Here is a 230,686-nt window from a genome sequence, read left to right as displayed (position 1 = left end):
TGCTTCGCCAGTTATTGATACAGTGGGGGCGGTGTTTTGAATTGTAAAATCATTACCTTTTGACGCAAAAGGTAGTGCATACACCCCTGAAACAGCACTACTGCTAGGATATGTGAGTAAATTGCTAGTATTACCAGTCCCCCAACCAACATAAACATCGATGTCACTAGCATCGGTAATTGCGCTTGTTAATGTTATATCCGCAGTTCTATTGCCTGTTCTAGCGAATGAAGAAATGGTTTTAGCCCCTCCGTCAGCTTCAACCCTGATCCCCTCCAATGAATAGGTTTCATTCGCTAAATCTGAATCATACGTCAGTGTTAACACGTCCTTGGTTTGACTTAGTGTGATGCCTGTCAATTTAGGCGGAATGGCTCCAACAATTACCTTACCAACGGCTTGGCCTAGAAGTATATCCCCTGAATCATCTGGGTGAGTCCCGTCATCAGTGCTATATGGGTACATGAAAACGCCTTGGGCGTTAGAATCGCTATCCAAATATTCAAGTTGCTTTTCACGTATTGCCTGCGCGGTTGCATCGGACCCGGAGCTTGTATTTCTACCCAAAATCCCTATAACTACGGGTAGTTCGCTTCCATCAGGTGCGGTCACTAATGCACGAACGCGAGCGACTACAGCCGTTAGGTTTGCAAGGTAAGTGTCTGGATTAGATGCAACTACCGCATCAGTTTGGCCTTGTGCAAAGGCAAATGCTGTTGCTTTACCGTGGGGTGCTAATAATTCAATAGCGTCAGTTGTAGATTTTGATAATGCACTGTCAGGGTTAAACCAGTAATTAGAACCGTCCCCCCTGTCAATTGCACATTCTTCGGTCATACAAGTGCCACCAATAGCGGTGTTACTTATTACAACGCTACCACCCGAATCAGCAACAATAATTTTACCTAACTCAGCTTGACCGCGCCCACCTGTAGAGATATGCACACCACCCGAAGTGGTGTATTTATATACTCCAGCGGGTGATAGTGACGGATCATCAGTATTTAAATGATGAAATAAAGACTGCCCGCCCATGATTACAAAGTCTGACGCAAGCCATGATTTAGACTGTTCAGCAATAACACTATTGTTATTACCAAATCGAACTCGAATACCGTAACGCGTGTTCGCGGTGGGTACAGTGAATGTAAGTATTGATGATTCATTACTTGGCGAAGAATCAAACGTTGCAAATTGGGTTACAATATTGCCGGTTTCAAAATTAAATAAGGCGTATTCAAGCGACGTTGGCGTTCCCGTATACGAAACACTAAAACTGACCGTAGCGAAACCATTTTCAGGCACGAAAGGTGCGTTTGCTATACCAACATTTTCAATCGATATAGTCCCAATTACTGGCGTTTCGCTAGGGCCGCTAAATGTATTTGTTGCGCTAAATTCTTTCCAGCCCACAAACTACTCCTCGACTGTCGCTTGGTTAGCATTCGCGCCTAGCAAGTTGACAGGGTCTGCGAAATTCCAGTTAACCACCGTCCCATTAGGAAAATCAGCTTTATTCAGCACGGCTTCGGCTACACCATTTGTATAACTTAACGTTTGGTGTGCGGTCTTTGTTTCGTCACTAACTTTAATGATGTAAGTTCTAAAGCTACCACTGGCAGGCAATCCGTTTTCCGTATCAATTTTAAGTTTTGCCACGGTCGGCGCTGCAGCACCATCATATTCAAAAACCATGCTGCTAACGTGGTAATCAGTATCAGTTAGCCTTAATCTGGCTTCGCCACTTGCGGCAAAATCAGTGTTGGATAGAACCTCAAAAACTTTGGTTGTATCAATGTAAAACTCCATGTCTGTACCATTGAAAACAGCCCTCATATTAAAAGAGGACGTATCAGAGGCGATTGAATGTACTTCCTGTCTGACCACTGCACCTGTGCCGTTAAGAGTCCTAACAAGTCTTACATCATTAGAGTTAGGTCTATATATAAAAGCGAAGTTATTATCGTCATCTTGATAGCGCAAAAATATAGTTATAAAAGACGATACAACCGCTGTTTTTGCTTTGGCTGTAATTTCAATATCGTTGGTTGTTTCATCTGAAAATACAGCAATGTTGTTACCTGCTTCGACGCCTATCAGACCATTACCGTTATAATCAAAACCTCCCTCTATCACATCAAATTGAGTAGGTAGTGCTGAGCCTTGGGCCTGCGCTAAATCTAAAGTTACTGTAGCCACAATTATTCCTCTCTTACCGCTTAACTTTGTTTAACAACGTCAGAAAACCGCTTTGTTTTTTGCGTTGGTGTGTGCGGTCTTTGAATCCGAAGTAGTCACCTATTTTGTGCAGTGCGCGGTGTATGTTTTTAAAGTGTTGCTTGCGTTTGGCCGCATCGATGTAAAGCAATTTAACGGTGCCTTGGCCTATGGCCGCCGCTTCGATTAGGCATACGCCTATTTCTTCATTTGTTTCCATTTCAAATATGCGCAATGGCAATGATTGAATTTCAGACTCGATGTAAAAGCCGTGTTCTGGAAAGTCGAAGCGCTGCAAGTTGTCGGTTACTAATTCTTTTTTCTCAGTCATTACATGGCTGCCAGTAGTAGTTGTTGTTGCAAGTCTTCAGCATCGTTTATTTGCTCTGTTTTTATCGTTACGTTGCCCATGCTGACGCCGTTGTTGTTGGTTTCGCTGTTCATTTGCTTAATTTGGCTAAGCGCCCCGCCTTTGGGTATGTCATAGCGGTTTTGGGTAATGCTGTTCGTGGTGGTTAACTGCTCGCGCTTAGGTTCGCTGGTGTTTATTTGGCGCTGTAAGTGCAATGGCACAATATTGTTTTGCGCAGGTATGTTTTGCTGTGCTCGCAATGGGCTGCGGGCGTTGGCATTTCTATCAATATTAAGAGGCAAAACATTGTTGTAAGCGCGGTAACCACTTTGGTTTGCGGCTGTGGCCAAGGGTGCACTTGCTAATGTTTGCACCTGGTTGTTGTTGGCGCTTGGCGTTTTTGCGGGTTCACTGAAACGGGTTTCTATATCAACGCCGGGGATCAGGTTTATTTTGTCAATGAGCCAATCAATGCTACTGCCTAGCATTTCCATTGGGTTCAAGTTGCCAATAAAATCAGTAAATGCGGTTAGCTTTGCGCTTATCCATTCAATTGCCACCCCAGCGGCTTTTTTTATGTCATCCCAGTACACCACTGCTGCAACCAATGCCGCACCTAACGCGACAACACCTACTACCAACCAAGTAATTGGGTTAGCAAGTAACGCGGCGGTAAACGCCCACACGCCTGTGGTTAAACTAAGCATGATCACGCGTAAGGCAGCTAGTGCCCCGCCACTGGTCACACTTAACAAATAAAACCCTAACATGCTGGCGCGGGCGAATTTGTACGCGATTGAAACTACACCAACGACTGCGCTTAATAGCCACATGCCACCGGTTAAAACAGTATGAATAACTGCCCAGCCTACGGCCATAAATCGGTAAATACCCACGGCCACGGTTAATGCTGCAATAGTGGCAATTAACCCCACTACGGCCATGCCCACGGTGGCCACGGCACTGGTTAAATGCGGAAACATGTTGGTCCAGCGTAGTAATGTGCTGCCGCCCTCGGTCATTTTGTCGATTACGGGCTGCAGCACGGGCATTAATGCCATGCTAAAGGCGGTATGTACGCTGTTCACAATGCCGGTGAGTTGTTGCCATGAGTCTGTCATGGTTTTAGCCATTTTAATGGGTTTTTCCATCCCACTTACATCGCCTAGCGTATCAATCCCTTTCGCCAAACTGGCAGTATCGGCCACTAATAATTTCACAAGGGCCACAGCTTCATCACTGCCGAACGCTTGTTGAATAATATCTGATTTGGCAACGGTGTTTATCTCACCAAATTTGCCTTGTATTTTTTGCATGATATCGACAATGGGCAGCATGCGACCTTGGCTATTGGTAAATTTCAGCCCTAGCTTGTCTTGTGCTCGACCAATATTTTGTAAGAACGATTCGTATTTTGTGCCCGCTTCGCTGCCACTCATAGTGGCTTGTAATAGCCCTAGCACAGCCATTTGCTCATGCATGGGCACAAGTGCTGATTGCCCCGCGGCCCCTAATGATTCAAAGGCACTGCTCATTTGCGAACCCGTGGTTTTAAATATTTGTACGGCGGTGGCAGTTTGCCCGGCGAGCTGATCAACCCATTGGCTTTTGCCCATTTGAACTGCGTTTTCTTTAAATATGCCGTACATGGTGCCCATGTAATTGGTGATTGTGGCGGCGTCTGACTTGGTGCCTTTGGCTAGTATGGCGCTGTTTTTGGTGAACTTGCTTAGCTCATTGCCATTTAGGCCGCTAATACCACTTTGAATGTCGTAAGCGCTGCGGATTATTTCGCTGCTGGCAATGCCAAATTGTGCTTGGGTTTGCAAGGCCATGGCGTTGAGTTGTTTTAGTGCTTTTGGCTCTACGTCTAGGCTGGCCACTTCATTTAAGGCGCGTTGTTGATCAATAGCGGGTGCCATGGCGCGGTTTAACAGTACTACTGCACCGGCTATGCCTGCGGCACCGTAGCCTATATTGCGAAAGCCTTTTTGGGCATTGTTGGCCAGTTTGTCTATGCGGGCATCAATGGCACCAATGGGCGCGGCTGTTTTATCAGTCAGGCCGACGGTAAACATTAACTTTTCTACTTTTGCCGCAAAACTCATGCTGTGCCTACCCGTTGAATTAGGGGGTGCGTCCTGCGCCCTTAACCTTTCCGTGTTTGTTCGTTAGCCGTTGAGGGCTTTACCTATGCCGTTGGCTACGGCTATTTGCATGTTTTCCCAGTATTGGTTTTCTAAATACAGGGCCATGCCTAGGTCGTCGTCTTTGTCGCTTTGCGGTAGCCATTTGGCGCGCAGGGCAACCAATTGGCTATAACCGCATTGTTCTACTTGCTTGGCGTGCTGTTGCGCTTTTTTACAACAAACTCTGTGTCAGGTTTGTATTCGTTTGAAATGGCACCGGCTAAATCAATTTCGCTACCTGGTGTTTCTGCTATGAATTTTTTCACTAACTCTTTGCTGTCTTCATCGGTGCAGCGAGCAACAAACTGTTGGCTTGGTGCGACCTTGTCGTTCATGTTTATGTCATTTGTATAGCGGTTGAAATGCTCACGGGTGACGGTAAAGTTTGCGTCTTGGCCGTTTAGTTCAATGCTGAATTGCTGTATGTTTTTGTTCATTGTTTTCTTCCCAGTTTTGTTGTTGAAAATGTAAAAAATTACTTCATTTGCTTTTCAATTAACCTGTCGAGCTTTTTGCTTATGTCGCGCAGGTCGTACTTAATTTCTTTGCGTAGGTCTTCCACTTTCTGGCGGCTCTCACTTTGGCGAACGCTTAAATATTTAACGGTTATTTCAGTTTGGCTAATGCGTTCGTCTACACCCATGGCCCATGTGATCGCCGAAATAACAATGAGTAAGGTGGTTAGCAAGTGGCTAATGCTCACGGTTTTATCTAGATGCCAGCCGCGTTGCTCTTTGCCCCATTTTGTAGGTACTTCAGGTGTCATATGTTCCACACTTAGGCCTTACTACGTTGCTTCATAAATTCGGTTATTAGGGGCATGAGGTTTTTAATGGCGCGTTCGCCAAACATAAAGCCCAATACCAACAAGTTCACTATCCAGAATGCGGATTCTTGCTGGCTGGTTAACTCGCCCCATTTACCACTGAACCAGCACAGGTCCATGTACAGGGTTAAGTACCCCCAAATAGGGCGCTGGCAGCCACGTAAAAAAATAATGATGCTACCCAACCAACCAAAGCGTGCTAAGTCGCTGGCGGTGCCTTCAAGTTCTTTTATGCGGTCGTCAAACTGCTGGCGCTCTTCCTGTGCGGCGCTTTGTAAATCCATGGTGGCCGCGTGCACATGTTGCTTAATTGCCAATTCAATATTGGCCTTTTCAGCATCGCTAAGGCTTGGCGGGAAATACGCTTGTATTCCGTCAACAATTTTTTCACCAAACCCACCGGTTAAGAAATTAGCAATGCTGGTTAGCGTGCTCACTTGCCCTGCTCCAATTCTTGTTCGGTTAGCAAGGTGTAGGTGAATGAATTACCGTGTTTATTGGCCGCTATGCGGATCAGGTTTATCAGCATGGCGTATTCGTTTGGGTCTTGAATGACTTGGCAACCAGCGCTGAACCGGTCGACCTTTTCGGCTATGCCTTTGTCACTGGCGCGGTGGCCGTTAATACCGAAATAGCCGGTTTCTTGCACCACGTCGGTAATGTCTAATTCTTCGTTTTTGTCACCGTCACGAAACACGGTGACTTCGCCCCTTTGCACTAATGCGGGGTATTTGCCTTGGTGCATGCCTAGCTGCCACATGCCCGCGTATTGACCAGGGCACAAAATAGCAGTGCCCAATAGGTTCAACGGGTTTAGGCGGTAATACGTGCCGGGGTCGGTGGTGCAGCTGAACTGCCAAAGCTGTTCAATGCCTGCCATTTTAAACAGCACACAAAACACGTCGTTAAAAGTGTTGGCCTTGGTGTCGCGGCTGCGAACGCCGATTAAATTAAGGTTGTAATCGCCACGGCTAAACAACGTATAGCCGCGATTTGCCATTGCTTTTTTAAGTTGTTGCACCGTGATTTTCATTTAAATAATGTCCGCGATTTCTTCAACCGTGAGGTACGGCACACCGTTGATTCTGACAAACTCTTTGTCTGTTACGTCAAAACCAATTTTGTGTTTTTTCTTTTCTTTGCCGTTGGGATCAATCGCTAATAAATCACTGATTTTCAGCATACAACCGAACATTTCAACGCCCATTTCTGCGCTGTCTGTTAACGCTATGGCGTTAATGTCGAACGGCTCTAGGCCTTTCCAGCTACCTGCACTTTTGGCGGCTTCTGACAGCACGTTAAAGTTGCGGCTGTCTAGCTCTAAATCACCGGAACAGGCACAGTCACCGTCAACGTAACCATTAGGCACACCGCCTGATTTTACTGGGGTGCGCTCGTCGGTAATGGTGGCATTGAACGATTCAATGTGTACCAATAAGTCGCCAATCATTACGTCAAAATCTTTACCTGAAATATGCTTCATGGCTTACTCTCCGCTTAGGTCTAGGGCTATGTTTACGGTAATTTCTTTGGGGCAGTTAACCGGGGTTAACTTGAGCCAAATTTGTACGCGGGTGCGTGTTACCCACACAATTTGAATGGCATCGTCGCCGGGGGCTTCAATTTCACCAGGGAAATGCGTACCCGCAAATGTGGTGCTGCTGCTCATTTCACGTAGTGGGCGGCTAAAGAATGTTTTGTTATTGGCAATACTGACCGCTGAGCTATTCAACGAACGGTTACCCACACGGGCAATGGCCAGTAAGCGCACCGCACGGGCTGCTTTGTCAACCACGCGCAGGTTTTCAACCACGGTGTAATCGCCACCTGGTATGTCTAACAAGTTGCAGTCGCCCCAGTATGTGCCGGGGTAATCAACGTAATGCTGTGGCACGCTAAAGCGGTTTTGATCAAGCGCTGCTAATACTGCGTCGCCTAGCTCTACGTTGTCGCTGTCGACTGGGGTGTTACCCAACCCAATGACTGAGCCTGACGCCACGCGCATTGGCGTATCAGCAATGCTCACGCCTGCGTGTTGTAAACGCCCTGCTAGCACGCCCACGTCGTTACCGTGCAATTGCGGTACAACGGCCACACGGTGACCTGCTACGCCATCTAAAATGGCGTTTTGTGCGGTTAAGTAGTCAGACCAACTTTGTGTGCCTGCATCAATGCCGGCGGTTACGCCTAATATGAATACACGGCGGCTGTGGGTGTTTAGCAATTCAACGGCTTTGGTGTGCAATGCGTTCACCGCTGCGCTGTCGGCGGCTGGCGTTAACACTACGATTGCTTCTGGGCTGATGCCTGCGGCAATGGCAATGTCAATGCCTGCGCCATAATCAGCACCAGTAATAGGCACGCACGTTGCGCCCCATTGTTCACCGCCGTTTAAACGGGCTGCTTGAATGTTGGTTTTTAGCACTGAGTCTGCTTCGCCTAGCAGTACGTCTAAATCTGATTGCTGATCAAGTGCAATAACGGTGTCTACCCCTTCAGGGGCATTACCGATGAATAAAAAATGACGCTCAACACTTGGCAAAGAGCCTTGTACCAAATTCAGCGCGTTAACAATTACCTTGCCTTGTGCCATGTTGTATTTCCTCGTTTAATTCGCTTGTTTTGCCAACTCAGTAATAATGATATTGGCGGCTTGTTCGGTGTCTTGGTTGTTCATGCCTAACCATGGGCGCGACGTTCTTGGCACGGTCCACTGCTCTTTGGCTTGTTTCTTTAGCGAACGGTAAATGGCGCCCGCTTGGCCTACCGTTAGGTTTTGCATAACCCAACGCATGGTTGGTATGCGGCCTTTGCCACTTTTGGTGGCGCGTTTATCAATTCTAAATTCACCACTGTCGACCAGCTTTTTGGCTTGGGCGCGTGTGGCTGGCTTTTTTAAACCCGCGCTTGAAAACGCTTGCTCACCTTTTTTGGCCTTTTCTGCGTCACCGTCTTTTTTGGTGTTGAACCTGTCGCCAATACCGTGGTGGTGTGCATAGGCCACTTTGCCCGCGTTACGTAAAAAATAGAGCTTTGCTTCTTCTGTGGTCGCGGTGTGGCGCAATTTACGCCCTAAACGGCGAAACATTTTTGCGCTGCCTTTTTGGCGTGAAGCCATGGGCTTGCCGTCGATTTGTTTTTGGGTACGCCTGCGGGCGTTGTTAACCGTTCGCGCCTTTCGTGCCACCTTGCGCAATATATTTTTGCGCTTGGCAGGGCTGGCTTTTAGCAACCCGACCATGGCTTTAACACGCTGTTTGCCCGTGATATTAATTGGCATATCCACTGGGCTAGCCATGGGTTATGTCGCCGACAATTTCAAAGCTTTCAGCCACGCTGAATTCGTTGGGCACTAGGCTGTAAAATTTGGCGCCAAACTGGAATTCACCGCCGTCTTGTTCTTGCAGTTCAATGGATTCTGAAAAATCCACGGTGGCCATAATGTCGACTAGGTGATCGTCAACCGGCTCAATATCAAAACTGGCTTTGTCTAGTTCTTCTTCGGTGTCGCTTTGGTCGTTGTTGTACAACCAGCTACTAAAATGGGTTAGCACTCGGTTGGCATCACCGCCGAAACGTTCTATTTCATACACCGCTTGGTAATGTATGTAAGCGGCGATAATCGCGCCGTCTTGCACCTTTTTACCGCTTAGGGTGATTTCGCAATCTGTCACGAAACAACTTAGTTGCTCGTCGGCCACTAGGTTGCGGCTGGTAATGTAGGCGAGTAACTGTTTAAACTTTTTCATTACAGCAACACACAGGTAATGCCGGTTGACCCGGTTAATTGGCGTGCGTATTGGTCGGCTCTGCGTCTGTACCAAATTTCATTTGGCTCGGCCACGGTGCCGGTTACGTCACTGACTTTGCGTGTGGTCACGCTTATGTTCCTGCGGATCAACTCACTTTTTGCCCAGTGCATGACGGCGGCCAAATACAAGGTTTGGTATTGGTTTGGTATCGCTTGTTCGGGCACGTCGCTTAGGCTGGCGTACCCTGCCAATTCCCATTCGGCTAAGCGTTTTTTTAACCGGCCATTCATTTCAATCATGGCCAGCTCTAGGCTTTCGGTGACTGCACCTAGGCCGTATTCGTTGGCCACACGGTAGTTTTCTTGAAAGTCGCCTATGCTCACGTCGGGTAAAAACCCGTTGTTGGTTATTGTGGTGTCAGTAAAGGTTTGGTCGCGCCCGGTAAAGCTCATAGTGCCCCCGTTGGTAAACATGCGGCAGGTAGCAAACCGATGTCATATTGCGTTAAAACGCTCAGACAAGGGTTTACTACTGCGCATGCGGCTGGGAGGCATACCATTGCTATTTACTCTCAGACTCGGTTTTTGCGTTAGCACCTTTTTTGCTGCCTTTTTTAGTGCTGTTTTCGTTGCCTTTTAGGCCAGCGAGTAAGGCGGTGATATCGCTTAATAGTTTCTTAACGCCTGCGCGTTCGTTTAGCTCTAGTGCTTTGTTGCAGTAGTCAAACGCCGTTTGGTAATTTTTAGCCATGAATTCAAGCTTACCGGCGGTGGCAAATACTTTGCCTGCGGGTATGGGGTTTACGTCCCAGTGCTTGCTTAGGCCGTCGATTGCGTATTGCAAAGCGGGGGCTGGCTTTTTGGCTTTTAGCTGCTTGGCACCGTAGTCGGCTAGCGTGTCGCAAATAAAGGTTTGAATGTTTGGCGTGTTAAAACGCGCTGGCAGCTTTTGCCCTTGCTCAATGGCTAATTCAGCGTATTGGTGCGCTAACTCGAATTGCTCGGTATCAAACAGCCACACCATCACCTGGCTTAAAATGCCATTTGGGTGGTTATGCCCTTGTGCTTGGTATTGCTGCAAGTAATCCAAGTAGTTAGGAATGATATGGGCTTTATATGCCAGCTTTTCAGCAATGGTTTTAAGCCCCTTTAAGGTAACTATGTCGCCATCTAAACTGGCTTTTACAATGTCGTATTCTTTGTTTAGCTCGACATTTTCAGCACTGTTTAGGTCGTGGCTTAATGCTTTAACTTGTTTTGCCAACACACTTTTTTTGAAACGCTGCGCAGGGTTTACGCCTTTGCTTTGCTGTTCGGCTTTGGTGTAGTCAGGCGCGGTGTGCTCTACCTTTTCGCCTTTGGCGATGCGGTCTTTTATGCGTTGTTGGTTACGTTGTGCAATGTTCATAGTGATCCCAGTTGTTCACGGTGAAATGTGTTTTCTAAAAAAGCCTGAAGATCAGGCTTTTTGATGAAAGCACACTTGTGCTGTGGGTTATGGCTTAGCCTTGGTCTTCAACAAACTCGACGTTAGCGCCCTCGATGTACGCGGCTTTTTCTAGGGTTTCGACTACGTACCCTTCGTTCTGGCTGCGGTAATCGGCGTATTGGTTTTTCTTTGGCTCGTCTACGATTTGGCGACGAATGCTTGATTCTTGGTAGTACAAGCTTAAGTTGCTCATGCTGGTGACCAGTACACCGCGCGCAGGGAAATGCGGCACGGTAAAGGCGTTTAAACCACCGTAGGTGTCAATGGTTTGGGCCATTTCAATGCGCTGCTTTTCACTTGGCAATTCGCCGTGCTGTGCGTAGCGGCGGCCTTTGTCACGGGTGATTAAGTCACGGCCTACAATCGCCACTAAGTCGCCGCTGTCTGCGTGTTCTTCGGGGATCATACTTAGTGCGCCATGCACAATGCTGTTGAGGTTTTCAAAGTCACCAGATGCACCCAAAATCACTTTGCCTGCGGTGTCACCTTCTGTGAGTACTTGCGCGGCGGCTTGCTCACGTAAAATTTGCAACCAGCCTTTGTTTACATCTTGGCCCATTGGGTTAGCCGTTGGGTCAGTGGTGGCGGCCACACTGGTGCCGTGCCAGCCAATCATGGCTTTGTTGGTTGCAATGGCGCGGTTAATGTAATTGGCATAGCGGTCGGCTAAATCAGGGAACTTGGCCCACGAGTCGATCATGGAATACAGCAAGGCGGTGTCCATGTCGGTTTGGTGCAATTCATAGCCTTGTGCGTCAAGGTCTAACAAGTGACGCCCTTTACGTTCACCGGCCCCAGTTGTATTGGTGCGGGTGGTGACTAAACCACTGGCGCTGCCTAGAATTTTTTGACCTTTAATTTCTGTTACCGGCATGACGTTGATTTGCTGTAAAAACGAGCTTTGCAGCACGATTTTATCCATCAACATTTGGTGTACTTCAGGGGTGGCGCTGAATGTTTCAGCGACACTGTCTACACCGTATGTTTGTGCCATAAGGCCAAGCATGACGGCGAAATTTGCTTTTGAGCGTGCACTTAATTGGCTCATTTTACGTTCCTTTTAAATCTGTTTAGTTAGCTGTATGCGTGTTTACAGCGGCTATTAGTAAACTTTTGCTTGTTCGTCGCCCGTTGGCGTTGGCGTTTCGCTACCCGCGGGGGTGGCACTGAGTTTTTCAAGCTTGCTGCTTAGTGCAGTGACTTGGTCGCCCAATGTTTTCACAGTGTCTTGTAACTCGGTGGCTTGCTCGTTTGAAAAGACGGCTGCACCAGGTGTTTCGTCACCTGGTGCAGGGTCTTCACCATCACCACTGGGTGCCGCTGATAGTTGTTTTACTATCGCGGCGAATTTCTCATCAATACCGGCTTTAAGCCCTTGGCTGATACTGGCCGTTAGTGCTTCGATTTGTTCTTGTGTCATGTCGTCGTCCTCTTGCGGATTTGACGCCGCAGGGGCGGCGGGTTGTTTGAAACTGGCTATAAATTGGGTGAACCAACCGGGGGCGGCTTCGGGCTCTTCTTGCACCAGGCTAAAATTAAATTCTTCTGGGGTGCTGAGTAGGTGGTCTTTTTCAACGCGGTGGCTGAAATTAAGCTGCGTTGTGCCACGGCTGGCGGGTAAGTCGGTTAGGGCTAGGCCTGCTAAATATGCTTTGCCTGACGATGCGAAGTTGTTGATCACTTCCATGCTGGTAAAGACTTTTTGCCCATCGGCATTTAATGCCAACATGTGTTTGTTTGGCGCTAGCACCGCAAATAGGCACGTTTCGCCTTTGGCGTTGGTCTCGGCTTTTAACTCAAGCACGGTGCCAAAGTTGCCCGCCCAGTTGTAATGCTCGTAATTGATAACAGCGGTGTATTCTTCTGGGTCGTAGGTTTCGGCCATTTCTTGAATGGCCAATGGCGATATGTCGCGACCATCTACGGTTTTACCACTGGTGCCGATTTTGACAAAGTCGGTACGTAAGACGGTTTTACCTAGCATTACATTTTACCCTTCATTCGATTGACCCTTCATTCGTTTAACTGAAAATCACATGAGACTTTTCGCTTGTTAGGGTTGCAAAATTAGCGGGTATTTGGGTGCTTTAAAACGTCTTAACTTATTGATAATTCCTATATTTTGGTTTTAGGAATAGCGCGGATTGGTTTAGGGTAATTCTGTTTAAAGTGGTGGCTAGAATGGCGTCAAATTCATTATTAATTTGGTGTTATGGCAGGCTACAGCGACGAAATACGCGAACAGGCTAAAAAACTGTTTTTGCAACATTGGGCAATGGACGACATTAAAGACGAACTTGGTTTACCCAATGTGCGTGTGTTGTACCAATGGAAAGCCAAATACAGCTGGGATGACCTACTTGCCCATGAGTCGCCTAAAATTGCGATTGCTCGGCGTTTAACCGCGCTGGCTGATAAGCCCGTAAAAGAGGAAAAGGATTACCAAGAGCTAGACCGCTTAAGTGCCACGCTGTTACGACTTGAAAAAATTGATACTGAACGCCTACGCCGCAGCAAAATGGAAGAAGGCGCAGAGCAAAAAGATAAAAAGAAAAAAGCCAAGAAAAACGATATTTCAGGCATTACCGCCGAAGACCTAGAACTGACACGCAACGAAGTGTTTTTTGATTACCAAAAACGCTGGCATGCACATAAAGATCAACGTACCCGCTTTATCTTAAAAAGCCGTCAAATTGGCGCAACCTACTACTTTGCTTGGGAAGCCCTAGAAGACGCTATTTTAACCGGCAAAAACAAAATATTTTTGTCTGCTTCGCGCTCTCAAGTGATGGTGTTTCGAGCCTATATTTGTGCGTTTGCGCGTAAATACTTTGAGGTTGAGCTAAAAGGCAGCCCGATTATTTTAAGCAACGAGGCGCAATTACACTTTTTAAGTACTAACTCGCGCACGGCCCAGAGTTACAACGGTGATTTGTATGTTGATGAGGTGTTCTGGATGAACGACTTTAACAACATTTGGCATGTTGCTAAGGGTATGGCGAGTCATAAGCACTGGACCCGCACACTGATTAGCACGCCAAGCAGTAAAAGCCACGAGGCTTACACCATGTGGAGTGGCGACCGTTACAACCAAGGGCGCAAAGACGAAGACAAGCAAGAATTGAAGGTTAACCACGCCACGCTGTACGGGGGGCATTTAGCCAAAGACCGCATTTGGCGCGACTTTGTGACCGTTGAAGATGCCGCGAACGACGGCTGCACCCTGTTTGATATTGACGAGCTCAAAGACGAAAACACCCCTGATGAATTTGACAACTTGTACATGTGCGAGTTTGTTGACGATAGCCACAGCGTATTCAAGCTGGCCGACCTGCTTAAATGCGCCACCGATAGGCAGCACTGGAAAGACTACCGCGAACGTGCACCACGGCCATTTTTAAACCGCGCTGTGTGGTTAGGGTATGACCCTGCCCGTAGCCGTGATGACGCGACCCTTGCCATTGTGGCCCCACCTGTTTTACCTGGTGAAAAATTCAGGGTGTTAGAGCGCATTTATTTTAAAGGCAAAGACTTGCGCGAACAGGCCGTAGAAATTCAGAAAATATGCAAACGCTTTAACGTTGTGCACATTGGCATCGATGTGACCGGCATTGGTTGGGGCGTGTTTGATTTGGTGAAAGCCTTTTACCCGCGAGTGCAAGGGTTTCATTACAGCCCTGAAATTAAAACCAAGTTGGTGTTAAAAATGATGGACGTGATCGGCGAAGACCGTTTCGAATATGACGCGGGTGACAAAGACATACCACAAGCATTTTTAAGCGTTAAAAAGTTTGTAACCAGTAACGGGCAGATCAGCTATTGCGCACACCGTAATGCTGACAGTGGCCATGGCGATGTGTTTTTTGCAATATCGCACGCCATACACAAAGAGCCTATTAACCACAATCGCCGCAAAAGTAGCGTAAGCATTCAAAAGGCATCATAAATGAGCAGCAAACCCACTATTAAAATTCGCGCTGGTAGTAACTTCAGCTTTGGCGACCCTGAGCCCGTTTTAAACAACAACCTGACGGATTATTTAGGCATTTTTACCCACAATGGTGAGTACTACACACCGCCGGTGAGTTTAACGGGCTTGGTGAAGTGTTCGCGGGCGAACCCGCATCATGCCAGTGCATTGTATTTTAAGCGCAACATGGCCACTAAATGGTTTATCCCTAGCCCGTATTTAAGCCAAAAAAGCTTAAGCCGGGCAGCTTATGACTACCACTGGGCGGGGCAATGTTATTTCAGGGCTCGGTATAATACATTTGGGCAGTTTTTGTATTTCGAGCATTTACCGGCGTTATACATTCGCAAACTGGCGCCCAAAAACGGGCAGTTTAACCGCTATGGCATGTTAACCAGTGGCGGTAAGTTAATGCCGTTTTTAAATGATGAAGTGGTGCAGCTTAAAAACTATGACCCGACACAGGGCATTTATGGCACACCAGAATATTTAGCCGGTTTACAAAGCATGTTGTTAAATGAAGATGCGACCCTATTTAGACGCCGCTATTACAAGAACGGTGCGCACATGGGGTATGTATTTTTAAATACATCGGGTGAAATGTCCGAAGAAGACGAAGATTTATTGTCAAAAGAAATTGGCTCGAGCAAAGGGGTGGGTAACTTTCGCTCGATGTTTTTAAGTTTGCCAGGTGCCGATGCTGATTCAGTTAAAATTTTACCTGTGGGTGACATTTCTACCAAAGATGAATTCGAACGGGTGAAAAACATTACGCGCAATGACGTACTGGCCATGCACCGCATTAACCCGGCTTTGTCTGGGGTAATGCCAGATAACGACGCGGGCTATGGTGACATTGAAAAGATAGGGCGGGTAAATTATGAAAATGAAGTGGTGCCCATTCAGCAAGTGTTTTTGCAGCTAAACGATTATTTGCCTGCGGGAAAAATGATTGCATTTAAAGAGCCTGAAACGGCGATTGCTGCGGAATAGGCTTAGAAATGGAGCTATTTTTACTGCATAGCTATAGCTTTGGTGTCACCGGTATGTAAGTCTTTCACCCTTAATTGCGGCGCTATCAAATCGCTAGATGTATCGAAAGTCAGTTCTCCCACGCATTGGCTACTGCCTACTGACGGCGTGTCTTGAAGCTCTGCAATTTTAAACAATTCTAATGAATAGGGGTCAATTTCTAAGGATTTTTTCTCCCCTAAAAAACCGTCATGATTAAAGTACTTAAAGTCAAACGTGACGGTTTCTCCTGATTTATTCCAAATGTAAATTGCAGTTTTATAATCATCAAAAGTACTATAGAAAAAGGAATACTTGCTCTTTCGTTTATCCGCTCTTTGCTTTATCAGCCCACTGAACGATATAATTAGCCCAATAAGTGGTTCAGATATACTGCCAATGACACCCCAAAAATCACCCCAAACCACTTTACAACTGTCGATAAATATCAAACACCAATAACTCGGCCATATTGCATATAACTCGGCTATTAGCCAACAAGAAAATACTCCAATTACAATCGGAATAGCTAGTGATAGCTGTGCCAACCACGATTTTTTGACTTCACGTGGCGCCGTATTTACACCATCGTTACTAACAGTACTATTTTCTGTCATTCTATTATTTCAATCTATCCATTTTGATTTATCAAAAAACCTATTAAATAGTAATTAATCGCTACTCTGTGCAAGCACGCGTTTATTTCTGCACGCAATCGAAAGATAATTGCATAATTTTCAGGGTAACTTAAAGTCGCGCTTGTAACCATCACCAAGGTTTGTTTTTTATGCGTATCACCTGCCCCAATTGCCAAAGTAAAGCGGTTATTACTAGCCGTGATCAACAATCTATTCAAGTGTCTAATTTATATTGCAGCTGCACCAATACCAAAGAGTGTGGCCATACGTTTGTTAGCACCTTGGCTTTTAGCCACACCCTAAACCCACCTGTTAATTCAACCCGTGAATTGGCAGCCAGCTTGTTAAGAATGCTGCCCGCTAATGAAAGACAATTGCTGTTTGAGTTGGGTTAAAGCAAATTTTAAGAAACTCATTTTCTCAAGTAGCGCTCAATTTATCGGCAGAGATTAGAACGGTATGTCATCCATCTCAACCTGATATATAGTCCCGTAACTAATCTCGGCGAGTGAGTCTGTATTAATACCTTGAGATATACCAACTAAATAAGCCACAGTTCTCACAAATAAATCTCTATTTTCGACATTGGCAGTATAAAAACAAAACAAGTTGTCGTCGTTAAACATCTTTTCGCCTAAAAACTCAGGAGCTCTTATTTTCTTAACAGATTTTGATATTACGTGGGAATGCTTTAATGAGTTATTGACAGTTCGGATGTTATTCACAGATTCATACCCTTGAATTTCGGGTAAATTAATATCAAACTTTTTAAACCTTGATATTAATCCCGGCCAGTTAATGTTTTCACCTGAAACATCTTCACCGCTTAAAATCTCAATAAATTGTTTCAAAGATATTTCGACCTTTTTATGCGCATATATTATCTGCATTTCCAACAAAGCTGTAATTTCGTACTTTAACTGCCTTTCATATCCTTCTGCACCCAAAATTTCGTAATGGGCTTCAATATAATCATCCGATGTTGAAGGTGGCTCTACGTACTCTCCCCCCTTAGCGATAACTTCTCTTTCATATTGATTCTCAAGAGCTTCCATTTTTGACTTATTACTTTCTTTAGACTCTTTATTCTCAGATAAATTTTCTTTATACCCCTCAACGATTTTAGAGAATTTATATTCAAATGAAGATTCAAAAACATCCATTATTCTATTTATTTTATTTAGTTCAATACCCATGCATTGCGGAACTTTTTTGAAACTCATATTCAAACCCTAAATTATTAGAAATTGGTCTTGTAGAAAATAAAAACTGAAATAAAAAACTTAACTGTTCCATTTTAACTTCATCGTATCTAGAATTATTTCTAGCTTCCCTAAGGCCTCTAGCGCATACCCATCTATTTTTCGTCCTAAATCTACTTCGGGGTGCGTTATAAGATTTGGACTTTGCCATTGTTCAAATTTTAACCTCTTATAACTCAGATGTCCTCTAGGCATAAAAGTTCTTATTAACGGTTTACATTTTGGAATGTGTTTCTTTGAAGGGTGGCCGACGGTCTTATTCCTTAGATCTCTTAATATATTCCAGTAAGGTAATCCTTTTGTATCCAATTTCGAACCAGTGATTATATTATACAATTCACATATGGAGTCTTGTTGCACAAATAGCGCTTGCATGACACCAAAAAATTCGATGTAAGCTTGGTTTGCATTGTTATCGAAATCTTTTAATCTATGTTCATGAAGGCTCTTAAGCGTATCTTGTATTTGATACATTGTCGTATAATAACCAGAAAACTCACTTTCTCCAATATCGGTATAGAAAAAATCTTGACATTGACTTGAACCTTGAAACAGATTTCCTATTTTCTCATGAACTAAAAAGATTTTTGTAAAACTCATATTTTCCCCCTCCTATGGAGTAGAATTAAAATGTCTTGGTAGCACCTCGAAACCTATTCAGTTTCGCTCAATTTATATTCAGTGTATCGTTTACCACATTTCAATGGGAATATTGATATGTGATAAACGATAGTCTGAATTTTTATTAAGATCATTGTCTGACAAAAGTCATAATGATTATTGATACGCATAACAAGTATGCTACATCGACTCCCAATCTAAGTTGGGACTTGATTGAAAATGCGCAAGGAGAACTCTATGCTTGAGTGGTTTATAGAACAAAAAGATTGGATATTTAGTGGGATTGGAATAGTAATTATAAGCTTGTCTATTACCTTTATCAAAAAAATGAAGTTTTCATCACTAGGTAATTTTATGTCTAGAGTGTACGGGGTATTTATTAGCTTCTTTCGCTCGGATGAGGATATCACTAAAAATATCAATATTGACTTGCGGCCAAGGAATAGTCCATTTGAAATATATCTCGATGACTTACCAAAGAGTAAGTTTTGGCTCAGAGGCTTGAACTTCAACCCTTTTGAAATTTCTATTAAGCACATTACTATCGAATATAGTTACGGTGGGATGACAGCCAAGTGTAGTTCATTCTTGCATGGCTGTACTCTTCCCAAATTATCAATTAACGATGTTATCTTAGTAGATGATGGCATTAGTAGTGAACAAGCAGATTATATCGCTGGTTTTCAAGATGAATCGAGATGTACCGTTATCATAAAAGCGGTATTAAAAACCCCATCAAAAGAAATATCGTACGAAAGTAACTATTTAGAGGGAATTTCTCCAGCCCTAATAAATAAGAAACTTCGCAGCGAAAAAATGCTTACAAACTAAATCATTAAAAAGGTGATAGTGAGCTGAGCTATCGTCATGCGGCCGTTCCTATGTGCAGTTTACCGTTGATGATTTTTAGGCCTGATTCGGCGGTAAAAATCGGTTTGTTGGGGTCGAAGGGTTCTTCTTCTTCTATAAACCAATCGTCGTTCGGGTCGGTTACGTGGGTTTGGGTAAGGTGTTTCTCGCCGTTTTCGTATTCGACTATTTTTAAGGCTTTATTGGCGCTCAAACGCAGGTTAGTGCCCTTCTTAAGTCTTTGAATTTGCCCCTTGATTAATGGGGCGGGTGTTCTATTAAGTAAAAACTCGGCTAGTTCTTGGTCTTCTTCGCTTATTTCGCTTAGGTATTCTTGTGCTTGTTCAAAAACCGGTGGTTTTGGATAGGCAAACATGGGGGTAAAAGCGGGTTCTTCGGGTTTATTGGGCTGCTCTAAGGTGCTGTCGGTACAGTTATTGACAGCACTCCAAGGCTGCGCGGTTCCCGCTTCGCTAAGAGCAGAATCAAAAGACGACGCACCGCTGCGCGCTGCTTTTAAAGCGTCAAGGGCGATACGTTTAGGGCTTTCGCCTTTGCGGTGTAGGGTCCATGTTTTATCACTGGTAATAATGCTGCCGGTGATGCTTTCTACACCAATGGCTTTGTGCGGCACGGCTTCGTTGTAGCGGTTAATCACGGGCTCGTTTGGTTTTAGCAACCATACGGGGCGGTTATCGCGCTTTGTGTTGACCCCGCCCATTTCTTGTATGAATTTGTCCCACTTGCCTGTGTCTGCCCAGAAACGGCATTTTTCTATTTCGTCGTTGGCGCAGGCTTTTGCCGGGCGCGTGTGATTTAACCAGGCAATAACGTGACTGTTATAGGTGCCTGCTTTTTCTGTGTTGAGCTTTTCGCGCCATTGGCCTGTTTCTTCGCTGTTGAACTTGCGCAGTTCTCGCCAAATGCCTACTGAGGGTTGCCCAAACGGTTGAAAGGCACGAATGCCCCAGCACTTGCGCCATGCGGTAATGCGCTTGGCTGCTTCGGCGGCTGGGTTGCCGTAGTTGTCTTCGCCTATTTCTTTGCCGTCGGTTTGATAACCGTCAATATTCTTTGAAATGTATTTGGCTATGTACCCGGTGGCGCTGCCTTTTTTGGGGTCCATTTTTTCCACGGTCACGCGGTGTTTTTTGGCGCCCGCTTCGTTGCCGTCTATTTGCAAACCGTAGTGATAAAACATATCAATTATGGTGTTCTGTTGTTTGTCAGTGCAGAACAGCATGTAGTGCTGGTGCGGTGTTTCGTCTTCGTGGGGCTCAACGACTCTGAACCCGTAAGGCTTGATATTGAGTTTGTCTAGCGCTGAGCGAATAAGGGCGAACACGTTGTTTAAGTAGCGGTTGGTTTCGTCTGGGGTAACGCCGTTATATTTCGGGTTGGCGATAATCGACTTTTCACCCTTTAACTTTCGGCTACTGGTTGGGTGGCATTTACTGGGTGCGGTTAGGGTGATGAATAGCCCGACGTGATCCTGTTCTATGGCGAAGTCTTCGCAGCCGCGCATGCGGGTCATTAGTTCGTGGCGACGAATTTTAGGGTTAGAGACTGACTTTTCAATCAGGGATAAAAGCGGCACTTCTTGGTCGCTTTCTTCGTTGTAGGCAACCATATCACCTAGCACTTTTAGGCTTTCTTGTTGGCGTCTTTCAAAGTATTTGTAGGTGTCGTTGCTGACATAACACTGGGTGCCGCTGTGCACTACGCCGCAGGCTATGGCGATTTCTTCGTGCTTTTGGCGGTGTACTTTGCGTAATTTACGCAGCCACCATTTTTCACACAATAAACGGGCTAGGCCAATGTCGGCATGTTCTGTGGTGAATTTTTCGATTGATATGTCTTGGTATTTTTCGCGTATGCACATTTGGTTTGGTATGGCGCACACCACTTGATAAATACGTTTAAGCAGGTCGTTTTCTGAGAAGTGATCGCGCCCTGCTATTACCAGCCTTTGTAAGAATTGATACACCATGCGCACCATGTCGAATGCGTAGTCGCGCAATTCGTTGTCGCTGCGGTTCCAAAAGTTTTGCAGGTCATGGCTGCTGGCTTGGTGGTTGTCTGACTTGGCGGTTTTAATCGTGGTGGTGCCGTCTTCGTGGTAAACCACGCTGGGTTCGCTTTCTTCTTTGGTGCGCTTAACGGGCATCAACTCTGATTCTTGCCAGTATTCGAGCAAATCTAACAAGTAGTTTTCGTGTGCGCTTTGGGCCTTTTTATTCAGGCTTTTTAGTTCAGGGGCTATGCCGAACGTCATGTTTAAGTATTCGTCATCAACGATCATGTCGCTTGGTTTGAAAATAAGCGGGTTTTGGCACAGCACAGCCATTTTGCTTGATAAGTGGCGGTTGTATATGCCAGTTAAATAGCGGTTAGCCCGTTGGCGTTTTACGGCTTCGCCTTTTTTGCTGTTGTCGCTGCGGTACATGTCTTTGTAAACCGTGGCCACTGCATTGCCCACTGATTGCGGCAAACCGCGCAGTATTTTAGAGCGGTGATAACGGTCGCCGTCGTCGCCTAATTTCCACAGCGCTTTTTCAGCTTGGGTGGCTGATAAATCAATAGGCGCAAAATAGCGGGTGCCGTCGGCATTTGTACCAGACGTGCGAACAGGCCACTGCACCAAGTGTTGGTGCATGGCCGGTATGAACGGGTTAGGCAGCTGGCGAACGTGGTGCATTGTTAGGCGGCACTCACCGCTTTTAGTTTCATAATTAGGTCAGCAAATAGCACCGCTGATTGCTTTAAGTCTTTTGCGGCTTTACCTACGCCAAACTTGTTCATAACAGCTAGTTGAGCACGCGTAATTAGCATTAGGTTTTCTGGTTCGCAATTTAGTTTGTTGTTGTCTTTGAAGATCACAACCATGCCGTCTGGAATTTCACCGTGTACTGCACGATAGTTAACGCGCTGTTTTAAATCCCATAGGTTTGGTTCAGCTATTTTCACCTCTATGTAGCCGTCTTTATTGACTCGCTCAGAGCCCACAAATTTATGGTTTACTGGTATTGTGCCTTTTTTAAACCAACCCGCCTCGCCACCTGTGTTTAAGCCTTTCTTACCTTTATTCCACGATGTTTCACCTTGTTTAAATTGACCATTACGGCCTGATTTAATCTGGTAGCGTTTTACTGTGCTGTGAATAGTGGCTTTAGTCGCACCAAAACCCTTGAATTGTTTATTGAACTCGTCGGTTAACTCGTCGATTTTCATGCACAAATAGTTTTCAGCTAACCAAGCCAAGTGTTTTTCTGAATACTTGGGCACAGTTCTGGTGCGTTTAACGCCTGCTTTAATGCCATGATTCGTCAAACATGACTTTATTTGTGCAGGGGTTTTCGTTTTCCTAAAGGTGCGATTAAATTGCGCTGTTAACTCGTTAATCATCATCTTTGGGTAATTTTCAGTTAACCAGGCGATCATGGCTTTGTTGTATACGCGACCGGCTTTCATGATTTTTGCTCTATCAATATGCCGTCGATATGCTTTTTCGCGTTCAGGCTAAGTTCGTCATATTTCACGGCCACATCTAGCGCAAGTGCTTGAGTGGCTATGATTTGATTAGCCACTACCGCAACACTTTTGCCCCTGGCAATCTCATCCTTAAGCGCTTCACCATTTAATGATTCTTCGCCTAGGCGTTCCAATTGGGCAAATAGGTGGTTGTTTAGGTCTATTAGTTTGTTTTTCATTATCCCTGCCCCTGTTGCTTAGCCTTGCTTGCTATAGCGTTTAACGCTTCATTGGCCACGTTTTTGGCTTCGTCCAAATGAATTTCAGCTAATCTACTCACGCATATAGCCGTTGGCCCGTTGTAGCCCTCGGCTCTTTTTCTTTGGCTGAAGTAGCTAAGCACGGTGCTGGCGTCTTCATCATTTATACCTGCCGTGCAAAATGCGCTTTGGTCTTGGCCGCTTGCCATGTCGGCAGCAACCATATGACTTAAGCCATGCTTGCGGCCTTTCATCATGATCACTTTGGTGGGCACGCCTGCCATGCTTGGCCCTTGGCCGTGCTTTAAGTCGTGGCATGTGCGGTGCCAGTGCATGTGCAACATGTGAATTTTGGCGACCAAGGTTTCGCAATCTATGGCGCTTGGGTTGGTGTGCAGTAGCAATTCATTAAGCAGGTTTTCAGCACTGATGTTTTGATTAAGCAAGTGATTGACGCTTTTGGCTAGTTGAGCGTTTTCAGCTTTTAGCTGTTCTAAGGTTTGGTTATTCATGGCTACAACCCTCAGCTAGTGTGGCTTTTTCTTGTTGCGTTACGCCCGCTTCAATCCATGTGAAATTAGGGTATTCACCGTCGATGAAATACCCACCTTCGTGCGCTTGATTGTTAGGTATCGGCGGGAACACAGCCACGCATTTTGTGCAAAAAGAACGATAGCCGCCTGCGGTTAAGGGGGATATTTCATCTTGGCAACCGGGGCAATTGATGCCGAAACCTTCATTATCTAAATCTGCTTTTTTGGCAACTGGCTTTTCTGCTTGCTCAATACCGCCCACAGGGATGATTTGCGGGGTGCCGTTCTCTAGGTTGATTAACGCTTTTTGAATGAGGGCGTTTAAGTCGATAAAACCAGCATGGTCGGTAATACCGCTGCATGTGGTTAGCACTTCTTCAGCCATAATTTGGCTGTTGATAGTAGGGCGGCGTTTGTGAAACAAAATGGCTTGGTTGCATTGGTCGACAATGGCTAAATGAATTTTGCTACGTATACACATGGTGATGGTGTCCTTTTTTTGGTGTTTTTTACTGGCTGCTTTTTGGCTGATGGCTACTTGATGTATTTGTTTTGGCGTAGCCAGGTTAATGCGCTGTCTTGGGCGGCATTGCTGTAATCGGGCTCTTTGCGGATATCCGCTAAGCGGTTAAACAGTTGCTTGTTCTCGCTGTCGAGCCTGATGGATGCGTCAAGCAGGCTAACGCCATAGCTAGAATTGCAAGCTGATGCCAGCGCGTTGGCTAACACTTGTGATGAACCTGTGTGGTGGTTCTCGCTTATTTGGTTGGTGACTTGATCGATAATTTGCATGGTGTTGGCCTTACTTGGTGTTAATGATGGTGTTGGTGATTGCTGCACGTTGTTGCAGGTAGGCGTGGGCGGCGTCGCTTATGTCGGTGCCTATGGCTTTGCGGCCTAAATTGTGGGCGGCAAGTAAACCGGCACCACTGCCAAAGAATACGTCGGCTACGGTTTCGTCGATGTTGGTTGATTGCTCGATTAAGTCGGCGTAAAGCTGCATGGGCTTTTCGGTTGGGTAACCGTTGCGCACTCGCTTGTGGCGCAGTACGTCGCACATGCCTAGGTTGTTAAGCTTGCGTTTGCCTTTTTCTAAAAACATGACCCACTCGGTTTGGTTGCGGTAGTGGTAACCCATGCCCATGGCGCATTTGTCCCATGTGATGAACTTCCAGAACTTGAACCCGACTTGTTCAGCTATTGGCTTTATCAATAGGCCCGTTTCTTGGTCACACATGACGTACATGTGGCTGTTGTCGTCTAGTACGCGGTAGGCCTCTATGAAGAAGTCAAAGAATCGGTCGTTGGGAAATATGGCAAACCATGCATTTGAGCTGGCATCGCTGTTTTTTAGGCGCGTGGTAGTACCTTTGGCGCGGTGCTTTTCAAGTGATTGATACGCGGGATCCGTAACGATTAAATTAACTGATTGGTTTGGCTGCATGTGCAACCAGTCAACGGCGTCTTGTCGGTGAACGGTGATGGTGGTGCTCATTATGCTGTGCCTGTTTTTTGTTGTGGGATGCCGTCTTGGTGAAGGCCGTGCTGTTCGTTAAGTTTTTGGCGTTGTAGGTCGTAGCGCACGCGTTTTATTTCTTTTAGGCGGTCAATTTCTTGCTGTTCAACTGGGGTGGGCGGTACTAGCTGGCCTATTTCCCAGAATGCAAGTGAAAACACGCCCGCTTTTTGCATTTGCACTATCAGTTGTTCAAAGCGTTGCAGGGCGATAAACACTTGCTGGCGCTGTGCGCCTGTTAGGTCTGCTACGTCTTTGGGTAGGTCGTCACGTTTTAGGTGTGCGGCCATGTATAGGGCTTTTTTAATTTGTGGGTCTAACCCGGCGAATATCAGGTTTAGGCTTTTTTCCTTGCCGCTTTTTAACTGGTCTTGCAGGGTGTTTACCCATTCGCTTGGGCTTTTGTGCGGTGCCTTTTTGGCGGCTGCATCGCACGAGGTAAACCATGAATCAATGGCGTTTTGTGGGGTTCGAGGTGCATTGAGTGGCAATACATCCCCGACGAGCGCGGTATTGTTTTTCATCATATTGACCTTTTTGGTTAAAAAAGGCAGTGGGCGAAACCATAAAACCCACTGCCAATGCAGGACCTAATTAAGCGGTGCGCTTTTGACTCGCGAGTGCGTGTAAGTGTTGTTGGCCATAGCGTTGATGCCAGCCGTGGCACCCTAGCTTTTGCCATTCGTTTAGTTCGCTGTCCCAGAACGCGACGCGCCCCGGTGATGTGTTGTGTTTAGGCGGGAATTGGCCGGCGGCGACCATGTTTTCAATGGTGCGGGCTGACACTTTGACTTTTACTGCGGCTTCTTTGACGGTGACGTGGCGATCGGTGTCGGTGATTTCTTGGCCGCAGGCATTAAGAATAGGTTGGTGTTTGATAGGTGACATGGCGGGCGTCCTTAAGCTGATTTTATTTTGGTGGGGAATTGGCGCACTTGGCTTGCTACTTCGGCGTCAAGGTTCATTAGGCTGCTGACCATTGCCATAACGCGGCGCTGTATGGCGTTGCGTTCTTCTGGGTCGATGATGCCGTCTTTGCGGGCTTGGCGTAATTCTTCGCTGATGTTGCCGAAGTTTTCAGCCACCAATAGAATTTGGTCGGTTAACTCGTCGTCTGACACGCTGCCTTGGGGTAAATCAAACATGGCTTTGCCACGCAGTGCTGCCCATGCTTCTAACTGGCGGTCGTCGTCAAGCTCTTGTGATAGTGCAACGGCGTTTTCAAGGGTTTGGTGATTGGTTTCGCAATCTGGGTTTAGTTTGTTGCGTGCCACACCTGGTGAACAATGCATGACCTGCGCACAGATAGCGTCTTTGTATTCAAGCAGGAAGGTATAGCCCACCCCGATTGGGTCAGTACATGCAAGTTTGCTTTTCTTTAATGAGACTTTGCTTTTCATGTTAGCTAACCTTAGTTTCAGGATGGTGGTGACAAGGAGGTTGTTTTTTTGGCTCACGCTTTAGCTTTCCCTCGGTTAGTAACTCGATTTCGCACTGGCGAAGATAAGGAGGGTATTCTTTCCACTGCGATATAGTTGAGTGGTATACACCTAGCGCAGCGGCTGTAGCGTTTACACTGCCAAAATGCTTGAGAACGGCTGAAGTTTTCATTTAAAGCACCTGTTAAGACTTGGTCAATTGATTTATTTTGATCATTATAATTGATCACGTTAAATCAAATGTCAAACAGTTGACTTTAAAATATTCCTATTTTTTAAATGGATGTTATTGTTCAGTGATGAATACAGGTGATTTAGTTCGACTAGTGAGGGGGCACAACGGCCTTTCACAAACTGACTTTGCTAAGAAAATAGGTGCTTCTAGGTCATCCGTTAACCAGTGGGAAAATAATTACCACAAACCTAAGCTCGAAAATGTTTTGACCATAATTGAGCATTTCAAACCAAAACAGAGTTTATGCGACCGCTTACTGGCCAGCGTCGGCCACTTTTCAGATGACACGTTCGGTCTATTGAGCAGCAACTCTCTACTCAAAAATCAAATTGAATCTGCTTCTTCAAAATCTTCTATTGATTCTGAAAAGGTCACATCTGAAGTCGTTAATGCGCTTTTCGATATGGTGATTGCTGGTGAGATTACGTTTCGCAAGGGAGCGGATCCGAAAGTTACTGCAGAACATATATACAGAAAGTTGGTCAGCAGTGGCTCCATAGAACTCGCATCAAATGCTGTTTATCTCACCCCTGAGGAAAATGCTTCTTTAAATTTAAAACAACGCTAAAAGGGATTTTATTTATGTTTTTAATTTATGCTTTTGCCGTGATGGTATTGGCTTTTTACTTTGGCCGATTGTCTTATAAGCGCTTCAGCAATGAGAAATATGGGAGGTTTGTCAGGTTACTCGGTGGAATTGCAGTAGGCATCATCGTCTACTTGGTATTGTCACTTATAGGAATTCTTATTTTCGGTCAGTATACCCCAGATGAACCTTTAACCCCTCCAGCTCAAACAGAAATAGTTCAGAACCCCGTTGTGAATTCGCAGTCTGAAGTAAAGCCCTCAAGTAATAGTGAAAATACTCCTTGGTATACTGGCAATTTCATTGGTAATCAAAATGGCCTTACTTGGCAAAAAGCAAGCTACGCGGATAAGTTAGCGACGAGTGCCGATATCATTGCTTTCTTCTGGGACGAGGATAAATTGAGCCAGTCAGTTTTGAATCGCTTTAGTAATATGGATGAAGTAAAGCCATTAGCCATCGAATTGATGAATGAGTTAGATACGGCATTCAAGCAAGCCGATACTGAACAAGATAATATTAAATTATTTACTAACCAAAAAGTTAGCTCAACCGCAGTGATTATTCTTACTATGAAAGGTTGGATTAAGTGATGACAACCCACCCTTTAGTCTCTGTTCTATTACCATGTTGACTGATGAAACGACCAAAGATAAGAAACTGCTTTGTAAATAGCTTCAACTTAAAAAGGATTTTTGATATGCGTGCATTCGTTTTATTCACATTTTTTTCATTCCAGCTGTTTGCTGCCGATACCCCAACACCGAGCGAAGTAGACAAAGTTTTAAGCAAGGGCGTTTTTCATGTCACTAAAGTTGAAGGGTATACGATCAATAACAACCCAGCCGAGACTTTATATGTTGGTGCGGATGATGGAAAGTATTTAAGCCTTACCTATGCAAAAGAGTTTTTCACAAGCGCTGACATACATTTACTAGGTAGCCCAAAGGACCCTAATTACAATGTAGAACTTAATTGGGATGGTGACACTTACATACTCAGCTATAGACACAAAACCTACTTTGAAATGAAAGTAGATAAAGATAATAAAGCGTCTTTCAATGGAAGGTTGTTCAAAATTGGTTCTGATAGTGAGTTCGTTGTTTTCTAGTTTAACTTTATTAAGCTACGATATTGTCTCTTTCTTTTTACCAGTCAGATGTGCTTTTTAAAAGTTAAGTGCCGATTTTAAATTACCGGCTTTCACTCGGATCTACATGACGCCTGAGTGCAATATTGCAGATCTTCTGCCATTAGCTTCGTCTGAATCATAAATTCTCATTTAAACGGGTAACATATTACATGACTCGCTAAGTATTTCGCATTGAAATGACTTGTATAAAAAAACAGGCCTAATGAGATGTAGTATATTATATCTAAGCCGCCTTCAACTATATAATATTGTTTAGTCTCAGTTTTTCCAATTCGGTAACGCATTGATCTAATTATGAAAAATATTTTACATAGTATTTAATAGGAAGTAGTAATGTTGCGCTATGTGTTGGTCTCCTTTTGCCTTTTAAACTCTTCGTGTATTGAAAGCTTTGTAGTGAGGAACACTTAGTAAAATCAGAGGTAGGTACTGAGTATGACGAGTTTGAACATCAATTCGAGAAGTCACTTACGCGGCATTCTCAATAATAAGCGTTAACTTTCATGGAGAGAATCGTGTCATTCGAACCTACATCTGATAATAATTATTACATGTTGACTAAAAAACAGCACTTCCATTTAAAAGCTATTTTAAAAAGGTTTACTTCAAATAATCTATTGCAAGTCAATTTTAAAGGAGCTGAAACTAAATCATTTGGAGTAAAAGGGAAGTGTTTTCTTGGCAATAGAGCATGGTCACAAGAATGTGAAAGCTTAGTGAGCCACCCAATAGAGGAGAAATTTTTAACAGAAGTTAAACGAATTGAAAGCGGAAATAGTATTTCAGATCATGAGGCCATTTCTCATTATCATTTGTTATGGTATTTACGTTGGCAGTATTCCATAAATGAAGCAGAGGACTCACAGTTATTTAATAACGTTCCTTGTGTAACATTAGATAAAAATACTGAAGAGCTTATTGAGTCATTAGGTAAAGTTCCTGTTAGATCTGGTGGTAAAATTGCGGGAAGGTTTACCGCTACTCAAGAAATTAAAAAATTACTCACCGATAATAAGGATCTTTATTCGGGATATCAGTGGCAAGTCTTAGAGTCTAATGGGGAAAAATTCATATCGGCTGATTGCAATGGAAATTCGATGGGTATGGCAATATCCCCAAAGTATTATTTAAGGGCTGTTAAAAATATTGAAGAAGAACATCGAGTAATCAATAATGCTGAAGTTCATGAGATTAACCGTAAATCAATTGAAATTGCACAAAATTTTTATTTTGGTTGTAATGAAAGCTAATCGGATAGCTGGAGGTCACTAACCTCCAGCTCCAACCTATCCCAATGCTGGTTTCTGCTTTCGCGCCAACGATCCTAAGCCCAGTCGGGCATGAAGGTGTTGAGCTGCACAGGCACCTCACTGACCTTTAGGTTCAGGCCCTCATCATGTCCCAACCATTACGATGAGCGTTTGGCTACTATGCCCTTTGCTGACTTTTGCTTAATAACCAACAGAGTTACCCTTGTCGACGCTATCGGTTTTATCTCATTCGCTCCTTTGAGTTGATGACACTCAAAGGACGAGACACTTGTATACCAGTGTCTCACTGGTGAGTTACCGACCGCTGGTTAAGCAGATATCTGGAAGGGCGGACTCACCGAAGCTAAGAGCATGAACTTTCACTGCACTGATGCATCATTTGCGGTGACCGTTAGAACACATGGTTTCGTCACATTGTGCCAACTCAACTTTAGCCTATGCCTTATATGAAGTTCTTGTTCATCAGTTCGCAGCTTTGCGTCCGGCTTCCTCCAGACCAGACCTCGCAGTCAAGCCCTTGCCATTCGCTAATAGTTAACGTTTAATAACAACACGTTAGTTAAAAGGTGTTCCTCCTACAGGTGACTTTCATCTGGGGCGGCCTCCACTCATTAGTTAATGCCCATGCTGGGCATACACAAGAACTTCAAACGGAAAAATACAGTTGGCTGTTTTCACTCCGCTTAAGTAAGTATTATACGTAAAGGAAATTCGGTGGAATCAGTATATTTATATATCCAACAAAATCCAGATTATTTTGCTTGGATTTTTTGTGTGTTGAATGTTCTCTGGGCTGGTTATGTTTACTTCAATAAACAGAGGCACGATAAAAATCTAAAAGAGTTACAACACTCTTTGAACCTTGATCTCGAAAGAAGAAAAAAAATTTTTGAATTAAAAATTTCACATTACGAGCGTTATGTGAAAATGCTTGATGAATTTGGTAGAAAATATCAATCAGAATTGTTCAATAGAATGCAGCCAATATTTGCACGTTATATGGCTGAAATGTTGGATTGTGAGACAGAAGTAGAAAAGAGCGCAGCATTAAGTCAATTTAGCATGCAAGTTATGGAACTAATGAGTGAAAGCATGAGGGAATATGCAATTTTAAAATCAGAGTCTAAATCTCTTAAATTGACTGCTAGTGCAGCGCTGATAAAAACATTCGAAGAATTAGAAAGTTTAGTTGAACACTCTATAGAATCAGCAAAAGAATTTATAAATCAGTTTCCTGTATTAATCATGTCAAATAATCAGACTGATATGCAAACTAAGCAAGGTATTCTCAATGGCCAAGGCCAAGATATTCAGCTTAAATCAAAAGAGTTAGAACAGCAGATGCGGATAGAGTTAAACGAAATTTAAGTCTAACAAGTTGCTCAAAGGAACAAAACAGTTAGTTGCATTTTACTCGTTCCTCACTTATTTTATTGCCGCTTAGCAAGCGCGTTATATTTCTAGGGAAAATTAGTGGAGTATAATGATTTATCAATTTCAATCTTTAACTTTATAGCTATTGGATGTTCAACCATTGATGGTTCAGATCAAATTAGTTGGCAGTATTATTAGTACGCTATCAGCCGAAACATACAAGAACTTCAAATGGAAAAATGCAGTTGGCCGTTTCACTCCGTTCGCAATCTATGTCAGATCGAATGATGGCTAACTCATCCTGTTTCTCTGAGTTCGATATTTGGCTGGAAGTTGTTCAAATCTCTTTCCCACACTCGATATTCAGCGATCTTAACTCTGCTGTCTTCAATAGACCGTATAACCTTGAGTCTGGAAATTAATTTGTAGGCTTCGAAATGTTTTGCGTTGGTTACTTGTGGGTACATCAATGGCAACTCCGTTAATTGATGTAATTAAACCTTACGACTTTTTAAATCGAATACAAGCGAAATATTTACTAGAAAACAATATTTTTCAAATATCCGGTCCAAAGCTCCATTGCTTGGCGTTTTTCTGTTAGGTAGTCGTAGCGGTCATAGCTGATGGTTGCGACGTCTTTTTTGTAGTGTTGTTGCAGCATGTCGCGGTGTTCTATGTTTACGCCTGCTTTGCTCATGAGTGTTTTGCATGTGCGGCGTATATCTTGATTTATGAACCATTCAAATTCTGGGTTGTTGGCTAACCATGAGATCAGGCCGTTTCTTAGTGACCGGAGTGTGATGCTTTGTTTTGGGTTGCGGGCACTTGGGAATAGCCGCCCTTCTTGGCTTCTAAATTTCATGCAGTCGTTGAACTGCTCAATAGCAAAGTCACTTAGCGGCACTACGTGGTTCCCCCGTGGAGTGACTTTTATTCTTTCGACCGGTATTTCAAACAGGCGTTCTTTTAAATCAAATTCATGGTCGAAAGCGTGGGCTACTTCGATAATTCGTTGACCGGCCAACGCCATATTCAACCTGAAATACCGGTTAAACCTTGGGTGCATGTCTTTTGCGTGCCAAATGGTGCGCACTTCTTCAGGTGTTAAAAACCGTTTACCTGCTTTTTTTTGGTGTTTTAGGGTTATTTCGCGGGTGGGGTTTGTGGTGATATCAAACACTTTTGGTTTACCGAAACGTTCAGGGCCGTTGTCGTAATCAATGCCATATTTAAACATCATTGAAATGGCTGATTTTAGCCCTAGTGCAGCGTCTTTACTGCCGCGATTATACACTGGGTAAATGATGCTACGACACATGTCTGGGGTAAAGTCCGCTGCCGCCATGTTTAAATCAATTTGGTTTTCAAACGAGGTGGTTAGGTAGCTTGATACCGTTTCGTAACTGGCTATTTTTCTGTTTGATTTGTACCACTTCATAAAATCTAGGTACAAGGTGCCAAGCGAACCCAAATTTCGGCGGTCGACTTTGTCGGGGTGTTTGGGATCCCTTCCATGTTTTACGTAAGTAGATAATTCAGAAAAGGCAATTCTGGCATCACGCAAACTTAAGTCACCAGGGTGTGAACTGAATTTACCAAACTCGTAGCGTTTACGTTGCTTGTTTAGGTAGTACTGAATTTGAAATTTCTTGATACCGGTTGGGTAAATATTGAGTTGTAACCGGCTTTCGCCACGTTCACCGGTTGTTTCGGTAACCGTGTATTTTTTGTCTTTTGGCTTAAGTCCTTTTAGCTGTTTATCTGTAAACATGCGAGATCCTTTACTGACACTATTGACCGGTTGTAGTGTCAGTAACGGCTTCAATTAGCTATATTTAGCTATAATTCGCTATTTCACATGACCACATAACATCCGTATTTTGCAACGCTTTGCAGCGTTTTAGCGCATTCTACATTGTAACCACTCATGTTTTATACCTAAGTACCGTTATAAGAACCATAAATAATTAAAAATTAAGCAATAATACTAACATCCCGCTTTGTATATTTGCATCGGAACCTTACGTGTTTAACAAATTATTGGCTAAAAAAGCGCAGCACCTTATTGGACTCGACATCGGCACCCGCTATGTTAAGGCCGTACTGCTTGAGCAAACCAAGCAAAGCACCACTGTGCTAGCCATCGCTTGCGAGCCAATCAATGGCAATGCTTTTGCAGAAAGGGAAGTTAAAGATTACGAAGCACTAAGCCAAGCATTGAAAAAAGTAAAACTTAGCCTAAAAACGAAAGTGAAACAGGTGGTCATAGCCGTATCTGGACCAGCCGTTATTAATAAACTTGCTTACATGGACGACGATTTAACGGATGTTGAACTTGAAAGCCAAATTGAGCTAGAAGCCGACAGCTTGATCCCGTACCCTCTTGAAGAGATTTACTTAGATTTTGAAAGGCTCGCTCCCAGCGTTAATTACTCGGGAAAAGTGGAAGTGCTACTCAGCGCCGTTCATAAAGACATGCTTGATTCTCGGCTTACACTTTTAAACGAAGTGGGCTTTGAACCCAAAATTTCAGATGTTGAAGTATACGCTCTCGCCAACGCATTGATGCACTTTTCCCATCAACCATCGCCCGTCAAAACACCGCCCCCTAACGATAGCGATATCATATCTAGTGATGAGCAAAGCAAAGTAAAAAATGAAGTTCGATGCTGTATTAACATTGGAGCATCGCAAATGCAGTTTTGCGCCGTTACAGATGACAACATTCTGTACACCAAGGAGCACAACTTTGGTTTTGATGCGCTTACCCAAGACAGCTGCTCGAACTTTAATTTAACTCGGGTTGAGTACGATCAAAAGCTGGTGTCCCATTCTTTACCGGTAAATTGGCAGCAAGAATGTTACGTACTTTTCCATGCCAACTTACAGCAGCATATCACCCGGGCAATTCAAATGTATGTGAGCGCATCCCACCAGCCTTCTCCTAAGCACCTTTTCATTTGTGGGGCAATTGGCCCATTTCCCGCTTTAGCTGATGAGCTTGCCCAAGACTTAGGTATTAGTGTGAATGTTTTTAATCCCTTAGCTGATATGCAAAGCGATGAAAAGAGTGCCAAGCTTATCGCCGCTCACGGAGCTAACTTTGCCATTGCCACCGGATTGGCATTCAGGAGTTTTTCACCTTGCCACATATAAACTTGCTGCCTTGGCGCGAAGCCCAGCGTCAACAACACAAGAAAAACTACCTAACCATGTTAGTGGCTATCGGCGTGTCTATGGTGTTGTTGATGTTTGCAGTCAGTAAAACCATGGATAATCTTATTGCCACTCAAGAAAATCGGAATCAGTTTTTAACCGCAGAGCTAGTCAAAATCGACGCGCAAATTGGTGAAATTAAACGCATAAGACAAAGTAAAGACGCTATCGAGCAGCGTATGACACTTATCGAACAACTAGAAGTAAGTCGCAATGCAGCGCCTATTGTGCTCGATGAGTTGGCTCGTGTGGTGCCCCCGGGGGTATCTTTTGCGCGCTTTTCTCGCACTATCAACCGCGTAGAAATCAACGGCGTCAGTGATTCAAACAATCGTCTGGCGAATTTCATGCGTAATGTGTCTGACTCAACAGTGTTCAATGACGGTGAGTTGTCTTCCATTGTGGCTGATACCACAGCAGCTGATGCCGTAAGCGAATTTAAACTCAAGTTTAACATTAGCCCCAATATCGCCCCTGATTTTAATCAACCACAAGGGGAAGCAAAATAAATGCAATTTGATGTTAAGAAGCTCAAAGAACTCAACGAATTAGATTTTGATCAAATAGCCGCTTGGCCATTTGAGGTGAAAACCGTTGTTGCGTTATTTGTTGCTATCATTGCGTTGATCGGGGGGTACTACACCTTGGTAAAAGACAAACTTCCTCTGCTTGAAAAAGTCCAATTACAAGAGGTCGATTTAAAAGCAAGTTATCAAGGCAAATACAACATAGCAGTAAACTTACCCGCTTATCAGGAGCAGCTTAAGCGCCTTGAAAAAGACTTTTCTTCAATGCTTAAGTCATTACCCACCAGTAACGAAACGCCAGGATTACTTGACGACATCACCTTTGTGGGCACTTCTGCTGGTCTTACTTTCAAACTGCTCAATTGGCAAAAAGAAGTCCCGAAGGAGTTTTACACCGAACTGCCCATCCAGATCGAAGTGACAGGTAACTATCATGCATTTGGCAAGTTTGTTTCTGATATTGCAGCTCTTCCACGGATCGTGACCGTGCATGATTTTGAAGTGAGTCAGGAGGTATCCAATTTAAAGCTAACGTTAGCAGCCAAAACCTATCGGGCTGAATTGACTGAATCACGAGCGGATGCAAACAAATGAGAGCGTTGATAGCGATTACAATGCTCTTCATACTGGCAGCCTGTTCAGAACAAAAACAAGATTTAAACGCCTATATCGCGGATGTTAAAAGCAACACACCGGTGAATATTGAGCCCTACCCTGAATTTACCACATCACCAGCCTTTGCCTATTCGGCAAATGAAATGCGTAGTCCATTCCAGCGATTGAAAAATGTACCGCAAGCTGAAACGGCAGCAGCAACAACCAGTTGCCCTCAACCGAGTACGGCACACGTTAAACAACCCCTAGAGCACTACGGAATAGATGCTATGGCGTTTATTGGCACCATCAATAAAAACAATAAGGTCTGGGCCTTAATTCAAACCAACGAAGGCCGATTATACCGTGTGACCAAAGGTGATTATCTTGGACTTTTTTATGGCAAGGTCTCAGCAATTAAAGATGGAAAAATCACCTACACTGAAATGTTGCCTGATGGAACAGGTTGCTGGCAGCAAAAACAAGCAACCTTGTCGATGAAAGACAATGCAGGAGAGAACAATGGCTAGTCGCCACTTTTTACATTCCAAAAAATTGCTGTGCGTATTCGCCATTGCACTTTGCGCTTTATGGCATTTACCTAGTCTTGCACAATCTGATGCGGTGCTCGTTGACCCTGTTGCTGCACTTAACGAACTGACCACTAATCAGCTAAATGACATACAATTTACCCGCTCAACTGAAGGGTACGGCGTGGTGACCTTGAGCTTTAACAATCAGCGAATTGCTCCTCAATTAATCGCATCGAAGCGAAAATTGACCCTCACCCTACCTGACACAACACTAGCGCCTGATCAGTTCTTTACCTTAAATGTGGCGGAATTTTCCACACCGATTATAGAAATAGACACCCTCGCAAGAAAAGGGGCCAGCGTTTTAGAATTCAACTTACTCGAAGATGTGGTGTTCACCCACAGCAAGAATCAAAATCAATTAGTGCTGACTATTAAGCCCAAAGCAACTGAGCAACAACAAAGTGCTTCTGTGTATAACGGCGAGCCCATTTCACTGGATTTCCAAGATGTACCAGTGCGTAATGTGTTGCAAATCATCGCTCAAGTTAATGGCTTTAATCTGGTTACTACGGATACGGTACGCGGCAATGTAACCGTCAGTCTAAATGGCGTACCTTGGGATCAAGCACTCGATATGATTCTGAAAATTCGCGGCTTAGATAAGCGCTTAGAAGGCAACATACTACTTATCGCCCCATCAGAAGAGCTCGCATCCAGAGAAACCCAGCAATTGCAAAACCGCCAACAGGTAGCTCAGCTCGCTCCCCTTATTTCCGCTAATTTACAAATTAACTATGCAAAAGCCAAAGAAGTAGCCGGTATTTTAAAGAATACCGATAGCAGCATTTTAAGCCCAAGGGGCAGTGTTGCCGTTGATGAGCGTACTAACACCGTATTACTCAGAGACACGCAAACTTCTATTGATGAAGCGAGAAAGCTCATTCGCGCACTAGACATTCCCGTTAAACAAGTTTTAATCGAATCACGCATGGTTACAGTGCGCGATAACGCTGGTGAACAACTTGGCGTACGCTGGGGTTTTAGTAATAACTCTGGTGACACAGCTACATCTGGCTCTATCGAAGGCGCCGATACACTTAGCAGCGGCGTAGTGCCGTCTATTGATAATCGGCTAAATGTTAATCTTCCCGTTACCAATCCAGCGGGTAGTATTGGCATTCAAGTCGCCCGCTTAGTGGATGGCACCATATTGGATTTAGAATTATCCGCCCTTGAATCTGAAAACAAGGGTGAAGTTATTGCCAGCCCGCGTATTACGGTGGCTAATCAACGTGAAGCCTACATTGAGCAAGGGACCGAAATACCTTACGTACAATCCACGTCTAGCGGTGCTACGTCCGTCGAGTTCAAAAAAGCGGTACTGAGTTTAAAAGTCACTCCACATATCACCCCGGATCATAGAATTATTTTGGACCTTGTCGTTACCCAAGATACTCGAGGAGACACAGTCAATACCTCAACGGGTTTAGCCGTCGCGATTGATACCCAAGAAATCAGCACCCAAGTACTGGTCAATAACGGGGAAACTATCGTACTTGGGGGCATTTTTCAGCAGACGACAACTGATGATGTAAGCCAAGTTCCGCTACTTGGGGACATCCCAGTCCTTGGACATCTGTTTAAAAACACCCAAACCGTCAATGAAAAGCGTGAATTGCTGATTTTTGTCACGCCTAAAATATTGCTTGATGACCTAGCTCTAGAATGAGCTATTCTGCGAGTTACATGACTTGCAAGCCAACAAAGCCAGCGCACATGTACACGTAAAACACACTTACTAGCGATTTAAATTTCACCTAGACTTAACAAAGCTTGCAAATTTCAGGGTAAAGCTGAGATAATCCCGCCCTCGAAATTTCAACGAGGTCAGGTTAATCCATTTAAGGGTAGCCGCGATATAGATTTCTACCCCCGAAATAACAGAATTGTGAACTAAGCAAAAATGGCTGAAAAACGTAATATTTTTTTAATAGGTCCGATGGGTGCTGGTAAAAGCACGATTGGAAGACACCTCGCAGACGAACTTCATTTAGAATTTTATGATTCAGATCAAGAGATAGAAAAGCGCACTGGTGCTGATATCGCTTGGATCTTTGATTTAGAGGGTGAAGAAGGCTTTCGCGCTCGTGAAGAAACCGTCATCAATGATTTAACCGACAAACAAGGTATTGTTTTGGCAACTGGCGGTGGCTCTGTCGTCAGTAAAGCTGTGCGTAATCGCCTATCAGCGAGAGGCATTGTGGTTTACTTACAAACCACAATTGACAAGCAAGTCGCTCGTACGCAACGTGATAAACGTCGTCCATTACTGCAAAAGGACGATCCAGAAACCGTATTGCGTAGACTCGCCGAAGAACGCAACCCAATGTATGAAGATGCTGCTGATTACATTGTTGATACTGATGAGCAAAGCGCCCGCGCGGTAGCCAATCAGATCATTGAGAAAATCAATCAGTAATAGCTAGACATTACCTCCAAAGGGCTGCGCTTATGACAACATTAACAGTGAAGTTGGGTGAGCGTAGCTACCCCATTTTTATCCAGCCGAGTTTGCTCACCCAAGGCAACCAACTGGCAGATTACATCAAGACAGACAAAGCGGTATTGGTAACCAACGACCTAGTTGACCCGCTATACAGTCAAACCGTTATTGACAGCTTACCCAGTATCAAGATTGAAAAAATTGTCATTGCCGATGGTGAACAACACAAGAATCTGGCCAGCTTTGAGCATGTGATCACTCAGCTGCTTAGCATGTCTGCAGCGCGTGACACTACGCTGATCGCTCTTGGTGGCGGCGTTATTGGTGATTTAACTGGATTTGTCGCAGCAAGTTTTCAGCGTGGTATGCCCTTTATTCAAATACCTACCACCTTGTTATCACAAGTTGATTCATCGGTAGGTGGTAAAACTGCGGTTAATCATCCTTTAGGTAAAAATATGATTGGCGCATTTTATCAACCCAAAGCCGTTTTTATCGATACCAAAACCCTGCAAACCTTACCAGCAAAAGAGTTCTCTGCCGGCATGGCGGAAGTGATTAAGTACGGTATTATCTACGACAAAGCATTTTTTGCATGGCTTGAGCAAAACATTGCTCAACTTATCGCGCAAGACGTTGACGCCCTGCAATATTCCATTGCGCGCTGTTGTGAAATCAAAGCTGAAATTGTCGCTATTGATGAGCGAGAGTCAGGACTTCGCGCCTTACTCAATTTAGGTCATACTTTCGGTCACGCCATTGAAGCAGAGCAAGGTTACGGCAATTGGTTACACGGCGAAGCCGTCGCAGCAGGCATGGTACTCGCAGCGAAAGCAGGCCAAATGAAAGGCTGGATGAGCAAAGAAGAAGTGCAGCGTGTTATTGCTTTAATAGAGGCATTTTCATTACCTATCGCGCCACCAGCAAATATGGGTTATCAGACTTTCATGCAGCACATGGCACACGATAAAAAAGTGCAAGCGGGCAAACTCAACTTCATCGTACCTAAAGCAATTGGCGATGCGGTGGTTACCTCTGAGCTAGATGAAACACTGTTGCGCTCATTGTTAGATTAGCAAGGTACTAAACGAGTCTCATTTAAGCGCTCGACCGATTAAACGAATGACTTTTTAGACCCGTACCTTCGAACAAACAATTTATTGAACTAACATTTTAATAAACCATTTGAGTAAACACTTTTGCAAAGCGAATTGCACAAACGCCTTAGCCATTTAATTCAGTATTCTTCGGGGCTCATTTTTGTGAAGTCTGAGCCCGATTTTAGTGTATCTACCTGTGTTGATGCGCTACTGGCTGAACAAGATGACAGTGACGAAGTGGCTATCATTGCAGCTAAGCCAAGTATGATGCTGAATGATTTTCGCCAACAACTGACACAACAACTTTCCAGTAAATTAGCACCCAATTCTGGCAACACTCCCCTCGCCAAGATACTCACGCCTGGTATTGGCATTGGTCATGCTCAGTCGGCCCCAACACAAGGACTACTGATATGCATATCCAAAGGTGAAAACCTCTCTGCCAGTATGCTAGAAGAGTTGCAGCAGCTTGTTATAACCCTACACGCAGGCAGTGACAGGCAAGTCAATGTGCTGGTATTTGCCCAGCGCCAATGGATAAATCAAACTTACCAAGCCTTGGGCGATAAAAATAATGTCATAGTCGTGGATGCCGGTGCCAGTACCGGCGCAACGGCGGATCACGAGGCGAACATATCGAGTAGTGAATTAGAGCAGTTAATCGCGAATAAACGACAAGCGTTTGCTCAGCGCATAGAGCAGCGAAACCAAGCAAGCCCTGTAGAATCCCCTAGTATCATGCAGCGCCCGTGGTTTATTCCTGTTATTGCACTGCTCTTTGTTGCGATATTTGCCAGTATTTTGCTATCTCAGTATCCAGAGCTGTTAAGTGACGCTGATAATCAGGATGGAGATACAATATCTCCACTGAGCACAATAAAGCCTGGCGTAGAGCAAAATAAAACCGCATCAACCTCAGTAATTGAGATACCACCTCAAGACACGTCGACGGGTCAAAAAAATAAAGAATCGGACTCATCTGCCGCAAGAGAAGCACAAACAGCTCATCTGAATACTTCTGTGCAAAGCGCTGCGCCTGAAGAAAGAGCGGTCGCCAAACCTGAGGTTACGCCGAAAGTTAAAACAGACGCGCTCATATCAAACTGGCAAAGTGAAAGTAAACGTATTGATGCCAACAAGAATAAATCGACTGAAATGCCAGCAGACGATGCTAGCAGCTCACGTAAAGAGACCAAACGTGCAGCCGAGTCAGAATCAACGAATGGCATGGTACAAACTGGCACATTGCAAAAACCCTTTGCTGCGGATATTACGCCTCAAGCAGGTAGCGCTAAAGCCCAACCCCCAAGCGAATTATTAACGACAGCTGACTATGCATTTGATGAAGCCACTATATTGGCTCTGCCGAAAGACGGGTACGTGCTGCAGGTGATCGGCTTTAGCGTACACAGCGCCATTGAGACTTATTTGACCAACAATAAAATTGAACAATACGTATGGGTGTACCAAACCAAACGCTACAACAATGATTGGTATGTACTTTTGTATAATAAACATTACCCGTCTCTGGCCGCAGCATTAGTTGGTGTTTCGTCGCTGCCCAAAGGATTGCATGAGGCAACGCCATTCCCTAAAGCGTTACAAAAAGTGCATCAAGAAATTGAATCTGCCAATTAAAGCCACATGCCAATTGTTGTTTTGCCATTGGCTCGTTACAATCTCTACCTTGCATTATCTTCATCAAAATCAAGGCCTGACAAGACACATTAATGACGAATAAGAAAAACAGAGCCTTCTTGAAATGGGCAGGCGGGAAATACAGGCTAGTCGAACAGATAAACCATCACCTTCCAGAAGCAAAAAAATTAGTCGAGCCATTTGTCGGTGCAGGTTCGGTGTTTTTAAACACTGACTTTTCCAGCTACCTGTTGAGCGATATCAACCCCGACTTGATAAACCTTTACAAAATATTGCAACAACAGCCAGAACGTTACATAGAAGATGCACAAGGGCTATTCACGGCGCAAAACAACGATTCCGACGCTTACTATGCTATGCGCGCTTTGTTCAATGCCAGCGAAGATATTTACGAACGCGCGGTACTGTTTTTGTACCTGAATCGCTTTGGATACAACGGCCTGTGCCGCTATAACTTATCTGGCAAATTTAATGTCCCCTTTGGTAAGTACAAGGCGCCATACTTCCCTAAAGAGGAGCTGTATTTCTTTGCCGAAAAATCCAAGAAGGCACAGTTTGTATGCGAATCTTATGAGAAGACATTTAGCCGAGCTCGTGCAGGAAGTGTGGTTTACTGCGATCCGCCTTATGCCCCCATCAGCAAAACAGCTAACTTTGCCAGTTATGCCAAAGGTGGCTTTTCCATGGCTGAACAGAGTAATTTGGCGTTAATTTCTGCTAAAACCGCTTTTGAGCGTGATATTCCGGTGCTTATCAGTAATCACGATACTGACGATACACGTCGCCTTTACGCGCTTGCACAGCTTTCAGAGCTGCAGGTGAGTCGGTTTATTAGTCAAAAAGGAAATGGCAGAAAAAAAGTCAGTGAGTTATTGGCGTTATATATTAAGCCAACCTCACGTTAAGGCTTAGATGTTAATTTGCACAGAAGAGCTAGCAGTAGAATTGGTGTTAGCTGGGTACAACAACTGAAACGACCAGTACCAACGATATGACTAAGGCAACAACAAAAATCACCCCAACGACTACGTAAGGCACAAACGATTTTTGCTGAAAATCTCGTTCTCGGTTTGCGCTGCTTTGCACACCAAACACGCTGGCAGCAACACTTTTAAACACATCCCACAAACCGTTATTTGCATTGTCCATATTAATTACGCTCTTGGCTTTATCTCATCCGTTTCTTCAGCATAGCGCGAAAGTAGCTCAAGTAAATCAATAAAATGCATTTGATACGAAGTAGAGTTACCACTTACCCAGCTAGACCAGCTGATCACATCAGCCTGCTCCTTAGCGCATCGATTAATCGGGTGACTCATGGGGAGCCCATGATCAAATGCCACTGATTGCGGACAACTGCAGAACAATGTCTCGTTATTTATCGACGTTCTGCCAACAGCCAACATCGCTACTAAAGCGAAAGCTCCGAAGCCGATTAGTCGTTTAAAATGAGTACTCATAATCTCTCCTTGTCGAAATATTTTGTTGCATTATACATTATACTTTCGTCTCAAGATTAAAGTTCACCTCAAATGTCAGGCTATTCATCGCTAAAAAGATACAATTTTATCCAGAGTGTTCCGGTAAGTTTATAAAACTTGTAAACACAAAAAAATCCGCTGGCCATATAGCCAGCGGATTTTTTTAGATATTCTCTTCCTATTAACCAGAAGTAATTGGAAGAATCAATTCAGAAATTAAAGCTCGAAATCCATTCCGTAAGCAACGGTGAATTTAATAGAATCGTTATCAAACGGATCTTCGCCTGGCACTTCAACTTCGTCTAAATCGGTACCCGTAACGGCGAAACTGAAACCATCTTTCGCTAATGAAATCCCCCAGTCTGCATAACCATCTGGTACACCGTTGAAATCTTCTGCGAAGTCACCTTGATGGTAACCTACGTGAAATCCTAGCTCAGCGCCGTTTAGTACTGGCATGCCGTAGTCTACAGATATATATGACGCTTCAGCAAAGCCGTAATCGCGACCTTCACCTTCGTCAGCTTCTGTGTGGGCCAACAATGAAAGCGTTGCACTAAGGCCGCCATAGCCTACTGAACCATATACTTCAGCAAAATCGAATTCTGCTTCACTGTCATAATTGTAATATAGGTAACCCACATCATAAGTGATATCGCCTGACTCACCTGAGAAGCCGAAGTACATATCATGCTCATAAGAGTAGACATCATCTGCACCATAGTTGACGTTAGACACCCAAGTACCTACATAAAAACCATTTTCATTTGCGTAGTCAATACCACCTTGTACTGCAGCATCGTTGGTGGTTTGGGTCAAACCACGCCAAATGTAGTTACTTGTGACACTCGCATTAGCAGTCACTTCTGCTAAAGCGGTTTGACTAACGGCAGAACTGGCCAGAACAGCTGCGGCTAATGCGGTAAGTTTTAATACTTTCATGTGTGTATGCTCCATATGATTTTAGTTAATTCAATTTTGTTGAGATAACTTCGATTTTTCGTTAATTCTTGTTACAACTACGCAAGAGCAATGCCTAAATATTAAACACGAAAAAAATCACCCGAAAACAAACTAAGAATCTGATTTTTAAGGAAATTCAATGGAAATATAAAATTAAGGAAAAAGTGGGCATGAGATAAGACTGTGCAGGGATGCACCACATAAAAGCGAAAGCCCCTTTTTGGGGCGAAGTTGATACTTTTGTCAAAGCGTGTTTTTCGGTACAGTTACATTTTTGCGCAAATCGAGGCTTATATGCGTCCTTTCTTAATTGCTCCTTCTATTCTTTCAGCTGATTTTGCCCGCTTGGGCGCAGAAGTAGACGCTGTTTTAGCCGCGGGGGCTGATGTCATCCATTTTGACGTAATGGATAATCATTACGTACCGAACCTAACGATCGGCCCGATGATATGTAAAGCATTACGCGACTATGGTGTCACCGCCGATATTGATGTGCATTTAATGGTTGAGCCGGTAGATGAGATGATTGTCAGTTTCGCCAAAGCTGGCGCAAGCCTGATCAGCTTCCACCCCGAAGCATCAAGACACGTTGACCGCAGTATTCAACTGATAACCGATTCAGGCTGTAAGCCGGGCTTGGTATTAAATCCTGCGACGTCATTAGACTGCTTAGACTACACGCTACACAAACTGCATCACATTTTGTTGATGTCGGTAAATCCAGGGTTTGGCGGGCAAGCATTTATCCCCGAAACCCTTGATAAACTGCAAATCGTGAAGAAAATGGTGCAGGCCTGTGGCCGTGATATCCGAATAGAAATTGACGGTGGCGTAAAAGTCGATAATATTCGCGCCATCGCCGAAGCAGGTGCAGATATGTTTGTTGCGGGCTCTGCTATCTTTAATCAGCCCGATTATCGTCAAGTTATCGATGCTATGCGCGCTGAATTAGCCAACGTTCTCCAACATAATTCCCATTAGTCACTAACAGTAGAAAATATTTTATGAGCAAACCAATTGTATTAAGCGGCTGCCAGCCTTCAGGACAACTTACCCTAGGAAATTATGTTGGCGCTCTTCGTCAATGGGTTGATATGCAAGACGATAACGAATGTCTGTATATGTTAGTCGACATGCATGCTATCACAGTGCGACAAGATCCCGCTGCACTGCACAATGCCTGTCTCGATGGGCTGGCCTTGTATGTGGCTTGTGGCATCGACCCGAGCAAGAGCACCATATTCATGCAATCACATGTACCACAGCATGCGCAACTAGCTTGGATAATGAACTGCTACACCCAGATGGGTGAATTAAACCGCATGACGCAGTTTAAAGATAAATCCGCTAAGAATATTACTAACATTAATTCAGGTCTTTACACTTACCCAGCCTTAATGGCGGCGGATATCTTGCTATATCAAGCGAAACAAGTCCCAGTAGGGGAAGATCAGAAGCAGCATTTAGAACTAACCCGTGACGTTGCCACACGCTTTAACAATGCCTATGGTGATGTATTTACTATTCCTGATCCGTATATCCCTGAAGTAGGCGCGCGTATCATGAGCCTACAAGATCCGCTGAAAAAGATGTCTAAATCCGATGATAATCAAAATAACTTCGTTGGCTTATTGGAAGATCCGAAAAAGATAAGTAAAAAGATTAAACGCGCAGTCACTGACTCGGATGAGCAAGCGCGCATTTACTTTAATACCAGCGAAAAACCTGGTGTGTCGAATTTACTCAGCTTGCTATCTTGTGCAACCGGCAAACCGATTGCTGATTTAGTGCCTGAATATGAAGATAAGATGTACGGCCATTTAAAAACAGATGTAGCCGATTCCATCGTTGCCATGCTAGAGCCAATCCAAGCTAAATTTACTGAGTTACGTCAGGATCAAACCGAGCTGAACCGTATCATGGCGGCAGGCGCTGAAAAAGCGCAAGTACGAGCCCAGCAAACCATAGACAAGGTTTATGAAGCAATCGGATTCGTAGCAAGCCCACTTAAACGCTAGTAAAGGACTGATAGCAAGTTAACACTTACGCTATTAGTAACTTACTGTGTATTTCCAATCCATCAAAAAAGCAGCACAGAGCTGCTTTTTTAGTTTTAAATAACCGACGCTTAACGTACCCCAAGGTATATCAAGCATCGGTTAGCACGCCAAGCGCGCCGAACTGAGAGGTTGGGATAACAGCCCTGCACACTATCTGTCATTCAAATTTACTGGGATCCAATGAAATTCAATGAAATCCAATAAACTAACTTGAACCAAGCCAGTATGTTACAAGCCTGAACGAAAACGTAGGGCAGTTTAAGTCATATATTAGGCGAAAGAGGACATTCGTTAGTTTCAGTAAAGGGGGATTTCAATGTACTTTTGATTTTCGATAAGCACTGGGGGCGACACCCGTCCAGCTTTTGAACGCACGCGCAAAGGTTGCCGCCTCGGTAAAGCCAAGTAAGCGCCCGACTTGCGATATAGGCATATCAGGCTGGCTAAGATAATGGATCGCTTCGTCTCGTCGCACACTGTCTTTGAGTTCTTGAAAACTTGTGCCTTCTTCTAATAGCTTACGGCGTAAGGTGCGAATGGTTGTGTGCAATTGCTCAGCGATATCTGCCATGCTGATAATTGACATATCCTCAGCCGCTTCTAGATAATTTAATACTTTGCGGGTATAAACCGGAAAGTAAGACTGACGTTTAAACCAATCCAGCGGGCAGCGCTGAAGGTAATCATTCAAGCTTTGCTGACTTTGCACCACTGGCGCGCTAAGGATGTCATGCTCAAACTCAAAGTAATTACTCTCTTGCAGGTAAACCACCTCACAAGGGAACATCAAGCGATATTCTTCGTGATGTGCAGGCTTTGCATGCATAAAACCAATTTTACGCAGGGGAATGCGCTGGCCAATCAGCCAGCTCGGAAATCGATGCCACAACAATAAGAGAAAGTCGGTAAGCACATGCTCAGGGTCGAGTTCAGGTTTGTCTAAGGCGAGATAAAAACGAGCGTACTTTTCACGCTCTTCAAATTTTAGTTTAGTTGCGCCCGCGACTAAATTATAAAAACGAGTGCCCCGTCGATACACCTGCCGCAAACTTGCACTATGGCTCACTTGCTTTGCCATTAAATTGAACACCCCATGGCGAGAAGGCTGGCTACCAAAACACAAATATTCATCATCTGCACTTCGCCAAACAGATTGCATCAAACGGCTCAATTGCTCTGGGGTGATACGCACCTCATTATTGCTCAACAAGGCTTTACTCAAGCCTGACTCGGATAATAACTGCGTTTCATTCAGGCCCACATCAATGGCTCTTCTGACAATAGCTTGAGCGAAATGAACTGAAATAGAATGATGTTTGTGACGCATGAAAGTAACGGGCTCTCGATATATGGCAGGGCATTTAGATTTCAAAGTATATCGTTTCTCATACTAAGCGGATATTTATATGTTGAATAGGCTCAATTATTTCCGTTCGAGCATAAAAAAGCCCCCTAAGTTCTCTATGGGGGCTGATGAAAACACAATCAAAGAATTAAAAGCTTAAAATGCATCCTCAGGCAACGCCATGATGCTTTCGCTGCCCGCCTGAATCGATGCGAAACACGCTTGGGTGCGCACCACCATGTGCTCACAGAAGAACTGTGCAGAAATCAACTTAGCGTTTAAGAACTCGCTGTTCCCCTCGCCTGCATCTAATTTCGCTTTGGCTTGCATCGCACTTTTCGCCATTAACCAGCCGCCACACAAATAACCAAACAACATCATAAAGTTGACACTGGCGCTGCCTGGTGCATTTTTGTCTTGTGCTGCAATATCAAGCAACCACTGGCGAGCTGCTACACCGCACTCAAGCGCCGTTTTACATTGCTGAGCTGCCAATGTGAATTGGCCACCCATGGCATCAAACTGAGCTAAATCTGTGGCTATTTCATCTAAAAGCGCGCCTAAAGCCTCACCTTTATTAACCAAGGTTTTACGCCCGACTAAATCCAGTGCTTGTACGCCTGTAGTGCCTTCATAGATAGTTAAAATTCTGGCATCTCGATAGAACTGCGCTGAGCCTGTTTCTTCGATAAAGCCCATACCACCATGAATTTGCGTACCTAGGTAGGTCAATTCTTGAGACAACTCAGTACACCAGCCTTTGACTATTGGCGTAAACAACTCACTGCGAGCCCCATTGCCACGGTCAATTTCTGCTGCGGCCACCAAGCACAATGCGCGCATGGCCTCTGTAGATGACTTCATTTGCATCAACATACGACGCACATCAGGAAACTTCATAATGGTGAAGCGGCTGCCGTCTTTATTCGTGCCTTGTAAACGCTCTTTGGCGTACCCCAAAGCATGCTGATATGACGCTTCTGATATGGCTAAACCTTGTAAACCAACACCCTGACGGGCGTGATTCATCATGGTGAACATATAAGACAGACCTTTATGAGCTTCGCCCACTAAGTAGCCCTTCGCGCCACCATTGTCACCAAAGCTCATGACACACGTTGGGCTGCCATGAATACCCATTTTGTGCTCTAACGAAACACAATAAGCATCGTTGCGCTCAGCTGGGGCACCATTTTCATCCAAATTAAATTTGGGCACGATGAACAGTGAAATACCTTTTACACCGGCTGGTGCATCAGGCAGTCTTGCTAACACTAAATGCACGATATTATCGGTCATTTGATGATCGCCCCAAGTGATATAAATTTTTTGGCCGGTAATCAAGTAATGATCATCATTTGGCACCGCCTTGGTTTTCACCGCAGCCAAATCAGTACCAGCATCAGGCTCAGTAAGGTTCATGGTACCTGGCCATTCACCGCTTAACATTTTAGGCAAATAAGACTGCTGTAAATGCTCACTGCCGTGATGAGAAATCGACTCAATCGCGCCTTGGCTTAACAATGGACATAGAGCGAACGCCATATTGGACGTATGCCACACCTCATTAACAGCACTACCAAGTACATTCGGAAGGTTCTGACCGCCGAATTCCTCAGCACCGGTTAACGATGCCCAACCACCCTCCACGTATTCTTGATAGGCTTTTGCAAACCCGGCTGTTTCTTGCACACCTGGTCCGCCGTCCTTATCAATCATACTCGGATGTTGTAAATCACCGACCTTGTTCAATGGTGCTAATACGCCGCTACCTAGTTTGCCGGCTTCAGCCAATATAACGCTTGCCAACTCGCCATTGATGTCCTCTTGACCCATATCAGCGCATAGCCCATCGAAGTCAACCAGTTCATTCAGTACAAACTCAGCATCTGCTAAAGGGTGTGTGTATTCACTCATAATTTAACTCGCTTCCGTTTTTATACGTGGTTGGTTAATTCAGGAATAACATCGAACAAATCGGCTACCAAGCCATAATCTGCTACTTGGAAAATAGGCGCATCTTCATCTTTGTTGATGGCCACAATCACTTTAGAGTCTTTCATACCCGCTAAGTGCTGTATGGCACCTGAAATCCCCACAGCAATATACAAGTCAGGCGCGACCACTTTACCCGTTTGGCCAACTTGCATGTCATTCGGTACAAATCCAGCATCAACCGCAGCACGAGATGCTCCAACCGCCGCACCGAGTTTGTCGGCCAGGCTGTATAGGATCTCGAAATTGTCGCCGTTACCCATACCACGACCACCTGATACAACAATGGAGGCAGCGGTTAGCTCTGGGCGGTCAGACTTCGCTAGCTCTTCACTTACAAAGCGTGACTGACCGGAGTCACATTGCTCGCTGATAACATCAACAGTGGCAGAACCACCCTGTGCACTTACAGCGTCAAAGCCAGTGCCACGTATGGTAAGTAGCTTGATACTGTCATTTGAGGTGACCGTTGCAATAGCGTTACCTGCATAGATAGGACGCAAAAATGTCTGCGCAGAAACTACGCCTGTTACATCAGAAATCTGATTCACATCAAGCAAGGCTGCTACACGTGGCAAGTAGTTTTTACCGCTGGTAGTGGCAGGAGCAAGTACGTGGCTGTAGCCGCTAGCAAGGCTTGTTACTAATTTCGCGATATTTTCAGCCAACTGATGCTCATAGGCAGCATCATCAGCGTGAAGCACTTTACCAACACCTGAAACTGCCGTTGCTGCATCCACTACGCTTTGGCAGTTATGACCAGCAACCAGCAGTACTATGTCACCACCAATTTGCTGCGCGGCAGCTAAGGTATTTAAGGTAACAGGCTTAAGTTCTTGGTTATCATGTTCTGCAATGACCAAAGTTGTCATATTTATTTCTCCTATTACGTACTACTTAAAGTACCTTAGCTTCGTTTTTCAATTTTTCGACCAATTCAGCCACCGATTCAACCTTGATCCCAGCTTGACGCTGAGCAGGCGCGCTGACGCTTTCTAGGGTGATGTTATTTCTCACTTCAACACCTAAGTCGCTTGGGGTTTTCACCTCCAAAGGCTTACGTTTGGCTTTCATTATATTCGGCAATGAAGCGTAACGAGGTTCATTTAGACGTAAATCTGTGGTGATAATAGCAGGCATATCTAGCTCTAAAGTCTGTAAACCGCCGTCAATCTCACGTGTGACTTGAACTTTATCACCGTCAACTTTAACTTCTGAGGCGAAAGTCGCTTGTGGTTGGTCAAGTAACGCAGCTAACATTTGCCCGGTTTGATTATTATCAGAATCAATAGACTGCTTACCTAAGATCACTAGGCCCGGCTGCTCTTCATCAACCACTGCTTTTAATAATTTGGCGATGCTTAGCGCATCGGCTGATGTATCTAGTTCAATCTGAATACCGCGATCAGCGCCTAGAGCAAGGGCAGTACGAATTTGCTCTTGGCAGGCTTTGGCTCCTATCGACACCACAACGACTTCGCTGGCAACACCGACTTCTTTAAGACGAACAGCCTCTTCAACCGCAATTTCGCAAAACGGGTTCATGGCCATTTTGACGTTGGTTAAATCTACATCTGTGTTATCTGATTTAACACGCACCTTGACGTTGTAATCAATGACTCGCTTTACCGCTACTAATATTTTCATATTCGTCTCACTTTGTTTGTGACTAGTTCAAAAATGTCCGCCGAGGTAATCCCAGCACTATTTAGAATAATCTTACGTTTTCTTATGGTTCAATTTTGGTATGAACAGGCGGATTTCACAAGATCTAAAAAAGTCTAACAATTAGCATAAAGGGACAAATAAATAGACTTACTAGCTTGGTTCATCCGTTAATCCCAACTGACAATTATCATGTTATTCAATAGTTGTAGCTAATAATTTTATGCAGGTGGCACAGACGCTCGAATAACAACATTAACTTTAAAGGTCTTTAATTAAAGGGGGTAGCGTACAAAATAAACTACAGGCGCGTAGTGGGTAAGAAATGATTAAGCGCCAGCAAAACGCGATAAAATGTTTTACAATCCGCGAAATTTTAAACGTGTACCAGTCATCACAGGGCTTGCACCACATGAGCGTTGAATTCTTTTGTTGTTGATCATTGATAACTATGACTCTTTTACCCACAACCTTGCGCGGTACTTTGTTACGCTAGGACAAGACGTTAAAGTCGTGCGTAACAACGAGCTCACCTGTGAAGACATAACCGCACTAGCACCAGACTATCTCGTGTTATCACCTGGCCCTTGTACCCCAAATGAATCAGGTATCACGCTTGATGCCATCAAGCAATTTTCTGGCGTGATCCCTATGTTGGGTGTGTGCTTGGGTCATCAAGCTATCGCTCAGGTATTTGGCGCAAAAATTGTGCGCGCGAACAATATAAAGCACGGCAAAACCTCTTATATTACTCATAACGGTAGCGCCTTGTTTAACGACGTCGACACTCCATTTATTGCCACGCGTTACCACTCATTGCTTGTGGATAACGAGTCTTTACCAGAAGAGATTATAGTGACTGCATGGTGCGAGGAAACAGCGCATGAAGAAAAAGGGCTCCGCGGAAAAGAGCGGGAGGAATCTACAGGTCAGCACGAAATCATGGCTATCGAACATCGCACGCTGGCTATTTATGGTGTGCAATTTCACCCAGAGTCATTGTTAAGCACCAGTGGTTTGCAAATTTTGGCTAACTTTCTAACCGAATCCGCAGATAAACTAACTAAAGCCTAGAAAACTGGCGTAAAAGTGAGGCACAATCCACACTTAACACAATATCCATACACTTAAACTAAGGTCAGTTGAACAGTAAATGACTGCATCATCTACATCAGCCCCCATCGTTGAGACTCGTTTCAAGCAACTGTTTATCGATCTTAAAGTCGCAAAGCAGCAACGCGCCGATGAGAACGCGAAGCCCTCGTCAAAAAAGATAGTTCCTACCCGGGAATTGCTCGCGGTTGAAAAGCAGGCAAGAGAAGACAAAAAAGCCAATGAAGAAATTGCTGAGGATTATTTAGGGCGAGTATCGGCAAAATTACATAAAGATATTGAACTTCGTTTATCAGAAGCTTTAGCTGATCAAGAGACCCTTATTGCCAAAGTATTGAACATCGATGCAGTGATTCCGCAAATTTTAGACTTATTGTCCGTGAAGGCATGCACGGTGTCGCGCCTTGAAGTATTAGCCGCGCAAATACCTTGGTTGTATAAAGATTTACTCAAGATGATTAGCTCACCTAAATATCGACGTACTGATAGCAAGGGGAAAATTCTCACAGCGGACACACTTCGAGTCGCATTAAGCTTTTTCGGTCTGGAAAACTTGAAAATGATCGTGCCGCTCTTAACCTTACGCCGTTGCCTTCCGCAAATTACTGACCCCTACCCTCAGATCAAACGCAGAATTTGGGAGCAATGCATCGCTACCGCAATGTCTAGTAAGCGCCTTGCTCGTTTTCATAAAGTCAGTGAAAACCAAGCATTCACCGCAGGAATGCTACAAAGTCTAGGAACGATCGCGGTCGTTAAGCTGTATTTTCGCATTTTTGACCAAGTACAGCTTGAAGCATTAAAAGAAACACAGAACACACTTAAACACCAACGCCATGGTGCACTTACGAAAGTTGAGCCTTCTGCGGATATACTGTTATCTATGCTGGACAAATATGTCCCCCAGACCACGGCGAGCATTATGCAAGGCCTACACTTTCAGCGTTTATTTTTGCATGGTGCTTTTGAACAACTTGTCAGTACACAAAACGATGAAGAGCCGTTGCCTTTAACCACTGTGTTATTGCAAGGCAATGCGTACGCGAAGTATCGAATATTAAAGTTTCACGAATTAGTGACTATCGAAGAAGCAAAAGATTACCTACGACAATACAAGTTCCCTGTGGGCTCATTAGAGGTATTAAAAACCACTGATATGCGTTCAATTGGCTTAGAAGCGGAAGTTGCTGAATAAATCGTTGAAAAAAAGTGTAAATATTCATTCAAGCCGTTTTATCCACTCCAACAACTAACATCGCGAGCTAACTGGCGCGAAGTGAAGACACTTCTTGGTTTTTTACCTAATCCCTAGATTAAATACTTATTCACTATTCCTGCAAGTTCACTCAATCCCTTTAAAAATAAGGGTTTAGCTAGGTTGCCGATGCAGACAAGCTGTGTTTAATCTGAAATAATGGTTGTCTATTTTATGCCCTAGGCTATTAAATTTGGAGACAACCTACATGCAAGTGACCCGCGAATTATTTAACGAAGTAATGGTACCTAACTATAACCCAGCCGACATTATTCCGGTGCGCGGTTTGGGCGCGCGCGTATGGGATCAAGAAGGTAACGAATATATCGATTTCGCTGGTGGCATCGCAGTAAACGTTTTAGGCCATTGTCATCCAGAATTGGTCAACGTACTAAAAGAGCAAGGTGAAAAGCTTTGGCACTTAAGCAACGTGTTGACCAATGAGCCTGTTTTACGCCTAGCGAAAAAGCTAACTGACGCAACGTTCGCTGAAAAAGTCTATTTCGCCAATTCAGGCGCCGAAGCCAATGAAGCGGCTCTGAAACTTGCACGCCGCTTTGCGCTGGATAACTTTGGTCCTGAAAAAGACCAAATCATCTCTTTCAAACAAGGTTTTCATGGTCGTACATTCTTCACTGTGACTGTCGGCGGCCAAGCGGCTTATTCTGATGGTTTCGGGCCTAAGCCTGGTGCAATTGATCACGTTGACTATAACGATTTAAGCGCTCTTGAAGCCGTTATGTCTGAGCGCACCTGCGCCGTAATGATGGAGCCCTTACAAGGCGAAGGCGGTATCATCAGCCCAACACAGTCTTTCGTGCAAGGGGTTCGTGATTTATGTGACAAGCACAACGCACTTCTAATCTTTGATGAAGTGCAATCAGGTGTTGGTCGTACCGGCGAGCTATACGCTTACATGGGCTTAGGCGTCACGCCAGACATACTCACCTCAGCAAAAGCACTTGGCGGTGGTTTTCCGATCGGGGCCATGCTTACCACTACCGCTATTGCCGCCCATTTAAAAGTGGGTACTCACGGTAGCACGTATGGCGGGAACCCTCTTGCCTGCGCCGTAGCTGAAAAAGTACTGGATATTGTCAATACCCCTGAAGTATTAAACGGTGTGAAGCAAAAAGAACAACAGTTCCGCGAAGGCCTAAAGGCTATTAACGATAAGTATCATGTTTTCGATGAAGTGCGTGGACAAGGCCTATTGCTAGGCTGCGCTCTAAACGAGAAATACCAAGGTCGCGCACGAGACTTCCTTGTTGCCAGTGCAAAAGAGAAGCTAATGTGTTTAGTCGCCGGCGCTAACGTGGTGCGTTTCGCGCCGTCATTGATCCTGACCGATGCCGATATTCAGGAAGGTTTAGCCCGTTTCGAGCGCGCAGTTGCCGCTGTCGTAAACGCCTAAACCACCACAGAGAATGCGAACATGATCATCATTCGCCCGATACAGCACAGCGATTACGCTGTGCTACACGACATTGCTGTTGAATCAGGCATAGGCTTTACCTCTTTGCCTGTGAATGAAACTTTGTTAAAAAGCAAAATTACGGATTCTGAAGCGGCTTTTCAAGCGCACATCAGCCAGCCAGGTAATGAGAGTTACTTGTTCGTAATGGAAGACACCAGCACATCTCAGGTAGTCGGTACAAGCGGGATCTCCTCTAGTGTCGGCCTTGACGATGCGTTTTATCACTACCACCTAAGTAAAGTGGTACATGCATCCCGTGAGCTAGACATCTACAACACAGCTGAAATATTGACCCTGTGCAACGATTACACTGGTGTGTCGGAAATATGCACCTTGTTTTTACGTGAATCTGCGCGCAAAGGTAACTGCGGCCGGTTCCTGTCTAAAGTGCGCTTTTTGTTTATGATGGAACATAAAGAGCGCTTCGCCGAAACCGTTATCGCGGAAATGCGCGGGATCAGTGATGAAGATGGCAAGTCACCGTTTTGGCAGTGGTTAGAAGAACACTTTTTCTCAATGGATTTCCCTACCGCGGATTACCTTACAGGCATAGGTCAGAAACAATTTATTGCGGAATTAATGCCCAAGTATCCTATTTACGTGAGCTTGCTCAGTAAAGAAGCTCAAGCGGTTATCGGCAAAGTACATGACAAAACAAAACCCGCACTTAGGCTACTAGAAAGCGAAGGCTTTAGCTGTCGAGGTTACGTTGATATTTTTGACGCAGGCCCCACAGTAGAAGCAAACCTAACCCATATTCGTACTGCCCAGGCAAGTCGCAAAATGGCGGTTAGAATTGATGAGACAGCGACAGTAACAGAGACCGAATATTTTGTGATCAACACGAAAATCGCAGAATTTCGCGCCATTGCCACGTCTCTCAATATTGATGAAGCAAACGAGCAGGCCATAATCTCTCAGGCCGCAGCAGATCATCTTGGTATTCAAGATGGCGAGTTTATCCGCTTCGCTCCGACAACATTTAAGGTGTAATGTATGACACAACAAACCCATTTTATTGCAGGCCAATGGCATGCAGGACAAGGCCATGATATCGAATCGATCGATCCGGCTAAAAAGCGTCAAATTTGGCAGGCTAAATCGGCCTCATCAGAGCAAGTGAATCAAGCGGTTAGCAGCGCTCGAAAAGCAACCGTAACTTGGGCTGCATGCACGTTTGAACAGCGACTCGCTTATGTAAAACGGTTTGGTGAACTATTGGCTGAAAACAAAGATATGCTGGCCTTAACAATCGCCCAAGAAACTGGCAAGCCACTGTGGGAAACCGCCACGGAAGTCGGTGCCATGATGGGTAAAATTGGCATTTCAGAACGCGCCTACCAAGAACGTACTGGTCTAGTTGAAAACCCAATGCCTGTAGGTAAAGCGTTCATTCGCCACAAGCCCCACGGCGTTGTAGCTGTCTTTGGCCCTTACAACTTCCCTGGTCACTTACCCAACGGTCATATTGTGCCTGCTTTGTTAGCGGGAAACTGTATCGTATTCAAGCCTAGCGACCTAACCCCATTAGTGGCTGAAAGAACCGTTCAGTTATGGGAAAAAGCAGGTTTACCTAAAGGCGTGCTTAACTTAGTGCAGGGTGAAGTAGAAACAGGTAAAGCCCTTGCGGCGCACCCTGACCTTGACGGCCTATTTTTCACCGGCAGCTCTCGTACTGGTAAAATATTGCATGAGCAATACGCTGGTCATCCTGGCAAAATTTTAGCGTTAGAAATGGGCGGTAATAACCCCCTAATCGTCAAAGACATAAGCGATATTGACGCCACCGTGCACGACATTATTCAGTCTGCGTTTGTCACCTCTGGGCAACGCTGCACCTGTGCTCGTAAACTGTTTTTAGAAAACAATACTCAAGGTGACGCCATTCTTGCTCGCCTAATCGAGGTGACTAAAAACATCAAAGTCGGTGATTACGACGCTGACGAACAACCTTTTATGGGCGCAATGATTTCTAAAAATGCCGCCCACGCTATGGTGATGGCGCAACAACAGTTACTTGATTTAGGCGCAACCTCGCTGGTAGAACTGACTCATCTAGATCCTGAATCTGGCTTTGTAAGCCCAGGTATTATTGACGTGACGGCTATGGTTGAACAGATGCCTGATGACGAACACTTTGGCCCGTTGTTAAAAGTGGTTCGCTTCGATGATTTTGACCGAGCCATTTCACTGGGTAACAATACCAAGTTTGGCTTATCTGCTGGTTTGTTGTCTGACAGCGAAGATTTGTATCAGCACTTCTACCAACGTATTCGCGCGGGTATCGTCAATTGGAACCGTCCTATTACTGGTGCTAGCGGTGCAGCACCATTTGGCGGAGTCGGTGAAAGTGGTAACCATAGAGCCAGCGCCTATTACGCCGCTGACTACTGTGCATACCCTGTTGCATCTGTTGAATTAGAAAAAGTCACCCTACCCGGTAACCTAAATCCTGGTCTGAACTTCTAGTCAAGCAACACTACATTTGACAATGCTGCGGGATGATTTCCCCACATAATGATTTTATTAAGCCTGCTATGCAGGCTTTTTTGTATCTCTTGAATACAAATTTTGGATTTAGGGGATGACAGAACACGGATTAGACCTTAAAATCCATTAATAATATAATAGTACTAATTAACCAAATATTAACATGGTGTGTCTAAATGTCTAAATTCGATCCTGTAGATCACTCTCATCGCCGTCGTAATCCATTGACCAATGACTGGGTACTTGTGTCCCCTCATCGGGCTAAACGCCCCTGGCAAGGTCAAGTGGAAAAACCGCAACAAAATGATAGCGCGGCACACGATCCCAGTTGTTATCTATGCGCCGGTAATACTCGCATCAATGGCGAAGTGAATCCTGAATATAAAGACACCTTCGTTTTCACTAATGACTTTGCGGCATTGATGAAAGACACGCCCGCGTCAGAGCAAGAAAATGACGATTTATTTACGGTAGAAGCTGCTCGCGGCACCAGTCGTGTTATTTGTTTTTCACCGGCGCACAATAAGTCGCTACCCGAACTTCCGTTACCTGCCCTTGAGAAAGTCGTACAGACGTGGCGTGACCAGGTGGCTGAGTTATCCAAGGATTACACGTGGGTTCAAGTGTTTGAAAACAAAGGCGCGGCCATGGGTTGTTCTAACCCTCATCCCCATGGTCAAGTATGGGCGAATGACTTTATACCGAATGAGGTACGTAAAGCTGATATTAACCAACGTGCCTATTTCGACAAGCACAACAGCTCGCTATTGCTCGACTATGCGCAAAAAGAATCAGCCAGTGGCGAGCGTACAGTGGTTGAAACCGATCATTGGATTGCTGTAGTACCTTATTGGGCTGCTTGGCCTTTCGAAACACTTCTAATGCCTAAATTCAGTTGTGCCCGTTTCGACGAAATGAACGACGCACAACAGGCAGACTTAGCCGTAGCCCTTAAAAAACTCACCAGCCGCTATGACAATTTATTTCAGTGCTCTTTCCCTTACTCAATGGGTTGGCACGGCGCGCCACATAACACTGATGTCACTGAGCATTGGCAGTTGCATGCACATTTTTACCCGCCGCTATTACGCTCAGCAACAGTGCGTAAGTTTATGGTGGGCTATGAAATGATGGCAGAGCCACAACGCGACCTTACCCCAGAGCAAGCGGCACAAAAGCTACAAGCCTTGAGTGATGTTCATTACAACGAATCAAACGGAGCCTAATGGGATGAAAATTATTTCTCAACAAGCCATCGACGACCTCAACGCCATATATCTTGAGGTGTTTCAAACACCGCCCACTCGTCACTTCCAAGCCCCAGGGCGTGTGAATTTGATTGGTGAACACACGGACTACAACGACGGTTTTGTATTACCTTGTGCTATCAACTACCAAACGCTAGTGGCTGTAACGCCTAGAGAAGATGACCTAGTGCGTGTTGTCGCTGCAGATTATGACAACGAACGCGATGAATTTTCACTCAGCTCTAACATAGAGCCCCACCCTACTCAGCTATGGAGCAATTACATCCGTGGCGTGATCAAACACCTGCAGATGCGCGGCTTACAATGTAAAGGGGTTGATATGGTAGTGACGGGCAATGTGCCACAAGGTGCGGGTCTTAGCTCTTCTGCGTCCCTTGAAGTGGCCATCGGTGAAACATTTCGCCAGTTATTTGATTTACCCCTGACCTCGGCTGATGTTGCCCTTAATGGTCAAGAAGCTGAAAACCAATTTGTCGGTTGTAATTGCGGCATTATGGATCAAATGGTCAGTGCATGCGGTGCCCAAAACAACGCGCTATTGCTAGATTGCCGCTCGCTGGAAACACAACTTATCTCCATGCCGAAAGAGCTTGATGTGGTTATTATCAACTCGAATGTAAAACGCGGCTTAGTTGACAGCGAATACAATACCCGCCGCGAACAGTGCGAAGAAGCCGCCAGGATTTTGGGTATCAAAGCACTTCGTGACATCAGCCTAGTGGATTTGCAAGCGCAAAAAGACAAGCTACCAGAAGTAGTATATCGCCGGGCTCACCATGTGGTATCTGACAGCGAACGTACACTACAAGCAGCAGATGCTTTGCGTGCTGGTGATGCAAAAACCTTGTCTCGTTTGATGGCTGAATCACACGCATCTATGCGTGATGATTTTGAAATCACGGTTAAGCCCATTGATTTTATCGTAGCAACTCTCGCAGAGTATCTAGGCGAACATGGTGGTGTACGTATGACCGGTGGCGGTTTCGGTGGCTGTATCGTCGCTCTTATGCCAAGAGAAATGGTCGCTGGTGCCCAGCAGTTAATTGCTGAGCGTTATGAAGTTGAAACGGGTTATAAAGAAACGTTTTACGTATGCTGCGCCAGTGACGGTGCCGGTGAAGTGCGCTTTTAACGCACTTACACTTACAACGAAAAAGGTAGCGGTTATCTTGTATCACTCACTACCTTTTTTTGTGCCTTTCGTTAATGTCTGAGCTCTGTGCCTCGGTTACCACAAAGCCAACATATATGATAAATGGATGGGCACTAAACGCGTTTCTTTTTACCCAGTATCACCAGTAACATGCCGCCTAAAATAGCAATCGATGACAACAATAAATGTGAGGTAATAGGCTCTGCGACTAACAACACTCCACCAAAAGCCGCAATAATGGGTACTGACAGCTGACACACCGCCGCCACACTACTATCTAATTTGGGCAATACTTGATACCAAATCGCATAACCAATACCTGAGGCAAGTGCTCCCGATGCCAACGCATAACTCACCCCTTCAAACGTTAAACGTGCTGTTGGCATAAAGATCGCAATTAATATCAGTCCAAATGGCAAACAGCGCATAAAGTTTGCCCCGGTAGACTCTAATGCATGGGTCGATTTCGCCCCCGCTAAGCTATACAGACCCCATGCTATACCAGCCAATGCCATGACAAGCGCCCCTACCAAGCTCGGTGACGATAACGCTGGCATAACGAAATACACAAACCCTAGCAATGAAATGACTACCCCTGCGCTGGCGATAGCATGCATGCGGTTGCCCGATAATCTGGACACAAACAACATGGTAAATTGCACCGCAGCAAATAATATCAAGGCGCCAGTCGCGGTTGGTAGCGTCACGTAAGCATAAGAAAAACCAGCAGCATAAGCGAAAAGATACCCTGCTTGTCGCCAACTACCATAGGCATTTAACGCCGTTAAGCTGCGGAAACTATTAGGTGATTTTACCAACATGATCAAGCCAAGTACCAAGGCCGCAGATGCAATGCGCAACCCTGTGAAACTCATGGGATCCATGTTTTGCTCATCTAACGCAAGTCGGCAAAACACAGAATTGGCCGCGAAGGCGATAAGCGTGATAAACGTTAAGGAAACAAGGGATAACATAGACATAAATTATAAAAGTAACCAAGTCGCTGTGCCTAAAAAGGCAAAAATTCCTACCACATCGGTAATAGTCGTTAAGATCACACTACCTGCAAGCGCAGGGTCGATATTCATTTTCTTCATCATTACCGGCAACATGGCACCCGCTAACCCCGCCGCGATCATATTCACCATCATAGCGAATGCGATGACTCCACCTAGCATCACATCTTGCTTCCATAACGCAATAACGGAAGCAATAAGCATCGCCCAAATCACGCCATTGAAAAATCCAATTGCCAGCTCTTTGCCAATCAACCAGCGGGCGTTACTGTCACTCACGTGACCCAAAGCCATGCCCCGTATCACCAAGGTTAATGTTTGGTTACCCGCTGCCCCGCCCATACTCGGCACTATGGTATTTAAAATGGCTAATACCGCCAATTGGCTTAGCGTGGCTTCAAATAAATCGCTCACTGCGGCCGCCATCAATGCCGTGACTAAATTCACACCCAACCATACAGACCGTTTCTTGGTACTTTTTATGACGGGTGCAAAGGTATCTTCTTCATCATCAAGACCTGCCATGCTCATCATGGAGTGTTCAGCGCCTTCACGAATGATGTCTACTACGTCATCTATCGTAATACGCCCCACTAGGCGGTTTTCTTTATCAATAACCGGTGCTGACAGCCAATCGTAACGCTCGAACAGGCTGGCCACCTCATTTTCGTGCATATCCACAGGCACAGCCACCGAGTCTTGGGTCATTAACTTTTCAACTTTGACCGCGGGACGTGCAGTCAGTAGTTCGGTCACTGGCACACTGCCAATAAGCTGGTCGCTGCGGTCAACCACATAGAAGGTATCAGTGCCTTTGGGGATATTTCCTTTGAGACGTAAATATCGCAAAATCACATCAACGGTGACTTCAGGGCGCAACGTGATCGTGTCGGTGTTCATAATGAAACCGGCTGTGTCTTCACCGTAGGAAAGTGCCTGTTCGGCCCGTTGTCTGTCTTGCTCATCCATGGAGCTAAGTGCATCTTGCGACACTGCTTCAGGCAGGCCAGATAGGGTTTCCACCAAATCATCTGTGTCCATCTCTTCTAGCGCATCAGCCAGAATTTCAGGCACCATTTGGCGAATAATACCGTTTCGTACGTCCTCAGAGAGATCCTCTAGTACGTCACTGTATTGATCGGGTTCGATTAACTGCCAGATTTCTGAGCGTGTGCGACTACGGCTAGACTCGAGCAGCAGCGCCACATCACAGGGTGGCATAGTGCTCAGTACTTCGCGCACTTGCACTATCATGCCATCGTTTAAGGCCTCGTTAATCTCTTCGATTTGATTGCTAAGTTTTTTTGCTTCTTGAGAATCAGGCATAAAATTATTTACCTAGAAAACGTGGGCTTAACATCTTGATTTGTGGCCTATATTCTAAAGGATGCTCGTTGTGATAGCAGTATTAAAATTGTCCTTTTTTGTGATTTAATAGCGCTTAACTCAAAACAGCGTTTTGACGCTTAATGTTGGCTTAAGCTAACGGCGTTATGCTGAGACTTTGATTATAGGGTGATGACAATGCGAATTTTACTGGTTGAAGATGATCGCTCTTTGAGCGATGCCCTAAGTCAATCTCTTCGCAGCGAAGGCTACGCTGTCAATGGTGCCTGCACAGCAGCTCAAGCGTTATCAGCGTTGGCTACAGGGGAGTTCACCATAATGATCCTAGACTTAGGCTTACCAGACATGGATGGCCTTGAAGTGCTACGCCAAGCCCATCGCAACAAACACAGCGTACCTACGCTCATTCTCACAGCCAGAGACAGCATGACAGATAAAATCACAGGCCTAGATTCTGGTGCCGATGATTACCTTGCTAAACCGTTTGATATGCAGGAGCTACTGGCACGTTTGCGAGTCATGGAACGACGATTAGGTACCGCTACAAGTTCGCTCATTAACATAGGCAATGTCGTGCTTGATTTGGCGACGCATCAAGTCACAGCAGACAACAATGAGAAAGAGCTCTCACGCCGAGAATTCATGCTACTTAAGGCTTTAATGGAAAATGCCGGACGTATTCAATCTAAGAGCCAGCTTGAAACAAAACTGTATGAGTGGGGTGATGAGCTATCGAGCAATGCAATAGAAGTTCACATACACAATTTGCGTAAAAAGCTGCCTAAGGATTTCATTAAAACCATTCGCGGCGTAGGTTACAGCGTGACAAACCGCGTGAGCGCCTAATCTTCATGCGCTCCATTCGCCGCCAACTCACGCTCTTACTCATCGCCTTATTGATATTAATTAGCTTCAGCGCCGCATTGCAAGGATATCGTTCGAGCATGCATAAATCCTCTGAGCTATTTGATGCCGAGTTAATGGCGTTAGCCAAGAGCTTTACGCGTGTATTCGCAATACAGCGCAATGAAACATTTGATGCAGGTGAGCAAATTGCCGTGCAATTGTGGCAAGAAAAGCACCTGATTAAACGGTCAACAAATACCCCACAACATAACATTGGCAGGTTTAAGTCAGGCTTTAGCGATAAGAATTTTTCAGGCAAGCGCTGGCGTGTCTATTCACACACATTCGATGATAAGCACACCTGGGTCATGGTAGCTCAGCCGTTGCAGAACCGCTTTGAACTGGCTGACAAAATGATCATTTCCGCGATGGCGCCTATTATCATGACGATCCCGTTGCTGGCGATCATTATCTATTTCGCTGTAAATAGAGGGCTTAGGCCATTGCGCAGCCTATCTGATGCTCTACAGCGCCGCTCTCCTCGAAATTTTTCACCTTTGGTTTTGCAAGAGCCAGCAATTGAATTGGTACCCATGGTCAATACACTCAATTCATTGTTAAGCCGACTGCAAGCAGCCTTTGAGCGAGAGCAGCAGTTTGCGTCTAATGCCGCTCACGAGCTGCGCACACCTTTAAGTGTGCTGAAAATTAATTTACATAATTTGCGCAAAGAAGCCACCAGCGACAGCTATGTTCAACGTATAGACAAACTCCACCAAGATACGGATCGCATGATCCATGCGATCAACCAAATACTCTTGCTAAGTCGGACCAACCCTGAGTATTTTGAAGCGAACAGTACACAGGTAGATGCTTATCACATTGCACAAAGTGTTATTTCAGAAATGTACACCAGCATTGACAACAAACATCAAACCATTGAGTTGATTGGTAGTACCCAAATTATATTAAGTAGCGAGTTTGCCCTGCTGACACTGATGCAAAATCTGATTGGTAATGCCCATAAGTATGCCCCCGTTAAAGGGGTAATTCAGGTCATCGTGCAACAAGATGAACATGATGTTCTGATACAAGTTGACGATTCCGGCAGTGGGCTTAACGATGATGAATATACAAAAGTGCTGGAGCGCTTTTATCGTTCTAGCAAACATATGACGCAAAAAGCGCCGGGTATTGGGTTAGGCTTAGCGATAGTAAAACAGATCGTTGATTTGCATCATGGCTTTGTGCATTTGCAGCGTTCAGAGTTAGGTGGCTTGTCGGTGCAAGTTCATCTGCCTAAAACGCGAAGAGAAGAGGTAAGCAGTGCAAAAGTATAGATATTGCTTAACCATCATACTGTTCGTCCATTCAGCTTTTGTTTTTGCCCTGCCTGAGATGACCATCACCATTCGGGATCATTTATTTTATCCATCCGAAGTGCTTGTCCCTTCCGGTCAAAAGGTAAAGTTAGTGTTTATTAATCACGATCCCACTCCAGAAGAAATAGACAGCTTCGAGCTGAACCGTGAAAAAGTCGTTTTTGGTAATGCCAAGGCCAATGTTTACATAGGTCCTTTAGAAGAAGGGGAATACCAATTTTTCGGGGAATTCCATCCTGCAAGCGCGGTGGGCAAGGTCATAGTGATATCGCCAGAGGCGTATGCAAATGCTCATTAATACTGTCATCCTTTTTCTACGAGATGCCTTGCCCATTTTTGTTTTATTAAGCTTGTTGCGGGTTTATGTGGGAACACCTTGGAAACAATTATCTCTCGGTTTCGCAACAGGTATTTTATTGGCTGCTGTAGTGGTGTTGAATCAACACATCATCAGTCAATGGTCTTTTGGAGCGGGCTATGAATTGCTAAAGAGTTTGACGCTTATCTGTGCCTATTTAATGTCAGCCTGGTTAATCATTAATAATCGCAACAGCGTATTTTGGCTCGCAGGTGCCGTAGTAGCGGTATTTGTTGTGCCAAGAAGTGCTGAGTTTTCTATCTATGTGGTGGGGTTTTGGCTTCAAAAAGACGCATTAGTACCTATCGTACTTGGCACAACACTAGGCCTAGGGATTTGCATCAGTGTGGCTATCTTATTAGACGTCATCTTAGGCAGTGTAAAAAGACGGTACTTAGTGCAATTCACATTTTCGTTATTTATTGCCGGACAAGTGGCCAACGTGGTGTTGCTATTACAGCAAATTGATTGGTTGACTGACCCAGGCCCACTATGGAATATGAGCGCATTTATTTCTGATGAAAGCGAATATGGGCATTTATTGAAAGTGCTAATCGGTTACGAGGCGGCACCGAGCAGCTACTACTTATCCACCTTGTGTTTTGCGTTATTGCTTCCCTTTGCGATCCGGGCGATTCGACTCACTTTTAAGCGCCATAAGGTTTCAAATTTGGAGAACCATACATGATCTCCCGTCTGTCTTTACTCATTTTCGTTGTCACTACGCTGATTTCAAGCATAGCCGCAGCTCAAGAGCGCCAATCAAACAACGTAGTAGATAAGATTTATCACCCTTATGTGCTGCCCTTAGAGCAAGAATTTGAGTGGCGAATCATGTCTCGGCAAAACGATGAGGGCAACGCGTTGGTGCAGCGTGTGTCATTCGGTCATTCGATTGACAACCGCCTTACGCTGCAAGCCTACCTTGTAGGTGATCGTGACGAAACAGACGATTTCGGATTGGTCGCATACGAATTAGAAGCCAGATGGATGCTGACCGAACAAGGTAAGTACTTCGCTGACTGGGGGGCTTTATTCGAGATAGAAAAAGCACATCAAGAAGACAGCTGGGAATTTACTACAGGTATATTGGTAGAAAAGGAGTTCGGCCGCTCAAGCGTTACCAGTAACTACCTGATGGTGTATAAGTTTGGCAATATAGTAGACAACTCGTTTCATTCAGAGTTTAGGCTGCAGTATCGCTATCGATTTATCCCTGAAATTCAGCCTGCGATTGAGTTATACACTGCCGAGGATTTTGTTGGACTTGGCCCCTCATTTATGGGGATCCATCGTTTCGAAGCGCAAAAGCAGATTAAATGGGAATTAGGTTTTATCGCAGGTTTGAATGGCGATAGCAAAGACCACACCTTGCGCGCTTCACTAGAATTTGAATTTTAGTATTTCTTATATAACCAGCAGCCTCAGACATTTTTGGGCTGCAGCCGCTTACAGATGAAACGTATGCAGCGAAGATAAAACGTACCACTGAGCTTTGCCAGCATCGACTTTCACTTCTATGTGCAAGCCGTTGTTTTCGTCATTAAAGTGCGCGTACGCGTTCGCCGCTTTTGAACAATTGCGTTGATAAGCATACGAAAATTTAACCAACTCTAATGAATGCACTAATGCCAAATAGTTTGGCATTAGCCAGCTAAATGCATCAAGTAGCCATGCATCTTGGTTAAGCTTGTTCTGCAAATCGTTTGGGTATTGCCCGTCAAGTTGACATTTATTACCCACAAACTTAAGAGTGAACTGAAGCTGATGCTCGGTATTGGTATTTGTTATAACTGACCCTTTCTTCGTTATAACTGACCCTTCATTCGTTGTCACTGGAGCGTGCGTCATTCCTGTATCTTGCAACATCTCACAGTGAGTTTCGATTCGCTCTAGTAGGCGCTCAGTCTCTTCACGCATATAGTAATCAAGACCCGTGATGGCTTGGTATCGCACGGGAACATCTGTTATGCATAATTGAGGTAGCAATTGCTGCAATATAGGAGCTGAGCCGATTTTTGGCTTAGGGGTGTGCGCAACGCGTTGTCGGCTATTTTGGGCAAGTTGTATATGGGTAGAACCTATCATAAAAAAACCTAGTGCTAGCCTAGCGGCGCAGTTAACAATGAATCAGATACCGCAACTCAGCAGAGATTATGCCAACGCTATAATTTCCTTTATATTCATACAGTTAAATTCTCATTGACGGGAAAATAGTCTCGTTTAATTGCATGTGTCATTTTTCTGACTGAGGCAGTGAGTAAGCCAAAAAGTCTGAAGGGATGAAGTAATGAAGGGATGAAGGGATGAAGGGATGAAGATGAAGATCAAGTAATGAAGGTGGGAACAATGACAAGAAGGCAATGTGTAAATCTATGAAAGTGCGACGATGCAAGGTGTGAAGATTCGAACGCGTGAACAAGTCAAACCTGAGCTGTTACACCTGAGCTGTTACACCTAAACAAAGAAAAAGCCGAACTCGTTTTCATTCAGTTCGGCTTTATACGCTTTACTAATGTAGCTTGTTTAAAATAGCTTGTTAATATAGTCCGTTAATGCAGTCCCATAAGCGCGCTAATTTACGGGCGCTCAATGACCAGTCTGAAATACACCAAATTATCTAGGTCATTATCTGCTGACCAAATCCACTTGGCACCAGCGGAGCCATTCAAGCGGCTTACTCGTGAGCGCCAAGGGTTCACCCCATACGAGCCATACGCTCTGGCATTGCCCCAACTGCTGTCATCAAAAGCCTGAGTATTCCAATCATCAAACGTTTGAGTAGAGATTTTCCAATCACTGTCACTAACAATAACCCCTTGCTCAGTCTCTATTTTGGCAATAAGCGCTGCAATGCCGTCAACATCTTGTGCTTTAACAGCCAGTACATTGCGACCAGAAACAAGTTCTACGGTATAACTTTTAGCGTACATCCAGTTGGTAGATGAGCCTAAGAACACTCCGTTAAAATAGGTATCCTCGAAATTATCGACCGAAATAGTAATCGTCGCCATTTCAGAGGTTATAGGCGCTCCAGCAATAGACAAACTCAGTTCTAGCTGAGCTTGTTCTCCGGTGGTATCAGTTACCTCAACCGTGAATACAAACTCGCCTGGCGCATCAGGTGTACCTGCTAACTCACCACTTTGCGCGTCTAGCGACAACCCGCTGGGTAAGTCCCCACTAACCACAGACCATAAGAATGATTCGCTGCCACCGCTGGCGCTTAATGTCACGGAATAGGTTTCCCCCACCTGACCTTCAACTAACGCTTGGGTGTTGATAACGACTGGCTCAGGCGCGGGTTCTTCGCTTGCCGCGATGTGATAGCGAAAGTACACAGTGTTGTCGTCATAACGCGCATCTGACCAGAGCCACTGTGCTTGGCTGCTGCTTGGCCACCACTTTACTTTTTTATACCATGGCCATACACCGTAATAGCCATAGGTACTGGCCGCTTGCCACTGACTGTCATCGAAATCAGTTTGCTGCCATCCTTCAACAAATTCGGTAGACACTTTCCAATTTTCATCGCTGTAAAATGGTTGTCCATCAAGATCTAACTGGGCTATTAATGCGGCCAAGCCATCAACGTCCATTGCTTTGACCGCTAAAACGTTATCCACCTGAGTCACATTGACGTTATATAACTTACTGGTTTTCCAATCGCTGGACCCACCTAACAACACACCATTAAAATATAGCTCTTCTGAGTTATCCACACTGATTCGAATGCTGAGCTGCTGGTCTATTTCAGGCTTTGGCATTAAGTTTTCGGCCGCCGCCCCAATAGCGATACGCCCAAACGTCAGTGAACCGGAGTCGACTGCTTTTGCTGTGTTCAATAAAGCACTTAAAATTTGCGTTTTATCTGGTGTATTTTCTAAAGAGGCCAGCGCTGCAAAGGCACCCGCGACATGGGGAGCTGCCATCGAGGTCCCTTGAGCAGAAGAATATTTGCCCCCTGGAACAGATGATTGAATACTGGTGCCTGGTGCAAGTAGAGTAAGAAAGTCAGCTTTATTGGTAAACCAAGCCATACCATCACTGTCAGTTGTGGCACCGACGCTAACAGCATTACTCACACAACCTGGCGCACTGATTTTATTGCTGTAACCGTTATTACCTGAGGCGATAACAACAGCGATCCCCGCATCATTCAACTTACTGACCGCGCTAGCATAACTGCGATTGGCTGAGTCACATGCACTTTGCGATAAATATCCACCAGCGCCAAGGCTAATGTTCACGGCAGGGATAGAATAAGTATTGCGCAGGGCGTAAACGCGCTCTAGTCCTTGAATAACGTCGGAGTCATAAGCGCCTAAACAAGGCGGGCTACCGCTACAATAATCGTTGTCTAAGATTTTCGAGAACACCTGAATAGCTATAATGTCAGCGTCTTTTGCCACCCCATGCAGGTTTTCGCTGCCGCCTGCAACAATACCAGCCACGTGAGTCCCGTGATAACAACCACTGAAATCACAAGCCTGTGCTGCGCCTTGGGCAATTTCGTCATTATTACCGCTTGGGCAAATTGAATCAGAAAAGCCCGAACTGCGATGAGTAGAAAAGCACGCTTCTGACACGACTTTAGCGCTTAAAAAAGGGTGATCAGATTCAACACCTGAATCTAGCACAGCCACCGTCTTCCCCGCTCCAGTTGCCCCTATTTCATAAGCGTTTTCAGTGCCGATTATAGCGGTGCTTTGTGCCAACGAAGGCTGACGAATTTGATCTATTTGAATACTTTTAACTTGAGATGATTTCTCTAATGCGCTCAGGGCTTTGGTATCTATGTCATACACAACCAAAGGCATGTGAGTAAAACTATGTTTGAGTACCGCCCCTGACTGACTAAGCGTCGCTTGCAAGCTCGCTTGTGCGCTGGCAATCGCTTGCAAGGCAAATTGCTCACTCGCCTGCTCTTGCGCCTCAGCGGACTTTTCTGTGGTGGACTGTTCTGTGATAGTCTGTTGTGAATCTGATTGTAGCGCCGATGCTGCGTTGTTGGTCTCTAGATTAAGTTCGACTATTACCCGAATCGTGTCCTCTTTTTGTAGCTGGGTAACAAGCAATTCATGTTGCTTAGCGTTTAGAACATTAGGCTGGGCCTCAACTTCTGTCAGCTCGATTGCCGCGCTGTTTGCAGCCAAAAAAACACACAAACAACCCACAAAGTAGCCTGTGAATCGGTCTAAAAGATCATTTTTCATGATTTCTCTCGCAAAGCAGTAAACACTTATCTTACTCTATAAGTGTTGTTAAGTTCCGGAAGTAAGGTATCGAAATTCAGGCTATCGAATACCCTCCTTTCAAAGCGGTTCGAAACATAATTTCGTATGTAACCAAGTAATACATAGTCGCTTTGAATAACAACTAGCCTTTAGTTTTAAACACAATGTTAAATTTTCATGAGCTATGTACTTTAATTCTATATAGCGAATGCAAACTTTAGGTTACGCAAGGTATGATTCTGCCACAGCAAGGCCTAAATGGATATAAAGGCTAAGCTTGGCAACCACAAACACATAAAAAATAGCCGTTGCAAACACTAGGTAGAGCTCGCAATTTACCTCGCTGTAACATTTATTCGACACACAGAGATATATCACATGCAAGATGTCACAAGCGCCACTGAGTTATTGGTGCAAAGTTCTAATACTTACTTTTTACTCATAGGCGCTATCATGGTTTTTGCCATGCACGCGGGCTTTGCTTTTTTAGAAGTGGGTACCGTACGTCATAAAAATCAGGTCAATGCATTAGTTAAGATCATCACGGATTTTGGTGTGTCTTGTGTTGCTTATTTTTTCATTGGTTATTGGGTCGCTTACGACACCACTTTTTACAGCAGCGCGAGCGAGCTAACCACCAACAACGGTTACGACCTCGTTAAGTTTTTCTTCTTGATGACGTTTGCCGCTGCCATTCCGGCCATTATTTCAGGCGGTATTGCTGAGCGTGCCAAGTTTAACCCATTCTTACTGGCATCTGCGGTCATCGTTGCCTTAGTGTATCCCTTCTTTGAAGGCATAGTGTGGAACGGCAATTACGGCGTGCAAGATTGGATAGAGCAAACAACCGGCGCCCAATTCCATGACTTTGCAGGCTCAGTGGTTGTGCATGGTATCGGCGGTTGGTTAGCCCTGGTGGCGGTATTCTTCTTAGGTTTGCGTAATGGACGTGTTAAAGACAAAAAGCTTATCGCTTTTGCCCCGTCTAACATTCCTTTTCTAGCCCTCGGAACATGGATTTTATGTATTGGTTGGTTTGGCTTTAACGTCATGTCAGCACAAACCCTTGATGGCATCAGCGGCTTAGTGGCCATGAACTCTCTTATGGCCATGGCCGGTGGTATTATTGCCGCTTGGTTATTTGGCAAAAATGATCCTGGTTTTGTTCACAATGGCCCCCTTGCTGGCCTAGTGGCTATCTGCGCGGGCTCGGATATTGTGCATCCGATTGGTGCACTGGCCATTGGTGTAGTAGCAGGATGGCTATTTGTTACCTTGTTTACCTTTATACAAAAAAGTAAGAAATTAGATGATGTGCTGGGTGTTTGGCCATTACACGGTCTGTGTGGTGCATGGGGCGGTATCGCAGCTGGGATTTTTGGCAGCGAAAGTCTAGGCGGATTAGGCGGCGTTAGTATAGCGGCTCAAGCGATGGGCACTATAGGGGGGATTCTTGTCGCCCTCATAGGCGGGGTGATTGTTTACGGCTTAATTAACGCCATCACAGGGCTGCGTTTAACAGAAGAAGAAGAGTACAACGGCGCCGATTTAACCATTCACCGTATTGGCTCAACCAACGACGACTAACTACTTTATTGAATTTAACCTACCCGCCGCTGCAATAGCGGCGGCTTATTTACCCCAGCTAATTTATAAAAATTCCGTCAAATAATGCTCTTAGCCATGAGAGAGCAGAATCCTGCTCAGTGTTTTTATGCCAGTAAAGGTGCGTGGAAATATCAGCTATGTTGACGGGCAAACTGACCAGTTGCACATCATCTTGCTTAAGATGCTCAGCAATTCTGCGCGGTACCGTCAGTAAATGATTAGAGCAGGCGACCATGCCCTTCGCAGAAAAATAGTTCTGACAGCGGATCACGACTTTGCGTGACAAGCCTTGTTGTTGAAAGAGTAAATCTTCAACTGATGCGCCACTTGAACGATTCGATACCCCTATGTGTTCGGCATTAAAGTAAGCGTCCTTGGTTAAGCGATCTCTTAAGGGATGGTCTTTACGCACTAAGACACAAAATTCATCGTCTATCAGTTTTTGGTGCAATACAGGGGACTTTATCGGCAAAGCAACGTCTAATGCTAAATCGATATGGCCAGCGCCCAGATCCCGCGTTAAGGTAATGCGATCGACCCTGACGCTAGAAAACGTCACTTTCGGTGCCAGCAAAGCGAGTCGCTCAGTCAGTGCTGGCAAGATGCTAGGCTCTAACGCGTAATGCATACCAATTCTAAAATGGTGCTCACTGGTTAACGGCTGAAACTCTCCCCAGTGCTGCATTATTTGGCGTAATCGGGTCAGGTTATCGATGATCAGCGGAGCCATTCGTTGGCAGGCTGGCGTGGGCAGCATACGATTGTTACTCCGCTGAAATAGCGGGTCTCCTAGACATTCGCGTAAACGCTTAATGGAGTGGCTCACCGCAGAGGGCGTAATGTGCAAAGCGTCTGCGGTACGGGTCATATTCTGTTCTACATACAAACTTTCAAAAACTTTTAACAAGTTCAAATCGAGTTTTTTAAGAGCGTGAATGTCAGCCATAATCGCACCAATACATAATGAATAATATTCATAGTATACCTGTACTATTTTTCATTTCATTCAATTTGAAAATACCGTTATGCTCCCTTCATACAATGTAAGCCATTAACGAACAGTAAGGATAAATCATGGATTTTGCTCATAGTGAAAAAACTCAAGATTATATTGCCCGCGTAAAAGCATTTATGGATCAACATGTTTACCCAGTAGAAGAGCAGATTTATCGTGAAACGGAAGAATTAAACCCCACAGGCGACTGGACGAAGTGGCAGATGCATCCTTTTATCGAACCACTTAAAAAGAAAGCGCAACAAGCCGGTTTGTGGAATCTTTTTTTACCAGACGATGAGTTAGGCCAAGGCCTGACTACCTTAGAATACGCACCGTTAGCTGAAGAAATGGGCCGCGTGTTATTCGCCTCTGAAATATTTAACTGTAATGCCCCTGATACCGGCAATATGGAAGTGCTTTACCATTTTGGCAACGAGCAGCAAAAAGACCAATGGCTTAAGCCATTACTGGCAGGCGAAATTCGCTCAGTGTTTGGTATGACTGAGCCAGATGTTGCTTCATCAGATGCCACGAACATGCAAGCCACAGTAGAAGTGGATGGCGATGAATTGGTACTAAACGGTAAAAAGTGGTGGTCAACAGGTTTAGGTCACCCGAATGCCAAAGTGACTATTTTTATGGCGTTATCAAACCCAGAGAATAACAAGCACAGCCAACACAGTATGGTGATTGTGCCGCTTGATACCCCAGGTATTGAAATTAAACGCATGCTCAGTGCCTATGGTGATTTTGATGCGCCTTCAGGTCACGGTGAAATGCACTTTACCAACGTACGCGTACCAAAAGAAAACTTACTGGTGGGGTTAGGTCAAGGTTTTGCAATCGCACAGGGCCGCCTAGGACCGGGCCGTATTCACCATTGTATGCGTTCCATCGGCGCGGCTGAAAAAGCGTTAGAACTTGCTATGAAACGCAGTATGAGCCGCAGTGCATTTGGTAAGCCTCTACTTAAACTTGGTGGTAACGGCGAACGTATCGCTCAAGCCCGTATCGCTATTCATCAAGCGCGCTTAATGACACTGCATGCCGCATGGAAAATCGACGAAGTCGGCGTTAAAAATGCCATGACTGAGATTTCTGCAATTAAAGTGGCTGTGCCTAAAATGTTGCAGGACGTGGTTGATATGTCAGTACAACTGCACGGCGGTGCAGGCATGAGCAGTGATTTCCCACTGGCTCGTTTTGCAGCAGGCGCCCGAGCACTGCGTTTAGCCGATGGTCCTGATGAAGTGCATATGGGCATGGTAACTCGCTTAGAACTGAAGAAATACACCTAGTATGAGCGATATAACAAGCACCAACGTCGCTAATGCCCAGCCTCAAAATGATCAAGCAGGCACAGTGCGCCAAGGCGAGGAGCTCAATCTTGAGTCCCTCTCCCCTTGGATTGCCAAGCAAATTGTAGGGCTAAATGGCGTGCCAAAGGTAACTCAGTATGCAGGTGGTGCATCGAACTGGACATACTGCTTGGCCTATAGCAATCCAGCAGGCGTGGACACAGAAGTTATCTTGCGCCGTGGCCCTGCCGGCACCAAAGCTAAAGGTGCTCACGATATGGGCCGCGAACACAAACTGCAAGCCGCCTTAAAACCGGTGTACCAATATGTGCCAGAAATGCTCGCTCACTGTGCAGATGAATCCATCATAGGAGCTGAATTTTATGTAATGGAAAAGCTTAACGGCATCATTCCGCGCAAAAATATGCCTAAAAATTTACACCTATCCGCCAGCGACACGCGAAAGTTATGCGAAAATGCCTTAGACAGCCTAATTGAATTGCATCAGGTTGATTATAAGGCGGCAGAGCTAAGCCATATTGCGAAGGGCGAAGGTTATACCCAACGCCAAATTGATGGCTGGATTGGCCGTTACCAAAAAGCGCGCACGTGGAACGTCCCTAAAGCGAACTATATCTGTGATTGGCTAAAGGCAAACATCCCTAATGACGAGCATATATGCCTGACCCATAATGACTTTCGCTTCGACAACTTAGTACTCGACGCACAAGAGCCCACACGTATTATTGGTGTACTCGATTGGGAACTCGCCACCCTGGGTGACCCTCTGATGGATTTGGGCAACAGTTTAGCCTATTGGGTACAAACAGATGATGACAAACTCGCCAAATCAACCCGCCGTCAACCTACTCACCTGCCCGGTATGTATTCTCGCCAAGAAGTCATCGAGTACTATTTAGATAAAACCGGTTTGAAGGCTGATAACTTCGCATTTTATGAGGTATACGGATTGTTTAGATTGGCCGCCATCGCCCAGCAAATTTATTATCGTTACCATCACAAACAAACCAATAATCCAGCCTTTAAAAACATATGGATTTTTGTACATTATTTGATGTGGCAATGCCGCAAAGCGATAAAGGGAAAACGTTAGATGGCCAGTATTTATTTGATCCGTCATGGGCAAGCCTCATTTGGCAAAGATGACTACGATTGTTTATCTGACGTTGGTCATCAACAAGCGACTCATTTGGGGGCGGATTTAGCCCGAAAAGGTATCTCTTTCGATAACGTCTTTCGTGGCGACATGTTGCGCCATCAACAAACGGCTGAAGCCTGTTTGCACGCCATGCACGCGCCGGCGCCAATTGTCGCGAATATGACAGTTAATTCAGACTGGAACGAATATGATCACCAAGATATCTTGGCGCAACTGGATCCAGACTTTGCTACGCCAAATGGTGTAAAGCGCTATCTGTCTCAACAGGAAAAGCCTAACCACGCATTGCAAAGCCTCGTTAATAACGCGTTTTCCAGATGGATAAGTAATGATTTTGCCGAGCAATATACTGAGTCATGGCCCGCTTATCAGAAACGTATTCAGCAAGCCTTGCAAAGTACAGTTGCACAAGCCCAAGATTCGAAACACATTGCCGTATTCAGCTCAGGCGGCCCCATTGCATTTTTAAGCCAAATGCTCCTCAAGGTGCCTGCAAATAATTTGATGGGCTTGAACTGGACATTGGTCAATGCGGGGGTCACTAAAATCATTGCCAGCAAGCATGGGCTGGTATTATCAAGTTTAAATGATCATTCCGCGTTTGAGGGCCACAACCGCCATCTCATCACGTACAAATAACGATTAATAGCGATTACTAACAATTACTAGCGATAACCAATAACAGCTAACAAAAACTAAGAAGAGATAGATTCAACATGACAAGAAAGAATATCGTTATTACCGGTGCTAGTTCTGGCCTAGGAAAAGGCATGGCCATTGAATTTGCTAAAATGGGCCGAAACTTAGGTCTGTGTGCCCGCCGCGTAGAACGTCTAGACGAACTAAAAACCGAATTACTGGCGATTAACCCTGATATCAATGTCTTCATTCGCCCTTTAGACGTGGACGATCATGCACAAGTGTTTGAAGTCATTAAAGGGTTTGCCGCAGATATGGGCTCCTTAGACAGAGTAATAGTTAACGCTGGCATGGGCAAAGGTGCCTCGGTAGGTACGGGGTATTTTCATGCCAATAAACAAACCGCGGTAACTAACTTTGTTTCCGCACTGGCACAGTGCGAAGTCAGCATGGAGATTTTCCGTGAACAAAATGCGGGTCACTTAGTTACCATTTCATCGGTCAGTGCCGTTCGCGGTGCGCGCCGAGCGATGACGGTGTACGCGGCGACTAAAGCCGCGCTTACCTCCATGACCGAAGGTATTCGCATCGATGTTATGAACACCCCCATTAAAGTCACGACAATTCACCCTGGGTTTATTCAAAGTGAGATAAACGAGAAAGTGAAAACGGTGCCGTTTATCGTCGATACTGAGACCGGCTGTAAAGCCATGGTTAAGGCCATTGAAAAAGAAGTCGATAGCAGCTTTGTGCCAACGTGGCCTTGGGCACTATTTCGCTACATTGCTCGTATTGCACCGCTCAGCGTATTGGCAAAAATGAGTTAGAACAGGTGCCACATTTAGTAAACGTTAGTTTTCGCCCGTACTATCGCTTTTTTCTACTATGCTAAAAGCGTGCTGTTGTGTAGTAATGGGGTGATACGCATGATGCCAAACACCAAAAGCCCTTGGATGTTACTCTGCCTTTTTTGGATTGGTTTCAGTCACGCTTCAGAGCAAGAAACCTTAATAGTCGGTTGCCAAGATATCGACTATTATCCACGTTATAATTTTAACTTAGCGGATGACAAAGGCTACGCATGGGCTGTTTTAGAAGCCTTCTCTAAAAGCAGCGGCCATCAATTTGAGTATCGCGCTTATCCCATTAAACGTTTGCAGCGTGAACTTGCAGATGGAAATATAGCATTCGTCTATCCTGATAACGCCGGTTGGCAATCTTTGCACCAAAAGATTGACTCTCATAAGCTATTAAGCGAGCCATTAATAGCCGCAAGCAGCGGTACTATCGTGCTAGAAAAGCGCGAGTTTAACCCAATCGAAAAATTCAGCTCACTCGCAGTCCCCCATGGGTTTACACCTGAGCACTGGCTTGAAGTCATAGCTCAAAAGCGCTTAAATTTATTAGAAGTTGATACACCAATTGCAGCACTCAATTTAGTGCTCAAAGACCGAGTAGACGGCGCGGATATCGAATATCATGTTGCCCGCTATTTACTGACCCAGTCTGGGCAACAGAACAAGGCAAAACTTGCCAAAAACTTGCCCCATGGCCCAGTAACCTTTCATTTGTCTACCATCGAGCGGCGAGACGTTATTGAGCAGTTAAATGCCTTTATTGCGTCAATCCAAGCGCTGATGACACGGCTTCGTATTGAATATCAGCTATAGGGAGCCCTGAATAACAAAGACCCAGCCATTTACGCTCAAGCGTTACCACTGACCTCTAATTCTCGTCGATGCATAAATAGCATTGATACGTAAAGTCTAATTAAAATAGCGAAATACATAAATAATGACTGAATCCTACTTAACACAATACATAGCTCCCCTTGTTTTGGCGTTTATCATGTTTGGCATGGGGCTAAGCTTAACTAGAAATGACTTTCAGCAGTTATGGCGCGCTCCGTTGCCGATAGTGGTTGGCTTGTTCGGCCAAATGATGCTGTTACCCGCACTGGCTTATGCACTGGCAATCACGTTTGATTTGGCCCCTAATTTAGCCATTGGCATTATGATCCTAGCTGCCTGTCCAGGCGGCACGAGTTCAAATATAATTAGTCAGCTGGCCAGAGCAAACCTAGCGTTGTCGGTTAGCCTGACGGCCATTAGCTCACTCATATGCGTGCTCACTACCCCGCTTATTATCCAATTCGCTGTTGTGCAATTTGGCCAGCAAGAAGAACAATCTTTCTCTCTTCTTACTACCACTCTAGGGCTAATATTGATTACCTTATTACCCGTGTTCATCGGTATTATTATTCGTCATTATTTTGCTCAAAAAGCCCTTCGTTGCGAGCCGTTCTTTCGTCACTTGGCCAGTGCCTTTTTGCTCCTCATGATTGTTGCCATTGTTATTCAAGAAAGAGATACCCTGACCTCTTCTTTCGCAGCGGTATTTTCAAGTGCACTGACCTTAAACCTGCTGGCAATCATGACGGGCATCGGTTTAGGTTTATTGTTCAAATTTACACCTAAAGATAGCATCACGCTGGGTATTGAAGTGGGCGTGCAAAATTCGGCCATGGCAATCCTTATCGCGATTACTTTTTTGCAACGAGCTGATTATGCTGTTGCCCCTGGGGTATATGGCGTGACTATGTATATCGGAGCATTTTTACTGGTTCTGTTGGCTAAGAAATACCGCTAACGGTGCGTTAGGCGCTGCGCTTATTTACGATCTGGTAGAAATTTTTCTATTCTTTTGTATTTCACTCATGCTAAATTTGTATACAAATTTATTAAAGTATACAAAATGAAAGATTTATTTCGCGATCTGAGTTTTTCCGCCATTAGCGCTGGCTTTATTGCCGTGTTAGTGGGATTTGCCAGTGCTGTGGCCATAGTGTTTCAGGCCGCCCAAGCCGCTGGCGCCTCTCACAACATGATAGTGAGTTGGGTGTGGGCGCTAGGTGTAGGTATGGGCGTTGGCTGCTTGGGGTTATCATGGTATTACCGTCGGCCGATCATAATAGTGTGGTCGACACCTGGCGCTGCATTGCTGGCGACGAGCCTTGCAGGAGTGAGTATCGAAAATGCCATTGGGATCTTTCTTTTTGTCGCGCTTTTAACCTTAGTAACGGGTATTTCAGGATGGTTCGACAATCTGACGAAACGCATTCCGATGCCGTTAGCCAGCGCTATGTTAGCGGGTATTCTATTGCAATTTGGCCTCGCCATTTTTAGCTCTTTTACTCTCGAGCCTATGCTCGTTGGCCTTATGATACTCAGTTACTTTATGGCTAAAAGAGTGGCCCCTCGTTTTAGTATTTTGCTGGTTTTAGTCACTGGCGTGTTGTATGCCCAATACGCTGATATGTTTGATATGAGTGCGATAGATGTATCCGCAGCCAGGCCTGTTTGGGTATCGCCAACATTCGATTTATCACTCTTGATCGGCGTGGGCTTGCCCTTGTTTATTGTCACTATGACCTCGCAAAATTTGCCCGGCATGGCCGTTTTAAAAGGCAGTGGCTACACCGAGCAACCAATATCCCCTATTATCACCACCAGCGGGGCGCTTAATTTAGTACTAGCCCCCTTTGGTGGTTTCAGCTTTAACCTAGCGGCAATTACCGCCGCTATTTGTACCAGTGAGGAAGCCCATGCCGATCCTGCCAAGCGCTACATTGCAGGTATATCGGCAGGGGTCTTCAATATAGTTGCAGGATTAGGTGCCACCGTGGTGGTCAGTTTATTTGCGGCATTTCCAGTTGCGCTAATATCAACCTTAGCCGGCCTTGCTTTGCTGGGTACAATAGGCGCAAGCCTCGTTAACTCAGTATACGATCCTAAGTATCGCGACGCGGCCGTATTGACCTTTTTGGTGACCGCTTCGGGCGTATCATTTTTCGATATCGCATCTGCATTTTGGGGACTAGTGGTGGGTATGCTGACATTGCTCTTTAGCGTAAAAACTAAATCTGACACACACGCTAAGCAGCAAAAATAATGAGTACTTATGCATAACGTAAAGACACAAAATCTATATCAGCAGTTGAAGCAGGATATTGTTTGCGGCAAGTTGCCTGAAAAAACCGCGCTTAAGCAGGTCAAGCTTGCTGAGCAATATGGGGTGAGTCGTATTCCCATACGTGATGCACTGCAACGCTTGAAAAATGAAGGTTGGTTAGTGGCACATGGCAAGTCCAGTGTGATGTTGCGACCGCTTAACGCCCACGACGCAGAGGATTTGTATCTAATGCGTTTGCAGCTCGAACCGATGTTATTCGCCCACGCTCTCATGAATATTAACTTCGAAACGCTGGGTAAAGCGCGGGATATATTGCAGCAACTACAAATGACCTCCCCCGACGATATATTGTTAAACGGAGAGTTAAACTGGCAGTTCCATCGCTGTTTGTATTTACCTGCTAGTCGCCCTGTGCTGTTTGATACGGTGGCACAAATGCACTTGCTATGTGCCAGATACATTGGCTTTCAAGAAACCACGCTGGATCATTTTTCCCATAGTCAACAAGAACACGAGTCGTTACTAAATGCGATTAGTGAAAAACAGTACGAAATGGCCGATACAATTCTTAAGGAGCATATTCGTAGTGCCGGTGAAAAATTAGTCCAGTACTTATCTACGAGGCCGTGACGTAATTGTTACTATTTCAATAAAATTACGGTAGATTATTAGCCTAAAAGCAGCACACGTGCATGGCAGCTTCCGGTTAATCTACGCTGTGCACTCTATATCTTCAATACTAGCCAACATACTTAGGATGAGAGTGAGCAATACATCTGCAGAATTACATGCGCTAAATAGTCAGGATGCCGCCAAGTTACTGTATAGCAATACGGGGGCGGCCTGCTCCATCACTTTTGCAGCCAGTAGCGTACTTGCATTTGGTTTTTTGGGCACAGAAGTGAGCGAAATCAAGCAAGTTTGGTGGGGATGCATGTTAGTGGTGTTAACGCTGCGCTTGATTGACGGTATTTACTGGCAACGCAAAATCAAACCACGAAATGATTTTGATGGCGAAGCAGCGCAACGGCGTTTTGGCATTGGCTGTATTGCCACCGCATTCGTATGGGCCTGCTTACCAATATTAACGTTCGATCAGGTTAATTTGCTTGAGTTTGCGACCATGATCATTGTGTTGTCTTCCATGGCGGCCGGTGGGCAATCCGTATTAGCTGCTAATGCACGTATTTCTATTTCCTATGCACTGATACTGTTAGTGCCTATTTCTATTCTTGGGGTTATCTCAGACCAAGACTATCGCGTCATTCTTGGCGCATTAGGATTAACGTTCAGCATCGGCTTAGTTTTTTCCTACACTAAAGCTGTAAAATTTACCCTTGATTCCATCAATATTAAAAATATGAATATGGCGATGAGTGAGCAACTTCGCCAAGAAAAATACCAACTGGACAAAGTGAACCGTGAGCTCAGCGAAGCCTACGATAAACTTAACGCTGTAAATAGTACCCTAGAGGAGCAAGTCAGTAAGCGCACCGAGAAAATCGCCCAGCTGTCTTATCTCGACCCACTTACGCAATTGATGAACCGCAAATCCTTTACCCAAACTTTGAGTAAATTAACCGCTAGGGCATCGCAAAGTAATAGTGAGTTGGCTTTGTTGTTTATTGACCTTGATGGGTTCAAAAAAATTAACGACACCATGGGTCACCAAATGGGTGACAGTGTATTGCAGGAAGTCACAAAACGGATAGGCGCATTTGCCGATCAAAATAAGCTCGGACGTTGGAACGGCGACGAGTTTTTAGTCGCACTACCTTATAGTGATGCGCAAACCGCACAAGCCATCGCCAGCGCGATCATTACCAGTATTTCTCAGGTGATTACGGTTAACAATAACAGCGTGCATTTAGGAGCAACTGTGGGCATTGCCATGTGCCCCGAGCACAGCACTGAGGCGGCTGAACTTATCCAATTCGCAGATTTAGTGATGTGTGAGCAAAAGGCCAGTACAAATCGCACGCCCGCATTGTTTAGCAATGAACTTCAGCAAAAAGTGCTCGACACACAGGTTATTCTAGAAGGCCTACAACAGGCCACAGAGCGACGCCAACTGTATTTGTGCTACCAACCTATCATGTCTGCAAAAGACAGCACCTTTTGTTCATTTGAAGCTCTGTTAAGGTGGGATTTTGCTGGTCGATTTATCGGGCCGGATGAATTTATCCCATTAGCTGAGAAGTCAGGATTAATTAAAGAGATCGGGGCTTGGGTACTCAACAGAGCATGCATGGATGCCAGTCAATGGCAGCATGCCCACAACGCTGCGGTATCAGTCAATGTATCGGTTATTCAACTCATGGATGACAGTTTTATCCGAGCTTTAGATAACGCACTGCGTAGTAGCGGACTCAGCCCAGAACGATTACATTTAGAGATCACAGAATCTGTATTTGTGGATAACAAAGTGAAGATAAAGCAGCAGCTTGAAGCCATTCAAAAACGCAAAGTACTGGTGTCAATTGATGATTTTGGGACCGGCTATTCTTCATTATCACAACTACAATCCTTGGCTGTGAACCAAGTGAAAATTGATAAATCATTTGTTGATAACATGGAGAACAACGGCGAAGCCATTATTCGCGCGACCTTATTTATCGCCAGTGAGCTAAACTGCAAAACAGTCGCTGAGGGTGTCGAAACACTAGAGCAGGCCAAAGCACTGAAAGCCATGGGAGTAGATTATTTACAAGGCTACTATTTTGCTAGACCTATGCCTAATGAACAGCTTATCGAATGGCAAAACCCAGTCACGGATGTAACCGTCACCGAGTAACGACAAAATAGCCTTTCAATAGCTTACTTTGATGGCGATATCCGCTAACATACCTTGAAAATAATAACGAACGCCAAATTATTTTGGTGCACTTCAGGATCCCGCTTTTCATGGCCCAGCTTTACTTTTACTACTCTGCAATGAATGCAGGGAAATCCACATCTTTATTACAATCTGCGTATAACTACAAAGAGCGAGGCATGCGCGCCGAAATATTTACTGCCGCTTTGGACGACCGCTTTGGTATTGGTAAAGTCGCATCGCGGATTGGCCTAGAAGCCAGTGCACACCTTTTCAATGGCTCCAGCAACTTACATCAGCAAATATTAGAGTTAAATAGCGATAAAAAGCTAGATTGCGTATTTATCGATGAAGCCCAATTTTTAAATAAACAACAGGTGCAACAACTCGTATCTGTGGTGGATGACTTAGACATTCCCGTTCTCGCTTATGGGCTTAGAACTGACTTTGTTGGTGAAACATTTGAAGGCAGTCGCTATTTAATGGCTTGGGCTGACAAGCTGATTGAGCTTAAAACTATTTGCCATTGCGGGCGAAAAGCGACCTTTGTAGTGCGCTTGGATGAGCATGGGAATGCGGCAAAAGAAGGTGCGCAAGTTGAAGTCGGCGGCAACGATAGATACGAGTCTATGTGTCGTAAACACTTCAAAGAGCTGGTGTGGGATCAAGCTTAGCTTTTAGTCATCAAAGTAAATTCAAGTAACAAAAAAGGCTCATATTTGAGCCTTTTTAGATTTTAGGTTTGAATCTTAGATATCGAACATAACCCTTATGGGCGCAGTGCTTTGTCACCCCGTGCCAAACCACAGATCCCGGTGCGAGATGCTTCGATGATCTCAGTGCTCTGTGCCAGTACATTGGCAAAGGCATCTAGTTTGTCGCTCGTGCCAGTGACTTGAATAGTATAGTTGTTCAAGTCCACATCGATGATTTGTGCACGGAAGATATCCACATTTCGGTTCACCTCAGAACGCACTAGCTCACTGCGCGTAGCGACTTTAATCAACATAAGCTCACGCTCAACATGGCTGCCGTTAGTCAAGTCGGTCACTTTAAGCACGTCAATCAGCTTATTAACTTGCTTAGTGATTTGCTCGATAACCTTATCGTCTGCTTGGGTGGTAATAGTCAAACGAGACAAACTTTTGTCGTCTGTCGCTGCCACACACAAAGAATCAACGTTATAGCCACGCTGGGAAAAAACACCCACGATACGGGATAAAGCACCTGGGGCGTTTTCCATTAAAACTGAAATAATACGTTTCATTATGTGCGCTCCGTTTTGCTTAATCTCATGTCGTCCATTGCGCCAAATTTAATCTGCATGGGGTATACGTGTTCGTTTTGATCGATTGCGATGTCCATAAACACCAAGCGTTCCTTCTCTGCGAAACAACGCTCCATGGCGGCATCTAAATCGTCTGGATGCTCAACACGAATACCAATGTGACCATAGGCTTCGGCAAGCTTCACGAAGTCAGGCATAGAATCCATATAAGAGCTTGAATAACGGCTCTTGTAGTTCATATCTTGCCATTGACGAACCATACCTAAGGCGCGGTTATTCAAAGAAATGATTTTAATCGGTAGCTTGTATTGCAAACACGTCGACAACTCTTGGATATTCATCTGAATACTGCCATCACCAGTGATAACCACCGATGTTGCATCAGGATGGGCCTTTTGTACGCCCATTGCAGCAGGCAAACCAAAGCCCATGGTGCCCAAACCACCAGAGTTTATCCAGCGACGAGGTTTGGCAAACGGGTAATACAGAGCTGCAAACATTTGATGCTGACCTACATCTGAACTTAAATAGGCATCACCATTTGTATGTTTATACACCGACTGAATCACTTCTTGCGGTTTAATCAGGTTATCATCTTTTTTGTAGCTCAAGCAGGTACGGCCGCGCCACTGCTCAATTTGCTCCCACCAATCAGCCAACTTAGCCTTTTGCTTAGTGGTATCTATGTCGCCCATTTGGCTTAGAAGCTGCTTTGCCACTTGGTCCACACTGCCTACAACCGGCACGTGCACAGCAACCGTTTTAGAAATAGAAGCAGGGTCGATATCTACGTGAATAATGGTTGCGTGGGGGCAGAATTTTTCAACGTTATTCGTTACGCGATCATCAAAACGCGCACCTAGTGCCAATATACAATCCGCATTGTGCATTGCTTTGTTTGACTCTAACGTGCCATGCATACCCAACATACCTAGGCTCTGCTCGTGCACGCCAGAAAATGCACCCAGCCCCATCAAAGTAGATGTAACAGGCAAGTTTAGTTTTTCTGCAATTTCAGTCACCAGCTCACTTGCTTCTGCAGCAATCGCGCCACCGCCCACATATAAAATAGGACGCTTCGCTTCAAGCAACACTTTCGATGCTTTTTTGATTTGTTTGCTGTGTCCCTTAAGTGTTGGATTATAAGAGCGCATAGTGACATCTTCAGGGAACTGATACGGATGCTCTTCAAGTACGTTAACTATGTCTTTTGGTAAATCGACCACCACAGGACCAGGACGCCCAGTGTTGGCAATATAATAAGCTTTAGCGATAGCTTCAGGAATATCAACAGCGCGCTTAACGAGGAAACTGTGTTTAACCACAGGGCGCGAACAACCGACCATATCGGTTTCTTGGAAAGCGTCTTCACCAATATGCATTGAAGGCACTTGACCAGACAAGATAACCATTGGAATTGAATCCATATAAGCAGTGGCAATACCGGTTAGGGTATTTGTGGCACCAGGACCAGACGTGACCAGCACGGTTCCTGTAATACCAGTAGAACGGGCATAACCATCAGCCATGTGCGCAGCACCTTGCTCGTGGCGAACCAAAATGTGTTCTACATCTTCTTGCGCGTACAATGCATCATATATATCTAATACGGCTCCACCGGGATACCCGAATACGTGCTTAACCCCAAGATCTTTTAGGGTTCGCACAACCATTGCGGCGCCTGACATCATTTCCATCGGCTACTCTCCTAAAAAGTTGTTAAAAAAAAGGTTTCGGCACAATATCGCTACCAAACGAACGAAAACTATACTTGAGGGAAGAGTAAGATTAAACAGGAAATGTGATAAAAGTGAGATATATATCCCAATATAGCAATATATTAGGATATATCTTTCGATTCATAAGATTACAACCACGTTAATAGGATGATATTACGAATTTACAACTAAAATAAGGTTAATCATCCAGCTCAATTTCTAAGTCACTATCTTCAGTCAAGTCATCATCATTGCTCTGAGATGACGGTCTACTACCGTAAATATTGCCAAGTTTAGGTCGATGTATACGTTTGTCATACTTAGACCATGCTTTTTCAGCAACATTACTCGGGTCTTTCTCACCTTTAGCCACAGCTAACAGTGAGTTATCTTCATCACATTCCGGTTCAATTCGGCCATCAAGTAAGGCAGCAATTAAACAACCGTATTGGCTCAGTGCTTTGCTTTCAGAAATTGAAAAGTCACCTGAACGTGAAAAACCATAAGGATAGTTTTTAGGGTCGCTAAAAACACGTTGAAACAATGATTCTCTAGAAAGTTGTGCCATGATGGCATCCCCGATTTAAATTAAATGAAAGACGTTATAATTTGGCTACTGCCAACCTGCTTTATAATTTAAATCCGAAATCTGTCAATATTTTTCACGGCATTTTATATACGATTTTTTTCCGATAAATAGTGATTTTTGCACTATCGTTTCTATGGAATTTTTATGACAGTTCGTCTGCTCATTTCAAGAGGGAAGAATTCTTAACGTTTAGGCACCCAAGCCCATATCATTTCGCATTCAACAGGCTCAATCCCTGTTGCATCTGTTACTTTGACTTGTACGTTAATTTCACCTTTCTCTCGCTCTTGTAATAGGGCGATCTGCTCATCTGTCAGAGTCGCTATCGCTTTCATGTCGCCTGTCGCACGTTTGACATAATTGAGGTTCATGCACTTAATCAGCGGTAGCTTATCGCCAGGTAAATTGATACCCACAATAAAACCAGTGGCCGACTCTGCAAGCAACGCCATGGCCGCGGCATGCACACTGCCAATGTGGTTCTGCACCTTTTTACGGTTTTTCATACGATATTCCACCTGACGCCCATTTGTAGCGACAACATCGATACTAGTGGTACCCGCCAATTTAACCTTATGGCGAAACACCTTCGTCATTAAAAAGGCACTAATAGGCGCGGGGTATTGATTAACTTTATCTACGAATTTTCTAAGGGGGTTAGAAACAGGCATGCTGTGACCTTTCATCTGGTTTGACCAGATGCCAGTGTGCCAACAAGAACGCTCAGTTACAAACAATTAATAATTGCATTCGCCAAATGAGCACTGCGTCTATGAAAGTGCTACAGCGATGAAAGTGCTACAGTGGTGAGAGTGCTGTAGCTACAAAATGCTGTGCTTTAACAGTGCCTATGAAGGTATTCTCGTGCAGTGCCATGCTAACCATCGTGATGAGAAACCTGTGTAATAACAGAACGTTGTCGTGTGAGCAGTTATTCACTCCCTAAGCGCAGCCTAGGGAGTGGTTATATGGCAGTCACGTACTCTGGGTAGTTAGCCGCAGGGGTTTTGGCGCTTTTCAAAAGCCTCGAGCTGCTCTGGTGTGGCTGGCGTCTGATATTTTGCCTTCCAGTCGGCAAATGGCATACCGTAAATTGCTTCACGTGCTTGGTCGTAGTCCATGTCAACGCCCTGCTCTTTAGCGCCCGCCATGTACCATTTAGACAGACAATTACGGCAAAAATCAGCCAGAATCATCAAATCGATGTTTTGCACGTCTTTGTTTTCATCCAAATGTTTAACAAGCTGACGAAATGCCGCCGCTTGGGCTTCAGTTTGTTGTTCTGGGGTCATGATTTTCCCTTTGTTCGTTACCTAAATTCAGACTACATTCTGGGGTCAGTTGCGGTAACTTCAATGCGCTGAGCATTTTCTTGGTGAAATTCGAGTAATGCATTTAACCCTTTTAAATTATGCAAACTTCTAAACTCGACCCAGTCGATAAGGCTAAACAAGCATATAGCGGGGTAATTCCAGTTAGCAAATTCGCCGTCCTGCACTTGGCCGTCCAATTCAGCCAACACATTGTTTACTCGCTCTTTTTGCAATTTAAAAAACAATTTATCGGTATCGGCGACCACATCTGATTGTGACAATTGAAACATTTGCACCAGACTATCGTTAACGGCGTCGATTAAGGTTAGCTGGTTTTCTTGTGGCCAGCTTAAGGCTGGAAAGCCATGGCGTTCACTCAAGTAACGAAATATCACCCGAGAGTCGTAAATAAACAGACTTTTATCGTCTTGCACGTGCTCCAGTGCGGGCACTTTCATGGCTGGGTTTTTAGTGATTAATATTTCACGGCCCGCTTTTTCGTATATCTGCATGTTGATAAACTCATGCTCTATATTGGCTAACCAAATTCGCAAGCGGCGCACATAAGGAGAAGTCGTAGAGCCATACAATTTGTACATATGCGATCCTTTAAATTACACGTAGAGGCGAAGAAAAATAATAGCGAAAGCTGTTGCATGATGCACGTTTTAGGTTGATACGTAGTGAAAAAGTTCACTGAGCCCCCAAGAGAAGACGGCGCTTTCTTGGGGGCACATTGAGGAGATGATTACTTATCTGCTAGCAATGGCGCGTCCGCCAATTGCGCCATAGTAGCGCTTTTACGCTGATCTCTGCCCGCCTTTAACGCCAACAAACTGGGGGTCAGAACCAAGGTCAGTAAAGTGGCAAATGCTAAGCCACCGGCAACCGCTGTGGCTAATTGCGACCACCACTGAGTAGACGGACCGCCAATATCGACATTGCGACCAATAAAATCAATGTTAATTTCAGCCACCATAGGCAACAGGCCGAGTATAGTCGTCACCGTTGTCATCAAGACTGGGCGCAAGCGTTGGGCGCCCGTACGTAAAATGGCATCGGTGGCGCTGTAACCTTCTTTGCGCAATATGTTATAGGTATCGATCAACACAATATTATTGTTCACCACTATGCCCGCCAGTGCGATGACACCTATGCCTGACATGACCACGCCGAATGGCTTTTGAAAAATAGCGAGGCCTAAAAAGACCCCAACAGTAGAAAACAACACTGCGCTTAAAATTAAAAAGGCCTGATAGAAGCTATTAAATTGAGTGACCAGAATAATCGCCATAACAAACAGGGCGACCAAAAACGCATTCATCAAGAAGCCTTGGGATTCGGCTTGCTCTTCATTTTGTCCTTTAACCGACAAGCTTACCCTTGGGTCTAGGTTCAGCTCAGGTAACTGCGCCTGCAGTTTAGGCAGCTCAATACTCAGCAACTCTCCTGGGGACATATTCGCTTCAACGGTAATCACTCGCTCGCTATCAACGTGACGAATTAAGTCAGTTTTGGGCTGCGCTTTGCGATCGACAAAATTGCCGATGGGCACCATACCTGTTGCGGTTTTCATGCGCAGTTCGTCAAGCTTTCCGATAAAACGCGAATCAATTGGATAGCGCACACGAATATCGAGCTCATCGTCCACATCATCAGGGCGATATTCACCAATTTTCAAACCATTGGTAACGAATTGTACTGTGCTGCCCACTAATGTGGCATCTGCACCAAAGCGCGCAGCGTCACTGCGATTCACCTTTAGTTGCCACTCAATACCAGGCTGGGATGCGGTATCACTAATAGAGGTAAATTTATCGTTTTCATCTAATGCGTGGCGCACTTTTAATGCGGCTTCGTTCAAAAGCTCAGGAAAGCGAGACGATAACTGGATCTGCAAGTCTTTACCCGATTGAGGACCGTTCTGGTCAGGGGTAATTTCAATGTCCAAACCCGGCATATCTGCTAGGCGCTCTTGGGTTTCCTTAAGAACATCGTCTGAATGAGGTCGCAAGTGCCAATCGACCAAATTCAAACGTAAATATCCAATCTGATCTTGGCCACCAGTGCGTGCATATAAGGTCTCGATGGCGTCCATATCAATGAGTTTTTCTTCCACCTCTTGCACTATGCTGTCTTTCTCGTAAATGGACATCTCACCTGAAGAGCGCACAGTTACATTAATGCCACTGCTGTCGACCTTAGGAAAGAACTCCAGCCCAAGACCCGATGAAAAATACGCGAAGAAGGACAATCCAGCCACCACGAAGGCAATCATTAGTACCTTCCACGGATTGCTTATCGCTTTTGCTAATAAACGCACATAGCGGCCGGTAAACCCCCTTAATTTGGTTAAATCGCCATTCTCTGCGAGCAACATTTGTTCTTTAGCTTGGGCTGAGATGGTTTGCGGTTTACCAAACACGGCCCCGAGCGTGGGGACGAACACCAAGGCCATAAGCAAAGAAGCGGATAGCACGGCAATCAAGGTAAACGGCAAGTACTTCATAAACTCACCCATCATGCCCGGCCAAAACATCAGCGGTGCAAAGGCGGCCAGTGTGGTTGCGGTGGATGCGATAATCGGCCAAGCCATGCGTTGTGCTGCCTTTAGATAAGCTTGCTGCTTGGTTGCTCCTTCACCCATACACCTGTCAGCATATTCGGTGACCACTATAGCGCCATCTACCAGCATACCTACCGCCATAATCAGGGAGAACAAGACCACCGTATTTAGGGTATAGCCGAACATAGCGATGATAAGAATGCCGGTGAGGAACGAACCCGGTATCGACACCCCCACTAAGATGGCGGTTCGCAAGCCTAAGATAGCCACAATCACCACGGCGACGAGAATAACGGCGCTCGACACGTTATTTTGCAGATCCCCAAGCATCATGTTTACATCAACGCTTTGATCCCCCGTGTAGCTCACATACACACTGCTAGGCCACATGGAAGTTTGTTGAGCGCCTTCTATCAGCTCTTTCACATGAGCCACGGTTTCAAGCAGGTTTTCTCCAGGTCGTTTTTTAACTTCTAAGGAAACAGAATTATCGCCATTTAGACGCGCAAAACTTGATGGGTCTTTATAAGAGCGGCGAACCTGTGCAACATCTTGAAAGGTAATAACGCGCTCACCTTGCACTTTTACAGGTTGCTCCATGACATCTTTAACGGACTCGAATACCGATGGCACTTTTACTGCAAAGCTACCCTTTCCGTTATCCATTGTACCTGCGGGAACTAAGCGATTATTGCGCGATAGCAGGTTGAGAATATCGTTTTGATCAAGCCCGTAAGATTCCATCAACAAGGGATCAACGACAATTTCAACGATGTCTTCTCGATCACCGCCAATATCCACTTCTAGTACTTCACTGAGGCTTTCTAAGCGATTTTGTAGCTCTCTGGCCACGGTGACCAAAGCACGTTCGGCCACAGGGCCAGACAACACCACAGTTATCGCCGCTTGTTGACCCGCCATCGTCACTTCATGAATGGTCGGTTCTTCTGTTTCTGAGGGCAACTTGGCGCGCGCTACGGTGACCTTGTCACGCACATCGGCTAGGGCGTCTTTTGAATCTAGGCCTGCGATAAACTCAAGGGTGATATTGGCGAAACCTTCACCTGCGGTGGCTTTCATTTCTTTGACGCCATCAATAGAGCGCAGCTCTCGCTCCATGGGCTTGACCAACATGCGCTCAGCATCTTCTGGGGATATACCGTCGTGCACAATTGATACATAAATAAACGGAATGGGAACGTCGGGATTTGCCTCTTTGGGAATGGTGGCATATGTCACTGCGCCTGCCACTATCAACAAAACAAACATCATCAATACAGTACGGCTATGGGTAAGCGCCGCGGCAATAAGATTATTCATTACTGAGCCTGCAGATCGGCGTTTGGTTGTGTGTTATTTGACGTGCCAACAGCGGCTTGCTGATGGCCCATATCGCCCTCAACATAAGTAACCTTGACTTTGTCACCGTCTCGGACAAAACCATGACCTAGGGTGATAACATCGGTGATCTCGCCCATGCCGCCTAGCCACACCCCTTGGCTATCGCTTTTAACAATATCAATGGGGATAAACTTTACATGTTCATTTACCACGGTTTTTACACCTAAATTACCCGCTTCGTCTAACGCCATTACCGAAGGGGTAATACGCACCGCCAAAGTGGGTTTCAGGGGAACAGATAACTCGGTGCTCATACCTGCTAGGTATTTAGTCTCAGGGTTATCAATGGCAACCTCGACATTGAACGTATTGGTTCCCATGTCTGACACGCTTGAAATATAACGGATAGTGCCGGTAACGGTGTCATTTGAAATCATACGGCCTGAGGCTTTCTGGCCCAACGTCAGAGCTTGCACATCACTTTCTGTGACATCTGCTGTGATAATCAGTGGGTCTAAATCCACCAGCATGGCTACTTCATCGCCATCCTTGAGTAAATCACCAAGCTCTACGTGACGTTCGTTGACTATGCCGTCAAAGGGGGCTCGCAACGTAGATTTGGATAACGCCAATTCCAGCGTACTGACCTCAGACACCGCTGTTTCCAAGTTTGCTTGCGCTTGCGCTAAGTTTACTTTGGATTGATAGCCTTTTTGGCCAAGTGACTCTGCACCTTCTAACTCGATTTTGCGTTGCGCTAACGTCGACTTTGCTGATTTAAGGCGGTTAAGCAGATCGCTGGTTTCAATATCAATTAGAGGTTCACCTTCTTTCACGCTTTGCCCTTCAGTCACATAGATTTTCACTACTAGACCATTGACTTCACTGCGCAGCGTTACCCTACGATTAGGTTCAGTGCGACCGTATAAGTTAATTTCTCGGGTGATAGGTTTGGCGTGCACTCGCTCAGCACGAACACTAACAAGTCCGGCGTCTCTGTGTTTTGCTTCTTTGCGTGCTTGGGCATTGTCGGTTTGTTCTGCGAATAACATACCGGATGCGACCCAGAGCGTAAGTAATATTAGAATAACGAGCGCTATCCAATAAGGCTGTAAACGAAGGGTGTGCATCAACTTTGACATGAAATTTCCTATAAGACGAGCGCTTGAGTTGTGTGTTTTATTAAGCTTACTGCTAAGGCGTGATTAAAGAAGCAGTTTAAATGTTACTAAGGTGTAAATTATCACCAAATAACTATTATTCGGTAACAAGTTATGTATTTTTAATGATTTTAATCACATTTATCGACCAATAACGAATTTTTCTCATCACAGGGCGAAATTATTATTTCCCACGAAATGCCATTACCCTAGCACTGATAAACAGCCTGAAAAACAGCATGATGCCAACCCTTTAGTCAGAAGCGGTGTGCCGTACTTTCAATTAGCTTTTAAAAACGGGTTGTTAGAATGGCTTTTTGTAATAAACCTGTGGTTGCGCTCTCGTTACTGCACATCAATATTTTACCCTGTAGCGAACACTTATTTATTTACATTATTCTACTATAAAGCGACGTACGACCTCTTTTATCGCTGGGTAGCGACTCTTTTCACAGATAGCGTAACCCCGCACTTGGCGTATCTTTAAACCGGTAAATAACGGCATCGTCATACCGGTTAAAAATCGGCAATAGGTATCTTCACTTAGGCGATACTCCACTTTTCCTTCTATGTGCTTTGCCAACGCCTGCATGGCTTCAGCCACGGCAAGTTCATCTATCTCAGGTACTTCACTGGTGACATGCAGGTGAGCCACTTCTCCACGACATACACTGCAATGACCGCATTTTTCTGGGGTATTGAGATCGTCAAAGTAACGTGACAAGTTATGGCTAAGGCATTTATCTAACTGAAAAAAGCGCACCAGCATCGCAATACGTTGCAACTCTTTCTGTTCTTTATCAGTAAAATAGGCGTGCAATGTTTGGGCTAATTCAGGCTGGTTTAGCTTATCTGTATCCACCTGAAACACTTCAGTGATTTGCTTAGTTTGCAATTCAATGAGTTGGTTTTGTGCTAAATACTCCAACGCAGCTACGACTCGAGCGCGCTCGGCCCCAGTTTGTTCAAATAAGCTATCAAAATTCAAACTACCCCATATCTTTTTAAAGTCGGTATTGGCGAACACACTGGTTAAAAAAGCTTGGCGGTTTTCGTCAAAGCGCGCCAGTACATCTGCTTTGTCCTGCAGAAATTTAAAACGCACGTCGGCAAAATATGCATACTGCGGGCGCACAATCCCCATCAGTTCAAGCTGCACCAGTAGGGTTTTTAATGGGAGTTGGCGAATATTACTAAGGGTAGAAAGGCCGTTTATTTGCAGCTCCCACTGGCTAGCATGGGCAAATTCAGTAGCCCCATTATTTTCGTGTTGAGTCGCGTGTTGCCCTATGGGTTTAGCAATGTGATTTTGTGTCCCTTGACGAATATCGTCCAGTAAAATTTGGATCCCCTGCAATTCAGGCGTATCGCCATAAACAAAATTTTCCACTGTGTGTAGACCATCCAAATTTCCCAGTGTAATACAGTGAGAAAGTTGGCCGTCGCGCCCTGCTCGGCCGATTTCCTGGCTGTAATTCTCAATAGACTTGGGTAAATCGTAATGCACGACAAAGCGAATATCTGACTTGTCGATCCCCATGCCAAATGCAATGGTGGCCACAACGACTTGAATACGCCCCTCCATAAAGTCTTGCTGTACCCGCTGGCGAACCTCATCACCTAACCCAGCGTGATAGGCTTTAGCGGACACCCCGTCGGCCGCTAAACGCTGCGCCACTTGTTCGGCGCTATGCTGCAAGGTGACATACACAATCCCGCAGCCTTGTTGCGCTTGGATAATCTGTATAAGTGTCTGATTTTTTTCTCGCTCAGGAGTGGCGCTAACGTGCAGGTCTAAGTTTTTGCGGTAGAAGCCGGTTTGCACTACGTGCTGCGGCTCAATGGCAAACCGTTTGGCCATGTCTAATTTGACTTTTTTGGTAGCCGTTGCTGTTAGCAGTAATACCAAAGGGATATTTAACTGGGCTCGATAATCCGGCAGTTTCAGATAATCTGGTCGAAAATTATGCCCCCACTCAGAAATGCAGTGAGCCTCATCAACAACCAGCATGGATACAGCAACACTGTCGATAAACTGACGAAAGCGCTCATTCTTAAAACGCTCAACTGAGACCATCAATATTTTTATCTCGCCGCTTCGCACGCGCTCCATAGTGCTGCGCTGCTCATCAGGACTCAAGGTTGAATCAATGCTGCCTGCCGCAATGCCCTTGGATTGTAAAAATGCTAACTGGTCTTTCATCAACGCTAATAGTGGTGATACCACTAGGGTCAAATGGGGTAGGTGCAGTGCACAAAATTGATAGCACAAAGATTTACCCGACCCTGTGGGAAAAATAGCTAGGGAAGATTGGCCGTTAAGTAGCTGACTAACAACCTGCTGCTGGCCGCCACGAAATTGATCAAAACCAAAAGTGTTAGCCAGGCTGGCATTTTGTGCCCCCTGATCATTAGCGATATCGACAGTGGTGTTTTGCATGGGGCGGTCCTTTTAGCCTTCGAGAACTTCCATGCATGGGGTAACTGATGCTCTGGCTTAGACGTTAGAAATGCGTTAGAGCGAGCTTACACCGAGAGTTGAAAAAGAAAACGAGCGACAATGTGGTAATGACAGTAGTCGCTCAGTATAGGCAAAGCTATGATAGATTTCAGCCTACATTTGCTGAAAAGCAAAGCGCTGTTGTGTTAGCCGATCCAGTCTTGAGTGTCTCCTAACGATCTTTGCTGCTGTTGCATCACGCGCGTCGCCACATCTGCGTATAAGCTGTCAACTTGCTCTGGCGACATAAAGCATTCGCTGAATCCTGGGTAGGCTGGGTCAATGTGTAAGCGAGCACTGTTTATTAAGTGTCCGATCAATGCTTTCACATTATCCGTGCCCATAGCCACGCGCATTGTTGTAAGATAAATCCCGCCTTTGTGTTGAGTATCTGTATCTAACTCAGAATGTGAGGTTAACGCTGGACACAGTATAATGGTGTTGCTTTGGCCTATGCTGACCTGATGACTAAATGCCGGTTCAAGCGCATCAAAAAAGCGCACAAACGTATCTCGGTCTATTTCAGCCCTTTGCATATCCATGGTAAATAATGGGCAAGACCAGCCATTGTGCATTTGATTTGCCCTTAGCTGACTATTAGCGTGACCTTCTATCGCGTGACAGTTAACGTTTACATCGAGGTGAGATGCCATAAAGTGACTAAACACGGATGTGTTAATCACCTTTTGTAGCATTCGCATTTCGAGGGTCTTCATGCCGGTTAACACATCAAATGCCTTCTCAGAATCAAGAAACGCGCCTTTGATATAATACACATCCCAAAACATGGTTTTAGACCAATCGTAACCGTTAACACTGTCCCCTTTGGCTTGAAACATACGATAACTTTGCCCTATTACCACACCTGCCGTTGTAGCACCGCTGCCGCAAATATCCTTGGTGTAGCTGTGCACCACATAATCTGGGCGTTCTTGCTCGTCTTCACGCTGCAGCGGTTGGTGCAATACCGGAGTTGCCAGGGTTGAATCAAGCATCACCAAATGCCCTTCGCCGTGACTGATTTTGCTGATAGCGGCAACGTCGAGCACATATCCATGGGGGTTACAGGGCGACTCAAGATACACATGCAATGATTGGTTAACTAAGCGCTGTGCATGCTTGTTTTTCACGTGAGCTAAAAACGCGGAAAATTCTGCGCTTGAGTACCCATCAAACCACTCCAACTGAATATTGAGGCGATTTTCACGAGCAAAAAAGTCATGTAATAACTGGTACACACCGCCATACACATTGCGCGACACAATCAATACATCACCATGACTCAACACGTTAGACAACAATGCATCGATCGCGGCCATCCCCGAGTTAAAATTCCACGCTAAGTAGTCTTGTGCATAGGGACCCGCTTCTAAATCAACGATGGCGTTAGCCAGGGAAATATTAGTCGGGTTTAACAAGCGTGAATAAATTTGATGAGTTGACTCCTTCCCTTGAAAGGCATCGTCTACCCATTCTGTGCAGGCATACACATAGGTGGCGGTGCGCACAACCACCGGCGTAGCTGAAAACAACGCAGTCACATTATCGAACAACGGGTAGTGGTGTTTGGATAATCCAGCACCACCTTGATTTGTCATGCTTTGATAGGTCGCTCTAAACGGGTTTTGCAAGGTATCCAGCACTTTGGCTATCTGAAATGAAAGGAATTTTTTGGCATTAAAATAAGCGACTTTGTCTTTATGCTCCAATCCTGCCAGTGTGTCGCTAGTGACCTGCCATAATTGATTAACATCGGCTTGGGCGTGATATAAATGGCTCGCCGCCTGAAATAATGCTTGGCCATAGTCAGTTCCAATATCAATACCAAAATGCGCTAACTGCTCTTGTGTTAGCTCATCTATGCTCGTGGCCTGAGTGGTATTACGTTTCGGAGAAAGAAGTTTCGCATGTTCGATACTATGGGTGCGTTGCATAACATTGCCTTAGCCAGTTTATATTTCAAAAAAAAATCATACTCCAAATTTAAGTCGAAAATAAAACGATTAAACCAAATATAATTTCAACAGGCAGGCCTAAACGGCACGAAAACGTTACTAAATTGTTAAATAAGCCATATTTCGCTCACGCTCAGTACTGAAACGATTGAAAATTAACGCACTTTTAGTGGTAAAAAACAGGAACGCCATTAGTATAGGTCTATAGCGTTACGTTGAATAAATCGCTTTGAAGGAAGTCTAGAACGCAATGAAATACCAAAAGCGCTCCTTTGAAGAGCAGATTATCATGTCAATTAGTGCCGCTGCAGCGCTGTGTATTCTCCCCTTTCTCGTTATTCGTATTATCAACCAAGATTGGTACATTGCATTATTAGATTTTATAGCTGTTGCCTCAACGACTGGACTGTTAGCTTATGTGTATTTTACTCGGCGCACACTATTTGCTAGATGGGTGTTGTCTATTATCTGCCTTGCGATCGCCTCGGGTACTATTTGGCTCAAAGGTGCGGAGCAAATTGTCTGGGTTTACCCCGCTATTATTTGCTTGTTCTTTATTCTGCCCCCCCAACTAGCAGCGGTTTTGTGTGCGGTAAACGTTGGCTTCATTGGCTATTTGTTACACGCAGATATGACCTTGCTAGACAATGTGCGCTATTACTTTTCTACCTTAGTGACCTTTTTCTTCAGCTATGCCTTTTCAGATCGTATGCGTTTTCAGCAAGCCCAATTACAGATATTGTCCTATAAGGACCCCCTTACAGGAGCAGGCAACCGTAGAGCAATGGAAGAGAAGCTAATTGACATCGTTAAAGAACAACGCCAGCAGCCCCAAAAGATTAAAGCCTGTTTGCTATTAATCGACTTAGACGAGTTTAAAAAAATAAATGATCAATTGGGCCATGCATGCGGTGATGGGGTGCTGGCACAGACATCAGCGCTGATAGAACATATGCTCACCAGCGAACAGCACTTGTACCGCTTCGGGGGCGAAGAGTTCGTCGTACTCACTGACGGTAGCTTAGAGCAAGCCATTACCCTTGGGGAAAGTATCCGTCAAGCCGTCAATGACTTTCCGTTCGAACAAGGCCTGCACATTACTGTATCTACCGGTATTGCTGAGTATCAGTTTGATGAGACAGAGTTTGAATGGCTTGGCAGAGCAGATACTGCTATGTACCAAGCTAAATCTGCAGGGCGGGATTTGTGTTGTTTGGCTGCCTCCTAATATGAATTACGGCCCCAAAACGACTTGTGTTAGAAAGCCTTTGGTCTCGTGCTAGCCATCGGTTAAGATCACGCATTATTTTCAATAAAAAGGTATCCCCTTATGACTCAAGCCCTCGACCAAGACAGCATAGCCAGCATTGAACGATTCACGCCAGAGGAGCGCCTAAGGTATTTGGTAAAAGAAGTCGTAAAGCAAAAACAGATTTGGATCCTCACGGATGAAGATGGTTGCGTCATGCTCAACACCGAAGATGAAGACTGTGCACCTGTGTGGCCGAATAAAGAGTTTGCTCAGTCTTGGGCGACTGGAGAATGGCAAGACTGCGAAGCTAAAGCCATAAGCTTAGAAAAATGGTACGCCAGTTGGACCTCAGGTTTAGAAGAAGACGATGTATTTATTGCGGTGTTTCCCAATCAAGATGAAGAAGGTTTAATTATTTCACCTCAAGAGTTGGATTATGAACTAAAGCAACAGGCCAGAAAATAAAGTAGCAAAGCTAGTTGCTAGGTGGGCTGAAGGTTTCAAACTGGTTAGGTAGGTATTCCACCAGCGTTCCTGACAATTTCACATAAGTCTGTAACGCTGAGGGCAATGATAAAAATAGCCTCGGTAGTTGAGAAACAAATTGTTGGTCATTATTACGTACCTTCGCTTGTTCAAACGCCAAAGGCAAATCAGCGAAGGTGCTAAACATGGTTAAGCAATGAGACAAATCCTTAGTGGCTGAAGGCATGGCATTGGGGTTTTTGTTGTGCATTTTTTGCCATGCGTTATTCCATACTTTTTCAAGTCGACTGTGACCCGCTAGCACCCCATTGCACCAGCGAGATAACGCCAGCTGCTCGGAGTTAATTTTTTGCGCGCCTGGTGGCAATTCAAACTGGTCGTCTAAGCGCACCTGATCATCACGCATCAATCTCAATTGATGCTGTAGCAAACCCATTAAGATATCAGTCAATTTATCCGCCGTTTCAGTGTCAGGCAATTGCCCATGCTCTTTGAAAATCCACGGTAACCACACCTCTGGCATCGGGATTTCAGGTGCTGACGCCACCGCAAAAACTAGCCCATTTAAATAATCTACTGAAAACAAGGCATGCGATAAAGCATCGCCTTGACAGAGTGCTTTGAGTTCTTGTTCTCTTACAAAAGTAATAGTCATGGTTGCGCTGCCACTTGATTAATTAATTGGATTATCCGTAATTCGCTTACCTGGCGCAATGCGCCACTTTTCTCGTGGTAGCTTAGCCCTGTATTTTGTTTCGCTAAATCACTCAACGAATAAACGCAACCAACGGCGAAGGGGCCATTATTAGTGTCTTTCATGGAATAAAGATATAATCCCTGAACTAAAAATTAAGGACAATTAAGACACAATGAATCCATTAATAGAGCATGCGCTGTCCGTTTTTATGGCCTTTTTCGCCATTATGAATCCAATCGCCAACACAGCGGTGTTCTTTGGCTTAGCCGGGGACAAAAACAAAGTCGAACAAAGCAGAATTGCCGCAAAATCCTTACTCATCTCCTTTTTTGTTATTGTCATGTTCGCCGTGTTAGGAAAATCTATTTTTCATTTATTCGGTATTACGCTTTCGGCACTTCGCATTACAGGGGGCATACTGGTGTTTTTGATAGGCTATCAAATGCTTCAGGGATCTAATTCGAAATTACACACTGCCGATGAAACTACCGATACTGATATAACCGTGTCGCCTCTTGCGGTGCCACTTCTAGCAGGTCCGGGGACTATTGCTACTGCAATGAATTATTCTGCTGCAGGCGGATGGATGGAAATTATCATTACCCTGCTCGCTTTTTCTGCACTGAGTCTTATTACCTTCTTTTGCTTTATTTACAGTTCAAAGATACTCAATGCTGTTGGTGAAAGCGGTGTGGATATTATCACTCGTTTAATGGGGCTCATATTAGCGGTAATTGGTGTACAGATGTTAGTTGCAGGATTAAATGCAGCTATCACGTTTTCAGCTATCTCAGGCTGACCTTGACACTGGCTGACGTTAAAGCCAGTAGGGTTGATGTGATTAGCGAGAATGGTATTAGTGTAACGCTTTATCCAGTGCGATTTTAAAACGCGAAAAATCTTCTATTTGTGGCAAATGCCCCAAATCAGCTAACTCATACAACTTAGCGTCTTTGAATTGCTTTATCACCTGCTCACCCAGCAAATCATAACGCCCTAACTCATGAGTATTGCCTATTTTTTGCCAGTTTCGCCCGGGAGCCGTTCTGTCTCGTGTGCCAATAATCAAGCGAGTAGGCACTGAGATATATTTAAACTCTTCGATGACAGGCTGGGTAAATATCATGTCGTAGGTTAGTGCGTTAACCTTTGCAATGCTATCGCTATCAGGCCCTTGCACTTGACCAATCATAAAATGGGTCAAGTTGGCGTACTGCTGATCCCACTGCCCCGCGTAGTAGTTTTTCTGCTGGTATGCCTGAATGGAGTTAGCGCTTTTCTTTTGCTCTTGCTGATAGAAAAAGTCGACATCTTTGTATTGGCTATACAACAAGTAATTCTCTAATCCAATTGGATTGACTAACAGCAACCTTGAGGTGCTTTCTGGGTAGAGTAATGCGAAGCGGCTGGCCAACATACCGCCCATAGAATGACCAAGAATGATGCCTTTTTCGATATTCAGTGATGCCATTAGGGCTTTTGTGTGACTAGCCAATACCGTAAACGAATATTGATAATCGACCGGCTTTGAAGATTTACCAAAACCTATTTGATCTGGAATCAACACGCCATACCCTTGCGCGCGCAAATGGTCCGCAGTAGATTGCCAATAGGCGCCGTTAAAATTTTTACCATGCATCAATACCACCACAGGTTTATTTGCCGCACTCGGTAAATACATGTAGCCCATATCTAACGATTGCCCTTGAGACTCAACCACGAAGTGCTTAACGGCATACGGGTAAGGAAACTCACTTAAGGTGGCGTCGTATTTCAAAGAAGCAACATCCACTGTTTTATCAGCACCATTGGCACTTGGCTTCACCGCGCCACTATTAGAGGGCATTGCCGATACAGACGTCACAACCAACGCTATCAATAATCCTAGTAATCTCATTGAGCTTCCTCATTTTATTTTGTGCCGATTTTAAAGGCAAAAAATGCTAGCAATAGTAAGTACGCACTTACCTTTGAATCACGAAATAGAATGCATATTTGTGCTAATCTTCATCCCTTGCACGAATGCAGCTCTTCACTGCGCTGTAATATTAGGCTTATGTCTCGGCTATTTGATATTCACCTTCAGCGCTTAGCATACGTAAGCTTTCTTCAGCTAAACCAGCCCCAGCTTCGGTAAACATGTTGAATACATAATCCGTTCCCGTAGACATCAGTTTTTCTACTTCATCGTCGTATCGGGCAATAGCAGCTATCTTCCCTTGGTACTTCGCCACACGTAATTGTTGCGTGATATGAGTGGTGTCATCAACAGACGGTAATGCCAGTAAAATAAGTTTGATATCAGTGGTATCGACGTTCTCCCACATATCGGCATCTTCGCCGTCACCTACAATCACTTTTAAACCATCTTCTTGGAGTTTTCGTACGCGCTGTGGATCTGCATCTACGCCGCACAGCTCATCTCCCAATGAAGGCCGCAAAGCGCCATACGCTCCTTTGCCTACTCGTCCCATACCAATCAGTAATACGCTTGCACCTTCAGGTTGCTGATAAATATCTTCTCTCAGGCGAATGTTACTTTCGTATTGGCGCAGGGTATCTTTCAATTTTAGGTACTGACTGTGGGCAGACTTATAACGCAAGCTGGTGAATACGAAAGAGAACGATACAGCAAGCGCCACAATGACTAACCACTGGGGAGTAAGCCAACCAGAACTAACGGCCAACGCAGCTACAATTAAGCCAAATTCGCTGAAGTTACTGAGCACCAAACCGGACAGATAAGCCGTGCGAGCACGTAACTTGAATTGCACAAATGTCACAAAGAAAAGTACAAACTTAAGCGGCACCAGCACACATAAAAGCAATGCAATCATCACCATTTCAAGATCGGGCAATGCTATCAAGCCTATAGATAAGAAAAATCCCACAAGAAACAAGTCTTTAAAACTGAGTAGGGATTTATTTAATTCTGCCGCTTTTGCATGAGGAGCGATTAACATGCCTAAAATCAACGCTCCTAAATCCCCTTTCACACCGACTAAATCGAATATGTAATAGCCGCCAAGTGCAAACAGAAAACCGGTGAGTGGGAGTAATTCACCATGCCCAGCGCTATTAATTAAGCGGTACAGTAAAGGACGAGCGAACCACAAAGCAAATAACGCGAACGCCCACAGTGTTGGTGCTTTTCCTGCTGCGAATACCAAAAACAGCACAGCGAAGATGTCTTGCATAACCAAAACACCGATAGCGATTTTGCCGTGACGCGTTTTTATTTCCCCGCTTTCTTCGAGAATTTTGACCACGCAAACTGTGCTTGAAAAGCTCAGGGCAAAAGCGAGAAGAGCCGCTTGTTGGAGCGTCATGTCAGCGAAATACGATAACCCTAAATATGTCACGCCATATATGACACCAGTGACCAATAGTACCCAAATCACCATATGCTGGGCACTGGCAACCCATACCTCGGGTTTAAGTAAATCGCGCACATTTAATTTGAGACCGATGGTGAACAACATCAGTGTAATGCCTAAATCCGCCAAAGCCTGCAGATTTTCAGAGCTTTCGAAGCCAAAGTAATTAAGCAAAAAACCCGCGCTAAGAAAGCCAATCAATGGCGGTAAGCCCAATTGTTTCATACTCAAACCGCCGACAAAGGCGAACAAAAGCCACATTAATTCCATATGCACTACTACGATAGGTTCTTTTGCCCGTAGCATGGCAACTTTGGATTATTAATCAAGAGGTAAGGTCCGCTTAATTACGCAATTACTTTAGAACAAAGAAGGTAAGGATAAAAAATGTACGCGTAGAATGCACAAAAGCCACAATAAGGTCGAAAATTGAGCATTCTTGGTTTTTAGCGCATTTATCGTCTCGCGCTTAAAAAATAGACAGAAATAGCCTAAACGCCGCCACTTTGCTCGCTCTTAGGGCTATCAGTGTCAAAAAAACTTCACCAAACGTTAATATAAAGTTAAGAAATGTATTCTATTTTACCCACTCCTATGGTAAATATTATTTGAAATTTTCATTTGAGTTCGAATGGAAAGCTCAAAGATTTCAATGCTATACATTATGTAATAATGGAGATCTCAATGGATACATCTGAATTATTAACTGTAATTGATACCGAATCCCGCCCGAATAAAACGAAAACAACAAAAAGAAAGTGGAGAGAGATTGAAGCAATTCACGACCGCTATAAACTACGGCAAGAATTGCGTGAGCTAGGTATGACCCAAGCCGACGAATTAGAGATGTTCTAATCTCTTAAAAAAAACCGCTGAAGTGACCCTTCAGCGGTTTTTTTAATTTTACGCTTGGCAAATATTGACTAGGATTAACCTAATTTGTCAGTAGCAATTTTATAACGTGGGTCTTCATTCAGGTTCATTTCAACATAGCCTTGAGCCTTGCTCATTAAAGCGCGGCATTCTGCTGAGATGTGCCTAATATGAAGCTTCTTACCCTGTAGCTGATATTTGTCAGCCAAAGAGTCAATTGCATCTACTCCTGACGAATCCCAAACACGAGAGTCATTAAAATCAATCACCACATCTTGCGGGTCATTTTGTGGGTCGAACAAGTCTTTAAAGTAAGAAACAGAGCCAAAGAACAGCGGCCCTTGTAGCTCATATACTTTCCATCCATCTTCGTCAGTATGCGTCTTGGCAGAAATGTGCTTAGCGTGTTTCCATGCAAACACCAGTGCCGACACTATTACGCCAACCACTACCGCAATAGCCAAATCAGCGATAACAGTAACTGCCGTCACCAGAAATAGTACAAATGCATCTTCTTTATTTACACCGCGAATAATACGGAAAGAGGCCCACTCAAACGTACCGATAACCACGATAAACATAACACCGACAAGGGCTGCCAGCGGGATCATTTCAATCAAAGGAGCAGCGAAAAGAATGAAGCCAAGAAGTACTAACGCCGCTGTGATGCCAGATAAACGACCGCGACCGCCAGAGTTGATATTAATCATACTTTGGCCAATCATGGCGCACCCGCCCATACCACCGAAGACACCGTTAACTGTGTTTGCCACACCTTGGCCAACACATTCACGATTGCCGCTTCCACGGGTATCGGTCATTTCATCGATGAGTGACAACGTTAACAACGATTCAATCAAACCAACTAACGCCAGAATCACGGATGTAGGTAAAATGATATATAAAGTTTGAAGGTTAAACGGCACCATAGGAATAGCAAAACTAGGTAGCTCACCTGCTAACGTCGCGGTGGCTTTTTGCTCTTCAGGCAACATATCGCGCACAAAATCGATAACAGTGCGTGCTTCTAAATCTAAGCCATGCACTAAAAGCGTTACGGTGACAATAGCGACTAAAGATGCAGGAACTGCTTTGGTTAACTTAGGTAACAGGAAAATAATTGCCATGGTTAAGCCAACTAGACCCAGCATGTAGTACAGCGCACTACCCTGCATCCATTCCAATTCACCCAATGCGTTGGTGACCTTAAATTGACCAAGCTGCGCCAAGAAAATCACGATAGCCAAGCCATTTACAAATCCGAGCATAACGGGGTAAGGGACCAGTCGTATAAACTTACCCAGTTTAAACACCCCGGCCAAGATTTGCAGTAGGCCGGCCAATAACACAGCAGCAAACAAATATTGCACGCCATGCTGAGCAACCAACGCTACCATGACTACAGCCATAGCGCCTGTGGCACCAGAAATCATACCTGGTCGCCCGCCAATTGCAGACGTAATCAAGCCCATCATAAAAGCAGCATACAAGCCGACCATTGGCTCAACACCTGCTACGAATGCAAACGCAACCGCTTCTGGCACTAGCGCTAATGCAACCGTGATACCCGACAGCACATCGTTTTTGACATTGCTGCCACGATCGCCAGTTATATCAATCATTCATTTTCCTCTATTATCCAAGAACACCCTTAATATCCGGCTATTTTACCAGCAAAAACCAACTAGGTGTTTTAACAGTTTGTTAAACACTCATTTTTTCGTGCCCTTTGTGCCACTTGTGCCACGCTTTCTATCGCTGTGCGGTCATCAGGCATAAAAAAAGCCGGCGAACCGGCTTTTAAAGCATAAAATGCGTGTTACGCAATGATATCAAGTAGCTCAACATCAAACACAAGTGTGCTAAATGGTGCGATTGCACCGCCAGCGCCTTGCTCGCCATAAGCAAGATCGTGTGGAACAAATAAACGTAACTTAGCACCAACTTGCATAAGCTGAAGAGCTTCAGTCCACCCTTTGATCACACCGCCAACAGGGAATTCAGCCGGTTGTCCACGATCGTAAGAGCTGTCAAACACAGTGCCATCTAGCAAGGTACCGTGGTAATGAACACGCACGGTAGATGCAGCAGTAGGTGTTTCACCGTCACCCGCATTCACTACTTCATACTGTAATCCGCTTTCAGTTACCGTTACTTCATCACGCTTAGCATTGTCTGACAAGAACGCTTCACCTGCTTCTTGCGCTTCAGCAAACTGAGCATTTTTAGCAGCTTGCATACGCTCGTGGATTTGATTGAATGCTTCACGCAGCGCGTCGTTAGTCACTTGCGCGGGTTGCAAGTTAAACGCGTCAGCTAGGCCTTCTTGCACGGCAGAGATGTCTAATCCGTCGAAAGGGTTAGCGCGCAATTGCTCACCCATTTGAAGACCGATACCGTAGCTTGCTTGTAGCTCAATAGTTGAAAATTTATCTGACACAATCACTCCTAGAAATTAGAACAAGGGCGTAAAATCACGCCACTTTATAAAAAATGGCCGATAGGGTATCACAAAGCGCTCGATGATTTAAAAAAGCGTCCACCTTCGCTTAATCAGTAACCAATGTTGAAAGCTTTCAGATTTAAATACATCTATCGCTGCTACGAACTTTAGGGTAAAAGTATGCATCTTGTTGCTAAGTAACCACAGTTGGTTTTTAGACAATTCACCATTTTAACAGTATGGTAACGGGCTGTTTTTAGCATTATTCTTTAATCTTCTATTATTCCAGCGGAGGCACCAGTGCCAAAAATTCTAGACTCACAACTCAAAGAAACCGTACGTAATCTAGGTTCAACGTTAGGTGACATGATCCGAGCCCAATTGGGGGATGAGTGGCTGCAACGAATAGAAACCATCAGACTAGATGGTCGCGAATCATATAAAGGCGACAGTGAATGTTCTGACAAACTTAAAGCACTATTTAGTGAGCTCGAAGATGAGCAGCTGTTAGTCGTAGGTCGTGCATTTTCTCAATTTCTAAATTTAGCGAATATCGCCGAGCAAGAATTTAACAGCGCCAACCATGATCAAGACTCTATTCAAGAATTGTTCAATCATTTGGACAAAGATAACGTATCTGCAGAGACCTTCGAAAAAGCGGTAAACCAACTCAGTATTGAATTGGTATTAACGGCACATCCTACTGAGGTCACTCGTCGCACATTGATCCACAAACACAGCGAATTAGCACAATGTTTGCGTCAAATACATCAAACGAGCTTATCTGACATTGAACGAGATAAAATTCGCACCAGAATAGCGGATTTGGTGGCACAAGCATGGCACACAGAAGAAATTCGCACCGTACGCCCTACCCCTGTAGATGAAGCTCGTTGGGGTTTTTCGGTTATCGAAAACTCGTTGTGGGAAGCAGTACCCGATTTCGTACGTGAGCTAAGCGCAAAATTTGAAGCGAAATACAATCTTGCGCTCCCCCTAGATGCAGCCCCAGTGAAATTAAGCTCGTGGATGGGCGGTGACCGAGACGGTAACCCATTCGTAACATCGAAGGTGACTCAGCAAGTTCTGTTACTCGCCCGTAAACGCGCAGCGAAACTGTTCGCTCAAGACGTGGATATGTTACAAGTAGAGCTGTCGATGAGTGATTGTGACGACACAATTCGTTCAATGGTAGGCGATGAACTTGAACCGTATCGTGCACTATTACGTCCTTTGCTGGACACGCTAACCAATACCAAAAATGGTATTGCTGAATTTCTAAGCGGTGCGTCAGTAGACGACAGTAAATGGATTGCCAGCAAGGATGAGCTGCTGACTCCGCTAATGCTATGTTACAACTCGTTGCAAGCTTGCGGCATGAGCGTCATTGCCGATGGGCGCTTGTTAGACACCATTCGCCGAGTACATTGTTTTGGAGTGCATCTACTTAAGTTGGATATTCGCCAAGATTCTGAGCGTCACGCAGACGTATTCAGTGAGCTTACCCGCCACTTGGGCATGGGCGACTACGGCAATTGGAGCGAAGAAGACAAGCAAGCATTCTTGTTAAAAGAATTGAGCTCGAAGCGACCTTTATTTCCAGCCAAATGGCAGCCCTCTGCCGACGTTCAAGAAGTGATTGATACTTGTAAAGTGGTCGCACAGCACAGTGAAGAAGGCTTCGGTATTTACATTATATCAATGGCGAGTTTACCTTCAGACGTGCTTAGCGTGCACCTATTGTTGCGCGAATTCGGCGTGACATGGCCTATGCCTGTTGCCCCATTATTCGAAACGCTTGACGATCTGAATGCTGCTGCCACTGTTATTGATGCCTTAATGAACATCGACTGGTATCGTGGTTACATTCAAGGTCATCAGTACGTAATGATAGGTTATTCTGACTCAGCGAAAGACGCTGGCGCTATGGCTGCAGGTTGGGCTCAGTACGAGTCGCAAGAAGCCCTTGTTGGGATTGCTGAAAAGTACGGCGTTGAATTAACGCTGTTTCATGGTCGCGGCGGTACAATTGGGCGTGGTGGTTTACCCGCTCATGCAGCGATCCTGTCCCAGCCTCCAGGCTCTTTATCTGGCGGTTTCCGTGTTACCGAGCAAGGTGAAACCATTCGTTATAAATTTGGCATGCCGCAACTTGCTCAGCGCAGTTTAGCTTTGTACGCCAGCGCGATATTAGAAGCCCTAATTTCGCCGCCGCCAGCGCCGAAACAAGAATGGCGTGATTTAATCACCGAAGTGGCTGCAAACGCACGCGACAACTACCGCAATACAGTACGTCACGATGAGAATTTCGTGCCTTATTTCAGAGTCGCCACGCCGGAACAAGAACTAGGCAAATTGCCATTGGGTAGCCGCCCAGCCAAGCGTAAACCTAGCGGCGGGATCGAAAGCCTACGTGCTATACCTTGGATATTCGCATGGGCGCAAACACGTTTGGTTTTACCGTCGTGGTTAGGTGCAATGAAAGCGGTTCAAACCGCTATTGACGCAGGTCATCGCCCACTGATCGACGATATGCTTCAAAACTGGCCGTTCTTTCACTCGCGCTTCTCCATGCTAGATATGGTGTTCGGTAAAGCCGACCCACGTATTAGCGCTGAATATGACAAGCGTTTGGTCCCTGAAGAACTGCGGCATTTAGGTGATGCCTTGCGTGATGAACTCAATATGAGTATGAGCTTGTTACTCGATGTGCTTCAACAAAAAGAAGTCATGGAGTCAGACCCGAAAGGTAATGAATCTATGAACATCCGTGCAGGTTACTTACAACCATTGCATTTTTTACAAATTGAATTGCTAGAGCGTATTCGTGCAAAAGGTGAAGAAGCGGACCCAACGTTAGAGCGCGCCATGATGGTGACCATCGCCGGTATTGCAGTAGGTATGAGGAATACGGGGTAGTACTCTACCGGGTAGTACTCTACCGGGTAGTACTCTACCGGGTAGTACTCTACCGGGTAGCGTCTTCAGGGTAGCACTCTGCGAAGTAGCGCTTAAGGACGAACACGCAACACCTTCTTAAATCGTTGGTTTGATGCAATAAAAACTGTCTCAGGTAATCACTTGAGACAGTTTTTTTCATTTTACGTATAATTCCTATCATTCCACTTTACACGCCCCACAGATTGAGCTTATGGCAATAACATCTCCTTATTTGATCCCCAGCGCACCAGTCACCTTTGAAGAAGAAATAAAACGTAGCCGGTTTATCACCCTACTCTCCCATACACCTAGCGCTGCAGAAGCCAAAGCGTTTATCCAACGAATAAAAAACGCGCACCCACAAGCTGGGCACCATTGTTGGGGCTTTGTGGCTGGCCCACCCGCGGACTCGATGCAGCTAGGTTTTAGTGATGATGGTGAACCAAGCGGCACCGCTGGTAAGCCGATACTCGCTCAATTGCAGGGCAGCCATATAGGTGAGATAACCGCAGTGGTGATCCGTTACTCTGGTGGAACGAAGTTGGGTACAGGAGGCTTAGTGAAAGCTTATGGCGGCGGTGTTAAACAAGCTCTGTCGCTGTTGACCACCAAAACACGTGTAGCAACAGCTCATATTGCCATTGAATACGATTACGCCTTACAGGGCGTTATAGACGATTTAACGCGTGAATATGACCTTTGTATTACGTCTTCGAGGTTTACAGAAGTAGCCTCTATCGTGGTTTCAATAGAGGCTATTCAGGTTACAAGCTTATTGAAAAAAGCCTCTTTGTTTGAGAACACAAAGCTCAGAGCACGTCACCTAGAGCCCAAAGAATAACTGAGACACCAGCTAGCTTAACTAGCGTTTACCTTTGCTGAACTGATGCGTTAACGCGTCCAACTGTTGTGCCAATGCATTTAGTCCACCTGACTCATCTGCCATCTGAGCAATCTTTTGCATATTCTCCCCAGAGCGCTTTCTGATGTCTTGCATATTACGATTTATCAACTCGATACTAACGGACTGCTCTTCTGTCGCCGCAGCTACAGACCGATTGGCTTGAGTTATGTCATTAAAATGTGAACTATTTGCCTCTAGAACCTGATGGGCGGTTCCTATGGAGCTAGCAGTAACTTGAGATTGCTCAATTATCGAGGTGATTTCTTTAGTTGCTGATGCCGAGGTCACCTTGAGCTCTTGCATAATCGCTTGCACTTCATGAGTAGAGTCTGCCGTTCGTTTCGCTAACGTGCGAACTTCATCTGCTACCACAGCAAAGCCTCTACCTTGCTCTCCCGCTCGCGCCGCCTCAATAGCGGCATTCAACGCGAGTAGATTCGTTTGATCGGAAATAGCTTGAATATTCTCCAGTACTTTAGCAATGGTGTCCGTGTTATTGCTCAGTGAACGAATGACCTCGGCCACATCGTTTATCTTAGTCACTAATCCATTAATATCTTGCTGGGTGTTAGTGATAACCTGAGATATTTGATCTCCTTCAGAATTGATTTGCACCGCCACCACCGTTGCAGATTCAGCACTTTTTGCCACTTCACTTACTGCACTGCTCACCTGACTTAGATTCATCGATATATCTTGAGTGTGCTCATCGCTTTGTTGCGCACTTTCTAAGGTTTGGCCGGCGATATTTTGTAATGAACGCGCGACATCTTTAAGCGCTATACTATTTCGCATTACGTCACTAAACGTCATATCTAATTGATTAACGAAATCGTTGTAGCCCTTTGCAACATCTGCTAATTCCTTTTGACCCGTTTCAGGTAAGCGATAAGCAAGATCCGCGTTCCCTGTTCCTAATTTTTTAAAGACGCCTGCAAGTTCATTGATGGGCCGCGTAATGCTGGTAGCGACGAACCACGCGGCCAAACAGGCTATTGCTGCAATTAGAATTGACCAGAGCGTAATATTCCATACTGCATTGTCTAAGGTAGCGAATATTTCGTTGTACGGTACTTGGGCCACGACATACCAATTCATGCTGGGTATATAACTGCTTACGACGAGCATTTTGGTATTTTTCATCTTTACAGTGGCTAGATTAAAGTCGTTTTTTTCTAGTAAGCTGGTCCCATTCCCATTGCCATATAAGGCATCTAGGTTGGCGTTATTAATCAGTCCTGTTTCAGTATGAAGTCGAACCAGCCCTTGATCATCAACCAAATAAACGAAACCCGATGCTTCTAACTTAAAACTTGCGAGCAAATCGACAACGTCTTTAAAGGACTTAGCGGTACCAGATAACCCCCTTCCATTGGCTTGCTGATAGTTTACGAACAAATCTGTTTTACCCGTATTTGGATCTCGATAAACGCTGACCATATCGGCTCGTTTACTTTGGATGTATTTAAAAAACCAACCATCAGCCGTATCGTCTTTTAAAGTGCGCAGAAAACCCTCTTGATTCCAGTAACGATTCGTCTGTTTGTCCGCAAACGAAGCAGCACTCAAGTTGTGCTGACTCACGGTATTTCGCAATAACTGAACAAGGAGTTTCTCACCTTCTGCTGATTGCCCTTGCTCGTTCCATTGCAGAATAAAGGGATCTGTCGCAATTTGAGTAGCGATAATTTGCATGGCTGTTATTTTGCCGTCAATTTCACTTGCGATCCGCTTAACAATGTTGGGTAACTCTGTGCCAAGTACACGATCCTCGATCGTGGTGCGAGCGGTCATCATGCTGATACCGCCTACTAATGTAGAGGTTAACAATACGAAGATACTCAGAGTGAAAATAATTTTTTGCTTTATGGACAACTGTTTCATCGGTGCTCTTTTAGGACGTTGAAGAGTGTGGCGGAATTAATATTTGTATCGGCAGCGATACGCATTGCATAACACCATTCTACACAACTACAAACAAATAAAGGCTAGTAATTTTACCAGCCCTATAACTTCGAAAGTGAAGTGCTTCCGCTTAAGCGCTTAGACTGACTTACCGTACCGGATAGCAACATTAGGCTTTCTGTCAGACTTAACAAAGGAGGAAACCGGAGTCTTTCTGGTGCACCGCACCAGCTGGTTGAACGACTGGCATGGGTGAAGTCAGTTTATTTAGGCGTATTGCGCCGCCTGACTGAACGGGCACACATGAATGTGTGCACTGGGCCGCGTGGCCAGAGAAGGGTTAAACCGCATTTTGTACACAGCTACATATGGCTACATCACTCTAAAAGCGGGCCCCATCACTGAGGAAGGATTACCCCCGCTTTGTGCACAGTGACATCTAGTTGCGTCACCAGGGACGGGTTCAACCCCGTTTTGTATAGACATAAAAAAAGGCCACCGAAGTGACCTTTCTTTCAAATCAATTTGCTAGTAATTAAGCAATGATTTTTGCAACAACGCCTGCACCTACTGTGCGGCCACGTTACTCCGGGCATCCTGCCCTACGCCCTACGGGCCATGCTTCGCATGTTCAAAATCGTTCCCGACGATTTTGTCACGGAATAATCCGCTTGAAGCCACACAATACGTGCAGGCACAAAAAAGGGTGAAACCGGAGGCTTTCTGGCGCACTGCGCCAGCCGGTTGAACGACCGATACGGATATCGGGCTGGCCGCATCACCATGGACGGATTAAACCCCATTTTGTATAGACATAAAAAAAGGCCACCGAAGTGACCTTTCTTTCAAATCAATTTGCTAGTAATTAAGCAATGATTTTTGCAACAACGCCAGCACCTACTGTGCGGCCACCTTCACGGATTGCGAAGCGTAAACCTTCGTCCATCGCGATAGGAGCAATCAATTCAACTACGAATTTCAAGTTGTCACCAGGCATTACCATTTCTACGCCTTCAGGAAGCTCTACAGCACCTGTTACGTCAGTTGTACGGAAGTAGAACTGTGGACGGTAACCTTTGAAGAATGGAGTATGACGGCCACCTTCGTCTTTGCTTAGTACGTATACTTCAGCTTCGAATTGAGTGTGTGGGTTGATTGAACCAGGCTTAGCTAGTACTTGACCACGCTCAACATCTTCACGCTTAGTACCACGAAGCAATGCACCGATGTTCTCACCAGCACGACCTTCGTCAAGCAATTTACGGAACATTTCAACACCAGTTACCGTTGAAGTCGTTGTATCTTTCATACCAACGATTTCTACTGCATCACCTGTGTTTACGATACCACGCTCAACACGACCTGTTACAACCGTACCACGACCTGAAATTGAGAATACATCTTCAATTGGAAGTAGGAAAGGCTTGTCGATGTCACGCTCTGGCTCTGGGATGTAGCTATCAAGGGCTTCTGCAAGCTCAATGATTTTTGCTTCCCATTGCTCTTCGCCTTCTAGGGCTTTAAGCGCTGAACCTTGGATTACTGGTAAGTCGTCGCCAGGGAATTCATATTCTGAAAGCAATTCACGTACTTCCATCTCTACCAATTCTAACAATTCTTCGTCGTCAACCATGTCACATTTGTTCATGAAAACAACCATGAAAGGTACGCCAACCTGACGGCCTAACAAGATGTGCTCACGTGTTTGTGGCATAGGACCATCGGTCGCTGCTACTACTAGAATCGCGCCATCCATTTGAGCAGCACCAGTGATCATGTTTTTTACATAATCGGCGTGTCCAGGACAGTCAACGTGTGCGTAGTGACGAGTAGGCGTATCGTATTCAACGTGAGACGTTGAAATTGTGATACCACGCTCGCGCTCTTCAGGAGCGTTATCGATTTGATCGAATGCAGATGCTGCACCACCGTACGTTTTTGCTAGTACAGTAGTAATTGCTGCTGTTAGAGTGGTTTTACCGTGGTCAACGTGGCCGATTGTACCGACGTTTACATGCGGTTTAGTGCGTTCAAACTTTGCTTTTGCCATTTTACAAATTTCCTAAGTTAAAAACCCGGCCCTACTAATGTAGTAGACCGGACCAGACCTTTATTAAGATTGACGAGCGTCAATAATGGCTTTCGCAACATTATTAGGCGCTTCTGAATAATTAAAAAATTCCATTGAATATGATGCTCTTCCTTGCGTAGCTGAACGCAAGTCAGTGGAATATCCAAACATTTCTGATAATGGCACTTTCGCAAGAACAATCTTGATCCCAGCGACACCGTCTTCCATGCCTTCTATCACACCGCGTCGGCGATTCAAATCACCAACAACATCACCCATCCAGTCTTCTGGGGTGGTAACTTCAACTTTCATTGTGGGTTCAAGCAATACAGGTTTTGCCTCAGCAGCGCCCTTTCTAAAACCCATTGAACCAGCGATTTTAAACGCCATTTCAGAAGAGTCAACATCATGATATGAACCGTCGAACAAAGTTACCTTTACATCAAGTACCGGATAACCTGCAAGCACACCATTTTGCATCTGTTCGTGGATACCTTTATCAACGGAAGGAATGAATTCTTTTGGAATTGCACCACCGACTATATTGTTAATAAATTCGTACCCAGCCCCTTCTTCATTAGGCTCGATTGTCAGCCAAACATGACCAAATTGACCACGGCCACCTGATTGACGAACAAACTTACCTTCAACGTCGACTTTGCCACGAATGGTTTCGCGGTAAGCAACTTGAGGTTTACCTACATTGCATTCGACGCTAAATTCACGCCTCATGCGATCTACAATGATATCAAGATGAAGTTCACCCATCCCAGATATGATTGTTTGTCCTGACTCTTCGTCAGTATTAACTTTAAATGATGGATCTTCAGCCGCTAGTTTACCTAACGCTAAGGCCATTTTTTCTTGATCGGCTTGTGAGCGAGGCTCAACTGCAATAGAAATAACGGGCTCAGGGAAGTCCATCCGCTCGAGCGTAATGATATGGTTAGGGTCACACAAGGTGTCACCTGTCGTCACATCTTTGAGACCTATTGCCGCAGCAATATCGCCTGCTCGAACTTCTTTGAGTTCCTCACGATCTTTCGCGTGCATTTGCACTATACGACCAAATCGCTCGCGCTTAGCTTTAACAGGGTTATATACGCTATCACCAGTGTTAACCACACCAGAGTAACAACGGAAAAATGTTAAAGTCCCCACAAATGGGTCAGTAGCGATTTTAAATGCTAAAGCTGCAAAGGGAGCTTCGTCATCTGCTGGACGAGTCGCTTCAGTTTCATCTTTATCATCTAACACACCAGTGATAGCTGGTACGTCTGCGGGTGCAGGTAAGAATTCAATTACTGCATCCAAAACCGCTTGTACGCCTTTATTCTTGAAAGCAGAACCACAAGTAGCGAGTACAATTTCATTATTAATTGTACGCTGGCGCAATGCGAGTTTGATCTCTTCTTCGGTTAGCTCTTCGCCTTCCAAATACTTGTCCATCAATTCGTCACTGGCTTCTGCGGCGGCTTCTACAAGTTCAGTACGTAGCGCTTCTGCTCTGTCTTGCAATTCAGCAGGGATACCTTCATAAGTAAATGTCATGCCTTGATCAGATTCATTCCAATTGATGGCTTTCATCTTAATCAAATCGATAACACCTCTGAAGTTCTCTTCTGAACCGATATTGAGGTGAATAGGAACACAGGTAGCACCGAGTCGTTTGCGAATTTGCCCAACCACTCGTTCAAAATCTGCACCGGCTCTGTCCATCTTGTTGACAAACACGACCCGGGGGACGTGATATTTGTCAGCTTGACGCCAGACCGTTTCTGATTGAGGTTCTACACCGGAAGAACCACAAAATACGACAACGGCACCATCAAGGACCCGCAAAGACCGCTCAACTTCAATCGTGAAGTCAACGTGTCCAGGCGTGTCTATGATGTTGATGCGATGTTGGTCGTATTGCTTATCCATACCTGCCCAAAAGCAGGTCGTAGCCGCCGAGGTAATAGTGATACCGCGCTCTTGTTCCTGTTCCATCCAGTCCATGGTGGCAGCGCCATCATGGACTTCACCAATTTTATGCGACAAACCGGTGTAGAAAAGAACACGTTCCGTCGTCGTGGTTTTACCCGCATCGACGTGAGCCACGATACCGATGTTACGGTAGCGATTGATAGGCGTTTTACGAGCCATAGCTTTCTCTTATTACCAACGGTAGTGAGCGAATGCTTTGTTGGCTTCAGCCATACGGTGAACGTCTTCACGTTTCTTAACCGCAGAACCTTTGTTTTCAGCAGCGTCGAGCATTTCAGCTGCAAGGCGTTGAGCCATTGATTTTTCACCACGTTTACGAGCAGCGTCAACTAACCAGCGCATACCTAGGGCATTACGACGAACAGGACGAACTTCTACTGGTACTTGGTACGTAGAACCACCCACACGGCGAGATTTAACTTCTACCGTAGGACGGATGTTGTCCAAAGCGTCTTCGAAAATTTCTAGGTGAGACTTGCCAGCTTTATCAGCAACAATGTCGAGTGCACCGTAAACGATTTTTTCAGCAGTCGATTTTTTGCCATCTAACATGACAACGTTCATAAATTTTGCAAGTAACTGCGATCCGAACTTAGGATCCGGTAGGATTTTGCGTTGACCTACAACTCTTCTTCTTGGCATCTTAATTCTCCGTAGAATTCAGGAATATCCCAAAACTCAATTAATACTTTAGTTTGGCCTTACTAACGGAGAACCGTTAAGACTTAGGCCTTTTTGCACCGTACTTAGAACGGGCTTGTTTACGTGAACTTACGCCTGCGCAGTCTAATGTACCGCGAACAGTGTGGTAACGAACACCTGGTAAATCTTTAACACGACCACCACGGATAAGAACAACACTGTGCTCTTGTAGGTTATGGCCTTCACCACCGATGTATGAAGAAACTTCAAAACCGTTGGTTAAACGAACACGACAAACTTTACGCAATGCAGAGTTTGGCTTCTTTGGAGTGGTGGTATATACACGAGTACATACACCACGGCGTTGTGGACAGGCCTGCAATGCCGCTACGTTGCTCTTCGCATCGGGCTTTTGGCGTGGCTTGCGCACTAACTGGTTAACTGTTGCCATTAACTAGCTCCTGGTTAAAATTACGACTGAGAATATCCTTACATAGGATATAAAACGCGAAAAATCCGCGGCCCGTTATCTGTTACCAAATTTCGGGTCGCGGAAGTCTAATGACCAAAGTTTGACCTGTCAAGCGAGAACGCCAATAAAGACCGATTAAGGCCTAAATTGGCGTCCATACCATCTGGGTTAACAAATGATCTTATTTTTTACTCATCAGATGATGGCGTGTCCATGACTTCAGCATTAAGTGCTTCAGTTAAGGCTTGCTCCGCATCTGCTGCAGAGACAGATAGTTCTTCAACTGCCTGACGCTCTGCTAGTTTTCTTGCAGTACGTTTCTGGTGATACGCAAAACCGGTACCGGCTGGTATCAAACGACCTACAATAACGTTCTCTTTCAAGCCACGTAACTCATCTTCTTTACCTTGCACAGCGGCTTCGGTAAGTACACGAGTGGTTTCTTGGAAAGATGCCGCTGAGATAAATGACTCAGTGGACAACGATGCTTTTGTGATACCCAATAACTGTGTTTCGTACTGAGCAGGGATTTTGCCTTGCTTTTCCAATTCACGGTTAGCGATTTTCACGTTAGATACTTCTACTTGCTCACCTTCAAGGAAGTTACTGTCGCCTGCATAAGTGATCATACACTTACGTAGCATTTGACGAATAACCACTTCGATGTGCTTATCGTTAATTTTTACCCCTTGGAGGCGGTAAACTTCTTGTACTTCATTAACGATATAGTTAGAAACAGCACTGATACCACGTAAGCGTAGGATGTCATGAGGTGACTCTGGGCCATCCGCAATAACTTCACCTTTCTCAACGTTTTCACCTTCGAACACGTTAAGTTGACGCCATTTAGGGATCATCTCTTCGTATGCATCAGCGTCTTTCGGCGTGATAACAAGACGTTTCTTACCTTTGGTTTCTTTACCCCAACCAATGGTACCTGAGACTTCGGCTAAAATAGCTGGCTCTTTAGGTTTACGTGCTTCGAACAAGTCAGCAACACGTGGAAGACCACCGGTAATATCACGTGTTTTCGAGCTTTCCTGAGGAATACGCGCTAACACATCACCAGGCTTAGCCTGCATACCGTCAGTGGCTTCAATCGTGGTGAAACTCGGCAAACGAATTTCTTGTAAGCCATGCTCATCACTTTCAAGGATTAGCTTAGGCTCTTTAGCATTCGCCTTAGATAGATCATTTACGACGATACGTGTAAGACCTGTCAACTCATCCTGCTGCATTTCGGTGTTACTGTCATCGATGTCAGCAAAGCTGATCTTAGCTTGACGCTCAGTAACGATTGGATGCGAATGCGGGTCCCAGTTAGCAACGACTTCACCGCTAGTGACTGTCGCATTGTCATCTGTGGTTAAGATAGCACCGTAAGGCACTTTATAACGCTCTTTCTCACGACCTTGATCATCAATAATAGTGATTTCAGTTGAACGAGAAACGATAACCACTTTGTCGTCTGTGTTGCGAACGAACTTAGCATTTTGTAGCTTCAGTGTACCTGTTGTTTTGACCTGTACGCTGTTCTCAGCTGACGCTCGTGATGCCGCACCACCGATGTGGAACGTACGCATGGTTAACTGTGTACCTGGCTCACCGATTGATTGTGCAGCAATAACACCAACCGCTTCACCGTGACCAACCATGTGACCACGTGCAAGGTCACGACCGTAACACTTAGCACATACACCAAAGTCATTTTCACAGGTAATAACCGAGCGAACTTGGATTTGATCAACCGAGTTAGACTCAAGCATATCAACCAATGCTTCATCCAGTAGCACGTTACGTTCTACTAGAATTTCATTAGTACCAGGCTTCAACACGTCTTCGGCAACGGTACGACCTAGTACACGTTCACGAAGCGGCTCAACAACGTCACCACCTTCGATTAGCGGTGTCATTTTCACACCTTCGAATGTGCCACAATCTTCGTTATTGATAACCAAATCTTGTGCAACATCAACCAAACGACGAGTCAAGTAACCTGAGTTAGCTGTTTTCAATGCCGTATCGGCCAAACCTTTACGCGCACCGTGAGTAGATATAAAGTACTGAAGTACGTTTAGACCTTCACGGAAGTTAGCGGTGATTGGCGTTTCGATGATTGAACCATCTGGTTTCGCCATCAGACCACGCATACCCGCCAACTGACGAATCTGTGCGGCACTACCACGAGCACCAGAGTCGGCCATCATAAATACTGAGTTGAATGATGCTTGGTCTTCCATCTCACCGTCACGGTTCTTAACCGTTTCGATTGATAGATTTTCCATCATGGCTTTCGCTACTTTTTCGTTAGCGTTAGACCAGATATCGATAACCTTGTTGTAACGCTCACCCGCAGTAACAAGACCAGACTGGAATTGCTCTTGGATTTCACGTACTTCAGCTTCAGCACCTTCAATGATGTCTTTCTTCGCATCAGGGATAACCATGTCATCGATACCAACAGACGCACCCGCAATCATTGCGTAGTGGAAACCGGTATACATAATTTGGTCAGCCGCGATAACAGTATCTTTCAGACCTAGAGTACGGTAACAAGCGTTCAGTAGGCGAGAAATCATCTTCTTGCCCATGGCTTGGTTGATTAACTCAAAAGGCAAGCCTTTTGGTAATACCAAAGACAAAATTGCACGACCAACAGTAGTATCTGTCAATGTTACTTTCTCTGTCTTAGAACCGTCTTCTGCTACGTCATACTCAGTGATACGTACCTTAACGCGAGCGTGAAGTTCCGCATTACCCGTACGATACGCTTTTTCAGCTTCGTCTGGGCTAGTGAACATCATGCCTTCACCTAAACCATTAACACGGTCACGTGTCATATAGTACAAGCCCATTACAACATCCTGTGAAGGAACGATGATAGGCTCACCATTGGCTGGTGATAGAATGTTGTTGGTTGACATCATTAACGCACGTGCTTCTAGCTGTGCTTCGATAGTCAACGGAACGTGAACCGCCATTTGGTCACCATCGAAGTCAGCGTTATACGCCGCACATACTAATGGGTGCAATTGGATCGCTTTACCTTCAATTAGGGTTGGCTCAAACGCCTGGATACCCAATCGGTGAAGTGTAGGCGCACGGTTAAGTAATACTGGGTGTTCACGAATAACTTCGTCTAGAACGTCCCATACTTCCGGATCTTCACGTTCAACTAATTTTTTGGCTGCTTTAATGGTTGTCGCTAAACCACGCCCTTCTAATTTTCCATAGATGAACGGTTTGAATAGCTCAAGTGCCATCTTCTTAGGAAGACCACACTGATGTAAACGTAGAGTAGGACCAACAGTGATAACTGAACGACCAGAGTAATCTACACGTTTACCCAATAAGTTTTGACGGAAACGACCTTGCTTACCTTTGATCATGTCGGCCAAAGATTTAAGAGGACGCTTATTTGAGCCTGTGATAGCACGACCACGACGGCCGTTATCTAACAAGGCATCAACTGCTTCTTGTAACATACGTTTTTCGTTGCGCACGATAATGTCAGGTGCAGCAAGGTCTAGAAGACGCTTCAAACGGTTGTTACGGTTAATCACTCGACGATACAGATCGTTCAAATCAGATGTTGCAAAACGACCACCATCTAGCGGTACCAGAGGACGTAAGTCAGGTGGTAATACCGGAAGAACAGTAAGGATCATCCACTCTGGCTTGTTACCAGACAATTGGAACGATTCAAGTAGCTTCAAGCGCTTAGTGATTTTCTTACGACGAGTCTCAGAGTTAATGCTAGGCAATTCTTCGCGCATAGCAGCAACATCAGCATCAACGTCTAGGGCTTTAAGCAATTCGAAAACCGCTTCGGCACCCATTTTTGCTTCAAACTCATCACCGTGCTCTTCTAGCGCATCAAGATATTCTTCTTCAGAAAGAAGTTGGCTGCGCTCAAGCGTTGTCATGCCAGGTTCGGCAACAACATATGATTCGAAATAAAGCACACGTTCGATATCACGAAGTGTCATATCAAGCATCAAACCGATACGTGACGGTAATGATTTAAGGAACCAAATATGTGCAACTGGACTTGCCAATTCAATGTGGCCCATACGCTCACGGCGTACTTTGGTTAACGTTACTTCAACGCCACATTTTTCACATATAACACCACGGTGTTTAAGGCGCTTATATTTGCCACACAAACACTCGTAGTCTTTAACCGGTCCAAAAATACGCGCACAGAACAAGCCATCACGCTCAGGCTTGAAAGTACGGTAGTTAATGGTTTCTGGCTTCTTAACTTCACCGAAAGACCATGAACGGATCATGTCAGGTGACGCAAGACCAATTCGAATATTATCGAATTCTTCGGACTTGTGTTGTTGTTTAAGAAACTTTAATAAGTCTTTCACATTACTCTCCCAGCGGAGTCAGTTGAAAAAGCCTGATGGATGGATTAACACCCATCAGACTATCCTGTCTATAAGCTCTGCAGACGCGGCTTATTGCTCTTCCAGCTCGATGTTGATACCTAGTGAGCGAATCTCTTTCAACAATACGTTGAAAGATTCTGGCATACCAGGTTCCATGCGATGATCACCATCAACGATGTTTTTATACATCTTAGTACGACCATTCACATCATCAGATTTAACTGTCAACATTTCTTGCAAGGTGTAAGCGGCACCGTATGCTTCCAGTGCCCATACTTCCATCTCTCCGAAGCGCTGACCACCGAATTGAGCTTTACCACCCAACGGCTGCTGTGTAACCAAGCTGTATGAGCCAGTTGAACGAGCATGCATTTTGTCATCAACCAAGTGGTTAAGTTTCAACATGTACATGTAGCCAACTGTTACTGGACGTTCAAATTCACGTCCGGTACGACCGTCAAACAAAGCGATTTGTCCACTTTCAGGAAGATCAGCAAGCGTAAGCATATGCTTGATTTCTGCCTCAGTAGCACCATCAAACACTGGTGTTGCCATAGGCACACCTTTACGCAAGTTATCTGCTAGACGGGTAATTTCGTCATCACTGAAGTTATCAAGATCCACTTCTTGGTGAGTTGTGCCAGCACCGTAAACCTCTTTAAGGAAGCTACGTAACTTGGCCATCTCTTCGTGCTCTTTTAACATGCGGTCGATTTTCACGCCTATGCCATGAGCAGCCATACCTAAGTGAGTCTCAAGGATCTGACCGATGTTCATACGTGACGGTACACCCAATGGGTTCAATACGATGTCTACCGGCGTACCGTTAACATCGTAAGGCATGTCTTCAACTGGTTTAATTGTTGAAATAACACCCTTGTTACCGTGACGACCAGCCATCTTATCACCAGGTTGAATTTGACGTTTAACAGCCAAGTAAACCTTAACGATTTTAAGAACGCCTGGTTGAAGATCATCACCTTGAGTGATCTTGCGTCGCTTGATTTCGAACTTCTTATCAAAATCAGCTTTGATTTCAACAAACTGCTCAGCAATTTGATCAAGCTCAGTTTGCGCATCTTCATCTGTTAGCGTTAGGTCGAACCATTTTTCACGTTGAGCAGACTCTAAACGAGACTCTTCGATACCGGATTTAATCAACAAGTTTTTAGCACGAGCGAAGATGCCATCAGCAAGAATATTGAATTCGTCTGATAAATCTTTCTTCACTTGACGTAACTGCATGCCTTCAATTTCAAGTGCACGCTTATCTTTTTCTACGCCATCACGAGTAAATACCTGTACATCAATGACAGTACCACGAACGCTGTTAGGCACGCGCAATGAAGTATCTTTAACGTCAGATGCTTTCTCACCGAAGATAGCTCGTAAAAGTTTCTCTTCAGGTGTTAACTGTGTTTCACCTTTAGGGGTAACTTTACCCACTAAGATGTCGCCACCTTTAACTTCAGCACCGATGTACACAACACCGGACTCGTCCAATTTACCCAGCGCAGATTCACCTACATTTGGAATATCAGAACTGATTTCCTCTGGCCCTAACTTGGTATCCCGTGCCACACAGCTCAATTCTTGAATATGAATTGTGGTGAAACGATCTTCCATAGCAACGCGCTCAGAGATCAAGATTGAATCTTCGAAGTTATAACCGTTCCAAGGCATGAATGCGATACGCATGTTTTGCCCTAGCGCTAATTCACCTAAATCAGTAGATGGACCATCGGCTAATACGTCACCCGCAACAATTGGCTCACCAACATTACAAGTAGGACGCTGATTGATACAGGTGTTCTGGTTAGAACGGGTGTACTTAGTTAAGTTGTAGATATCGATGCCCGCTTCGCCGGCAACCGTTTCTTCTTCATTAACTTTAATAACAATACGGCTTGCATCAACGTAGTCGACACGACCACCGCGTTTAGCTACTACTGTTACACCAGAATCAACTGCAACTGTTTTTTCCATACCGGTACCAACAAGTGGCTTATCTGCAATAAGCGTTGGCACCGCTTGACGTTGCATGTTCGCACCCATCAAGGCTCGGTTAGCATCATCGTGTTCTAGGAACGGGATGATACTGGCTGCGATTGAAACGATTTGCTGCGGAGATACATCCATGTAGGTGATCTCAGAGCTTTCTTTCAATGTTGTTTCACCGCGGTGACGACAAGGGATCAAGTCATCAGCAAGACGGCCAGTTTCATCAAGCACAACGTTAGCCTGTGCGATTGAGAATTGACCTTCTTCGATTGCTGATAAGTAATCGATTTCGTCAGTCACTACACCGTCAACAATCTTACGATATGGTGTTTCTAGGAAACCAAAATCATTGGTACGAGCGAAACTCGCCAGCGAGTTGATCAAACCGATGTTTGGTCCCTCAGGTGTTTCGATAGGACATACACGACCATAGTGAGTCGGGTGTACATCTCGTACTTCGAAGCCTGCACGCTCACGTGTAAGACCGCCCGGGCCTAAGGCTGAAATACGACGCTTATCGGTTACTTCAGACAACGGGTTGTTCTGATCCATAAACTGAGACAACTGGCTTGAGCCAAAGAACTCTTTAACCGCAGCCGAAATAGGCTTCGCATTAATAAGGTCTTGAGGCATAACAGCGTCTAAATCACCTAAGCTCAAACGTTCCTTAACGGCACGTTCAACACGAACTAGACCAACACGGAATTGGTTCTCGGCCATTTCGCCAACAGAACGAATACGACGGTTACCCAAGTGATCGATATCATCAACGTCGTCTTTACCGTCACGAATAGTGATCAGTTGCTTCATTACGTCAACGATGTCGTCTTTGTCTAATGTGCCTGCACCGATAGATGTTTCACGACCTAAACGACGGTTGAACTTCATACGTCCAACAGACGATAAATCGTAACGATCCTCGGAGAAGAACAGGTTAGTAAATAACGTTTCTGCTGCGTCTTTCGTTGGTGGCTCACCAGGGCGCATCATGCGATAAATTTCAACCAACGCTTCTAGGCGGTTAGTTGAGCTATCAATGCGCAAGGTGTCAGAGATATAAGCACCGTGATCAAGTTCGTTAATATACAAAGTTTCAAACGTTGTATATCCGGCTTCTTTAAGTGCCAGAACATTTTCAAGTGTTAATAGATCGTTTGCAGCAACAACAAGTTCACCGGTTTCTTGATCCACGTAATCACACGCGAATACACGGCCAACTAAGTATTCAGCTGGTACCTCAAGTTCAACGATACCGGCTTTTTCAAGCGCACGGGTATGACGAGCTGAAATACGACGGCCTGCTTCTACAAGCACATTGCCATCCGAGTCTAAAATATCGAATTGTGCAGTTTCACCACGAAGGCGATCTGGCACGATATCAGACATGAAACGATTACCGTCGATACGTACTTGGTTCTTCTCAAAGAACATACCAAGAATTTCTTCGGTAGGAATTTCTAATGCACGTAGCATGATAGTCGCAGGCAATTTGCGGCGTCTATCGATACGAACATAAAGGTTATCTTTAGGGTCAAATTCAAAGTCTAACCACGAACCACGGTAAGGTATAACGCGCGCGTTATATAACACTTTACCTGATGAGTGAGTTTTACCTTTATCGTGATCAAAGAATACGCCTGGCGAACGGTGTAACTGAGATACAATGACTCGCTCAGTACCGTTAATGACGAAAGTTCCATTTTCAGTCATGAGCGGAATTTCGCCCATGTAAACTTCTTGCTCTTTGATGTCTTTTACTGTGCCTGGTGCTGCTTCACGATCGAACAACACTAAACGTAATTTAACACGCAAAGGCGCTGAAAAGGTTACACCACGGATTTGACATTCTTTTACGTCAAATACGGGCTCACCTAAACGGTAACTTACGTACTGTAATTCTGCGTTACCAGAGTAACTTTTTATTGGGAAAACTGATCGAAATGCTGCTTCCAGTCCATGCTGACCATCGACGTCAAGGTCAATAAACTTTTTAAAAGAATCTAGCTGGATTGAAAGTAGATACGGTATTTCCAATACCTGTGGGCGTTTGCCAAAATCCTTACGGATACGTTTCTTTTCGCTATAAGAGTAAACCATGGGTTCCTCAGCCTGCCGATTTTTGACCCAACTTGCTAAATAGATTTTCTATAAAGCAAACTTCCAGCACCCTTTATTTTACACTTTAACCGTTTACCAAAGTCATTAAGAGGCTTACTTAACTTATTGGTTTTATTTAGGTTTAAATGTAATTTGCGCTAACAAATAGAATAAATTTTAAAGGATGAAAATACTTTATCCTACAGCGCAAAAAGGCTGGTGATTATAAAATCACCAGCCTAAGCCTTTTCAGGCTAGTAACCTGTCGTTAGACAGATTACTTAAGCTCAACTTCAGCGCCAGCTTCTTCAAGCGTCTTCTTAAGTTCTTCAGCTTCTTCTTTAGCAACGCCTTCTTTAATCGCTTTCGGTGCAGCTTCAACTACTTCTTTAGCTTCTTTCAAGCCAAGACCAGTTGCGCCACGTACCGCTTTGATTACAGCAACTTTGTTACCACCGAAAGATGTCAAAACAACATCAAATTCAGTTTGTTCTGCAGCAGCTTCACCGCCAGCAGCAGGAGCAGCGGCAGCAACAGCAGCAGTAGCTGTTACACCGAATTTTTCTTCTGCAGCTTCGATAAGCTCAACAAGGTCCATTACTGGCATTTCAGCAATTGCGTTTAAAATATCTTCTTTGGTTAGAGCCATTTCTCTAAACTCCTGGGTTTAATGATTAAAAAATTATATGTACAAAGGAACCAAATTATTTGGTTTCTTTGATCGCTGCCAATACGCGCACAAACTTGGAAGGAATTTCGTTAACAGTTTGAACGAATTTCCCAACAGGTGCTTTGAAGGTTGCAAGCAATCTCGCAAGCGCTTCGTCGCGGGTAGGCAATGCTGCCACTGCGTCCAATTTCTCAGGACCCAATAGACCACTACCAATAGAAAGGGCAGTTACGTTTAACTTGGCATTCGTTTTAGCGAAGTCTTTAAAAAGACGCGCCGCACCGCCTGGTGCTTCAATCGAAAATCCGTAAATTAACGGACCAGTTAAGGCACTTTCCAAATCAGAGAACTTAGTTTCGGATAATGCGCGCTTAGCTAGAGTATTTCTAACAACTTTTAGATATACGCCTTGCTCACGAGCTTTAACGCGAAGTTCAGTTAGTTCTGATACTTCCATACCACGGTATTCAGCAACGGCAACGGATAGAGCTTGAGATGCAACTTCGCTAACTTCTGCGACGATCTCTTTCTTTGCTGCTAAGCCTAGTGCCACTGTGTTCACCTTCTTTAAGTCTGAAAAGCCTATTATTAAATAACACTTTTCAGGATTCACAGATTGATAGAACGCTTATCTTGATTAACTCAGGCTAAGTATTCTACCGCTCTACGGTGTTCGTTAATCCCAGAGAGTCTGAGTCGAAATCACCGTCTGCGCAGGCTATTGTTTTAAGTAAAGCATTTATGACTTTGCAATCTGTGTAACTGCTCTCTTACTTCAGTTACTGCTTTACGCCTGCGGTCTTGGACGGGAGTCATGTGTTAATGAAAACAATGACTCCAACCCATACCTTTCTAGAGAGAATAAGTAGTCAAAAATCCAACTACTTACAAGTGCCTTAGCTAAACTAAGGCTAAAATTAGCTTGCTGCTGTTAAACTAGCTTGGTCGATGGTAATACCCGCGCCCATAGTAGTGCTTAAGCTGATTTTCTTAATGTATACGCCTTTAGCCGATGAAGGCTTGGCTTTCTTAACAGCTTCAATCAAAGCAGCTAAGTTTTCTTCGATTTGGTTGCTTTCAAAAGCAATCTTACCGATGCTGGCATGAATGATACCATTCTTGTCATTGCGGTAACGAACCTGACCAGCTTTAGCGTTCTTAACCGCTGTCGCTACGTCTGGCGTTACTGTACCCGTTTTAGGGTTAGGCATTAAACCACGTGGGCCTAAGATTTGGCCTAACATACCTACAACGCGCATTGCGTCAGGAGATGCAACAACTACGTCAAAGTTCATTTCGCCTTTCTTAACTTGCTCAGCTAGGTCTTCCATACCAACGATGTCAGCACCAGCTTCTTTAGCAGCTTCAGCGTTTGCACCTTGAGTGAAAACAGCAACACGTACTTCTTTACCAGTACCGTTAGGAAGCACAGTTGCGCCACGAACGTTTTGATCAGATTTACGTGCATCAATGCCAAGATTTACAGCAACATCAACACTTTCAGCGAATTTTGCGGTAGCAAGTTCTTTCAACAAAGCAACCGCTTCATTGAAATCGTATTCTTTCGTCGCTTCTACTTTGTCACGTACAAGACGAGCGCGTTTAGTTAATTTAGCCATTTCTTATCCCTCTACTACCAAGCCCATGCTGCGTGCAGAGCCAGCGATGGTGCGAACAGCTGCTTCTAAATCAGCTGCAGTTAGATCTGGTTCTTTCGCTTTAGCAATTTCTTCTAGTTGCGCAAGAGTCACTTTACCCACTTTTTCAGTGTTAGGACGACCAGAACCACTTTTGATACCAGCCGCTTTCTTAAGCATGTAAGAAGCAGGTGATGTCTTGGTTTCGAATGTGAAAGAACGGTCTTCGTAAACAGTAATTTCTACTGGAACGGGAGAACCTTTTTCCATGTCACCTGTTTTAGCGTTGAATGCTTTACAGAATTCCATGATGTTAACGCCTTTTTGACCCAATGCTGGACCAACTGGCGGACTTGGGTTAGCAGCACCAGCCGCAACCTGTAATTTGATAATGCCTGTGACTTTTTTAGCCATGATAATACTCTCAATTAATGGGTCAAACGCCTCGCAAACACTGAGAATGCTTGCTTAATTGGCTTCCCGTTCAACAAAAAGGGCCGCGAAGTATAGACTAACTATAAACCCTTCGCAACCATTATGTACGAACTTTATCCAATTCATGTCGAAACCATAAGCTGCATAATGTTCGATTTAAAATCAAAAAAAGATGTCGTTTGGACATCTTTATTTTAATTTCTGCGACGCCATCTTTGGCGCCAATTGCCAGTCAAACCATCCGAATTTTCGAAACATCGATGTATTAACAAAAAAGACAGCCTAGCGCTGTCTCTTCGTTCACTTCCTGTGACAGGTCCAGCCCGACATCCCTGCCGGTCGTGCAAGCGGCGAAAGCTAAGCTTCCGAAAGCCCCGCTTTTACCCCTTCTCGACTTGGCCAAATTCTAATTCTACAGGTGTTGAGCGACCGAAAATAAGCACCGATACTTTTAAGCGGCTCTTTTCATAATCGACTTCTTCAACCACACCATTAAAGTCAGCAAAAGGACCATCGGTAACACGTACCACTTCGCCTGGTTCGAACAATGTTTTTGGTTTTGGCTTATCAACACCTTCTTCAAGGCGATTCAAAATAGCATTAGCTTCTTTTGTAGTGATAGGCGCTGGGCGGTCAGATGTACCACCGATAAAACCAAGCACACGAGGAACACTTTTGACTAAATGCCATGAATCTTCGTTCATATCCATTTGTACTAATACGTAACCCGGGAAGAACTTACGCTCACTCTTACGTTGTTGGCCAGAGCGCATTTCAATGACTTCTTCGGTAGGAACAAGTATCTCTCCGAAAGAATCTTCCATTTCGTGCATTTTAATATATTCAAGAAGTGTCTTTTTCACACGCCCTTCATATTGAGAGAACGCCTGAACGACATACCACTTTTTATCTGACTTCTCTGGCACGTCCGCATTTTCTGTAATTTCTGACATGATTAAATTCCTAAGCCGGTGATAAAAGAAACTAACTGTACGATAATGAGGTCAAGGCCCCACAGTACTAGTGACATGAAGGCTGTAGCAACTAAAACAATAATTGTCGTCTGTGTTGCTTCTTGGCGGGTGGGCCAAACAACTTTTCGTACTTCCGTGCGAGCATCTTTAGCGAAGGTCAAAAAGCTGCTACCTTTTTCCGTTGAAGCGGCAATAAAACCGGCAACAAGGACAGCTGCGACGACACCAAGTGCGCGATAAAGTACTGATATATCTTCATAGATGGAATTTGCTGCAACCGCACCACCTAACAAAACCAAAACAACTAGCCATTTAACTAAGTCTAATGGATTTGAACTATTTTCCGCTTTTTCGCTCATGCTATTACCTAATACTAACTTAATCGCGACGTCATCAATGGTGCAAACGTCTGCCTATACACTTAGTTTCAATGCCAAAAGTGGCAGGGGTGGAGGGATGATCTCAGTTACCTCCCTGTAACTGACCGCAAGCGGCGCTGACGCGGTTCAAATCGTTCCAGACGATTTGTCGAACCCTTGGGCGTTCTCGTCCCTCAACCTTCTACATTTTTACTATTCAGCTGCAGTATAACGCCTCTGAACTTTAACCTAATTTGGCAGGGGTGGAGGGATTCGAACCCCCAGCCATCGGTTTTGGAGACCGCTGTTCTACCAATTGGAACTACACCCCTAAAATACTGCTCTTAATCACTCACGTATCACGTAATTGAGTGATTAAATTTACTTACACCATCCTTATGACGTCTTAGATTTTTGTGGAAAAATTCAGAATCACTAATAAGGAGGGAGGCGTATTATACTTATTAGTCGGTGTTATACAAGATGAAAACGAGGATAAAGCGTACCGTGAATGTATGCTTTACCCTAGTCTTTACTCAACACCGATAAAACCACCGGTTTGATGGGCCCATAACTTGGCGTAAATACCATTGTGCGCCAACAGCTCATTATGTGTACCCGACTCAACTATACGACCATCGTCCAGCACTAATAACCGATCCATTTGGGCGATAGTGGACAACCTGTGGGCAATGGCTAAAACCGTTTTATTTTCCATTACCTTGTTGAGGCATTCTTGTATAGCGGCTTCTACTTCCGAATCTAAAGCTGATGTAGCCTCATCCAGAATAAGAATAGGTGCATCTTTAAGCATGACCCGCGCAATGGCGATACGTTGGCGCTGGCCCCCAGATAACTTAACACCACGCTCGCCGACTTGTGCGTCATACCCTGTATGCCCATGTAAATCGGAAAGGTTTTGAATAAATTCATGGGACTCGGCCTGTTTCGCAGCAGCCAGCATTTCTTCTTCACTGGCACCTAATCGACCATATAAAATATTGTCGCGCACAGAACGATGTAACAGCGATGTATCTTGGGTAACCATACTGATATGAGAACGTAAGCTTTCCTGACTAATTTCGCTCACGTCTTGCCCATCGACTAATATCTTGCCGCTTTGCACATCAAAGAAGCGCAGTAACAAGTTAACCAGTGTCGATTTACCCGCCCCCGAACGACCAACTAACCCAACCTTTTCACCCGGTTTTATATCGATATTAAGGTTGTTAAACACCTCTATCTGCTTATTTTCAGGTCCAGGGTAATTAAATGTCACATCAGAAAAGGTAATCGCCCCACCACTGACGTTAAGAGGCGGCGCATTGTCAATGTCTTTAACCGCCGTCGGTTTAGACAAGGTATTGATCCCGTCTTGTACTGTACCTATATTTTCAAAAAGGGATGATACTTCCCACATGATCCACTGAGACATGCCGTTTAAACGAAGGCACAACGTAATAGCAATAGCGATATCCCCCGGCGTCACCACTTTTTCTAACCAAAGGTAGATGGATAAAGCACTGATAGAGAATACTAACAGTGCATTACTGAACCACACACAGGTATTAAGCAAGGTAACCAAACGCATTTGCGGATGAACCGTTTGCAAGAACCCATTCATACCTTCATAGGCATAATCGGCTTCACGGCTGGTGTGCGAGAAAAGCTTAACCGTAGCAATATTGCTGTAACTATCGACTATTCTGCCGGTCATCACACTACGTGCATCAGCTTGGCGCTGAGCAACTCGTTTCAATCGCGGCACAAAGTAGCGTAGAACACCTATGTATATGCACAGCCACAAGATTAAAGGCAAACTCAATCGCCAATCAATGCTAAAAACCATGACCACGATACTGAGAAAATAGACACTGATGTATACCAATAAATTAAGTAGCTGCATGACCGACTGACGAACCGACAGTGCGGTTTGCATGACTTTGGTGGCGATGCGGCCGGCAAATTCATTCTGGAAAAAGCTGATACTTTGGCCAATCAAATACCGGTGCGCTTGCCAACGAATGCGCATGGGATAATTACCCATGAGTGTTTGATGGTTAATCAATGATTGCAGTGCTACGCAGCTAGGCAAAATCACCAGTACCACGGCTCCCATCCATATCAAGCTACTTTTTTCTTCGGCTAAAAAGGTGTCAGGATCTTTAGACGCCAGCCAATCGACTAACTGCCCAACAAATCCAAATAACGACACTTCTAACATGGCGATAGCTGCTGCAAGTATCGATACTGCAAAAATAGCGGGCCACATTCCTTTGGAGTAATAACGACAAAACGCCACCAAGCCTTCTGGAGGTTGCCCAGGCATATCCTGTGGGAACGGCTCTACTAACCGTTCAAAAAATGAAAACATATCAACTACTTATTTACTTAAATTAATCTTGGAAGCCTAAAGCCTTGAGGGTCGCTTCAATTTTGGCTTCATGAGCTTCGCGCCATTCACTTAATGACATTGCTGCGTCTTTGTCTGTTCTTTCTTTCCCCAAGCGATAAGCTTCTTCGGCCAACGCTTTCGGAATAACTACAATACCCTCTTCGTCAGCCACGACTATATCCCCAGCACAGACGCGTACACCGCCGCAGTTAATTGGTTGATTAAAAGGCAAAATTTGCTCTTTTTTAGCTGGTACTGGAATAACACCACGGGCATAGACAGGAAATTGCAGATCTCGTACCTCGCCTAAATCACGGATGACGCCATCTATGACAAAGCCCGCAATCCCCCGTTGCTGAGCGACAGCGCATACATTTCCCCCTGCGCTGGCAAACTCAGGGTCCGCTTCAACGACTATGATGTCTCCTGGGGCTGCACGGTATATAGCGGCATGTAGACTAAGATGATCACCCTTCGCACATTTAACCGTAAATGCTGGCCCTGCAATTCTAGGCATTTGCGGCCATAACTCTCTAATAGCGCCATCTACAAATTGTTCACGCCCTAACCCTTCTGAATATTCACAGGGAGACACTTTTACAAAATCAGCCATGGTTAACATATATCACCCTATAATTTGATGTGCGCAAGGCACCTAAAAATGTACTACGTAAAAACTCTCTCTATTCAAGGCGCCGCCTGGAAATCTCCCTCAAGATACACGTATAGGCTAAGTGTAGTGCGGTTCAATTCCCGGCAGTGTAAAATGACAGAGGTCGAAATTCTTTCAACTGTATTCTTTTCTATATTAAATAGTATCTCGTTTACCCAATGCTGGCATCCGCTAATTGATAATACCAATCCACATTCATAAATCCCTCCTAAGAATGCGTTCAGTGGTTTTTGATCCCAGTGTGCGCCGTTAAACAGATCGTTTCGTATATAAGCTCGCCATGTAATAGGTATGCCCTTAGGTACACATAAATCAGTTGAATGTTCACCATATTGTTCAAGGTCAATTTTAATCCCGAAAAAACATGACGTCTGATATATATTTTGTATACTTACAAGGCTTGTTACACAACGTCAAAAAGAGAGGTTTTAATGTCCTTGAATCACCGCACGAGTAACCGAGCCCCCTTAGCCCTTGAAGTGAAAGTTCGCCATATGGGAAAAGAAATGGGCGAAACCTGTACCCGCAATATAAGCCCTTTCGGCGCGTTTATTGAAATGCCACATCCTGAACTCCGTCCAGATGACTTTATAGAGTTATATTTTACCGACGCGCAACAAAATGACGCGCTGTTACTGCAAAAAGGCTTGATAACCCATTGCAGTCAAGAAGGGATTGGAGTGTTGTTTGCTTATGATTCTAATGAGTTCAGACAAATGCTGCATAAAAAGATGCCTAATAAGCATAGGAGTAGAGTGTTTTCGAGTTAAAGCACGGGGTAAACTGATTCGAAAAAGGCGATGAGTGAGTCACTCATCGCCTTTTTTTTATTCAAAACATTTTACTGGGCGTTTCAGTTAAACTTACGCACTTTAAACTTTTTCCCTTTGATTTTACCTTCACCTAATTGGCGCATGGCTCGCTTAACACTGCGCGTTTTTACTGCTACATAGGCGTGGAACTCAGTGATATGGATCTTACCAATATCATCCCCAGGGATTTCCGCTTCTTTGGTCAAAGCGCCAAGTAAGTCACCCGGCCTGAGTTTGGCTTTCTTACCGCCATCAACACATAACGTACTGTATTGTGGTTGGATCAAGCGATTAGCATGAAAACGCATGGCTTGAATGCCTGTCCATTTCAATTTCGCTTTTTGGTAATCTTCAATGGCGTTTGCCCTGGCCATTTCATCTGGCGCAACAAGTGTTAGTGCAACCCCTTTTGATTCCGCTCGGCCCGTGCGACCTATGCGATGGATATGTACTTCTGGGTCGGGCGTAATGTGATAACTAATCACAGCGTTTACTTCTTTAATGTCTAAGCCCCGTGAGGCCACATCCGTTGCCACCAGCACAGAGGCACTCTTGTTTGCGAAACGCACTAGCACTTGGTTACGCTCACGCTGCTCTAAATCACCATGCAGAGCTAGTACTGATACCCCCATGGACTGCAGCTCATCAGCCACTTCCTGACAGGCTATTTTTGTATTACAAAACACAATTGCTGATTCAGGTTGATAATGACTTAATAGCGCTGCTACAGCTTTTGTACGATGTGCATCTTCTACTTCGAAAAATACTTGCTCTATGGTGTCGGTATCGTGGGTGGATTCAACAGTGACTTCTAATGGGCTTTTTTGCACTTGGCCACTGATCGCGGCGATTGAATCTGGGTAGGTCGCAGAAAACAGCAAGGTTTGACGCTGCTCGGGCACACTTTTAATAACGGCATCCATTTCATCTTCAAAGCCCATATCAAGCATACGGTCTGCTTCATCCAATACCAGCGTATTAACTTCCGATAAATCCAAACGGCGCTTGTAAAGATGATCCATTATACGTCCAGGTGTGCCAACGATAATATGAGCACCGTGTTCCAGTGAGCCAATTTGCGGCCCCATAGGCGTACCACCACACAACGTCAACACTTTAATATTGTGAATACCGCGCCCTAAACGGCGGATTTCGAGAGCAACTTGCTCCGCTAACTCTCGGGTAGGACACATCACTAGAGCTTGAACACGAAAGCGCTTCACGTCTAAATTATGCAATAGAGCCAAGCCAAACGCAGCGGTTTTACCACTTCCGGTTTTGGCTTTCGCCACTACATCACGCCCCTCTAAAATAGCAGGTAGCGTTCCGGCTTGAATTTCAGTCATTTGACTGAACCCCATACTTTGCAAATTATCTAACAAGGCTGCTTCTAGCCCCAGGGAGGAAAATTCCTTACTCACAACATTCTCTCATTTATGTCTTTAATCGTTAAAGACTCGAACCACGGTCAACTTCAATCGCTCTGTCTAGCGCGTCTAACAGTCCGGCTCGGGCTTTTAACTTAGTTTGTTTATGGGCTTTCATATTTAATTTGGTCATCGCTTGCGCGGTGGCGGCGACGGTTTGCTCAAATGCGTCCGGTGCTACCGCCACGTCTAGGAAACCAGCGGTTACGGCATCATCAACTGATACCATTTCAGCTAATATCACGGAACGATTAAAAAACACTGGGGCTAATCGTCCACGCGCTAATTCTAAACCCGCTTGATGCATGGTCATGCCAATGGCAACTTCGTTCAAACCAATTTTAAACTTACCTTGAATCCCAATTCGATAATCAGAGGCTAACAGCACAAACGCGCCTTTAGCAACAGCGTGCCCAGTACAGGCAGCAATGATAGGATATTCAAAGGACAGCATTCTACGCGTCAATGTCGAACCTTTCTCAACTAATTTCATTGCGGCTTCCATACTTTCCTGCATCACGCTTAAATCGTACCCTGCAGAGAACATGCCTGGTTGGCCTTTGATGACCACTACAGCCTCATCCGCTGATGCTTTATCAAGCGCGCCATTGAGCTGATCGATCATAGCGTGAGAAAACGCATTCACCTTGCCGTTATTTAACGTTATGGTTGCTACATTGTTTTCACATTGGTATTGCACTAATTCAGTCATAGTTGTCCTTTCATATATTCGTTATTGTTTTTATTTGTTAACACATTAATTTAGTTACTTAAATTTATTCAGCACGCTGTTGATTCAAGTTCTTATCTATAACGTCTTGTATTTCACCGGATTGACGCATTTGCTCAATGATGGCATTAACTTGCGGGATCTTGTCTGTCCAACGAGGTGAAAAAGCCAACATTATCTCATCGGTTAACCCCATCGTGCCCAACTGGAACACGGCCTTATCATAGTGATTTGCGTTCAGCGTCCAACGTGCTCTATATGTATTGGTGTATATCAGGTCGCAGCGCGCGAGTTGTAGCATGTCAAATAAGCGAGAATGACTAGACACATATACGGGAGACAACATCCCATTTTTAAGCCAAGGATCCAACTCTGGGTAGCGGTAATTTTCACGCAAGCAGACACTTTTGCCATGCACGGTATCTGCAAGTTTATCATCCTCTTGTGGCGCGTTGAGCCCATAAAAGGCGTGTTGATAACTAAAGACGGGATCGCTGAACAGCAGTTTTTCGGGCGAATCTAACCACTTAGGCGCTAAAAAGGCCACATCCGCTTTCTGTTCCAAAACGTCCTGCTCTATTTTATTTCGTGCGGTGGGTAAATAACGTAAATCACGATCAAGTGACTGAGCTAAGTGTTGCAGTATATCTATAAATAAGCCGCTTGAACGCTGGGTGTTTTCATCAAAGACGTAAAACGGCGGCCCTTCAGCATAAATAACCGCTAAAGCTAACTCTTCGTGATTAGATTGGGCACTGACCTTTTGATGGAATAAGCAACATAGGGAAAGGATTAAGGTTAAATTACGAAACACGGCATACGCTCCAGTGCATAATAAAAAACCCCGATTTGTTGGCTGAAAAATCATTATGTTATTAGTGTAATAATATGTAGGAGTCGGAGCTATCACTTTAATGAATCGCACCTAATCAATTCGAAATATGAAGGCTCCGCTTGACTACTACCAGAGGTTGAGCACCCCATGATCGATATGCAATTTAAATGGACCTTGAGAGCGTAGCTTCATTAACCAACGTTGTTGTATTTCCTTAAATTTAGCACCCCGTAAGAAATGTGCTGCGGCTGTCTTTAACTTACCAATATGTTGGGCATCAGTACCTTTTGACAAGGCAATATAACTGGTGAGAGTTTGGTATTCATAGAGCAAAGTAAAGTGTGAGCAATCCGCACCTTGTTTAAAACAAAAGTAACGTAAGCCAGCGTCAGAGAAAAACAAAGAGCTAAGCTTTCCCGATAAGAGCTCAGAAACGGCTGCGTCGTAATCATCAAAAGGCATGACACCTTCAATATTCTGATCTAGCAGCACTTTATGGCGAAAATCGTTTTTGAGCACGCCAATTGGCGATACCTTATTCAAGTCTTCTTTTCGTTTTACAAACTTTTTATCTTCAGTAGCACCAAGGACTCCGTAAATATTTGAAGTCAGTGGTAAAATCCAGTGATAGTCATTTTCTCTATCAGGGGTGCGCGCCAGTGGAAACATCAGCACATTAGGTTTACTTTGCGCTTCCTGTATTAAGCGCCCCCAAGGCGCAGCGAGGATCTCTTGCTCAATGTTTGCTTCGGCTAAAATACCGCTAACCACCTCAATCAAATATCCTTCAAGCTGCCCCTTGTCGTTACGTAAGCTAAAAGGTGGCTCCAAGGATGTCAAAACCCAAAACGCAGGTTCTGACGTACTTTCTTGAGCGAGCGCTTTACCGCAAAGAGCAGGAATCAACATGAATCCTAACCAAGCAGTGATGAGCGCCCGGCGAATGTGCATTACGCTTTGAGCGCCCAATTAACGGTTTGCCCTGCAAAAAATGGCACGATAGGTTCGCCATTGGGCAAAGTAATCACTTCAGGAATAGTCCACTCCTCTTTTACCAAAGTTACTTGCTTGGTATTACGCGGTAAACCATAAAAATCGGCTCCATGGTGACTCGCGAAGCCTTCTAGCTTATCCAAGGCGTCTAATTCTTCGAACACCTGAGCGTATAATTCCAACGCGCTCCACGCACTGTAGCAGCCCGCGCAACCACATGCTGATTCTTTCGCGCTTTTTTCGTGAGGCGCTGAATCCGTTCCTAAAAAGAATTTACTTGAACCTGTCGCAACTGCTTTTCGCAACGCTTGTTGATGGGTACTGCGCTTTAGCACAGGTAAACAGAAATTATGTGGTCTCACCCCGCCCACCAGCAAGTCATTACGATTAAGCAGCAAATGCTGAGGGGTTATAGTTGCCGCGACATTGTGCGAACTGGCACTTACGAAGTCCACTGCATCACTGGTCGTGATATGCTCAAGCACCACTTTCAATTGTGGAAATTGGTTCACAATTTTCACCAAGAATTGCTCAATGAACAATTTTTCACGGTCAAAAATATCGACGTGGCTTTCAGTGACTTCACCGTGGATAAGTAACAACATCCCCTGCTCGGCCATTTCTGCAAAAACGGGGAACAAGGCTTCAATGCCCTTCACTGCTGCATCAGAATTGGTCGTCGCGCCTGCTGGATATAACTTAGCCGCAACCACACCGGCTTTTTTCGCTGCTCGAATATCGTCAATAGAGGTGGTATTGGTTAAAAAAAGCGTCATCAAGGGTTCAAATTCACTGCCCTGGGGGCGCGCCGCTAGAATTCGGTCTCGATAGGCACTTGCCAGCTCAGCATTCACCACCGGCGGAACTAAATTAGGCATGACGATAGCGCGTTTGAAAGTCCTTGCTGTGGCAGGCACGGTTTCTAGCAACATATCATTATCGCGAAAATGTAAATGCCAATCGTCTGGCTGGGTCAAAGTGATTTGCTGCATTGTTATAGCCTTAAGTCATATTTTGTTAGGTCATTGTTCTTACATAGTATGCCGCAATTTGCGCTTGGATATAATAGCCAAGATATTCCTAACGTCGCTGAATAATAAACCTCTTGATAACGGTCTAGTATTAAAACCAGTGCACGTAAAACGTGTCGCAGCCCTAAGCTATTGACCTCGGACCGCCCATGACCACAGCCATCACCTTACTGAATCTTGTTCCCCAAGAAAAACAAACTGCCATTTTAACCGGTGTAATGGGTTTGTTGGACAAACTACTGGCCATCCATCGGTTGGATCATTTATATCGCGAACATCATTTAACTGGCTTGAACAAAGAAGCGTTCGCCAAAGCACTACTTGAGGCGCTCAATGTAACAGTAGAAGGCACTGACGTTTTACAAAAAAAAGTTCCTCAAAACGGCCCACTTGTTATCGCCAGCAATCACCCCTTTGGCGGAATTGAGGGGGTGATTTTAGCTTACGTTATAGGCCAGATTCGGCCTGATCTGAAAGTATTAGCCAATCAAGGTCTCGCCCTTTTCACTGAGTTAAAAGATTATTTTATTTTCACTAACCCGCTTTCTGAACGCGATCCTAAAAACGCCCCCTCTTTGCGTGAGAGCTTGCGCCACGTGAAGCAAGGCGGCGCATTACTGATTTTCCCAGCAGGGCGAGTGTCTTACTATCAAGCTGACAAAAAACGCATTAGTGAGCACCAATGGAATCGTATTGTTGCCAACTTAGTGACTCGCACTGGAGCCCAGTACTTAGCGCTGTTTGTAAGTGGTGAAAATAGCCCACTGTTTTACCATCTTGGAAGAGTGTACTACCGCCTGAGAATGCTTATGCTTCCCAGAGAGTTATTAAATAAACGCGATACGAGCATTAAAATATCTGCGGCGACTTGCGTCCCCGCTAACGCTTTTGCCGCAAATACAGATGATATCGAATTGTCAGCGCTGCAACGTATTCAAAGTTACACCCAAGATCCGACTTGGCGACACACTTGGCCCGCTTCTAACGTGGTAGCAATGCAACCTTTAATATCCCAAGTGCCGGGCTCTGTCATCAATACTGAGCTCGCCCAGCTTGATGAAAGTCAAACGTTACTGAGTTATCGCAATTTAGACGTGTACTACGCCTACTATGAGCAAATACCGCAAACCGTCAAAGAAATAGCCAGATTGCGCGAACTGGTTTTTCGTGAACATGATGAAGGTAGCGGAAACTCGTTAGACACAGATGATTTTGACAAAACCTACACCCATTTGTTCATCGTTGAGCGCGATTTAGGTCGAATCATCGGCGCCTATCGAATGGGCCAGTCGGACCGTTTATTAGCAAATGCTTCGTTGAATATTGACCCTTTCTATTTGAGCGCGATGTTTAATTTCTCAGCTGATTTCATTAACCGCCAGGCGCCTTGTTTAGAAATGGGGCGCTCTTTTTTAATCCCAGAATACCAAAACAGCTTTCAGGGTTTGTTACTACTTTGGCGAGGAATAGGACGCTTTGTTTGTCAATTCCCTCAATATCGTACTTTGTACGGCACCGTCTCATTAAGTAAGTTGTACGACCCACGCAGTGTCAGTCTCATTGAGCATGCTTTGGTCACACCGACGCGTAACGCAACAGCCCGCACTCAATTGGGCTTCTCTGTACCACCTGAAATAGCAGACTTTGCTAAGCAGTATCCATTGAAAAAACACTTAACCAGTCTGTTAGCAGGTATTGAAAGTGATGGTAAAGATGTCCCCATTCTGCTTAAGCATTATCAAAAGCTTGGCGCTAAATTTCATTGTTTGGGGATAGACAGCAACTTTAACCACACCCCGGGTTTGTTACTCAGCGTTGAGCTTGCTAAAGCCCCAGAAAAATTAGGCAGGCTGTATTTAGGGGATGGCTGGAAGGCGTATAAATGCCATCAAGAAAATCAATGAAACGAAGAAGTGATAGCGCCCAGTTAGAAATAGAGCGCTATTCGTCATCGTGCGATCAGCTATTTTACGCGATCACACACTTGTGATTAAAATGACTTAAACTTTTTTCACAAACTCAGACTTAAGTTTCATAGCACCAACACCGTCAATTTTGCAGTCGATGTCGTGATCGCCATCAACCAGACGAATATTTTTCACTTTAGTGCCCACTTTCACCACCAGCGATGAGCCTTTTACTTTCAGATCCTTGATGACCGTTACGGTATCACCGTCCACGAGTGTATTACCGTTTGAGTCGCGGATAACTGGCGTATCGTCTTCAGACGCGTCTTCACCCTGCGCCCACTCATGTCCGCACTCAGGGCAAACATACATATTTCCATCTTCATAGGTGTATTCAGAGTTACACGCAGTACAATTTGGTAAGCCACTCATGGTGCGTTCCTTTATTAACTAATGCCATGCTTGAACCTAAAAACAATATACGTTTCATAGATAACCAAGCTAAATTTGGCGCTATTATCCACAAAAAATATAAAAACACCAAATTTACTGATGACTTAAGCTTGTGCTCTTTGGTAGGTTGCCGTTGAGGGAGCCACCCCAAAAAGCGCATGAGTAGTTTGCCCTTGCAGCGACGCAATTATCGCCAGCAAAGAAAAATGATGAATAGCATGGCTTGACACAAAAGCTAATTCACGCCCAAGGGTAGAGTTAACCTCATTCACATACGTTTGCTTGACTGACGTTTCACTCAACACCGTCAGCTTTGCATGCATATCAGATTGATAGACATCAAATAACCAATGCTCAATTCTATTCCACGCTTGTAAGGCCGAAGCAGTTGAATGAGCGACATCAGACTCACGATGGCGTAAGTTATAATCCACAACCCCTTTTTCTATTCCTTGTTTGAGCGCCAAGTAGTGGTCAATCACATGCCGCATATGAGCACCTGCACTGCTGACCACATGGGGCGCCATGACGTCTTGATAGGCATGATCTGAGATATGTTTTAAAAACGTTTTTGCTTGCTCTACTGTCTCTAAGTGACTATTAAGTGCCTGATTGTCGCTAAACATAGGGTTCCTGTTACTTCATGTATCTATTGGTAAAAGACCCTGCCTAAGAGGCGAACATTTCAAAAAACATTAATCACTTAGCCATTGCTTTCACTGGTTGACGAAAATTAACTTTTCAGTATCAAAGCCTGCATCGCGTGCCTTAGTCAGCAAGCGTTGCAGCACATCATCCTCAAGCTCAGGTTGACGGGCCAAGATCCAAAAGTAATCTCTGTTAGGTCCAGTGATCATCGCATAACCGTAGTCATCAATGTCTAACGAAAAGATCACATAACTTGCATAAAAAGGTCCAAAAAAAGACACCTTCAAATGACCGGTGTTTTGCTCGCCAACAAAATAAGCTTTGCCAATGGCTTCGTCCCACTCCTGCTCTTCTGGGTTGAAACCACGATTAATGACTTTCACACCGCCATCATCTCGCATACTGTATTGTGCTGTTACTTGTTCCAAGCCTCGTTCAAATGAGTGATCATGGCGTGCGATTTCGTACCACTTGCCCAGATAACGTTGCAACTCAAAATCTTTCACCGGTTTAATACCTTCAGGTAAAGAAGTACAAGCATTTAAAAGCACGACAAACAAGAGAATCGCTAGCCTGTACCCAGACTTTGGCAACCCCCTGAAGAAAGTGAGTAATGACGATTTTAATTGCATAAATGGTGTCCTTATAAAATTAGTTTATGGCTCAACAAGGGTCTGTTTATCTTTCCAGCTTAACGTTGCCGCTCAATGTTTTCATACACACCAGAGTTTAAGTAACCTGAATACTGGATAAGCCATTGAATTATAGGTTTAAATCCCATTGGACTGACACGTCTTATCCAGAACTCAGGTTAAGTAGTTCGACTATCCCCAATAAATAGACGACAACGCAGCATAAATGCTAAACATGTGCTGCTCGAAGGATCCTTTCAAGGATAGATTGAACGAATTACGATCCTAAATGCTCAACAGGCCCTAGGTATCATACTGAACTAACAACTAATTCGATTTAATTTACGGCAAAAAAATAGGGGATAGATGCACTAAATCAGTCCCAATAGTAGAAAATAGTGTTTGTGATGAGCCCCTTATCCAGCGACAAAGGTGTTTGACAAAGCATCAGCGCAGGTTTAAATTTCAATAATTACTGAAACTTCTATATATAAGATACTTTATGCAAATGACACCTATGATCGAATCCTTCGTCATGCACTTTGGCGAAATGGGCAGCCGCTGGGGTTTCAATCGTACCGTTGGACAAATGTATGCGTTGCTGGTCATCAGTGAAACGCCCTTAAGTGCAAACCAAATCGCAGAAGCGCTCAGCGTATCCCGCGGAAATGTCAGTATGGGCTTAAAAGAATTACAATCATGGCAGTTAATTAAGCAACATCACATCCCTGGGGACCGCAAAGAATATTACCAAGGTGCAGGTACTATTTGGGAAATGGCCAATCGGGTGTTTGAAGAACGACGTAAACGAGAAATGGACCCAACACTGACTTTGCTGCGCGGTATTATGCTTGAAACGCCTGAAAATAAAGAAGAGATATACGCGCAACAGAGGTTACAGGAAATACACGATTTACTTGAAACCATCAGTAAATGGACCAGCGAGTTACAGCAAATGAACCCAGATACCTTAGGCACGTTAATGAAATTAGGTTCAGGCGTAGGCAAAGTCATCGACATGAAGAACAAGCTAATGAAAACTAATAAGACCCCCGAGAAAAAGCCCAATAAAGAATAGATTTACACTTGTATTTTCCTCAAACACTTCATTCTATTACATTCGGAATTAGCCCGAATTTGAAAGCAATCCCTTCGTGGCAGCGCCGGCTCATTTACCCAACTTCGCCATGGTGTTAGGATCGTTAAGCGCTCCCACGATAAGAGTGATGTTGGCTTTAAGTTGTTCCATCATACGCGTATTAAAAACGGGAGAAAGTCGGTCTAAGCGGTCAAATTGGGTATGCCAAATTTCTCCCCATTTTTTTTCGTTATCCGGGTCACAGCTGCCTATCTTTTTCCCTGAGTAACATGTCCAGAACTGCGCTTCAATGGATTGAGAGTAACCATCTTTTCCCCCTCGCCCATTAATGTCCATATTCGTCGCTTCGATGTACGCAATAGGGATATTGTTACAGGCAAATGCTTGATGATCTGACCAATCTCCGGTCTGACCTGCTGCAAAGACCTCTGAATCTTCATGTAATTCAAATCGAGCAGGCAATGAGGGCTGCGATGCGCCATAAGCCAAAAGTGCATCTCTAAATACACCACTGGTGTTTAGCTTAGCGTTTTCGATTTTCTTACAACTAAAATCAGTGGGTGAACTACTATGCACATACAACACATCGCCACCTATGACGGTGTCTAAATTTAGCATTGCAATAATATTGTTCAGCTCAGCTTTAGGCATAGCGCGAACAAAATAGTTAGAGCCTAACTTACCGATCTCTTCACTACCGAAAAATACCACTTGGACGCTATAAGGAAGCGCTTTCATTTGCACTAATTGTTCGCTTACTGCCAACAATACCGCTACGCCACTGGCATTATCCGTTGCGCCTAAACTACCTTGTTCAACACCTGTGGAGTCAAAATGCGCGCCTATTACTATTCTTTTTTTCGACTTCCCAGGGATCACGGCACTGATATTTATCGACGTAGCCTGTTTCTCGTTTACCTCAATGGCAAATGTTTGTTGCTCGGCTTTAAGCCCCACTCTTTGTAATTGCTGAAAAATATACTGCGCAGCTTGGTGTTCTTGTTTTGAGCCTGCTGGCCTCGCCCCAATACCCTTCTTGTCATCTGCCAGAGCAATAATGTGAGTCAATGCCCCTGTGCCAATTAACGTATTAGGCGCTGAATCTTCAGTCGATAGAGGGGCTGCGTGTACTAGCAGGGAGGACGAGCTTGCAAACAAGGCGCAAAGCGCAAAATACAATAACGGTTTCATTGGATGTTATTTTCACTTTAGGTTTCAACAACCTGCATAATAACTATGCCTTCTGCACTTTACTAGCTGTGAGCACTTTACTAGCTGTCGGCGCTTTGCTGGCTGTCGGCGCTAGCCAACGGCGATGTCGCACTAACTCACCATATGACAAACCGCTTAGTCTGGATTAATTCCCCGTATTAAGAGTTTCTTAAGTTTCACACTTTATGGTTAACGCTCTCTCTCTATTTTATCGGCTTAATATGCGTAATTTCATATCTATTTTCGTTTTGTACCTTACCTGCTATTCCAGCAGTGGCTATGCAACCGTCGCTCCAGATTTTAGCTATATGACGCGCTCTGGGGCGGTGCATCTGAGCGATCTTAAAGGCAAAGTGGTTTATGTGGATTTTTGGGCGTCATGGTGTAAACCCTGCCGCCAATCTTTTCCATGGATGAACGACATGCAGCACAAATATGCTGAACAGGGTTTAGTGGTTGTCGCGGTGAATCTAGATACAGAACCTCAACTAGTCACAGCATTTTTACAGAAAATTCCGGCTAATTTCCCCATCGTACTCGACCCAGAAGCTGAAATTGCACAGCGCTATGATCTCATCGGTATGCCTAGCAGTTATTTAGTCGCTAGAGACGGCAGCATTCGCTTTAGCCACAAAGGTTTTTTTAATGCAAAAGCATCTGCTTACGAGCAACAGCTCGTCACCCTATTACAAGAAACGGAGTAGTAACATGCTGATTCAATTAACTAAAAAGCGCCTGATTTTGGCCGCGACTCTGGTGGCAAGTTTCACCCTAAACGGCTGTGCGGATCTAGGGGTTAAACCATGGCAACGAGACCTATTGGCAAAAGATGAAATGGCCTTGGATGCCGAGGGAATAGATATCGGGTTAGACGATCATATTTACTTCAGCAAAGAAGCCACAAGCGGTGGTCGCTCCTTTGCTGGTGGAGGCTGCGGATGCAACTAACTAAAAATAATAACATCAGCGTGTCTCTGGCTGCTGCCGCCTGCGCACTGCTCAATTCAGGTGTACAAGCCCAAGAAAACACACAAGCTAGCGAATGGCAGTTCGACACCGCCATACTCTATTACGGTGAAACCGACAGAGTGCAGTTAGGTGAGGGAGTGTTTAACGCTAATAAAGATTTCGGCGACGAACACATATTCAATGGCAAAATAGCCATCGATACTCTCACAGGCGCCTCAGCATCAGGCGCTGTCGCCCAACAAGGCGTACAAACCTTCACTCGCCCATCTGGCAACGGTCAGTACGTGGTCAATGCTGGTGAAACGCCGTTAGATGATACCTTTAAAGATACCCGCGTTCAGCTCAGTGCCCAGTGGACCCAGCCCCTATGGGAGAACATAACAGGTAGCACAGGCGTGCATCTCTCAAAAGAGTATGATTATTTATCCTTGGGTGTTAATGGCTCACTGGCCCGTGACTTTAATCAAAAAAACACCACCCTTTCTGCCGGTGTGTCTTACCAATACGACAGCATTGATCCTGTTGGCGAAGCGCCGATCGGATTTTCCACAATGGTGGTCAACAACGGTCAATTTAGCGATGAAAGCGCATTTGAAACGGCATTTAATGCTACCAGAACCGCGGATAGCAAAGATAAAAATACGGTAGATTTACTTTTGAGTGTGACTCAGGTAATCAATCGCCGTATGTTAATGCAATTTAACTACAGTTATTCTGTTGCTGATGGTTACCTCACTGACCCGTACAAATTATTAAGTGTGATCAACACTGAAGGTGTTACTCAGGATATTTTGCACGAGAATCGACCAGATAAGCGCACTAAACAAAGTGTCTACTGGCAAACCAAATACGCCTCAGATTACGGTATTGCCGATGTCTCTTATCGTTATGCGACCGATGACTGGGATATTGACTCGCATACACTGGACTCCAGGTTCAGAGTGAAGCTAACCGATAACAGCTATATCCAACCGCACTTTCGTTATTATCAGCAGAGCGCCGCAGATTTCTATCAGCCATTTTTGCTTGCAGGCTCACTGCTACCGTCAGTGGCCAGCGCAGATTATCGTTTAGGTGAAATGACCGCGTACACCATTGGCCTTAAGTATGGACAAGCCTTAGATAATGGTCGCGAGTGGGCGGTTCGACTGGAATATTATCAGCAAAGTCCAAAAAATGCGGGGTTCGATGGACCAGGCGCTTTGCAAGGCCTAGATCTTTACCCAAGTATCGATGCCATTATTGCTCAGGTTAGCTATAGCTTTTGATATGAGATTGGCTCAAGGTATATTGGCGTAGGATGTATAGCGAATTCACCCACCAAAAATCAACGCATAACTAAGTAGGACAACCTTGAGTCAAGCTCCCGCCCTAATAGCTAAAAGTGACTATTACCATGGTCACTTCTTTTGCATGGCCAGTCCATGTGAATTGCTTATTGAAACCCCGAATCAATTGCTCGCCAATCGCTTACTACAAGAAGTTGTCTTGCAAACGAAACGGATCGAGCAAAAGTACAGTCGCTATATTGTTGGCAACCTAGTTCATCAGATAAACAATAGCCATGGAAAATGGGTCGATATAGATCAAGAAACACATCGATTGCTCGCCTTCGGGCAAACGTGTTTCGAACTAAGCGATGGCATGTTTGATTTAACGTCTGGCGTACTACGAAAGATATGGGATTTCACCGGGAAAGGTCAATTTCCACGTTCGGAGCACGTCAGCGAAGTATTGCAATACATTGGCTGGCAAAATGTGCAATTTACTCAGCAACAGATTCGCCTACCCAGAGGGTTCGAGTTAGATTTTGGCGGCATTGGTAAAGAATATGCTGTGGATTCAGCGGCCAAATTGTGTATGCAATTGGCACCGGATACCTCTGTGTTGGTTAATTTTGGCGGGGATATTCAAGTTACCCAACCAAGGCACCATGAGGCGTATTGGCAAGTAGGTATTGAACGCCCTCACGTCAAGGGTGATTCAGCTAAAAGCGCGTTAGTGAAGATAGCGTCCGGTGGGTTAGCCACCAGCGGAGATACACGGCGCTTTATTGTCCACAACGGTGTTCGCTATAGTCATATATTGAGCCCCAAAACCGGTTATCCAGTTTCTGGGGCCCCCCGCTCTGTGACCGTAGCCACTGACTTTTGTATTCAATCCGGCATGTTAGCAACCATGGCATTATTGCAAGGCACAGAGGCCGAACACTTCTTACAAGCTCAGCAGCAAAAGCATTGGTGTTATTGGTGAACTGACTCCTGCCATCAATATTATTAAGCCATTAAATTCACTGAATAATTTCATATAAGTGTAACGGTTTTATTGCGCTCTTGAGGTATGATCTACGCACTGATGTCCGTGTAGAGTTTAACCCGAGTAACGTTAATGAAGTCCTACTTTGTATTAATACTGGCATTTGTCTGTAATGCCGGATACGCCAATGTGTGTAGCTCTTTAGGCTGCCCGACAGGTGCTCCTGACAGCAATGACTTACTTGAGCGCGCCATTTACACCATAAGCAATAATCAGCAAACGAAGTTTGCCGATTGGGCCGCATATAAAGTGACCATGCAAACGATAGATGGTCCGAGTCGTTCACGCAGTTGGCGCTCTGATCCAAACTTAAAGCGCGAGCACACGCTAGAAGCCGCTGACTATAAAGATGCTCACGCTCTCATTCGTACCGATCGAGGACACCAAGTTCCATTGGCAAGTGTGAGCAATACCGCTGATTGGCGCAGTACAAACTATCTATCAAACATTACCCCCCAAAGCTCTAACTTGAATCAAGGGCCATGGGTCCGATTAGAGTCTGCAGTGCGCGTTTTAGCGCGCAGCGGAGAGTCCGTGTATGTAGTAACAGGCCCGCTATATGAAAGCTTTTTTGCTACGCTTCCAGGTGCAGATGAAAGCCACACTATTCCTTCTGGCTACTTCAAAATTGTCGCGACAATAAACCAAGCGGGTTATGTTAGAGCGTCCGCCTATGTCATGGAGCAAAATAGCGCGAGAGCCGATGACTACTGCAGTAAAGAAGTCACGATTGATAACGTAGAAAGTCGCAGCGGTCTGAATATATTCCCAGAAATGAAGGGCAGCAAAGAATATGCGGTTGAAGCGCGTTTAGGTGGATTAAGCAGTCAATTGGGTTGCTGATAACCCAACCGCGCGTTTCAAAAAAATAGTGAATGAGTAGAAAGTCGAGATGAGTGGAAAAAGTCTAAATTGAAGTGCACGTTGCATTGAATCTGGCTGATTACTCGCTTTCGTTGAATTTTCCGACAATAAGCTCTTCAACAGCATCCATCGCTTGGCGCGCGTCTTTCCCTTCAGATATCACTTGAATTTCTTTGCCTTGGCAACTCTCTAACATCATTAGGCCCAGCACACTGCTTGCTGAGGCACTTTTGTCATCCTGAACAATAGTGACTTCAGCTTCAAATTGATTCGCAAGCTTAACCAATTGAGTCGCCGCTCTGGCATGCAGCCCTAACTTGTTCACTATGAGTAGGGTTTTTTCTAATCGCTCACTCATCGGTTTAACTCGCGATGACGTATTTGCACATCAGGGTGCGAGGTGCTAAATGTTTTGGCTAACATTTCCACTACGTACACAGAGCGGTGCTGACCGCCAGTACACCCGATGGCGATTGTCACATAACTACGATTATTACGTTCTAAATGTGGCAACCAAGTAGAAATCAGATTCTGAATTTGCCAGATAAATTTAGTGACTATGGGTTGTGAGCCAAGAAAAATCTCGACGGGGGAATCAAGTCCAGTAAGGGGTTTTAAATCTGGCTCCCAGTGCGGGTTGGGTAAGAAACGTGCATCAAATACATAATCCGCATCTTTAGGAATACCGTGTTTAAAACCAAAGCTTTCAAAAACCAAAACTAAGCGTGAGCTTTTTTTACCTAATATTCGCTCGCGCACCAATTCGGCCAGCTGGTGAATTGATAATTGATCTGTGTCTATATATAAATCTGCACGTTCAGCTATCGGCGCCAATAACTGGCTTTCTGCTTGAATAGCACCAGACAATGATTTGTTTTGCTTAGACAACGGGTGCAAGCGGCGGGTTTCACTGAAACGCTTAATCAGTACGTCATCGCTGGCATCCAAATACAATATGGTCATTTCCCACGTTGACGGCAAGTAGTCGAGTATTTCCACCAATTCGTTGGGATCTTTGGGTAAATTTCGCACGTCAATGCTGACCGCGACCTGATCGTACTCGTCAGCGACGGTATGGGTCAAAGTGGGCAATAAGTTGACGGGGATATTATCAACGCAGTAATAGCCTAAATCTTCCAGTGAACGTAAAACGATGGACTTCCCTGAGCCTGAACGCCCACTGATGATAATAAGCTTCATAATTAACTGAGTACCTGAAATAATTCTTGGTCTGTGGTTGCACTGCGCAAACGATTTAAAATGTCTTTATCAACGAATTTTTTGGCTATCGCCGACAAGGTTTGTAGGTGCTCTTGGGCCTTTTCCTCTGGTACTAAAATAGCAAAGAAGATATCCACTGGCATGTTATCGATGGCGTCATACTGGACCGGAGGTTGGCACGTTACAAGCACGCCTAGGGCTGACTCTAGCCCTTTTATACGGCCATGTGGTAGTGCTATACCACCACCAATGCCCGTACACCCCATTTTCTCGCGCCCCGCTAAACTGGATAAAATGGTCGCTTGGTCTACTTCAACAAGGTGCTCAGATGCCAATTGACTAATAAGCTCTAAAATGCGCTTTTTGCTGGACCCCTGAACTGCGCATACGACGCAGTCAGGGTGAAGAATATTTGATATTTCCATTATTTACCTGATGGGTTAATGGCGTTTAGCTTTTTCTTTATGCTTGATAACTTGCCGATCGAGTTTATCGATTAGGCCATCTATTGCCGCATACATGTCGTTGTGTTCCATGGTGGCAAATACATCTGCCCCATTCAAATGTATTGTCGCTTCCGCTTTTTGGTTGAGCTTTTCTACATTGAGAATGACGTGAACATTGTTGATCTGATCGAAGTGTCGCTCGAGCTTGGTAAATTTAGTATCGACATAATCTTTTAGTGAATCGGTTACATCCACATGGTGACCAGTAATATTAATTTGCATATCGCCTCTTCCTTCTTTAATCAGCCTACAATAGGCTTTTTCGTTGGTTCGACGGGGGTATCATCAGAGATTCCCGGTACTTTGCTATTGTTCGCCGAGCGACCATGATGCCTTGATCGGCCAACAATTGAGCAATCTTGCTGTCACTTAACGGCTTGCTTGGTTTTTCAGCTGCGACCAGCTTTTTAATCAATGCGCGTATCGCCGTTGACGAGCACTCTCCGCCTGTCTCAGTTGCAACATGGCTCGAGAAGAAATATTTCAGCTCAAATATACCTCTAGGGGTATGCATATATTTTTGGGTAGTAACACGAGAAATTGTAGATTCATGCATATCCACCATTTCGGCTACGTCATTTAGTACCATAGGCTTCATCATCTCAGGCCCATGTTCAAAGAAGCCCATTTGCTGCTGTACTATACAGTTTGACACTTTCAATAAGGTATCGTTTCGGCTCTCAACACTTTTAATAAACCATTTGGCTTCTTGCATGTGTGAGCGAATAAATTGACTATCACTGGTGTTTTTCGCGCTACGACTCATTGCAGCATACTGTTGATTAACGTTCAATTTGGGTAGGCTGTCTGGGTTAAGCTCTACTGTCCAACGGCCATTTTTCTTACTCACTGACACATCAGGTATAACGTATTCTGCTTCACCTTTGATCAAGGCGCTGCCTGGACGCGGATTGAGCGTTTTAAGTAAACGCATGACCTCACGCAAATCATCCTCTTTAAGGCGAGATTTACGCATCAAAGTACGGTAATCCTTGCTTGCCAAAAGGTCGGCATAGTCCCCAATCAAGGTCTTCGCTTCTTCTAACCAGGGTGTATCAGGAGCAAACTGACGCAATTGCACTAGCAAGCATTCTTGTGGTGTACGAGAGCCTGACCCAATTGGGTCGAACATTTGAATACGCTTAAGTACGCATTCCACTTCATCGAGCTCTATTTCTTCATCATCCATGCTGGCCAGAACGTCTTCAGCGCTCATGGTCAAATAACCAGACTCATCGATAGAATCAATGATCGCTGTCGCAATCGCGACATCGGTATCACTAAAATGGGTTAAACGCATTTGCCACAGCAAATGATCTTGAATGTTATCTGTGGTTTCGCCTTGAAAGATCTGTTCGTCATCACCGCCGGCACCACTGGATATGCTAGAGGCAGGTGCGGAAGAAGCGCTGATGTACTCATCCCAAGTGGTATCCGTAGGTAAGTCTTCTGGGATTTCGTTTTTCTCGAACGCTTCACTTGAGTCTAAGTTGTCACTGCTGGTATCAACTATTTCATTGGTATCTTTAGAAGACGGGTCGAGGGAATTGTCATTTAACGCACTATCGCCGGATTCCTGATCCGTAGGCTCTTCAACTTCCAACAGCGGGTTGGAATCCAAGGCTTCTTGAATTTCTTGCTGTAAATCTAACGTAGACAATTGCAACAAACGAATAGCTTGCTGTAACTGTGGCGTCATAGTGAGTGATTGACTAAATTTTAATTGTAAAGAGGGTTTCATTTACTTCTTTATTCTGTCCGTTGCAAACTAAAAAATATGCTGTGGTTGATTCGATTGACTGTAAATGTCTCACCAAGCGCCTGAGTATAATCTCGATAAAATGAGCGGCTTTTTCAGCTTAACTATAGCCTGAATTGTTCGCCTAGGTATACATCTCTTACACGTTGATCACTTAATACTTCTTCTGCCGTGCCAGAAGCGATGAGTTCACCATGACTAACAATGTAAGCTTTCTCACACACATCGAGTGTCTCTCTTACATTGTGGTCGGTTATCAAAACACCAATACCACGGTCACGTAAATGTTGAATAATTTTTTTAATATCATTAACTGAAATAGGATCAACACCGGCAAACGGCTCATCGAGCAGAATAAATTCTGGATCGGCTGCCAGTGCCCGCGCTATTTCTACCCGGCGGCGTTCACCTCCAGACAAACTCATACCAGCACTGTTACGAATATGATTTATATTGAACTCATCGAGTAATGAATCCGCTTGCTGTTCTCTTTGTTCTGCACTGAGCTCTTTGCGTGTCTGCAAGATAGCCATCAAGTTTTGATAGACTGTCAGTTTTCGAAAAATAGAGGCTTCTTGGGGTAAGTAACCAATCCCTAAACGAGCGCGCATATGCATGGGCTGTAGGGTAAGATCTTGCTGATCAATACTGATTTCTCCCTTATCTAAGGGAACCAAACCGACAATCATATAAAACGTGGTTGTTTTACCTGCACCGTTTGGACCAAGTAAACCGACAATCTGGCCAGTGGACACTTCTAGACTGACATCACGCACAACTTGACGCGATTTATAGGATTTAGCCAAATGCGAGGCTTTTAACGTCGCCATTATGGAGTTTCATCCTGTTTTGGTTTGACTTCAGCATCACTGGACTTTTTCGCGTCAGTTTGCTTTTTACTGCTCGCTGATTTCTTAGCTGGTTGAAAAATAGTCGTAACTCGTCCGCTATTTTCACTCTCGCTCTCTCCTTGCGCGACAATTTGTTCAAGTTCCATGTTAAACACTATCGACTCACCTTTTACACTGCTATTGTTCTGCTTCAGCTGTGCATCGCCTTCTAAGGTTAGTGTGCGTAAATCTCTGCGATATTCAATGCGATTGGCTGATGCCTCAATACTGCCCCCTTGCTCTTGTTGTTGAGAGTATTTAGCCGGGCTACCCGTCGCGATGAAAACTTCGTTACCTTCGCCTTTACTCGCGTCGACTTCTACTTCATCGGCATACACATTCAAACTACCTTGATTGATGTGCACGTCTTCTCGAAAGATAGACTTTTTAGTTTTACCGTCCCCGAACTGAAACTTCGAGTCCACTTTTATCGCTTGCGTGAAATCTTCTTTGCCAGCCATGCTTAATGGGGAAAATGATAATGTTGCTAAGGCAACTAAGCTAAGGCTGAGGTTGATAAATGGTTTGCACATGATCAAGTAGCTCATATTGTTGGGTCGTTAAATTGGCTTTAAAACCGTTACTGTTGATGACATAGTGCTGACCAAATATTTTTACTGGTTGGTCAGACACCATGGTTTTATCGATCAAGTTTATCTCGATGAAGTCCGTGCGAATGCTACGAGCAAATCCTTGCTCATCTTGATTACGTATCTCGACATTATTCTCTAATTGGATCCGATTGTCTTCATACAAAGTACCGTCTTTGGCTGATACCTGCCAAGGCGCAGTCTGTGACGCAACAAATATCGTGTATTGAGGCTCTTTGAATAAAGTAAAACCGAGCAAATCAAAGTGTTCCATTTTAGTAGCAAAGACCTGATGGCTCAAACGGCCGTCTTTATCAAATAGAGTGCTTAGCATTTCACTTGCTTGGTAGTTTGGTTGCCAAGCAGATTCGGTTTCAGTTCGCGGTATCAAGTCCTCATCAGCTAGCCAGTCGGGTAAGTTGATGGCGATGACTAATAAAAACAATAACCCAATACTGAGGGTGACTCGATTCATACGCTACTACCACTGACTTTGTTTAACTTGCCTTTGGCGTGCAAAATTAGGTCGCAAACTTCGCGTACAGCACCAAAGCCCCCATTGATTTGGGTAATATACAGAGCTTGTTTCTGTACAAATGGATGGGCATCGTGTGTCGCTACGGCGACGTTACTCAAGGTAAACATTCCCACGTCGGGCATATCATCCCCGATGGATGCGGTAGCGTCTTTGCCTATATTTAACTGGCGCTGCAACGCCAAAAGCGCATCGTTTTTCTGTTCACAACCTTGAATAATATGCTCGACCCCTAACGCTGACATGCGTTTGTGCACTATTTTTGATTCACGTCCGGTAATAACCGCAACGTGCACACCAATGTTTAATAAGGCTTTAACTCCAAAACCGTCACGAGTATGAAACGCTTTCAATTCTTCGCCGTCATTGCCCATGTATATGCGCCCGTCAGAGAACACCCCATCTACATCACAAGTCAGTAATTTAATGCGGGAAAGCTTGTCCATTAATGAAGATGACTTAGCACCATATAACGTATTAACGTCGCCCATTATATCACTCCTGCTGATAACAAGGTTTGCATGTTGATGGCACCGACCGGAAGGTGATTGTCATCAACAATAAACAGTGAACTGATTTTGCGTTTCTGCATGACGTTTAACACCTCAGCAGCCAAGGTTTCTTGAGATGCTGTAACACAATTAGCAGTCATAACACTTTCAATACTGACTGTGTGAATGTCGACTCTGGCATCCAGTACCCGTCGTAAATCACCGTCAGTAAAAATACCCAGCAAACGCCCGTCATCGCCAACGATACCCGCCATTCCTAGCCCTTTGCGCGAAATTTCAAGTAGTGCCTGGCTAATCGTTTGGGTCGTGCCAACCAAAGGCATCAGATCCCCTTGGCACATGATGTCATCAAGCTTAAGTAAAAGCTTGCGCCCAAGCGCACCTCCAGGATGAGAAAGTGCAAAGTCATCCGGCGTGAAACCTCTTGCATCTAACAGTGCCACCGCCAGAGCATCTCCCATGACTAAAGTTGCCGTGGTGCTCGCCGTGGGCGCCAAGCCTAGAGAACAAGCTTCTTTTTCAACTTTAATACACAAATTGACGTCGGCGTGCTTACCTAACGAACTAGCAGGGTTATTCGACATGGCAATAATGGCAATACCACGACGTTTCACCACAGGCAATAGTGCCAATAGCTCAGATGTTTCACCTGAATTAGAAATCGCCAGCAGAACATCTTGCTCTGTAAGCATGCCTAGGTCACCGTGATTTGCCTCCCCTGGGTGCATAAAAAATGCAGGCGTTCCCGTACTCGCTAATGTCGCAGATATCTTATGCCCTATGTGGCCAGATTTACCCATACCGCAAACAACCACTTTGCCTTTGCAGTTTTTCATGAGCTCGCATGCTGCAATAAAATTGTCGTCAATATATTGGGATAACTGCTTGATTGCCTGACCTTCAATTTCAAGCACCCGCAGGGCTGACTGAATATACTCTTGCTGACTCATGCCGCACTAACCTTGGTTAAAAACAAAGTATTGATAAGCGACAAAGCAGCCGAGAAAAGCGACAGCTTCATAACGATTGATTCGGCGAGAGCCTCTTATATTGAAACAAAACAGCACCAGCAAAATGCTCAAGCCCAACATAGTGTAAATATCTCGACTTGCTGCATCTGGGTCGACAGCCCCAGGAGATATCAAACCAGGCATGGCCATGACGGCTAATATGTTGAATATATTCGATCCAATGATGTTACCTAAGGCGAGATCATCTTCCCCTTTTAGCACACCAGCAATGCTGGCAGCCAATTCGGGCAGACTGGTGCCTATGGCAATAATGGTCAAACCAATCACCAAGTCACTTAGGCCAAAGTGGCGAGCTATTTCCACCGCTGATTCAACCATGAAATGCGCACTGAGGGGCAATAATACCAAGCCCACAAACAACCAAATCACCGCACTTTTTGTCGGCACACCGTCTGGTACTTCGTCGTGAGTCTCTTGCTCTAAAGGATCGCCCTTTTCCATGTGGTATGACATCCACGCCAAACCGCCTATAGTGAAAAAGAATAGGATAAACAGCACTATGCCTTCGTTTAGCGACAAATATAAATCAGCCAAGAAGTAAGTCGCAAGCAGAGACACGCCTAGCATCACTGGCATTTCACGTTTTAACGTCGTCGATGCTACCGTCAAGGGTTTCAGTAAAGCGGTTAAGCCCAGCACTAACGCGATGTTGGTGATATTGGAGCCTATCGCATTGCCGATGGCCGTATCTGTGTTGCCATTAAGCGATGCAGTGGCAGAAACCATAATTTCTGGCGCTGAAGACCCCATTGCGACTATGGTTAAGCCGATAATCATGGGTGAAATGCCCATATTTCTTGCTAACGCAGATGAGCCGAATACGAATCTATCCGCGCCCCAACTTAATACGACTAACCACAACAAAAATAATAACGCTTCAACTATCACGAAAACTCACTTGTTTTTATACCAATATCTAATTGTCGCAAAAAGCACTGCCTTTGCCTATTCATTGTGTGACAAATAAACCAGCGCTACCTAATTAAAAATGAACGAAAAAACCATTCATCTGGTCATCTAACTAATACGTTAGTTGACACTATTATGTTTAATCGTTTGAGCAAGCGTTTGGCGGGCTAAGTAACGTTCTAAAAATACGAATATAACTTGTTACTTTTAGGTTTTGAGGTTTGCCCTTGAAAAAACATATAATGTCGCCAATTACCACAACCCTATATTATTAGTATTTGGTTCATCTGATAGGAAGACAACAGGCTTAATGGAAAATTTGCTAGAAATAGACAACCTGACCTTCTCGCGAAGCGGTCGTATTATCTATGATGATATCTCCTTGCGTATCGTAAAAGGGAAAACCACCGCCATTATGGGTCCAAGTGGTATTGGTAAAACCACTATGTTGCGCCTTATGGGTGGGCAACTAAAACCCGACAGCGGTGATATTCGTTTTAAAGGCGAGTCTATTCAAAGCATGAAACGAAATCGCCTGTTCACTGTTAGGCGCCAAATGAGCATGTTATTTCAAAGCGGTGCGTTGTTCACCGATATGTCAGTTTTCGATAACATTGCATTTCCGCTTCGTGAACATACTAAGTTGTCTGAGTCAGTGATTAAGACGTTGGTGCTATTGAAGCTGCAAGCGGTGGGACTGCGCGGCGCGGCAGACTTAATGCCTGCTGAGCTGTCTGGCGGTATGGCGCGCAGGGCGGCGTTGGCCCGCGCTATCGCTCTAGACCCAGAGCTCATTATGTACGATGAGCCTTTTGCTGGGCAGGATCCTATTTCGATGGGTGTGCTAGTCAAATTAATAAAAGCGTTAAACGACTCATTGCAACTTACTAGCGTGGTTGTGACCCATGATGTGACCGAAGTACTCACGATAGCGGATTACATCTACATATTGGCAGAGAAAAAAGTGATCGGTAGTGGTACTCCCGAACAAATAAAACAGAGCGATTCGCCACTAGTACAACAGTTTTTAAAAGGACAAGCAGACGGCCCCGTGCCTTTTCATTATCCTGCTGACGATATTGAACAAACGTTTCTAGGAGCCAAATAGATGCAGTGGTTGGCAAGTATCGGACGCAATACAATCGACACAGTCGGTTCGTTTGGACGTGCTTTTTTGATGTTGATGGGGGCTATTATCGCCAAACCTCAATTTATCAAAAACACGCCATTAACAATAAAACAAATTTACGTGGTTGGTGTTCAGTCACTGTTAATCATTGTGGTATCAGGATTGTTCATTGGCATGGTTATGGCGCTACAGGGCTATACCATATTAGTAGACTATGGCGCCGAAGGCAGCTTAGGTCCGATGGTCGCACTTTCTTTACTGCGTGAATTAGGCCCTGTTGTAACAGCATTGCTATTTGCTGGTCGCGCTGGCTCAGCTTTGACAGCAGAAATTGGACTGATGAAAGCCACCGAACAACTCAGTAGTTTAGAAATGATGGCGGTAGACCCACTTCGTCGCGTAGTTGCACCGCGTTTATGGGCAGGCATTATTTCAATGCCAATGTTGGCTCTTATTTTCAGCGCGGTAGGTATACTGGGAGGTCATTTAGTTGGCGTTGACTGGTTAGGCGTCGATGTAGGTAGTTATTGGTCTATCATGCAATCGAGTGTCGACTGGAACGAAGATGTCGTGAACGGCATCATTAAAACCCTCGTATTCGCCTTTGTGATTACTTGGATAGCTATTTTTAAGGGTTATGATGCAGTTCCTACATCGGAAGGGATAAGCAAAGCCACCACAGAAACCGTGGTATTTTCATCTTTAGCAGTGTTAGGACTCGACTTTATCCTGACTGCATTAATGTTTGGTATAGAGTAGGAGTGGAAAAGTAATGTCGTCACGCAAAGCAGAAATCATGGTTGGACTGTTTGTGGTATTGACCTTAGCAGCAGGGCTATTGCTTGCGCTTAAGGTGGTTAACCAAGGCATGTCAAGCGGTACTGGCACATATACCCTGTATGCCAAATTTGACAATATTGGCGGCCTTAAGGCTCGCTCAGCGGTTAAAGTCGGTGGCGTTACGGTCGGCAGAGTAGACAACATCAGTCTCGATCCAGACGGTTACACACCGGTTGTTGAATTAAAAATTTATCAGGAATACAACAAGTTTCCAGAAACAAGCTCGGTTTCGATCCTGACCTCGGGTTTGTTAGGTGAGCAATACGTGGGCTTTCAGCCAGGATTTAGTATTGATGGAATAGCAGACCTCGCTGAAGGCGACTACATTTCAGATACCAAGTCAGCCCTTGTCTTAGAAGACTTAATTGGCCAATTCCTATTCAGTAAAAATGACTAATTGATTGATAACTTTGGACTTAAAATACCTCATGAAACACCTAACACGAATATTTAGTGCTGCACTTATTTTAATTTTTAGTAGTGTTGCCACTGCAGAAGAGGCTAACCCTTATAAATTACTAGAAGACGTTGCCTCAGAAACCTTTGCCAGAATCAAAGATCAGCACGCTGAGATACAGAAAAACCCAGAAATTCTAAGGGACATCATCGAGCAGGATCTTCTGCCCTATATCGACTACAACTTTGCCGCACTTAAGGTTTTAGGTAAGCACTTTAGAACTGTCCCTAAAGACAAAATACCTGAATTTATTCAAGTGTTTCGCCAATACCTGATTACCACTTATGCACTGGCATTAACCTATTACAATGGCCAAGAGGTGGTCTTCCAGCCGCTGCGCGATGCACCTGAAGACAAGACAGCAACAGTGCGAGCAGTGGTTAAAGAAGACGGTCGTCCAGACATCAAGATTTCATTCAAACTACGTAAAAATACCAAGACCAATGAGTGGAAGGCGTACGACATGGTTGCTGAGGGTATTAGCCTGTTATCCAGCAAGCAAAGCGAGTACGAATCAATATTACGTCAAGACGGTATTCAAAAAGTGATCGACATCATGAAAGAAAAAATCAAGCAACCAATTACGCTCGAGCATCCAGAAGAGGAAAGCTAAGTGAGCAATGCAACTTCACCAAAGTTGACGATTGTGAACGACTCATCTTCCCCTGAGAGTTTCTTACTCTCGGGGAATTTGAATCGAGATACTATCCCTAACTTTTGGCCCGATAGCCTACAGCAACTTACGAATGCGAAACGCACGAACAAACCATTGGTGTTGAATTTAGAAAAAATAACGCAAATTGATACCGCTGGTTTAGCGTGGTTAATCAATCTAATCCGAGATGCCAAGAAGCAGGATATCGAGTTTAGTTTGCTCAATCCTCCAGATACATTATTAAATTTGGCTAAAATAAGCGACGTAGACGGCTTTTTACCGTTACAATAACCGCTTGATTTAAATTTTAGGAAAGCTATGCAAAATTCAGAAATAGAACAATTACTTATTGAGAAGCTTGGCTTAGCAGAAGCCCATGTAACGGGTGATGGTTCACACTTTCAGATTATTGCTGTCAGCGATCAATTTGACGACATGAGTCGTGTTAAGAAACAGCAATTTGTATATGCGCCGTTAAGTGAGATTATCGCTCAGGGTACTATGCATGCAATTTCGATTAAGACTTTCTCAGAAAAACAATGGAAGAGAGAACGCCTGCTTAACATGCCTCAATAAATGGCTAGGCAGTACTCACGTTTTTAAGCACTAAATTCATCCTCGCGTACTATTCAAAAGAGCATTTCCATGGACAAACTACTCATTAAAGCGTCAAAGCCGTTACAGGGCTCAGTACGCATTTCAGGCGCTAAGAACGCGGCACTTCCTATTTTAATGTCGAGTATTTTAGCCGATACCACCTGCTACTTTGATAACGTCCCCGAGCTAAGAGACATCAACACCAGCCTCGCCTTGCTGGCTGAGTTAGGCGCTGACGCTAAACGTGTTTCTGGTCACGCTGTAGAAATAGACCCGAGCAGCATTAACAATTGCAACGCATCTTATGACTTAGTCAAAACCATGCGCGCGTCCATTTTAGTATTAGGCCCTTTGCTCGCCAAATACGGTGAAGCTAATGTGTCGTTGCCTGGCGGCTGTGCGATAGGTGCTAGACCGGTCAATTTGCACCTGCAAGGTTTAGAGAAAATGGGCGCAAAAATCGATGTAGAGGCCGGATATATTCGCGCTAAAGTGGATGGCCGTCTTAAAGGAGCAAACATATTCATGGATATGGTCAGTGTTGGTGCGACCGAAAACCTCATGATGGCCGCTTGCTTAGCCGACGGTGAGACGGTGTTAGAGAATGCGGCTAGAGAGCCCGAAATTGTTGACCTCGCTAACTGTTTAAATGCAATGGGTGCAAAGGTAACACATGCAGGCAGTGACAAGATCCGCATCCAAGGGGTTGAACGCTTACAAGGTTGTCGTTATGCAGTATTACCTGATCGCATTGAAACCGGCACATTTCTTATTGCGGCAGCCGTAACCGGCGGGAAAATTCGCTGTGAAAACGCGGCCCCGGAAACACTCGATGCCGTGCTTGATAAACTCGTTATGGCGGGCGCAGTGATTACCACAGGTGATGATTGGATAGAGCTTGATATGCAAGGCCATCCACTTACAAGCGTCAATATAAAGACCGCTCCACACCCTGGCTTTCCCACTGACATGCAGGCGCAATTTGTCGCCCTAAACTGCGTGGCACAAGGAACTGGCGTGGTGACTGAGAACATCTTTGAGAATCGATTCATGCATGTTCCTGAACTACAGCGTATGGGGGCTAAAATTGATTTAGAGACCAATAGTGCAGTGTGTCATGGGGTATCTAGCCTTAAGGGCGCGCAGGTCATGGCGACTGATTTGCGTGCATCAGCCAGTTTAGTCATTGCAGGTCTAGTGGCTGAAGGTGAAACCGTAGTCGATCGTATTTATCATTTAGACCGCGGCTACGAACATATTGAAACTAAATTAAATGGACTCGGCGCAAACATTCAGCGCATTAAGTAGAAAAAGTTATGCAGGCTTGGTTTTCACGGTTATTTCTTCGAAAACCAAGCTTTTTAACGCTGCCCGCCCCTGCTTTCTATTAAGCACGCACTTTATTAAGCACGCACTCTATTGGGCACCCAGTTCAGCAACGACTACCGTTAACGTGATTAATTGCCCACCACGACTCACCTCGACTTGCAGTTCAGTCCCTGGTTTTGTTTCAGCAATAAAGTCTAATGTTTGAGTAACGCTGTCCGTTGGCTGACCATTGATAGCGAGCATCACATCATCGGTGCGAATACCGCCTTTATCGGCAGAACTACCAGGAGAGACACTGGTGATGAGGATACCAGATCGGCCATACACCTCTGCAGCACCAACACCGAGCTGACCTCGGGTGACACGGCCATTTGCTACTATTTCGTCCATGACTTTTTTGGCTAATCCATAAGGAATGGCAAACGAAACACCGTCAACTTCCTTTACTCGGCGCTGACTATCCAGTGTTTTAAAATTAGCATTGTTAATGCCAATCAAATAGCCATTGCTATCAATTAACGCGCCACCTGAATTACCTTCATTGAGCACTGCATCCATCTGAATAAAATCAAAATAAGCAGCTAAACCATTACGCCCGACTCGGCTCACTACTCCCTGAGTGATGGTTTGTCCTAAATTATAAGGGTTTCCAATCGCCAGCACTAAATCACCTACTCGGGTACCAGGATCATCTAATTGGGGAATAACATGCAGATTATCCTCGGCAACTTTTAGCACGGCTAAATCAGTATAAGGGTCATATCCGATGATTTGCGCTTCTGCGCGACGACCATCTTGCAAACCCACTAAGATACTATTGGCATTAGCGATTACGTGCAGACACGTCAATATCAACCCGTCTTCGCTCATGATAACGCCTGAACCTAAGCTTGTGCGCTCAACAGCCTGACTGCGATTATAAATACTGCCACTTTCAATGGATTGACTATAAATATTAACTACCGCGGGGCCAGAAACATTAACAGCATGATTAAAACTAAGCTTGTCTGATGTCTGGCGTGTGGGGTTGAACATCGACAAGTTCAAACTACTACCGTGACGCAGATCAGGCACCAAAAGGAGTATCACCCCAGAGATGATGGCGCCGACAAAAGCCGATTTAAGCAAAAAAGTGAATGAATCTTTCAAGGGACCTGCTAATAAAAGCTTACTTATCAGAGGGTAAGAATAACACTGTAAGGAAAAAGTTAATAGCAGCCCAGTGTTTGGGCTGCCATTAATTTGGTAAAACTAGCGAATTACCAAGTAAAGTGTTGATACACCACGCTTAACATTAAGCGCAATCACGCCCTTAGCTTCATCTAGCGCGTTACGTAGATCGACTACATTATCAATTTTGTGACGATTCACGCCGATAATCACATCGCCGTCCTGTAAACCAATCAAGGATGATGGTGAACGTGCGACAAGTTCTGAAATAACTACACCGTCAACACCTTGCTTAGTTTTACCGTTGGTAAGTGTCGCGCCTTCTAAGGCTGGGTGTATTTCTTTAGCAGCCACAGTGCTCTGTGTTGCATCCCCTAACGTCACTTGAACGTCTTTCTCTTTACCTTTACGTAGCAACGTAAGGTTGACCTTAGTACCCGCGCCTTTACTGCCTATTTTAGCGCGCAACTCTAAGAAGCTTGTCACAGGGCGACCTTCAATTTCGATGATGATATCACCCGCTTGAATACCCCCTTTATCAGCAGCAGAACCTTCGCTTACTTCACTGACGAACGCACCGCGGCTTACATCTAGGTTCATGGCTTCAGCTAAACCTGAGTCAACATCTTGGCCTAAGATGCCTAGCAAGCCACGACGGACTTCGCCAAACTCGATGATCTGATCAACCAAGCTTTTCATCATATTGGCAGGGATAGCAAAACCGATACCTACGTTACCGCCATTAGGGCCAAAAATAGCGGTATTAATGCCAACAAGTTCGCCATTAAGACTAACCAAGGCACCACCAGAGTTACCTCTGTTGATGGCTGCATCGGTTTGGATGAAGTTCTCGTAACCGCCGATGTTTAATCCTGAACGGCCTAGCGCGCTTACAATACCTGAGGTAACGGTTTGACTTAAACCAAAGGGATTACCAATGGCCACAACAAAGTCACCTACACGCACCTTGTCTGAATCTGCTAGTGGCACCGCAGTAAGGTTGAGGTTATCTGTTTCGATTTTAAGTAACGCAATATCGCTTTGCTCATCAGCGCCAAGTTTCTTCGCTTTGACTTCGCGGCCGTCGTTTAGCTTAACCGTAATTTCATCTGCATTTTCAACAACATGATTATTGGTTACGACATACCCTTTGTCGGCGTCAATAATAACCCCTGACCCCAAACCTTTGAACGGGCGCTCTTGCACTTGCTCGCCGTTACCACCAAAGAAGCGACGAAACATTTCTGGCACTTGCTGACGCGAAACCTGGGTACCTTCCACGGAAATCGTCACGATCCCCGGGGTGGTCTTTTCCAGCATCGGAGCCAAGCTTGTGACAGGCTCATTATCACTAGAAAAGAATGGTAAGGCAGCGCTTGCTGAACCGGCAATCATTAAGCTTGCCGCAAAAACACAACTGGTAATGGCAGTGCGGTTAATAACTTTACTCATTTAACGATAACTCCATGGATGACTTAATAGCTTAAATAAACACAACAAAGACTGCATGGCACTTTGAAAAGTTCCCTGTCTTGTGTTGCTCAGTTATTTTGATTGCTTTTCAGGGCGCACATTTTCGCTGCCACTGAACAAACCAGAGCTCTGGTTCGAAAAATCTAACGGTTGCACATCAGCACTGTCTTTTTCACGAGTCACTTTTTGTTCTTTATTCTGCAAAAATGGCGATGCGTGCTCCCCAAAGAAACTCACATTGCTGCTCTGTGCGTCAGTGTTTAACAATGACAAAGAACTTTCATAGCTGTCCAAATTTTGGCTCAATGTTTGGCATTGCTTTTGAAGTTGTTCTGCAATTTTACGGCTTTCAGTCACATGATTCAGAGACTGCTGAACCATCACATCTTTCAAAGTTTGCTCTTTCTGGCCGTCTTTTGATGTCTTTTCTTTATCAAAATAGACATATTTTGCAACAAAGAAACCAATCACCGCGCCTACCAGCACCAAAACCACACCTATTAACCAATCCATACTTACTCCAATCATAAGGTTGTAAAAGCGACATACACCTGAAAAGCACAATATCACTTAACTCTACAGTCGCCAGCAGCAATATTTAACAAACTTTGCACCGCTTACAGCGAAAAAAATACCATGTTTTGATATTATACCCCTGTCACGCATTTATGCGGTCATTAAATTTCGATTCAATACCTCAACAAGATTAGCTTGGTGATTTTTAAGGTCATTCAGTAAAAGGAAAAGACACGCCTTATGTCAGCTTCAACCCCTTGGCAAAAATATCAATCAGATTTACAGCGCGACGACTTTCATTCTGACCCAGCCCAAGCCAACGCAGTCAAACAGTTGCAACGCCTTTACGATGACCTTGTAGCGCCAGACAAAGAACCTAGCCTGTGGACCAAAGTGAAATTTGTACTAGGTAAAGATGATAAAGCCCAGTCCATAAAAGGCTTATATTTTTGGGGGGGGGTAGGTCGAGGTAAAACCTACTTAGTAGATACGTTTTACGACTGCTTGCCATTTGAGAAGAAGATGCGGGTGCATTTTCACCGGTTTATGCACCGCGTTCACGAGGAGTTGAAATCTCTCGGCGGTCAATCTGATCCACTTAAAATAATTGCCGCGAAGTTTGCAAGCGAAGCCAAAGTCATCTGCTTTGACGAGTTTTTTGTGTCTGATATTACAGATGCCATGATCCTCGGTACGCTGATGGAAGAGATGTTCGCACGGGGAATAGTCTTAGTAGCAACGTCTAATATCATCCCTGACGAGCTTTATCGAAACGGATTACAGCGAGCGCGTTTTTTGCCAGCGATTGCACTGATAAACCAACATACCCAAGTGGTTAATGTCGATAGCGGCATTGACTACCGTTTGCGTACTCTTAAACAAGCTGAGATTTATCACTTCCCTCTGGATCAAACGGCCAACGATAACCTTTCAGTCTATTTTGCGCAGCTTGCCCCTGAAGAGTGCCAACACGATGATGCTATTACCATAAAGGGCCGAAAAATTCCCACGGTGCATCACGCTGAAGGCGTAGCCATGTTTGAGTTTCGCGCCTTATGTGACGGCCCTCGTAGCCAAACAGATTACATGGAGCTGAGTCGCTGTTATCACTCAATTTTACTGGCAAATGTGGAGCAAATGGGCAAATCGGTGGATGATATTGCCAGACGCTTTATCGCCATGGTTGATGAGTTTTATGAGCGTAACGTGAAGTTGATCATGTCAGCAGAGGTTCCCCTTGAAGAACTTTACACAGAAGGCGCATTAAATTTCGAATTTCATCGATGCCTTAGTCGATTGAAAGAAATGCAATCACATGATTATTTAGCGACTGAGCATTTACCATAAATAAGCATCAAGGCACAAACTGCCAACGTAAGGCGTTTGTACAAAGCGTGTATTTATCGGTAAAATCTTAGTCATATCCTTTTATTTGTAGCAAAAAGAGAACATTAATGGGCAGAAAGTTTGAAGTACGTAAGGTAGCGATGGCAAAAACTGCTGGCGCAAAAACCAAAGTTTACTCGAAATACGGTAAAGAAATTTACATGGTTGCTAAGAACGGCGGCACAGACCCTCAAGCCAATTTGTCATTGCGCCGCCTTATCGATAAAGCAAAAAAAGACCAAGTACCCAGCCACGTTATTGACAAAGCAATTGATAAAGCCGCTGGCGGTGCAGGTGAAGACTTCACCCCAGCACGCTATGAAGGCTTTGGCCCAGGCGGCTGCATGGTTATCGTTGATTGCCTAACCGATAATAACAACCGAACTATCACAGATGTACGTAACTGTTTCACCAAAACAAACTCAAAAATAGGTGTGACAGGTACAGTAAGTCACATGTTTGACCATCAAGCTGTGTTCTCTTTCCCTGGCGATGACGAAGACGCTGTTTTAGAAGTCTTAATGGAAGCGGACGTGGATGTAACGGAAGTAGAATGTGAAGAGGGCGTGATCACGGTTTTTGCCCCTCATACTGAATACTTTAAAACCCGCACAGCACTAACCGATAACAACCCAGAACTTGAATTCGATGCAGATGAAATCACCTTTGTGCCGCAAACAGAAACAGTGGTAACAGGCGAAGATGTCGCCACGTTTGATAAGTTTATGGATATGCTGGAAGATTGTGATGACGTGCAAGACGTATATCACAACGCTGTGGTTGAGCGCGAAGGCGAATAATAACTCGCAGCTGAACTAAAGTATTATACAAAAACACCGTCGAAACGACGGTGTTTTTATATCTACTTGAATACGTTTATTACAGTTACTGAACAGGCAAAGCAACCACTTCATCTAAGACGCCTAGCAGCAATTTAGCCCCAGTGCCTGATGCGATACCGTCAAACACGTTCTCAACGTTTTTGCCTTGCTGACCACCGGCTAAATCGCTAATAGAGCGGATAACCACCCAGTCAACGTCGTTCACAAAGCAAACTTGTGCAACAGCGGCGGATTCCATTTCAGACACGTCAGCGTTAAACACCCGGCGTATCCAGTTTCGGTAATCTGCATTATCCAAGAATACTGAGCCGGTCACACCGTTGCCGCCGACCTTAACCTTTATTGCTTTACCCGATGGCATAGCAATAGGGCTGACCTTCTTAAGCGCCTTCTTGGTTAAGTCAAGTAGTTCACTTGAGGCGGTAAAATATGGCATTTGTCGAGGACTATCCCAGCCCTCTTTTATCACCGCCATTTCTTCAGGGTGAATAAAGCCAAAATTTTCGTAGGCAGGCGAATGAGGGTCTTGTTTACGGCGCTCTAAAAATGATGCCAATGACTTCTCATAATAATCAGGTAAAACGAACTCCCCTTCATGTTCCTTGTCGGGGTTGATGTACACAGACTCATCATGAAAATACCACCTGGCCGGTACAGCAATATCCCCAGGGGTAAACTCACTGCTAATAGCACCAGCAATGCCCATCATTATGACTCTGTCGATGGGGAAATAGTCGAGCGCCATTTGCATAGTCATTGCCGCATTCGGCACGCTTATGCCAGTGGTAAAGATAACTATCGGCTCACCCTTATACGTCCCTAGCTGATACTTTACGCCCTGAAAAGTAACGGTTTTGGTGATGTTAGCGTCAGGTAATTTGGCTATCGCAGCATCAATCGCTTTAATTTCAGGCTCATATGCAGCAACGATCGCGGTCCATTTGTTATCAACGTCAAATGTTCGAGGACCATATTCGCTAGAAGGATCTGTGCTCTTTGCAGCAGCAGTGAAGGAGATAAGCATAATACACATCACTTTCACGGCTTTGATATTGCCCATTAGCCGGTAAAAGGAGGAGAGAGTTTTCAATGTCATTTCATTTTCCATACAAAAAAGATGCAGACGCACCATATTGGAGCACACGGTCTGTGCATTTAACGATTTTACGCAGCTTTATATGCGCTAAGGAGGTGAGTATGACAAAAGCATGCCAACACTTAATGATTTAACGGTTGGCGTGCTTTTTTGAGATTGTTAACGCGTTACTTACCAATTAAACGAAGAAATTCATTACGTGTTGCATCTGACTTACGCATCGCACCTAGCATTACTGATGTCACCATGGACGAGTTTTGCTTTTGAACACCACGCATCATCATGCACATATGTTTGCCTTCCATGATCACGCCTACACCAGCCGCCCCAGTAACTTCTTGAATGGCATCCGCTATTTGCTTGGTTAAACCCTCTTGGATCTGCAGGCGACGCGCGTACATGTCAACGATGCGAGCAAACTTAGATAGTCCTAGCACTTTCCCCTGAGGTAGATAAGCAATATGGCACTGTCCAATAAACGGCAAAATATGGTGCTCGCACAGTGAATAGTATTCAATATTTTGAATAACGACCATTTCGTCAGTGTCGGCTTCAAAAATAGCGCCATTCACTACGTCATTAAGGTTTTTCTCGTAACCATCGGTCAAAAACTGCATCGCTTTGGCGGCACGTTTAGGCGTATCTACTAAACCACCTCGCTGAGTATCTTCACCTAAGATCGAAAGAATTTGCGAGTAATGCTGGGTTAAATCATCTGACATTAAATCTGACTCTGTAATTAAAAATAGACGGACGACGTTGAAGAACAGTTAACTTGAGGTTAGGGCTATACTTGGGCGCCATATAATCGCCAGATGATAGCATTTTCTTAGCGGGGGGTTAAATGCTTGATGTCACATCAATGTCATATTCCTTATGCCGAATATATCGATGTGCAATAATGGTTTTTGAAAGGCGTTACTTTAAGCGTTGTTCAACTGATACTCGCATATTCGCGATGTACATATCTAACGCCATTTTTGCCGTTTCATATGCTTTTGCGCTATCGGCAGAATTGGGGTGCTTTTTGTACTCTTCAAAGGCGAGATCAGACTGGCGCAAAAGGGTTCGTAATTTTACCTGCACAACATCCATATTATGACATTCTCTGATTCAAATTTTCCTTCTTCAGATTAGCAAATCAGTTGACTAACGCAAACTAGATATATGTCTAATTACAAATCTTTACATTAAATCAATTCTGACGTGACCAATGAACGTAGCTTCTTTTGGGTTCGGAGCGTCGGGTCGTTTGAAAACATCTTGGCCTTGCAAGCATTTTATTTTCAAAAAAGTCCCGCAGTCGTAATGGTTTTGCTCACAACCCCTAGATAAACTTCACCACAGCTAAGCACACTATGGCTAGCAATATCAGCACTGGCGCTTCGTTTAAAAATCGATAAAAGCGTGAGGAATGCTTATTTTCATCTCGGGCGAACACTTTGACCAGATGATAAAGATAAAAGTGATACCCGTACAAAAGCGCCACCAATAGTAATTTCGCATGCAGCCAACCTGAATGAGCCAGCCACGACGCGCCATATTGATAAATTAAGCTTAAACCGAAAATCAAAGTCAATAATGCAAAAGGCGTGATAAAAAACCACAATTTTCGCTCCATTGTCTTGAATTGGTCACGCACCGCTTGATTATCTGTCTGGGCATGGTAAACAAATATTCTAGGCAGATAAAAGATACCCGCCATCCAAGCGATCATGAAGAAAATGTGTAACGCTTTGAGCCATAAAATGCTCATGGGATAACTCTCCAAATACTGAGGGCAAAGCACATCATATTAATATTGTGCTTTGTGTAAATAGCTACGCAACATGTTCCAAGTAATCACACCTGTGATATTACTTGGTTCATTTTCATAAACATACACCGCGCCCTCACGACTGCTTTGCAGCAATTCATAGACTTCGCCCAGGGTTGACTGAAACGACACCCCTTGCATGGCATAAAAAGCCAAGGATGATTCTTCTCTGCTAAGACTAATATCGTATTGAACTAACGAATACTGCACGTCAATTTCAACACTGTTTCGCTGCACCACTGGGTGTGTTGGTGATGTCTCTAAAAATTGTAAAATATGGTGTTGTTGGGCGTTATTGAACAACTTAAATTCTTTGTCCATCACCGCTAGCACGCCAGTTCTTTGCAGAGCTTCCAATACAGATGACGTACTGTAAGGCAACTTTTGATAATCCAACTGGCGGATGAAGATAGAGCTGTTTCCAAGAAACTGAGTCGAAGTTACATAGGCAGGCACAATAACTAAGATAGCGGGCAAGATAAGTTCAGGGCTATAGGATAACTCCATCACGGCTGACAGAGCGGCTAGCGGAGCATGCACTACAGACGTCATCAAACCGGCCATGCCAAGCAGAGCAAAGCTACCGCTGAGTTGTTCCATATTATCTACAGCCAGTCCCAACGGGGCAGCCAATAAGGCTCCACTTAACATACCCAGTACGAATACCGGCCCCATGATCCCACCTGGAACCCCTAGCCCAATGGCAATAATAGTGATAAAAAACTTAGCGCAAAGCACCGCTACCAGTAAAACAACATCTTGCTGCTGTAGCACCATGTCATGTACAGAAAAGAAATGCGCGCCTAACGCTTGGGGCAGTATGTAACCCACTGCGCCGGTAATCAAGGCGGCAATAAGCAAGCGCTTTATCATGTTAAAACGCTGAAAAATATGCATAACTTTCATCAAGGCATTGTTGAAAAGAGTCGCTAACGCACCGAGCAATATTCCAAACAAAATCAAATACAGGTATATCCAGCGGCTGAATTCAAAAAATTCTATAAAGTCGAGCTCTTGCGCTTGACCAAATACCGCTCTGGTCATCACGGTGCCACAAGCCGCCGCTAACATGATAGGAATAAAAATATGGATCTTATATTCGCGCAGTACCACTTCCATTACGAAAATGACGGCAGCAAAAGGTGTATTAAACGAAGCAGATATACCAGCGGCGATTCCGCATCCCGACAAGATGCGAATACTGTTATCAGGCAGTTTTAACCATTGTCCAAAAAAACTACTACCTGCTGCGCCTAAGTGCACCGATGGGCCTTCTCTACCAACAGAAAAGCCGCTCGCTAATGCGAATGCACCACCAAAAAATTGATTGACCGTCGTACGAAAAGGGATATGTCCGAAGCGTTTTTTAACGCGGTGGATCACAAAAGGAATACCCATTCGGTAATGCTTAAAACCAGTAAGGTAGGCAACACACAAAATAAGCACTACGCCTATAACAGGCATGATCGCCCGCTCTAGAGTAGATAATGTCGTAAAATTATTCACTTCATCAAGATAAATAAGCTGCAGCCATTCCACGCTTAAGCGGAATAATATGATCACCGATGCAGCGCAAACACCGCCAATAATACCCAATACGCACAATTGAATAGAGGTGCGCGGTGTAGCCAGCTCTTGTCGAAAAGCATTAAGGGACATATATTAGCGCTATTAATACGTTAGGGAATGACAGCATCTTACCACAAGCCGCTGTAATGTAAGGAATTACCTTATATTTCTGGTTTTATTGTGCTGGCGAGGTAAAGTAATTTGTGAATTATACAGAGTTAAAACAGCGCTTCGGCCCTTATCAGTTTTACGCCTTATGTTTAGTTATTCTATTATCAACCGGCTACTTAGCTTTTTCTTTTGGCTATAGACTCAGTGATGAACAACAAACACTCTTAAAGCAGCTTAAAAATAGTAGCGAGAGTCTGCGGCTAGAGAACGCGGAGCTATCACGCCAAGTAAATGTAATGAGTGTTGAGTTAGATATTGCGACGACCACCCAAAAAAAACTCGCTGAAGAAACAGAACTTGCGCTCGCTCGGGAAGTATCTTTGCGTAAAGAGCTTGGATTTTATCAACAAGTGATGGCCCCTGAGCTAAGTGCGACAGGCTTAGGTATTGATGGATTCGCTGTCGAGAAAACCTTAAGTGAAAACTATTATCGCTTTAAATTAGTACTTTTACAGCAAGATAAAATCAAAGCTACGCTCAATGGTACTGTACAATTAGTGATACATGGCAGTGAAAATGGACACCCCAAAAGCTATCCTTTAACGTCACTCAGCGACCAAGGTCCACTAACATTTCGCTTTAAATACTTCCAAATGTTAGAGCAGGAATTTACCTTACCAATGGACTTTTTAGCCGAAAAAGTGGTCATCACTGCTGATGTTTATAAATACAAACGTAAACTCGGTGAACTAAATAAAACCTTTGATTGGGTACTATCGACGAGCGAATAGTTGATAAGATTAGTCAGGTATTAGATAATAGCGGCATTATGTAGCTCGCTTACAGTAAAATCTTAAGATCCGCGCTATCCCCTATTCACTTATTTGTATACACAGAGGTAATTTATGTCGGTGCAAACAGCAGTTCCAATCGAATTCTCCGACGCCGCCGCACGTAAAGTTAAGGCGCTTGTCGAGGAAGAAGAAAACCCTAATTTGAAATTACGTGTTTATGTTACTGGTGGTGGTTGTTCAGGTTTTCAATACGGCTTTACCTTCGATGAAAAAGTAAATGACGGTGACACGACCATAGACAAAGATCAGGTGACCTTGGTGGTTGACCCCATGAGCCTTCAGTACCTATTAGGTGGCGAGGTTGATTACACTGAGGGTCTTGAAGGCTCTCGTTTCTTAGTCAATAACCCAAATGCGACCACGACATGTGGCTGCGGCGCTTCTTTCACCGTATAACCCCCGCTTATCAAACGTGAGACTGTAACGTGCGGTTTCACGCGCCTTTTTAATGCTCTTGGGTACTATTTTCTTCCCCGCTTTTTCTCCCGTGCTTTTTCTCCCATTTTTTTCTCCTATATTGCTTGATGAATTTTTTTCATTTTGCGACTCCATTATTACGCAACATACTGTTAACAGAAAGAACTGAATATTGGTAACTAGCTGAATAATATGAGAATTATTTAGTGGCACGAGATATGTATTATCGCCTTTGAAAGTCACATTTGTGTATTTTTATATGCAGATATACGAACCAAGGATTTGATTATGAAGAAACTCACCTTAGCATCGATTATTACCAGTGTATTAGCTACCTCAGCATTTGCGGCGCAACAGGATACGACGACTCAAGAAAGTGCGGGGCAAGAAAGTGCAGGGCAAGAAAGTACACCGCAAGCTACCGATAGTAATTTCGCGACGTTAGACACCAATGAAGATGGCGCCATTTCACAAGGTGAAGCCAGTAAAGATAATGTTTGGAATTATTTTGTCAAAGTCGATGAAGACGAGAACGGACAATTAAGCCCCAGAGAGTTTAACACCTATGCCAGCATTTACAGTAAAGCGGACATAGGATTGGCAGATACAGTTGTCACAGGCAAAAATGCCAACACCACTGATTCAAGCGACCAACTTTCCACATCTGGCACTAACGCAGCGATAGGTGATACATCAGAGTCGATGGCCAAAGCCGACAAAGACATGGTCGGTACCGAAAGCGCTGCAAAAGAAGCAAACGATAACCCCGAAGACATGGCCGACACGCAATTAAGTCAAGCCAAGCAAAATGCCATTTCGGCCAACGCACAAAACAGTAATGCAAAGCTTGATACCCAACTAACTGAACATGATAGTCATGATGACGTAAATGCCAGTGCAGGTGCAGGCATAAATAACAAAATGAAAGACGCAGAATCAAACGTCCAAAATGCACTTGATAATGCCAAAGAGCTAAGCGCGAAAGGACAAAGCCCACTCGATCACAGTGCAGATGCAATGAACAAAGAGCTCGAATCCACCGGGGTCGAAGGCCACGCAAATGAAGTCCCAGCGAAAAGCGAAACAGAACAGCAAAATTTGGCAGCTTCGTCGGATGTATCCATCAACGCAGATTTAGAAAGTAACAACCCTGCACTGAAAGCGCCTGATCAACCAGCCCCGGTCGAGCAAGAATTTTCAGAGGTAGATACGGACGCTGACGGATTTATCAGCAAAGAGGAAGCAAAAAATGCAGAAATATCAGAGCACTTTGACAACGCAGATATAAACAGTGATGACAAAATTAGCCAAGAGGAATACGACACCTTTGTTAAGGGGCAGCAATTAACCATGCGTTATTCCGTTCGCTATCCTTATGAATCAGAATAAACGCAATTATTTCGATAGGTGCAATTAACTGCATTCAGCCGGTTTGTCATCACGCAAGCCGGCTTTCACTTTTCCTGTATGACTTACGGCTATCAATCTTTATAAAAAACGAAACACTAAGAGTAAGTGAGCGCTCACATCAGCTCCAATTAATTGCGTTTACGTACCGCGTGAAAGCACACTGAGCAAGTTTTTGCACTTATACCTATCGTCATATCAAACAGGGCTGCAAACAATAATGCGATACATATCCCCCACCCTAACGCTACAGGGTTCAATGGCACCGTGTAACTATATTGAGTGATCGTCTCTTGTAAAATTTGAGGGTTGTATTGAGTTGCCAAATAATACGCACGTTGTACGACGCCCTTGTTTAAATTGTCCCATTGAACTTGCAGCAGGCTGGCACGGCTAAAAATAAGCTGAACATTCTTAGCATCTTGGCGGAATATCGCATCTTCACTTTGCTGATAATGACGAATTAATTTTTGCATATCGCCTTTGAAGTAACGCTTTGCCGTTTGCTCAAAGCCAGCTAAATTTTGTTTCGCTTCAAGTAAGTGAGCGTCAACGCGTTTCTGATACTGGTCAATAAAGACTGGGATTTGTACGCCTGAAAGTAATCCAATGGCAAAAACAGCCAAACGCAAATACTCTCGAACAATATTCATTTACCCTCCTCCAACCGCGCTATACGCATAAATGGGATGCTATACCTAAGATACGGTATCAGAGATTGTCAGTTATTCATCATAAATCTATTATGCTGGTACTTTATACGGAGTATCAGATGGGGAATACAATAGCAGTCGTTAAACGCAGCACGCTTTGCTTACTTATTAGCGGAGTATACTCGGGCGTCCTAAGCGCACAAAACCACGCGCTAAACGCTGACAGTGGTGCCCCAACGACTTGCCCCGCGGCTTTTCATGGGATTGATATACCAACAGACGCCAGTGCTTGCCTTTTATTTGCCGACGCGCTTCCAGCATCATTAACCTACCATAGCAAACAGACTCCCAATGATCTTCTCGCGTTTTTCCGACAGCATATTGATGGGCCAATCTCACAAAAGTTATCCCAAAATCGCATTCTTATACGCCTGCAAAACGACCACAAAATTATTGTTATTTCCCCAGATGGAGCAGGCAGCCAAGTAGATATACTTATCAACTCTAAATAAATGGGGATTGATAAATGGGGATTAAAAGCCCCAGCTAATAAAACGGACAGACCTCTGGCACTCTCTTTGCAATATCTCCTATAGACATCAACACAGGCGGAAACTGTCAAAAATTTGGCAGGCCCATAGGAGCAGGTATGGAATTGGCAATTATCTTAATGATGATATTGATTGTGGTGGCAATCGGTGCAGTGAAATTAAATGAACCCAGCTTAACCTTCCCGTTTAAAAAGAAGACTAATTTATTTACTCCTGTAGAGCGCAGCTTTCTGGCTCTTATCGATGAGGCTGTGGGCAACCAATTTAGAGTAATGTGCCGAGTTAAACTGTCTGATGTGGTCGCCACAAGGGAAAGCACCAGCAAGAAAGCAGGCAAAAGTGCATTGAGTCGTACGAGCGGCCGCCATTTAGATTTTGTTTTATGCTCAAAAGCCGATATGTCACCTGTGGTGGCTATAGACTTAGTGCATGCCACACAAAACGGCAAAGACGGCTATAAACGCCAACGCGATTGGTTTGTCAGCGGGGCACTAGATGCGGCTCGGATTCCCCATGTGCGCATTAAAGTGCGCTCAGGGTATACCGCGCATGATATACGCCAGTGCATTGATGCCAAATTAGCGTCAGTGCGTATTGCCTCAAAAAGCACCCCATTAGTTGCAGGCACTGCAGGTCAAGTTAAAGATCCTAACATCGCCACACGCCCAACGAAGCCTTTAGGTCAAGATCCTATGGCGGCTTAACCTCAAAGGACGTTGTGCAGTATTGATTTGCTGAATAGCAGATATAAAAAAACCAGCATCTGCTGGTTTTTTTTGATTTTAGGAAAATGAATTAGTTATTAACGAATTCAACACCTAGTTTTATGTCGCCACGTAGGCCTTCAAGCATTGACTCTTTTGCTTTTTGCTCGAAGTCACTTAGCTCACCGTAAGGTAGAATTTCTTCTACGCCATTCTTGCCCAAACGAACTGGGTGTGAGAAGAATTGTGCGTCATCACTGTTGGTTTCAACATAGGTGTATTCAACCACATTTTCACCGCGCATTGCAGATACAAGCGACAAACAGAAACGAGCAGCGGCTTGGCCCATTGATAAGGTAGCTGATCCGCCGCCTGCCTTAGCTTCAACCACTTCTGTACCTGCATTTTGGATACGAGTCGTCAAACTAGCAACTTCTTCATCAGTAAACTCAACACCTTCCACCTGAGAAAGCAGAGGAAGAATAGTGGTACCGGAATGGCCACCGATAACAGGAACATGCACGTTGGCAGGGTTCAAGTCACGTAAATTGCCCACAAAAGTTTCAGCACGAATAACATCTAGTGTTGTTACACCGAATAATTTGTTCTTGTTGTATACACCCTTAGCCTTCAACGCTTCTGCAGCAATTGCCACAGTCGTGTTAACCGGGTTAGTGATGATGCACAAACAAGCTTCTGGGCAATTGTCCGCAACACTGTCAACTAGGTTTCTAACGATACCAGCGTTGATGTTGAACAAATCAGAACGGTCCATACCCGGCTTACGTGGAACACCAGCAGGAATAAGAACAATGTCACTGCCTGTTAACGCTTTAGCTAGGTCGTCTTTACCAAAACCTTCAACTTTTACGTCAGTAGGGATATGACTTAAATCAACCGCAACACCAGGTACGACAGGGGCTACGTCGTAAAGGGCTAGCTCTGTACCAGCTGGCAATTGAGTTTTTAACAACAATGATAATGCTTGGCCTATACCGCCAGCTGCACCTAATACCGCTACTTTCATAATTCTCTCCTGTGGAATGCTAATCAATTCGCGAACGAAACACTAATGCAAGACCCGCGAAAAAACAAATAAATGCTGAGCTGAAAATGTTCGAATTTGAATGTGAGGGCAAATTGCTTAAGTTCAAGTACTAAGGCAAAATAGCCACTATAAATAGAGGAATATATGGCTACTCATAAGCAAGAAGAACTCATCAAGGCATTTAAGGATATCTTAAAGGCCGAAAACTTTGGCTCTCAAGGGGATATTGTCGACGCACTCAAAACGCAAAACTTCGACAATATCAGTCAATCCAAAGTATCCCGTATGCTCAGTAAGTTCGGTGCAGTGCGAACGCGTAATGCCAGAGGAGACATGGTCTATTGTTTACCTCCAGAGCTAGGCATGCCTACGGCTCGCAGCCCGCTTCGTCAATTAGTGTTAGATATAGTGCACAACAATGTGATGATCATCATCCGCACAAGTCCAGGAGCGGCGCAGCTCATTGCTAGATTGTTAGATTCCTTGAGTCAAAAAGATGGCGTTTTAGGCACAATTGCGGGCGACGATACGATTTTTATTGCTCCGTCTGATATCAACCAAATTGAAGAAATCCGCATGCGTGTCGAAGCGTTATTCGAAAATGTATGACGCGGCATGTTGCCTGAACACACTAGAGCCTGTACACACACTAGGACTGTACAGGCTCATCACTAACGTTTAGAACGCCGTTGAGCGCTATCACTCAGTAACGTCTACATCTACCCACACCAAGCGATGATCGGATGATGCCTGGCGATTTTGGATCAATCGATAGCTAGCCTCGTCAGATGTTGGCCAAAATACGCCACTGGTGCTTACCTCACCCAGCTTCTTACTAGGAAGAACATAATCAGCCCGCATACGCCAAAAAGCGGTATGAGAAGCTCCCAGAGCGTTTTCAGGGCTATGCACTGCGCCGCCTGCACTCATAGGAATATTGTGGCTATTCACCTTTGAATTTTTAAGCAATGAGCCAATGCCGTCTTTGTGACCATCACCTTCTTCAGCAGAGGCATTCAAGTCACCCAAGACGACAAAATGCTCACTTCTTAGTCCGCCCCTTTGCTGTTTATCATCATAAATATAATCAGCGCCCTTACCACCCGATATGTAATCAGTCCAAAAACGGATCTCATCGTGGTTTCGCTTTCCATTTCGGTTTTCCGGGCCATCAAAAACCGGCGGTGTGGGGTGGCTTGCTAGAACATGAACTAGCTTACCATCGATGCTGATGGGTACATCCCAATGGGACTTAGACGACAACCTAAATATGGCTTTTGCCTGAGGTGAGTACCAATCTGCCCCCTCTTCAGTTTTTACACTATTAAGTAGCCCGTTAGGCATATCCTTCCACAGAAAGTGTTGAAACGTTCTTAATTGTTCACGCTCAATGGGAAAACGACTGAGTAAAACCATGCCGTATTGCCCTGGATACAAACCAAAAGCAAAGGTATCGCCACCATTGTCAGTGGACGTTCCATTATGGTTAAGGTCGACCCCAGAAGGCACGCCCGTATTCACAGGTGCGATGTAGTAATAAGGGTAATCAATGCTCTTGGTGCCTAGCTGAGAGACGGCCAAATAGTGACTGATAAATGCTTTTACACCCTTATCATCATCTGAGGTGTAATCAAACTCATTCAGTAAAATAATATCAGGGCGCACACGCTGAATAATCTCAGCAATGTTCTTAATCTGTTGGTTGTCGCCGCTCTGCAAGTTTTCAAACAATTCCTGGCCGGTCGGCGTTACTCCTTTAGGCAAGTAATTACTCGCCTCCATACTCACGTTAAACGTCGCGATCCGCACTGTTTTCGCTTCCGGCACTAAAGGAACTCCTACAAGTAAAACCAATAATCCAAAAATTCTATGCATATTTACATCCTCAACACCAATAAAAAAGCCGGCTACAAGAGCCGGCTTTCAATCATAATCATTTAATGATTAGAATCTGTAGTTAACACCGATACGCATTTCCCACAAAGATGCATCACCTTGGCGACTTTGAGGAGATGAATTACCTATTGTCGCAGTATTGAAAGAAACTTCTTCCAAGATACCCCAATCATCGTTAAGGAAGTTAGTGAAGTTATCCATGGTTAAGCTCACCGTTGCCGAGTGACCATCAGCAAATGCTGGTATCTCTTGTCTTACCGCAATATCAACCTTGGTCCACCAATCACTCTCTTGATCGTTACGCTCCGCTCCGATAGGTAGCACACTATTGCTATCTAGATACGGTGTAAATCCAAAAGCACTATTGCCGTCATCTTGAGATAGCGTGAAGCTATATGGTCGACCTGATTGCGCCAACGCATACATGTTGAAGCGTGTTTCTAAACCTGCAAATAGCTCTACTGCGTAACTAAAGTCTGCAGTGAAACGATGCTCAATATTCCAATCTGACAATGAAGATACATCTTCATTAGGGTTAGTAAACGCACGATATTGATAGTTAGAAAATGCAACCGAGCTGGTCATAGGCTGCACATCTTCAGCATGGTTATACGAGTAACCAGTTACTAAGCGCAAGCCGTTATCCCAAGTTTTCTCTAGAGTACCAGTCAGTGAATATGACGTTGACACCTCATCAGAATTTGTCAATTCAAGTGAGCCATAACCGTTTCTGTCATAATCCACATAACCAGCATCGGTTATGCCAACTTCTTCAATACCAACGTATTTTATCATCGCTTGGTCTTGTGTAAACGACACTAATAAATCTGCATTTAAAACATAATCTGAGTCAGTAACATGAGTGATACCCGCTGATACTTTCCACTCACTTGGCATTTTAAAATCTGGATCTAAATTATTTGACTCGAAGTTACCTGCGTTACCGTTGTCTAACAAGTCATCAAGTTCAGATGGAACACCATAACCTGGTCCAACCGGTGCGCCATCTTCAACATTAACCCAAACAACATCGTCATCGAATAAGCTGCGAGAGCCATCATCATAACCAAAATCGCCGCCGTCTACTTCACCGCCAGTTACATTGGTATTTTGATAGTTATTGGTCATCCATACGTTCGGGTTACCACCAGAGAATAGACCAACACCACCACGGATTTCGGTACTGTCACTTAGCGTATAGTTCAAACCAATCCGTGGTTGTAACAAGCTAATACCGTCCAAGTTAGCAGTGTTGCTATAACCATTGCCTGCAAGAAAATCTGCATTCTCTACAGGTTTGTCTGATGTAGTTATCCAGTCGTAACGTAAACCTGCGATTACTTTCAAATCATCAGTTAAATAAAACTCATCTTGAAGGTAAGTGCTGTGCGACGTGTAACCCCACTCAGCAGCTCGGTCATTAATGTCTCCAGAATAAGCATGGCCATACTCAACGTCACTAGCGATGCCATTTTCAAAATCTGCAATGCTATCAAAAGAAAGTGACGTTTCAGCATGCTGTACGAAAATGTTATATATTTCTAAGTCGTCGCTCTCATAACCAAACGTAAGTGTATGACCGTTATCCATGTAGTAGTTACCACGGAACATCATGCTAAGTGCGTCCCAGTTCAAGTCATTCACTTGACGGCTATCATCCGAACCTAAAAAGACAGTCATGTCTTCTAAAAAGATCTTAACTTCACCGAAGTCATTCCCACCTACTGTGCCATCACCCGTTAAAGAGTTTTGACGATTGTCCAATTCGGTATAAGAAAGGCGTACTTCAGTTGAGAATTTGTCATTCCAGTCAGAGTACAATACGCCTGAATACGAGGTTAGCTCTGCGCCACGTTCGTAAAAGTGACTAGAAAGTTCAAATTCATCTGAATCCCCATCTGATTCAGCAAAATTATTGCCGTCATTCCAGTTATAGGTAAAAGACGCTCGGTGTTGCTCGTTTATGTTCCAATCTAATTTGACTAAAAGCTTTTCATCTTCGTTTGCAAGGCTTGAAGGGACCGTCCCCGGGTCAAACTGATATAAATCATTCGAGATACGGATAATGTCATCTAATTGCGTTTGCGAGAGAGCAACCTCATTGATTGCACCTGAGCCAGCTACGCCTCGGTCAAAAATATTGGCGCCTTCTAGCTTCTCGTATGCAGCGAAAATAAATAATGTATCTTTGATTAGCGGGGCACCTACGCTAAAACCGTAACGCTTCTCAGTGTAGTCACCGAGATTAATGTCGTCGCCTTCTAAAGAATCACCGCGCAAGTCATTGCTACCGTAATCATAAAAAGCAGAGCCATGCACTTCGTTGGTACCTGTTTTACTTACCGCACTGATATTACATGCTGAGAAACCACCATATATAACGTCGAACGGTGCGATTTCTACTGCAACACCTTCGATAGCATCATAAGAGAAAGGCATTCTTTCAGTTGGGTAACCGTTAGAGTTAAGGCCAAACAAGTCATTCATGCGCACGCCATCAACTGTCAAGCTGTTGAAACGAGGGCTTTTACCCACACACTGAATACCGCCGCTTCCACCTTCATCAACGTAGATACGAGGATCGATTCTAACGATATCAGTCAAGTCACGATTAATCGCAGGGGCATTTTCTAACGTGGATAGGTCAAAGTTAGCACCCGGGCCAATTTTACCAAAAGATAAGCTGCTGATTTGTGAAGCTGACACAGCGATGCGTTCAATATTTTCTTCACTGGCCAAAACGCGATTAATGGGCGCCGTTTCACCTAAGCTTAAATAAACATCTTCTATCGTTTGGTCAGCAAAAGTATTTGAGTCAAGCTCAATAGTGTAAGGACCACCAACGCGTAAACCATTAAGATTAAACGTACCTGCAGAGTTAACAGTTGCCGTTTTTACTGCACCAGTTGGTACGTGAGTGACTTTAACTACAGTACCTGCCGCAGGGTTACCATTTGGGCCTACAATTTGCCCTGTCATTCCTGAAGAGGTGGTTTGCGCAAGAGCAGCAGACGACATGCCTAATGACATGGCTACCGCAAGCGCGATGCTGGTGAGTTTAGTTTTTCTTAGCATTGTGTGTTTCCTAAGGTTTGTGAGTATTAAATCGTGTTAATTTTTATGCCGCTATTATTTTATTTTTATGTTGCATTTATATTACTGCACTGACCAGTAATCAAAAAATTTGACTAACTGGTCAAAAATTCCCTACCCGCTTTCTAATTTTCTTTTTGAACGGTCACTTTTATTTTTATACGTCATGAGGTGACACGATTTGTGACAAACTTTGACTTAGCCAGTGTGAACAAATTTCGCTAAGTAAAAACCCCTCAACAACATTCATAACTTCTTATTATTAATCATTTTAAATCAATAAGTTAACACCTTCAAATAAATTTACCTATTGCTTTAAGTAAGACTAACTGGTCAAATCAGTTCAACAAGTAAACATACCGAACTTGAGTGCAGAATAGAATTTTGTCGATTAACGCGATTGCCTTGCCTATCCTATCCGGAATATTTATGCTCGCCAGCTGGTATGCAGGTGTCTTATCAAGCGTAATTAAAAGTGAAAATTTATCTAATTTAATTTCACAATCGCTCACTTGCCAAACACAATCGGTAAATAATAGTGACGAATTTGTTGTTTTTATAACCGATCAAGGTATGGCTAGCAAGCTCCTTTCATCTTTGTGCAGTAACCAGACGATTAACCGCCAGTATGGAATTGTCACTGTTCAGTGGAGCCACAACGAGCAAGAAATTATTCAATATGTCGGTAAAGGGATTGCTGATCTTGCCTTAGTGAAAGAAAACGTCATGTTAGCTTTTGCTGCAGAAACGACTTACCGATACCAAACTGTCGCTCAATATAAAGACTACTCCACGTATTTGATTTCCTTAAAAGAGAAACCGGAACTGACTAAACAATATTTATGGGGTAAACGCTTAGGGCTCTTAGACTATCCTAGCAGCCGCTCGGGCCATATTGTGCCTAAGGGGCTACTAAATGAATTGGGCATCTCAGAAGCGAATATGGATATCGTATATGTTAATTCTCATGAGGCTCTGCGCGACCTTCTTGCAACTGGTAGTGTGGATATCATCTCTTCATTTTGGAAAGAAGAAGACGCGGAGCGTTTTTCCGCTAATTACATCACCCCGATAAACACGAAGGTCAGTGGTAGTAAGTGGTATTTGAAGATGGAAACCCAAAATACCGATTTGATCTGCGAAATACAGAATACCTTGTCGACTCTATCGACCAATACGCAATCAGACTATTACCGCCAGCTTGAGCTAGTACCCTATCACTGCCCGTTGACAAAGAATTCAAATGAAGTGCTAGACCATGAAAACTAAACTGATTTACGTTGGCCTTTTTACCCTCATATGGTTAATTTTTCAGTTTGCCTTTGTTATTGGCGTTCATTTCCAAGCGACATCAAACCAAGCTCAATTCTTAGCTAACATTGAAAAACGTATTGCAATCGACCTACCCAAATTACGCTTAGCGAACCCCAAATTTAAAACGGTGGCAGATACACGCTCTGTCAGTCACTACATTTCAGATCTAAATCGTGTACTTGATGAACAACGCTCCCCTATCGATGTCATCTCAATACAAGGGATCGTAGAAGCGGATATTCAAAGAGCGGGGGCTAGTCGAGAAACCTACCTAGAAACTCATGATCAGAAAATCACCATCCAGTACGCTGTTAATGCTCCCTCGATAGTAGATTACATTGGGCTTACTCCACTCATACTTGCCACACTGCTTAGTTACCTATGTATTCAAAGGTTAAGATTAACTCACAGAAACACAGCTAACTTACACAAAGAATTAGAAACGCCCGTGAATCATCAATTAATTATTGACCTAAAAACCAAGAGCATAAGTTATGTCGATGGCACCACGCCAATAATATTACCAAACAAACCTTTTTGCTTTTATGCGGCCCTTGTGGACTATTGCATACAAGATAACAGCGCTAATTTGAGCAACAGCAGTGACGTACCTGAAGAGTTGATTCAGATAGCAAATAAATACTTCTATCGCTTGATCGATTTAGGGCATACCAAACGCAAACGTCCAGATTTTGCAGCCAACCTCGATAAAACGTTGAGTGAAATTCGCTCAGCGTTGGACGAGATATTCGTCGATCATCAAGAAGAAAAGGAGCTGTTCTATCCACCTAAGGCGCAAGGTGAAGGCTCTCGCTCTAAACTGCATAATTACGCGCTGCCTAATATCAGCACAGAAAAAGTCCTCTTTATTGGAAAGTAACTTCTCTAACTGATAACCCACTCACGTAAAATATACGCCCCCTAACCTCTTTAGTATTTATTTCCAGGATGTTGCAAAGCGCTCCAGGTAAATTTAATGTTTTCAAATTAGTAATGTGCTCACTTTGCATACATAAAAACCTAACCCAACAAAAACTTGACCATATGGTCCACAAATCGTAACCTTGTTGCGTTAATGTTAACCAGAGGGGCTAACATTGTGTGGATTTACCAATTGTCATAAAAATTGCTATATAAATGCGTTGTGAAAACTGACTTTTTGACCGTTCGCTGGTATCTTTCAGACAATCTCATCTCTATCATTTCGGAGTAGTATGTCTGCCCCCCTCGTTATCGCTATCTCCGGTGCTTCTGGCTCGGGTAAATCGCTGTTTACTGAAAACTTGCTTAAAGAATTCTCGGAAGACGGCAAACATGTACAAATACTTCGTGAAGATCATTATTATCGCGCCCAAGACCATCTACCCATGGAAGAGCGAGAAAAGAATAATTACGATCATCCCAAAGCGTTTGAACACGAGTTATTGGTTGAGCACTTACAGGCTTTGAAGAACTGGCAGTCAGTTGATTACCCTCACTACTGTTATAAAACTCACACACGCTTGGCTCAAACCGAAAAGCTGATGTCAGCACCTGTTATCATCATTGAAGGGATCATGTTGCTAGCAAATCAAGAGCTTCAGCCTTTGTTTGATATTAAGATTTTCGTAGATACACCGCTAGACATTTGCTTATTGCGTCGAATGAAGCGAGATATAGCTGAACGAGGACGCACGTTAGATTCGGTTGCAAAACAATATGAATCAACCGTCAAGCCCATGTATCACCAGTTTATCGCGCCGAGTCGTTTTACTGCTGATGTTATTGTGACTCAGGGTGGAAAAAACCGTATTGCATTGGATGTCATTAAATCTCATATCCAGCAGACGCTACTTTAGCCATTAAAATAACGACGATATAAAAACAATAATTAAGGAGTTAGAATGGTCAGTTTGATTGGCATAGCTGTTCTGTTCATACTTGCGATTTTGCTCTCAGCGCATCGTAAGTCGATAAATTGGCGCACTGTGGGTGGCGCTTTTGCTATTCAGGCTATTATTGGTGCTTTGGTTCTGTACTTCCCCCCAGGGAAAGAATTTTTACTGGGCTTAACTGTCTATGTAAAAAATATAATTGAATATAGCCAACAAGGCATCGATTTCATTTTTGGTCAGTTAGGCAATAAATCACTTGGCTTTATCTTCGCCTTTAACGTTCTCCCTGTTATCGTTTTTTTCTCGTCATTAATTACCGTGCTTTATCATCTTGGTGTGATGTCTTGGATCATTCGTCTGATCGGCGGGTTCTTGCAAATTGCCCTTAAGACAAGTCGTCCAGAGTCCATGTCGGCTGCTGCGAATATATTTGTAGGTCAAACCGAAGCCCCATTAGTCGTTAAGCCTTTTATTCCTCATATGACACGCTCAGAGCTGTTTGCCATTATGGTCGGTGGGCTGGCGTCTATTGCTGGCTCAGTTATGGCAGGTTACGCCGGAATGGGTGTTGAAATTAAATATCTACTTGCGGCTAGCTTTATGGCGGCACCGGGCGGCCTGTTGATGGCAAAGATCATCATGCCTGAAACCCAAGAATTTAAAAACGAGTTGACTGAGGTCAACAACGAAGAAGACAAATACGCTAATATTTTTGATGCTGCAGCAAGCGGTGCGGCCTCGGGTATGCATCTCGCGTTGAATGTGGGCGCCATGTTACTTGCTTTCATTGCATTAATTGCACTATTAAATGGCCTTATTGGGTGGGCCGGTGGTCTTGTAGGGGTCGAGAACCTAAGCTTTGAAGTCATTCTTGGGTATGTGTTCCAGCCGCTCGCATGGGCACTTGGGGTACCTTGGGATGAAGCCAATCTTGCCGGTAGTTTTATCGGGCAAAAAATGGTGGTGAACGAATTTGTAGCTTACGTGGACTTTTTGAAATACCAAGCTGACTTATCGCCGGGCACCCAAGCTATTGTTATTTTCTCGTTGTGCGGCTTCGCTAACTTTTCATCCATCGCTATTTTAATGGGTGGCATTGGTGCATTAGCACCAGGGCGACGTAAAGAAATCGCGCAAATGGGCCTAAAAGCAGTGCTGGCCGCAACTCTCGCAAACTTAATGAGTGCCGCCCTAGCTGGCTTGTACCTCAGCTTATAGATATTGAAAAAGGAATGACTGCCAAGGTGGGCAATCCATTCACACTTAAAGACAGGAAAGATTATTATGCAATTGCTCGCCGTCGATTACACAGCACCAGACGCGGACAAAAAGTTCGTTGAATCACTGCGCCAAACCGGCTTTGGAGTGCTAAAGAACCACCCCATCGAACAATCAACGGTAACCAGTATCTACGAAAACTGGCAGGCGTTTTTTAATTCTGATGACAAACTGCACTACGCATTTGATAACCAAAGTCACGATGGCTTTTTTTCAACCAAGGTTTCAGAAACCGCCAAAGGGTTTAAAAAGAAAGATATCAAAGAGTACTTTCATTATTATCCTTGGGGGAAATGCCCGCCTGATTTAAAGCAAGAACTGCAAGACTATTATCAAGCAGCTAACAATCTAGCATCTGAGTTACTCGGTTGGGTTGAGAAATATTCACCGGCAGATGTTGCTGCACATTACAGCGAACCACTTTCTGGCATGGCTGTAGACAGTGATCAAACACTACTTCGTGTTTTGCACTACCCGCCAATTACAGGAAGCGAAGAGCCGGATGCTATTCGTGCAGCCGCCCATGAAGACATCAACCTTTTAACGATACTTCCTTCAGCTAATGAGCCAGGATTACAAGTGAAAGGCACTGGTGACGAGTGGATTGATGTGCCCTGTGACTTCGGGACTTTGATTGTGAATATTGGTGATATGCTTCAAGAGGCATCCGGTGGCTACTTCCCATCTACGTCTCACCGGGTGATTAACCCTCAAGGTGCAGATCAAACTAAATCGCGAATTTCACTGCCCTTATTCTTACACCCTCGCCCAGAAGTGGTCTTGTCTGAACGTCACACAGCCAAAACCTATTTAGCAGAGAGATTGCGAGAATTAGGCGTAGCCTAGATATATCTATAGATACGTCAAAAACCTACTTCAATGTGAAGTAGGTTTTTTTTGGCCTAAAATTATATTGATGAACGAGAAAGAAGGTCCAGCTTCCCTTGGTATAACTCCTTCTCTTGCAGGTTTTTAGTGGTGCGTTTGGCCTTCTTCAAGTAGCGCTCACTTAGCGTCATTTGCCCCATAGCATGATATGTTCTGGCTAACGCAAAGAAGATTTCGTGGCGATCTTTATCAATCGCTAGTGCGCGATTAAAATGCGCTAACGCTCCCTGTAAATCTCCTTGGTCAAACTCACGTCGGCCTAGATCGAGATGATAAAAGGGATTTCGCAGACGTTTACTTTCAACTCGCGCAAGGATCTCCTGAGCCTGCGTCATTTTATTAGAATAATTATATAAATATGCGAGATTTTCCCAAGCGGTCAAGTTATCAGGTGACGACGACAGCGCTTTCAAATACGCTCTTTCAGATAGAGCGTATCGCTCTGAAACTCGGTACAAAAAGCCTAAGTTCACTAACGCTGAATCGAAATTTGGTTCAACTTTCAGCGCCGCTGAGAAATACGCGTATGCTCGGTCTCTGTCATTGGATAAGAGGGCATCCGCGCCTTTGTTATTATAAAACATGGCAATGACTTGTTGTTTTGTTAGCTGCGTTTTTGGGAAGTGCTGTCTCAACGCTTGGGGGTCAAAATCAATTTGGTAACCGCGTTTGTAAAAATAAAAGGAATTAGCACTTCGCGACCTAGGTATTATCTGTAAGTTTATATGCCCATTTAGCAAGCTAATACCGTCTCTGCGAGTCCAATACTCCGGGATCTGTACATCTTGAAACCGAACGCTTAAATCAGCCTCATTGGCTAATGCGTAGGTCATAATTGACAAAGAAAGGCAATTTGCCGCTCGGTTGTGAAAGGTTTCATTGGCCGTCGTATTTGCATCGCCACGATAGAGTAAATCAAAGCTCAACCGTTTAAATATACTGCGCGCCAGTGTTTCCGTTCGTTCTATAGGATCGTCTATGTGCCCTACTGTTCGTTTTACGTAGTTTCGCGCATCCTTATCTAAACGGAAAATGTCTTTTTCAGATTCGATATGGACGTCTTTCGCCAAAGGAAAGGCATCATCATCTAAAATAGAGCCAGATACGTGTTGTACTGTCGGGGCGCTTTGGCAAGCCGTTAAACTAAACAATACTAGTAGCGTTAACCAGAATGAATGCTGCTTCGTAAGATAATTCACGATACTTCTCCTCTTTGCTTCTCCTTCAAATTTAGTTAAAAAGGCAGCATTAAGCTATAACAAAGAGAAAAAATAAGTAACAACTTATTAACAATTAATTAACGGCAAAGTATCTCCGTATTGTAATCTGCGTCGTCCTGTATCACCCGCTCAATCAGTAGGCGCAGGAAAGACTTCAAGTGCATCTGTCACCATCAACGTCTTTAACGTATCGGTATTTTTCGGCGCAAATTTTTGGATTTGCGCAAACAGTAATTCCAAAGTCGCCATCGCATCGTCCAGAGCATTGTGTGCCGGTACCGCTGGCAGGTTATAACGCGCGCGACACACGGGTAACACCACAGCATTTGGCGGGGGCGGACGTAAATTCTTAGTCAGTTGATACAGTCCAAAACGCAATGTGTCTAGCGTTACGACTGTGGGAAGAGGGATATTCAACTTTTTAAATACACCGTTTAACACCGTCATATCAAGATGGGTACAATGGAACACCCATACATGACTACTGGCAAATTGTTTTAGCGCCTCCAACGCGATACGCAACGGTTGCCCTTGGGCAATATGATCAGCGGTTAAACCGTGGATTACCGGGCTTTGATTTAACGAGGCTGTTGTTGATATCACCTGATAATAACAACTTTGCAGAGAAATCTGCTTGCCCTTACCCTCAACCCACCCTATCGATAGAATTTTAGTGTCATTCAAATCAAGGGACGTGAGCTCTAAATCAATACATAAAAAAGGAATGTCAGCCAGTGGCATGCCTAACCAAGCTTCTGGGATAGGTGGCTTAGGTGCAAACCACTTTTTTAGTTTTTTAAACATCAGTCTTTCTCTCTGGGCATACTCGGTTTGCGTTAACCTAAACCACCGGCAAATTTAAACACAGCGGCTTGCTGTGTTCTTCGGATAACGCGCATTGCCTCTTTCAATTGATATTTCTCAATAGACGACAAATCGCTGATCGAAACATAGTTGTCAGTCACCTTATTTTGAATTTGATGACGCCACCGTAGGCGATTAAGAAACAGCCATATATCACGCAGATTTTTGACGTCTTTGCTCGATAACCCTGCGTGTGACAACAGCCCCTCTAGTCGATGAGGAATGGATGGCATGGTTAAGCCATTGGCTAAGGAGTAAATCCGCACTAGGTTATTGATGATCGCCACTCCACTATTTTTCATATCGATGCAGTCTTTTTTAGGTAATCCTTTTTTATACACAAATTTCTGAAACATAGATAACGGGACATGCCCATCACTTGCGTGGCGTGTAAGCGCGGCAATAAATCTCGATTGTTTGAGTAACTCCTTACGTTCCACATGTAATTGGGAAAGCAAAAACCGATTTCCTGCCACTGCGCGTACATCAAGAAATATATTGCAGTTTAAAATAGCTTCTGGGCTCGGCTCCCGCACCCAACTTTGCGCTTGCTGAACAGCTTGTTTTATTGACAAACGCAATGCTGGGTTACTGGCCATAATATTTCCAGTGCACAATTTAATACCGCATTTATCTAGGCCCCTGCATACGTACTCAGCCATATCTGCAAAATAGGCAGATTGCTCAGGGCTCGGCTCTGTGGCGAACAGTAATCCGTTGTCTTGATCAGATCCCATGGTCTGGTCTTCTCGCGCTTGAGAGCCGTAAACAAGCCAGCAAAACTCCATCGGTGCTTCACCATGCTGTTGCTGATAAAAGCCAATGAGCTTTCGCGTCATAATATCCGTTGCCTGAGACAATACCTTGCCGGCAATATCAAAGTCGCCGAGACGTTTAGCGTGTTTCGAAAAATAATGTGGTAGTTGCCATGAAAGTCTTGTTAATTCGTACAAAGACGGCGCTTTTGTTAACTCGTTAATAACGAAAAGCACATTCCCTCTTTGATGACGTATCATATCGCTCGCCGTCAACATCCCAAGAGGAACCCCGCTGTTTTTGTCCACGACGGGTAAATGGTGCACATTGTGCTCGGTCATGACGCACAAGGCATCGAATAATGTCCGCTGATCGCTAATTTTCACTGGGTCTCGCGTCATTATTTCACTAACCGCAAGGTTCACATCAGTTTGCTGCGCCACCACGCGATTTCGTATATCTCGGTCAGTTAGTATACCCACCAGTAATTGGTTATCCGTGATTACAAGAGAAGAAACGCCGCTTTTTGACATAACTTGCACCCCTTGCAAAATTGAGCTGTTGATATCCTCGCTCACAACCCCGTCAGAAATCACTTCACTTATCGGCTTGTAAAGCCACATAGATTTTGAGTCATCTACATGGTCACTATAAATTTGTTCAGAGGTATAATTTCGAAAGAAAACTTCAATACTTGGGTGGCTAGCAACACATTGGGCGAAACTTTTTTTCGGGATGCAATACACTAACCCCGGGCTATCGACAGTGACTGCTATTTTATTGGGCTGTTTTTGCCATAAGTTGTCACAGCCGAAATAATCCCCATCACTTACGTGGCGTTCTGATTCAGCGGAATCCTTAACTGAATATTGCCCACTGCAGATAAGAAACAATCCCCCTTGCTGCTGTTTCAGAATATTCGTTACATCTTCTTGGCTAAAATAAGCGACCGTAATGGACTGCGCCAACCTATTCATTTCATGCTCATCAAGCACCTCAAAGGGAGCGGAATCGCGCAAAAACTCTAAGATGTGCTGAGGGATATGATTCATTGAAACTCCAAAATAAATAACTGATAGTGGCGCATTTCAATTCTACAAATCTATTGCAATGAAACGTTTTGCCGATACGCTGCGCGAACCTTGATTTGACCAAAGCAGGCCCTGTTTAACAAGAGAATTTCTTATACCAATTTCACGAAATAATTAATCACTCTGCGAAAATTTAAAAGGAACTAACCAAAGCGCTTTTTACTTGATGTATTCAGTGTCGTGTAATGTTCAATTGGTCGACTCAAGCAAGTTGACAAACGCTTCCCTTGGTAAGGGTTTATAGAAATGAAAACCTTGAATAGCTGCAACATCCTTTTCATGAAAATAAGCATGTTCTTGAGATGTTTCTAGGCCCTCTACAACACATTCTAATGAAAAGTGCTGAGAGATATAAATAATCGCCTCAACGATAACTTGGTTATCCGTGTTTTGATCTATTTTCGACACAAAACTACGATCTATTTTGACTGACTTTAGCGGCAACTGATGTAAATAAGAAAGCGACGAATAGCCGCTACCAAAATCGTCCAACATAAAAAACAGCTCATGCACAATTAACGCATTCATAATATAAATAGCGCTAGTAATGTTTTCCATCGCAACGCCTTCCGTTATTTCCAAGCGTAAATACGAATGGGGGAACGTGAATTCCTCAATTATCTCCAACACTTGAGCAACGAAGTGGGGTTGACTAAACTGTCGCGGGCTAATATTGATACTGATGTAGCGCAAATTTCCTTCAGAAAACCAATCAAGGTGCTGCGAAATCAATACACACGTCTGGCGCAAGACCCATTGACCGATTTCTACAATCAAACCGCATTCCTCTGCCACTGGAATGAATTCCTGAGGCCCAACCCAGCCTAGTTTTTCATCATGCCAGCGCAGCAATCCCTCTGCGGCCACTATCTCGCCTGCCACATTAACCATAGGCTGAAAATACAACTCGAATGCTTCTTCACGTAAAGCCACATGTAGACGCTGCTCTACCTCAGAGCGAAAAGTCGCCATGATTTGTAATTCGTGACGGTAAAATAAATAATCATTGCGACTAGTGTGTTTAATTTTGTACATGGCAATATCAGCGTGTTTTATAAGTTGCTTAGCTTGCTCAGCAATTGATTTATTGGCATTGAGCTCAGGTGATGGAAACAGGGCGATGCCGATACTAAAGCTGGTAAACACAGCGCAACGGGATAACTCAATACTATCCCGAGTGAGGCTAAGCATTTTATCCGCTACTTTGGTAGCCTTACCAACTGCACTCTGTTCCGTCGGCCCTATGTCGCCAAGTAGCAAGATGAACTCATCCCCGCCTACTCTGGCCAAGGTATCATCACGGCGGATACAGGCTTTTAATTTGCTTGTGATATTAATCAGCAATTCATCACCAACAGAATGCCCTAGAGTATCGTTTATTAACTTGAAACGGTCTAAGTCGATAAAAAACACGGCCCCATATTGACCATGCTGCTGAGCATTCGTCAGTAAACTTTGTAAGTTGATATTGAGCATTTTTCGGTTAGGTAAGCCAGTCAAAACGTCTTGATAAGTTTGCAATCTAAGCTGCTCTTCTACCGCTTTACGATTACTAATTTCATCCACCAAATTTTGATGCTCTAAGCAAGCTTGGCAACTCACAGCCAAGCGACCAAATAGGGGCATTAGCGCGTTAAGAACGATGTCATCGATAGGCGTCCGTTTGCGTTCGAAACTGATTGCACCAAATTTAGGAATTTTAAACAGATAATAATAAGTATCACCGCGCTGACGGCAGACGCTTTGCACGTTGAGCTGGCTAAACTCGTACACCTGCTCGGTTAACCAATCATTTGTATCATCTGGGCGATGGTTATAGGGGTAGCAGAGTATGTCTGAATCATTTCTTGAGCGCGGTGCTTCTTTAAATACTACTGCGCTGCGTAAACTCAGACGTTTTTTGGCTCTATCGAGAAATAGCTGAAGCATCTTATCTAGGTTGAGATCCAATCCGATACTCATGGCTAGCTCGTGCTGAATAGAAATAATCTGTAAGGTGCGACTCATTTCACTCATTCACAGGCCCCAACTTAAATATAAAACGCCATTCATACCACATCCTGCTTGCTCGCTCGAGCTAAGGCAGCAACAGCCGTTTTATTATGTAAACTGAGAATCCCCCCCGCACCTAGCTCTATCTCGCCTAATACTAGCGCCCCAACTGTGCGGTACGGCGGTGCTATTTCTCGGTGAATCAAATCGAGTTCTGTGGCAAATTTATCTTGCAAAAACAACTGCCTACTAACGCAATCAAACAAAAAGCAATCCGTTACTTCATGCGTATCATTTAGTGTAGAAAGCGCTTGATTTACTGCGCCAGAAGCCGCAGCTATTAATTTTTCAGCATCTCCACACATGATGTACAGCATGGTGTTCTCAGGTATATCTCCTGCACAAACAAGCCCGCTACCCTCCAGTTTAAGAGGATCACGAATAAGCACTTCGTCGTCTAGCCTAGCCAACCCGAAAGGGAACGTTTTCGCTATGTCAAAAAATTCGTGCTTGTCGAAACTCAGCTTACTATGCTCCTGGACGACTCGCTCGTATAGCTGCGCAGCAGGCTCAAAATTTAACTCTAACACACAGTTATCATCAGTGCTGTTAGCCAGAAATGGGCCTGCAAGTATTTCCCAACCATGGCCTACGGACAAATCCCAATGAGTCGACATTTCGACTAAAATCATCGCATCTTGATGCATGCCGGCAGCACTAAAGAGGCAAGGTTGCGCCTTGAATTCAAGCGTTCCCGCTCCACCTCCAAAGACACTGCAATCTTCTGGTAGAAATGCCAGTACATGTTGCAGATAACCATCAATCTGCCTTGATAGCGCATCAGTCAATATCATCACGGAATTCACAGACTGAGACATATAAGCCATGTTTGACGACACTGGAGCACAAGTTGAAACACTCTCAATGACGCAAACACGAATATTGTTGCGCAAACCAACCACTAAAATACCGCGGGGCTCAAAGCGCGAGTCGAGGATAAGACCTGGAAATATCCCGCCGAAGATAGGCACATCTAATGTACCCACATATTGCTTAAAATCGTCTCCCCAAGAAGCCGCTTCTTCGCTGCACAGGATCATGATCCCCTTCGGCTTTGACAGCATCAATTCAGCAACACTATCGGCTAGTGCTTTAACCGTAACGTTTGAGGTAAATTGCACATCACTGAAAACTGCCATCCATATCCCTAACACCTCAACGAGATTGTTAAACGTTTGATATGCAGACAATAATAGCTAATAGCGTGCAAATTACCAGCAACGAAATTCTGTTATTTTTCTTTCTTGAGTCTCACATAAAAAAGCGCCCAACGAGGTGGGCGCTATTGTAGTAAAAGGCTATTTCATTCCTTTTTGAATGGTAGTTTTTAGCAAATTAATGTGCAGTTGCATCTCCAGCACCTTTAGGATAGCGAATATCTTCTACTAACTGTTGAATCTCTTGTGGTGCTTCCTCCGTCATTTTGAATACTAATAACGCCACGGCGAAGTTCACCAACATACCAATTGCACCTATTCCTTCAGGTGAAACGCCAAACCACCAGTTCTCTGACACATTCGCCGCAGGGTTAACAAACTTAAAGTAAATAATGTACGCTGCGGTAAAGCCAATCCCCGCTAACATGCCAGAAATCGCCCCTTTGTCATTCATACGCTTCATAAATATTCCCATTATGATGGCAGGGAAGAATGACGAAGCTGCTAAGCCGAATGCGAATGCGACCACCTGCGCGACAAATCCAGGGGGATTGACCCCAAAGTATCCTGCAATAACAATCGCTACGCCCGCAGCCAAGCGCGCATAAAACAGCTCTTTTTTGTCGGTTATGTTGGGCATTAGGTTGCGTTTAAGCAAATCGTGTGAGACCGATGTAGAGATAACCAATAACAGCCCGGCGGAGGTTGATAATGCGGCAGCAATACCACCTGCAGCGACCAACGCAATAACCCATGCCGGTAAATTGGCAATTTCAGGGTTGGCCATCACCATAATGTCACGATCTACTTGCATCTCGTTTCGCTCATCACCTGAGTAGAACATTTTACCGTCTTGGTTTTTGTCATCCCAGCTAATCAGCCCAGTTTTTTCCCAATTAGTTATCCAGCTAGGAGCTTCGCTATATGGCGTACCAGTGGGCGCTTGCTCGCTGACGGTTGGACCATTGATGGTCTCAATCATATTAACTCGCGCAAATGCGGCAATAGAAGGGGCTGTGGTATATAAAATAGCGATAAACAGTAAAGCCCAACCAGCACTCTTACGCGCATCACGTACTTTAGGTACGGTGAAGAAGCGCACTATTACATGGGGCAGACCTGCAGTACCGACCATGAGTGCTGCCGTGATGCAAAATACATCGAAGGTGCCCTTGGTACCGGAGGTGTACTCGTTGAATCCTAGTTGTGTCGAGAGACCATCTAGTTTTTCCAGCAGATACACCCCCGACCCATCGGCTAAACTCGCACCAAAGCCGGTTTGCGGCAGTACGTGCCCCGTGACCATGATGGAGATAAATACGGCGGGTACTAAGTAAGCGAAAATAAGCACGCAGTACTGCGCGACTTGAGTGTAAGTAATGCCTTTCATGCCACCTAGCACAGTATAGAAGAACACAATCGCCATACCAATCACAACACCCGTAACGATGTCGACTTCAAGGAAGCGGCTAAACACCACACCGACCCCACGCATCTGGCCTGCGACATATGTGAAGCAAACGAATATGGCACATACAACAGCCACTGTACGCGCGGTTTGTGAGTAGTAACGATCGCCGATGAAATCCGGAACCGTAAACTTCCCAAACTTACGTAAATATGGCGCTAAGCAAAGGGCTAATAGTACGTATCCGCCAGTCCAGCCGAGTAGATATACAGCCCCGTCGTAGCCCATAAATGAGATCAACCCAGCCATTGATATGAACGATGCTGCTGACATCCAATCAGCGGCTGTTGCCATGCCGTTTGCTATAGGGTGAACACCGCCACCAGCTACATAGAATTCTTGTGTTGACCCAGCGCGAGCCCAAATCGCAATAGCGATGTACAGAGCAAAAGAAGCTCCTACGATTAAAAATGTGAGTACTTGAACATCCATCTTAACGCTCCTATTCTTCGTCGACGCCGTAGCGCTTATCGAGTTGATTCATTTTGTACATGTAGATAAATATCAACGCGACAAATACGTAGATTGCTCCTTGCTGCGCAAACCAAAAGCCCAACTTAAAGCCGAACACTTGAATTTGGTCGAGTAAATCCACTAATAAAATTCCGAAACCAAAGGACACGACAAACCAAACAACTAGTAGTTTTGTCATAAGAGCGAGATTTTCCCGCCAGTATGCTTTTTTATCTTCTTCGTTTTTAAATGCCATCTTGTTTTTCATCCAAGGTTAATAAGATGTAAATAACTGTAGACTCATGTTTTACAAGACGGAATGAGACCATGGTCTTACGGGTTAATTAAATACAGCGACCTGTGCTACAGTCCTTATAAATCGTAGCCTCCGGTTGCAAAATAAGTTTTAATCAGCGTCACTGCTATTAGGAAAATGTATGGCTTTAGGTTGGATGGTATTAGCCATCGTCTATTTGATGGGATTGTTTTGGGTAGCCAAATGGGGAGACGGGAAGAGCCCTCTGGCCAAACGTATTAGCTCACACCCTGCAATTTATTCGCTGGCACTGGCAATTTACTGTACCGCGTGGACTTTTTTTGGCTCTGTCGGCGAGGCATCAAGAGATACATGGGATTATTTGCCCATCTTTTTAGGCCCCATGTTGTTGTATTTGTTCGGGTATCGCTTCTTGCGCAAACTGATTGCGGTGAGTAAACGTCAGCACATTACCACGATTGCCGATTTCATTTCGTCTCGTTACGGTAAGCGTCAAACTATCGCCTTACTCGTCACCTTAATAGCGCTGTTAGCCATTATTCCTTATATCGCTTTGCAACTAAAAGCCGTTGGTTCAGCATTTTTAATGGTATCAGGCCAGACTCATGCGGAGCTAGTGGTGCTAGGCGCCACCACGTTTATTGCTTTGTTCTCTATCTATTTCGGTACTCAGCACACAGATGTGACTGAGTACCGGCGCGGGTTAATGGTAGCAATTTCCTTTGAGTCGGTGATTAAATTATGCGCTTTGATTGCCGTGGCTAGTTTTGGGTATCTAACATATTCACAACATTCCGATACTCCGTTACTGCAAGAGTTCACCACCCTTAACGCACTGGGCAATATATGGTCATTCTCATTTTTTGCACAAACCCTCATGGCCGCTGGCGCAGTAGTATGTCTGCCTCGCCAGTTTCACGTCGCTATTGTAGATAACTTAAAGCTCAGTCACTTAAAAACCGCTCGTTGGTTATTCCCACTGTACTTATTGTGTATCGCGATCCTGATCCCAATTATTTCTGCGGCAGGAGACGACATGTTCCGCTTAACCAGCCAAGAGCCAGATACATACGTGCTAGGCATGGCGATGAATAGCGGCAATATGTTATTACAAGTACTGGTATTTGTAGGTGGCTTATCTGCTGCCACAGCGATGATCATCGTCGCCACGTTAACCCTGAGCACCATGCTGACCAACGATGTAATTTTGCCGAATTTGTTAGCGGAGCATCGCGGCGCAGGTGTTCCGCCCAATTTCACTAAACGCATTCTGCTTATTCGCCGTTTGGTTATCGCTGCTATTTTGTCTTTAGCCTATTTGTATTATCAACAAATGACTGACAGTCGTACTCTTGCCTCTATTGGACTGATCGCATTTTCTCTGGTCATACAGTTGTTACCCGCCATTGTCGGCGGTTTATATTGGAAGCGAGGCCATGCGCAAGGGGTTTACGCTGGCCTAATGGCCGGTATTGGCTCATGGATATTGTGGTTAATGCTGCCTTTGTTAAATGACGCAGGGCAAAACCTGATACTCAACGACACCATTAACGCCGTCGCCATTTATAGCTTGCTCGCCAACACCTTTGCTTATGTGTTGTTTTCCTATGTGGCAGATGTTCGTCTAATTGATCGCATTCAAGCGGAGGCCTTTGTCACCACCACGGATGACAAGTCAAAACATCATAATGCGCCTCGCACCCACACCACAGTTGAAGATTTACACACGTTATTAAGCACCTTTTTAGGGGAGAAACGGTGTAAACAATTGCTAAGTGATTACCAACAACGTAACGGCCATATTCTAAATCCAGCGGAGTCTGCCACTGAAGAGTTTGTACTCTTTAGCGAACGAGCTCTTGGCGGCGTAATAGGCGCTTCTTCTGCAAAAGCGTTAGTCGACAGCGCTATAAGTGGTAAAAAGTTGAATTTCGAAGAAGTCGTTAACTTTTTTGACGATACCACTCAGGCAATCCAATTTAATATGAGCGCCTTGGTCGCCTCATTAGAAAGTCTCGAACAAGGAATAAGCGTGATTGACCGAGACTTAAATTTAGTCGCGTGGAACAAAAGCTACTTAGCGCTCTTTAGTTACCCAGCAAATATGATCCGCGTGGGCCGACCTGTAGAAGATCTTGTTCGATACAATGCTCAGCGTGGTGAGTGCGGTGCGGGCGAAGTAGAAATCTTAGTTCAAAAGCGACTTGAGCACATGCGCAAAGGCACCAGCCATCGCTTTTTGCGGCAGCGCAGTGACGGCAGAACGTTAGAGATGATCGGTACCCCGTTACCTGGGGGCGGATTTGTGACCAGTTTTAACGATGTAACAGAGCACATTGAAACCCAACACGCTCTAAAAGAAGCCAATATCGATTTAGAAAATCGAATACAAAAACGCAGTCAAGAAGTGCAAACCATTAACGCTGAGTTGCGTTTGGAAATACAGCGCCGGGCGGACGCTGAAACCCAATTGGTCAGTGCGCGTAAGGTAGCAGAGCAGGCTAACGCCAGTAAAACGCGCTTTTTGGCGCTTGCCAGTCACGACATTTTGCAGCCGTTAAATGCCGCTAAGTTATATCTTGGTGCGTTAGAAGAAGCTAAGCTAAATGACGATGCAAGGCAAACCGTTGGCAAACTATCCAATAGCATCCAGGCCAGTGAAGCACTCATCGCCACGCTTTTAGATATTGCGCGTATTGATCAAGGTGAGTTAAAGCCGGAATACAAAGCGATTAACGTACGCGATGTGCTGCAACCGCTTATCGCTGAATTTGAACTCATTGCCGAACACAAAGGTTTGCAACTGCGTTCCCGGGTGGCTGATGTATGGGTAAAAACCGATCGTACATATCTTTATCGCATCATGCAGAACTTTGTTTCTAATGCCCTGAAATATACCCAGACTGGAGGCGTATTGGTCTCTGTTCGAACGAAGGGAGAAAATGTAGCGTTCGACGTTTTTGACACGGGCTCTGGCATTGCGCCAGATCAATTAGACAAGATATTCGGCGATTTTTATCGTATATCCGGCCATCAACAACAAGGCGTGGGATTAGGACTTGGCGTTGTACAAAGACTTGCCAGTATTCTGGATGCAAATTTAACGGTCGCTTCGCGTATCAACCATGGAAGCCGTTTCAGCATTCAATTACCCTCCAGTCGGCCGATTGAAACAAACAGCCCAGTGCAAATAAATAAGGTGGGGTTTCATGACCTGAAAGTGCTTTGTGTCGACGATCAAAGTCAGAACCTTGATGCACTGCAATCGTTATTGGCGAAATGGAAAGTGGTTTCTCACTCTGAGCAAACCCCTAGCGCTGCGTTGGCATCTTTAGGGCATTTTGTACCAGATGTGATCTTAATGGATTTTCAGTTGAGCAGCGATATAGACGGGCTACAGCTTATTGAGCAGTTAAGAGAGCGTATCTGTGATATTCATGCCAATAATGTTCCAGCGATCTTGATTACCGCTAATATTGAACTTGAGTTAGTGCAACGCTGTAAAGAGCAAGGTTGTGGCTATTTGTCTAAACCTGTGAAGCCGGCTAAGTTGAGGGCGCTGCTGCAGGCGGCTCAAGCTGAAGTTGTGAGGCAATAAGCACGGCTTGAGTTCGATTATTGATGTGTAATTTCTTGAAGATAGCCGTCACGTGTGCTTTCACCGTGGCGGTTGCTATATCTAGGTTGTAAGCGATTTGCTTGTTTAATAAGCCATCTCGCATATAGCACAACACCTTATATTGCGCAGGTGTTAAACTGGCCACATTATCAGCCAGCTCAGCAAATTCATTGTCTAATTCCACTTCATCACTGGCATAACTCTCGGGTAACCAAATGTCACCTTCTAGCATACTGGTTACCGCATCAGCGATTTGTGCCGCCCCAGTGGTCTTAGGCACAAAACCTAAGGCGCCTAGATTAATCACTTTGGTGATAATCATCGGATCTTCTAAACCTGACACCACAGCCACTGGTAATTCAGGGAATAGCTTACGAATATGTATCAGACCAAACAAATCACCACTGCCTGGCATGTGTAAATCCAAGAGCAACAAATCAATGTCTTTATGCTCTTCTAATAAGGCTACTGTTTGCATTAAATCGGCTGCTTCAAGCAACGTTAAATCGCTGAACGACAGTGTTAAGGCTCCGCGTAAAGCATCCCTATACAAGGGATGATCATCTGCAACCAGTAGCGTTATCATAGATGGCTATTATCCATTTTTATCGGTTCAAACGTTGCTCTATTAGGGTATCAACCACACTTGGGTCAGCTAACGTAGACGTATCACCGAGTTGTTCATATTCATTGGCAGCAATTTTGCGCAAAATCCGGCGCATAATTTTACCAGAGCGTGTTTTCGGTAACCCTGAGGACCATTGTATCAAGTCTGGTGTCGCAATGGGGCTAAGTTCTTTACGTACCCAATTAGAAACCTCTTTTGTAAGCTCATCCGTTATCTCAACACCTTCATTGGGCATCAGATATACATAAATACCTTGGCCTTTCAAATCATGGGGGTAGCCTACCACCGCGGCTTCAGCTACCGCATTATGGGAAACCAGTGCACTTTCAATTTCAGCGGTACCTAAGCGATGGCCCGACACATTGAGTACATCATCTACTCGCCCTGTGATCCAGAAGTAATCGTCCTCGTCACGACGAGCACCATCACCGGTGCAATAAGTACCTGGGTAAGTGGTAAAATACGTTTGCACAAAACGTTCGTGATCGCCGTAAACGGTGCGCGCTTGACCTGGCCAACTATCGGTAATAATTAAATTGCCTTCAGTTGCGCCAGACAATTCATTGCCTTGGCCGTCTACCAATGCGGGCTGCACACCGAAAAATGGATGGCTAGCAGCGCCTGGCTTCATCGCTGTGACACTGGGGAGAGGTGTTAACATGGCAGCGCCCGTTTCAGTTTGCCACCATGTGTCCACAATCGGGCATCGTGACTGGCCAACAGTCGTATAATACCAATGCCATGCCTCTGGGTTAATGGGCTCACCCACTGAACCAAGTAAGCGTAATGATTCGCCACTAATCCCCTCAGTGGGGAAATCACCGTGGGCCATTAATGCACGAATAGCAGTAGGCGCCGTGTAAAGGATATTCACCTTGTGCTTATCAACTATTTGGCCAATTCGGCGTACATCAGGGTAAGTAGGTACCCCTTCAAACATAACACTGGTCGCGCCGTTGGCAAGAGGGCCATATACGATATAACTGTGACCTGTCACCCAGCCAACATCGGCTGCACACCAGTAAATATCTCCTGGTTTATAATCAAAAACGTATTTATGGGTGATGGATGCCCATAGCAAGTAACCCCCGGTGGTGTGCACTACTCCTTTAGGCTGGCCGGTAGAGCCGGATGTATACAAGATAAAAAGCGGATCTTCTGCGTTCATTACCTCTGGCGGACAATCGGTAGAACAACCATCCGTTAAGTCATGCCACCAAACATCATCTTTACCCCAGCTCACGTGACTGCCGGTATGTTTGAATACGATAACTTGCTCCATGCTAGGGCAGTCATGTTCAGCCAATGCCGTATCCACATTGTCTTTTAATGGAATATGCTTACCAGCTCTTAGCCCTTCATCCGCGGTAATCAACACCTTCGCTTGACAATTATTCACTCTGTCGGCAATTGCATTAGGCGAAAAACCGCCGAAAATGACGGTGTGTACAGCGCCTATCCGCGCGCATGCAAGCATGGCATACACAGCCTGCGGGATCATAGGCATATAAATCGCAACTCTGTCGCCCTTGCCTACACCTAGCTTGCGCAAGCCGTTGGCGATTTTCGCGACTTCGTCATGTAAACGATGGTAAGTGATAATGTCGTGGCTATGAGGGTCGTCACCTTCCCAGATAAAGGCTGTTACGTGACCTCTTTTCGCTAAGTGACGATCAATACAGTTGTATGCCACATTCAATTCGCCGTCTTCAAACCACTTGATACTTACATGATGAGCATCAAAAGACGTGTTTTTGATTTTGGTTGGGGTTTTGACCCAATCAAGTGATTTAGCTTGCTCAGCCCAGAATACTTCAGGTTGCTCTACTGATTCTGCGTACATGCGCGCGTAATCGGCTGGTGTAAGGTGGCTATGCTCTTTAGCGTGTGCTGGAACGGGATAAATTTGTTGCGACATAATGACTCCAAAAACTGAATACACAAATAAGAATACTGAGCACTGTACTCGTAAGCACACAAACCGGAATGAGACCTTGGTCTTATCCCTGCGTTACATATGAGTAATCAAAATAATACAATTGCCGACATCATTTAACAATTACCCTTGCTTTATTTCGTTATGCGAGCGCTTTAGGCTCAGCCCTCGTCACTTTGGGCATTTTACAGAAACATCACAATACAGATCCATGAGCTAAACTCTGTTTCAGCAAACAATCACTTCGCCATCGCTTTTGTCTTTCTAAAAAGCTTGTGCTCTACCCTAAGGTGCGCAAATGTTTAGTTATATATCCATTAAGAATCGCCTTCTGATCATCTCAATTGTTCCCTTGGTCAGTCTGGTATCAATCCTCTTGCTGATTATTATTTCACAGGTCACTGCGCTGACGGGGACCGTGGAAAAGTCCGCGCAAACTTTACTCATTGAGAGCAAAAAAGGGGAACTTAAAAACACCGTAGAATTAGCTTACAGCGCGGTAAAACCGATGTATCAAGAAGGTGGCGACAAACGCGAGGCAATTGAGATCCTTAAGCGACTAACATTTGGTAAAGACGGATATATATTTGGTTATGATGATAAAGCAGTACGTCTATTTAACGGTGAAAATGAAGCAGGTATTGGCCAGAATTATTATGACTTTAAGGACGTAAACGGGATCTATCTGATTAGAGATTTAATTGCTGCGGGTCGCAATAACAAATTTGCTCAAGGGAATGAATTTGTGACTTATCATTTTCCTCGATTGGGGGAGAATACGCCGGCCGCAAAACTGTCTTACGCTATTTACCTTCCAGAATGGAAAATGATGCTTGGCACTGGCTTGTACATCGACAGCATTGATGACCAAGTAAGCGTATTTTCGCAACACATTGATGAATCCCGCGCAACATTAATCACCTCAGTCACCCTAGTCTCAGGAATATTACTGCTGCTGTTACTGATGCTTGGACTGCTTTTAGTCCGCTCGATCCTTTCACCGTTAAACACCGTAACGCAATCGATAAAAGAGCTCTCTAGTGCTGAGGGAGACCTAACCCGCCGTCTAAATCTCAACGACAACCACGAGCTAGGTGAACTCGCGAGTCACTTAAATACCCTACTGAGCAAGCTACAGACAATCATTGGTAATGTGCGCGATATCAGCTTACGAGTGAAACAAAATAGTGATGAGCTTGGCACGCAAACGCTTTCGATAAAGGATTTAAGTATTAAGCAACATAACGAAATTGACCAAGTCGCCAGCGCTACCTCACAGATGTCAGAAACAGCCCATCAAGTTTCTGTTAACGCTGATGCCGCCGCTTCAGCAGCACTAGAAGCGGATAACAATGGTCACCAAGCGATGCGAAGTGTCGAGCAAAGCTGTCACGAGATGTCACTTTTACTCAATGAGTTGTCGGCCACGGAAGAAGTCGTCACACAAGTAGGTGATGACGTAGAAAACATCGGTGCTGTGCTATTAGTTATCGAAAGTATTGCAGGGCAAACAAACTTGCTGGCGCTGAACGCGGCTATTGAAGCCGCTAGAGCAGGAGAACAGGGCCGAGGCTTCGCAGTAGTGGCTGATGAAGTAAGGAACTTAGCCAGTAAAACACAAGGAAGCACCGAAGAAATACAAAATATGATCGCCAAGTTACAAAGTGGTTCACGCGCTGCAGTGGTAGTGATGAGCGATAGCAAACAACGCAGCAATGAAACCGAAAAAAGCATTAGCGCCACGGCCGTATCATTGGGCGAAATATCTAAATCAGTTGCCACAATGAATAATCTTAATGTTCAAATAGCCACCGCCGCCCGAGAACAAAGTATTGTAGGCAAAGAAATCAGTCAGCGTATTATTGATATATCAAACCAAACAACAGAGCTCAGTGGTATTGCGGTTAAAAATGGTAAAACTGCGGAAAGTTTGCGCCAAAAAACGGCCGAGCTAGAAGGGCTAGTCGGCCAGTTTAAAGTATAGCGATTGCGCCCGATTGAATTAATTCCATGATGGATTAAACAATAAATTGCGAAAAGCAAACAAAAGTTAAACTCAAGTAAATATTGTTAAGACCTTGGTATCATAGACCATGAGCTTATAGCCGTTTTTTTGAACATGTCCCAGAGTAGATAACGTAAATAGCGACTAAACGGACAGACAAATGAACATAAAACGCATATCACTCACAAGTTTAGCTTTAGCATGCTCCACCGTGTCATTTACTTCTCTTGCTAACCCGTTAGATAAAACCACATTTGGTTTCAGCGGTTACGTCAAAGCAGATGCCATGGTGAGTCAATACAGCGATGGAACATTACCCTCTGGTACTATTGGACGTGACTTCTATATCCCAAGTCTGACACCCACGGGCGGGGAAAAAGAAAGCGCACAATTTGATGCCCATATTAAACAATCTCGCTTTCGCTTCACCACCAATACCCTATTGAGTAACAACGAAAAAATCACCGGTGTACTTGAATTTGATTTTCATACCACACCTGATGGTAACGAGCGGATCAGTAATTCATATGAGCCCAGAATTCGCCATGCTTTTATCAAGTACAACAACTGGTTGATTGGCCAAACCTGGTCCACATTTCAAGACGTTAAAACCCTGCCTGAATCTTTAGATTTCATTGGGGTAACTGACGGCACCATTTTCGCGCGACAAACCATGGTGAGATACACCTCGGGAGCCTTTGAAGTTGCCTTAGAAAACCCGGAAACCACAGTGACACCTTTTGGCGGCAGTGGTCGTATTGTCGCTGATGACAACTCAGTGCCTGATCTAGCAGCGCGTTATACGTTAAATCAATCCTGGGGACATGTGTCATTTGCCGGCTTAGTGCGTCAACTCTCTTATGTCGAAAAGCAAAATGGCAGTGATATTGATACAGACGACGTTGGTTATGGCCTTAGCATCACCAGTAAGATTAATTTCGGTCAAGACGATGTGCGCGTGATGGCTAATATCGGCAGCGGACTGGGTCGGTATATCGCCTTAAATGCCGTTAACAGTGCGGTATTAGATGCGAATAATGAGCTCGATACTATCGATGTTCGTGGTTTCACGGTGGCTTATCGTCACTTTTGGGATCCTCAGTGGCGCAGTACCTTCAGCTACGCCATGTTCAGCGCAGATAACGATACTGACTTGACGGGCTTAGGTGTCATTAAGGAAACCTACAGTGCCAGAGCCAATATTCTTTACTCCCCATCACCTGAGCTAACCTTTGGCGCCGAATATGCCTACGCTAAGAAAACCCTTGAGTCAGATGCAGACGGCGATATGAGTCGCTTACAGTTTTCAGCAAAGTATGCATTTTAAACTTGGTTAAAACGGTTATTCACGTTTGAAAGAGAGGCAAATCCCAACTTGCCGCTTGCTTGCGCTACCTTAGAAGTTCTTTGTTAAGACAAATAGCCTCTAAGGATGGCGCTTTTTTACGTCACCTCCGCCCTATTCGTATTCATCTCTGGTGACTGTTTATCTTTGATTACAAATACCTCTAGTTTCATCTTGATGCCATCCGTAATAAACTGCGCTCATTATTCGAGTGAGAAGAACTACATATGAAAATTGCCATTTTAGGTGCCATGGATGAAGAGATTACCCTTCTGAAAGAATCAATTAGTGGGCTTGTTGAGCATCAACATGCGCATTTAACACTTTACACTGGCCAGTTACAGGGTGCCGACGTCGTCTTAGTTAAATGTGGCATTGGCAAAGTTGCGGCTGCAGTTGCCACGACCATAGTCGTGGATAAATTTGCTCCGGATTTCGTGGTCAACACCGGCTCAGCGGGTGGATTTGACCAAGCATTGAGCATAGGTGATATCGTGATCGCTAATGAAGTTGTACACCACGACGCCGACTTGACCCACTTTGGTTATGCTCTGGGCCAATGTGCTGGTATGCCAGAAACCTACCTATGTGATACCGCACTAATTGAGGCGGCCGAGAAAGCCGCAATCACCTTAGGTGAAGCCAAGACTAAGCGCGGGCTAATTTGTACTGGTGATGCTTTTATCGGCAGCGACGAAGCAGCCGCTAAACTACGAACCGATTTCCCCGCTATCGCCGCGGCAGAAATGGAAGGCGTCGCGATAGGCCAAACCTGTCACTTGCTTAACGTGCCGTTTTTGGTGATCCGCTCTTTGTCAGATATTGCAGGCAAAGCTTCGACCGTATCCTTTCAAACATACTTAGAGCAGGCAGCAAAACACTCAGCCATGCTGGTGATGGAAATGCTCACCGTACTGCAAAACCAAACTAAATAAGTCACATATACCTTGCCAAGCGATATCGATGTGTTCTTGCAATCACCCGCCCTGCAACCAATTTGGGTGCTGGGCGTGGTGATGTTAGTTGAAATGCTATTACATTGGCCTGAGCGCTATCACCCGCTTTTTTTTGCGAAACTCGTCGCCACAAGAATGGCTGACAAGGTGAACCCTTGCGCCGATAGGGCCCCGCTGCAATTGCGTATATCAGGGACATTAGCGCCATTAGTGTTAATAAGTCCAGTCGCAGTCATACTGGCTATTTTTATCAACATGGCTGAATTCCCGCTCTTCTTTGACGCCATGCTACTTCTCGTCGCCTTGCAGTATCAGCATGTAATGACTCGTGGTAAAAAAGTGTATTCTGCTTTGCTATCTGGGAAGAAAACCCTTGCCAGACAGACTCTAAAACCTATGGTGCTGCGAGAAACTGAGCTTCTTTCACAAGTGGGATTAGTGAAAGCCACCATTGAGAGTATGACCCTGCGTTTTCATCAACAGTACCTGTGTACTGCGATGTTGTTTCTTTTATTCGGGCCGGTTACGGCACTGTGTTATCGCCTCGTGTATGAATTTTCTCATTGCTGGAATACCAAACTCACTCAATTCACCTACTTCGGTCAACCTTCTGCCAAGACGCTTCTCGTTGTGCAGTGGGTTCCTCTGCGTTTAACCTCGTTTCTATTTACATTGATGGGCAGTGTCACCAGTGCCATTAGCGCGTGGCGCGCTCTGCCTCGTTCTAGCAGCGCCCATCAGGTATTACTCGCTTTGCACGGTGGGGCATTGGGTATAGAGCTCAGTGGCCCGGCTATTTATGAAAACACCAAAAAGCGCTCTATAAAGTGTGGCGGGAAACGCCAAGCTAACACCATCGATATAAAGCGTCTTTCCAATCACATTGTTTTATGCAAATTCGCTTTTTGGGTACTGTGCTTATGTATTGCCGTGGGCCTTTATCGCTTGCACCTTTAGGGAGGTTGATTTTAAGGTGAGTTTAGCCATTGAAAGTCATTGGCTACCAGTATTATCCTGCGCATTTTCGTATAACTAATTACCCTTACATGTTATATTCTCGCCTGATTAACGAGTCCTGCCATTTTATCAAATTGACGTTTTAATCGTTTTTTCGCGTAAACATAATTCGAGTTGTATATGACCCCAAAATTTTCGTATTCCACAGCATCAGGCAGTTATTCATTTGAGGTTTCAAGTAATGTCGTGATGTGCACGTTCAATGGTGCTTGCTGCGATCAAATTGCTCAGCGCTATCTTGCAACGTTGTGCAAGATTGTTAGCGATTTTAATGGGGAACCTTGGGCCTACCTAGGTAATGCTCAATTGCATCTGGCCGCGACCCCGCAAGCAGAACAATACTTACTCGAATGCTTTGTTATGAGCGTTAAAAATAATTGCATTGGTGACGCCTATTGTTTGACGTCTGCTGTGGGCATATCTCAGTTGAAGTCTATTCGGCAAAAAGCGGGGCTCACAGCCACCCTTGAAGAGCGCATGTTTGGCAGCCAGCAAAGCGCTTTCTCCCAGTTAACCAAAGAATTGAAGCAATATAGCGCTGTCGAAAACAGCCAAGAAAAGTAATTGCGTATTCACTCAGTGGGCGCAAAGGTAAACTGTGGCATAATCAATATAAATATTAGCGGCTAGACACACTTCCTTATTATGACCATCACCTTGACCACTCCAGCGATGCTCTTTCCGGCAATTTCGTTATTATTATTGGCTTATACCAATCGATTTTTGACGTTAGCCAGCACAATCCGAAATCTTGACCCCACGCAGGATCAAGAGAATACCCATGCCCAAATTAATAATTTGCGTACTCGTATTCAACTGATTAAACGCATGCAAGAATTTGGCGCCTTTAGCTTTTTTCTGTGTGTTTTATCCATGTTAGCGATTTACGCTGAATATCAAACGATAGGCAGTACTATTTTCGCAGGCAGCCTAGTATTGCTGCTTTATTCACTAGGTTTGTCGGTGAGGGAGATAAATATTTCGGTAGAAGCGCTAGACTTACATTTAAGTCACTTCAATCTAGATAGGAAAAAGCGTAAACCTTCTCGCGAAAAACCTTAAGAAAAGCGGTTCACTCACCATACGAGCAAACCGCCCATTGGACTTAGCTTAGCGTCACTCGCGCAAATTTGCGTTTGCCCACTTGGAAAACGGCTTCTTGTAACGAGGTAAAAATCGCTTTTTGGTCTGCCACTTTTTCACCGTCCATTTTAACCGCGCCCTGTTTAATCATACGCATCGCTTCTGAAGTCGATGCCACTAAAGCGGCCTCTTTAAGCAAGTTGGCAACAGCCATACCTTCTGCACCTGCCTCAAAAGTGAATTCAGGCATCTCATCTGGGATGGCATTTTTCTGGAAGCGTTGGATAAATTCATGGTGAGCGGCTTCTGCAGCAGCATCATCGTGAAAACGCGCAATAATTTCCTTAGCCAGCGCAATTTTTATGTCTCTTGGGTTCGTGCCCCCAGCGACTTGCTCTTTGTAAAGCGCAATTTCTTCAATGGCCTTAAAGCTAAGTAAATCATAGTAGCGCCACATCAAATCATCTGAAATCGACATGATTTTACCGAACATATCGCTTGGTGAATCGGTGATACCAATATAGTTTCCAAGGGACTTAGACATTTTCTGTACGCCGTCTAACCCTTCAAGCAACGGCATCATCAAAACAGTTTGTGGTCGTTGCCCCTGCCCTTTTTGCAATTCACGGCCCATCAATAAGTTGAAACGCTGATCTGTTCCGCCTAATTCAACATCAGACTCAAGGGCAACAGAATCCCAGCCTTGAACGAGCGGATACAAGAACTCATGAATAGCGATAGGTTGGCCATTGGCATAGCGCTTTTTAAAATCATCTCGTTCTAACATACGTGCCACAGTTTGACTTGAGGCTAACTTGATCATACCTGAGGCCCCTAGGCCTTCCATCCACTCTGAATTAAAACGGATCGTGGTTTTAGCCGGATCAAGAATTTTGAATACCTGCTCTTTGTAGGTTTCAGCATTCGCTAGCACGTCTTCTCGGGTCAATGGCTTACGAGTAACATTTTTGCCTGTGGGATCACCTATCATTCCGGTGAAATCACCGATCAGAAAGATAACTTCGTGCCCAAGCTGCTGAAAAGACCGCAGTTTATTAATTAAAACCGTATGACCTAGGTGTAAGTCTGGCGCTGTAGGATCAAAGCCTGCTTTAATTTTTAACGGCTTGCCTTCTTTTAGCTTGGCAATCAGTTCTTCTTCCAACAATATTTCTTCAGCACCACGCTGAAGCTCAGCAAATGCGCTTTGCCAATCTGCCATTTTGAACCCTTATAAATATGATAATACGAATAAATTTAATCGATTATTTTACGTTGCAGCGTCTGCTATTGAAAGGGCGTATAAGGATTAATCAAAGGATTCTTATACTCATATCATACTAAAGATGTACAAAAAACGACCTTCCTCTAGAAAATCCCGTTCAATCATTATATTCTGCACACTTAACAGTTGTATGAGTTGAATTTTCCTGTGGTAAAAAAAGCCTTTTCACAATTACCTAAAGCACATAAGTGGGCGGTTGCTTCCCTCGCGTCTATCGTGCTTATTCTTGCCCTATTCCCATCAGACCGTGCCAGTGCTTCTCGTAACACCGAGGCCGCTTTATTAGAGATCGGTAAACGCTACGAACTACCTATTAGCACAGATCATTTATCGGTCAGCAGTGAAGAACACGTTAGCGATGACGTTGAATGGAACACTTATCAAGTTAAGCGCGGGGATACGCTGGCCAAGATTTTTAAGCGCGCCGGGCTGTCCGCTCGCGACACTTATAATGTGAGCAGTGCTGGCGAACTCGCTAAAATGCTTTTAAAGATCCGCCCTGGTCAACTCGTATCACTGCAAGTTGATGAAAACGGCTCATTTGCTGGCTTAAGTTATGCGTTTTCAAATACCGAAACCCTACTTATTCATCCTGATGAAAAAAATCAACTCACCGCTCGCGTGGACAAAAAGAAAGTCGATACCCGCTTGAACTACGCGCAAGGCGAGATTAACAGCAGTTTCTGGAATGCGGGTGTAAAAGCCCACCTATCTGAAAGTCAAATCATGAGCCTAGCGGCGATATTTGGCTGGGATATCGATTTTGCTTTAGAAATTCGCCAAGGTGACAATTTTAATGTTGTCTTTGAAGAAAAATACATAGACGGTGAATTCGTGGAATACGGCGATATTGTTTCAGCTGAATTTACCAACGGTGGCAACACCTTTACCGCTATCCGTTACTCTGATGGCAATTATTACACCCCAGAAGGGCGTAGTATGCGTAAAAGTTTTTTACGCGCACCGGTTAGCTTTAAATACATCAGCTCTAGTTTCACAAAACGTCGCTTTCACCCAGTCCAAAAACGCTGGAAAGCCCACCGTGGCGTAGATTACGCAGCAAATCGCGGCACCCCCGTAATGGCTGCTGGCGATGGTAAGGTTATTCGCTCTTCATACGATAAATACAATGGTAATCACGTTTTTATTCAACACGGTGAAAAGTACGTGACCAAATATTTGCACTTTACCAAGCGTAAAGTCAAAGTGGGACAAACTGTTAAGCAAGGCGATGTTATCGGCACTGTTGGCTCTACAGGGTTAGCTTCTGGCCCGCATTTACATTACGAATTTTTAGTGGATGGCGTACATCGCAACCCTAGAACCGTTTCTTTGCCTAAAGCACTCCCCATCGCCAAGAAAGAGCGCAGCGCATTCGAACTCGTGGCAAAAGAGCAACTTGAGTTACTGACTAATAGCAAGCGCATTATGTTGGCGATGAATTAGTAGTAGTGTATGTGCCTAGCTTTCATCTTGTCTGCTAGGCAACGTTAAAAATCAAATCGATAGGAGCCCATGCTTAAGCTATTTATTGGGCTAATGTAAGGCACCAGCATTGATGCTGCCCTTACCACGCGTTCTGACACTCTTTTACCCAATTGACCTATGCGAAGCCTGATGCCTATTCACGTAGTGAAACTCGTCATTTACAGTACCTATCCATAGAGAGCATATGATGCCTAAGAAAAATAGCCGGCCCCTAGACAGCATAGATTTGGATATTCTTGCATCCTTGTACGAAGATGCTCGTACCACCAATAAAGAAATAGCCAAACGGGTGGGTTTAGCGCCCTCATCTTGTCTTGAGCGTATCAAGCGCCTGCAAGCAGATGAGATCATTCAAGGCGCATCGTTACAGATAGATTTGAATGCCTTAGGCGGTCATATACAAGCGATGATTTCGATTCGATTGTCTGATCACAACCGTTTAGCGGTAGATGACTTTGTTACTGACTTATTACCTCAGCCCGAAGTGCTTAGCGTGTTTCACATGGGTGGCAACATCGATTTTTTATTGCACGTCACCGTGACTGACTCTAGTCATTTGCGAGATTTTATATTTAACCAACTTACCGCTAGGCCTGAAGTGAACCATGTTGAAAGCGCGTTAGTTTACGAGCACAGATGTTCACAGCAATTACCTACTTTTTACCCCCAAAGTACGACCTAAAAGCGGCGACTAATTGTTTAAAGTTCGAAGTAGTGAGTAAAGCACTTGTATAGCTGAGTACCACTCAATATCGAAGCTGAAGGAAAGTGCAAAATGGGGATAAGATCGCATTGTGCCACTACCAATTCAGTGGCATTTTCTGTATCAAGTTCATCCACATTCAGTAATTTAGCTAGCGGCTGGCCTTTTTTCACAACGTCGCCCGGCTTGGCTAAATATTCCACCATACCGCCTTGTTGAGTATATAAAACTTTGTAGTTCTTCAAATAGGTGGCCACTCGGCGCATCGCTTCTGGGTGAATATCACTTTGTAATAAACAGCCTTTTCCATTGAGATAGGATAAAATGCTATTTGCATCGTACTCTCCCTCAGAAAAATTAATCACCTCTTGGCTACCCATTTCCAACGTGAATGCCTCAACCCCAAAGTCAACATCTTGCTGGCGCTTGTGACTAACCAAATCTTGCAACGTCCACCATGGGCAAAAAGTTGCTTCATCCAAGGCTCCTGCAAATTTATTTGGGATCAAGATGACATGAGGAATATTGAACAAACTTGCCGATTTTTGCGCATATTCAGGCACATAAATATGCCGCGTAGAAACAGGCCCATTATGTAAATCGAGTACAAAATCGGCGTCAAAGGCCAGTTGCTGTAACTTTAAATTCAGCCGTTGTGCTAGGCCGATACCCCACGGCTCTTCCAGTTTAGACGCCAGAATATGCTTAATTTGCTGACGAAAGCGCTGTTTAATTTGAGAGATAGACTCATCGTTTTGCACTGTTTGTGCGAAATCTTCAATCAAGCTCGCATCGTAAAAATACCCACGATTCCAATTCGTACCGTTGACAGGATCAAACCGCCCTAAGGTGTATTCCCCCGCCTTTATATTGGTGCCAACTGGGTTACAATTGGGCACCAGTATCACTTCGCCGCAAATAGGCATTTTTTTTAACAGTTGAATAAGGTGGTAGATCACCACATTTCCCTGCACTTCAGCACCGTGTATTGAGCTTTGAATGTACACTTTAGGGCCTGGCTTTTGGCCAATAAAGCGATACAGAGGCACGTTCATGTTTCGCCCAGACGCATTTTGCGCCACCACTATATATTCTTTCTTAAATTGATTGCTCACGGTCGAACTCACTGGGGTGTGCTGCTTTTTTCAATGATCCCTTTCAAACTGTCTTTTTCGAGTTGGGCTTTTTCAAAGAAATAGCGACGATGAAAAGCATGTCGCTCTTGCAGGTAACGAATGTCTTCCACCTTAGGCTGCGCCTTTAACACCATACGTTTATGCTGACTAAATTGTGGCCAATGAGGCAAAGCGTGATTGGCGTCGTCAGTCCCATTGGGCACACCTGTTTTAATAAAATGAGCAAAGTACTGCTGCATAATCTCTGAAACTTGATAATCCGCGTCTTGCCATTCGTATAATGGATTGGCATCTAAATTACCTAAGGCGTATTCAATTTCAGCAGAGTGCACAGCACCTCTTGGTTTATTCACAGGCAGAACGTTCTTTGCCCCAATCATGGCTGGGCGAATATGGTCATAAAAATAGTAAAAGCTTGGAGCTGTATTAGTCTTAACGTTTTGATAAGCCCAGTTGAAGGTTGCTATCCCCATGAAACGATCACTGGCCAGCGCCTGAGCAGATGCAATAACTTGCGCACTATTTTCGCCAGGATAGAGGCTTAGCACCTCCTTAAAATCATCTGGGTAAAGGCGTTTTATTTTATCAACATAATGCTCGACAGTGGGTGACCCATCAACCATGATCTGCTGATAGCCGCCTTCTTGCGAGTTATCCCCAAGCAGCAAAGGCACTTTTGCTTGTGTCCCCTTGGCGAATAACGCATCAGGTGATTCAGGAAAGAAGGCGCCATCAATGTTTGGTTTAAAATAAATGAAACCGCCTTTAGTGACCTTATCTAACAAGGTTTGTGCAGGTATCTTTCTTAGCGCTGCAATGCGCGCTTCAGCAAGACCTACGTTTTGCTCAGGAGTATCTTTAAGTGCAGTCGTTGCGACTTTCTGACCGTACTGTTCGGCATCTTTGAGTGCTAACGGGTCAAGTGGTGGTCCAACAATCGAGCCGCTTTCACCAATTGCACCGGCGATATATGGTTTTGCCGAAGGTGCCACCATAAGCGCTGAAACGGAAATCGAGCCTGCAGACTCCCCTGCGATCGTTATACGCTTAGGATCGCCCCCGAACTGTTGAATATTCTCGGCCACCCATTTAAGTGCTGCTTGTTGGTCCATTAAGCCGTAATTGCCCGAGCCGTGATAGTCTGTTTGTTTAGACAAACCTTCATGTGCGAAAAAGCCAAATACACCAAGCCGATAATTCGCTGTAACGACCACGATGCCTTTTTGTGCCATAGAGGCGCCGTCGTAACGCTTTTCATCGCCACTGCCTGCAATAAAGCCTCCGCCATGAAAGTACAGTAACACCGGCAATTTGGCGCTATCACTTGTGTTCGGTGTCCACACGTTAAGGTACAAGCTGTCTTCGCTAACCTCTTGTGAGCGAAACTGCATATCGCTATAGATGGGATTTTGCATTGGACGAGGGGCGAACTTTGTCGCGTCTCTGACACCTTGCCACGCACTAACCGGTTGAGGCGGCTGCCAGCGAAGCTCACCCACCGGCGGCGCAGCAAATGGGATCCCTTTAAAAGAAAAGATCTGAGATTTATTGTTTTTTTGACCCGATAGCAAGCCATATTGGGTCGTGATTTGCTCTGCTATGGCGGCGAAAGAACTGATGAATAAAGCGAAGGCGACTAAGGCGAATTGCATGAATATTCCTTTTATGAAATAACCATCGGCTATAGAAAAAACCTATAGCCGATCAAGCAGGATTATAGGGATGGCTCATTAGGCAACTCACCGGCATCGTCAGCTTGGTCGCTAACACCGGTACCCGCTTCAACTTCAATACCATCGACACGCTGTAAGCCTCTGGGGAGTTTGTTGCCGCGACGTCCTCTCTCACCTTGATAATGAGTTAAGTCGTCAGCGGTTAATGTCATACCGCGTTTGCCCGCCAATACTTTTATATTGGCACCTTGAGGGACGACAGCGAGCACCTTGACGAACTCTTCCCGAGCTTGTGATTTAGCCGAAGGGATACTGATAATTTTATTCCCTTTGCCTTTTCCTAGGCTGGGTAAGTCTCGTAACGGGAACATTAACATGCGCCCTTCATTGGAAATCGCTAAACACCAATCACTGGATAAGTCGTGCACTGCTTGAGGCGCGATGATTTTGGCGGCTTTGGGTAAAGAAATATAAGCTTTCCCAGCTCGGTTTTTACTGATCATATCGGCAAATTTGCCGACAAATCCGTAGCCCGCATCAGAGGCAATCAGATATTGCTGCTCGTCTTGTCCCATTACCACGTGCTCAACGCTTTCCCCACTGACGATACTAAAACGTCCCGTTATGGGCTCACCTTGGCTTCGGGCTGAGGGCAGTAAATGGGCATCACAGGAAAAGGCCCGCCCGGAGGTATCCATAAATACGGCTTGCTGGTTACTTCGTCCTTTGCTGCTAGCGAGGTACTTATCCCCCGCCTTGTAACTTAAACCGACCACGTCTACATCATGCCCTTTAGCGCAACGTGCCCAACCTTTTTCTGACAATACAACGGTGACAGCTTCTGATGGAATAAGCTCTTTCTCACTCAAGGCTTTTGACTCAGAACGTTCAATAATCGGTGAGCGTCTATCATCACCGTACATTTCTGCTGCGGCTAAAATTTCTTTTTTGATCAGGGTCTTAAGACGGCGGTCAGACCCGAGGATAAGTTGCAGCTCGTCACGCTCTTTGGCCAGTTCGTCTTGCTCACCTTTGATTTTCATTTCTTCAAGCTTGGCTAAATGACGTAGCTTTAACTCTAGAATAGCTTCCGCTTGAATGTCTGATAGCGAGAAGGTATCCATCAGGACAAGCTTTGGTTTGTCCTCATAGCGAATGATACGAATAACTTCGTCAATATTTAGGAAGGCAATCATCAAGCCTTCTAAAATATGTAAGCGCGCCAATACCTTATCTAATCGATATTGCAGGCGTCTAACCACCGTGTCTTTTCTAAATATCAACCATTCAGACAAAATCATGCGCAAGTCTTTGACTTGTGGGCGACCATCTAGCCCAATCATATTGATATTGACGCGGTAATTTTTCTCTAAATCTGTGGTGGCAAACAGGTGCTGCATTAATTGCTCAACGTCGACGCGGTTTGAGCGCGGTGTGATCAATAAACGGGTTGGGTTTTCGTGATCCGACTCATCACGTAAATCACTGACCATAGGCAGTTTTTTAGCCTGCATCTGGGCCGCGATTTGTTCTAACACTTTGCCGCCAGAGGCTTGATGTGGCAACGCCGTGATAATAATATCGCCAGCTTCTTCATAATACACAGCGCGCATTTTAATTGAGCCACGACCGGTTTCATACATTTTACGAATGTCGCTTTGTGGGGTGATTATTTCAGCATCAGTGGGGTAATCAGGCCCTTGTACAAACTCCAATAATTCGTGCAATTCCGCTTTGCTATTATCCAATAAATGGGCACAGGCATTGGCCACTTCTCGTACATTATGTGGCGGAATATCAGTGGCCATACCGACCGCGATGCCGGTAATACCATTGAGCAAAATATGCGGTAAGCGTGCTGGCAATATTTTGGGCTCGTCTAACGTGCCATCAAAGTTAGGTTGCCAATCAACCGTACCTTGCCCAAGTTCGGTCAACAGCACTTCGCTAAACTTAGACAATCGAGATTCGGTATAGCGCATGGCAGCAAATGATTTAGGGTCGTCTGGCGCCCCCCAGTTTCCTTGCCCATCCACCAGCGGGTAGCGATAAGAGAATGGCTGCGCCATTAATACCATAGCCTCATAACAGGCAGAATCACCGTGGGGATGAAATTTACCTAATACGTCCCCCACTGTACGCGCCGACTTTTTATACTTAGCATTGTTACTCAAGCCAAGTTCTGACATGGCGTACACAATACGCCGCTGCACTGGCTTTAATCCGTCGCCGATATGGGGCAAAGCCCGATCCATGATGACGTACATGGAATAATTGAGGTAAGACTCTTCGGTGAATTGACGCATCGGAAGCTGTTCGATACCGTCTTTATTGATAATGATTTCTTGACTCATAGTGTGCTATATCGGCCGCTGTTATTATTGTTGGGGAGCGAAAACCAACGTTTTCGCTCCCGCTTTAAACGTAAAAAGTGGATTACTTCTGGTAGGTTACCCTATAAATAACATTCGCGAAATCATCGGATACTAACAAGCTACCATCTGGCATGGTGAGCATAGCAACTGGGCGCCCCCACGATGTTTCATCCGCTTGCAACCAGCCTTCAATGAAAGGTTGATATTCAACAATTTCGTTATCTTTCAATATCGCTCGCATGACTTTGTAACCAGACTTTTTGCTCCGGTTCCATGAGCCATGTTCAGCAACAAACAGATTGTTTTGGGCATCTGCTGGAAACATATCACCATGGTAAAAATGGATACCTAATGGCGCAACATGCGCGCCCAAATTCAATGCGGGTGCAACATAGTCTGCGGCATTTTTGTCTGTACCGAACTCTGGGTCGGCTATGGTGCCACCATGATAATAAGGGTAACCATAGTGAGCACCTATCTCGTCAACACGATTGATTTCACACGGTGGAATATCGTCTCCCATCATGTCGCGGCCATTATCGCTAAACCACATTTGGTTGGTTTGCGGGTGCCAATCAAACCCCACACTATTTCTTACCCCTTTTGCCACCCAAACTCGCTCTTTGGTTTTTAAGTTGTATTTTAAAATCGAGGCAAATTCAGGATTATCAAACTTCTCACCGCCATTGGTTTCACATATATTACATGGCGCGCCAACAGGAACGTATAACCAATCATCTGGCCCAAAATCAATGTTCTTCCAGCCATGGTGTTTTTTATCAGGCAAGCCATCAATGACCACTTCAGGCTCAGGTAATTCGCGAAAATTCTGCTCAATATTGGCGTATTTCAGAATTCGGCTGACCTCTGCCACATATAAGTCACCATCTTTGATGGTGAGCCCTGAGGGCATGGTTAAATCTTTGGCAATTTGCAGTACCTCGTCCACATTGCCGTCTTGGTCTTTATCCACAACAGCAGTTAAAAGCCCACTGTCTCGGCTACCAACAAATAAAATGCCATTATCACTGAGCGCCATCTGGCGAGCATTTTTGACATCTGAGGCGTAGACTTCAATGCTGTACCCAGTAGGTAGAGAGAGCTTTTCTAACGGTAACGACTTAGCTATGCCAGCAAAACTGACAAAAGAAAGTAGAATCAAACGGCGAAGTATCATAGATTATTTCCAGTGATGGTAAGAACATAACAATTATAAAGATATCTATGTTAACTACAAAGATTGTCGCCAATTAGCAAAATATTTTCGACGGGCCTTTGGGTTAATTCTAGCTGTGCAGGAGACACTTTGAGGCTTCACGACTTTTTAAAACACCCTATGCAGCTTTGGCTGGCTCTATTGGTTTGCTTGATGGCCTTGGGGGGGGTATCAACTGGCAATGCCCAACAAGTCGAAAGTCTTGTGCAACTAATCTCTAAAGATCAGGAAGTTAGCCTGTCATCATCTATCAGCGTCATGCAAGAAGACGGCATTGAGCTAAGCGTGACACAAGCCCGAGACATGCTCTCCCAGTTTGTTTGGCACTCAGGCGGCAACCCCAATTATGGTTTTTCTGAACACGGTGTATGGCTATACACCACCTTGAGTAATGTGACTACCACAGACAAATGGGTGGTCAGTGTTGCGTTTTCGCAGCTTGATAATGTCGATATGTACCTGATGCAAGATGGGCAGATTCTTGCTTCGAGTTTTCAGGGCAAGCTAGGCATGAAAACTCACTATCGCTTACCTATGATGAAAGTCGAATTGCCCTATGCACAAACTGTTGAATTGTTTGTGCGCTTGCAGAGCCAGCATAGCAGTTTAGTTGCCCCCATTAGCATCCAATCGAGTACTTCTCACGAAATGCAGAGCTTTTATGATAGCTTGTTGTGGGGGTTATTTTACGGTGGCTTGATTATTTTAGCCATATACAATTTGGTGGTCTATTTTGCTCTTCGTGAGTCTAGTTTATTGGCCTATGTTGGGTATATCTGCACAGTCATTGTTTGGCAATTCGTGTGGGGAGGGCACGCCAATATGATGCTCCCCCAAGCATTATCGCATTGGTTCGACACGCATACGGACATCATTTTTGTGCTGATTGGTATTGGCTCTGGGTTATTCACGATTGTGTTTTTAGAAGCCAAAGTTACGGCACCTAAAACACTCCCCTTCATTAAAGTCAGCATCGGGCTTTTAGCGTTAATGGGCTTATGCTCTATGGTGAATTTGTTTCCGCCCGTTTGGCAAAATGCCGCCGTGTATGTTGTCAGTATGCTGGCCATTAGTTGCTACACCTATGCTGGGTTCGAAAGCTACTCAAATCAGTTTTATGCCGCGCGCTATTTTATTTTCGCATGGAGTATTTTAGCCACATGCGCATTAATAGGTATGTTTAGCTTAGTGGATATGCTGCCCTCTAATTTTTTCACTACCTATTGTTTTCAGTTCGGTGTGTTCTTTGAATCCGCATTATTTTCACTGGCCTTGATGGACAAAAGCCGCCACCAACTTGAGATTGAAGTACAGCAAGCAACCAATGATTTACGTAACAATATTGAATTGGTGGAAGAACAAAACGTTCGACTAGATATTGCTCGTAAAGAGGCAGTGGCTGCGAGCAACGTTAAATCTCAGTTTCTGGCTAACATGAGCCACGAAATTAGAACTCCTCTCAATGCAATCCTCGGTTTTAGTAAAGAGTTGCAACAAGGCGATTTTTCTGCCGATAAACGCGACCAAATCAACATTATTAACGCTGCCGCTGACAACCTGATGACCATAGTTAACGACGTGCTGGATGTGTCGAAAATTGAAGCCGGTAAACTCCAAATTAACAGTCATCCTTTTTCAATAAACGAGTTACTCGAAGAGATGATAGGCGTGATGGCCAAATCCGCTCATCTAAAAGGCCTTGAGTTTGTGTATGACATAGAGCCATTGCCACTCAAGCTGATAGGCGACAGCTATCGAATACGCCAGATTCTCAATAACTTGTTAGGCAACGCCCTGAAATTTACCGATACCGGACACATTGGTTTAGCGGCGTCTGGTAAAGTATTAGAGCATGGTATTTTTGAGTTAAACATTAAAATTGAAGACACGGGTATCGGTATAAGCCGAGAAGATAAGCGCAAACTATTTACCGCATTTTCACAAGTTGATGATGCGCTCAATCGCTCTTACCAAGGCACTGGGCTAGGTTTGGTTATCTGTAAAGAGTTAGTCAAATTAATGCACGGGCAATTGTCGCTACAAAGCTCCCCTGGTCAAGGCAGTACCTTTAATGTCACGGTTCGCATGAATATTTTAAACACCAAACCCAGTATTTCGCCAAAAAGCGACTGGCAAGATCAAACGGTATTGCTGTACGAGCCTTACCCCAACGCGCGCTTCACTGCCAGTAAATTACTCAAATCCCTGGGGGCAATTGTCACCAGTGTCGACTCAATTGCCTTTTTGCAAACCTGCACAAAAGCTTTTGATTGCATGATATTTTGCATACACCCACATAATCAAGCCGCCAATGAACAGGCCTTTTCTAGCGCAAGCAACATTGTAGTTAAACATAAGGTGTTATTGTGCTCAGGCGAGGATTCTTGTTGCCGCTTTTCCCAATTTACTGGGCAATTTACCCCTCAACTGCGCTTACCTCTGACCCCAGGTAAGCTGAAAGAAATTATGCACAAGCCCACGCATGCACCGGTTAATGAGTTGCAGAAGCGTTTGCAAGATTTGCCTGCAGTTACCGTGCTGGCGGTAGATGATATGGAAATGAATTTACGCTTGTTAAGCACGTGGCTTAAGCCATCACGCCTTGAGCTTAAACTCGCGTTCAGTGGTCAAGATGCAGTCAATTTATGCAAAGAAAGCGAATTTGATCTGATATTGATGGATGTGCAAATGCCCAATATGGATGGCTTACAAGCAACCAAACTAATTCGAGAAACGAAACTTAATTTTGGCACCCCCATTATTGCAGTAACGGCCCATGCGTTTAAGGAAGAACAGCAGCGCCTATTAAATAGTGGGATGGACGATTATTTGCCAAAACCTCTCGACCTTTCCGACCTAGTTGATTTAATTAATCGCTGGTGCCATCAAGGGGTGGAAGACGACGAACATATTGAGGTGTTTAATTGGCCCTTGGCACTCAAACGCGCCAATCAAAATGTTGACGCTGCCAGAGATCTGTTCAACCAATTCATTAAGCAACTTCCTTCATTCGAAAGCAAATTTGAACGGCTACAGGCGCACCCTGAACACAATGAACTGCAACAAGTTGTGCATGCACTGCACGGTGTATGCTGCTATACGGGGGCGGTAGCGCTGCATAGCAGTTGTTCAGAATTAGAGAGCCAGTTGAAGCGAGAACAATTTGATAAGGTGCCCTCGACTTTGGCCAGACTGATTAACGATGTTAAAGCCCTGCTGAGACAAGAGAAGGACATCAAACACAACATCAGGGACTAGTCATTTCCCCCCTGATGACGTCAAGATGTTAGCCAATACTAAGCAGATTATTTCTGTTGGTTCTGCACAAACTCCTGGCACTCACGCAATAGCGTAACGAACTCTTGCTCACTGCGGTCAAGCTCAGACACGTTGATATACAAGTCGTAACCTAATCGTTCACGCAACTTTGTCATTCGGTTAGCTAGCATGGCCTGTGTGCCAGTAAGCACAGTTCCATCGGGTAACTTATGTTTATCATCTTCTACTAGGTTAGCACTGAAACTCAGTCCTGAGGCACTGTCAGCTTTATCCCCTAATAACAGCAGAGAACGCTGTTCCATCAACAAATGAATCATCAACTTGATCGGTGTTGTGGTTAAAAAGGGCCGATAGTCTTTAAGTTTTATGCCCACCAAGCTCAAATCTTCAAGTGCTAAGTCTCGATGCGCGCGAGGGACGTCAATACGTTGGATATTGTGCCAACTCACATGCCATTGTCCTTTTCGATGCTGGTAACAAATAGAATCATGGGATAATTCTAAGCTGAAAATAGGCTCACGAAATTTAAACCAAGCAATCAACAGTGCCACTATTGAAGCACTCGTCACAAACACTCCGGCCAAAAAGAATGCCTCGGGCAGCCAAGCGAAAATACCTGCAGCCACAAAAATACCCGTAACACCGAACAAACTGGTGGTGAGAACATTACGTTTCGCAGAAGCGCGGATCTGTATTACATCTTGCATTTTGTTCCTTTATTTAACCCCAAAACCAGAAGTACATCACTGCCATGAGTATGCCCCACAGAATGATATAGCGCATGCGCATACATTTTGGACAATCTGTTTTTAACATGCTGAACAAGGTGACTATTGTCGGTCGCGCATCACGCTTTGTTGTTGGCATAAGCTTTATTGCTCGGGTCGATAGAATAGGGATATTCTACCTGATTCCCGTGTTGGTAAAATACGCTATTTGCTAATTCATACTCTGTTCAGCCAGTAAAACTCAAGATTTGTGATACAAGTTTCACGATTTATCACTAGAATAAGGCTCGTGTAACTGTTCAGGCTTAACCTTTTTGTTGGGTCGGTATCAAGTGAAGTAGAACAAGCAAGGATCAGACTGTTCTTTAATTTTAAGCTGGCCGCTTAGCTTAATCGGGACGCTTCCCGAAAGCAGTCAATTGTTCAAGGTTGTTTTATGCAGGTAGTAAACAAATACAATTTCAGTAAATTTGCCCAACGTATGTTACTTATCGCCGCCTCTGGCATCGGTGCACTTAGCGCAGGCACTGCTAGTGCTGAATCATTGTGGGTAGCTTCAGCCCAAGCTAAATTTAGCGCTGAGGACACCGCGCCAAAAGTTGCCGTCGTTAAAGGTAACTATCAGTCCCTTGCCAGCGACTCATTGCAACAACGTTTCTCAGATAAAACCGCCGCTATCACCTTAGCTCTGCCCTTGCCGGATGGCAGCTACGCTGACTTTACACTCACGCCTTCTCGCGTGATGTCAGACGATTTAGCTGCACGCTACCCTCAGTTTATGTCATACGATGCGGTGCAAGTGAATGCTCCGCAAAATGTTGGCCGTTTCAGCCTGACTCATAAAGGGCTGACGGGTATATTTCGTCAAAATGGTCAGTGGGCGTTATTAAGCCCAGTTTACGAAAAAAACGATGAACAATATGTTAGCTATTATTACCTCGACTCTGACGGCAAAAGCCTGCTACCACAAGGTATGGATGATTCAATTGGCACCCTTTCAGCGCAGGAAGAAACCAACACCGATTTAATCACCGCTCAGAAAACCACAGGCGACACCCTAACCACCTACCGTTTAGCCCTCAGTGCAACCGGTGAATACACTCAAGCAGTAGGTGGAACAAAAGCCGACGCAGTGGCAGAAATGATCACTTTGGTCAACCGAGTGAATCAGATTTTACTGGTGGATACTGCCATACAATTTGAGTTGATTGATAACGAAGATATTATTTATACAGATGCCGCTACTGACCCCTTTACCAACAGTGATGCAAACGAAGATTTAGACACCAATCAACAAGTCATTGATGATGCTGTAGGCTCTAGCAATTACGATATAGGGCATTTACTTGCCACTAATCCAGGCGGACTAGCGTTCGTTGGCGTAGTATGTTTGAGTACTCACAAAGCCAGAGGATATACAGGCAATACTTCTCCCCAAGGGGAGCGCTTCTATATTGATTTGGTGATCCATGAATTGGGCCACCAACTGGATGCGGAACACTCTTTTAACGCACAAGATTTTGACTCCTGTGACGAAGAACAGCGCAGTAGTTCGAGCGCATTTGAACCGGGCAGTGGCTCTACAATTATGTCCTACGCAGGTATATGCGGCACTCAGAATTTACAAAATACCAGTTCACCTTATTTCCACGCGGGCTCAGTAGAACAAATACGTGACTATGTTGAGACAGGACGCGGCCGACTTTGTGGCACCACAAGCAGTTTGAACAATGCTGCGCCACAAGTCTCTTTGACCTCAACAAATTACACTATTCCAGCGAACACACCTTTTTTACTCGATGCACAAGCAACTGATGATGAAACACTAACCTATACCTGGGAGCAAATTGATGCCGGTGGCGACACGGGTGGAACGACAACCGCCAGCGACATGCGCAGCGATAATGGCGCGAATCCACTGTTTCGCTCGTACTCTGCAGTCAGTGAGAGCTATCGTTATTTCCCTGCTTTAGAGGATGTGTTAGAGAATACCGTTAGTTTTGGTGAGGCTTACCCTACAACCGATCGAGAACTAAACTTTCGCGTTACGGTAAAAGACAATAGAGGCGGCGTAGACACTGCTGACATTATGCTGAGTGTCACAAATACGGGCACCGCATTTGCGGTCACTCAACCCACAGCGACCAGTGTTTGGCAAGGTAATGCAGCTCAAACCATTGCCTGGAATACCGCCAGTACACAAAATGCACCGATAAGTTGCCCCTCGGTAGACATCACAGCAGATTTAGACGGTGATAATACTTTCGACAGTATTCTTATAAGCGACACCCCCAATGATGGCGAACAAGTGGTATTTTCACCAAACACCAACACCACCAACGCACGTATAAAAGTCAGTTGTGCCGACAACGTCTTTTACGCTGTAAACCCTGCCAACTTTGCGATTACCCAAGGAGCCTCAAATGTCGCCCCTGTCATTGATGGTCAGTCTGTATTAAGTCTCAATGAAGACGACACACTTACCCTGACGCTAACTGACTTACAAGTCACGGACCCAGACTCTAGCTACCCAGATAACTTCACCTTAGCATTGCAAGCAGGCAGTAATTACAGCATCGAAGATGGTGTAACCCTAGTACCTGATGCGAACTTTAGCGGCGAGCTGTCAGTCTCGATCACGGTCAATGATGGTATCGAAGACTCAAGTGCTTTCCCATTGGTCGTGAATGTTGCCCCAGTCAATGATGCCCCACAGGCAAGTGACGACAGCCAAACCGTTGAGCAGGATAGCGCAGCTGCGCTTATCAGTGTGCTAAATAATGATACGGATATTGACGGCGACAACCTCAGTATCAGCGACATAAATTACACTGGCTCAGGGACTGTTAGCATCAGTGGCAACCAAGTACGTTATCAACCAGCTAGTGGGTTTTCGGGCAATGAAAGCCTGACTTACATTGTAAGTGATGGCATTGCCACCGACAGTGCAACCCTGACGATAACGGTTACAGCAACGCCTACGACTACTGCGCCAACGACTGGCAGTAGTTCTGGTGGCGGTGGCTCGTTTAGTTACCTGTGGCTTGGTTTAGTGAGCGTGATGATGTTCATAGGCAGGCGTTCACGTAAGTCAGCAAAATGCGCTTGTTAATTAAACGCCTATCAGTGCTTGGCCCTATCATGTTGATTGGGCTGACAAACCTCACTGCTTGCGCTTGTTTCGGCAGTGCTGATACGCCGGAAAGTAGCCAAGCTGGGCATGCACCCAGCCAGGTTCCGCCCGCAGCCAACATCGAAGGCAAGAATGCATCTGGCGTATCAACAGCTCAACCCCAGTCTCCTTCAAGCCTGAGTAATGCGAAAATGAATGTACATCCCCTGAGTTGGGTAACAGATGCAGATCCGCTCAATGATGCCAAGCAGGCCATTCGCAATGGCGATCTACGATTATTAGCTTTCGCAGGGCGCGCTATATCCATACCTGGTGTTGATTTAGCCCTGCATCCTCTGGCTCAAATTCAGCAACATTGTGGCTATCGTACCTTAAAAGGCACTGGAGATACGCTGCGCGTCGGTGAGCAAACATCATTGCGTTCAAAAGCACATGACTACGCGGTGATCTATAACCAGAAAGTCATAGCAGCCTGCGTGTTACCGCAAAATACATAACCAATCGTGAAGCAATAAGCCTACCAAGGGACTTGCGTGGTAGCTCCCCATCTTCTCAAAAGTTGCTCAAAAACAGCTCAATTTTTCCCTAAAAATACAATGGCGCGTAAACTTTTTTGAAGCGCGACATATCATTTATACCGCTGAATGTTGTTTGAGCAGCAAATATAGCCTCACTGTATTCCTCCTCTTGTGAACGGTACTCTGATTTTAAGCGCCAACTCGTTAACTGATTCGCTTGCGTCTTTTCGGCGAACGTTAATACCAAGTCACCTCAGGGTGAGGTGATATTAAAAAGGACAAACAATATGAATAATATAAAGATGGCAGTATTTACTCGCATGTTGATAAGCAGCATGTTGGCGTTTGGTATTTCAACTACAGCAATTGCCCAAGAATCTAGCTACTCATATGGAACCGTATGGGAAGCCCATGGCATCAGAATTTTGCCGGGGCAATTTGAAAACTATATGGATCATTTAGCGGGAAGTTGGAAGGATGTTTACGAGTTCGCTAAAAAAGAAGGCCATGTGGTGGATTATCACGTGCTAGCAAACAACCATGCCCGAGAAGGTGAACCTGACCTTATTTTAGTTGTTGAATATAAAGACTATATCAAGACAGCAGAGTACGAAGCGTTTCAAAAGAAAGTGGACGAAATGATGTCAACCAATGAGCGCAAAGCAGATAAAGAGTTTGGTGAGCGAGAAACCATGCGTAAAACGCTCAGTTCCAGCCAATATCAGGAGTTAGATCTTAAGTAATCCACCAGCAACTAATCTGAAGTGAATAACTTGTTATGGCTAGTGAAGCTGGGCACGCTTGCTAGCCCCCTTCTTTTACATCCATTTTCCCTTTATTATTGATGACTAAACTGGCGATTGATTATTTCACTGACGCCGGTCTTTTAAAATCCCACTTATTTCATATAGAGCGAGTCATAAACGTGCAACAGGATGTAAAAATTGAAGATTTGGTCGAAGGTAGTGGAAAGGCAGCCGAGCGCGGTGCGCTTATCACGGCGCATTATCGCGGCTTCTTGGAAGATGACACCGAGTTCGACTCATCCCATAAAAACAACGCACCTTTTCAGGTAGTGTTAAGCAATAAACGTGTGATACAAGGTTGGGTACTCGGCTTGAAAGGTATGAAAGAAGGCGGAAAACGTAAGCTTTGGGTACCTGCAGCTCTTGCCTATGGTGAACGTCAAATAGGCAACATGATCCCGCCCAATTCCGACTTGACGTTCGAAATTGAATTACTCGAAGTGTTGACCCGAGACTAATCTCTAGCATGATTTTGGCTAGTGCGAATCAATACCCTCACCCATTCCAATAAATCATTCCCCTCATTCAGTGGTTATTATTTACGGGAATTGGCGTGACTCTGTATTAGCCATGATTATAAAAACACAGGATAAAGAGATAACACCAACAGCCCTGCCATGGTGAAGTTGAACGCCCTAAGGCGCTTGTTATCCGTTAAAAAGACTTGTATTTTTTGGCCTAAAATTGTCCAGCCACTAATGCAGGGGAAATTCACCGCACCAAAAACACCTGAAACCATCACCACAGCTAACACACTTTTCGAGGGTGCATAGACGCTAATAGCCGTTAATGCCATCGTCCACGCTTTGGGGTTCACCCACTGAAACATCACCGCTTGAAAAAAGGTCATCGGCTTTGCATCAGTTGTATTGCTCTGTTTAGCGTTTGAAGCCGTGGCAATTTTATAGGCCAAGTAGAGTAAATAAGTGACACTCAACACTTTTAAAATTTGGTAGGTAACAGGAAACATATCAAATATTTGCATGATCCCTAACCCCACCAGCGCCACCATTAAGGTAAATCCCAGTGACACACCGAACATATGCGGCAGTGAACGCTTAACACCATAGTTGGCGCCTGATGCCATCAACATTAAGTTGTTCGGCCCAGGTGTAATTGAAGACACAAGTGCAAACAGCATAAGCGCGGTGAGAATGTCAAACGTCATTGAATGTTGATCCCTGTTAGAGGTGGTTTTACCGAGAAGCGAAGTATGCAATTATAAAGAGCTATGATTGAAATTACTGCGCTATAAACAGCGGAAAACCATGCAAGAGCACAACAAATGAATCTAAAAGACAAGTATAACGAAAGAATATTGCATGAACTTAGCCAGCAAGGGAGGATCGCCAATACAGAGCTTGCTGACAAAATTGGCCTATCTGCCTCGGCGTGTTTGCGCCGCGTGCAAGAACTCGAAAATAGCGGTGTGATTAAAGGCTATCGCGCTATTTTAGACAGCGAACTACTCGGTAACGGGTTTATTGCGTACGTTACGGTTGGCTTGGGAAAACATACCAAGGGCTCACAAGATGCTTTTGAGCAGGCGATCGCAAGCGCTGACGAGGTAAAAGAGTGCCATAACGTCACAGGCTCTTTCGAATACATTTTGCGCGTAGAAACAACCAATTTGAAAACCTACAAATCTTTCCACACTGATATTCTGGGCACTTTGCCTCAAGTCAGCACGATCACTACTCATGTTGTTATGGACTCGCCAAAAGACCAGCGCACCTAGTTTAATCGTTTCGATCACATTGGCGCAGATATGAGACCAACAGCGTCTAAGGTAGGCTTATCAAATAACGCTTAAATTGAGTTAAATTAATGGAAGGTTTTGACGCAATGTTCTAGGGTATTATTGTACGCTTACAAGCATGAGTAAGCGCATAGACTGGCGTTTGCGCAGTTTCGAAATACCCGCCTAAACCTAGTGTGAAACAGTGCGTTTCTTGCATACACGACGCGTTTAACCTACTCGCTATTAGCTCTGCGTTATCGCGTCGGCCTGTGTGCTGTTTCTTTTCCAGAAGGATTTGAACATGAAAACATGTGAGCATAGTGCCCCCAGTATCTGTAACTTACCCTTGGTAGAACCCCGTAAACTAGACCCGAATATTGATAGGAATCGCGAATCTTTAGTGCGCTATATCGAGAAAAAATGGGTCAATCACACCGTGCTGCACTACTACTTTATGCAGAACCAAGCCCAATTAGCGGGGCAAGCCAACCAGCTGCAAGCGGTCAGAGAAGCCTTTGATGAATGGAAGAACCTAGGTATAGGCCTAGATTTTATTGAGGTTGGTGACTCAGCCCAAGCAGAATTTAGAATTGGGTTCGCCCCTGGCAGTTCGTGGTCATATGTGGGCAGAGACTGTATCGATCTGGTGCCAAATCACGAAGATCAAACCATGAATTTTGGCTGGGACCTAACGACTCCTTACGGCCGTGACACAGCGCTACATGAAATTGGCCACGCCATGGGTTTCCCCCACGAACATCAAAACCACAAAGCAGGTATTGTTTGGGATGAAAACGCCGTTTATGCAAACTTTGCGGGCTCACCTAATTACTGGGATGATGCAACGACTTACCACAATATTATCCGAAAATTGTCACCACAAGATGCTACTGGTTCCCCTTGGGATCGAGATTCTATCATGCATTATCAGTTTGATGCTGGCTTGATCCTTTCCCCTGCGGAGTATCAACAACAGCCCCTTATTCCCGCTCCTGGGTTGTCAGAAATGGACATACAAGAAGCGCTTAAGTTTTACCCAGACAATAGTGTTGCTCAATGGCCTGAACTAGCGCCCTTTCTATCCCAAAAGCTCGACATTACTCCCGGCCAGCAGTTGGACTTTACGATAGAGCCAAATATTAGCCGCACCTATAACATACAAACTTTCGGCACAATGGATACCGTCATTGTGCTGTTCGAAGATGACGATGGCGAGCCTATTTACTTAGCAGGGGATGACGATAGCGGCACAAATTATAATTCGAAAATAACCCTCAGATTGATTAACGGCCGCCGCTATTACTTACGTTTACGATTATACAGCGCAGGCGCATCCGGCGAAGGTGGTGTGATGCTCTGGTAAAAGGAATGTAGCCAGTTTTTTAACAGTTCATAACTGGCTAAATTCCTTGAGTGCAGCTATTTTTTACGGCCAATCTAGTCGCTTAATCATGCTTATTAAGCACTTGTCACCATCGCCTTATGCGACTAATTGACTACCTTTAAATGCCCCTATAAGGCTTGCTCCCAATGGCGTTGCTTTATAGGATGTCCACCGCCTATTGACTTAACATGGACGTGCTATGCTCTATCACCTTGCTTCTGTT

The 230,686-nt window shown here is 44.7% G+C and carries 217 protein-coding genes and 1 tRNA gene (2 of these 218 running past the window's edge); 94 read left to right on the top strand and 124 right to left on the bottom strand.

Translation table 11 applies throughout. The annotated features are described in order from the left end of the window. The 17 genes from PATL_RS03635 to PATL_RS03560 form a co-directional block, all read right to left on the bottom strand. On the bottom strand, window positions 1-1,413 hold the 5' portion of the coding sequence (locus PATL_RS03635) for a sialate O-acetylesterase (RefSeq protein WP_011573601.1). 492 nt of this gene lie to the left of the window's left edge; only the first 1,413 of its 1,905 coding nucleotides appear in the window; the start codon lies at window positions 1,411-1,413; its stop codon lies beyond the left edge, outside the window. A 3-nt stretch (window positions 1,414-1,416) separates the two neighbouring features. Then, window positions 1,417-2,199 carry a hypothetical protein gene (locus PATL_RS03630; protein ID WP_011573600.1) on the bottom strand — a complete coding sequence of 261 codons (783 nt, stop codon included), beginning with the start codon at window positions 2,197-2,199 and terminating at the stop codon, window positions 1,417-1,419. Between the two features lie 13 nt (window positions 2,200-2,212). Next, window positions 2,213-2,548: a hypothetical protein gene (locus PATL_RS03625; protein ID WP_011573599.1), complete on the bottom strand. Its 336-nt coding sequence runs from the start codon at window positions 2,546-2,548 to the stop codon at window positions 2,213-2,215. Beyond that, window positions 2,548-4,677, bottom strand: coding sequence for a phage tail tape measure protein (locus PATL_RS03620; RefSeq protein WP_011573598.1), 2,130 nt, complete (start codon window positions 4,675-4,677; stop codon window positions 2,548-2,550). The genes PATL_RS03625 and PATL_RS03620 overlap by 1 nt, the downstream gene beginning before the upstream one ends. A gap of 63 nt (window positions 4,678-4,740) precedes the next feature. Continuing rightward, the gene (locus PATL_RS22760; protein WP_011573597.1) at window positions 4,741-4,881 is read right to left on the bottom strand and encodes a DUF6890 family protein; all 141 of its coding nucleotides are present in this window, start codon (window positions 4,879-4,881) and stop codon (window positions 4,741-4,743) included. 20 nt (window positions 4,882-4,901) lie between these two features. After that, on the bottom strand, window positions 4,902-5,195 hold the full coding sequence (locus PATL_RS03615) for a putative phage tail assembly chaperone (protein ID WP_011573596.1): 294 nt from the start codon (window positions 5,193-5,195) through the stop codon (window positions 4,902-4,904). Window positions 5,196-5,233: 38 nt separating this feature from the next. Continuing rightward, the gene (locus PATL_RS03610) at window positions 5,234-5,533 is read right to left on the bottom strand and encodes a hypothetical protein (RefSeq protein ID WP_198136255.1); all 300 of its coding nucleotides are present in this window, start codon (window positions 5,531-5,533) and stop codon (window positions 5,234-5,236) included. Window positions 5,534-5,535: 2 nt separating this feature from the next. Then, window positions 5,536-6,021 carry a hypothetical protein gene (locus PATL_RS03605; RefSeq protein ID WP_011573594.1) on the bottom strand — a complete coding sequence of 162 codons (486 nt, stop codon included), beginning with the start codon at window positions 6,019-6,021 and terminating at the stop codon, window positions 5,536-5,538. Continuing rightward, window positions 6,018-6,617 carry a hypothetical protein gene (locus tag PATL_RS03600; protein WP_011573593.1) on the bottom strand — a complete coding sequence of 200 codons (600 nt, stop codon included), beginning with the start codon at window positions 6,615-6,617 and terminating at the stop codon, window positions 6,018-6,020. Before PATL_RS03600 ends, PATL_RS03605 begins: the two co-directional genes overlap by 4 nt. Next, window positions 6,618-7,067: a phage protein gene (locus PATL_RS03595; protein ID WP_011573592.1), complete on the bottom strand. Its 450-nt coding sequence runs from the start codon at window positions 7,065-7,067 to the stop codon at window positions 6,618-6,620. A gap of 3 nt (window positions 7,068-7,070) precedes the next feature. Further along, window positions 7,071-8,177, bottom strand: a complete 1,107-nt coding sequence (locus PATL_RS03590) for a DUF2586 domain-containing protein (protein ID WP_011573591.1) — start codon at window positions 8,175-8,177, stop codon at window positions 7,071-7,073. A gap of 15 nt (window positions 8,178-8,192) precedes the next feature. Continuing rightward, entirely contained in the window at window positions 8,193-8,882 is a 690-nt protein-coding gene (locus PATL_RS03585; RefSeq protein WP_011573590.1) for a hypothetical protein, read from the bottom strand. Further along, on the bottom strand, window positions 8,875-9,333 hold the full coding sequence (locus PATL_RS03580) for a phage tail protein (protein ID WP_011573589.1): 459 nt from the start codon (window positions 9,331-9,333) through the stop codon (window positions 8,875-8,877). The genes PATL_RS03585 and PATL_RS03580 overlap by 8 nt, the downstream gene beginning before the upstream one ends. Further along, the gene (locus tag PATL_RS03575; RefSeq protein WP_011573588.1) at window positions 9,333-9,788 is read right to left on the bottom strand and encodes a head completion/stabilization protein; all 456 of its coding nucleotides are present in this window, start codon (window positions 9,786-9,788) and stop codon (window positions 9,333-9,335) included. Before PATL_RS03575 ends, PATL_RS03580 begins: the two co-directional genes overlap by 1 nt. A 109-nt stretch (window positions 9,789-9,897) precedes the next feature. Further along, window positions 9,898-10,743 (bottom strand): phage terminase small subunit, encoded by an 846-nt coding sequence (gene gpM / locus PATL_RS03570; RefSeq protein ID WP_011573587.1) that lies wholly within the window; start codon window positions 10,741-10,743, stop codon window positions 9,898-9,900. A gap of 94 nt (window positions 10,744-10,837) precedes the next feature. Next, window positions 10,838-11,872 (bottom strand): phage major capsid protein, P2 family, encoded by a 1,035-nt coding sequence (locus PATL_RS03565; protein WP_011573586.1) that lies wholly within the window; start codon window positions 11,870-11,872, stop codon window positions 10,838-10,840. 54 nt (window positions 11,873-11,926) lie between these two features. Further along, a complete protein-coding gene (locus PATL_RS03560; protein WP_011573585.1) occupies window positions 11,927-12,808 on the bottom strand; it encodes a GPO family capsid scaffolding protein in 882 nt (293 codons plus the stop codon). Between the two features lie 228 nt (window positions 12,809-13,036). Between PATL_RS03560 and PATL_RS03555 the strand changes: the two genes are divergently transcribed. Both PATL_RS03555 and PATL_RS03550 read left to right on the top strand, forming a co-directional pair. Beyond that, window positions 13,037-14,770, top strand: a complete 1,734-nt coding sequence (locus tag PATL_RS03555) for a terminase large subunit domain-containing protein (protein ID WP_011573584.1) — start codon at window positions 13,037-13,039, stop codon at window positions 14,768-14,770. Further along, window positions 14,771-15,787, top strand: a complete 1,017-nt coding sequence (locus tag PATL_RS03550; protein WP_011573583.1) for a phage portal protein — start codon at window positions 14,771-14,773, stop codon at window positions 15,785-15,787. Window positions 15,788-15,807: 20 nt separating this feature from the next. On the opposite strand, the gene PATL_RS03545 is transcribed toward PATL_RS03550, so the two are convergent. Then, window positions 15,808-16,422 carry a hypothetical protein gene (locus tag PATL_RS03545; RefSeq protein ID WP_011573582.1) on the bottom strand — a complete coding sequence of 205 codons (615 nt, stop codon included), beginning with the start codon at window positions 16,420-16,422 and terminating at the stop codon, window positions 15,808-15,810. A 170-nt stretch (window positions 16,423-16,592) separates the two neighbouring features. Here PATL_RS03545 and PATL_RS03540 point away from each other — a divergent pair, with 170 nt between their 5' ends. Then, complete coding sequence (locus PATL_RS03540) at window positions 16,593-16,838, top strand: ogr/Delta-like zinc finger family protein (RefSeq protein ID WP_011573581.1); 246 nt, start codon at window positions 16,593-16,595, stop codon at window positions 16,836-16,838. Window positions 16,839-16,892: 54 nt separating this feature from the next. Here the strand turns inward: PATL_RS03540 and PATL_RS03535 are convergent, their stop codons facing one another. Continuing rightward, a complete protein-coding gene (locus PATL_RS03535; protein ID WP_011573580.1) occupies window positions 16,893-17,666 on the bottom strand; it encodes a hypothetical protein in 774 nt (257 codons plus the stop codon). A gap of 60 nt (window positions 17,667-17,726) precedes the next feature. After that, on the bottom strand, window positions 17,727-18,305 hold the full coding sequence (locus tag PATL_RS03530; RefSeq protein ID WP_011573579.1) for a hypothetical protein: 579 nt from the start codon (window positions 18,303-18,305) through the stop codon (window positions 17,727-17,729). A 258-nt stretch (window positions 18,306-18,563) separates the two neighbouring features. Here PATL_RS03530 and PATL_RS03525 point away from each other — a divergent pair, with 258 nt between their 5' ends. Beyond that, window positions 18,564-19,157 (top strand): hypothetical protein, encoded by a 594-nt coding sequence (locus PATL_RS03525; RefSeq protein ID WP_041713271.1) that lies wholly within the window; start codon window positions 18,564-18,566, stop codon window positions 19,155-19,157. A 34-nt stretch (window positions 19,158-19,191) separates the two neighbouring features. Here PATL_RS03525 and PATL_RS22155 read toward each other — a convergent pair whose 3' ends face one another. The 11 genes from PATL_RS22155 to PATL_RS03470 all read right to left on the bottom strand — a co-directional run bounded on the left by PATL_RS22155 (window position 19,192) and on the right by PATL_RS03470 (window position 26,566). Beyond that, window positions 19,192-21,873, bottom strand: a complete 2,682-nt coding sequence (locus PATL_RS22155) for a replication endonuclease (protein ID WP_011573577.1) — start codon at window positions 21,871-21,873, stop codon at window positions 19,192-19,194. 2 nt (window positions 21,874-21,875) lie between these two features. Next, a complete protein-coding gene (locus PATL_RS03515) occupies window positions 21,876-22,646 on the bottom strand; it encodes an HNH endonuclease signature motif containing protein (RefSeq protein WP_011573576.1) in 771 nt (256 codons plus the stop codon). Beyond that, window positions 22,643-22,885, bottom strand: a complete 243-nt coding sequence (locus tag PATL_RS03510) for a hypothetical protein (protein ID WP_011573575.1) — start codon at window positions 22,883-22,885, stop codon at window positions 22,643-22,645. Before PATL_RS03510 ends, PATL_RS03515 begins: the two co-directional genes overlap by 4 nt. Further along, window positions 22,885-23,418: a hypothetical protein gene (locus tag PATL_RS03505; protein ID WP_011573574.1), complete on the bottom strand. Its 534-nt coding sequence runs from the start codon at window positions 23,416-23,418 to the stop codon at window positions 22,885-22,887. The genes PATL_RS03510 and PATL_RS03505 overlap by 1 nt, the downstream gene beginning before the upstream one ends. Further along, window positions 23,411-23,920: a hypothetical protein gene (locus PATL_RS03500; RefSeq protein ID WP_011573573.1), complete on the bottom strand. Its 510-nt coding sequence runs from the start codon at window positions 23,918-23,920 to the stop codon at window positions 23,411-23,413. The genes PATL_RS03505 and PATL_RS03500 overlap by 8 nt, the downstream gene beginning before the upstream one ends. A gap of 53 nt (window positions 23,921-23,973) precedes the next feature. Next, complete coding sequence (locus PATL_RS03495) at window positions 23,974-24,231, bottom strand: hypothetical protein (protein WP_011573572.1); 258 nt, start codon at window positions 24,229-24,231, stop codon at window positions 23,974-23,976. A gap of 10 nt (window positions 24,232-24,241) precedes the next feature. Then, window positions 24,242-24,922, bottom strand: coding sequence for a DNA-methyltransferase (locus PATL_RS03490; protein WP_049765930.1), 681 nt, complete (start codon window positions 24,920-24,922; stop codon window positions 24,242-24,244). Window positions 24,923-24,933: 11 nt separating this feature from the next. Beyond that, the gene (locus PATL_RS03485) at window positions 24,934-25,482 is read right to left on the bottom strand and encodes a hypothetical protein (RefSeq protein ID WP_011573570.1); all 549 of its coding nucleotides are present in this window, start codon (window positions 25,480-25,482) and stop codon (window positions 24,934-24,936) included. Between the two features lie 67 nt (window positions 25,483-25,549). Continuing rightward, window positions 25,550-25,843, bottom strand: a complete 294-nt coding sequence (locus PATL_RS03480; RefSeq protein WP_011573569.1) for a helix-turn-helix transcriptional regulator — start codon at window positions 25,841-25,843, stop codon at window positions 25,550-25,552. Window positions 25,844-25,854: 11 nt separating this feature from the next. Further along, window positions 25,855-26,355: a phage regulatory CII family protein gene (locus tag PATL_RS03475; protein ID WP_011573568.1), complete on the bottom strand. Its 501-nt coding sequence runs from the start codon at window positions 26,353-26,355 to the stop codon at window positions 25,855-25,857. Window position 26,356: 1 nt separating this feature from the next. Beyond that, window positions 26,357-26,566, bottom strand: coding sequence for a Cro/CI family transcriptional regulator (locus PATL_RS03470; protein ID WP_041713267.1), 210 nt, complete (start codon window positions 26,564-26,566; stop codon window positions 26,357-26,359). Window positions 26,567-26,693: 127 nt separating this feature from the next. Here PATL_RS03470 and PATL_RS03465 point away from each other — a divergent pair, with 127 nt between their 5' ends. From PATL_RS03465 to PATL_RS03445, 5 genes are all read left to right on the top strand, one after another. After that, the gene (locus tag PATL_RS03465; protein ID WP_041713265.1) at window positions 26,694-27,197 is read left to right on the top strand and encodes a helix-turn-helix transcriptional regulator; all 504 of its coding nucleotides are present in this window, start codon (window positions 26,694-26,696) and stop codon (window positions 27,195-27,197) included. Between the two features lie 14 nt (window positions 27,198-27,211). Beyond that, the gene (locus PATL_RS22150; RefSeq protein ID WP_011573566.1) at window positions 27,212-27,808 is read left to right on the top strand and encodes a hypothetical protein; all 597 of its coding nucleotides are present in this window, start codon (window positions 27,212-27,214) and stop codon (window positions 27,806-27,808) included. Between the two features lie 107 nt (window positions 27,809-27,915). After that, the gene (locus PATL_RS03455; RefSeq protein WP_011573565.1) at window positions 27,916-28,326 is read left to right on the top strand and encodes a hypothetical protein; all 411 of its coding nucleotides are present in this window, start codon (window positions 27,916-27,918) and stop codon (window positions 28,324-28,326) included. Window positions 28,327-28,883: 557 nt separating this feature from the next. Further along, complete coding sequence (locus PATL_RS03450; RefSeq protein WP_011573564.1) at window positions 28,884-29,618, top strand: hypothetical protein; 735 nt, start codon at window positions 28,884-28,886, stop codon at window positions 29,616-29,618. 735 nt (window positions 29,619-30,353) lie between these two features. Next, window positions 30,354-31,007, top strand: a complete 654-nt coding sequence (locus PATL_RS03445) for a hypothetical protein (protein WP_011573563.1) — start codon at window positions 30,354-30,356, stop codon at window positions 31,005-31,007. Between the two features lie 544 nt (window positions 31,008-31,551). On the opposite strand, the gene PATL_RS03440 is transcribed toward PATL_RS03445, so the two are convergent. Then, complete coding sequence (locus tag PATL_RS03440) at window positions 31,552-32,784, bottom strand: site-specific integrase (RefSeq protein WP_011573562.1); 1,233 nt, start codon at window positions 32,782-32,784, stop codon at window positions 31,552-31,554. A gap of 254 nt (window positions 32,785-33,038) precedes the next feature. On the opposite strand from PATL_RS03440, the gene pilM reads away from it, so the two are divergent. The 9 genes from pilM (at window position 33,039) to PATL_RS03395 (ending at window position 42,053) form a co-directional block, all read left to right on the top strand. Then, entirely contained in the window at window positions 33,039-34,169 is a 1,131-nt protein-coding gene (gene pilM / locus PATL_RS03435) for a type IV pilus biogenesis protein PilM (RefSeq protein ID WP_011573561.1), read from the top strand. Continuing rightward, window positions 34,157-34,738, top strand: coding sequence for a PilN domain-containing protein (locus PATL_RS03430; RefSeq protein ID WP_011573560.1), 582 nt, complete (start codon window positions 34,157-34,159; stop codon window positions 34,736-34,738). The genes pilM and PATL_RS03430 overlap by 13 nt, the downstream gene beginning before the upstream one ends. Further along, window positions 34,739-35,350, top strand: a complete 612-nt coding sequence (locus PATL_RS03425) for a type 4a pilus biogenesis protein PilO (RefSeq protein ID WP_011573559.1) — start codon at window positions 34,739-34,741, stop codon at window positions 35,348-35,350. Next, window positions 35,347-35,880 carry a pilus assembly protein PilP gene (locus tag PATL_RS03420; protein ID WP_011573558.1) on the top strand — a complete coding sequence of 178 codons (534 nt, stop codon included), beginning with the start codon at window positions 35,347-35,349 and terminating at the stop codon, window positions 35,878-35,880. The genes PATL_RS03425 and PATL_RS03420 overlap by 4 nt, the downstream gene beginning before the upstream one ends. Further along, window positions 35,873-37,615 carry a type IV pilus secretin PilQ gene (locus PATL_RS03415; RefSeq protein ID WP_011573557.1) on the top strand — a complete coding sequence of 581 codons (1,743 nt, stop codon included), beginning with the start codon at window positions 35,873-35,875 and terminating at the stop codon, window positions 37,613-37,615. Before PATL_RS03420 ends, PATL_RS03415 begins: the two co-directional genes overlap by 8 nt. 234 nt (window positions 37,616-37,849) lie before the next feature. Next, window positions 37,850-38,365, top strand: a complete 516-nt coding sequence (gene aroK / locus PATL_RS03410; protein ID WP_006990745.1) for a shikimate kinase AroK — start codon at window positions 37,850-37,852, stop codon at window positions 38,363-38,365. A 32-nt stretch (window positions 38,366-38,397) separates the two neighbouring features. Then, a complete protein-coding gene (aroB, locus tag PATL_RS03405; protein ID WP_011573556.1) occupies window positions 38,398-39,465 on the top strand; it encodes a 3-dehydroquinate synthase in 1,068 nt (355 codons plus the stop codon). A 186-nt stretch (window positions 39,466-39,651) separates the two neighbouring features. Beyond that, on the top strand, window positions 39,652-41,127 hold the full coding sequence (locus tag PATL_RS03400) for an SPOR domain-containing protein (RefSeq protein WP_011573555.1): 1,476 nt from the start codon (window positions 39,652-39,654) through the stop codon (window positions 41,125-41,127). 92 nt (window positions 41,128-41,219) lie between these two features. Continuing rightward, window positions 41,220-42,053 carry a Dam family site-specific DNA-(adenine-N6)-methyltransferase gene (locus tag PATL_RS03395; RefSeq protein WP_011573554.1) on the top strand — a complete coding sequence of 278 codons (834 nt, stop codon included), beginning with the start codon at window positions 41,220-41,222 and terminating at the stop codon, window positions 42,051-42,053. A 46-nt stretch (window positions 42,054-42,099) separates the two neighbouring features. Here PATL_RS03395 and PATL_RS03390 read toward each other — a convergent pair whose 3' ends face one another. The 3 genes from PATL_RS03390 to PATL_RS03380 form a co-directional block, all read right to left on the bottom strand. After that, entirely contained in the window at window positions 42,100-42,297 is a 198-nt protein-coding gene (locus PATL_RS03390; protein WP_011573553.1) for a DUF2970 domain-containing protein, read from the bottom strand. A gap of 5 nt (window positions 42,298-42,302) precedes the next feature. Next, the gene (locus PATL_RS03385) at window positions 42,303-42,608 is read right to left on the bottom strand and encodes a hypothetical protein (protein WP_006990750.1); all 306 of its coding nucleotides are present in this window, start codon (window positions 42,606-42,608) and stop codon (window positions 42,303-42,305) included. 237 nt (window positions 42,609-42,845) lie between these two features. Continuing rightward, a complete protein-coding gene (locus tag PATL_RS03380) occupies window positions 42,846-43,571 on the bottom strand; it encodes a TorF family putative porin (RefSeq protein WP_011573552.1) in 726 nt (241 codons plus the stop codon). 315 nt (window positions 43,572-43,886) lie between these two features. Here PATL_RS03380 and rpe point away from each other — a divergent pair, with 315 nt between their 5' ends. Both rpe and trpS read left to right on the top strand, forming a co-directional pair. Next, window positions 43,887-44,573 carry a ribulose-phosphate 3-epimerase gene (gene rpe / locus PATL_RS03375; RefSeq protein ID WP_011573551.1) on the top strand — a complete coding sequence of 229 codons (687 nt, stop codon included), beginning with the start codon at window positions 43,887-43,889 and terminating at the stop codon, window positions 44,571-44,573. A 23-nt stretch (window positions 44,574-44,596) separates the two neighbouring features. Then, window positions 44,597-45,610, top strand: a complete 1,014-nt coding sequence (gene trpS, locus PATL_RS03370) for a tryptophan--tRNA ligase (protein ID WP_011573550.1) — start codon at window positions 44,597-44,599, stop codon at window positions 45,608-45,610. A gap of 355 nt (window positions 45,611-45,965) precedes the next feature. On the opposite strand, the gene PATL_RS03365 is transcribed toward trpS, so the two are convergent. From PATL_RS03365 to PATL_RS03350, 4 genes are all read right to left on the bottom strand, one after another. After that, window positions 45,966-46,979 (bottom strand): AraC family transcriptional regulator, encoded by a 1,014-nt coding sequence (locus PATL_RS03365; protein WP_011573549.1) that lies wholly within the window; start codon window positions 46,977-46,979, stop codon window positions 45,966-45,968. A gap of 174 nt (window positions 46,980-47,153) precedes the next feature. Next, window positions 47,154-48,914 (bottom strand): acyl-CoA dehydrogenase, encoded by a 1,761-nt coding sequence (locus PATL_RS03360; RefSeq protein ID WP_011573548.1) that lies wholly within the window; start codon window positions 48,912-48,914, stop codon window positions 47,154-47,156. 20 nt (window positions 48,915-48,934) lie between these two features. Further along, entirely contained in the window at window positions 48,935-49,864 is a 930-nt protein-coding gene (locus PATL_RS03355; protein WP_011573547.1) for an electron transfer flavoprotein subunit alpha/FixB family protein, read from the bottom strand. A gap of 25 nt (window positions 49,865-49,889) precedes the next feature. Next, complete coding sequence (locus PATL_RS03350) at window positions 49,890-50,639, bottom strand: electron transfer flavoprotein subunit beta/FixA family protein (protein ID WP_011573546.1); 750 nt, start codon at window positions 50,637-50,639, stop codon at window positions 49,890-49,892. 447 nt (window positions 50,640-51,086) lie between these two features. On the opposite strand from PATL_RS03350, the gene PATL_RS03345 reads away from it, so the two are divergent. From PATL_RS03345 to galK, 7 genes are all read left to right on the top strand, one after another. Then, window positions 51,087-51,731, top strand: coding sequence for an anthranilate synthase component II (locus PATL_RS03345; protein WP_011573545.1), 645 nt, complete (start codon window positions 51,087-51,089; stop codon window positions 51,729-51,731). Window positions 51,732-51,810: 79 nt separating this feature from the next. Then, window positions 51,811-52,965, top strand: a complete 1,155-nt coding sequence (locus PATL_RS03340; protein ID WP_011573544.1) for an HDOD domain-containing protein — start codon at window positions 51,811-51,813, stop codon at window positions 52,963-52,965. A 268-nt stretch (window positions 52,966-53,233) separates the two neighbouring features. Next, window positions 53,234-54,439, top strand: a complete 1,206-nt coding sequence (locus PATL_RS03335) for an aspartate aminotransferase family protein (protein ID WP_011573543.1) — start codon at window positions 53,234-53,236, stop codon at window positions 54,437-54,439. A 21-nt stretch (window positions 54,440-54,460) separates the two neighbouring features. Further along, a complete protein-coding gene (gene astA, locus PATL_RS03330; RefSeq protein WP_011573542.1) occupies window positions 54,461-55,495 on the top strand; it encodes an arginine N-succinyltransferase in 1,035 nt (344 codons plus the stop codon). 3 nt (window positions 55,496-55,498) lie between these two features. Then, entirely contained in the window at window positions 55,499-56,971 is a 1,473-nt protein-coding gene (astD, locus tag PATL_RS03325; RefSeq protein WP_011573541.1) for a succinylglutamate-semialdehyde dehydrogenase, read from the top strand. Window positions 56,972-57,168: 197 nt separating this feature from the next. Next, complete coding sequence (locus tag PATL_RS03320; protein WP_011573540.1) at window positions 57,169-58,218, top strand: UDP-glucose--hexose-1-phosphate uridylyltransferase; 1,050 nt, start codon at window positions 57,169-57,171, stop codon at window positions 58,216-58,218. 4 nt (window positions 58,219-58,222) lie between these two features. Then, the gene (gene galK, locus PATL_RS03315) at window positions 58,223-59,392 is read left to right on the top strand and encodes a galactokinase (protein WP_011573539.1); all 1,170 of its coding nucleotides are present in this window, start codon (window positions 58,223-58,225) and stop codon (window positions 59,390-59,392) included. 134 nt (window positions 59,393-59,526) lie between these two features. Here galK and PATL_RS03310 read toward each other — a convergent pair whose 3' ends face one another. Beyond that, the gene (locus PATL_RS03310; protein ID WP_011573538.1) at window positions 59,527-60,393 is read right to left on the bottom strand and encodes a DMT family transporter; all 867 of its coding nucleotides are present in this window, start codon (window positions 60,391-60,393) and stop codon (window positions 59,527-59,529) included. Window positions 60,394-60,396: 3 nt separating this feature from the next. Further along, window positions 60,397-61,755: a magnesium transporter gene (gene mgtE, locus PATL_RS03305; protein ID WP_011573537.1), complete on the bottom strand. Its 1,359-nt coding sequence runs from the start codon at window positions 61,753-61,755 to the stop codon at window positions 60,397-60,399. Window positions 61,756-61,953: 198 nt separating this feature from the next. On the opposite strand from mgtE, the gene PATL_RS03300 reads away from it, so the two are divergent. The 5 genes from PATL_RS03300 to PATL_RS03280 all read left to right on the top strand — a co-directional run bounded on the left by PATL_RS03300 (window position 61,954) and on the right by PATL_RS03280 (window position 65,763). Next, window positions 61,954-62,622: a response regulator gene (locus PATL_RS03300; RefSeq protein WP_011573536.1), complete on the top strand. Its 669-nt coding sequence runs from the start codon at window positions 61,954-61,956 to the stop codon at window positions 62,620-62,622. Window positions 62,623-62,720: 98 nt separating this feature from the next. Further along, entirely contained in the window at window positions 62,721-63,962 is a 1,242-nt protein-coding gene (locus PATL_RS03295) for an ATP-binding protein (RefSeq protein WP_011573535.1), read from the top strand. Continuing rightward, entirely contained in the window at window positions 63,949-64,302 is a 354-nt protein-coding gene (locus PATL_RS03290) for a cupredoxin domain-containing protein (protein ID WP_011573534.1), read from the top strand. The genes PATL_RS03295 and PATL_RS03290 overlap by 14 nt, the downstream gene beginning before the upstream one ends. Further along, window positions 64,292-65,050, top strand: a complete 759-nt coding sequence (locus PATL_RS03285) for a hypothetical protein (protein WP_011573533.1) — start codon at window positions 64,292-64,294, stop codon at window positions 65,048-65,050. The genes PATL_RS03290 and PATL_RS03285 overlap by 11 nt, the downstream gene beginning before the upstream one ends. Next, window positions 65,047-65,763, top strand: coding sequence for a hypothetical protein (locus PATL_RS03280; protein ID WP_011573532.1), 717 nt, complete (start codon window positions 65,047-65,049; stop codon window positions 65,761-65,763). Before PATL_RS03285 ends, PATL_RS03280 begins: the two co-directional genes overlap by 4 nt. Before the next feature lie 48 nt (window positions 65,764-65,811). Here PATL_RS03280 and PATL_RS03275 read toward each other — a convergent pair whose 3' ends face one another. After that, window positions 65,812-66,450 carry a hypothetical protein gene (locus tag PATL_RS03275; protein WP_011573531.1) on the bottom strand — a complete coding sequence of 213 codons (639 nt, stop codon included), beginning with the start codon at window positions 66,448-66,450 and terminating at the stop codon, window positions 65,812-65,814. Between the two features lie 491 nt (window positions 66,451-66,941). Then, window positions 66,942-69,578 (bottom strand): S8 family serine peptidase, encoded by a 2,637-nt coding sequence (locus PATL_RS03270; RefSeq protein WP_011573530.1) that lies wholly within the window; start codon window positions 69,576-69,578, stop codon window positions 66,942-66,944. A 399-nt stretch (window positions 69,579-69,977) separates the two neighbouring features. On the opposite strand from PATL_RS03270, the gene PATL_RS03265 reads away from it, so the two are divergent. Next, window positions 69,978-71,186, top strand: coding sequence for an ammonium transporter (locus PATL_RS03265; protein WP_011573529.1), 1,209 nt, complete (start codon window positions 69,978-69,980; stop codon window positions 71,184-71,186). Window positions 71,187-71,244: 58 nt separating this feature from the next. Here PATL_RS03265 and PATL_RS03260 read toward each other — a convergent pair whose 3' ends face one another. After that, a complete protein-coding gene (locus PATL_RS03260; RefSeq protein ID WP_011573528.1) occupies window positions 71,245-72,153 on the bottom strand; it encodes a LysR family transcriptional regulator in 909 nt (302 codons plus the stop codon). Between the two features lie 128 nt (window positions 72,154-72,281). Here PATL_RS03260 and PATL_RS03255 point away from each other — a divergent pair, with 128 nt between their 5' ends. The 10 genes from PATL_RS03255 to PATL_RS03210 all read left to right on the top strand — a co-directional run bounded on the left by PATL_RS03255 (window position 72,282) and on the right by PATL_RS03210 (window position 82,782). Further along, window positions 72,282-73,502, top strand: a complete 1,221-nt coding sequence (locus tag PATL_RS03255) for an acyl-CoA dehydrogenase family protein (RefSeq protein WP_011573527.1) — start codon at window positions 72,282-72,284, stop codon at window positions 73,500-73,502. Between the two features lies 1 nt (window position 73,503). Next, on the top strand, window positions 73,504-74,616 hold the full coding sequence (locus PATL_RS03250; protein ID WP_011573526.1) for a phosphotransferase family protein: 1,113 nt from the start codon (window positions 73,504-73,506) through the stop codon (window positions 74,614-74,616). Continuing rightward, window positions 74,617-75,321 (top strand): histidine phosphatase family protein, encoded by a 705-nt coding sequence (locus PATL_RS03245; RefSeq protein ID WP_011573525.1) that lies wholly within the window; start codon window positions 74,617-74,619, stop codon window positions 75,319-75,321. Between the two features lie 77 nt (window positions 75,322-75,398). Continuing rightward, window positions 75,399-76,148 carry an SDR family oxidoreductase gene (locus PATL_RS03240; protein ID WP_011573524.1) on the top strand — a complete coding sequence of 250 codons (750 nt, stop codon included), beginning with the start codon at window positions 75,399-75,401 and terminating at the stop codon, window positions 76,146-76,148. Window positions 76,149-76,247: 99 nt separating this feature from the next. Then, window positions 76,248-76,991: a substrate-binding periplasmic protein gene (locus PATL_RS03235; RefSeq protein WP_011573523.1), complete on the top strand. Its 744-nt coding sequence runs from the start codon at window positions 76,248-76,250 to the stop codon at window positions 76,989-76,991. Window positions 76,992-77,115: 124 nt separating this feature from the next. Next, complete coding sequence (locus tag PATL_RS03230; protein ID WP_011573522.1) at window positions 77,116-77,970, top strand: bile acid:sodium symporter family protein; 855 nt, start codon at window positions 77,116-77,118, stop codon at window positions 77,968-77,970. Window positions 77,971-78,075: 105 nt separating this feature from the next. Next, on the top strand, window positions 78,076-79,272 hold the full coding sequence (locus PATL_RS03225; protein ID WP_011573521.1) for a benzoate/H(+) symporter BenE family transporter: 1,197 nt from the start codon (window positions 78,076-78,078) through the stop codon (window positions 79,270-79,272). Window positions 79,273-79,281: 9 nt separating this feature from the next. Then, window positions 79,282-79,923, top strand: coding sequence for a GntR family transcriptional regulator (locus PATL_RS03220; protein WP_011573520.1), 642 nt, complete (start codon window positions 79,282-79,284; stop codon window positions 79,921-79,923). 133 nt (window positions 79,924-80,056) lie between these two features. Beyond that, on the top strand, window positions 80,057-82,087 hold the full coding sequence (locus PATL_RS03215; protein ID WP_041713251.1) for a putative bifunctional diguanylate cyclase/phosphodiesterase: 2,031 nt from the start codon (window positions 80,057-80,059) through the stop codon (window positions 82,085-82,087). 110 nt (window positions 82,088-82,197) lie between these two features. Further along, window positions 82,198-82,782 (top strand): thymidine kinase, encoded by a 585-nt coding sequence (locus tag PATL_RS03210; protein WP_011573518.1) that lies wholly within the window; start codon window positions 82,198-82,200, stop codon window positions 82,780-82,782. A 95-nt stretch (window positions 82,783-82,877) separates the two neighbouring features. On the opposite strand, the gene ilvN is transcribed toward PATL_RS03210, so the two are convergent. The 10 genes from ilvN to PATL_RS03160 form a co-directional block, all read right to left on the bottom strand. Next, a complete protein-coding gene (ilvN, locus tag PATL_RS03205; RefSeq protein ID WP_006994009.1) occupies window positions 82,878-83,375 on the bottom strand; it encodes an acetolactate synthase small subunit in 498 nt (165 codons plus the stop codon). Beyond that, window positions 83,375-85,093 (bottom strand): acetolactate synthase 3 large subunit, encoded by a 1,719-nt coding sequence (locus PATL_RS03200; RefSeq protein ID WP_011573517.1) that lies wholly within the window; start codon window positions 85,091-85,093, stop codon window positions 83,375-83,377. The genes ilvN and PATL_RS03200 overlap by 1 nt, the downstream gene beginning before the upstream one ends. 220 nt (window positions 85,094-85,313) lie before the next feature. After that, entirely contained in the window at window positions 85,314-85,682 is a 369-nt protein-coding gene (gene maoP, locus PATL_RS03195) for a DUF413 domain-containing protein (protein ID WP_006994011.1), read from the bottom strand. Between the two features lie 203 nt (window positions 85,683-85,885). Beyond that, entirely contained in the window at window positions 85,886-86,374 is a 489-nt protein-coding gene (locus PATL_RS03190) for a DUF4442 domain-containing protein (RefSeq protein ID WP_011573516.1), read from the bottom strand. Between the two features lie 321 nt (window positions 86,375-86,695). Beyond that, a complete protein-coding gene (locus tag PATL_RS03185; RefSeq protein ID WP_006994014.1) occupies window positions 86,696-86,995 on the bottom strand; it encodes a DUF1244 domain-containing protein in 300 nt (99 codons plus the stop codon). A gap of 32 nt (window positions 86,996-87,027) precedes the next feature. Continuing rightward, window positions 87,028-87,615: a glutathione S-transferase family protein gene (locus PATL_RS03180; RefSeq protein ID WP_011573515.1), complete on the bottom strand. Its 588-nt coding sequence runs from the start codon at window positions 87,613-87,615 to the stop codon at window positions 87,028-87,030. 149 nt (window positions 87,616-87,764) lie between these two features. Further along, the gene (locus PATL_RS03175) at window positions 87,765-90,902 is read right to left on the bottom strand and encodes an efflux RND transporter permease subunit (protein WP_011573514.1); all 3,138 of its coding nucleotides are present in this window, start codon (window positions 90,900-90,902) and stop codon (window positions 87,765-87,767) included. Further along, window positions 90,902-92,065 (bottom strand): efflux RND transporter periplasmic adaptor subunit, encoded by a 1,164-nt coding sequence (locus tag PATL_RS03170; RefSeq protein WP_011573513.1) that lies wholly within the window; start codon window positions 92,063-92,065, stop codon window positions 90,902-90,904. The genes PATL_RS03175 and PATL_RS03170 overlap by 1 nt, the downstream gene beginning before the upstream one ends. 412 nt (window positions 92,066-92,477) lie before the next feature. Next, window positions 92,478-94,523 (bottom strand): RecQ family ATP-dependent DNA helicase, encoded by a 2,046-nt coding sequence (locus tag PATL_RS03165; protein WP_011573512.1) that lies wholly within the window; start codon window positions 94,521-94,523, stop codon window positions 92,478-92,480. Between the two features lie 206 nt (window positions 94,524-94,729). After that, a complete protein-coding gene (locus PATL_RS03160) occupies window positions 94,730-96,517 on the bottom strand; it encodes a trans-sulfuration enzyme family protein (protein ID WP_011573511.1) in 1,788 nt (595 codons plus the stop codon). Window positions 96,518-96,788: 271 nt separating this feature from the next. On the opposite strand from PATL_RS03160, the gene PATL_RS03155 reads away from it, so the two are divergent. Both PATL_RS03155 and PATL_RS03150 read left to right on the top strand, forming a co-directional pair. Continuing rightward, complete coding sequence (locus tag PATL_RS03155) at window positions 96,789-97,766, top strand: GGDEF domain-containing protein (RefSeq protein WP_011573510.1); 978 nt, start codon at window positions 96,789-96,791, stop codon at window positions 97,764-97,766. Window positions 97,767-97,868: 102 nt separating this feature from the next. Further along, window positions 97,869-98,255 carry a DUF2750 domain-containing protein gene (locus tag PATL_RS03150; protein ID WP_011573509.1) on the top strand — a complete coding sequence of 129 codons (387 nt, stop codon included), beginning with the start codon at window positions 97,869-97,871 and terminating at the stop codon, window positions 98,253-98,255. 10 nt (window positions 98,256-98,265) lie between these two features. Here the strand turns inward: PATL_RS03150 and PATL_RS03145 are convergent, their stop codons facing one another. After that, window positions 98,266-98,931 (bottom strand): UPF0149 family protein, encoded by a 666-nt coding sequence (locus tag PATL_RS03145; protein ID WP_011573508.1) that lies wholly within the window; start codon window positions 98,929-98,931, stop codon window positions 98,266-98,268. After that, entirely contained in the window at window positions 98,928-99,095 is a 168-nt protein-coding gene (locus PATL_RS22620) for a hypothetical protein (RefSeq protein WP_157043388.1), read from the bottom strand. The genes PATL_RS03145 and PATL_RS22620 overlap by 4 nt, the downstream gene beginning before the upstream one ends. Before the next feature lie 50 nt (window positions 99,096-99,145). Here PATL_RS22620 and PATL_RS03140 point away from each other — a divergent pair, with 50 nt between their 5' ends. Then, window positions 99,146-99,772, top strand: coding sequence for a MarC family protein (locus PATL_RS03140; protein WP_011573507.1), 627 nt, complete (start codon window positions 99,146-99,148; stop codon window positions 99,770-99,772). A gap of 57 nt (window positions 99,773-99,829) precedes the next feature. On the opposite strand, the gene PATL_RS03135 is transcribed toward PATL_RS03140, so the two are convergent. Then, a complete protein-coding gene (locus PATL_RS03135) occupies window positions 99,830-100,870 on the bottom strand; it encodes an alpha/beta fold hydrolase (RefSeq protein WP_011573506.1) in 1,041 nt (346 codons plus the stop codon). A gap of 157 nt (window positions 100,871-101,027) precedes the next feature. After that, entirely contained in the window at window positions 101,028-102,620 is a 1,593-nt protein-coding gene (locus PATL_RS03130) for a cation:proton antiporter (protein WP_041713246.1), read from the bottom strand. A 414-nt stretch (window positions 102,621-103,034) separates the two neighbouring features. Between PATL_RS03130 and PATL_RS22325 the strand changes: the two genes are divergently transcribed. Continuing rightward, a complete protein-coding gene (locus PATL_RS22325) occupies window positions 103,035-103,205 on the top strand; it encodes a DUF3545 family protein (RefSeq protein ID WP_006994027.1) in 171 nt (56 codons plus the stop codon). 74 nt (window positions 103,206-103,279) lie between these two features. Here PATL_RS22325 and PATL_RS03125 read toward each other — a convergent pair whose 3' ends face one another. Both PATL_RS03125 and PATL_RS03120 read right to left on the bottom strand, forming a co-directional pair. Then, entirely contained in the window at window positions 103,280-104,845 is a 1,566-nt protein-coding gene (locus PATL_RS03125; protein ID WP_006994028.1) for a SulP family inorganic anion transporter, read from the bottom strand. A gap of 197 nt (window positions 104,846-105,042) precedes the next feature. Then, window positions 105,043-105,663 (bottom strand): FKBP-type peptidyl-prolyl cis-trans isomerase, encoded by a 621-nt coding sequence (locus PATL_RS03120; protein ID WP_006994029.1) that lies wholly within the window; start codon window positions 105,661-105,663, stop codon window positions 105,043-105,045. 303 nt (window positions 105,664-105,966) lie between these two features. On the opposite strand from PATL_RS03120, the gene ppc reads away from it, so the two are divergent. Both ppc and PATL_RS03110 read left to right on the top strand, forming a co-directional pair. Further along, window positions 105,967-108,585: a phosphoenolpyruvate carboxylase gene (ppc, locus tag PATL_RS03115; RefSeq protein ID WP_011573504.1), complete on the top strand. Its 2,619-nt coding sequence runs from the start codon at window positions 105,967-105,969 to the stop codon at window positions 108,583-108,585. A 232-nt stretch (window positions 108,586-108,817) separates the two neighbouring features. Beyond that, the gene (locus PATL_RS03110; protein WP_011573503.1) at window positions 108,818-109,447 is read left to right on the top strand and encodes a YigZ family protein; all 630 of its coding nucleotides are present in this window, start codon (window positions 108,818-108,820) and stop codon (window positions 109,445-109,447) included. Window positions 109,448-109,468: 21 nt separating this feature from the next. On the opposite strand, the gene PATL_RS03105 is transcribed toward PATL_RS03110, so the two are convergent. The 16 genes from PATL_RS03105 to PATL_RS03030 all read right to left on the bottom strand — a co-directional run bounded on the left by PATL_RS03105 (window position 109,469) and on the right by PATL_RS03030 (window position 132,176). After that, window positions 109,469-111,394, bottom strand: coding sequence for a methyl-accepting chemotaxis protein (locus tag PATL_RS03105; RefSeq protein WP_011573502.1), 1,926 nt, complete (start codon window positions 111,392-111,394; stop codon window positions 109,469-109,471). A gap of 886 nt (window positions 111,395-112,280) precedes the next feature. Then, entirely contained in the window at window positions 112,281-113,465 is a 1,185-nt protein-coding gene (tuf, locus tag PATL_RS03100; RefSeq protein ID WP_011573501.1) for an elongation factor Tu, read from the bottom strand. A 63-nt stretch (window positions 113,466-113,528) separates the two neighbouring features. Beyond that, the gene (fusA, locus tag PATL_RS03095; RefSeq protein WP_011573500.1) at window positions 113,529-115,634 is read right to left on the bottom strand and encodes an elongation factor G; all 2,106 of its coding nucleotides are present in this window, start codon (window positions 115,632-115,634) and stop codon (window positions 113,529-113,531) included. Between the two features lie 12 nt (window positions 115,635-115,646). Continuing rightward, window positions 115,647-116,117 carry a 30S ribosomal protein S7 gene (gene rpsG, locus PATL_RS03090; RefSeq protein ID WP_011573499.1) on the bottom strand — a complete coding sequence of 157 codons (471 nt, stop codon included), beginning with the start codon at window positions 116,115-116,117 and terminating at the stop codon, window positions 115,647-115,649. A 76-nt stretch (window positions 116,118-116,193) separates the two neighbouring features. Then, window positions 116,194-116,568 carry a 30S ribosomal protein S12 gene (rpsL, locus tag PATL_RS03085; RefSeq protein WP_006992809.1) on the bottom strand — a complete coding sequence of 125 codons (375 nt, stop codon included), beginning with the start codon at window positions 116,566-116,568 and terminating at the stop codon, window positions 116,194-116,196. A gap of 209 nt (window positions 116,569-116,777) precedes the next feature. Next, window positions 116,778-120,965, bottom strand: a complete 4,188-nt coding sequence (rpoC, locus tag PATL_RS03080) for a DNA-directed RNA polymerase subunit beta' (RefSeq protein WP_011573498.1) — start codon at window positions 120,963-120,965, stop codon at window positions 116,778-116,780. Between the two features lie 90 nt (window positions 120,966-121,055). After that, a complete protein-coding gene (rpoB, locus tag PATL_RS03075) occupies window positions 121,056-125,084 on the bottom strand; it encodes a DNA-directed RNA polymerase subunit beta (RefSeq protein ID WP_011573497.1) in 4,029 nt (1,342 codons plus the stop codon). Window positions 125,085-125,361: 277 nt separating this feature from the next. Next, window positions 125,362-125,733: a 50S ribosomal protein L7/L12 gene (rplL, locus tag PATL_RS03070; protein WP_006992806.1), complete on the bottom strand. Its 372-nt coding sequence runs from the start codon at window positions 125,731-125,733 to the stop codon at window positions 125,362-125,364. Between the two features lie 55 nt (window positions 125,734-125,788). Then, on the bottom strand, window positions 125,789-126,307 hold the full coding sequence (gene rplJ, locus PATL_RS03065; protein WP_011573496.1) for a 50S ribosomal protein L10: 519 nt from the start codon (window positions 126,305-126,307) through the stop codon (window positions 125,789-125,791). A gap of 364 nt (window positions 126,308-126,671) precedes the next feature. Beyond that, on the bottom strand, window positions 126,672-127,373 hold the full coding sequence (gene rplA / locus PATL_RS03060) for a 50S ribosomal protein L1 (RefSeq protein ID WP_006992804.1): 702 nt from the start codon (window positions 127,371-127,373) through the stop codon (window positions 126,672-126,674). Window positions 127,374-127,376: 3 nt separating this feature from the next. Continuing rightward, window positions 127,377-127,805 carry a 50S ribosomal protein L11 gene (rplK, locus tag PATL_RS03055; RefSeq protein ID WP_006992803.1) on the bottom strand — a complete coding sequence of 143 codons (429 nt, stop codon included), beginning with the start codon at window positions 127,803-127,805 and terminating at the stop codon, window positions 127,377-127,379. A gap of 401 nt (window positions 127,806-128,206) precedes the next feature. Next, window positions 128,207-128,779, bottom strand: coding sequence for a transcription termination/antitermination protein NusG (gene nusG / locus PATL_RS03050; RefSeq protein ID WP_006992802.1), 573 nt, complete (start codon window positions 128,777-128,779; stop codon window positions 128,207-128,209). A 2-nt stretch (window positions 128,780-128,781) separates the two neighbouring features. After that, window positions 128,782-129,159 (bottom strand): preprotein translocase subunit SecE, encoded by a 378-nt coding sequence (gene secE / locus PATL_RS03045; protein ID WP_006992801.1) that lies wholly within the window; start codon window positions 129,157-129,159, stop codon window positions 128,782-128,784. A 255-nt stretch (window positions 129,160-129,414) separates the two neighbouring features. Beyond that, window positions 129,415-129,491: transfer RNA gene (locus tag PATL_RS03040), tRNA-Trp, on the bottom strand. Window positions 129,492-129,691: 200 nt separating this feature from the next. Further along, window positions 129,692-131,533, bottom strand: coding sequence for an ABC transporter ATP-binding protein (locus PATL_RS03035; RefSeq protein ID WP_011573495.1), 1,842 nt, complete (start codon window positions 131,531-131,533; stop codon window positions 129,692-129,694). Between the two features lie 22 nt (window positions 131,534-131,555). Continuing rightward, entirely contained in the window at window positions 131,556-132,176 is a 621-nt protein-coding gene (locus tag PATL_RS03030; protein ID WP_011573494.1) for an RraA family protein, read from the bottom strand. A gap of 482 nt (window positions 132,177-132,658) precedes the next feature. Between PATL_RS03030 and PATL_RS03025 the strand changes: the two genes are divergently transcribed. Continuing rightward, window positions 132,659-132,997 (top strand): PilZ domain-containing protein, encoded by a 339-nt coding sequence (locus PATL_RS03025; RefSeq protein WP_011573493.1) that lies wholly within the window; start codon window positions 132,659-132,661, stop codon window positions 132,995-132,997. An 83-nt stretch (window positions 132,998-133,080) separates the two neighbouring features. Here the strand turns inward: PATL_RS03025 and dbpA are convergent, their stop codons facing one another. The 5 genes from dbpA to pyrC form a co-directional block, all read right to left on the bottom strand. Continuing rightward, window positions 133,081-134,460, bottom strand: coding sequence for an ATP-dependent RNA helicase DbpA (gene dbpA, locus PATL_RS03020; RefSeq protein ID WP_011573492.1), 1,380 nt, complete (start codon window positions 134,458-134,460; stop codon window positions 133,081-133,083). Window positions 134,461-134,488: 28 nt separating this feature from the next. Further along, window positions 134,489-135,178: a crotonase/enoyl-CoA hydratase family protein gene (locus tag PATL_RS03015; RefSeq protein WP_011573491.1), complete on the bottom strand. Its 690-nt coding sequence runs from the start codon at window positions 135,176-135,178 to the stop codon at window positions 134,489-134,491. Window positions 135,179-135,242: 64 nt separating this feature from the next. After that, on the bottom strand, window positions 135,243-136,010 hold the full coding sequence (locus PATL_RS03010) for a substrate-binding periplasmic protein (RefSeq protein ID WP_232283283.1): 768 nt from the start codon (window positions 136,008-136,010) through the stop codon (window positions 135,243-135,245). Between the two features lie 147 nt (window positions 136,011-136,157). Next, window positions 136,158-136,940, bottom strand: coding sequence for a substrate-binding periplasmic protein (locus PATL_RS03005; RefSeq protein WP_232283282.1), 783 nt, complete (start codon window positions 136,938-136,940; stop codon window positions 136,158-136,160). A 41-nt stretch (window positions 136,941-136,981) separates the two neighbouring features. Beyond that, entirely contained in the window at window positions 136,982-138,016 is a 1,035-nt protein-coding gene (gene pyrC, locus PATL_RS03000; RefSeq protein ID WP_011573488.1) for a dihydroorotase, read from the bottom strand. Window positions 138,017-138,204: 188 nt separating this feature from the next. Here pyrC and PATL_RS02995 point away from each other — a divergent pair, with 188 nt between their 5' ends. Then, window positions 138,205-139,959: a lysophospholipid acyltransferase family protein gene (locus tag PATL_RS02995; RefSeq protein WP_011573487.1), complete on the top strand. Its 1,755-nt coding sequence runs from the start codon at window positions 138,205-138,207 to the stop codon at window positions 139,957-139,959. A gap of 96 nt (window positions 139,960-140,055) precedes the next feature. Here PATL_RS02995 and PATL_RS02990 read toward each other — a convergent pair whose 3' ends face one another. The 3 genes from PATL_RS02990 to PATL_RS02980 form a co-directional block, all read right to left on the bottom strand. After that, window positions 140,056-140,394, bottom strand: coding sequence for a zinc ribbon domain-containing protein YjdM (locus tag PATL_RS02990; RefSeq protein WP_006992790.1), 339 nt, complete (start codon window positions 140,392-140,394; stop codon window positions 140,056-140,058). 125 nt (window positions 140,395-140,519) lie between these two features. After that, window positions 140,520-141,041 carry a hypothetical protein gene (locus tag PATL_RS02985; RefSeq protein ID WP_011573486.1) on the bottom strand — a complete coding sequence of 174 codons (522 nt, stop codon included), beginning with the start codon at window positions 141,039-141,041 and terminating at the stop codon, window positions 140,520-140,522. Window positions 141,042-141,131: 90 nt separating this feature from the next. Next, entirely contained in the window at window positions 141,132-141,695 is a 564-nt protein-coding gene (locus PATL_RS02980) for a lipocalin family protein (RefSeq protein WP_011573485.1), read from the bottom strand. Between the two features lie 502 nt (window positions 141,696-142,197). Here PATL_RS02980 and PATL_RS02975 point away from each other — a divergent pair. Continuing rightward, complete coding sequence (locus PATL_RS02975) at window positions 142,198-142,773, top strand: GbsR/MarR family transcriptional regulator (RefSeq protein ID WP_011573484.1); 576 nt, start codon at window positions 142,198-142,200, stop codon at window positions 142,771-142,773. Window positions 142,774-142,863: 90 nt separating this feature from the next. On the opposite strand, the gene PATL_RS02970 is transcribed toward PATL_RS02975, so the two are convergent. Further along, on the bottom strand, window positions 142,864-143,985 hold the full coding sequence (locus PATL_RS02970) for a M28 family metallopeptidase (RefSeq protein ID WP_011573483.1): 1,122 nt from the start codon (window positions 143,983-143,985) through the stop codon (window positions 142,864-142,866). Between the two features lie 242 nt (window positions 143,986-144,227). Between PATL_RS02970 and PATL_RS02965 the strand changes: the two genes are divergently transcribed. From PATL_RS02965 to PATL_RS02945, 5 genes are all read left to right on the top strand, one after another. Then, the gene (locus PATL_RS02965; RefSeq protein WP_157043386.1) at window positions 144,228-144,710 is read left to right on the top strand and encodes a TlpA disulfide reductase family protein; all 483 of its coding nucleotides are present in this window, start codon (window positions 144,228-144,230) and stop codon (window positions 144,708-144,710) included. 4 nt (window positions 144,711-144,714) lie between these two features. After that, window positions 144,715-144,954, top strand: a complete 240-nt coding sequence (locus tag PATL_RS02960) for a DUF4266 domain-containing protein (RefSeq protein ID WP_006992782.1) — start codon at window positions 144,715-144,717, stop codon at window positions 144,952-144,954. Then, complete coding sequence (locus PATL_RS02955) at window positions 144,945-146,243, top strand: DUF3570 domain-containing protein (RefSeq protein ID WP_011573481.1); 1,299 nt, start codon at window positions 144,945-144,947, stop codon at window positions 146,241-146,243. The genes PATL_RS02960 and PATL_RS02955 overlap by 10 nt, the downstream gene beginning before the upstream one ends. A 145-nt stretch (window positions 146,244-146,388) precedes the next feature. After that, a complete protein-coding gene (locus tag PATL_RS02950) occupies window positions 146,389-147,228 on the top strand; it encodes an FAD:protein FMN transferase (RefSeq protein WP_011573480.1) in 840 nt (279 codons plus the stop codon). 135 nt (window positions 147,229-147,363) lie between these two features. Beyond that, window positions 147,364-148,134 carry a DNA/RNA non-specific endonuclease gene (locus tag PATL_RS02945; protein WP_011573479.1) on the top strand — a complete coding sequence of 257 codons (771 nt, stop codon included), beginning with the start codon at window positions 147,364-147,366 and terminating at the stop codon, window positions 148,132-148,134. A 100-nt stretch (window positions 148,135-148,234) separates the two neighbouring features. Here the strand turns inward: PATL_RS02945 and PATL_RS02940 are convergent, their stop codons facing one another. The 11 genes from PATL_RS02940 to PATL_RS02890 form a co-directional block, all read right to left on the bottom strand. Continuing rightward, the gene (locus PATL_RS02940) at window positions 148,235-148,513 is read right to left on the bottom strand and encodes an HPr family phosphocarrier protein (protein ID WP_011573478.1); all 279 of its coding nucleotides are present in this window, start codon (window positions 148,511-148,513) and stop codon (window positions 148,235-148,237) included. Then, a complete protein-coding gene (gene rapZ, locus PATL_RS02935) occupies window positions 148,510-149,355 on the bottom strand; it encodes an RNase adapter RapZ (RefSeq protein ID WP_006992777.1) in 846 nt (281 codons plus the stop codon). Before rapZ ends, PATL_RS02940 begins: the two co-directional genes overlap by 4 nt. Window positions 149,356-149,357: 2 nt before the next feature. Continuing rightward, window positions 149,358-149,801, bottom strand: coding sequence for a PTS IIA-like nitrogen regulatory protein PtsN (gene ptsN, locus PATL_RS02930; protein WP_006992776.1), 444 nt, complete (start codon window positions 149,799-149,801; stop codon window positions 149,358-149,360). 15 nt (window positions 149,802-149,816) lie between these two features. Next, the gene (gene hpf / locus PATL_RS02925) at window positions 149,817-150,104 is read right to left on the bottom strand and encodes a ribosome hibernation promoting factor (protein WP_006992775.1); all 288 of its coding nucleotides are present in this window, start codon (window positions 150,102-150,104) and stop codon (window positions 149,817-149,819) included. 25 nt (window positions 150,105-150,129) lie between these two features. Further along, the gene (locus PATL_RS02920; RefSeq protein WP_011573477.1) at window positions 150,130-151,623 is read right to left on the bottom strand and encodes an RNA polymerase factor sigma-54; all 1,494 of its coding nucleotides are present in this window, start codon (window positions 151,621-151,623) and stop codon (window positions 150,130-150,132) included. A gap of 122 nt (window positions 151,624-151,745) precedes the next feature. Beyond that, complete coding sequence (gene lptB, locus PATL_RS02915; RefSeq protein WP_011573476.1) at window positions 151,746-152,471, bottom strand: LPS export ABC transporter ATP-binding protein; 726 nt, start codon at window positions 152,469-152,471, stop codon at window positions 151,746-151,748. Beyond that, a complete protein-coding gene (gene lptA, locus PATL_RS02910; protein ID WP_011573475.1) occupies window positions 152,471-152,992 on the bottom strand; it encodes a lipopolysaccharide transport periplasmic protein LptA in 522 nt (173 codons plus the stop codon). The genes lptB and lptA overlap by 1 nt, the downstream gene beginning before the upstream one ends. 40 nt (window positions 152,993-153,032) lie before the next feature. Further along, window positions 153,033-153,596, bottom strand: coding sequence for an LPS export ABC transporter periplasmic protein LptC (lptC, locus tag PATL_RS02905; protein ID WP_011573474.1), 564 nt, complete (start codon window positions 153,594-153,596; stop codon window positions 153,033-153,035). Further along, on the bottom strand, window positions 153,593-154,147 hold the full coding sequence (kdsC, locus tag PATL_RS02900) for a 3-deoxy-manno-octulosonate-8-phosphatase KdsC (RefSeq protein ID WP_011573473.1): 555 nt from the start codon (window positions 154,145-154,147) through the stop codon (window positions 153,593-153,595). The genes lptC and kdsC overlap by 4 nt, the downstream gene beginning before the upstream one ends. Beyond that, complete coding sequence (locus PATL_RS02895; protein ID WP_011573472.1) at window positions 154,147-155,118, bottom strand: KpsF/GutQ family sugar-phosphate isomerase; 972 nt, start codon at window positions 155,116-155,118, stop codon at window positions 154,147-154,149. The genes kdsC and PATL_RS02895 overlap by 1 nt, the downstream gene beginning before the upstream one ends. Window positions 155,119-155,124: 6 nt before the next feature. Then, a complete protein-coding gene (locus PATL_RS02890; protein ID WP_011573471.1) occupies window positions 155,125-156,087 on the bottom strand; it encodes a calcium/sodium antiporter in 963 nt (320 codons plus the stop codon). 331 nt (window positions 156,088-156,418) lie between these two features. On the opposite strand from PATL_RS02890, the gene PATL_RS02885 reads away from it, so the two are divergent. The 7 genes from PATL_RS02885 to murA all read left to right on the top strand — a co-directional run bounded on the left by PATL_RS02885 (window position 156,419) and on the right by murA (window position 161,094). Next, the gene (locus PATL_RS02885) at window positions 156,419-157,216 is read left to right on the top strand and encodes an ATP-binding cassette domain-containing protein (RefSeq protein ID WP_011573470.1); all 798 of its coding nucleotides are present in this window, start codon (window positions 156,419-156,421) and stop codon (window positions 157,214-157,216) included. Beyond that, window positions 157,217-157,996, top strand: coding sequence for a lipid asymmetry maintenance ABC transporter permease subunit MlaE (gene mlaE, locus PATL_RS02880; RefSeq protein WP_011573469.1), 780 nt, complete (start codon window positions 157,217-157,219; stop codon window positions 157,994-157,996). Window positions 157,997-158,009: 13 nt separating this feature from the next. Next, window positions 158,010-158,474 (top strand): outer membrane lipid asymmetry maintenance protein MlaD, encoded by a 465-nt coding sequence (gene mlaD, locus PATL_RS02875; RefSeq protein WP_011573468.1) that lies wholly within the window; start codon window positions 158,010-158,012, stop codon window positions 158,472-158,474. 31 nt (window positions 158,475-158,505) lie between these two features. Next, on the top strand, window positions 158,506-159,147 hold the full coding sequence (locus PATL_RS02870) for an MlaC/ttg2D family ABC transporter substrate-binding protein (protein ID WP_011573467.1): 642 nt from the start codon (window positions 158,506-158,508) through the stop codon (window positions 159,145-159,147). Beyond that, on the top strand, window positions 159,148-159,480 hold the full coding sequence (locus PATL_RS02865; RefSeq protein WP_011573466.1) for an STAS domain-containing protein: 333 nt from the start codon (window positions 159,148-159,150) through the stop codon (window positions 159,478-159,480). A 27-nt stretch (window positions 159,481-159,507) separates the two neighbouring features. Next, window positions 159,508-159,765 carry a BolA family protein gene (locus PATL_RS02860; protein ID WP_011573465.1) on the top strand — a complete coding sequence of 86 codons (258 nt, stop codon included), beginning with the start codon at window positions 159,508-159,510 and terminating at the stop codon, window positions 159,763-159,765. A gap of 69 nt (window positions 159,766-159,834) precedes the next feature. Beyond that, window positions 159,835-161,094, top strand: a complete 1,260-nt coding sequence (murA, locus tag PATL_RS02855) for a UDP-N-acetylglucosamine 1-carboxyvinyltransferase (RefSeq protein WP_011573464.1) — start codon at window positions 159,835-159,837, stop codon at window positions 161,092-161,094. Window positions 161,095-161,202: 108 nt separating this feature from the next. Here murA and PATL_RS02850 read toward each other — a convergent pair whose 3' ends face one another. The 3 genes from PATL_RS02850 to PATL_RS02840 form a co-directional block, all read right to left on the bottom strand. After that, complete coding sequence (locus PATL_RS02850; RefSeq protein ID WP_041713236.1) at window positions 161,203-162,264, bottom strand: trypsin-like peptidase domain-containing protein; 1,062 nt, start codon at window positions 162,262-162,264, stop codon at window positions 161,203-161,205. A 102-nt stretch (window positions 162,265-162,366) separates the two neighbouring features. Then, window positions 162,367-163,737, bottom strand: coding sequence for a DegQ family serine endoprotease (locus PATL_RS02845; protein ID WP_011573462.1), 1,371 nt, complete (start codon window positions 163,735-163,737; stop codon window positions 162,367-162,369). 93 nt (window positions 163,738-163,830) lie between these two features. Further along, window positions 163,831-164,271, bottom strand: a complete 441-nt coding sequence (locus PATL_RS02840) for a ZapG family protein (protein ID WP_011573461.1) — start codon at window positions 164,269-164,271, stop codon at window positions 163,831-163,833. Between the two features lie 243 nt (window positions 164,272-164,514). Here PATL_RS02840 and zapE point away from each other — a divergent pair, with 243 nt between their 5' ends. Continuing rightward, on the top strand, window positions 164,515-165,621 hold the full coding sequence (gene zapE / locus PATL_RS02835) for a cell division protein ZapE (RefSeq protein WP_011573460.1): 1,107 nt from the start codon (window positions 164,515-164,517) through the stop codon (window positions 165,619-165,621). A gap of 107 nt (window positions 165,622-165,728) precedes the next feature. After that, on the top strand, window positions 165,729-166,460 hold the full coding sequence (locus PATL_RS02830; RefSeq protein ID WP_011573459.1) for a YebC/PmpR family DNA-binding transcriptional regulator: 732 nt from the start codon (window positions 165,729-165,731) through the stop codon (window positions 166,458-166,460). Between the two features lie 85 nt (window positions 166,461-166,545). On the opposite strand, the gene PATL_RS02825 is transcribed toward PATL_RS02830, so the two are convergent. The 5 genes from PATL_RS02825 to PATL_RS02810 all read right to left on the bottom strand — a co-directional run bounded on the left by PATL_RS02825 (window position 166,546) and on the right by PATL_RS02810 (window position 171,073). Further along, window positions 166,546-167,526, bottom strand: coding sequence for a 5'-methylthioadenosine/S-adenosylhomocysteine nucleosidase (locus PATL_RS02825; protein ID WP_232283321.1), 981 nt, complete (start codon window positions 167,524-167,526; stop codon window positions 166,546-166,548). Window positions 167,527-167,765: 239 nt separating this feature from the next. Then, window positions 167,766-168,320 carry a GTP cyclohydrolase I FolE gene (gene folE, locus PATL_RS02820; protein ID WP_011573457.1) on the bottom strand — a complete coding sequence of 185 codons (555 nt, stop codon included), beginning with the start codon at window positions 168,318-168,320 and terminating at the stop codon, window positions 167,766-167,768. Between the two features lie 196 nt (window positions 168,321-168,516). Beyond that, window positions 168,517-168,660 carry a hypothetical protein gene (locus PATL_RS22755; RefSeq protein ID WP_198136305.1) on the bottom strand — a complete coding sequence of 48 codons (144 nt, stop codon included), beginning with the start codon at window positions 168,658-168,660 and terminating at the stop codon, window positions 168,517-168,519. 265 nt (window positions 168,661-168,925) lie between these two features. Then, complete coding sequence (locus tag PATL_RS02815) at window positions 168,926-169,354, bottom strand: CopD family protein (protein ID WP_011573456.1); 429 nt, start codon at window positions 169,352-169,354, stop codon at window positions 168,926-168,928. Window positions 169,355-169,393: 39 nt separating this feature from the next. Further along, the gene (locus tag PATL_RS02810) at window positions 169,394-171,073 is read right to left on the bottom strand and encodes a chloride channel protein (protein ID WP_011573455.1); all 1,680 of its coding nucleotides are present in this window, start codon (window positions 171,071-171,073) and stop codon (window positions 169,394-169,396) included. 113 nt (window positions 171,074-171,186) lie between these two features. On the opposite strand from PATL_RS02810, the gene PATL_RS02805 reads away from it, so the two are divergent. From PATL_RS02805 to PATL_RS02795, 3 genes are all read left to right on the top strand, one after another. Further along, entirely contained in the window at window positions 171,187-171,885 is a 699-nt protein-coding gene (locus PATL_RS02805) for a DUF6776 family protein (RefSeq protein WP_011573454.1), read from the top strand. 114 nt (window positions 171,886-171,999) lie between these two features. Then, complete coding sequence (gene erpA, locus PATL_RS02800) at window positions 172,000-172,344, top strand: iron-sulfur cluster insertion protein ErpA (RefSeq protein WP_011573453.1); 345 nt, start codon at window positions 172,000-172,002, stop codon at window positions 172,342-172,344. Between the two features lie 309 nt (window positions 172,345-172,653). After that, window positions 172,654-173,754, top strand: a complete 1,101-nt coding sequence (locus PATL_RS02795; RefSeq protein ID WP_011573452.1) for a calcium sensor EFh — start codon at window positions 172,654-172,656, stop codon at window positions 173,752-173,754. A 149-nt stretch (window positions 173,755-173,903) separates the two neighbouring features. Here PATL_RS02795 and PATL_RS02790 read toward each other — a convergent pair whose 3' ends face one another. Further along, window positions 173,904-174,425 (bottom strand): DUF2937 family protein, encoded by a 522-nt coding sequence (locus tag PATL_RS02790; RefSeq protein ID WP_011573451.1) that lies wholly within the window; start codon window positions 174,423-174,425, stop codon window positions 173,904-173,906. A 119-nt stretch (window positions 174,426-174,544) separates the two neighbouring features. On the opposite strand from PATL_RS02790, the gene PATL_RS02785 reads away from it, so the two are divergent. Beyond that, window positions 174,545-174,937 (top strand): hypothetical protein, encoded by a 393-nt coding sequence (locus PATL_RS02785; RefSeq protein WP_041713230.1) that lies wholly within the window; start codon window positions 174,545-174,547, stop codon window positions 174,935-174,937. 137 nt (window positions 174,938-175,074) lie between these two features. Continuing rightward, a complete protein-coding gene (locus PATL_RS02780; RefSeq protein WP_011573449.1) occupies window positions 175,075-175,680 on the top strand; it encodes a DUF2726 domain-containing protein in 606 nt (201 codons plus the stop codon). A gap of 91 nt (window positions 175,681-175,771) precedes the next feature. On the opposite strand, the gene mdh is transcribed toward PATL_RS02780, so the two are convergent. After that, the gene (mdh, locus tag PATL_RS02775) at window positions 175,772-176,707 is read right to left on the bottom strand and encodes a malate dehydrogenase (protein WP_006992742.1); all 936 of its coding nucleotides are present in this window, start codon (window positions 176,705-176,707) and stop codon (window positions 175,772-175,774) included. A 165-nt stretch (window positions 176,708-176,872) separates the two neighbouring features. Between mdh and argR the strand changes: the two genes are divergently transcribed. Further along, window positions 176,873-177,337: a transcriptional regulator ArgR gene (argR, locus tag PATL_RS02770; RefSeq protein WP_006992741.1), complete on the top strand. Its 465-nt coding sequence runs from the start codon at window positions 176,873-176,875 to the stop codon at window positions 177,335-177,337. A 90-nt stretch (window positions 177,338-177,427) separates the two neighbouring features. Here argR and PATL_RS02765 read toward each other — a convergent pair whose 3' ends face one another. Together PATL_RS02765 and PATL_RS02760 are read right to left on the bottom strand one after the other, a co-directional pair. Further along, window positions 177,428-178,603 carry an endonuclease/exonuclease/phosphatase family protein gene (locus PATL_RS02765; RefSeq protein ID WP_011573448.1) on the bottom strand — a complete coding sequence of 392 codons (1,176 nt, stop codon included), beginning with the start codon at window positions 178,601-178,603 and terminating at the stop codon, window positions 177,428-177,430. 69 nt (window positions 178,604-178,672) lie between these two features. Then, window positions 178,673-181,699: a TonB-dependent receptor gene (locus PATL_RS02760; RefSeq protein ID WP_011573447.1), complete on the bottom strand. Its 3,027-nt coding sequence runs from the start codon at window positions 181,697-181,699 to the stop codon at window positions 178,673-178,675. 591 nt (window positions 181,700-182,290) lie between these two features. On the opposite strand from PATL_RS02760, the gene PATL_RS02755 reads away from it, so the two are divergent. The 5 genes from PATL_RS02755 to PATL_RS02735 all read left to right on the top strand — a co-directional run bounded on the left by PATL_RS02755 (window position 182,291) and on the right by PATL_RS02735 (window position 187,029). Next, window positions 182,291-182,986 carry a PhnD/SsuA/transferrin family substrate-binding protein gene (locus tag PATL_RS02755; protein WP_081429917.1) on the top strand — a complete coding sequence of 232 codons (696 nt, stop codon included), beginning with the start codon at window positions 182,291-182,293 and terminating at the stop codon, window positions 182,984-182,986. Further along, a complete protein-coding gene (locus PATL_RS02750; RefSeq protein ID WP_011573445.1) occupies window positions 182,976-183,911 on the top strand; it encodes a hypothetical protein in 936 nt (311 codons plus the stop codon). Before PATL_RS02755 ends, PATL_RS02750 begins: the two co-directional genes overlap by 11 nt. A gap of 334 nt (window positions 183,912-184,245) precedes the next feature. Next, entirely contained in the window at window positions 184,246-184,869 is a 624-nt protein-coding gene (udk, locus tag PATL_RS02745; RefSeq protein WP_006992736.1) for a uridine kinase, read from the top strand. A 45-nt stretch (window positions 184,870-184,914) separates the two neighbouring features. Continuing rightward, window positions 184,915-186,123 carry a NupC/NupG family nucleoside CNT transporter gene (locus PATL_RS02740; RefSeq protein WP_006992735.1) on the top strand — a complete coding sequence of 403 codons (1,209 nt, stop codon included), beginning with the start codon at window positions 184,915-184,917 and terminating at the stop codon, window positions 186,121-186,123. A gap of 66 nt (window positions 186,124-186,189) precedes the next feature. After that, window positions 186,190-187,029, top strand: coding sequence for a 2OG-Fe(II) oxygenase family protein (locus PATL_RS02735; RefSeq protein ID WP_011573444.1), 840 nt, complete (start codon window positions 186,190-186,192; stop codon window positions 187,027-187,029). A 62-nt stretch (window positions 187,030-187,091) separates the two neighbouring features. Here the strand turns inward: PATL_RS02735 and PATL_RS02730 are convergent, their stop codons facing one another. From PATL_RS02730 to PATL_RS02700, 7 genes are all read right to left on the bottom strand, one after another. Beyond that, window positions 187,092-188,270 carry a tetratricopeptide repeat protein gene (locus PATL_RS02730; RefSeq protein ID WP_011573443.1) on the bottom strand — a complete coding sequence of 393 codons (1,179 nt, stop codon included), beginning with the start codon at window positions 188,268-188,270 and terminating at the stop codon, window positions 187,092-187,094. Between the two features lie 150 nt (window positions 188,271-188,420). Continuing rightward, window positions 188,421-189,095 (bottom strand): exonuclease domain-containing protein, encoded by a 675-nt coding sequence (locus tag PATL_RS02725; protein WP_011573442.1) that lies wholly within the window; start codon window positions 189,093-189,095, stop codon window positions 188,421-188,423. A gap of 32 nt (window positions 189,096-189,127) precedes the next feature. Next, on the bottom strand, window positions 189,128-190,963 hold the full coding sequence (locus tag PATL_RS02720) for a DUF294 nucleotidyltransferase-like domain-containing protein (protein WP_011573441.1): 1,836 nt from the start codon (window positions 190,961-190,963) through the stop codon (window positions 189,128-189,130). Window positions 190,964-191,191: 228 nt separating this feature from the next. Beyond that, window positions 191,192-193,009, bottom strand: a complete 1,818-nt coding sequence (locus PATL_RS02715) for a putative bifunctional diguanylate cyclase/phosphodiesterase (protein WP_232283281.1) — start codon at window positions 193,007-193,009, stop codon at window positions 191,192-191,194. A 41-nt stretch (window positions 193,010-193,050) separates the two neighbouring features. Continuing rightward, window positions 193,051-194,193 (bottom strand): FIST signal transduction protein, encoded by a 1,143-nt coding sequence (locus tag PATL_RS02710; protein WP_011573439.1) that lies wholly within the window; start codon window positions 194,191-194,193, stop codon window positions 193,051-193,053. Window positions 194,194-194,389: 196 nt separating this feature from the next. Next, window positions 194,390-196,111 carry a sodium:solute symporter family protein gene (locus tag PATL_RS02705; protein WP_011573438.1) on the bottom strand — a complete coding sequence of 574 codons (1,722 nt, stop codon included), beginning with the start codon at window positions 196,109-196,111 and terminating at the stop codon, window positions 194,390-194,392. Window positions 196,112-196,121: 10 nt separating this feature from the next. Continuing rightward, complete coding sequence (locus PATL_RS02700; protein WP_006992727.1) at window positions 196,122-196,388, bottom strand: DUF4212 domain-containing protein; 267 nt, start codon at window positions 196,386-196,388, stop codon at window positions 196,122-196,124. Window positions 196,389-196,569: 181 nt separating this feature from the next. On the opposite strand from PATL_RS02700, the gene PATL_RS02695 reads away from it, so the two are divergent. After that, complete coding sequence (locus tag PATL_RS02695) at window positions 196,570-200,007, top strand: PAS domain-containing hybrid sensor histidine kinase/response regulator (RefSeq protein ID WP_011573436.1); 3,438 nt, start codon at window positions 196,570-196,572, stop codon at window positions 200,005-200,007. On the opposite strand, the gene PATL_RS02690 is transcribed toward PATL_RS02695, so the two are convergent. After that, window positions 199,955-200,614, bottom strand: coding sequence for a response regulator transcription factor (locus PATL_RS02690; RefSeq protein WP_011573435.1), 660 nt, complete (start codon window positions 200,612-200,614; stop codon window positions 199,955-199,957). The two genes, PATL_RS02695 and PATL_RS02690, sit on opposite strands and share 53 nt — an antisense overlap. 19 nt (window positions 200,615-200,633) lie before the next feature. After that, entirely contained in the window at window positions 200,634-202,574 is a 1,941-nt protein-coding gene (gene acs / locus PATL_RS02685; RefSeq protein WP_011573434.1) for an acetate--CoA ligase, read from the bottom strand. 316 nt (window positions 202,575-202,890) lie between these two features. Here acs and PATL_RS02680 point away from each other — a divergent pair, with 316 nt between their 5' ends. From PATL_RS02680 to PATL_RS02655, 6 genes are all read left to right on the top strand, one after another. Beyond that, complete coding sequence (locus tag PATL_RS02680; RefSeq protein WP_011573433.1) at window positions 202,891-204,576, top strand: methyl-accepting chemotaxis protein; 1,686 nt, start codon at window positions 202,891-202,893, stop codon at window positions 204,574-204,576. 181 nt (window positions 204,577-204,757) lie between these two features. After that, the gene (locus PATL_RS02675; RefSeq protein WP_011573432.1) at window positions 204,758-205,924 is read left to right on the top strand and encodes a DcaP family trimeric outer membrane transporter; all 1,167 of its coding nucleotides are present in this window, start codon (window positions 204,758-204,760) and stop codon (window positions 205,922-205,924) included. Window positions 205,925-206,169: 245 nt separating this feature from the next. Next, the gene (locus tag PATL_RS02670) at window positions 206,170-206,877 is read left to right on the top strand and encodes a 5'-methylthioadenosine/adenosylhomocysteine nucleosidase (RefSeq protein ID WP_011573431.1); all 708 of its coding nucleotides are present in this window, start codon (window positions 206,170-206,172) and stop codon (window positions 206,875-206,877) included. 12 nt (window positions 206,878-206,889) lie between these two features. Further along, entirely contained in the window at window positions 206,890-207,855 is a 966-nt protein-coding gene (locus PATL_RS02665) for a cobalamin biosynthesis protein CobD/CbiB (RefSeq protein ID WP_041713224.1), read from the top strand. Window positions 207,856-208,035: 180 nt separating this feature from the next. Continuing rightward, window positions 208,036-208,479, top strand: a complete 444-nt coding sequence (locus PATL_RS02660) for a hypothetical protein (protein WP_041713220.1) — start codon at window positions 208,036-208,038, stop codon at window positions 208,477-208,479. Between the two features lie 81 nt (window positions 208,480-208,560). Next, window positions 208,561-208,977, top strand: a complete 417-nt coding sequence (locus PATL_RS02655) for a DUF2721 domain-containing protein (protein ID WP_011573428.1) — start codon at window positions 208,561-208,563, stop codon at window positions 208,975-208,977. 43 nt (window positions 208,978-209,020) lie between these two features. Here the strand turns inward: PATL_RS02655 and tyrS are convergent, their stop codons facing one another. Continuing rightward, complete coding sequence (tyrS, locus tag PATL_RS02650; RefSeq protein WP_011573427.1) at window positions 209,021-210,220, bottom strand: tyrosine--tRNA ligase; 1,200 nt, start codon at window positions 210,218-210,220, stop codon at window positions 209,021-209,023. 210 nt (window positions 210,221-210,430) lie between these two features. Between tyrS and PATL_RS02645 the strand changes: the two genes are divergently transcribed. Together PATL_RS02645 and PATL_RS02640 are read left to right on the top strand one after the other, a co-directional pair. Beyond that, a complete protein-coding gene (locus PATL_RS02645) occupies window positions 210,431-211,729 on the top strand; it encodes a peptidoglycan DD-metalloendopeptidase family protein (protein WP_041714196.1) in 1,299 nt (432 codons plus the stop codon). A 226-nt stretch (window positions 211,730-211,955) separates the two neighbouring features. Then, the gene (locus tag PATL_RS02640) at window positions 211,956-212,453 is read left to right on the top strand and encodes an Lrp/AsnC family transcriptional regulator (RefSeq protein ID WP_011573425.1); all 498 of its coding nucleotides are present in this window, start codon (window positions 211,956-211,958) and stop codon (window positions 212,451-212,453) included. 17 nt (window positions 212,454-212,470) lie between these two features. Here PATL_RS02640 and PATL_RS02635 read toward each other — a convergent pair whose 3' ends face one another. The 4 genes from PATL_RS02635 to PATL_RS02620 all read right to left on the bottom strand — a co-directional run bounded on the left by PATL_RS02635 (window position 212,471) and on the right by PATL_RS02620 (window position 218,835). Then, window positions 212,471-213,589, bottom strand: a complete 1,119-nt coding sequence (locus PATL_RS02635) for a succinylglutamate desuccinylase/aspartoacylase domain-containing protein (RefSeq protein ID WP_011573424.1) — start codon at window positions 213,587-213,589, stop codon at window positions 212,471-212,473. Between the two features lie 8 nt (window positions 213,590-213,597). Beyond that, complete coding sequence (locus tag PATL_RS02630; protein ID WP_011573423.1) at window positions 213,598-215,262, bottom strand: carboxylesterase/lipase family protein; 1,665 nt, start codon at window positions 215,260-215,262, stop codon at window positions 213,598-213,600. Between the two features lie 62 nt (window positions 215,263-215,324). Continuing rightward, window positions 215,325-217,637 (bottom strand): DNA topoisomerase IV subunit A, encoded by a 2,313-nt coding sequence (gene parC, locus PATL_RS02625; RefSeq protein WP_011573422.1) that lies wholly within the window; start codon window positions 217,635-217,637, stop codon window positions 215,325-215,327. An 82-nt stretch (window positions 217,638-217,719) separates the two neighbouring features. Continuing rightward, complete coding sequence (locus PATL_RS02620) at window positions 217,720-218,835, bottom strand: PQQ-dependent sugar dehydrogenase (protein ID WP_011573421.1); 1,116 nt, start codon at window positions 218,833-218,835, stop codon at window positions 217,720-217,722. A 129-nt stretch (window positions 218,836-218,964) separates the two neighbouring features. Here PATL_RS02620 and PATL_RS02615 point away from each other — a divergent pair, with 129 nt between their 5' ends. Beyond that, window positions 218,965-222,132: a hybrid sensor histidine kinase/response regulator gene (locus PATL_RS02615; RefSeq protein ID WP_041713215.1), complete on the top strand. Its 3,168-nt coding sequence runs from the start codon at window positions 218,965-218,967 to the stop codon at window positions 222,130-222,132. A gap of 47 nt (window positions 222,133-222,179) precedes the next feature. Here the strand turns inward: PATL_RS02615 and PATL_RS02610 are convergent, their stop codons facing one another. After that, window positions 222,180-222,860, bottom strand: a complete 681-nt coding sequence (locus PATL_RS02610) for a DUF2982 domain-containing protein (protein WP_011573419.1) — start codon at window positions 222,858-222,860, stop codon at window positions 222,180-222,182. Between the two features lie 457 nt (window positions 222,861-223,317). On the opposite strand from PATL_RS02610, the gene PATL_RS02605 reads away from it, so the two are divergent. The 4 genes from PATL_RS02605 to PATL_RS02585 all read left to right on the top strand — a co-directional run bounded on the left by PATL_RS02605 (window position 223,318) and on the right by PATL_RS02585 (window position 227,796). Beyond that, on the top strand, window positions 223,318-225,993 hold the full coding sequence (locus PATL_RS02605) for a reprolysin-like metallopeptidase (RefSeq protein ID WP_011573418.1): 2,676 nt from the start codon (window positions 223,318-223,320) through the stop codon (window positions 225,991-225,993). Continuing rightward, the gene (locus PATL_RS02600; protein ID WP_011573417.1) at window positions 225,981-226,511 is read left to right on the top strand and encodes a hypothetical protein; all 531 of its coding nucleotides are present in this window, start codon (window positions 225,981-225,983) and stop codon (window positions 226,509-226,511) included. The genes PATL_RS02605 and PATL_RS02600 overlap by 13 nt, the downstream gene beginning before the upstream one ends. A gap of 308 nt (window positions 226,512-226,819) precedes the next feature. Beyond that, complete coding sequence (locus PATL_RS02590; protein WP_011573416.1) at window positions 226,820-227,275, top strand: hypothetical protein; 456 nt, start codon at window positions 226,820-226,822, stop codon at window positions 227,273-227,275. A gap of 182 nt (window positions 227,276-227,457) precedes the next feature. Next, window positions 227,458-227,796, top strand: coding sequence for an FKBP-type peptidyl-prolyl cis-trans isomerase (locus tag PATL_RS02585; protein WP_041714194.1), 339 nt, complete (start codon window positions 227,458-227,460; stop codon window positions 227,794-227,796). A gap of 116 nt (window positions 227,797-227,912) precedes the next feature. On the opposite strand, the gene PATL_RS02580 is transcribed toward PATL_RS02585, so the two are convergent. Continuing rightward, window positions 227,913-228,506 carry a LysE family translocator gene (locus PATL_RS02580; RefSeq protein WP_011573414.1) on the bottom strand — a complete coding sequence of 198 codons (594 nt, stop codon included), beginning with the start codon at window positions 228,504-228,506 and terminating at the stop codon, window positions 227,913-227,915. A 117-nt stretch (window positions 228,507-228,623) separates the two neighbouring features. On the opposite strand from PATL_RS02580, the gene PATL_RS02575 reads away from it, so the two are divergent. The 3 genes from PATL_RS02575 to PATL_RS02565 form a co-directional block, all read left to right on the top strand. Then, window positions 228,624-229,076, top strand: a complete 453-nt coding sequence (locus tag PATL_RS02575; RefSeq protein WP_011573413.1) for an Lrp/AsnC family transcriptional regulator — start codon at window positions 228,624-228,626, stop codon at window positions 229,074-229,076. Window positions 229,077-229,380: 304 nt separating this feature from the next. Next, the gene (locus PATL_RS02570; protein WP_011573412.1) at window positions 229,381-230,442 is read left to right on the top strand and encodes a M12 family metallopeptidase; all 1,062 of its coding nucleotides are present in this window, start codon (window positions 229,381-229,383) and stop codon (window positions 230,440-230,442) included. A 220-nt stretch (window positions 230,443-230,662) separates the two neighbouring features. Continuing rightward, on the top strand, window positions 230,663-230,686 hold the 5' portion of the coding sequence (locus PATL_RS02565; protein WP_011573411.1) for an SGNH/GDSL hydrolase family protein. 693 nt of this gene lie beyond the right edge of the window; only the first 24 of its 717 coding nucleotides appear in the window; it begins with the start codon at window positions 230,663-230,665; its stop codon lies beyond the right edge, outside the window.

Source organism: Paraglaciecola sp. T6c (genome assembly GCF_000014225.1).
Lineage (GTDB): Bacteria > Pseudomonadota > Gammaproteobacteria > Enterobacterales > Alteromonadaceae > Paraglaciecola > Paraglaciecola atlantica_A.
Note: the sequence above shows the minus strand (reverse complement) of the source record. Positions and strands in the feature narration are given on the sequence as shown.

Coding starts and splice junctions, on each gene's coding strand:
- PATL_RS03625 (WP_011573599.1), bottom strand. CDS start 2,548: ATGACTGAGAAAAAAGAATTAGTAACCGACAACTTGCAGCGCTTCGAC.
- PATL_RS03620 (WP_011573598.1), bottom strand. CDS start 4,677: ATGAGTTTTGCGGCAAAAGTAGAAAAGTTAATGTTTACCGTCGGCCTG.
- PATL_RS03615 (WP_011573596.1), bottom strand. CDS start 5,195: ATGAACAAAAACATACAGCAATTCAGCATTGAACTAAACGGCCAAGAC.
- PATL_RS03600 (WP_011573593.1), bottom strand. CDS start 6,617: ATGAAAATCACGGTGCAACAACTTAAAAAAGCAATGGCAAATCGCGGC.
- PATL_RS03595 (WP_011573592.1), bottom strand. CDS start 7,067: ATGAAGCATATTTCAGGTAAAGATTTTGACGTAATGATTGGCGACTTA.
- PATL_RS03590 (WP_011573591.1), bottom strand. CDS start 8,177: ATGGCACAAGGCAAGGTAATTGTTAACGCGCTGAATTTGGTACAAGGC.
- PATL_RS03585 (WP_011573590.1), bottom strand. CDS start 8,882: ATGGCTAGCCCAGTGGATATGCCAATTAATATCACGGGCAAACAGCGT.
- PATL_RS03580 (WP_011573589.1), bottom strand. CDS start 9,333: ATGAAAAAGTTTAAACAGTTACTCGCCTACATTACCAGCCGCAACCTA.
- PATL_RS03575 (WP_011573588.1), bottom strand. CDS start 9,788: ATGAGCTTTACCGGGCGCGACCAAACCTTTACTGACACCACAATAACC.
- gpM (WP_011573587.1), bottom strand. CDS start 10,743: ATGAACATTGCACAACGTAACCAACAACGCATAAAAGACCGCATCGCC.
- PATL_RS03565 (WP_011573586.1), bottom strand. CDS start 11,872: ATGAGCCAATTAAGTGCACGCTCAAAAGCAAATTTCGCCGTCATGCTT.
- PATL_RS03560 (WP_011573585.1), bottom strand. CDS start 12,808: ATGCTAGGTAAAACCGTCTTACGTACCGACTTTGTCAAAATCGGCACC.
- PATL_RS03555 (WP_011573584.1), top strand. CDS start 13,037: ATGGCAGGCTACAGCGACGAAATACGCGAACAGGCTAAAAAACTGTTT.
- PATL_RS03550 (WP_011573583.1), top strand. CDS start 14,771: ATGAGCAGCAAACCCACTATTAAAATTCGCGCTGGTAGTAACTTCAGC.
- PATL_RS03545 (WP_011573582.1), bottom strand. CDS start 16,422: ATGACAGAAAATAGTACTGTTAGTAACGATGGTGTAAATACGGCGCCA.
- PATL_RS03540 (WP_011573581.1), top strand. CDS start 16,593: ATGCGTATCACCTGCCCCAATTGCCAAAGTAAAGCGGTTATTACTAGC.
- PATL_RS03535 (WP_011573580.1), bottom strand. CDS start 17,666: ATGAGTTTCAAAAAAGTTCCGCAATGCATGGGTATTGAACTAAATAAA.
- PATL_RS03530 (WP_011573579.1), bottom strand. CDS start 18,305: ATGAGTTTTACAAAAATCTTTTTAGTTCATGAGAAAATAGGAAATCTG.
- PATL_RS03525 (WP_041713271.1), top strand. CDS start 18,564: ATGCTTGAGTGGTTTATAGAACAAAAAGATTGGATATTTAGTGGGATT.
- PATL_RS22155 (WP_011573577.1), bottom strand. CDS start 21,873: ATGCACCACGTTCGCCAGCTGCCTAACCCGTTCATACCGGCCATGCAC.
- PATL_RS03515 (WP_011573576.1), bottom strand. CDS start 22,646: ATGAAAGCCGGTCGCGTATACAACAAAGCCATGATCGCCTGGTTAACT.
- PATL_RS03510 (WP_011573575.1), bottom strand. CDS start 22,885: ATGAAAAACAAACTAATAGACCTAAACAACCACCTATTTGCCCAATTG.
- PATL_RS03505 (WP_011573574.1), bottom strand. CDS start 23,418: ATGAATAACCAAACCTTAGAACAGCTAAAAGCTGAAAACGCTCAACTA.
- PATL_RS03500 (WP_011573573.1), bottom strand. CDS start 23,920: ATGTGTATACGTAGCAAAATTCATTTAGCCATTGTCGACCAATGCAAC.
- PATL_RS03495 (WP_011573572.1), bottom strand. CDS start 24,231: ATGCAAATTATCGATCAAGTCACCAACCAAATAAGCGAGAACCACCAC.
- PATL_RS03485 (WP_011573570.1), bottom strand. CDS start 25,482: ATGATGAAAAACAATACCGCGCTCGTCGGGGATGTATTGCCACTCAAT.
- PATL_RS03480 (WP_011573569.1), bottom strand. CDS start 25,843: ATGTCACCTATCAAACACCAACCTATTCTTAATGCCTGCGGCCAAGAA.
- PATL_RS03475 (WP_011573568.1), bottom strand. CDS start 26,355: ATGAAAAGCAAAGTCTCATTAAAGAAAAGCAAACTTGCATGTACTGAC.
- PATL_RS03470 (WP_041713267.1), bottom strand. CDS start 26,566: ATGAAAACTTCAGCCGTTCTCAAGCATTTTGGCAGTGTAAACGCTACA.
- PATL_RS03465 (WP_041713265.1), top strand. CDS start 26,694: ATGAATACAGGTGATTTAGTTCGACTAGTGAGGGGGCACAACGGCCTT.
- PATL_RS22150 (WP_011573566.1), top strand. CDS start 27,212: ATGTTTTTAATTTATGCTTTTGCCGTGATGGTATTGGCTTTTTACTTT.
- PATL_RS03455 (WP_011573565.1), top strand. CDS start 27,916: ATGCGTGCATTCGTTTTATTCACATTTTTTTCATTCCAGCTGTTTGCT.
- PATL_RS03440 (WP_011573562.1), bottom strand. CDS start 32,784: ATGTTTACAGATAAACAGCTAAAAGGACTTAAGCCAAAAGACAAAAAA.
- PATL_RS03425 (WP_011573559.1), top strand. CDS start 34,739: ATGCAATTTGATGTTAAGAAGCTCAAAGAACTCAACGAATTAGATTTT.
- PATL_RS03420 (WP_011573558.1), top strand. CDS start 35,347: ATGAGAGCGTTGATAGCGATTACAATGCTCTTCATACTGGCAGCCTGT.
- PATL_RS03415 (WP_011573557.1), top strand. CDS start 35,873: ATGGCTAGTCGCCACTTTTTACATTCCAAAAAATTGCTGTGCGTATTC.
- aroK (WP_006990745.1), top strand. CDS start 37,850: ATGGCTGAAAAACGTAATATTTTTTTAATAGGTCCGATGGGTGCTGGT.
- aroB (WP_011573556.1), top strand. CDS start 38,398: ATGACAACATTAACAGTGAAGTTGGGTGAGCGTAGCTACCCCATTTTT.
- PATL_RS03395 (WP_011573554.1), top strand. CDS start 41,220: ATGACGAATAAGAAAAACAGAGCCTTCTTGAAATGGGCAGGCGGGAAA.
- PATL_RS03390 (WP_011573553.1), bottom strand. CDS start 42,297: ATGGACAATGCAAATAACGGTTTGTGGGATGTGTTTAAAAGTGTTGCT.
- PATL_RS03385 (WP_006990750.1), bottom strand. CDS start 42,608: ATGAGTACTCATTTTAAACGACTAATCGGCTTCGGAGCTTTCGCTTTA.
- PATL_RS03380 (WP_011573552.1), bottom strand. CDS start 43,571: ATGAAAGTATTAAAACTTACCGCATTAGCCGCAGCTGTTCTGGCCAGT.
- rpe (WP_011573551.1), top strand. CDS start 43,887: ATGCGTCCTTTCTTAATTGCTCCTTCTATTCTTTCAGCTGATTTTGCC.
- trpS (WP_011573550.1), top strand. CDS start 44,597: ATGAGCAAACCAATTGTATTAAGCGGCTGCCAGCCTTCAGGACAACTT.
- PATL_RS03365 (WP_011573549.1), bottom strand. CDS start 46,979: ATGCGTCACAAACATCATTCTATTTCAGTTCATTTCGCTCAAGCTATT.
- PATL_RS03360 (WP_011573548.1), bottom strand. CDS start 48,914: ATGAGTGAATACACACACCCTTTAGCAGATGCTGAGTTTGTACTGAAT.
- PATL_RS03355 (WP_011573547.1), bottom strand. CDS start 49,864: ATGACAACTTTGGTCATTGCAGAACATGATAACCAAGAACTTAAGCCT.
- PATL_RS03350 (WP_011573546.1), bottom strand. CDS start 50,639: ATGAAAATATTAGTAGCGGTAAAGCGAGTCATTGATTACAACGTCAAG.
- PATL_RS03340 (WP_011573544.1), top strand. CDS start 51,811: ATGACTGCATCATCTACATCAGCCCCCATCGTTGAGACTCGTTTCAAG.
- PATL_RS03335 (WP_011573543.1), top strand. CDS start 53,234: ATGCAAGTGACCCGCGAATTATTTAACGAAGTAATGGTACCTAACTAT.
- astA (WP_011573542.1), top strand. CDS start 54,461: ATGATCATCATTCGCCCGATACAGCACAGCGATTACGCTGTGCTACAC.
- astD (WP_011573541.1), top strand. CDS start 55,499: ATGACACAACAAACCCATTTTATTGCAGGCCAATGGCATGCAGGACAA.
- PATL_RS03320 (WP_011573540.1), top strand. CDS start 57,169: ATGTCTAAATTCGATCCTGTAGATCACTCTCATCGCCGTCGTAATCCA.
- galK (WP_011573539.1), top strand. CDS start 58,223: ATGAAAATTATTTCTCAACAAGCCATCGACGACCTCAACGCCATATAT.
- PATL_RS03310 (WP_011573538.1), bottom strand. CDS start 60,393: ATGTCTATGTTATCCCTTGTTTCCTTAACGTTTATCACGCTTATCGCC.
- mgtE (WP_011573537.1), bottom strand. CDS start 61,755: ATGCCTGATTCTCAAGAAGCAAAAAAACTTAGCAATCAAATCGAAGAG.
- PATL_RS03300 (WP_011573536.1), top strand. CDS start 61,954: ATGCGAATTTTACTGGTTGAAGATGATCGCTCTTTGAGCGATGCCCTA.
- PATL_RS03295 (WP_011573535.1), top strand. CDS start 62,721: ATGCATAAATCCTCTGAGCTATTTGATGCCGAGTTAATGGCGTTAGCC.
- PATL_RS03285 (WP_011573533.1), top strand. CDS start 64,292: ATGCTCATTAATACTGTCATCCTTTTTCTACGAGATGCCTTGCCCATT.
- PATL_RS03280 (WP_011573532.1), top strand. CDS start 65,047: ATGATCTCCCGTCTGTCTTTACTCATTTTCGTTGTCACTACGCTGATT.
- PATL_RS03275 (WP_011573531.1), bottom strand. CDS start 66,450: ATGATAGGTTCTACCCATATACAACTTGCCCAAAATAGCCGACAACGC.
- PATL_RS03270 (WP_011573530.1), bottom strand. CDS start 69,578: ATGAAAAATGATCTTTTAGACCGATTCACAGGCTACTTTGTGGGTTGT.
- PATL_RS03265 (WP_011573529.1), top strand. CDS start 69,978: ATGCAAGATGTCACAAGCGCCACTGAGTTATTGGTGCAAAGTTCTAAT.
- PATL_RS03260 (WP_011573528.1), bottom strand. CDS start 72,153: ATGGCTGACATTCACGCTCTTAAAAAACTCGATTTGAACTTGTTAAAA.
- PATL_RS03255 (WP_011573527.1), top strand. CDS start 72,282: ATGGATTTTGCTCATAGTGAAAAAACTCAAGATTATATTGCCCGCGTA.
- PATL_RS03250 (WP_011573526.1), top strand. CDS start 73,504: ATGAGCGATATAACAAGCACCAACGTCGCTAATGCCCAGCCTCAAAAT.
- PATL_RS03245 (WP_011573525.1), top strand. CDS start 74,617: ATGGCCAGTATTTATTTGATCCGTCATGGGCAAGCCTCATTTGGCAAA.
- PATL_RS03240 (WP_011573524.1), top strand. CDS start 75,399: ATGACAAGAAAGAATATCGTTATTACCGGTGCTAGTTCTGGCCTAGGA.
- PATL_RS03235 (WP_011573523.1), top strand. CDS start 76,248: ATGATGCCAAACACCAAAAGCCCTTGGATGTTACTCTGCCTTTTTTGG.
- PATL_RS03230 (WP_011573522.1), top strand. CDS start 77,116: ATGACTGAATCCTACTTAACACAATACATAGCTCCCCTTGTTTTGGCG.
- PATL_RS03225 (WP_011573521.1), top strand. CDS start 78,076: ATGAAAGATTTATTTCGCGATCTGAGTTTTTCCGCCATTAGCGCTGGC.
- PATL_RS03220 (WP_011573520.1), top strand. CDS start 79,282: ATGCATAACGTAAAGACACAAAATCTATATCAGCAGTTGAAGCAGGAT.
- PATL_RS03210 (WP_011573518.1), top strand. CDS start 82,198: ATGGCCCAGCTTTACTTTTACTACTCTGCAATGAATGCAGGGAAATCC.
- ilvN (WP_006994009.1), bottom strand. CDS start 83,375: ATGAAACGTATTATTTCAGTTTTAATGGAAAACGCCCCAGGTGCTTTA.
- PATL_RS03200 (WP_011573517.1), bottom strand. CDS start 85,093: ATGGAAATGATGTCAGGCGCCGCAATGGTTGTGCGAACCCTAAAAGAT.
- maoP (WP_006994011.1), bottom strand. CDS start 85,682: ATGGCACAACTTTCTAGAGAATCATTGTTTCAACGTGTTTTTAGCGAC.
- PATL_RS03190 (WP_011573516.1), bottom strand. CDS start 86,374: ATGCCTGTTTCTAACCCCCTTAGAAAATTCGTAGATAAAGTTAATCAA.
- PATL_RS03185 (WP_006994014.1), bottom strand. CDS start 86,995: ATGACCCCAGAACAACAAACTGAAGCCCAAGCGGCGGCATTTCGTCAG.
- PATL_RS03180 (WP_011573515.1), bottom strand. CDS start 87,615: ATGTACAAATTGTATGGCTCTACGACTTCTCCTTATGTGCGCCGCTTG.
- PATL_RS03175 (WP_011573514.1), bottom strand. CDS start 90,902: ATGAATAATCTTATTGCCGCGGCGCTTACCCATAGCCGTACTGTATTG.
- PATL_RS03170 (WP_011573513.1), bottom strand. CDS start 92,065: ATGTCAAAGTTGATGCACACCCTTCGTTTACAGCCTTATTGGATAGCG.
- PATL_RS03165 (WP_011573512.1), bottom strand. CDS start 94,523: ATGCAAAACACCACTGTCGATATCGCTAATGATCAGGGGGCACAAAAT.
- PATL_RS03160 (WP_011573511.1), bottom strand. CDS start 96,517: ATGCAACGCACCCATAGTATCGAACATGCGAAACTTCTTTCTCCGAAA.
- PATL_RS03155 (WP_011573510.1), top strand. CDS start 96,789: ATGAAATACCAAAAGCGCTCCTTTGAAGAGCAGATTATCATGTCAATT.
- PATL_RS03150 (WP_011573509.1), top strand. CDS start 97,869: ATGACTCAAGCCCTCGACCAAGACAGCATAGCCAGCATTGAACGATTC.
- PATL_RS03145 (WP_011573508.1), bottom strand. CDS start 98,931: ATGACTATTACTTTTGTAAGAGAACAAGAACTCAAAGCACTCTGTCAA.
- PATL_RS22620 (WP_157043388.1), bottom strand. CDS start 99,095: ATGAAAGACACTAATAATGGCCCCTTCGCCGTTGGTTGCGTTTATTCG.
- PATL_RS03140 (WP_011573507.1), top strand. CDS start 99,146: ATGAATCCATTAATAGAGCATGCGCTGTCCGTTTTTATGGCCTTTTTC.
- PATL_RS03135 (WP_011573506.1), bottom strand. CDS start 100,870: ATGAGATTACTAGGATTATTGATAGCGTTGGTTGTGACGTCTGTATCG.
- PATL_RS03130 (WP_041713246.1), bottom strand. CDS start 102,620: ATGGAATTAATGTGGCTTTTGTTCGCCTTTGTCGGCGGTTTGAGTATG.
- PATL_RS22325 (WP_006994027.1), top strand. CDS start 103,035: ATGGATACATCTGAATTATTAACTGTAATTGATACCGAATCCCGCCCG.
- PATL_RS03125 (WP_006994028.1), bottom strand. CDS start 104,845: ATGATTGATATAACTGGCGATCGTGGCAGCAATGTCAAAAACGATGTG.
- PATL_RS03110 (WP_011573503.1), top strand. CDS start 108,818: ATGGCAATAACATCTCCTTATTTGATCCCCAGCGCACCAGTCACCTTT.
- PATL_RS03105 (WP_011573502.1), bottom strand. CDS start 111,394: ATGAAACAGTTGTCCATAAAGCAAAAAATTATTTTCACTCTGAGTATC.
- tuf (WP_011573501.1), bottom strand. CDS start 113,465: ATGGCAAAAGCAAAGTTTGAACGCACTAAACCGCATGTAAACGTCGGT.
- fusA (WP_011573500.1), bottom strand. CDS start 115,634: ATGGCTCGTAAAACGCCTATCAATCGCTACCGTAACATCGGTATCGTG.
- rpsG (WP_011573499.1), bottom strand. CDS start 116,117: ATGCCAAGAAGAAGAGTTGTAGGTCAACGCAAAATCCTACCGGATCCT.
- rpsL (WP_006992809.1), bottom strand. CDS start 116,568: ATGGCAACAGTTAACCAGTTAGTGCGCAAGCCACGCCAAAAGCCCGAT.
- rpoB (WP_011573497.1), bottom strand. CDS start 125,084: ATGGTTTACTCTTATAGCGAAAAGAAACGTATCCGTAAGGATTTTGGC.
- rplL (WP_006992806.1), bottom strand. CDS start 125,733: ATGGCTCTAACCAAAGAAGATATTTTAAACGCAATTGCTGAAATGCCA.
- rplA (WP_006992804.1), bottom strand. CDS start 127,373: ATGGCTAAATTAACTAAACGCGCTCGTCTTGTACGTGACAAAGTAGAA.
- rplK (WP_006992803.1), bottom strand. CDS start 127,805: ATGGCTAAAAAAGTCACAGGCATTATCAAATTACAGGTTGCGGCTGGT.
- nusG (WP_006992802.1), bottom strand. CDS start 128,779: ATGTCAGAAATTACAGAAAATGCGGACGTGCCAGAGAAGTCAGATAAA.
- secE (WP_006992801.1), bottom strand. CDS start 129,159: ATGAGCGAAAAAGCGGAAAATAGTTCAAATCCATTAGACTTAGTTAAA.
- PATL_RS03035 (WP_011573495.1), bottom strand. CDS start 131,533: ATGTTTTCATTTTTTGAACGGTTAGTAGAGCCGTTCCCACAGGATATG.
- PATL_RS03030 (WP_011573494.1), bottom strand. CDS start 132,176: ATGTTAACCATGGCTGATTTTGTAAAAGTGTCTCCCTGTGAATATTCA.
- PATL_RS03025 (WP_011573493.1), top strand. CDS start 132,659: ATGTCCTTGAATCACCGCACGAGTAACCGAGCCCCCTTAGCCCTTGAA.
- PATL_RS03015 (WP_011573491.1), bottom strand. CDS start 135,178: ATGACTGAATTAGTGCAATACCAATGTGAAAACAATGTAGCAACCATA.
- PATL_RS03005 (WP_232283282.1), bottom strand. CDS start 136,940: ATGTTGATTCCTGCTCTTTGCGGTAAAGCGCTCGCTCAAGAAAGTACG.
- pyrC (WP_011573488.1), bottom strand. CDS start 138,016: ATGCAGCAAATCACTTTGACCCAGCCAGACGATTGGCATTTACATTTT.
- PATL_RS02995 (WP_011573487.1), top strand. CDS start 138,205: ATGACCACAGCCATCACCTTACTGAATCTTGTTCCCCAAGAAAAACAA.
- PATL_RS02990 (WP_006992790.1), bottom strand. CDS start 140,394: ATGAGTGGCTTACCAAATTGTACTGCGTGTAACTCTGAATACACCTAT.
- PATL_RS02985 (WP_011573486.1), bottom strand. CDS start 141,041: ATGTTTAGCGACAATCAGGCACTTAATAGTCACTTAGAGACAGTAGAG.
- PATL_RS02980 (WP_011573485.1), bottom strand. CDS start 141,695: ATGCAATTAAAATCGTCATTACTCACTTTCTTCAGGGGGTTGCCAAAG.
- PATL_RS02975 (WP_011573484.1), top strand. CDS start 142,198: ATGCAAATGACACCTATGATCGAATCCTTCGTCATGCACTTTGGCGAA.
- PATL_RS02970 (WP_011573483.1), bottom strand. CDS start 143,985: ATGAAACCGTTATTGTATTTTGCGCTTTGCGCCTTGTTTGCAAGCTCG.
- PATL_RS02965 (WP_157043386.1), top strand. CDS start 144,228: ATGCGTAATTTCATATCTATTTTCGTTTTGTACCTTACCTGCTATTCC.
- PATL_RS02960 (WP_006992782.1), top strand. CDS start 144,715: ATGCTGATTCAATTAACTAAAAAGCGCCTGATTTTGGCCGCGACTCTG.
- PATL_RS02955 (WP_011573481.1), top strand. CDS start 144,945: ATGCAACTAACTAAAAATAATAACATCAGCGTGTCTCTGGCTGCTGCC.
- PATL_RS02950 (WP_011573480.1), top strand. CDS start 146,389: ATGGCCAGTCCATGTGAATTGCTTATTGAAACCCCGAATCAATTGCTC.
- PATL_RS02945 (WP_011573479.1), top strand. CDS start 147,364: ATGAAGTCCTACTTTGTATTAATACTGGCATTTGTCTGTAATGCCGGA.
- PATL_RS02940 (WP_011573478.1), bottom strand. CDS start 148,513: ATGAGTGAGCGATTAGAAAAAACCCTACTCATAGTGAACAAGTTAGGG.
- rapZ (WP_006992777.1), bottom strand. CDS start 149,355: ATGAAGCTTATTATCATCAGTGGGCGTTCAGGCTCAGGGAAGTCCATC.
- ptsN (WP_006992776.1), bottom strand. CDS start 149,801: ATGGAAATATCAAATATTCTTCACCCTGACTGCGTCGTATGCGCAGTT.
- hpf (WP_006992775.1), bottom strand. CDS start 150,104: ATGCAAATTAATATTACTGGTCACCATGTGGATGTAACCGATTCACTA.
- PATL_RS02920 (WP_011573477.1), bottom strand. CDS start 151,623: ATGAAACCCTCTTTACAATTAAAATTTAGTCAATCACTCACTATGACG.
- lptB (WP_011573476.1), bottom strand. CDS start 152,471: ATGGCGACGTTAAAAGCCTCGCATTTGGCTAAATCCTATAAATCGCGT.
- lptA (WP_011573475.1), bottom strand. CDS start 152,992: ATGGCTGGCAAAGAAGATTTCACGCAAGCGATAAAAGTGGACTCGAAG.
- lptC (WP_011573474.1), bottom strand. CDS start 153,596: ATGAATCGAGTCACCCTCAGTATTGGGTTATTGTTTTTATTAGTCATC.
- kdsC (WP_011573473.1), bottom strand. CDS start 154,147: ATGGGCGACGTTAATACGTTATATGGTGCTAAGTCATCTTCATTAATG.
- PATL_RS02895 (WP_011573472.1), bottom strand. CDS start 155,118: ATGAGTCAGCAAGAGTATATTCAGTCAGCCCTGCGGGTGCTTGAAATT.
- PATL_RS02885 (WP_011573470.1), top strand. CDS start 156,419: ATGGAAAATTTGCTAGAAATAGACAACCTGACCTTCTCGCGAAGCGGT.
- mlaE (WP_011573469.1), top strand. CDS start 157,217: ATGCAGTGGTTGGCAAGTATCGGACGCAATACAATCGACACAGTCGGT.
- mlaD (WP_011573468.1), top strand. CDS start 158,010: ATGTCGTCACGCAAAGCAGAAATCATGGTTGGACTGTTTGTGGTATTG.
- PATL_RS02870 (WP_011573467.1), top strand. CDS start 158,506: ATGAAACACCTAACACGAATATTTAGTGCTGCACTTATTTTAATTTTT.
- PATL_RS02860 (WP_011573465.1), top strand. CDS start 159,508: ATGCAAAATTCAGAAATAGAACAATTACTTATTGAGAAGCTTGGCTTA.
- murA (WP_011573464.1), top strand. CDS start 159,835: ATGGACAAACTACTCATTAAAGCGTCAAAGCCGTTACAGGGCTCAGTA.
- PATL_RS02845 (WP_011573462.1), bottom strand. CDS start 163,737: ATGAGTAAAGTTATTAACCGCACTGCCATTACCAGTTGTGTTTTTGCG.
- PATL_RS02840 (WP_011573461.1), bottom strand. CDS start 164,271: ATGGATTGGTTAATAGGTGTGGTTTTGGTGCTGGTAGGCGCGGTGATT.
- zapE (WP_011573460.1), top strand. CDS start 164,515: ATGTCAGCTTCAACCCCTTGGCAAAAATATCAATCAGATTTACAGCGC.
- PATL_RS02830 (WP_011573459.1), top strand. CDS start 165,729: ATGGGCAGAAAGTTTGAAGTACGTAAGGTAGCGATGGCAAAAACTGCT.
- PATL_RS02825 (WP_232283321.1), bottom strand. CDS start 167,526: ATGCTTATCTCCTTCACTGCTGCTGCAAAGAGCACAGATCCTTCTAGC.
- folE (WP_011573457.1), bottom strand. CDS start 168,320: ATGTCAGATGATTTAACCCAGCATTACTCGCAAATTCTTTCGATCTTA.
- PATL_RS02815 (WP_011573456.1), bottom strand. CDS start 169,354: ATGAGCATTTTATGGCTCAAAGCGTTACACATTTTCTTCATGATCGCT.
- PATL_RS02810 (WP_011573455.1), bottom strand. CDS start 171,073: ATGTCCCTTAATGCTTTTCGACAAGAGCTGGCTACACCGCGCACCTCT.
- erpA (WP_011573453.1), top strand. CDS start 172,000: ATGTCGGTGCAAACAGCAGTTCCAATCGAATTCTCCGACGCCGCCGCA.
- PATL_RS02795 (WP_011573452.1), top strand. CDS start 172,654: ATGAAGAAACTCACCTTAGCATCGATTATTACCAGTGTATTAGCTACC.
- PATL_RS02790 (WP_011573451.1), bottom strand. CDS start 174,425: ATGAATATTGTTCGAGAGTATTTGCGTTTGGCTGTTTTTGCCATTGGA.
- PATL_RS02785 (WP_041713230.1), top strand. CDS start 174,545: ATGGGGAATACAATAGCAGTCGTTAAACGCAGCACGCTTTGCTTACTT.
- PATL_RS02780 (WP_011573449.1), top strand. CDS start 175,075: ATGGAATTGGCAATTATCTTAATGATGATATTGATTGTGGTGGCAATC.
- mdh (WP_006992742.1), bottom strand. CDS start 176,707: ATGAAAGTAGCGGTATTAGGTGCAGCTGGCGGTATAGGCCAAGCATTA.
- argR (WP_006992741.1), top strand. CDS start 176,873: ATGGCTACTCATAAGCAAGAAGAACTCATCAAGGCATTTAAGGATATC.
- PATL_RS02765 (WP_011573448.1), bottom strand. CDS start 178,603: ATGCATAGAATTTTTGGATTATTGGTTTTACTTGTAGGAGTTCCTTTA.
- PATL_RS02760 (WP_011573447.1), bottom strand. CDS start 181,699: ATGCTAAGAAAAACTAAACTCACCAGCATCGCGCTTGCGGTAGCCATG.
- PATL_RS02755 (WP_081429917.1), top strand. CDS start 182,291: ATGGCTAGCAAGCTCCTTTCATCTTTGTGCAGTAACCAGACGATTAAC.
- PATL_RS02750 (WP_011573445.1), top strand. CDS start 182,976: ATGAAAACTAAACTGATTTACGTTGGCCTTTTTACCCTCATATGGTTA.
- udk (WP_006992736.1), top strand. CDS start 184,246: ATGTCTGCCCCCCTCGTTATCGCTATCTCCGGTGCTTCTGGCTCGGGT.
- PATL_RS02740 (WP_006992735.1), top strand. CDS start 184,915: ATGGTCAGTTTGATTGGCATAGCTGTTCTGTTCATACTTGCGATTTTG.
- PATL_RS02735 (WP_011573444.1), top strand. CDS start 186,190: ATGCAATTGCTCGCCGTCGATTACACAGCACCAGACGCGGACAAAAAG.
- PATL_RS02725 (WP_011573442.1), bottom strand. CDS start 189,095: ATGTTTAAAAAACTAAAAAAGTGGTTTGCACCTAAGCCACCTATCCCA.
- PATL_RS02720 (WP_011573441.1), bottom strand. CDS start 190,963: ATGAATCATATCCCTCAGCACATCTTAGAGTTTTTGCGCGATTCCGCT.
- PATL_RS02715 (WP_232283281.1), bottom strand. CDS start 193,009: ATGAGTCGCACCTTACAGATTATTTCTATTCAGCACGAGCTAGCCATG.
- PATL_RS02710 (WP_011573439.1), bottom strand. CDS start 194,193: ATGGCAGTTTTCAGTGATGTGCAATTTACCTCAAACGTTACGGTTAAA.
- PATL_RS02705 (WP_011573438.1), bottom strand. CDS start 196,111: ATGGATGTTCAAGTACTCACATTTTTAATCGTAGGAGCTTCTTTTGCT.
- PATL_RS02700 (WP_006992727.1), bottom strand. CDS start 196,388: ATGGCATTTAAAAACGAAGAAGATAAAAAAGCATACTGGCGGGAAAAT.
- PATL_RS02695 (WP_011573436.1), top strand. CDS start 196,570: ATGGCTTTAGGTTGGATGGTATTAGCCATCGTCTATTTGATGGGATTG.
- PATL_RS02690 (WP_011573435.1), bottom strand. CDS start 200,614: ATGATAACGCTACTGGTTGCAGATGATCATCCCTTGTATAGGGATGCT.
- acs (WP_011573434.1), bottom strand. CDS start 202,574: ATGTCGCAACAAATTTATCCCGTTCCAGCACACGCTAAAGAGCATAGC.
- PATL_RS02680 (WP_011573433.1), top strand. CDS start 202,891: ATGTTTAGTTATATATCCATTAAGAATCGCCTTCTGATCATCTCAATT.
- PATL_RS02675 (WP_011573432.1), top strand. CDS start 204,758: ATGAACATAAAACGCATATCACTCACAAGTTTAGCTTTAGCATGCTCC.
- PATL_RS02670 (WP_011573431.1), top strand. CDS start 206,170: ATGAAAATTGCCATTTTAGGTGCCATGGATGAAGAGATTACCCTTCTG.
- PATL_RS02660 (WP_041713220.1), top strand. CDS start 208,036: ATGACCCCAAAATTTTCGTATTCCACAGCATCAGGCAGTTATTCATTT.
- PATL_RS02655 (WP_011573428.1), top strand. CDS start 208,561: ATGACCATCACCTTGACCACTCCAGCGATGCTCTTTCCGGCAATTTCG.
- tyrS (WP_011573427.1), bottom strand. CDS start 210,220: ATGGCAGATTGGCAAAGCGCATTTGCTGAGCTTCAGCGTGGTGCTGAA.
- PATL_RS02640 (WP_011573425.1), top strand. CDS start 211,956: ATGATGCCTAAGAAAAATAGCCGGCCCCTAGACAGCATAGATTTGGAT.
- PATL_RS02630 (WP_011573423.1), bottom strand. CDS start 215,262: ATGCAATTCGCCTTAGTCGCCTTCGCTTTATTCATCAGTTCTTTCGCC.
- parC (WP_011573422.1), bottom strand. CDS start 217,637: ATGAGTCAAGAAATCATTATCAATAAAGACGGTATCGAACAGCTTCCG.
- PATL_RS02620 (WP_011573421.1), bottom strand. CDS start 218,835: ATGATACTTCGCCGTTTGATTCTACTTTCTTTTGTCAGTTTTGCTGGC.
- PATL_RS02610 (WP_011573419.1), bottom strand. CDS start 222,860: ATGCAAGATGTAATACAGATCCGCGCTTCTGCGAAACGTAATGTTCTC.
- PATL_RS02605 (WP_011573418.1), top strand. CDS start 223,318: ATGCAGGTAGTAAACAAATACAATTTCAGTAAATTTGCCCAACGTATG.
- PATL_RS02600 (WP_011573417.1), top strand. CDS start 225,981: ATGCGCTTGTTAATTAAACGCCTATCAGTGCTTGGCCCTATCATGTTG.
- PATL_RS02590 (WP_011573416.1), top strand. CDS start 226,820: ATGAATAATATAAAGATGGCAGTATTTACTCGCATGTTGATAAGCAGC.
- PATL_RS02580 (WP_011573414.1), bottom strand. CDS start 228,506: ATGACGTTTGACATTCTCACCGCGCTTATGCTGTTTGCACTTGTGTCT.
- PATL_RS02575 (WP_011573413.1), top strand. CDS start 228,624: ATGAATCTAAAAGACAAGTATAACGAAAGAATATTGCATGAACTTAGC.
- PATL_RS02570 (WP_011573412.1), top strand. CDS start 229,381: ATGAAAACATGTGAGCATAGTGCCCCCAGTATCTGTAACTTACCCTTG.